Annotated in this window: 204 protein-coding genes, 1 tRNA gene and 4 pseudogenes (2 of these 209 cut by a window edge); 138 read left to right on the forward strand and 71 right to left on the reverse strand. The window is 44.9% G+C overall.

Going from position 1 to position 230686, the window contains the following annotated elements:
* The 4 genes in view from IPL83_04995 to IPL83_05010 are tightly spaced (at most 55 nt apart) and all read left to right on the forward strand, a layout consistent with a single transcriptional unit that may run on beyond the window.
* Positions 1–1972, forward strand: the 3' portion of a protein-coding gene (locus IPL83_04995; GenBank protein MBK9038512.1) for an efflux RND transporter permease subunit. The gene continues 1178 nt to the left of window position 1, outside the view; only the last 1972 of its 3150 coding nucleotides appear in the window; the start codon falls outside the window, past its left edge; it ends in the stop codon at positions 1970–1972.
* Complete coding sequence (locus tag IPL83_05000; protein ID MBK9038513.1) at positions 1969–3303, forward strand: TolC family protein; 1335 nt, start codon at positions 1969–1971, stop codon at positions 3301–3303. Before IPL83_04995 ends, IPL83_05000 begins: the two co-directional genes overlap by 4 nt.
* Before the next feature lie 19 nt (positions 3304–3322).
* On the forward strand, positions 3323–4108 hold the full coding sequence (locus IPL83_05005) for a nitroreductase family protein (GenBank protein MBK9038514.1): 786 nt from the start codon (positions 3323–3325) through the stop codon (positions 4106–4108).
* 55 nt (positions 4109–4163) lie between these two features.
* A complete protein-coding gene (locus IPL83_05010) occupies positions 4164–4580 on the forward strand; it encodes a hypothetical protein (GenBank protein MBK9038515.1) in 417 nt (138 codons plus the stop codon).
* A 49-nt stretch (positions 4581–4629) separates the two neighbouring features.
* On the opposite strand, the gene IPL83_05015 is transcribed toward IPL83_05010, so the two are convergent.
* Together IPL83_05015 and IPL83_05020 are read right to left on the reverse strand one after the other, a co-directional pair.
* Positions 4630–5742, reverse strand: a complete 1113-nt coding sequence (locus IPL83_05015; GenBank protein ID MBK9038516.1) for an AI-2E family transporter — start codon at positions 5740–5742, stop codon at positions 4630–4632.
* A gap of 20 nt (positions 5743–5762) precedes the next feature.
* A complete protein-coding gene (locus IPL83_05020; GenBank protein MBK9038517.1) occupies positions 5763–6395 on the reverse strand; it encodes an outer membrane beta-barrel protein in 633 nt (210 codons plus the stop codon).
* Positions 6396–7129: 734 nt separating this feature from the next.
* On the opposite strand from IPL83_05020, the pseudogene IPL83_05025 reads away from it, so the two are divergent.
* A pseudogene (locus IPL83_05025) lies at positions 7130–8226 on the forward strand (sigma-54-dependent Fis family transcriptional regulator).
* Positions 8227–8239: 13 nt separating this feature from the next.
* On the opposite strand, the gene IPL83_05030 reads toward IPL83_05025, so the two are convergent.
* Genes IPL83_05030 through IPL83_05040 form a run of 3 tightly spaced genes read right to left on the reverse strand, consistent with a single transcriptional unit; the run spans position 8240 to position 9297 of the window.
* Complete coding sequence (locus IPL83_05030) at positions 8240–8737, reverse strand: hypothetical protein (GenBank protein MBK9038518.1); 498 nt, start codon at positions 8735–8737, stop codon at positions 8240–8242.
* An 11-nt stretch (positions 8738–8748) separates the two neighbouring features.
* Positions 8749–9030 (reverse strand): DUF883 family protein, encoded by a 282-nt coding sequence (locus IPL83_05035; GenBank protein ID MBK9038519.1) that lies wholly within the window; start codon positions 9028–9030, stop codon positions 8749–8751.
* 12 nt (positions 9031–9042) lie between these two features.
* A complete protein-coding gene (locus IPL83_05040) occupies positions 9043–9297 on the reverse strand; it encodes a CsbD family protein (protein MBK9038520.1) in 255 nt (84 codons plus the stop codon).
* A 314-nt stretch (positions 9298–9611) separates the two neighbouring features.
* Here IPL83_05040 and IPL83_05045 point away from each other — a divergent pair, with 314 nt between their 5' ends.
* The 3 genes from IPL83_05045 to IPL83_05055 all read left to right on the forward strand — a co-directional run bounded on the left by IPL83_05045 (position 9612) and on the right by IPL83_05055 (position 15333).
* A complete protein-coding gene (locus IPL83_05045; GenBank protein ID MBK9038521.1) occupies positions 9612–10379 on the forward strand; it encodes a DUF547 domain-containing protein in 768 nt (255 codons plus the stop codon).
* A gap of 248 nt (positions 10380–10627) precedes the next feature.
* Positions 10628–12736 carry a hypothetical protein gene (locus tag IPL83_05050; protein MBK9038522.1) on the forward strand — a complete coding sequence of 703 codons (2109 nt, stop codon included), beginning with the start codon at positions 10628–10630 and terminating at the stop codon, positions 12734–12736.
* Entirely contained in the window at positions 12733–15333 is a 2601-nt protein-coding gene (locus IPL83_05055) for a PAS domain S-box protein (protein MBK9038523.1), read from the forward strand. Before IPL83_05050 ends, IPL83_05055 begins: the two co-directional genes overlap by 4 nt.
* Before the next feature lie 323 nt (positions 15334–15656).
* Here IPL83_05055 and IPL83_05060 read toward each other — a convergent pair whose 3' ends face one another.
* From IPL83_05060 to IPL83_05075, 4 genes are all read right to left on the reverse strand, one after another.
* Positions 15657–17639 carry a hypothetical protein gene (locus IPL83_05060; GenBank protein MBK9038524.1) on the reverse strand — a complete coding sequence of 661 codons (1983 nt, stop codon included), beginning with the start codon at positions 17637–17639 and terminating at the stop codon, positions 15657–15659.
* A 292-nt stretch (positions 17640–17931) separates the two neighbouring features.
* A complete protein-coding gene (locus tag IPL83_05065) occupies positions 17932–18576 on the reverse strand; it encodes a thioredoxin domain-containing protein (protein ID MBK9038525.1) in 645 nt (214 codons plus the stop codon).
* Positions 18577–18707: 131 nt separating this feature from the next.
* A complete protein-coding gene (locus IPL83_05070; GenBank protein ID MBK9038526.1) occupies positions 18708–20180 on the reverse strand; it encodes a YdiU family protein in 1473 nt (490 codons plus the stop codon).
* A 118-nt stretch (positions 20181–20298) separates the two neighbouring features.
* Positions 20299–21021, reverse strand: coding sequence for a peroxiredoxin (locus tag IPL83_05075; GenBank protein MBK9038527.1), 723 nt, complete (start codon positions 21019–21021; stop codon positions 20299–20301).
* A 430-nt stretch (positions 21022–21451) separates the two neighbouring features.
* Here IPL83_05075 and IPL83_05080 point away from each other — a divergent pair, with 430 nt between their 5' ends.
* The 5 genes from IPL83_05080 to IPL83_05100 all read left to right on the forward strand — a co-directional run bounded on the left by IPL83_05080 (position 21452) and on the right by IPL83_05100 (position 25517).
* Positions 21452–22618, forward strand: a complete 1167-nt coding sequence (locus IPL83_05080) for a M48 family metallopeptidase (GenBank protein ID MBK9038528.1) — start codon at positions 21452–21454, stop codon at positions 22616–22618.
* Between the two features lie 85 nt (positions 22619–22703).
* Entirely contained in the window at positions 22704–23405 is a 702-nt protein-coding gene (locus IPL83_05085) for a TIGR00266 family protein (protein MBK9038529.1), read from the forward strand.
* Between the two features lies 1 nt (position 23406).
* Entirely contained in the window at positions 23407–24087 is a 681-nt protein-coding gene (locus IPL83_05090) for a TIGR00266 family protein (GenBank protein MBK9038530.1), read from the forward strand.
* Between the two features lie 13 nt (positions 24088–24100).
* Entirely contained in the window at positions 24101–24769 is a 669-nt protein-coding gene (locus tag IPL83_05095; protein ID MBK9038531.1) for a TIGR00266 family protein, read from the forward strand.
* Positions 24770–25040: 271 nt separating this feature from the next.
* Positions 25041–25517: a hypothetical protein gene (locus tag IPL83_05100; protein ID MBK9038532.1), complete on the forward strand. Its 477-nt coding sequence runs from the start codon at positions 25041–25043 to the stop codon at positions 25515–25517.
* A gap of 50 nt (positions 25518–25567) precedes the next feature.
* On the opposite strand, the gene IPL83_05105 is transcribed toward IPL83_05100, so the two are convergent.
* From IPL83_05105 to IPL83_05115, 3 genes are all read right to left on the reverse strand, one after another.
* Positions 25568–27220, reverse strand: a complete 1653-nt coding sequence (locus IPL83_05105) for a hypothetical protein (GenBank protein ID MBK9038533.1) — start codon at positions 27218–27220, stop codon at positions 25568–25570.
* A 96-nt stretch (positions 27221–27316) separates the two neighbouring features.
* Positions 27317–28291: an FHA domain-containing protein gene (locus tag IPL83_05110; GenBank protein ID MBK9038534.1), complete on the reverse strand. Its 975-nt coding sequence runs from the start codon at positions 28289–28291 to the stop codon at positions 27317–27319.
* A 224-nt stretch (positions 28292–28515) separates the two neighbouring features.
* The gene (locus IPL83_05115) at positions 28516–29844 is read right to left on the reverse strand and encodes a twitch domain-containing radical SAM protein (GenBank protein MBK9038535.1); all 1329 of its coding nucleotides are present in this window, start codon (positions 29842–29844) and stop codon (positions 28516–28518) included.
* 184 nt (positions 29845–30028) lie between these two features.
* Between IPL83_05115 and IPL83_05120 the strand changes: the two genes are divergently transcribed.
* The gene (locus IPL83_05120; GenBank protein ID MBK9038536.1) at positions 30029–31354 is read left to right on the forward strand and encodes a hypothetical protein; all 1326 of its coding nucleotides are present in this window, start codon (positions 30029–30031) and stop codon (positions 31352–31354) included.
* Between the two features lie 32 nt (positions 31355–31386).
* On the opposite strand, the gene IPL83_05125 is transcribed toward IPL83_05120, so the two are convergent.
* Both IPL83_05125 and IPL83_05130 read right to left on the reverse strand, forming a co-directional pair.
* Entirely contained in the window at positions 31387–31926 is a 540-nt protein-coding gene (locus IPL83_05125) for a hypothetical protein (GenBank protein MBK9038537.1), read from the reverse strand.
* An 18-nt stretch (positions 31927–31944) separates the two neighbouring features.
* Positions 31945–32310: a hypothetical protein gene (locus IPL83_05130; protein MBK9038538.1), complete on the reverse strand. Its 366-nt coding sequence runs from the start codon at positions 32308–32310 to the stop codon at positions 31945–31947.
* 334 nt (positions 32311–32644) lie between these two features.
* Between IPL83_05130 and IPL83_05135 the strand changes: the two genes are divergently transcribed.
* The 6 genes from IPL83_05135 (at position 32645) to IPL83_05160 (ending at position 38554) form a co-directional block, all read left to right on the forward strand.
* Positions 32645–33316: a hypothetical protein gene (locus IPL83_05135; GenBank protein ID MBK9038539.1), complete on the forward strand. Its 672-nt coding sequence runs from the start codon at positions 32645–32647 to the stop codon at positions 33314–33316.
* 212 nt (positions 33317–33528) lie between these two features.
* Positions 33529–34542, forward strand: coding sequence for a hypothetical protein (locus IPL83_05140; GenBank protein MBK9038540.1), 1014 nt, complete (start codon positions 33529–33531; stop codon positions 34540–34542).
* Positions 34543–34548: 6 nt separating this feature from the next.
* The gene (locus IPL83_05145) at positions 34549–35445 is read left to right on the forward strand and encodes a hypothetical protein (protein MBK9038541.1); all 897 of its coding nucleotides are present in this window, start codon (positions 34549–34551) and stop codon (positions 35443–35445) included.
* Positions 35423–36409, forward strand: coding sequence for a hypothetical protein (locus IPL83_05150; GenBank protein ID MBK9038542.1), 987 nt, complete (start codon positions 35423–35425; stop codon positions 36407–36409). The genes IPL83_05145 and IPL83_05150 overlap by 23 nt, the downstream gene beginning before the upstream one ends.
* A gap of 10 nt (positions 36410–36419) precedes the next feature.
* Positions 36420–37160: a PilZ domain-containing protein gene (locus IPL83_05155; protein MBK9038543.1), complete on the forward strand. Its 741-nt coding sequence runs from the start codon at positions 36420–36422 to the stop codon at positions 37158–37160.
* A 128-nt stretch (positions 37161–37288) separates the two neighbouring features.
* Positions 37289–38554, forward strand: coding sequence for a hypothetical protein (locus tag IPL83_05160; protein ID MBK9038544.1), 1266 nt, complete (start codon positions 37289–37291; stop codon positions 38552–38554).
* An 18-nt stretch (positions 38555–38572) separates the two neighbouring features.
* On the opposite strand, the gene IPL83_05165 is transcribed toward IPL83_05160, so the two are convergent.
* The 3 genes from IPL83_05165 to IPL83_05175 form a co-directional block, all read right to left on the reverse strand.
* Positions 38573–39259 carry a hypothetical protein gene (locus tag IPL83_05165; protein ID MBK9038545.1) on the reverse strand — a complete coding sequence of 229 codons (687 nt, stop codon included), beginning with the start codon at positions 39257–39259 and terminating at the stop codon, positions 38573–38575.
* A gap of 143 nt (positions 39260–39402) precedes the next feature.
* The gene (locus tag IPL83_05170) at positions 39403–39675 is read right to left on the reverse strand and encodes a DUF493 domain-containing protein (protein ID MBK9038546.1); all 273 of its coding nucleotides are present in this window, start codon (positions 39673–39675) and stop codon (positions 39403–39405) included.
* Between the two features lie 210 nt (positions 39676–39885).
* On the reverse strand, positions 39886–40794 hold the full coding sequence (locus IPL83_05175) for a carbonic anhydrase family protein (protein MBK9038547.1): 909 nt from the start codon (positions 40792–40794) through the stop codon (positions 39886–39888).
* A gap of 562 nt (positions 40795–41356) precedes the next feature.
* Between IPL83_05175 and IPL83_05180 the strand changes: the two genes are divergently transcribed.
* On the forward strand, positions 41357–41983 hold the full coding sequence (locus IPL83_05180; protein MBK9038548.1) for a hypothetical protein: 627 nt from the start codon (positions 41357–41359) through the stop codon (positions 41981–41983).
* Between the two features lie 32 nt (positions 41984–42015).
* On the opposite strand, the gene IPL83_05185 is transcribed toward IPL83_05180, so the two are convergent.
* On the reverse strand, positions 42016–42906 hold the full coding sequence (locus IPL83_05185) for an S-adenosyl-l-methionine hydroxide adenosyltransferase family protein (GenBank protein MBK9038549.1): 891 nt from the start codon (positions 42904–42906) through the stop codon (positions 42016–42018).
* 188 nt (positions 42907–43094) lie between these two features.
* On the opposite strand from IPL83_05185, the gene IPL83_05190 reads away from it, so the two are divergent.
* The 10 genes and pseudogenes from IPL83_05190 to IPL83_05235 all read left to right on the forward strand — a co-directional run bounded on the left by IPL83_05190 (position 43095) and on the right by IPL83_05235 (position 48779).
* A complete protein-coding gene (locus tag IPL83_05190) occupies positions 43095–43583 on the forward strand; it encodes a YajQ family cyclic di-GMP-binding protein (protein ID MBK9038550.1) in 489 nt (162 codons plus the stop codon).
* A gap of 100 nt (positions 43584–43683) precedes the next feature.
* Entirely contained in the window at positions 43684–44112 is a 429-nt protein-coding gene (locus IPL83_05195) for a CBS domain-containing protein (GenBank protein MBK9038551.1), read from the forward strand.
* Between the two features lie 60 nt (positions 44113–44172).
* Positions 44173–44559, forward strand: a complete 387-nt coding sequence (locus IPL83_05200; GenBank protein ID MBK9038552.1) for a hypothetical protein — start codon at positions 44173–44175, stop codon at positions 44557–44559.
* 19 nt (positions 44560–44578) lie between these two features.
* Complete coding sequence (locus tag IPL83_05205; GenBank protein MBK9038553.1) at positions 44579–45301, forward strand: protein kinase; 723 nt, start codon at positions 44579–44581, stop codon at positions 45299–45301.
* Positions 45292–46101, forward strand: coding sequence for a protein phosphatase 2C domain-containing protein (locus IPL83_05210; GenBank protein MBK9038554.1), 810 nt, complete (start codon positions 45292–45294; stop codon positions 46099–46101). Before IPL83_05205 ends, IPL83_05210 begins: the two co-directional genes overlap by 10 nt.
* Before the next feature lie 159 nt (positions 46102–46260).
* Positions 46261–46554 (forward strand): hypothetical protein, encoded by a 294-nt coding sequence (locus IPL83_05215; protein ID MBK9038555.1) that lies wholly within the window; start codon positions 46261–46263, stop codon positions 46552–46554.
* Between the two features lie 179 nt (positions 46555–46733).
* Positions 46734–46943, forward strand: coding sequence for a hypothetical protein (locus IPL83_05220; protein MBK9038556.1), 210 nt, complete (start codon positions 46734–46736; stop codon positions 46941–46943).
* Positions 46944–46956: 13 nt separating this feature from the next.
* The gene (locus IPL83_05225) at positions 46957–47370 is read left to right on the forward strand and encodes a hypothetical protein (protein MBK9038557.1); all 414 of its coding nucleotides are present in this window, start codon (positions 46957–46959) and stop codon (positions 47368–47370) included.
* A gap of 75 nt (positions 47371–47445) precedes the next feature.
* Positions 47446–47928: pseudogene (locus IPL83_05230) on the forward strand (ATP-dependent zinc protease).
* Between the two features lie 206 nt (positions 47929–48134).
* Complete coding sequence (locus IPL83_05235) at positions 48135–48779, forward strand: RimK family alpha-L-glutamate ligase (GenBank protein ID MBK9038558.1); 645 nt, start codon at positions 48135–48137, stop codon at positions 48777–48779.
* A 943-nt stretch (positions 48780–49722) separates the two neighbouring features.
* Here the strand turns inward: IPL83_05235 and IPL83_05240 are convergent.
* The gene (locus IPL83_05240) at positions 49723–51039 is read right to left on the reverse strand and encodes a class I SAM-dependent methyltransferase (protein ID MBK9038559.1); all 1317 of its coding nucleotides are present in this window, start codon (positions 51037–51039) and stop codon (positions 49723–49725) included.
* Positions 51040–51270: 231 nt separating this feature from the next.
* Here IPL83_05240 and IPL83_05245 point away from each other — a divergent pair, with 231 nt between their 5' ends.
* A complete protein-coding gene (locus IPL83_05245; protein ID MBK9038560.1) occupies positions 51271–52440 on the forward strand; it encodes a hypothetical protein in 1170 nt (389 codons plus the stop codon).
* Here the strand turns inward: IPL83_05245 and IPL83_05250 are convergent.
* Complete coding sequence (locus IPL83_05250; GenBank protein MBK9038561.1) at positions 52424–53878, reverse strand: GHKL domain-containing protein; 1455 nt, start codon at positions 53876–53878, stop codon at positions 52424–52426. The two genes, IPL83_05245 and IPL83_05250, sit on opposite strands and share 17 nt — an antisense overlap.
* Positions 53879–54112: 234 nt before the next feature.
* On the opposite strand from IPL83_05250, the gene IPL83_05255 reads away from it, so the two are divergent.
* Entirely contained in the window at positions 54113–54523 is a 411-nt protein-coding gene (locus tag IPL83_05255) for a response regulator (GenBank protein ID MBK9038562.1), read from the forward strand.
* On the opposite strand, the gene IPL83_05260 is transcribed toward IPL83_05255, so the two are convergent.
* Positions 54506–55522 (reverse strand): nitronate monooxygenase, encoded by a 1017-nt coding sequence (locus IPL83_05260; protein ID MBK9038563.1) that lies wholly within the window; start codon positions 55520–55522, stop codon positions 54506–54508. The two genes, IPL83_05255 and IPL83_05260, sit on opposite strands and share 18 nt — an antisense overlap.
* A 229-nt stretch (positions 55523–55751) precedes the next feature.
* On the opposite strand from IPL83_05260, the gene IPL83_05265 reads away from it, so the two are divergent.
* Positions 55752–56495: a hypothetical protein gene (locus IPL83_05265; protein MBK9038564.1), complete on the forward strand. Its 744-nt coding sequence runs from the start codon at positions 55752–55754 to the stop codon at positions 56493–56495.
* Here IPL83_05265 and IPL83_05270 read toward each other — a convergent pair.
* Positions 56479–57234 (reverse strand): hypothetical protein, encoded by a 756-nt coding sequence (locus tag IPL83_05270; GenBank protein MBK9038565.1) that lies wholly within the window; start codon positions 57232–57234, stop codon positions 56479–56481. The genes IPL83_05265 and IPL83_05270 overlap by 17 nt on opposite strands.
* Before the next feature lie 190 nt (positions 57235–57424).
* Here IPL83_05270 and IPL83_05275 point away from each other — a divergent pair, with 190 nt between their 5' ends.
* Positions 57425–58708 carry an MltA domain-containing protein gene (locus IPL83_05275; GenBank protein MBK9038566.1) on the forward strand — a complete coding sequence of 428 codons (1284 nt, stop codon included), beginning with the start codon at positions 57425–57427 and terminating at the stop codon, positions 58706–58708.
* 203 nt (positions 58709–58911) lie between these two features.
* Here IPL83_05275 and IPL83_05280 read toward each other — a convergent pair whose 3' ends face one another.
* Positions 58912–59613: a hypothetical protein gene (locus IPL83_05280; GenBank protein ID MBK9038567.1), complete on the reverse strand. Its 702-nt coding sequence runs from the start codon at positions 59611–59613 to the stop codon at positions 58912–58914.
* 442 nt (positions 59614–60055) lie between these two features.
* On the opposite strand from IPL83_05280, the gene IPL83_05285 reads away from it, so the two are divergent.
* The 4 genes from IPL83_05285 to IPL83_05300 are packed head-to-tail and all read left to right on the forward strand — an operon-like array spanning position 60056 to position 66342.
* Complete coding sequence (locus IPL83_05285) at positions 60056–61654, forward strand: TldD/PmbA family protein (protein MBK9038568.1); 1599 nt, start codon at positions 60056–60058, stop codon at positions 61652–61654.
* 15 nt (positions 61655–61669) lie between these two features.
* Positions 61670–63049 (forward strand): hypothetical protein, encoded by a 1380-nt coding sequence (locus tag IPL83_05290; protein ID MBK9038569.1) that lies wholly within the window; start codon positions 61670–61672, stop codon positions 63047–63049.
* A 33-nt stretch (positions 63050–63082) separates the two neighbouring features.
* Complete coding sequence (locus IPL83_05295) at positions 63083–64093, forward strand: tryptophan--tRNA ligase (protein MBK9038570.1); 1011 nt, start codon at positions 63083–63085, stop codon at positions 64091–64093.
* Positions 64094–64095: 2 nt separating this feature from the next.
* The gene (locus IPL83_05300; GenBank protein MBK9038571.1) at positions 64096–66342 is read left to right on the forward strand and encodes a hypothetical protein; all 2247 of its coding nucleotides are present in this window, start codon (positions 64096–64098) and stop codon (positions 66340–66342) included.
* A gap of 30 nt (positions 66343–66372) precedes the next feature.
* Here the strand turns inward: IPL83_05300 and lpdA are convergent, their stop codons facing one another.
* From lpdA to IPL83_05315, 3 genes are all read right to left on the reverse strand, one after another.
* Entirely contained in the window at positions 66373–67785 is a 1413-nt protein-coding gene (lpdA, locus tag IPL83_05305; protein MBK9038572.1) for a dihydrolipoyl dehydrogenase, read from the reverse strand.
* A 71-nt stretch (positions 67786–67856) separates the two neighbouring features.
* The gene (gene odhB / locus IPL83_05310) at positions 67857–69158 is read right to left on the reverse strand and encodes a 2-oxoglutarate dehydrogenase complex dihydrolipoyllysine-residue succinyltransferase (protein ID MBK9038573.1); all 1302 of its coding nucleotides are present in this window, start codon (positions 69156–69158) and stop codon (positions 67857–67859) included.
* Between the two features lie 63 nt (positions 69159–69221).
* A complete protein-coding gene (locus IPL83_05315; protein MBK9038574.1) occupies positions 69222–71975 on the reverse strand; it encodes a 2-oxoglutarate dehydrogenase E1 component in 2754 nt (917 codons plus the stop codon).
* 269 nt (positions 71976–72244) lie between these two features.
* Between IPL83_05315 and IPL83_05320 the strand changes: the two genes are divergently transcribed.
* On the forward strand, positions 72245–73090 hold the full coding sequence (locus IPL83_05320) for a hypothetical protein (protein MBK9038575.1): 846 nt from the start codon (positions 72245–72247) through the stop codon (positions 73088–73090).
* Between the two features lie 158 nt (positions 73091–73248).
* Here IPL83_05320 and IPL83_05325 read toward each other — a convergent pair whose 3' ends face one another.
* Together IPL83_05325 and IPL83_05330 are read right to left on the reverse strand one after the other, a co-directional pair.
* The gene (locus tag IPL83_05325; protein MBK9038576.1) at positions 73249–74148 is read right to left on the reverse strand and encodes a hypothetical protein; all 900 of its coding nucleotides are present in this window, start codon (positions 74146–74148) and stop codon (positions 73249–73251) included.
* A 21-nt stretch (positions 74149–74169) separates the two neighbouring features.
* On the reverse strand, positions 74170–74958 hold the full coding sequence (locus IPL83_05330; protein ID MBK9038577.1) for a hypothetical protein: 789 nt from the start codon (positions 74956–74958) through the stop codon (positions 74170–74172).
* Between the two features lie 231 nt (positions 74959–75189).
* Between IPL83_05330 and IPL83_05335 the strand changes: the two genes are divergently transcribed.
* The 4 genes from IPL83_05335 (at position 75190) to IPL83_05350 (ending at position 80918) form a co-directional block, all read left to right on the forward strand.
* The gene (locus IPL83_05335) at positions 75190–78096 is read left to right on the forward strand and encodes a hypothetical protein (GenBank protein MBK9038578.1); all 2907 of its coding nucleotides are present in this window, start codon (positions 75190–75192) and stop codon (positions 78094–78096) included.
* A 94-nt stretch (positions 78097–78190) separates the two neighbouring features.
* Positions 78191–79264: a squalene/phytoene synthase family protein gene (locus IPL83_05340; protein MBK9038579.1), complete on the forward strand. Its 1074-nt coding sequence runs from the start codon at positions 78191–78193 to the stop codon at positions 79262–79264.
* A complete protein-coding gene (locus tag IPL83_05345; GenBank protein ID MBK9038580.1) occupies positions 79261–79881 on the forward strand; it encodes a phosphatase PAP2 family protein in 621 nt (206 codons plus the stop codon). Before IPL83_05340 ends, IPL83_05345 begins: the two co-directional genes overlap by 4 nt.
* A 155-nt stretch (positions 79882–80036) precedes the next feature.
* Entirely contained in the window at positions 80037–80918 is an 882-nt protein-coding gene (locus IPL83_05350) for a hypothetical protein (GenBank protein MBK9038581.1), read from the forward strand.
* Positions 80919–80948: 30 nt separating this feature from the next.
* On the opposite strand, the gene IPL83_05355 is transcribed toward IPL83_05350, so the two are convergent.
* Together IPL83_05355 and IPL83_05360 are read right to left on the reverse strand one after the other, a co-directional pair.
* Positions 80949–82310, reverse strand: coding sequence for a hypothetical protein (locus tag IPL83_05355; GenBank protein MBK9038582.1), 1362 nt, complete (start codon positions 82308–82310; stop codon positions 80949–80951).
* Positions 82250–82945 carry a hypothetical protein gene (locus tag IPL83_05360; protein MBK9038583.1) on the reverse strand — a complete coding sequence of 232 codons (696 nt, stop codon included), beginning with the start codon at positions 82943–82945 and terminating at the stop codon, positions 82250–82252. The genes IPL83_05355 and IPL83_05360 overlap by 61 nt, the downstream gene beginning before the upstream one ends.
* A gap of 577 nt (positions 82946–83522) precedes the next feature.
* On the opposite strand from IPL83_05360, the gene IPL83_05365 reads away from it, so the two are divergent.
* On the forward strand, positions 83523–83909 hold the full coding sequence (locus tag IPL83_05365) for a hypothetical protein (GenBank protein MBK9038584.1): 387 nt from the start codon (positions 83523–83525) through the stop codon (positions 83907–83909).
* Between the two features lie 190 nt (positions 83910–84099).
* On the opposite strand, the gene IPL83_05370 is transcribed toward IPL83_05365, so the two are convergent.
* Together IPL83_05370 and IPL83_05375 are read right to left on the reverse strand one after the other, a co-directional pair.
* A complete protein-coding gene (locus IPL83_05370) occupies positions 84100–86124 on the reverse strand; it encodes a sulfatase-like hydrolase/transferase (GenBank protein MBK9038585.1) in 2025 nt (674 codons plus the stop codon).
* Between the two features lie 135 nt (positions 86125–86259).
* Positions 86260–87111 carry a DUF547 domain-containing protein gene (locus IPL83_05375; protein ID MBK9038586.1) on the reverse strand — a complete coding sequence of 284 codons (852 nt, stop codon included), beginning with the start codon at positions 87109–87111 and terminating at the stop codon, positions 86260–86262.
* A 155-nt stretch (positions 87112–87266) separates the two neighbouring features.
* Here IPL83_05375 and IPL83_05380 point away from each other — a divergent pair, with 155 nt between their 5' ends.
* From IPL83_05380 to IPL83_05395, 4 genes are all read left to right on the forward strand, one after another.
* Positions 87267–88322, forward strand: a complete 1056-nt coding sequence (locus tag IPL83_05380) for a GTP cyclohydrolase I FolE2 (GenBank protein ID MBK9038587.1) — start codon at positions 87267–87269, stop codon at positions 88320–88322.
* Positions 88323–88380: 58 nt separating this feature from the next.
* Positions 88381–88905, forward strand: coding sequence for a transcriptional repressor (locus IPL83_05385; protein ID MBK9038588.1), 525 nt, complete (start codon positions 88381–88383; stop codon positions 88903–88905).
* Between the two features lie 72 nt (positions 88906–88977).
* Positions 88978–91551: an excinuclease ABC subunit UvrA gene (uvrA, locus tag IPL83_05390; GenBank protein MBK9038589.1), complete on the forward strand. Its 2574-nt coding sequence runs from the start codon at positions 88978–88980 to the stop codon at positions 91549–91551.
* 252 nt (positions 91552–91803) lie between these two features.
* Entirely contained in the window at positions 91804–92445 is a 642-nt protein-coding gene (locus tag IPL83_05395; protein ID MBK9038590.1) for an HD-GYP domain-containing protein, read from the forward strand.
* A 319-nt stretch (positions 92446–92764) separates the two neighbouring features.
* On the opposite strand, the gene IPL83_05400 is transcribed toward IPL83_05395, so the two are convergent.
* A complete protein-coding gene (locus tag IPL83_05400) occupies positions 92765–94021 on the reverse strand; it encodes a transposase (protein MBK9038591.1) in 1257 nt (418 codons plus the stop codon).
* A gap of 27 nt (positions 94022–94048) precedes the next feature.
* Here IPL83_05400 and tnpA point away from each other — a divergent pair, with 27 nt between their 5' ends.
* Positions 94049–94453, forward strand: a complete 405-nt coding sequence (gene tnpA / locus IPL83_05405) for an IS200/IS605 family transposase (protein ID MBK9038592.1) — start codon at positions 94049–94051, stop codon at positions 94451–94453.
* 95 nt (positions 94454–94548) lie between these two features.
* Here the strand turns inward: tnpA and IPL83_05410 are convergent, their stop codons facing one another.
* Complete coding sequence (locus IPL83_05410; GenBank protein ID MBK9038593.1) at positions 94549–95172, reverse strand: hypothetical protein; 624 nt, start codon at positions 95170–95172, stop codon at positions 94549–94551.
* A 259-nt stretch (positions 95173–95431) separates the two neighbouring features.
* On the opposite strand from IPL83_05410, the gene IPL83_05415 reads away from it, so the two are divergent.
* From IPL83_05415 to IPL83_05425, 3 genes are read left to right on the forward strand one after another with little or no spacing between them, the layout of a single operon-like run.
* Entirely contained in the window at positions 95432–95800 is a 369-nt protein-coding gene (locus IPL83_05415) for a hypothetical protein (GenBank protein MBK9038594.1), read from the forward strand.
* 5 nt (positions 95801–95805) lie between these two features.
* Positions 95806–96426 (forward strand): transposase, encoded by a 621-nt coding sequence (locus IPL83_05420; GenBank protein MBK9038595.1) that lies wholly within the window; start codon positions 95806–95808, stop codon positions 96424–96426.
* Positions 96427–96428: 2 nt separating this feature from the next.
* The gene (locus IPL83_05425) at positions 96429–96725 is read left to right on the forward strand and encodes a hypothetical protein (protein MBK9038596.1); all 297 of its coding nucleotides are present in this window, start codon (positions 96429–96431) and stop codon (positions 96723–96725) included.
* 264 nt (positions 96726–96989) lie between these two features.
* Here IPL83_05425 and hemB read toward each other — a convergent pair whose 3' ends face one another.
* Both hemB and maf read right to left on the reverse strand, forming a co-directional pair.
* Positions 96990–97994: a porphobilinogen synthase gene (gene hemB / locus IPL83_05430; protein MBK9038597.1), complete on the reverse strand. Its 1005-nt coding sequence runs from the start codon at positions 97992–97994 to the stop codon at positions 96990–96992.
* On the reverse strand, positions 97987–98670 hold the full coding sequence (gene maf / locus IPL83_05435; protein ID MBK9038598.1) for a septum formation protein Maf: 684 nt from the start codon (positions 98668–98670) through the stop codon (positions 97987–97989). Before maf ends, hemB begins: the two co-directional genes overlap by 8 nt.
* Positions 98671–98754: 84 nt before the next feature.
* On the opposite strand from maf, the gene IPL83_05440 reads away from it, so the two are divergent.
* Positions 98755–99318, forward strand: a complete 564-nt coding sequence (locus tag IPL83_05440; protein ID MBK9038599.1) for a prolipoprotein diacylglyceryl transferase — start codon at positions 98755–98757, stop codon at positions 99316–99318.
* A gap of 17 nt (positions 99319–99335) precedes the next feature.
* A complete protein-coding gene (locus IPL83_05445; protein MBK9038600.1) occupies positions 99336–99863 on the forward strand; it encodes a prolipoprotein diacylglyceryl transferase in 528 nt (175 codons plus the stop codon).
* 67 nt (positions 99864–99930) lie between these two features.
* Here IPL83_05445 and IPL83_05450 read toward each other — a convergent pair whose 3' ends face one another.
* The gene (locus IPL83_05450) at positions 99931–100257 is read right to left on the reverse strand and encodes a BolA family transcriptional regulator (GenBank protein ID MBK9038601.1); all 327 of its coding nucleotides are present in this window, start codon (positions 100255–100257) and stop codon (positions 99931–99933) included.
* 64 nt (positions 100258–100321) lie between these two features.
* Positions 100322–100612 carry a hypothetical protein gene (locus tag IPL83_05455; GenBank protein ID MBK9038602.1) on the reverse strand — a complete coding sequence of 97 codons (291 nt, stop codon included), beginning with the start codon at positions 100610–100612 and terminating at the stop codon, positions 100322–100324.
* Positions 100613–100746: 134 nt separating this feature from the next.
* Between IPL83_05455 and IPL83_05460 the strand changes: the two genes are divergently transcribed.
* The 5 genes from IPL83_05460 to IPL83_05480 all read left to right on the forward strand — a co-directional run bounded on the left by IPL83_05460 (position 100747) and on the right by IPL83_05480 (position 107292).
* Positions 100747–101007 (forward strand): hypothetical protein, encoded by a 261-nt coding sequence (locus tag IPL83_05460; protein MBK9038603.1) that lies wholly within the window; start codon positions 100747–100749, stop codon positions 101005–101007.
* A 563-nt stretch (positions 101008–101570) separates the two neighbouring features.
* On the forward strand, positions 101571–103454 hold the full coding sequence (locus tag IPL83_05465) for a DUF1588 domain-containing protein (GenBank protein ID MBK9038604.1): 1884 nt from the start codon (positions 101571–101573) through the stop codon (positions 103452–103454).
* Positions 103451–104911: a DUF1552 domain-containing protein gene (locus IPL83_05470; GenBank protein ID MBK9038605.1), complete on the forward strand. Its 1461-nt coding sequence runs from the start codon at positions 103451–103453 to the stop codon at positions 104909–104911. Before IPL83_05465 ends, IPL83_05470 begins: the two co-directional genes overlap by 4 nt.
* Positions 104911–105642 carry a hypothetical protein gene (locus tag IPL83_05475; protein MBK9038606.1) on the forward strand — a complete coding sequence of 244 codons (732 nt, stop codon included), beginning with the start codon at positions 104911–104913 and terminating at the stop codon, positions 105640–105642. The genes IPL83_05470 and IPL83_05475 overlap by 1 nt, the downstream gene beginning before the upstream one ends.
* 69 nt (positions 105643–105711) lie before the next feature.
* Positions 105712–107292: an NAD(P)/FAD-dependent oxidoreductase gene (locus IPL83_05480; GenBank protein MBK9038607.1), complete on the forward strand. Its 1581-nt coding sequence runs from the start codon at positions 105712–105714 to the stop codon at positions 107290–107292.
* Between the two features lie 15 nt (positions 107293–107307).
* Here the strand turns inward: IPL83_05480 and IPL83_05485 are convergent, their stop codons facing one another.
* The 3 genes from IPL83_05485 to htpX form a co-directional block, all read right to left on the reverse strand.
* Positions 107308–108012, reverse strand: a complete 705-nt coding sequence (locus tag IPL83_05485; GenBank protein ID MBK9038608.1) for a nucleotidyl transferase AbiEii/AbiGii toxin family protein — start codon at positions 108010–108012, stop codon at positions 107308–107310.
* Entirely contained in the window at positions 108005–108490 is a 486-nt protein-coding gene (locus tag IPL83_05490) for a helix-turn-helix domain-containing protein (GenBank protein MBK9038609.1), read from the reverse strand. Before IPL83_05490 ends, IPL83_05485 begins: the two co-directional genes overlap by 8 nt.
* Before the next feature lie 187 nt (positions 108491–108677).
* Positions 108678–109595 (reverse strand): protease HtpX, encoded by a 918-nt coding sequence (gene htpX / locus IPL83_05495; protein ID MBK9038610.1) that lies wholly within the window; start codon positions 109593–109595, stop codon positions 108678–108680.
* 257 nt (positions 109596–109852) lie between these two features.
* Between htpX and IPL83_05500 the strand changes: the two genes are divergently transcribed.
* Complete coding sequence (locus IPL83_05500) at positions 109853–110572, forward strand: hypothetical protein (protein MBK9038611.1); 720 nt, start codon at positions 109853–109855, stop codon at positions 110570–110572.
* Positions 110573–110578: 6 nt separating this feature from the next.
* On the forward strand, positions 110579–111019 hold the full coding sequence (locus IPL83_05505) for a hypothetical protein (protein ID MBK9038612.1): 441 nt from the start codon (positions 110579–110581) through the stop codon (positions 111017–111019).
* Positions 111020–111278: 259 nt separating this feature from the next.
* Here IPL83_05505 and IPL83_05510 read toward each other — a convergent pair whose 3' ends face one another.
* Together IPL83_05510 and IPL83_05515 are read right to left on the reverse strand one after the other, a co-directional pair.
* Entirely contained in the window at positions 111279–111584 is a 306-nt protein-coding gene (locus IPL83_05510) for an SPASM domain-containing protein (protein ID MBK9038613.1), read from the reverse strand.
* Between the two features lie 21 nt (positions 111585–111605).
* Positions 111606–111986: a radical SAM protein gene (locus IPL83_05515; protein MBK9038614.1), complete on the reverse strand. Its 381-nt coding sequence runs from the start codon at positions 111984–111986 to the stop codon at positions 111606–111608.
* Positions 111987–112098: 112 nt separating this feature from the next.
* On the opposite strand from IPL83_05515, the gene IPL83_05520 reads away from it, so the two are divergent.
* The 12 genes from IPL83_05520 to IPL83_05575 all read left to right on the forward strand — a co-directional run bounded on the left by IPL83_05520 (position 112099) and on the right by IPL83_05575 (position 128756).
* Entirely contained in the window at positions 112099–112506 is a 408-nt protein-coding gene (locus tag IPL83_05520; protein ID MBK9038615.1) for a hypothetical protein, read from the forward strand.
* A complete protein-coding gene (locus IPL83_05525) occupies positions 112430–114439 on the forward strand; it encodes a hypothetical protein (protein MBK9038616.1) in 2010 nt (669 codons plus the stop codon). Before IPL83_05520 ends, IPL83_05525 begins: the two co-directional genes overlap by 77 nt.
* Positions 114436–116190, forward strand: coding sequence for a hypothetical protein (locus IPL83_05530; protein MBK9038617.1), 1755 nt, complete (start codon positions 114436–114438; stop codon positions 116188–116190). Before IPL83_05525 ends, IPL83_05530 begins: the two co-directional genes overlap by 4 nt.
* Positions 116187–117032 carry a hypothetical protein gene (locus IPL83_05535; GenBank protein MBK9038618.1) on the forward strand — a complete coding sequence of 282 codons (846 nt, stop codon included), beginning with the start codon at positions 116187–116189 and terminating at the stop codon, positions 117030–117032. The genes IPL83_05530 and IPL83_05535 overlap by 4 nt, the downstream gene beginning before the upstream one ends.
* Before the next feature lie 206 nt (positions 117033–117238).
* Entirely contained in the window at positions 117239–119464 is a 2226-nt protein-coding gene (locus IPL83_05540; GenBank protein ID MBK9038619.1) for a hypothetical protein, read from the forward strand.
* Between the two features lie 32 nt (positions 119465–119496).
* Positions 119497–120918 carry a hypothetical protein gene (locus tag IPL83_05545; protein ID MBK9038620.1) on the forward strand — a complete coding sequence of 474 codons (1422 nt, stop codon included), beginning with the start codon at positions 119497–119499 and terminating at the stop codon, positions 120916–120918.
* A gap of 392 nt (positions 120919–121310) precedes the next feature.
* Positions 121311–123113, forward strand: a complete 1803-nt coding sequence (nadE, locus tag IPL83_05550; protein MBK9038621.1) for an NAD(+) synthase — start codon at positions 121311–121313, stop codon at positions 123111–123113.
* A gap of 23 nt (positions 123114–123136) precedes the next feature.
* Positions 123137–124498: a hypothetical protein gene (locus IPL83_05555; GenBank protein MBK9038622.1), complete on the forward strand. Its 1362-nt coding sequence runs from the start codon at positions 123137–123139 to the stop codon at positions 124496–124498.
* Entirely contained in the window at positions 124434–125585 is a 1152-nt protein-coding gene (locus IPL83_05560) for a hypothetical protein (GenBank protein ID MBK9038623.1), read from the forward strand. The genes IPL83_05555 and IPL83_05560 overlap by 65 nt, the downstream gene beginning before the upstream one ends.
* Before the next feature lie 54 nt (positions 125586–125639).
* A complete protein-coding gene (locus IPL83_05565) occupies positions 125640–126746 on the forward strand; it encodes a hypothetical protein (GenBank protein MBK9038624.1) in 1107 nt (368 codons plus the stop codon).
* Between the two features lie 359 nt (positions 126747–127105).
* Positions 127106–127663, forward strand: coding sequence for a hypothetical protein (locus IPL83_05570; protein ID MBK9038625.1), 558 nt, complete (start codon positions 127106–127108; stop codon positions 127661–127663).
* A 103-nt stretch (positions 127664–127766) separates the two neighbouring features.
* Complete coding sequence (locus tag IPL83_05575) at positions 127767–128756, forward strand: hypothetical protein (GenBank protein ID MBK9038626.1); 990 nt, start codon at positions 127767–127769, stop codon at positions 128754–128756.
* Positions 128757–128762: 6 nt separating this feature from the next.
* Here IPL83_05575 and IPL83_05580 read toward each other — a convergent pair whose 3' ends face one another.
* Positions 128763–128927 (reverse strand): hypothetical protein, encoded by a 165-nt coding sequence (locus IPL83_05580; protein ID MBK9038627.1) that lies wholly within the window; start codon positions 128925–128927, stop codon positions 128763–128765.
* A gap of 729 nt (positions 128928–129656) precedes the next feature.
* On the opposite strand from IPL83_05580, the gene IPL83_05585 reads away from it, so the two are divergent.
* The 3 genes from IPL83_05585 (at position 129657) to IPL83_05595 (ending at position 131864) form a co-directional block, all read left to right on the forward strand.
* Positions 129657–129884, forward strand: coding sequence for a hypothetical protein (locus IPL83_05585; GenBank protein MBK9038628.1), 228 nt, complete (start codon positions 129657–129659; stop codon positions 129882–129884).
* Positions 129885–129971: 87 nt separating this feature from the next.
* Entirely contained in the window at positions 129972–130196 is a 225-nt protein-coding gene (locus IPL83_05590; GenBank protein MBK9038629.1) for a hypothetical protein, read from the forward strand.
* A 42-nt stretch (positions 130197–130238) separates the two neighbouring features.
* Entirely contained in the window at positions 130239–131864 is a 1626-nt protein-coding gene (locus tag IPL83_05595) for a hypothetical protein (protein ID MBK9038630.1), read from the forward strand.
* Here IPL83_05595 and IPL83_05600 read toward each other — a convergent pair.
* A pseudogene (locus IPL83_05600) lies at positions 131861–133614 on the reverse strand (potassium transporter Kup). The gene IPL83_05595 and the pseudogene IPL83_05600 overlap by 4 nt on opposite strands.
* A 384-nt stretch (positions 133615–133998) precedes the next feature.
* Between IPL83_05600 and IPL83_05605 the strand changes: the two are divergent.
* The 6 genes from IPL83_05605 to IPL83_05630 all read left to right on the forward strand — a co-directional run bounded on the left by IPL83_05605 (position 133999) and on the right by IPL83_05630 (position 139180).
* Entirely contained in the window at positions 133999–134223 is a 225-nt protein-coding gene (locus tag IPL83_05605) for a hypothetical protein (protein MBK9038631.1), read from the forward strand.
* 294 nt (positions 134224–134517) lie between these two features.
* A complete protein-coding gene (locus IPL83_05610; protein MBK9038632.1) occupies positions 134518–135717 on the forward strand; it encodes an ABC transporter substrate-binding protein in 1200 nt (399 codons plus the stop codon).
* A 60-nt stretch (positions 135718–135777) separates the two neighbouring features.
* The gene (locus IPL83_05615; GenBank protein MBK9038633.1) at positions 135778–136680 is read left to right on the forward strand and encodes a branched-chain amino acid ABC transporter permease; all 903 of its coding nucleotides are present in this window, start codon (positions 135778–135780) and stop codon (positions 136678–136680) included.
* Complete coding sequence (locus tag IPL83_05620; GenBank protein ID MBK9038634.1) at positions 136677–137666, forward strand: branched-chain amino acid ABC transporter permease; 990 nt, start codon at positions 136677–136679, stop codon at positions 137664–137666. The genes IPL83_05615 and IPL83_05620 overlap by 4 nt, the downstream gene beginning before the upstream one ends.
* Positions 137667–137677: 11 nt before the next feature.
* The gene (locus IPL83_05625; protein MBK9038635.1) at positions 137678–138457 is read left to right on the forward strand and encodes an ABC transporter ATP-binding protein; all 780 of its coding nucleotides are present in this window, start codon (positions 137678–137680) and stop codon (positions 138455–138457) included.
* 6 nt (positions 138458–138463) lie between these two features.
* Complete coding sequence (locus tag IPL83_05630; GenBank protein MBK9038636.1) at positions 138464–139180, forward strand: ABC transporter ATP-binding protein; 717 nt, start codon at positions 138464–138466, stop codon at positions 139178–139180.
* A 74-nt stretch (positions 139181–139254) separates the two neighbouring features.
* Here IPL83_05630 and IPL83_05635 read toward each other — a convergent pair whose 3' ends face one another.
* The 5 genes from IPL83_05635 to acs all read right to left on the reverse strand — a co-directional run bounded on the left by IPL83_05635 (position 139255) and on the right by acs (position 147671).
* Entirely contained in the window at positions 139255–141420 is a 2166-nt protein-coding gene (locus tag IPL83_05635) for a hypothetical protein (GenBank protein MBK9038637.1), read from the reverse strand.
* A gap of 82 nt (positions 141421–141502) precedes the next feature.
* Positions 141503–142108 carry a general secretion pathway protein GspD gene (locus IPL83_05640; protein MBK9038638.1) on the reverse strand — a complete coding sequence of 202 codons (606 nt, stop codon included), beginning with the start codon at positions 142106–142108 and terminating at the stop codon, positions 141503–141505.
* A 96-nt stretch (positions 142109–142204) separates the two neighbouring features.
* Positions 142205–143746 carry a hypothetical protein gene (locus IPL83_05645; protein ID MBK9038639.1) on the reverse strand — a complete coding sequence of 514 codons (1542 nt, stop codon included), beginning with the start codon at positions 143744–143746 and terminating at the stop codon, positions 142205–142207.
* A 15-nt stretch (positions 143747–143761) separates the two neighbouring features.
* Complete coding sequence (locus tag IPL83_05650) at positions 143762–145522, reverse strand: hypothetical protein (GenBank protein ID MBK9038640.1); 1761 nt, start codon at positions 145520–145522, stop codon at positions 143762–143764.
* Between the two features lie 175 nt (positions 145523–145697).
* On the reverse strand, positions 145698–147671 hold the full coding sequence (gene acs, locus IPL83_05655) for an acetate--CoA ligase (GenBank protein ID MBK9038641.1): 1974 nt from the start codon (positions 147669–147671) through the stop codon (positions 145698–145700).
* A gap of 207 nt (positions 147672–147878) precedes the next feature.
* Here acs and IPL83_05660 point away from each other — a divergent pair, with 207 nt between their 5' ends.
* The 6 genes from IPL83_05660 to IPL83_05685 all read left to right on the forward strand — a co-directional run bounded on the left by IPL83_05660 (position 147879) and on the right by IPL83_05685 (position 157994).
* Positions 147879–149360, forward strand: a complete 1482-nt coding sequence (locus tag IPL83_05660; GenBank protein MBK9038642.1) for a hypothetical protein — start codon at positions 147879–147881, stop codon at positions 149358–149360.
* Positions 149350–151941, forward strand: coding sequence for a hypothetical protein (locus IPL83_05665; protein ID MBK9038643.1), 2592 nt, complete (start codon positions 149350–149352; stop codon positions 151939–151941). The genes IPL83_05660 and IPL83_05665 overlap by 11 nt, the downstream gene beginning before the upstream one ends.
* A gap of 174 nt (positions 151942–152115) precedes the next feature.
* Positions 152116–153552, forward strand: coding sequence for a hypothetical protein (locus IPL83_05670; protein ID MBK9038644.1), 1437 nt, complete (start codon positions 152116–152118; stop codon positions 153550–153552).
* Positions 153542–156328, forward strand: a complete 2787-nt coding sequence (locus IPL83_05675) for a hypothetical protein (protein MBK9038645.1) — start codon at positions 153542–153544, stop codon at positions 156326–156328. Before IPL83_05670 ends, IPL83_05675 begins: the two co-directional genes overlap by 11 nt.
* Positions 156329–156395: 67 nt before the next feature.
* Complete coding sequence (locus IPL83_05680; protein MBK9038646.1) at positions 156396–157034, forward strand: YceI family protein; 639 nt, start codon at positions 156396–156398, stop codon at positions 157032–157034.
* A 27-nt stretch (positions 157035–157061) separates the two neighbouring features.
* A complete protein-coding gene (locus IPL83_05685; protein MBK9038647.1) occupies positions 157062–157994 on the forward strand; it encodes a hypothetical protein in 933 nt (310 codons plus the stop codon).
* 25 nt (positions 157995–158019) lie between these two features.
* Here the strand turns inward: IPL83_05685 and IPL83_05690 are convergent, their stop codons facing one another.
* On the reverse strand, positions 158020–159324 hold the full coding sequence (locus IPL83_05690) for a hypothetical protein (GenBank protein ID MBK9038648.1): 1305 nt from the start codon (positions 159322–159324) through the stop codon (positions 158020–158022).
* A 405-nt stretch (positions 159325–159729) separates the two neighbouring features.
* Here IPL83_05690 and IPL83_05695 point away from each other — a divergent pair, with 405 nt between their 5' ends.
* The 4 genes from IPL83_05695 to IPL83_05710 are packed head-to-tail and all read left to right on the forward strand — an operon-like array spanning position 159730 to position 165209.
* Entirely contained in the window at positions 159730–161013 is a 1284-nt protein-coding gene (locus tag IPL83_05695) for a hypothetical protein (GenBank protein ID MBK9038649.1), read from the forward strand.
* A complete protein-coding gene (locus tag IPL83_05700; protein ID MBK9038650.1) occupies positions 161000–163414 on the forward strand; it encodes a hypothetical protein in 2415 nt (804 codons plus the stop codon). The genes IPL83_05695 and IPL83_05700 overlap by 14 nt, the downstream gene beginning before the upstream one ends.
* A complete protein-coding gene (locus IPL83_05705) occupies positions 163411–163764 on the forward strand; it encodes a hypothetical protein (GenBank protein MBK9038651.1) in 354 nt (117 codons plus the stop codon). Before IPL83_05700 ends, IPL83_05705 begins: the two co-directional genes overlap by 4 nt.
* A gap of 23 nt (positions 163765–163787) precedes the next feature.
* Entirely contained in the window at positions 163788–165209 is a 1422-nt protein-coding gene (locus IPL83_05710) for a hypothetical protein (GenBank protein ID MBK9038652.1), read from the forward strand.
* Positions 165210–165218: 9 nt separating this feature from the next.
* Here the strand turns inward: IPL83_05710 and IPL83_05715 are convergent, their stop codons facing one another.
* From IPL83_05715 to IPL83_05725, 3 genes are all read right to left on the reverse strand, one after another.
* Entirely contained in the window at positions 165219–165833 is a 615-nt protein-coding gene (locus IPL83_05715; GenBank protein MBK9038653.1) for a hypothetical protein, read from the reverse strand.
* Between the two features lie 121 nt (positions 165834–165954).
* Positions 165955–167313: a hypothetical protein gene (locus IPL83_05720; GenBank protein ID MBK9038654.1), complete on the reverse strand. Its 1359-nt coding sequence runs from the start codon at positions 167311–167313 to the stop codon at positions 165955–165957.
* Positions 167310–168329: a glycosyltransferase family 9 protein gene (locus IPL83_05725; protein ID MBK9038655.1), complete on the reverse strand. Its 1020-nt coding sequence runs from the start codon at positions 168327–168329 to the stop codon at positions 167310–167312. The genes IPL83_05720 and IPL83_05725 overlap by 4 nt, the downstream gene beginning before the upstream one ends.
* A 119-nt stretch (positions 168330–168448) precedes the next feature.
* Between IPL83_05725 and icd the strand changes: the two genes are divergently transcribed.
* The 12 genes from icd to IPL83_05785 all read left to right on the forward strand — a co-directional run bounded on the left by icd (position 168449) and on the right by IPL83_05785 (position 182123).
* Positions 168449–169789 (forward strand): NADP-dependent isocitrate dehydrogenase, encoded by a 1341-nt coding sequence (icd, locus tag IPL83_05730; protein MBK9038656.1) that lies wholly within the window; start codon positions 168449–168451, stop codon positions 169787–169789.
* A 453-nt stretch (positions 169790–170242) separates the two neighbouring features.
* The gene (locus tag IPL83_05735) at positions 170243–170941 is read left to right on the forward strand and encodes a Crp/Fnr family transcriptional regulator (protein ID MBK9038657.1); all 699 of its coding nucleotides are present in this window, start codon (positions 170243–170245) and stop codon (positions 170939–170941) included.
* Between the two features lie 1479 nt (positions 170942–172420).
* Positions 172421–172651: a hypothetical protein gene (locus tag IPL83_05740; GenBank protein ID MBK9038658.1), complete on the forward strand. Its 231-nt coding sequence runs from the start codon at positions 172421–172423 to the stop codon at positions 172649–172651.
* Between the two features lie 515 nt (positions 172652–173166).
* Complete coding sequence (locus IPL83_05745) at positions 173167–173466, forward strand: DUF2249 domain-containing protein (GenBank protein MBK9038659.1); 300 nt, start codon at positions 173167–173169, stop codon at positions 173464–173466.
* 2 nt (positions 173467–173468) lie between these two features.
* Positions 173469–174173, forward strand: coding sequence for a cytochrome c (locus IPL83_05750; protein ID MBK9038660.1), 705 nt, complete (start codon positions 173469–173471; stop codon positions 174171–174173).
* A complete protein-coding gene (locus IPL83_05755; protein ID MBK9038661.1) occupies positions 174170–175501 on the forward strand; it encodes a cbb3-type cytochrome c oxidase subunit I in 1332 nt (443 codons plus the stop codon). The genes IPL83_05750 and IPL83_05755 overlap by 4 nt, the downstream gene beginning before the upstream one ends.
* Entirely contained in the window at positions 175501–176289 is a 789-nt protein-coding gene (locus IPL83_05760; protein ID MBK9038662.1) for a CbbQ/NirQ/NorQ/GpvN family protein, read from the forward strand. Before IPL83_05755 ends, IPL83_05760 begins: the two co-directional genes overlap by 1 nt.
* An 86-nt stretch (positions 176290–176375) precedes the next feature.
* Complete coding sequence (locus IPL83_05765; GenBank protein ID MBK9038663.1) at positions 176376–178133, forward strand: VWA domain-containing protein; 1758 nt, start codon at positions 176376–176378, stop codon at positions 178131–178133.
* A 96-nt stretch (positions 178134–178229) separates the two neighbouring features.
* A complete protein-coding gene (nirK, locus tag IPL83_05770; protein ID MBK9038664.1) occupies positions 178230–179618 on the forward strand; it encodes a nitrite reductase, copper-containing in 1389 nt (462 codons plus the stop codon).
* A 26-nt stretch (positions 179619–179644) separates the two neighbouring features.
* Entirely contained in the window at positions 179645–180409 is a 765-nt protein-coding gene (locus IPL83_05775; GenBank protein MBK9038665.1) for a formylglycine-generating enzyme family protein, read from the forward strand.
* An 8-nt stretch (positions 180410–180417) separates the two neighbouring features.
* The gene (locus tag IPL83_05780) at positions 180418–180699 is read left to right on the forward strand and encodes an SCO family protein (protein ID MBK9038666.1); all 282 of its coding nucleotides are present in this window, start codon (positions 180418–180420) and stop codon (positions 180697–180699) included.
* Between the two features lie 299 nt (positions 180700–180998).
* The gene (locus tag IPL83_05785) at positions 180999–182123 is read left to right on the forward strand and encodes an NnrS family protein (GenBank protein ID MBK9038667.1); all 1125 of its coding nucleotides are present in this window, start codon (positions 180999–181001) and stop codon (positions 182121–182123) included.
* Positions 182124–182241: 118 nt separating this feature from the next.
* Here the strand turns inward: IPL83_05785 and IPL83_05790 are convergent, their stop codons facing one another.
* Positions 182242–182856, reverse strand: a complete 615-nt coding sequence (locus IPL83_05790; GenBank protein ID MBK9038668.1) for an HAD family phosphatase — start codon at positions 182854–182856, stop codon at positions 182242–182244.
* Between the two features lie 257 nt (positions 182857–183113).
* Here IPL83_05790 and IPL83_05795 point away from each other — a divergent pair, with 257 nt between their 5' ends.
* The 15 genes from IPL83_05795 to IPL83_05865 all read left to right on the forward strand — a co-directional run bounded on the left by IPL83_05795 (position 183114) and on the right by IPL83_05865 (position 203151).
* Positions 183114–183758: a tetratricopeptide repeat protein gene (locus tag IPL83_05795; protein ID MBK9038669.1), complete on the forward strand. Its 645-nt coding sequence runs from the start codon at positions 183114–183116 to the stop codon at positions 183756–183758.
* A 2-nt stretch (positions 183759–183760) separates the two neighbouring features.
* Positions 183761–184558 carry a MotA/TolQ/ExbB proton channel family protein gene (locus IPL83_05800; protein ID MBK9038670.1) on the forward strand — a complete coding sequence of 266 codons (798 nt, stop codon included), beginning with the start codon at positions 183761–183763 and terminating at the stop codon, positions 184556–184558.
* Between the two features lie 19 nt (positions 184559–184577).
* Entirely contained in the window at positions 184578–185306 is a 729-nt protein-coding gene (locus IPL83_05805; GenBank protein ID MBK9038671.1) for a hypothetical protein, read from the forward strand.
* A complete protein-coding gene (locus tag IPL83_05810) occupies positions 185303–187069 on the forward strand; it encodes a hypothetical protein (protein MBK9038672.1) in 1767 nt (588 codons plus the stop codon). Before IPL83_05805 ends, IPL83_05810 begins: the two co-directional genes overlap by 4 nt.
* Positions 187059–187412 (forward strand): hypothetical protein, encoded by a 354-nt coding sequence (locus tag IPL83_05815; protein MBK9038673.1) that lies wholly within the window; start codon positions 187059–187061, stop codon positions 187410–187412. Before IPL83_05810 ends, IPL83_05815 begins: the two co-directional genes overlap by 11 nt.
* 26 nt (positions 187413–187438) lie before the next feature.
* Positions 187439–187639 carry a hypothetical protein gene (locus IPL83_05820; GenBank protein MBK9038674.1) on the forward strand — a complete coding sequence of 67 codons (201 nt, stop codon included), beginning with the start codon at positions 187439–187441 and terminating at the stop codon, positions 187637–187639.
* Positions 187640–187927: 288 nt separating this feature from the next.
* Positions 187928–189430: a hypothetical protein gene (locus IPL83_05825; protein MBK9038675.1), complete on the forward strand. Its 1503-nt coding sequence runs from the start codon at positions 187928–187930 to the stop codon at positions 189428–189430.
* A 33-nt stretch (positions 189431–189463) separates the two neighbouring features.
* The gene (locus IPL83_05830; GenBank protein MBK9038676.1) at positions 189464–191614 is read left to right on the forward strand and encodes a hypothetical protein; all 2151 of its coding nucleotides are present in this window, start codon (positions 189464–189466) and stop codon (positions 191612–191614) included.
* Between the two features lie 77 nt (positions 191615–191691).
* Positions 191692–193728, forward strand: coding sequence for an insulinase family protein (locus tag IPL83_05835; GenBank protein MBK9038677.1), 2037 nt, complete (start codon positions 191692–191694; stop codon positions 193726–193728).
* Between the two features lie 96 nt (positions 193729–193824).
* A complete protein-coding gene (locus IPL83_05840; protein MBK9038678.1) occupies positions 193825–194778 on the forward strand; it encodes a bifunctional methionine sulfoxide reductase B/A protein in 954 nt (317 codons plus the stop codon).
* A gap of 220 nt (positions 194779–194998) precedes the next feature.
* The gene (locus IPL83_05845) at positions 194999–197146 is read left to right on the forward strand and encodes a fibronectin type III domain-containing protein (protein MBK9038679.1); all 2148 of its coding nucleotides are present in this window, start codon (positions 194999–195001) and stop codon (positions 197144–197146) included.
* A 72-nt stretch (positions 197147–197218) separates the two neighbouring features.
* Positions 197219–199318, forward strand: a complete 2100-nt coding sequence (locus IPL83_05850; GenBank protein ID MBK9038680.1) for a hypothetical protein — start codon at positions 197219–197221, stop codon at positions 199316–199318.
* Positions 199319–199359: 41 nt separating this feature from the next.
* Positions 199360–200052, forward strand: coding sequence for a hypothetical protein (locus IPL83_05855; GenBank protein ID MBK9038681.1), 693 nt, complete (start codon positions 199360–199362; stop codon positions 200050–200052).
* 29 nt (positions 200053–200081) lie between these two features.
* The gene (locus tag IPL83_05860) at positions 200082–201560 is read left to right on the forward strand and encodes a hypothetical protein (GenBank protein ID MBK9038682.1); all 1479 of its coding nucleotides are present in this window, start codon (positions 200082–200084) and stop codon (positions 201558–201560) included.
* Positions 201561–201570: 10 nt separating this feature from the next.
* On the forward strand, positions 201571–203151 hold the full coding sequence (locus tag IPL83_05865; protein ID MBK9038683.1) for a hypothetical protein: 1581 nt from the start codon (positions 201571–201573) through the stop codon (positions 203149–203151).
* Here the strand turns inward: IPL83_05865 and IPL83_05870 are convergent, their stop codons facing one another.
* Together IPL83_05870 and IPL83_05875 are read right to left on the reverse strand one after the other, a co-directional pair.
* Positions 203152–204528 carry a hypothetical protein gene (locus IPL83_05870; GenBank protein MBK9038684.1) on the reverse strand — a complete coding sequence of 459 codons (1377 nt, stop codon included), beginning with the start codon at positions 204526–204528 and terminating at the stop codon, positions 203152–203154.
* Positions 204529–204652: 124 nt separating this feature from the next.
* Positions 204653–205303 (reverse strand): c-type cytochrome, encoded by a 651-nt coding sequence (locus IPL83_05875; protein MBK9038685.1) that lies wholly within the window; start codon positions 205301–205303, stop codon positions 204653–204655.
* A gap of 411 nt (positions 205304–205714) precedes the next feature.
* Between IPL83_05875 and IPL83_05880 the strand changes: the two genes are divergently transcribed.
* Positions 205715–205987 carry a hypothetical protein gene (locus IPL83_05880; GenBank protein MBK9038686.1) on the forward strand — a complete coding sequence of 91 codons (273 nt, stop codon included), beginning with the start codon at positions 205715–205717 and terminating at the stop codon, positions 205985–205987.
* A gap of 44 nt (positions 205988–206031) precedes the next feature.
* Here the strand turns inward: IPL83_05880 and IPL83_05885 are convergent, their stop codons facing one another.
* The 3 genes from IPL83_05885 to IPL83_05895 form a co-directional block, all read right to left on the reverse strand.
* Positions 206032–206385 (reverse strand): hypothetical protein, encoded by a 354-nt coding sequence (locus IPL83_05885; GenBank protein MBK9038687.1) that lies wholly within the window; start codon positions 206383–206385, stop codon positions 206032–206034.
* Positions 206386–206396: 11 nt separating this feature from the next.
* Positions 206397–207632, reverse strand: a complete 1236-nt coding sequence (locus tag IPL83_05890) for a hypothetical protein (GenBank protein ID MBK9038688.1) — start codon at positions 207630–207632, stop codon at positions 206397–206399.
* Between the two features lie 284 nt (positions 207633–207916).
* Positions 207917–208099 (reverse strand): hypothetical protein, encoded by a 183-nt coding sequence (locus IPL83_05895; protein ID MBK9038689.1) that lies wholly within the window; start codon positions 208097–208099, stop codon positions 207917–207919.
* Between the two features lie 118 nt (positions 208100–208217).
* Between IPL83_05895 and IPL83_05900 the strand changes: the two genes are divergently transcribed.
* The 3 genes from IPL83_05900 to IPL83_05910 all read left to right on the forward strand — a co-directional run bounded on the left by IPL83_05900 (position 208218) and on the right by IPL83_05910 (position 209373).
* Positions 208218–208478 (forward strand): transposase, encoded by a 261-nt coding sequence (locus IPL83_05900; GenBank protein ID MBK9038690.1) that lies wholly within the window; start codon positions 208218–208220, stop codon positions 208476–208478.
* A gap of 33 nt (positions 208479–208511) precedes the next feature.
* Positions 208512–209021 carry an IS3 family transposase gene (locus IPL83_05905; GenBank protein ID MBK9038691.1) on the forward strand — a complete coding sequence of 170 codons (510 nt, stop codon included), beginning with the start codon at positions 208512–208514 and terminating at the stop codon, positions 209019–209021.
* Between the two features lie 160 nt (positions 209022–209181).
* A complete protein-coding gene (locus tag IPL83_05910; GenBank protein MBK9038692.1) occupies positions 209182–209373 on the forward strand; it encodes an IS3 family transposase in 192 nt (63 codons plus the stop codon).
* Here the strand turns inward: IPL83_05910 and IPL83_05915 are convergent.
* The 3 genes from IPL83_05915 to IPL83_05925 form a co-directional block, all read right to left on the reverse strand.
* Positions 209325–209594 (reverse strand): DUF3015 family protein, encoded by a 270-nt coding sequence (locus tag IPL83_05915; protein ID MBK9038693.1) that lies wholly within the window; start codon positions 209592–209594, stop codon positions 209325–209327. The two genes, IPL83_05910 and IPL83_05915, sit on opposite strands and share 49 nt — an antisense overlap.
* Positions 209595–209658: 64 nt before the next feature.
* Positions 209659–211563 carry a DUF4105 domain-containing protein gene (locus IPL83_05920; protein MBK9038694.1) on the reverse strand — a complete coding sequence of 635 codons (1905 nt, stop codon included), beginning with the start codon at positions 211561–211563 and terminating at the stop codon, positions 209659–209661.
* 25 nt (positions 211564–211588) lie between these two features.
* A complete protein-coding gene (locus IPL83_05925; GenBank protein MBK9038695.1) occupies positions 211589–211969 on the reverse strand; it encodes a hypothetical protein in 381 nt (126 codons plus the stop codon).
* A gap of 47 nt (positions 211970–212016) precedes the next feature.
* On the opposite strand from IPL83_05925, the gene IPL83_05930 reads away from it, so the two are divergent.
* Positions 212017–212895, forward strand: a complete 879-nt coding sequence (locus IPL83_05930; GenBank protein MBK9038696.1) for an alpha/beta hydrolase — start codon at positions 212017–212019, stop codon at positions 212893–212895.
* A gap of 281 nt (positions 212896–213176) precedes the next feature.
* Positions 213177–214115: a hypothetical protein gene (locus tag IPL83_05935; protein ID MBK9038697.1), complete on the forward strand. Its 939-nt coding sequence runs from the start codon at positions 213177–213179 to the stop codon at positions 214113–214115.
* A 1100-nt stretch (positions 214116–215215) separates the two neighbouring features.
* Here IPL83_05935 and IPL83_05940 read toward each other — a convergent pair.
* Positions 215216–215449: a hypothetical protein gene (locus IPL83_05940; protein ID MBK9038698.1), complete on the reverse strand. Its 234-nt coding sequence runs from the start codon at positions 215447–215449 to the stop codon at positions 215216–215218.
* Positions 215450–216368: 919 nt separating this feature from the next.
* On the opposite strand from IPL83_05940, the gene IPL83_05945 reads away from it, so the two are divergent.
* Positions 216369–216800 (forward strand): hypothetical protein, encoded by a 432-nt coding sequence (locus IPL83_05945; protein ID MBK9038699.1) that lies wholly within the window; start codon positions 216369–216371, stop codon positions 216798–216800.
* Positions 216801–216888: 88 nt separating this feature from the next.
* Here the strand turns inward: IPL83_05945 and IPL83_05950 are convergent, their stop codons facing one another.
* From IPL83_05950 to IPL83_05965, 4 genes are all read right to left on the reverse strand, one after another.
* On the reverse strand, positions 216889–218040 hold the full coding sequence (locus IPL83_05950; GenBank protein ID MBK9038700.1) for an AMP-binding protein: 1152 nt from the start codon (positions 218038–218040) through the stop codon (positions 216889–216891).
* Positions 218041–218155: 115 nt separating this feature from the next.
* On the reverse strand, positions 218156–218458 hold the full coding sequence (locus tag IPL83_05955; GenBank protein ID MBK9038701.1) for an AMP-binding protein: 303 nt from the start codon (positions 218456–218458) through the stop codon (positions 218156–218158).
* A gap of 14 nt (positions 218459–218472) precedes the next feature.
* Positions 218473–219417 (reverse strand): hypothetical protein, encoded by a 945-nt coding sequence (locus IPL83_05960; GenBank protein ID MBK9038702.1) that lies wholly within the window; start codon positions 219415–219417, stop codon positions 218473–218475.
* 164 nt (positions 219418–219581) lie between these two features.
* A complete protein-coding gene (locus IPL83_05965) occupies positions 219582–219956 on the reverse strand; it encodes a transposase (GenBank protein MBK9038703.1) in 375 nt (124 codons plus the stop codon).
* Positions 219957–220249: 293 nt separating this feature from the next.
* Here IPL83_05965 and IPL83_05970 point away from each other — a divergent pair, with 293 nt between their 5' ends.
* Positions 220250–221731 (forward strand): S8 family serine peptidase, encoded by a 1482-nt coding sequence (locus IPL83_05970; GenBank protein ID MBK9038704.1) that lies wholly within the window; start codon positions 220250–220252, stop codon positions 221729–221731.
* 34 nt (positions 221732–221765) lie between these two features.
* On the opposite strand, the gene IPL83_05975 is transcribed toward IPL83_05970, so the two are convergent.
* Together IPL83_05975 and IPL83_05980 are read right to left on the reverse strand one after the other, a co-directional pair.
* Complete coding sequence (locus tag IPL83_05975) at positions 221766–221954, reverse strand: hypothetical protein (protein MBK9038705.1); 189 nt, start codon at positions 221952–221954, stop codon at positions 221766–221768.
* A gap of 82 nt (positions 221955–222036) precedes the next feature.
* Positions 222037–222312 carry a helix-turn-helix domain-containing protein gene (locus IPL83_05980; protein MBK9038706.1) on the reverse strand — a complete coding sequence of 92 codons (276 nt, stop codon included), beginning with the start codon at positions 222310–222312 and terminating at the stop codon, positions 222037–222039.
* Positions 222313–222464: 152 nt separating this feature from the next.
* Between IPL83_05980 and IPL83_05985 the strand changes: the two genes are divergently transcribed.
* The 3 genes from IPL83_05985 (at position 222465) to IPL83_05995 (ending at position 225533) form a co-directional block, all read left to right on the forward strand.
* Complete coding sequence (locus tag IPL83_05985) at positions 222465–223487, forward strand: hypothetical protein (GenBank protein MBK9038707.1); 1023 nt, start codon at positions 222465–222467, stop codon at positions 223485–223487.
* 3 nt (positions 223488–223490) lie between these two features.
* On the forward strand, positions 223491–224069 hold the full coding sequence (locus tag IPL83_05990; GenBank protein MBK9038708.1) for a hypothetical protein: 579 nt from the start codon (positions 223491–223493) through the stop codon (positions 224067–224069).
* 111 nt (positions 224070–224180) lie between these two features.
* On the forward strand, positions 224181–225533 hold the full coding sequence (locus IPL83_05995; GenBank protein MBK9038709.1) for a site-specific integrase: 1353 nt from the start codon (positions 224181–224183) through the stop codon (positions 225531–225533).
* Positions 225534–225653: 120 nt separating this feature from the next.
* Here IPL83_05995 and IPL83_06000 read toward each other — a convergent pair.
* A tRNA-Ala gene (locus IPL83_06000) sits at positions 225654–225729 on the reverse strand.
* Between the two features lie 343 nt (positions 225730–226072).
* On the opposite strand from IPL83_06000, the pseudogene IPL83_06005 reads away from it, so the two are divergent.
* The 7 genes and pseudogenes from IPL83_06005 to IPL83_06035 all read left to right on the forward strand — a co-directional run.
* Positions 226073–226554, forward strand: a pseudogene (locus IPL83_06005) (organic solvent tolerance protein).
* Positions 226555–226579: 25 nt separating this feature from the next.
* Positions 226580–226963, forward strand: coding sequence for a RidA family protein (locus tag IPL83_06010; protein MBK9038710.1), 384 nt, complete (start codon positions 226580–226582; stop codon positions 226961–226963).
* A gap of 12 nt (positions 226964–226975) precedes the next feature.
* Complete coding sequence (locus IPL83_06015; GenBank protein ID MBK9038711.1) at positions 226976–227530, forward strand: YdcF family protein; 555 nt, start codon at positions 226976–226978, stop codon at positions 227528–227530.
* Positions 227531–227724: 194 nt separating this feature from the next.
* Positions 227725–228468: an ABC transporter permease gene (locus IPL83_06020; protein ID MBK9038712.1), complete on the forward strand. Its 744-nt coding sequence runs from the start codon at positions 227725–227727 to the stop codon at positions 228466–228468.
* 1 nt (position 228469) lies between these two features.
* Entirely contained in the window at positions 228470–229210 is a 741-nt protein-coding gene (locus tag IPL83_06025) for an ATP-binding cassette domain-containing protein (protein MBK9038713.1), read from the forward strand.
* Positions 229207–230199, forward strand: a complete 993-nt coding sequence (locus IPL83_06030; GenBank protein ID MBK9038714.1) for an MCE family protein — start codon at positions 229207–229209, stop codon at positions 230197–230199. The genes IPL83_06025 and IPL83_06030 overlap by 4 nt, the downstream gene beginning before the upstream one ends.
* A gap of 63 nt (positions 230200–230262) precedes the next feature.
* Positions 230263–230686 carry the 5' portion of an ABC transporter permease gene (locus tag IPL83_06035; GenBank protein ID MBK9038715.1) on the forward strand. It continues 866 nt past the right edge of the window, so only the first 424 of its 1290 coding nucleotides appear in the window; it begins with the start codon at positions 230263–230265; the stop codon falls past the right edge of the window.

The raw sequence follows: 230686 nt of genomic DNA on the forward strand, positions 1-230686 counted from the left end.
GGCGCTTTCAGCCGGCATGAATGTTGACGCCTCAGTTGTTGTCATGGAGAATATTTTTCGACATTTTGAATTGAACAAGGGACCTCTGAGTTACCACGAGCGATTGGCTATACTGTGTCGCGCAGTTTCCGAAGTGCGATTGCCAGTCATTGCTTCAACAATTGCCTCTATTGTTGTGTTCCTTCCCCTGGCCTTCACATCTGCTTTGAGCTATTCAATTTTAGGTGATCTGGCCAAGACGGTTGTTTTCTCCCATGGATTTTCTGCCATTGTGGCACTCATTTTGGTTCCGACGATTCGCATGCAGCTAATGTCTCTTGAGGAGAGAGAAACTCATCGGTCACCCATTGAGGCTTGGCTAAGAAAGTTGGAGCAGATTTACAGTTGGAGTCTGGGTGAGTTTCTCAATCGACCTCGGTTACAACTGGCTGTCTATGGCTCCTTGACGGGTGTGTTGCTCCTGTTAGTTTTCTTTGCATTGCCTCGATTGCCGAGGGAGGTCATCGGTGTTCCTGATACAGACTGGATGGTCGTTGGACTCAGCACTCAAGGCAATACTCTCCTTCGTCAAATGGAAGACCAGACCTCTGAAGAAGAAGCCAAATTACTCAAGAAGTTTGGAGATGAAATCTCCTACACCTTCACTCAGGTGAGAAGCGCTAATAACTCAAATATCATGGCGCGACTCAAGGATAAATCTAAAATGCAGGAGACTTGGAAACAATATCTCGAGTTTTTCCAAAACACTCCCTTTGTTCAGTATTTTGTTGAACCCTGGAATCCTTCTGAGTTGCCAATTCCGGACCCGCCACATTTTCAAGCTTCAGTTCAGGGCGGGACGCCACGTCAGCGATTGGAGATCGCACATCAGCTTCATGAGGTTTTGGAATCAATAAAAAATTTATTTAGTCGTAGTTGGCAAAAGCCCACTTATTCTGCCGGAGAGGATTTGGTGATCAGTCCTCATTTGGATCAATGGACACCCCTCATAGGAGCAGGAGTGTCCCTCATGCCCACTGATCTGACCGACATTTCGCGAATTGCCACGCAAGGCCGTTCTCTGGGTCAGTGGGCCCTAGACAATCGAATGTACGACATGATTTTGACCTATCCACAGGGAACAATTCAGGAACCGGAGGATCTAAGGGCCTTTCCTCTTGGAATTAAAAATAAGATTATTCCGCTTGGCGCCCTTGCTCAGATCTACAGCCAGGAGGGGGACTCACCTCGTTTTCGCAAGAACCAACAGGACATTGTATTGCTCTCGGCGAAACAGGATAAGGGAAATGAAGATAAACCTGAGGAAGCCGTTCGTACTGCCACATCCGTTCTAAAAGAATGGATCAAACAGAACAAGGAAGCGATGGGACCCGTGACAGTCCAGTTTGAAGATGCACAATTTGAACTCAACGATGCACTTAATCAGCTGGGTTGGGCTGTGGCACTTTCGATTTTGCTGATTTTTGTGACAATGGTGATTCAGCTGGGTGACGTTGTGAGTTCATTGTTGGTGCTGGTTGCTATTCCATTGGGATTTGTCGGCGTCATTTTTTCCTTGTTTGTATTCCAAAGCACACTTTCTCTTAACTCTGTTTTGGGAGTCATTCTACTCAATGGAATTTCTGTGGCAAATAGCATTATTCTCGTCGATTTCTTTAACAAACTCATGAAAGCAGGAAAAGGTATCACCGAATCTGCTCTTGAAGCAGCGAGGGCGCGACTGCGCCCGATACTGATGACCTCTCTGACAACCACCATAGGTATGTTGCCGATTGCCTTTGGCTTGGGAGACGGAGGGCGAGTGCTGCAGCCGCTTGGAATTGCCGTGAGCGGTGGGCTTTGGATTTCCATGTTGTTTACGCTCTACTTTGTTCCTTCTCTGCAGGTGGCCTACTGGAAATTTCGCAAGAACAGGTTATCTGTCAGGGGATTTGCGCTCGCAAGAATGGAGTCTCCCGAGGCGATCCAATGAATTTTCGGTGGCGAAAAATCTCTTTGCTATTTTTGTTTGTTTTTTCCTGCCTCCTCATGATCCCGCTTTTATTGAACGCAGGAGCCACAGCTGAAGAAGTTAAGACTCATGAGGTTTCTCAAGCAGCTACACAAATTCCTAATAGGAAGATTAAATTTACCGAAGCACTTCGGAGAATGGAGGAGAGAAATACAGAACTAGAGGCTCAGCGCATTCAAATCAAAAAAATCGAATCGGAGCATTTGGCTTCAAGAGCTAATTTTTTTCCATCCATCGAGGGTCAGCTTTCGGATTTACAGGTGATTCGCCCAGGTTTTTCCAGAACTCAAACAGGGATGCTGGTTGGCCGAGTTAATTTATTTAGATCTGGAGCCGACGTGGCTTCGTTGAGAAGTTCACGACTGACGGTTTCGCGTGAAAGGGAATTATTGAAACAAGCAGAATTGGATGCTGAACAAAAAAATGTGAATTTAATCATCGAATATTTTCAATCTTCCTTTCAGATGAAATTGGCCGAGAATATACTCAAGCTGAGCGAAGAGTTAGATACCATTGAAGAGGCACGTTACCGTCGAGGTTTGATTCCTTTGCAGGAGTCGCAAAGATCAAAAGTCGAAAAAAGCAATGCTCTGGCAAGATTGAGTGATGCAAAGTCTGGCTTGGAAGAGATCAAAGCAAAATTAGACGGTGAATTAGGGGCGGATGAAGTAGAGCTGGTTTGGCCATGGAAGGATATTTTGACTTCAATCACTCAAGATGAATTTTTGGCTAAGAAGTTGAACCTGTCGCTCTCTCCAGTTTGGCGGGCCACGCAGGTGTTGGTTGAAAAGGAAGAAGAATTACTCAAATCAAAGTTTCGTTATTTTCTGCCTTCAATCGATTTGACGATGGGATATGGTTATCCTGATTATGATAGGAGCAGAGACATTCACTCTGAAACGACTCTCACTGTGACGATCCCCCTATTTGATCTCGGCAAACATGCGGGGTATGAACTGCAGCTTCAGGAGAAATCACTGGCACTGGTGAAAGAAGAGAGAGTGAGGCGGAGTATTCAAGTTGAATGGGAGCAAACGCGAACCAATTTGGTCGAAGCCATCAAATCTGCAAAGGAACGTGAGCAAAGCCTTCAGTTAGCGAAGAGTCTTCATCAAGACAACAAGAGGCGCTTGCAGGCAGGCCGCAGCAGTATGAATGACATTTTGGTTGATCAAAATCGGCTGGTCGAGGCCGAACGTTTGGTTATCGAAGGGTGGGTCAAGTCACACGTATTGTATTCCAAGTTTTGTCACCTTCTTGGAAAAAAGGGAGGCCCAGATTGTTTTCACTAGTTGATGAAATGAGGGCGTCATGAGTTCTTCTTTTAAGGATGGCGGAAGTATTTTAACCAAAAACCCCGAGACAAAGTATCGCGAAATTGCCGTCGAGACAAACTGGACAGAATTTGAAAAAGTGATCCGTAGTCGACGAAGTGTTCGCTTGTATACGGGAGAAGCTATTCCGGAAGAAGTCGTACAGAAGTGCCTTGATATGGCTTTGCTCGCACCCAATTCGTCAAATCTGCAACCTTGGGAATTCTATCGAGTTATTTCCAAAGAGAAAAAAGCCTTGCTGGTTCAAGCCTGTTTGGGACAAAGTGCAGCTCGAACAGCGGCCGAGCTGATCGTCTGTGTGGCGCGTATCAGGACTTGGAAACGAAACGCGCGCCAGAACCTTAAATTCTATGAGTCTCTCGCAGGTTCGCCGAAATCGTTGCCGGCCTATTATCAAAAAATTGTGCCTCTCGTTTATGGTCAAGGACCCGTTGGAATCTTTGGGTTGATAAAAAGGCCTTTGCTTTGGCTTGTTGGTTTTTTTCGGCCGACTCCGCGCGCGCCTGTAGGGAAAGCCGATATGCGAATTTGGGCTCACAAAAGCACAGCTCTCGCCTGTGAAAATTTGATGTTGGCCTTCCGAGCGGCGGGTTTTGATACTTGTCCGATGGAGGGGATGGACGAAAATCGAATAAGGAAAATCCTCAAATTGGATTTCGACGCTGAGGTGTGCATGGTTATCAGTGCCGGTCGTCGCGCTGAAAACGGTGTTTATGGGCCTCAGATTCGTTTTTCTCGAGATCAGTTTGTAAAGCAAATCTAGTCGATCAGGGTTTGTCTCTTGCCTAGTTGAAGTAGGTCTGAGTATTCTTTAGGGTATGAAAATTTATAAAAAGTTTTTATTTTTGACAATTCGAGCGATTGTAATGGCCTACGTTCTGTTGGATTTTCCGCTTGTCTATGCAGAGAAAGCCAAAGCTCAATCTAAGATGCAATTAACAATAGACAGGAAACTTTTAAAGATGAGAAAACATTTTCCACATATTTTACTGAAAGATTTGAAAATCATCGATCGTTCGCTAAAGAAGCATGGCGATCTCGGACCTCAGGGAAACTTTTCTCAAGGTCTGACTCATTATTTTCCCGATCACAACCTCATCATTGAAGACAAAGGTAAAAAGCTTATTCTTCAGATTTTTCCTAAGCAGGGAAATTGGGGGTTTTCGGCAACGATAGATAAGGCAACCGAGAATCTAGAGAATCCAGTCATCGAAACGATTGATCCTTCTCCGTAGGTCTTGTCTTACGAATTGCTATGTATCGGCTTTCTATTTGGTCATTTTACTAAATTTCAGGGGCTCTTTGATGATTAAAAACCGCCGCACTAAAAATTAGAATGAATGGGCCAAGAAACAGACCGGAAAGCCCGAACACAAAAAGCGAACCGATGAGGGCAAAAAAGACAAGAACTGGATTTAGAGTGGAACTATTTCTTGAGGTTAAAAGAGACCGTAGAACTATATCAAGTATCGATGCAACGAGAGCGAATATACCAACAATAAAGGCTTTTTCTAAACCCAACTTTGCCCCGGCATAAATGATACAGACAATAGCCACGGGTAGGATTCTTACAACGGAAATTAGAGAAAAAATAAAGCCAATTAAAAAAACAAAAGGCCAGGCCTTCATTCCAACAATGATGGAACCTAAAGTTAGCACAAAGGCTTGGATTAAAGCTGTAAAACTCGTTAACACAACAGCCCTATACCCGCTAAATTTGGCAGTTTCTATTAAAAACACCAAGATATTATTTTTCTTATGAGTTAAAAATAATCCAGCAACATCTTTGATTGCCTTCTTCTTCTGAATCAAAAATAGGAACAGAAAAGTAAAAAACATCACTTGAAAAATGCTATTTGGAATTTCCGACAACCAGGCAAAGGCAATGGATACAGAAGAAGTCAGAAACTTTTCAATTGCCTCTATCAGCTTTGTTTCAATAGTTCTGGAACTGTCAAATTGCATAAAATATGTAGAGAGGGAGTCCCTGAGGATTCGAATAGTTGGTAAAAATAATTCCGATATCTTAAGATTTAACTCAGTAAAACCTTGTGGATCAAGAAAAGAAGCGACCGATGAAAAGCCAACTTTCATCATTTCAATAATGGATGAAAGCAAAAGTGCAACCGTCACAGTGGCCGACGAGACGACGAGGTATTTCCTGGATTTATTGAGTTTTACAAATCTATCTCTAGCTCCTAGATAAGCTAAAGCAAAAATGAGCGCCAGCATCGCCGATTTCGCAAAAGGCCTGAAAAGAAATGCAACGGCTAGGCCAGAGAGAACAAGTATCAGATTAAAAAAATGAAACCTCGAACCAAAGAAGACGAGGTTTCCTTTGGTTCGAGGCAATTTAAGAGGAGATTGAATTTCTGAACATTGACCTGATTCCTTCACTTCATCTCCAATTCACAGGACTAGAATTCCATTGGAAAGGAGACGCTCGCAATAAAACTTTTGTCCCTCGATTCGACATTGCTAAAGCTTGCAGTGGAGACAAAAGGTCCTATTTGTTCCAGATTGACCCGTCCATATTCAATATCCTGATACTCCAAATTTAAACTCACTGAGGCCAAATGAAACCCAACGCCCAAACGACTGCCAGATGCATTCTGTAACTTCACATCAAAATTGTTACTGCTATCCGGATCCAAATCACCACCCAAAATCATAGCACCCCAAATTCTCAACCCAATATCTGGCATCTCCAATCCTAAAACAGGTCCATAATTAGTTGAGGTAGCGTTGGCGTTATAATTTATGGAATCTCTAACATGAGGTTTGGCAAAGCGCCAATCCATCGCCAAGAAGACAGACTCATTAAAATGAAACCCAAGCCTTGCTCCTATTCCAAATCCATCAACTCGACCTGTAGAGCTTGTAAAAGGAGGCGGATAATTAGTTGATGTATTACCAATTTCATAAGTCACTGCAGGCTCTACAAGCAAACCGCCACGGGTCTCAGCAGCCCAGGATTTCGTCGGAATTACCGCCATCAAAACCCCGCAACCCAGAATCACACTTTCAAGATTAAAATATTTGTTTCTCATAATTTCTCCATTCAATTGTAAACTGTTGTCAATCAATTTTGTTTTTTTCTTCTTTTGCCTTTGTATTAACTTTATCCACGGTATCCTGAACTTTGTGTTTAATCTCTTTTTCTACACACTCCATTTCTCCATTAACCGTCCGACAGGTCTTGTCCTTTATTTTTCGGTATTTTTTTTAACAACATCAATAGTTTTATTTTTTACAGTTTTCGTTTTTTCCAAATTCGTCTCCTCACCCGAGGAAGTATATGGCGAACCCATAACCAAACCGAAAGTTAACAAAACTATTAGACTTATTGGAAATCTGCGATTCATTTTGAACTCCATTCTAAGAATATTTTTAAAAATGCCTGTCTAAAACTTCGCGTTCAACCGCTGTGACTAAAAATGAAATCAAAGAAAGGACTCATAAAACACCCAAAATTAATTTCCCAATGCTTACCCAAAGATCAGCGATACCGTAGGCGCCAAAAACAAAATCCAAAACTGATAGCTAAGTAAAATCGACCGTCGTTCGAAACAAGAGGTTCTCTCGTGTATTTTTTTCAGGTGCAACTCCCGTGACACTGAACCTTCATACTCAACGAGAGCAATTCCTATGCCGCCATGGACGGATCTAGATTCGAATTGACTGCAATTGAGTTAATATTCGTTCATAAAACGTTCGTTTGTTCGTGGATTATTTGAACCTGTGGTATGTTGCGCCCGAGGGGGGGGTGCGAAAGGAGAATCGGATGGAATCATTAGAGAATGACGTTCATCTTTCTGATGAGAGAGTCCTAGATGGCAAGACCGCCAGTAATAAATCTTCAAGTGGACATGGTGAGCCTGTTAATAGCTCGAGTTCAAGTCAGAATAGAATTATCGGTTGCAGCCAAGAACTCCTATCAGTTTTGAGTCTTGCGCAGCGAGTTGCAAAAAGCACGGCAAGTATTTTAATCACAGGAGAAAGTGGAACTGGCAAAGAAGTGATAGCTAAATATATTCATGGTGAAGGTCAGCGTAGAAATGGACCGTTTGTAGCCATTAATTGCTCGGCGATACCTGAGGCTCTTTTAGAATCTGAGCTTTTTGGTCATGCAAAGGGATCTTTCACTGGTGCCATTAGCAAACACATGGGATTATTTGAGGAGGCCCAGAATGGGACACTTTTTTTGGATGAAATTGGTGATTTAGATTTAGCTTTGCAGGCAAAGCTTTTGCGAGTTTTACAAGAAAAAAAATCAGACGTGTTGGTGAGAACCAATATAATCCGGTCAATTGTCGAATTGTTTCAGCAACTCATAAGGACTTGTTCCTAGAAGTCCAAGAGGGGCGATTTCGAGAAGATTTGTTTTTTAGGCTCAATGTCATTCCTATTCACATTCCTCCATTACGAGATCGCAAAGCAGACATCAGGCCCCTCGCTGAGTTCTTTTTAAGAAAATATGCCCAAGCAAATGGCTCAAGGGCAAAGACCTTCTCAGAAGCTGCCATCGAATATCTACTTAAAAACGAATGGCAGGGGAATGTGCGAGAATTAGAAAACACAATAGAGAGAGTTGTTGTTCTGTCCTGCCGACCCGAAATATCCATCGATGAAATTATCCCGAGTCTAATCAGAAAGAGCAATAACCAAGACGGTAGCAAGGAACATCATGAGAAGGATTTATTTGCAGTTTCGTGTAAAAATGAACTTTTGACCTTAGAGGAAGTCATCCATAAGTATATAGAGTTCGCTGTTCAAGTGAACGGTGGTGCTCGGGATCAGACGGCTATAGAATTAGGCATTGACCGAAAGACACTGTATAAAAGACTGCGATCAAATGAGTGCAAAACCAGCCATTCATAGAAAGGTTCTTGCCCTAGGTACTGAATCGCTGCTCATCATTTTCACAATCCCGTTCTTTCTTTGGAATATTTTGAGGCTCCGCACAGAGGTCTAGAGTCTCCAAAAAGCCCTCCAAAAAACTGACCAGAAGAATATCTAAATCAAAAGACCCCTCAGATTGTTTTTTTTTGGGGACCGCCACAACATTCCTCTTTATCAAGTCCTTTCGAAACAAAAGAATGAGAAGTGCGGCGCACAACAAACCAAAGACACCAAATGTCAACAGCTCCAAAAAAAACTGATTCTCGATCAGGCTCAGGTGGAGACGCAACGACTCACCCAATTGGAATACGGAAATAACAAATCCCGCAGTCAAAGCAAAGCCAACGAGAACCTTTAATATAATGGTCAAAACCTCACGACGAAGTTCAGTTTTGACCATTTCTATTTTTTGTTTCTGACTATCGCTCAAGAGCTCAACTTGCGACAATAGAACCGACGAAATGACTTCCAATAAGTTCAAGACTTTCATAAAAAATTCAACTAAGATTTTTTACGAAGTGCATAGCTCAGAAGAGCACCAGCCACCAGACCAGCTGCGGCCGCGATGGCTACGCTTTTTCCTGGATGATCCTGGACATACTCGCGACTTTTCTTCACAGAATCCACCGCAGAACCCTTTACCTCAGAAACCATTTCTCCCAATTTCTCACCAGCTTCGTGAGACATTCTCTCTAATCGCTTTTCTAAATCGGCCATTTTACCCTCGATACCTTGAGTACTCCCGTTGGATGTACTTGTCGTTTCTGCCATAACACTCGACATTCGACCCTCCTTTCAATTTTTAAATTTTTCTTTTATATTTTCTACCACTTTTTCCTTTTTGGTTTCAAAGCGATCCACTATATCTGATAATTTCTTATCGTAGCTATCCTGACTTTCCCCGTACTTCTGTTGAATCAAACCGGCAAGAGATTTCAGATCTCCTTGCGCTTTATCAATTTCATCATCCGTTAACTTTCCCCAGGATTTCTGGATCTCTCCTTTTATTTCTAGCCACTTTCCTTTAATGGTATTCTCATTGAACTTCATAAAATCTCTCCCTTATGGAGCTGTTTCAGCTCCCGTCTTTCTGTTTTAAACAACTCAGATAGAAGAGATTGCAATACCAAGGCCAAGTGCTAAGGGATTTAATCTTTATGTGGAACTTACTGGCCAAAACAAGGCGGAAAAATTGGAATGAACGGTTAATATTTGAACGTCGCTAAAACGGCATTTTCGGCAACGTATTCTAGAGAAAAAAATCCCCGAAAATTGGATGTGAAAGGAAAGATAGGAATTGCATCGTTGCTGCCAATGATATTCAATAGATGATATACCTTCTACTGAAGATGACGGGGGCCTCTATGAACAAAATCCTTAGTTTGTTGGTGTTTTCTTTCCTTTCAATCCCGGCATCTGCCTTTGATCATATGCACTTGAGATGGTCCGAAGTATTAAAAAAATATCAGAACACTCAGGGGGATGTAAGCTATAGAAAACTGAAGGAAGACGCGGCTCTTGATAAGAAACATGAATTCTATCTGTACCTCGCTGAAATTCAGGCAGTGAAGCGGTCTGAGTATGATCGCTGGACCAATGATGAGAAGAAGGCCTTTCTAATTAATTCATACAATGCGCTGACGTTTAAGTTGATTGTTGATCATTATCCTGTCGCGAGCATTAAGAAGATCGGTGGGATCTTCACAAAGCCGTGGAGCCTAGAATTTTTTTCTCTTCTTGAAGGAAAGATCAAGAAGCTTGATCCTATCGAACATGAGTGGCTACGACCGACATTTAAAGATTATCGCATTCATGCAGCTGTGAATTGTGCCTCTGTATCCTGTCCGCCTTTGAGGAGCGAGGCCTTTGTTGCATCTAAATTGGATGCCCAACTTGATGATCAAATGAAGCTATGGCTAAACGACAAGACCCGAAACCAAATAAATTATCAAACCAAGGTATTTAAGGTTTCAAAAATAATTGATTGGTACAAGGCAGATTTTGAAGATTGGGGCGGCGGCGTGGTCAATGTTATAAACAAATACGTGAGGGATCCCCTTCCGCGAGAAATCTCCAGTCAGATAAAAGTTCAATATTTGCCCTATAACTGGGATTTAAACGAGGCGAAGTAGTCGAGAAAATCCCTACAACCCCCATTCCTTCGATTGCTACGGGCTTTTTTTGCCCTCTTCGGTTTTAATGTTATGTTTTTTTTTTTTTTTAATACTATGTTAATGTTGTTCCTCTGATGGTTTGTTGTATGTTGGTTGAATTGGTTTATTCCTCTTAAGCAGAAGCAAGAACCAGGGATGCTTCTGCCGCGCTTTATCGTGGGTTTTTTTGTCTCATTTGCAAGTTCCACCGACGCAGGGAGGTTGGGTTGGCAAAAAGGAAAATGAAAAAAACCAAAAAGAAAGTCTCTCAGGGAAGATCTTTAGGGAGAGTTCGAGGTGCGAGTGCGCCAAAGGTGGCGAGTCGCTATAAAGGCAAGGGATCAAAGTCCGGCAAGGTTTCCTCGCTCAAATCCGCCCCAGAACAAGCAAATTTTCCAATTGCTGCCATCGGAGCTTCAGCGGGGGGACTGCAGGCACTCAGAGACCTATTGTCCTCCCTTCCTGTCGACACTGGAATGGCATTTGTGATCATACAGCACCTGGATCCGACGCATGGAAGCATGTCTGCTGACATTCTTTCCAGATCAACGAAAATGCCCGTGATAGAGGTTAAAGAAGGGATGCCCGTGCGACCGAATCACGTTTACGTGATTCCGCCAAACTGCAATTTGGACCTTTCTGGGGGTGGGTTCAAGATTTTGCCCCGTTTTGAAACACGTGGCCAGCACATGCCTCTGGATTTCTTTTTTCGACGGCTCTCGGAGTATCGCAAGAGTCAGGCCATTGGGGTTGTCTTATCCGGGACGGCTTGTGACGGAACACAGGGACTGCTTGCGATTAAAAATCAGGGTGGCATTGCACTTGTTCAGGATCCTCAGACGGCGAAATTTGACGGTATGCCTCGAAGCGCCATTGCTTCTGGGGCTGTTGATTTGATTTGTCCTCCTCAAGGACTGGCGGCCGAACTTGCTCGAATTGCCAAACATTCCTACGTCGTTTTGCCCGAAGGTGAGAGAGAACAGAATCTGCCGAAGGGGACGACAAGCGAAAACCTTGCGAAGATTTTTTCTCTTCTTCGAGCTCAAGCTGGTGTTAATTTTGCTCAATATAAAAACAGCACGATTCAGAGGCGCCTAGCCAGAAGAACGCTTCTCTGCAAAATTGAAGACCTTGCAGAGTATGCAGTCTATCTTGAAAACAATCCCATTGAAGTGAAAGATCTTTTTTCGGATCTCATCATAAACGTCACGAGTTTTTTTCGGGACCAAAATGTTTTCGAGGTACTTAAGAACACTGTTCTACCCAAATATATGAAGGGCCGGGATCCCAGTGTTCCCTTTCGCTTATGGGTGGCCGGCTGTTCAACGGGCGAAGAGGTTTATTCCCTCGTCATTTCCTTGATGGAGTTTCAGCGTGAAGCGAAAATCCGAATGCCACTTCAAGTTTTTGCATCAGACATCAGTGAGCAAATCTTGCACAAGGCTCGCCTCGGTGTCTATCCGGAATCTATCTCCGAGGATGTTTCGCGTGAACGTCTGGAAACTTTTTTTGAGAGAGTTGAAGGTGGCGGCTATAAAATCGCGAAAAGTGTGCGCGACATTTGCCTTTTCTCACGTCACGATGTGACTCGGGATCCCCCTTTTGCAAAAGTTGACATGATTTCGTGTCGCAATGTTCTCATTTATTTTGCTACAGAACTCCAGAAGACTGTTTTGCCGATTTTTCATTATGCTCTGAACCCAAGTGGCATCCTCTTGCTTGGAAGATCAGAATCCACAGGTGGTTTTTCTGAACTCTTTATGGCGACGGATAAGACAAATAAAATCTACCAAAAGAGAAATATCGCGAAAACACTTAAATTGAGTATGTCGCTTTTGAGACCAAGGTCTGCGGAACAATTTGAACCTGCGATTTGCCGGATTGAGCCTGGTTCAGCTCGTGTTGATCTGCAAAGAGAATCAGATCGGATTGCCTTGATCAAATATGCGCCGCCAAGTGTCGTTATCAGTGAGGCATTGGAGATCATTCAATCGCGTGGACGCACAGCTCCCTTCCTTGAGCTTTCTCCGGGGCATGCAAGTCTCAATCTCTTGAGAATGGCCCATCCAGAATTGAGCGCAAAACTAAAGAATGCCATTCAAAGGTCACGTACTAAAAATGGTCCGGTGACCCAGACAGATTTGCAGATTCATGATGAGGGCAGTATAAGAACCCTCTCCATCCACGTTGTTCCGATCCCAGCTTTGCCGGTAGTGAAAGAGCGTTTTTTCACCATTTTTTTGAAGAGACAGATCAGGAAAGAGGGGAATCAATTGGAAGGAAGCATCAAGCCCGTTCTGAGACTTCTAAAAAGAGGGGGCGAAATCAGAATTTGAGATTTGCCAGAAGTCAATCTCACCTTGAATTAGAGGGAAAACTTTCGGTTGCCCTCGAGCACCAGCGCTCACTCGTTGAGGAATATGAGACATCGCAGGAGGAGCTGATCGCCAGCAATGAAGAGCTGCAAAGCGCGAATGAGGAGTTGCAAAGTACAAATGAAGAATTGCAGAGTAGCAATGAAGAGCTGGAGACGGCGAAGGAGGAATTGCAATCCGCGAACGAAGAATTGATTATGGTCAACGATGAAGCGCAGGCACACAATATCGAAATGGTTCGACTCAATGATGATCTCACTAATTTGCTTGCAAGCGTTGATATTGCGATTGTGATGGTCGGTGCGGATGGAAATATTCGCCGTTTTACCCCAAAGGCTGGCAAGGATCTGAAGTTGATTCCCAGTGATGTGGGCCGTCCGATCGGCGACATCAAACCGAACATACAGGTGGCCGATCTCAATCAAATTGTCTCTGAAGTCATTGAATCCATGACGGCTAAGGAGATTGAAACACAGGACATGAATGGCTATTGGTATCGCCTCCAGGTACGACCCTACAAAACAGCAGGCAATAGGATTGAAGGTGCTGTTGTGGCTCTCATCGATATAAATGCCGTGAAGGCAAATGCAGATCTTCTCATGAAGGCGGCGGAGGACCTGAAGCGCTCCGGGGACGATGCTGCGTATTTGATTGGAGCTCAGCCGCTTCCTTTGTTGGTCATTGATTCCGACAAAAGAGTTCTCTTGGCAAACGAGATTTTCTACGAAACTTTTAAGGCCTCACGGTCCCAGACGGAGGGCAGGAAAATCTTTGAACTTGGATCTGGCGAGTGGAATATTCCAAAATTATTGGAACTCCTGCGGCTCACTCTTGAACAGGGTTCAAAGTTTCAAAGCTTCGAGGTGGATCACGATTTTCCTGAAATTGGGCACAGAACAATGTTGATCAGCTGCAGGAGGGCCGAACTGAACGGTTCAGGTAAGACCGTCGCGCTTTTTTCAATAGAGGATATAACTGAACGCCAAAAGACGATCAGGGCCGTCATGGATTCTGAAGAAAAATACCGGACGCTTGTGGACACTGTCAGAGATTATGCTATTTTTATGCTGAGTCCAGATGGCGAAATTCTCAGTTGGAACCAGGGCGGCGAAAACCTAACGGGGTATAAGGAAGAAGAAATAGTTGGCAAGACAAACGCCCTTTTTTATAGTTCTGAAGATGTAGATCGAGGGCTCATGCAGAAAGAGCTTCAGCAAGCAAAGGAAAAGGGACGCTACGAAGTTGAGAATTGGCGGGTACGTAAGGATGGATCGAGATATTTTGCAAATATTATTACATCCGCATTTCATGACAGCACTGGACAATTGAAAGGATATATCAAGATTATTCGAGATATCTCCGAACGCAAAGAAGTTGAAAAAAAGCGCGCAGAGCTTTTGATAAAGGAAAAGAAGGCAAATCTAGCCAAAGACGAATTTCTGGCAACACTTTCCCATGAGCTTCGCACGCCAATTTCCATCATTCTTTCCTGGGCCCAGATGCTTCAAGGGGGCCGCCTTGATGCCGAAAAGGAGAAAAAGGCGTTTGAAGCGATAGAACGAAGTGCCAAGACTCAGGCTCAGTTGATCGATGATTTGTTGGATATTTCAAGAATTCAGGCGGGTAAGCTCAGTCTAAGAATTCAAAAAGTTGATCTAAAAAAAATCATTTCAGCTGTTATCGATTCAACTCGAAATCTGGCCGCGAGCAAATCAATCGAAATCGAGACGACAATTGATTCGTCGATAAAGGATATTTTTGCTGACCCTACGCGCTTGCAGCAAATTTTGTGGAATCTCATCGTCAATGCGATCAAATTTTCCCATAAAGGAGGGAAAATATGGATCTTGCTTGATCTAGTGAATGCCCCAACCGGCAGGCACATTCAAATTGAAGTAAAAGATAATGGGCAAGGGATCAAATCAGAATTTCTTTCGAACATTTTTGAGCGTTTTATGCAGGTAGATAGCACGAGCACGCGTGCCTATGGTGGTCTTGGTCTTGGTCTTGGACTTGCGATCGTCCGGAAGCTAGTCGAAATGCACGAAGGGAAAGTTGAAGCCGAGAGTGCGGGAGAAAATATGGGTGCAAGCTTTAGGGTCTTGATCCCAGAGAAGGTGAATGTAATATTAGCAGCAAAAGAGGCAGAGATAGGGGCAGAGACAGAGGCAGAGGTGACTCTCGAGGGCTTGCGAGTTCTTCTGGTGGACGACGAGCCAACCGCCAGGGAGGCCTTTGGCCTTGTACTTCAGAAATTTGGTGCGCAGGTGAAAGCAGTGGGGTCCGCTTCCGAGGCTCTTGGGGCTATCGAGGAGTTTATGCCCGATATCTTGGTCAGTGATATCGCTATGCCCACTGAGGATGGATACGGACTGATAAAAAAAATCAGGGCCTTGAATTCCAGATTTGCGCAAATTCCTGCACTCGCGTTCACAGCCTATGCGGGGCGAGAGAACGTGCAACGTGCTCTTTCAGCTGGCTTTCAGTCCCATGTGGCCAAGCCAGCTGATGGACGCAAGTTGGCCCTGGCGATTTCCAGACTGGCGGGACCGAGGTAAAACATCATCTTTCCCTGATGTTTTTCTTTAAAGTCTTCTCTCACTGTCTGGCCTTGGTTATTTAGGATTTTTAGCCTCCTTCATTGTGTTTCATTTCGTTTATGGGTGGCTGGCTCCGCAATATAAGACAAGGTGCTTTTCGTCAGATCCCTTCCATTGCGTCTTTGCGATATTCATCTCGAATCTGCCGAAGCTCATGTTTCTTCTTCTTGAATTCAAATACAAAGCCGTCGGTATTCTTGAAAGGAGTACTGGTGGTAGAATTTTCAAGGGTACGTGAATCGCTGGAACTGAAACCGAAGGCAGAGGGAAGTTTACAGGAATCACGGTCCCACAATTTGCCGTCTAGGGCATAAATATACGCAGGTTCGACTGATAACGGGGAGTGAAGAAATGCAGTTCTCGGGCGATGACGAAAGGACTTCTCGAGTTTCTTGTCCATCGACATCGCAAGAACTCCAGTCAGAATAGCTAAAGGTGCACGGAATAGGAGACTTGTCTGTTAACAGAGCAGCTTTAGAAATTGTGGCAATTCCTGATCCCCAAACACCAATATAAATACGATGTTGGGTTGGGATGATTTTTCTAACATCAAAGCCATAGAGCCCCTCATTGTTTGATGTCCAGGTTTTTCCACTATCTACGCTAAAGAAAAAGCCATTCTCTCCACCAGCGTAGATAAGGCCTCTTTCAAATGGGTCGTAGGTGGCACTAAAGTTAAATCCACCATCAATTCCAGGTTTGTCTGGGTCAGCGTAGGAAGTGATGGCTTGTTGTGATATTTTGTAGAACAAAATATTGTGAGCCAATGCTCCTGTGGAACTTCCTACTAAGATTGTGATCATCAATTCATCTGTGTCAAAAGGATTAAAAGAGATGGATTTAACATTTACTGTGGGCCAGCTCAACTTGGACCACTTGGCGCCTCTATCCGAGGACAAGTACAACTCCCTTTCCGATGTCAAGACAGCCATTCGAATTCCGTTCGTTGGGTCCACAGCAATTACAAAGGGCGTTCCAGGAGTGGAGATGCTTTTCTTTTCAAGACCCGCAGGATTTGTGGTCATTCTAAAAGAAAGCAGACTTTTTGAATTATTGCATGCAACATACGCGATTTTAGGGAGCGACTGGTTATCGAATCCAACTGTGTTAACAGCAATAATAGGCGTGGGAATACACGTCCTATCAAGCAAAATTTCCTTATTGGGATAGTCGGCAAGGCGAACGATACCGCCCATTCCCCAGTCAGATTGAACGTGGAGACTGCCGTCGTCTAAAGGCGAATCCAAAACAGAGGATTCACTGCCGAAATATTCACTCCACTTGGGTCCACTTGATACAACAGCTTGGTGATCCTGAAAACCTAGTACAAAATTGGGTCTACTTTGAAGGGAGCTGGTATTGCCGGCAAGGGTAAATGAGTAGGTTTCGGTGTAATGGTCTAGATTGTATTTTTTTGCAATATGGTAAGGCTCAGTAGAGATATCCACTTCAACGAGACCGTTATCCGATGGGACTAGAACTCTTGTCGCTGATAGAAAATAGAACTGATTAATATCCCAAAAAGCATTGGCAACAGAAATAGCACCCAATGCTCCACTATTTAACTGAAAAAAAGATTTTCCACTGTCACGGGAGAAAGCAAGACTTGGCACTGATTTCGAAACAATGAGAGTTCCAAACTTCCACGCAATGCCACCCATAAATCCAACATCGTTGATTTTTCTCCAGACACTTTGTCCGGCCTCTCGTTTGAGAAGATCAATAGTGGACACCCCTTGAACATACGAAAGACAATAGAGATTTCCATTATCATCTATTGTTGTTTGGCGGTTGCATTGATCACCGATGAGGGTCCAAGTAGAACCTTGATCTTTGCTCTGAAATAGACCTTTTTGAGCATCAACAATATAGACATCATTGTCTTTACCGACAACAAGATCCCAAAATAGCTTACCTGTGGGCAAGGTGGGGAGTTCCTGCCAATTGATACCATCGTTCGATCTGAGGATTTTATCAGAAAGGATGGCCCATATTTTGTTATTTGAGTTCCCCGCAATTCGCCTGACTTGTTTTCCTTTATAACGGGACTCCCATTCTGTTGCCGATGAATTCAATTCGTAAATTCCATCGCTTGTGGCGATGTAGAATTTTTCACCAATCTTCTTTATGTCCCAAACGCGACGGGAAGAATGAGAGGTCAAACCCTTGTTGATCGGAACAAAGCTCGGACGGCTATCGATCTGTTTAAACATGCCCGCGGATGAAGTACTGACTATCAAATTGCCATTGGCCAAAACAGACACGCTGGTGGTTCTCCCGGAGGAGGGGCCAATCAATTGCCATGGGTTTTTCGAGACATTGGGTGGAGGCGGGGGTTGATCGGGTGGAGGTTGATCGGGTGGGCGTTCGTTGGGCGGCGGTTCGTCGAGCGGGGCTTGGTTCTCGATTGAATTTCCTGAAATCATTCCCCTTCTAACTTGAAATCCATTTTCACAATTTTAATAAACCGCCAAAAAGGCAATTGCAAAACAAAAAAAACCCACGAAAAAATAAATTCTTTTTTTCATAAAGTCCAACCATTTCATCTTACGATACCTATTGATATTTACTCGGAATTGAAGAATTCATAACCTTTTCAAGTGACTCAAAATCATGGGCTCCCTCCAAGACGGTGCCATTGAGAAGAAGGACTGGCACGCCGTTGAAGTCAAACTCACGAAACTCTTTTATATCATCTTCAATGATTCTTCTCACCTGCTCGGATTTAATATCTTGAAGTAATTTTACCATATTTACCGCAAGCTTCTCTGCTGCCTTTTTTAAAAAATCTTCTTCGGCGAGGCTCATTTGGTTTTGGAAAACATATTCAAAAAACTTCATAGCCTTTGCTTTGTCTTGCATTCGGATTGCTTCAAAATATTGAGCAGCGGGGTAGGCCATTTTGTGGAAATTCAGAGGCATATGTTTGAAGTAAAACTGAATCTTTCCCTGATGTTTTATCTTAAATCGGTTTAATCCATCAAAGGCGGATCGACAGGCGGAACATTCGAAGTCGGCGTACTCGACGATTGTGATTTCGGAATTCGCACTTCCGATAAGTCTTCTCTCGCTGTCTAACCTTGGCTCTCTGGGATTTTTAGCCGCCTTCATTTGTTCGGTTTTCGCTTCAGACTGGCGAGTTAAGGCCGTGGCACAACCACTCGTCAAAAGCAACGCAACTAAAGCACTGAGCCTAATCATGCTCCTCCCCTCCTTTTTTGATGCCGGTTGTTTTTAGCCTATTGAAGCCTGAGAACCTCGTCAATGAATGTCGTCACATAAATTGGGAAGAAATAAAAATAATATGTGGGATTAGGTTAGGTTAGGTTAGGTTAGGTTCCACAGAATGTTTCAACCACTTGTTCATCTGGCCCTGGTGGTAGAATATATGCCTGGGTGGTTTTTGAAGGGTTTTCGTAGGGAGTTGAAAGGGCATCAATCAGTTGATTCATGGGATTGAAGTCACCTGCTTCAATCGCCGCATTTATAAGCCTTTCAATCTGGTGATTGCGTGGAATGACAGATGGATTTGCTCTTTGGATTGACAATTTCACATCTGTGTGTGGATTTTCGTTTTGGCGAAGGCGACTGCGCCATAACTTTACCCAAATTTCGACTTCTGACCTCGAAGGAAAAAGATGATAGAGGTCAGTCAGATCGGAGTTATCGTCGTGGCAGTTTGCCAAACTACGAAATGTGAGGGTGTAATCGGCACGGTCCTTGTGCATCAAATTGAGGAGTGCCTGAATAAGAGAGACATCATTGTCCAGTGAGTTATCGAGTCCAATTTTTTTTCTCATCCCAGCCAACCAATGTGAACGGAATATCTCACCAAATGAATGGATGACTTCTTTGGCAAGATCCTTGGCCTTCATCTCATTTGCATCGACAAAAGGTAACAGACAAGTGGCGAGCATTCCGAGGTTCCACTGGGCGATGGCAGGCTGGTTACTAAAAGCATACCGGCCTTGATGGTCAATCGAACTAAAGACCATATTGGGATCATAGAAGTCCATAAATGCGCAGGGACCATAATCTATAGTCTCGCCGGAGATTGCCATATTGTCTGTATTCATCACACCATGGATAAAGCCAACGAGCATCCACTGAGCGACGAGATGAGCGTGAGCTTTGACTGCGGCATCGAGTAATCCAAGATAAGGATTTGAGGCATTTCTGGCGCTGGGATAATGTCGATCGATGACATAACCGGCTAGTATTTTAACGGCCTCCCAATCCTTGCGGGAGGCGAAATATTCAAATGTGCCAATGCGGATGTGGGAGGCTGCAACTCGCGTCAAAATAGCGCCCGGCATGTCCCTGTCCCGATACACTCGATCTCCTGTTAAAACCATCGCCAGTGATCGGGTTGTCGGAATTCCAAGGGAATTCATGGCCTCGCTCACAATGTATTCGCGTATGACAGGGCCCAGAGCTGCCCGTCCATCACCCTGTCGAGAAAATTCGGTTCTTCCAGCGCCTTTGAGCTGAATGTCGCGTGTTCTGCCCTTCGTGTCGATGACCTCACCCAAGAGAATGGCTCTGCCATCTCCCAGTTTTGGTGTAAAATGTCCGAACTGATGGCCAGCGTAAGCAAGTGCAATTGGAACACAAGTCTCTGCCAATTTATTTCCCGAAAATATCTGAGCGATTTCTTTTTCACTTAGTTCGCTGAGGTCAACTTGTAGCTCATGCAGCAACTCATCGTTTTTGAGTATTAAACTGGGGTTAGATGACGGCGTTGGCATCACATTTTGATAAAATCGATTGGGGAGTTGTGAGTAGCTATGCGTAAAATTGATCATTTGAAAGTTCGCCATTGTCTGAGTGATACTTGCAGAGTCAGAGTCAGAGTCAGAGTCAGAGCTCTAGCTCTGACCAGAGACAGAAACAGGCGCGTAAACACTTAAAAGAGGTGTCTGCTTACTGTTTTTTACTTCCAAGGTAATCAAGGACTTCTTGAGCATGACCCTCGACAGATACCCCGCGCCATTCCTTTTCAAGTTGCCCGTTCTCATCGAGAACAAAAGTGGAACGTTCAATTCCTAAGACTTTTTTCCCGTACATATTCTTAGTTTTGATAACTCCAAATGTTCGACAGATCTTTTCCTCGGGGTCACTGATCAAATCAATACTGTAGCATTGCTTGTCTTTAAATTTTTCATGAGATGAAATCGAATCTCGAGACACTCCGTAAACCTCTGCATTTTTACTTTTGAATTCGTTGTGCAATTTTGTAAAATCGTGTCCTTCGATAGTGCAGCCAGGAGTGGCATCCTTCGGATAAAAATAAAGTACTATTTTTTTTCCCTTCATCGCGGACAATTGGAACTGCTTGGCTCCAGTTGCAAGTAGAGAAAAGTCAGGAACCAGCTGGCCCAATGAGACGGCTGGCACAGTGCCAACCTGGGATTGTACTGATTTTATTACATTTTGTTTACTGGCCTTCGAAGCCACTTTTTTGGTCGCGATTGTCTTCTTGGTCGCAGTGGATTTCTTGGATAGAGTCACCTTCTTGGCTGCTTGTGTCTTTTTGGTTAAGGCGACCTTCTTAGATGCTGTTGTCTTATTGGCTTTTGCTGCTGTTTTTGTGGCCTTTGCTGTTGTTTTTTTAGCAGAGGCTTTCACTTTTATTTTTTTTGCCATTTGGTTATTCCTCATTTTGGAGTCGGGGGTGGTTGACAAAATCGAGTCCTGTCATTCCAAGTCAGTGTTCCTTAGGACCTGCGCCTCATCCTATGTGAATGACAGAGAAATGCAACAACTATGGTTTTGGTCTCCTTTCTTTACTAACTATTTGAAAATAGGGTATTTCAATCTGTACTTTGGGGCCTTGCTTGCTCAATCACCTAAAATAAGATAAGAACTGATAGCGGGTTTTTTTAAATTTTCTGCGCGGTGGAAAATCCATTTTCGAGGGGAGAAAATGATGTCGATCAGTTCAGTTGCTACAACAAAGCATTTTCATGCTCATGATGTGATGCATCTTCGTGCTGGTCAACACTATTTCGAGCATTGACTGTTTGTCAGTTAGATTGACTCCCCAATCTGTTGAAGGAGCCTACTTCTGGAGTTTTTGCGTGGCTTATTAGTTCATAGAGTAGATGCGAACAGGCGGTCCTCTGCCCAGATTGCAATCCGGGGCGACTCTTTTTTCATCGAGGTCTGTGAGGAAGGGAAAACTGTCGATGGATCATCGCTAAGTATTCCTTTATCTAAAGTCACTCTCAAGCGAGGAGGAAATCGAGACAGTCTCTTGTTTATCGAATCGCCTGTGTTGGATCAAAGTATTTGTTATGTCGAATTCAACAAAAAGAACTGTGAATATTTGGGGCAGAATAAGGGGCTCGAGGAGCAAATCAAATTCTTGAGCTCAGACAGAAATGGCGGAGCTTTTTTGGTTTCGTTTTTAGTCGTAATGATGGTAGCTCTTTTCGGTGCATTGATTGTATATCGTGCGGACGTTTTTGGAGCGGTAGCAAGACTGGTGCCGTACAAATGGGAGAGAAGTTTAGGAAATAGAGTTTTTAATCCAATCATTAATCTTGAACAGAAATCTGTCGTAGAAAAACTGGGCGCAATGTTTTCGCCTCTTCAATTTTCCAAGGATGAAAAAGGAAAAAGGGATTGGAGCTCATGGAATGCGGATTCTTTTACCTTTCACATTTCTTCCGATACTGTTCCCAATGCTTACGCAACTTTGGGCGGGCACATATTTGTGAACAAAGGTCTGATTCAGCTGCTTGAGAGTTCAGAGGAACTGATGGGAGTTGTGGCGCACGAAATGATTCATGTGCAGCGCCGACATGTTATGAGTTCCGTGTTTCAGGGGCTTGGTATGTTTGTGATATTTCAGGGACTTCTTGGCGACGTTTCTGGCTTGGTGGCTGTGGCAATTGATCAAGGGGGACCTCTGCTTAATTTGCAATACTCTCGGAGACTAGAAGAAGAGGCCGATCGCCTAGCGATTGAATTTCTCATTCAGAACGGGGTACGTCCAACTGGGTTGGCGACGGCCTTGAATCGGATAAATGCTGAGACAAAGAAGATGGTTCAGCAGTCTCCAGCCCCAGAAGTGCTTGAAAAGCTTAACAAAATTGAATTGCTTAGTTCGCATCCAGAAGTTGATAAGAGAATTGAGCAAATCATTGAAAAATCAAATGAATTGTCGAAGGGTGTTGAATACAGAGAAATGGAATTTGATTATTCTGGATTTAAGAGAGAAGTTAAGGATAAGTTCTGATTCTGATTCTGATTCTGATTCTGACTTTGATTCTGATTTTGAGTTTGAATTTGAATTCTTTTTGCCCAAGTGGAGGGAGCCAAAGATGAATACTTCTGTTCCTCAAACAGAATTTTCGATGTCTCAAATCGAAAGAATTGGAAGCGATTCGTTTCGCATGCTCAGGGTTTCATTGGCCGCGGGTGAGGTATTGGTTGTTGAGCCTGGAGCGATGGCAAGTCAACACCCCAACATTGAATGTGAGACGTTCATCAATGGAGGAATCATTCAGGGTTTGATTTCAAAATTCTTGGGCAAGGAGAGTTTTTTTGTTAATTATTATAGGAATCCAAAGGCCCAAGGCAGCGAGATTCACTTCACTCAGCCAACACCTGGGGACATAGTGGAGAGAAATCTTCAAAATGAGACTATTTTTATTGAGCGTGGTTCATTTATCGCGCGATCGCCAACAGTAAGGGCCAGTGTGTCCTGGGCCGGATTTGCAAGTCTCATTGCTGGAGAGGGGTTGTTTCGCTTGTGTTACCAGGGGACGGGCAAACTGTGGTATGGGGCTTATGGGGCCGTAATTGAACGTGACATTCAGGGGGACCTGATCGTCGATTCGGGCCATCTGTTATCTTATCCGCCGACAGTCAAGCTTAAACTGACTCTTGCTGGAGGATTGTTTTCTAGCGTTTTTTCGGGTGAAGGATTTGTCTTGCGCCTTTCTGGGTTTGGTAGGATTCAGTTGCAGACAAGAAGTGTGAAGGGTCTGGCTCAGTGGTTGAATCCGCGGTTTTGGGGGTAATATGGAAGTTGAAATCAAATATGCACCAGCAGGAACCGCAGCCATTTGCCATCTTTTGGCGGGAGAGATTCTCTCCGCAGAATCTGGTGCTTTGTTAGCAATGAGGGGCAAGATTGATGTCGAAACGACGACACGGCAGAAAAAAGGCGGCGGTGTTTTAGCGGGCCTCAGGAGGATCGTCAGCGGTGAGAGTTTTTTCATTAATCGATTCAAGGCCATAGAGCCAGGCCAGGTTTGGATAGGAACTCCGCTTCCCGGAGATATTATTGTTCACGAATTAAAAGGCGAGAAGCTGGTGATCTCGGGTGGGAGCTATATTGCCTGTGAAGATGATGTGCATATTGATTTGGAGTGGCAGGGCTTTAAATCCTTGTTTTCAGGAGAAGGCATTTTTTGGGTAAAGGCCCAAGGAAATGGAAAGGTAATATTGGGAAGTTTTGGCTTCATCTACCCAATTCAAGTTGACGGTGAGTATATCGTTGATACGGGTCATATTGTGGCCTTTGAGGAAACCCTTTCATTTAGCATTTCAAAAGTCAGCAGATCGTGGATTGACGCCTTTTTAAGTGGAGAAGGTTTTGTTTGTCGCTTTAACGGTCAGGGGACTGTTTGGTGTCAGAGTCACAGCCCACGGGTTTTTGGAGGAGAGATGAAAGAATACTTGAGGCCGAGACAGCAATGACGGGAGAATTTTCATGATGTCTTTTGATATAAAGTGCAGGCCTGAATTCGCTCTCCTGACGGTTGAAGTGCCAGAAGGAAAAAAGCTTTTTGTAGAGGCTTCTGCGATGGCCTGGATGTCTGCGAATATGAAGATGCGAGCCTTATTTAAGGGTGGACTTCGTCGTTTTATATCCAAGGAAAGTCTGTTTATCTCTGAATTTGAGGCTCAGGGTTTTGCTGGTGAGGTAGCTATTGCTCCGGGGCCCAGTGGAGATATTGGGCATCTTTCGCTCAATAGCCAGACTGTCTATATTTCATCATCAAGCTATGTGGCGCACACAGAGGGTGTTAGTTACGAAACCAAGTTTCAAAGGCTGAGTCAGGGGTTATTGAGCGGAGCGGGCTGGTTTTTGATTAAGATGGTGGGAACTGGCGATGTTTGGTTTAACTCATATGGTGCTATTGAGTCTTTGGATGTATCGGACAATTTGACTATTGATAACGGACACATTGTTGCGTTTACCGAAGGAGTCGAATACGATGTCGTCAGATTGGGCGGTTACAAGTCTTTATTATTCTCCGGAGAGGGCTTTGTTTGCAGGTTTCGCGGTCAGGGAAAAGTTTTTATTCAGACGAAAAAACCAGCTTCCCTTATTTCATGGGCAAATGCCTATCGCCCAGTGAAAAGTTCGCGCGCTTAGTCTTTTCCATCGCGAGCATTCACGTTGACAATAAATCAACACAGGTTCGTTGACTTTGAAATGGCTTTCGATTTCTAAAAATAGAATTAAATGGTCAATTTGATATTATTTTCAAGCTCAAGCTATGGATATGGCATGAGCTCGCCTCTTCAGGTGGAGGAGGCTGTCTCTTACGTCGACCCATTTGGCATTCAGTTTGCTCACGAATATGACTGAGCTCGTCAGCAGTGAAAATCATCAATCGAAATAATCTTCTCAATAAGTGGTGGATATGATGAAAAAATGGATACCAATTTTATTAATCGCTCTGTTATCCAGTGCCCCTTCTTCTGGTCGAGATGAAAGAAAGCTCATTCTACTCTGTCGGTCGGCCTCCTTTAAAATCGTCGTGTATCAGATCGGTCCTGAGTTCAAATTAAGTGCCTACTATTATGATGAGGGGAAACTCAGAAGCCTTATAGAGGATTCTTCGGTTGAGCTAAACAGGCAGGGTTATAGTTCAGGCCTATCAAGCCATTTTATTGAGTTTCGAGGTTTAGGCGTTGAGTACACCTATGCGATTTCACGGCACTTAGCCTTGCTCATCGTGGTCGGCGACGGGAATGGTCCCAGTTGGCTTTCAGGTCATTCGTGTCAAGTTGCAGGTGGCTTTCAAGAAAAGTTCAAATTTGCCATCGGTCCGGCTCTATCGAAGAATCCAATTCTAGCTGATAGCAATAATCAAGTTAGGTCAGAATCACAAAGATAGTAGGGGCCTAGGGCCCCACAGCCCTCGCGTCGTACCAGCTAATTTATCGTCTAAGCGGGTACGACTGAAAGCTTCTTCTTGTCTGCTTTGTCGGACGGTTCAGAACGTCGAAACGAAAAGAGACGCTTTGATAGGCTCTCCTTTTCTGATTCACTTCCGTTAACGGGAGTTTCTCCATTTGGTTCAGTCTGACCACTGGATATGGAGTGTTGAACAATCATGCTTACTTCTTCAAAGAATCGTTTTAAATCATCTTCACTTGTAGAGTCCAAAATAATTCCTTTTAATGCTGACCTAATGCCGATCTCAAGATTTTCAACTAGAAGACTGAACTCGTGGCGCCTTTTGTTCTCCAAAATTTTAGTTTGAATCTGCCACTGCTCTTCAATTCTGGAAATCTCAAGTTCACGGGATCTCTCCATTTCCCTTTCTAATACTTCTCTTCTGCTCTCACATTCCTTCTGAGAACTATCCAGCATTTCATCAGACCTCGATTTGGCTTCGAGCAAAATTTCTTTGGCTTCATCCTTTGCAGAGTGAAGTTCCAGTCTTGCTTGCTCCATCATGCGATGAATTTCATCGTTCGTCTCTGTCTGGCGGGAAACCAAAAATTGAGAAGCTTGAGCGCGTGCGTCCTCAAGAATTCGAATTCTTTCAGTTTCCAATTGGTCCGTTGAATTTTTCGCAAATAAATTTGCTTGGGAGATAATCTTTTCAGATTCCTTATCCGCCCTTTGGCGAAATTCAAAAAGAAGGTGATGGGCTTGTTGGATGGTTTCATCAGCCTCTCTTTGCGCTCTGGCTCTCACCTCATTTGACTGAAACTGAGCCGACTCGACAATCTTGTTCGCCTCAATTTCTCTCTGGTGAAAGACTTCATCTGCTTTTGATTGAGCTTCAGAATAAATAGAGGCAATCGAGATATTAGCATTTGCCTTGAGCTCTGCGGCTTCACTCCGAGCCGATTCTCTAATTTTTTCAGCATCAATGTGAGCGGACTCCCGTGTCTCCTCAGCTTTGATGGAGGCCGCATCAATGATCCTCGCTGTTTCAACATGTTGAATTTCGGCAGCATTGAGTTGTGCCTCTTCTATCAGTTTGCGTGAATTTGCTCTGGCCTCTTCCAAAATCACATTTGCCTTAGCTCTGGCTTCATCGATAATCTCAACGCATTTTAGCTCTTTGTGCTTGTAAAGATCCATCATTTTATTTTCAGTCAGGTCAATCATCTCCTTCGCTTTTTTCTCGCTCATTCGCAGGTTTTGGCGATGAATCTCCGAGGCCTTTTGTTCGGCCTCTACCTGTAAGATTGTGGCCGCTTGGCGTGCCGCCTTCAAAATCTGGGTGACATCCTCTTGAGCTTGTGTGACCACTTTGGAGCTTTCCTCTCTTCGCTCATCAAGAAATGCACTGGCTTCGGCCTGTGCTGATTGAAAAATCTCAAGAGATCTTTGTTGAGCCTCCTTTATGATTTGAGTAACGTCATCTTCAGCTCTTGAGCGTATCAAGAAGCTCTCCTTTTGTGCCCGTTCTAAGTCATTTTTGATTTCCCCATCAATATTTTTTCTCAGTTCAATTTGGGATTCCTTCGCCTCAGATAACACTCGTTGGGCATAAGTATCCGCTTCATTTTTAATCTCAATTGCTGCTGTCTGAGCTTTACGTAAAATAGCATCAACTGATGTTTGTGCTTCAGATCTCATCGTCGCAGCCCGCTCTCTGGCATCTGTTAAATATTTCTCGCCAGTGGTTTTGACCTTCCTGAATTATTTGTGAAGCCTTATCTCTAGATTGATTAATTATGGACTGGACATCCAATTCAGCCTGTTTGCGAAGCTGTAGAGCTTTCTGGTCAATTTGAAACATTTTTCATTTGCATGGGTTTCTGCCAAATCGAGCGCCTGAGCTGCTTTCTCCTGATATTCCCTCAGGATGTTTTCACCTTGAACTTCGGCCTGACGGCGAATAGATTCTGCATCTGTGGTTGCTTGTGCGATCATTCTCTCGCGATTGAGTTGATTTTCTACTTTAACTTTAGAAAGATATTCGGTGGCCTTCAATTTCGCATCGTCAATAATTTTTTTTGCGGACTCTTCGGCTTGTTGGTCGCTCTTTAATACAATCTCTTGGCGGAGTTTTTCAAGATTGATGTTTATCGTTTTTCTTTCATCCTCGATTCTTAGTCGTTCCTGCTCAACGGCCTGAAATCTTGATTCAAACTCCTGCTCCATGTTCGCTACAATTTCCCTTCCTCTGAGTTCAGCAATCGATATGATTTCGTCTGCCTTATCAAGGGCCTGAGTTTTCAGAGCATCGCACTCAAGTTTTGTATTTGAAAATTGCTTTTCGATGTCCTTAAGCTTTTCTTGTTCAACTAACTTCACCTTTTCAAGGGCTGCATCCATTAATCTATTTGGACCGAGCTCCTCATCGAAAACTTGATGATAAAGATCGATTTGAATCGAGAATTGACTCTCGCCAACGGTAATTCTGTCTCCCGGGCAGTAACGGTGAGGAATGTTCGATGGAATAAGGTTTCCATTGACTTTGGTTCCTGTCGCTGTGTTTTGATCGGTAATCCAAATCTGATCCTGCACGCAGGATACAACCAAATGTCTTTTTTCGACGCCCTTCTCGCGAAGAACAATTGGCAACTTTGGCATCGAGCCGATGCTAAATTTCTCGAGGGGGACGTAGGCGGTCTGAATATCATTTGGAGAAAGGACGCAAACTCTAAAAATTTTGCTCGTCTTATTTTGAATCGCTTGTTCCACCGCAACCCCCTCAACTACTTGTATCCTACACCAATGGAATTATCCTCGCAATGTTTGTGCCGTTCTACTGTTGTGTTTGCAAGGAGCAAACGGTGTCTTTATAGACCAAGACATTTACACGATCAGTGTCTATTTGAAATTGCGCTATGAGCAAAGGATGGCATTTCATGGTTTTAACGCAAACATGCACACAATAGCGACAATGAATAAATTTTCATCATCGATCAAATTGAGAAAGTACTGAATTGGGATTCTTCGCTATGAATATTGCTCAAATTTTGGTTCATAAAGGATTTAAATTCTGGAATGACGTCCAGAATATTTTGGTTTCTTTGGCGATCTAGGCCGTGGGTAAAAGCAACAAACTGTGGAAGCAGATCGGAGCGATCGACAGAGATCATCCTGTCTAGGTGCACTCGAAGAAGGTTTTGGACTTGATGAAATGGTTCCAACTCCTGATGAAACTCATTTAAAACTTCATTGATTCGATTCAAGGCCAGCGATTTAATTTCACCGGGGAGGGCGGCCGGATCATGGTACACGGGATGTCCAATGTAATTGAGGGCAGGTATCGGAGGCACCATCTCCCGATAGGGGATCAAAAATCGAATGAGATCTGACAATCCGAGAAGACCGTAGCTTTGAAAGACCGTGTTGACGTAAACATCCAAGTGATGGTTTTCCTTTTTCAGCTGTACTAAGAAATCAAGATTTTTCCTGATTTTGCCCCATTTCGAGGGGTAGCGAATGTAGTCATTGAGGGCGCCGGTCCCATCAAGGCTCACAAAAACAGAAACCCGTTGAAACTGGGTCCATAGCTTTTCAATTCCCGTAGGCACATGGGTTAGATTAGTGAAGTAAATAAGAGATATTTGAGAACTCAGTCCACAGGCGACCGCTGTCTCAAGAAGAAAAAAATGATGTGCGCTGAGGAGGGGTTCGCCCGAAGTAAATTGAATTTCGCTGAGATGCGGCAAGATGCTTCGAATAAAAGATTCAAATTTATCATTTACAGGAGCGTTTCCAACTCGAGCGGCCGCAGTGACGTGAGCGGAATTGAATTTAAGTCCTAAGTCAGTCCAATCTCGTGCAATGGCGGTTGATACTTCAGGAAGGCACATTCGACATTTTAGGTTGCATTTTCCACCTAGCGCAAAATCCAAATATTTAATTTTCAGCGAAGTCAGTGTTCCATCGGGAGACATTTCGCTGACTGCCTTATCTAGGCTATCGCCGAATTTTTTTAAGTATTGACTGCGAGGCGAATCAATTCCGTGAGATTCAATCTCCGCACACCTTTTGCAAGCAGCAGGTATCTCTCCAGATTTCATTTGCACTCGGATACTTCTCATGAAATCGTTATTATAATATTCGCTGATGGAGTTTTGTTCAAGAAATTCAAGCGGCGAGCCATCTTGTCCAGTGATGAAGCTCTTTTCATCCGAGTTGCAACAGAGTCTCAGAAAACCTGGCGCAGAGACCCCAGTTGCTAGCCAAGCCATTGGACAAAGAAAGGCTGCCTTTTTTTCATTCAGAATATCTTTTTCACTCATTCTTTCCCCCCTACTTTTGAAACTGACAAAATCCACCCTCAACCCTCAAGCGTCAGCCTATCGGCTCAGCTTGCGTCACAGAGGGTCATACATTGTGACATCAACAAAATCAAGGTGCGTCCCTGACTATTCTGCTTGGATCTTCGCCAAAAGTACCATAGCCTTAATCCTCGTGAGCTCGTGGTTGGGTCGAATTCTTTTTTGGGTTATTGTTGTTGGTTTGGCCTTAGAGATCGCTATGCGCCTGACGGGTTGGATTATTTTTTTGCCAACTCAGGATTTAAATGGGGAGGCCAATCTCAATGCCAAGATTCGCATCTTGGCTCTAGGGGAGTCCACCACAGCCGATCATTTTGCGTCGGCTCGTCCTGGTGCCTGGCCCCGCCAACTTCAGAATAAGCTTCAATCTGAAGGTTATGATGTCAGTGTTTTTAACCTCGCAACCGGTGGAATCACAAGTTCTATTTTGTTGAGCCGCTTAGAGAAGCAATTGCTGACATACCGGCCTCATCTGGTCATTGCGATGATGGGAACTAACGATCATCGATATTCGCAGTATATCCACGAGTCTGGTTTGAGAGGCTGGTTCTACCGATTGCGCATCGCTAGAGGTTTGCAGTTGTCATGGCGGGCATACCTTGAAAGTCAATTTCCTCAGGTCATCCCAGAAGATGCGACCAATTTTGGTCGGTGGTGGAGCAGTGATATGGAGCCTCACTTCATTCGGTCGGTTGTAGCAGATAAAATTAAACTTAATGGCGTTGATTGGGTTGAAAAGGAAGCTAGTCTTCGTGCGCCCTGTTCTCAGTCTGCCATTTTGGCATCGGTGGGTGCATATTGTTGGGGAGAGACTAAATCACAAATTCTACCAGAGAACGTTGTTGGCTACTTTAGAAGAGCGTTTGAAGTATGTCCTCAAAGTAGCTTGGCTCAGTACTGGTACCTACTTGCTTTGGAAAACAGCGAGAATCGTGGACGTTGCAGGGAAATTTCCTCTGAGATTTTGAAGTTTGGAATTAACCTTGAAGATCAGGTTTTTGAGCATTTGGTGGCGTGTTGGCTGCCGAACTATCCAAAGGAATTGGTGAAGATAGCAAAATTGAAGAACATTAAGCTCGTTGACAGTGATTTAAATATTTCAAATCCTAATTATGGAGGAGCTGCAAGTTATTTGGAGCTATATAGTATTCTCAGAGATCGGGGGATTGCGTTGGTAGCTATGCAATATCCAACCCTTGACATTGACGAAATAAAAAAGCCTTTTCAGAACCTGGGCTTAGGTGAAATTCCTCAGATGTTGCCAGACAAATCACTTTTTTTTGTTGAGAATCGCTACAACTTTTTAGAAGCACTCAGGAATCACCCCTACGAGGAAATATTCACGGATCGATTCCGGAAAACCTGGGGGCATCTGACTCCTTTCGGTCATGAATTGATCGCCGATCAGATAGTAAAAGCACTTCAGCCTATTTTGAATGAAAAGGCTGTGAAAGCGGTTCGTCCTGAATAGCGCCAATATATAAAGCGCAACTTAACAAAATGCTAATTGGGAGTTTCTGGACGGCCTTTGTCCTGAGAAGAAGGAGACTGGAAACCGATATGTTGTCCCAGTCTCTCATCAAGGATTTCCTCAAGCATTTTTCTCAGTTTCTGTTGCTGAATCTCTTCAGTGGCAGTGTCTGATATTACAGACTTCCCCATATCTGATTTCATTGCCATTTCTCTCATCTGATCATTGACACCAAAGGCCTTAAGCCAACTTGACTCACGCAGAAGGATAAAGACAATAGCGATAGTAAATGTCAATAATCCGATACATGTGAGAACGGGTATGTCAAAACTCAAAGTGCCATAGGTCTGCATTTGAAAAAGAGAGTGCAGGGCGAGGACCATAGTGACTGCTGTCAGGACAATCACTGCTATCAGGCTTACAAAATACCCGAGGACGATTTTTCTTAGGCCTTTGAGGGCCTTAATCCAAGCAGCCACTGCCTTTGCCTGAACAAACCTTTTGCCTTCGTCCATCAACGTGGTTGTTGCCAGATCGAAAAACTGATCAATCAGCTTTAAAACATTGCTCATTGTCATCTCAAATTCTTTCTATTTTGATTTTCGTCCAAACAGAAATCCGATCACGGCAAAAATAACGGCAGCTCCTGCGATAAAGATCCAAGGTTTCTGGTGAGCTGATTCATCTACAAAATGTGCAGCGTCCGTACTCTTTTGTACCACTTTTCGCCGAGCTTCTTGAAGATGTTCCATAGAGGCGTCTCCGATTTCCTTGAGGGCAGCCTTTACCTCTGGCTTTATCGCAGAAAGAGACTGTCGAAGCTGCTCATAGTCTCGCTCAAGAACTTCGCGTACATCATTGCGGCTCTCCTTGATAGCCTCATTCAAAATATTCATCGCGCTTTGAATGGACTTCGTTCGCTCAGTAGAATTTGTGTTTATAGTGGATCCGCCCATATTAACCTCCGTCATCTCTCAATTTGTAAGACATTACAGTTTGTGGATTATTATAATTTATTCCAGCCAATCGCGAAATATATTTGAGGCTGAGTCCTAGGTCATTTTTACCCAGTAAATGGGACTGAAATGGGTCTAAGGTCAGCAGTTGGGACATTATTTCGTCCAATGGTATGGGAAATATTTTCCTATTAAATTACTCTTGCTAGCCGAGACATTCACAAGTGGTCTCGGCCAGGTGTTTGGGCTCCCTCATTTGCTGTAGGATAAATTGTAAAAATCAAATTCATGAACGCACGGCCAATCTTCAACCGCTTTTGGAGGATGAGTGTCAATGAGAAACCATAATATCAATTTCGAAAAAATCAAATCAAAGAAGAATAAGCGCCACCTTGCGGTTATCATCTCAGCGATCGTTTTCAATCTTTGTGTCTATTTGCCCTGTTTGGCAAAAAGTCCTTCCGCAATACTCATCTCAAATGTTTTAACTGAGTTGAACTCTGCGCCATTCTCCTTTGTGGACAGAGATTTGGTGGTTGGGTATTTTAGTCTTCAATCGTGTCTGTACACTCAAAGCTCTGCTTCGATCTTGAAGCACTATTGCTATCCTAAAGCTAAGTATCCAGCGAGATCGATGACACTCATCGGTCCAAAATTTGGCGTCGTCTATGTCTATGAGGAGATAGAAGGGCCTTTCATTCGGAAGGAAATAGCAATCGATACCTTTCCGGAGCATTTGTCTGAATTCTCAGGTGGTCCATACAGTCATTGGATGATTCGTAATTGGAATAAGGCTTTCAATTATTTTTCAGAAAACAGCAAGGGTTCGTGTTGGTCAACAAATTTCAGTTCAAATCATAACTCGCCAGAGTCCGACTGCTACTTGTTAAAGATTACTGATTACATGGAATGGTCAAAGGAGACAATGGGTCTTGTGAATAATCTCAGATCCTGGGACCTCCTCTGGGAACAGCTTGAAAAAAATGCTCCAGATCAAGGATTTTAGGTCCTCAGGCAAATGGAATCAGTGGTACGCCTCACTGATCCATTGTCTGGTCTTTGGTGTGTTCTGATATTATTTATCACCGACGATTGTCTCAATCCGGAATATGTCCAGGTGCATGTGCGATAGATTTTAATTTATAATGTGTGAGTGATAAGAGGTAATTAAAAGTCATTTATTGATGGGTAATTGAAACTAAAACAAAGAGCAAATATATGAAGATAAAATCGGACTGGATTTCTGATGGAGGCACCTTCATCTTGGCAAACTCTATTTCAATCATCCTGGTGATGGCACTTGGTTTTGGATACTCGTGGCCAGGAATGGCAGCTGACTCCGGCGATGATGAGATAGCGCAATCTGAAAACGAAAAACCTGAGGCAGTGAAATCTGAAGTGCCGAAAGTATCAAAACGGAAGGGAGAGATGAAAAAGAGGCCAGTAAAGCCATCAGATGGCCAGGGAATGAAGGATTCGAATCAGAATCAGGCATCATCACCCGATCAGCAGCCTTCTCCACTTCCGGAGGAGGATGATGACGAGCAGCCGGGTTCTCTCCATGAGCTTTTTAAATCTTTGGACTATCCAGAACTTCAGGTCGTGCCACGCGCGAGTCAGCGTCTCAAGATGGAAAGTGGAGAGGAAGGCGATAACTGGTGGTATATTCACTGGCCAATGTATGTCTCGGCCCTCGCGACTGCGGGATTCGGGTCGACGGCTTCGCAGTCTCTGAGGGACGATTTGAATGAGACAGAAAAGAACGATGCGAAATCAGCAGCACTGGCAGCAAAAACAGTGGGTGTTTCTTGGTTTTTAGGGACAATGTTGTTGGCAAGCCGGAAACCATATCAAAAAGGATATAAGAGAATTCGAGGAATTTCTGGTTCTGGCAGATCTAATGACCTCATGCGCGAAAGGCTCTCTGAAGAGGCATTAGAGAAAACAGCTCATCAATTCAAAGTATTGAGCTATGTCTCTGTTTTTACGAATATGGCCGTTGCGGGCTATGCAGGGTCGTTTTTAACTGATCGCGGGCGGGTTACCGCGGCTGTGACCGGGATGTTGAGTTTTTTGCCAATTATTTTTGATGACTGGTATGTGTACAACTACAATAAGCACCTTGAATACAAACGCAATATTTTTGCTCCAGTGGTATCGATGGGCATTCAGGGGGACTCGGGCGGAGGTAAGGAAGCTTACCCAATGCTGAGTTGGACAGTGGAGTATTGAGTGAGGGTGAATCGAAGAACTTTTAAGTTTAGTGTATGTTTGCTTCTTGGCCTTGGCTGCGCTTTTGGCCAAACTCAGAACGGACATGCTTTGTCGGCGGCAAAGTCAGACAGTCAAGACGTCAAGCTATGTGATTCAACGACAGAATTTATTTCTAGCTTTGAGTTCCTGAGAAAGAACGGTGGGGCTGGAATGAAGGATGAGGTTGCAAGAGGGGTGGCTGATCATGTCGCTCGTGGCTGCGATGGTGCCGCCGCTAGATTTGAGGAAACTTATGGATTGTTAACCAAAATGGGAGTCTCTCAAATCAAAAGTCTTGAGATGAGTATTGAGTTTTCTCGGTTGGGCTCGGATATTCAAAGAAATTTTTTTGAGATTCTCAAGCATTCTTATCTTTCGGAATTTTTTGATTATGATTTTGACGTTGCATTGAGAATTGCATTTGAATTTTCAAGAGACCTGAAGGGGAATCATGTCCGGGCGCGCGATGATTTCATTTCACTGGTTAAATTTTGTTTAGATAAAAGCAACATGGCCTTGCCGGCCAATATTTGCGGATTGATGGCCTTGGATTTGGTCAGACTATCTCCCTATTTTCCAACAGGAATATTTAAGCCGTTCACAGAGTTTTATGAGAAGTTGCGTGTCGGAGAAAGCTATGGATTGTCCGTACGAGATTCAATTGAAGTTGTGATGAGGGTTCTCAAATATGGACCTCGCTCTCCCGACAATTTTAACAGAGCTTATGATTATGCACTTAGCGAGAAGGGTCTAAGAGCTAGCCCTAGGGAGGCTCTTCTCTTTGCTCTTCGGATGGCTAGACGATCAGCGACGGGACATCCACTCCCCTTGGCAAGAATGGAGGACGGGGAACTCAAATTTGAAAGGGCGCAAAAAAAGTAAAATGGAGAACAGAAAGCCTGGGGAGATATTGATTCTCTCGATTCTCTTGAATTTTTTTATTGTCGCCTTACCCATTTTTCTTGGACGGCCTGGTGCTCGTGCGCAAGAGAGCATTGAATTGAACGAAATAGAGAAAACTGAGATTGAGGTAAGTTGGGAAAGTTTGCCAAATGCAAAGGGCTATGAGCTGGAGTTTCAGCCAGTGGAGAGCCCTGGAGAGGTACTCAATTTTTCAACTATTGAATCAACTTTTAAGGTCTCCCTTGTGCCAGGATCTTATCGCTTTCGGATTCGTTCGATAGACAGTATGAATGATAAAGGAGAGTGGAGTGAACCATTAACACTTGTGGCTCAGAGTCAGGAGGTGGCACTCATCTCTCCTGTGAACAACATTGCCATTGAAGCCAAAGGAAAGCGGGAACGTGTTGAGTTTTCCTGGACTCCATATTCTGAGGCAAAAGGATATATCTTTCGGATATGGTCCGAAACGAAAAATGAAGTGCATACTCTTAAGACAAAGAAAGTGAATGTGTCATTGAGTCTCCTAGCCGAGAACAGATATTTTTGGGAAATTTACCCGATTCACAAGGCGGGCGTTCGGTATCAGAGAAGGAGCCCGCCAGAAAGCTTTACTTTGTATGGTAAAGAGTTGCCAACTCCTCAATTGGAAATCATAAAACCAAAGGATCCGATTGGTGTCGAATGGAGGCCTCTTAGAGAGGTTGCCTACAATATCAGCATTTTTCGCCGTGATATTCTCGGAGTGGAGTGGACAAAAATTGAGGAGCAGAGTGACATCAAGACTGGTAAATGGCTTTTTACGAAACCCTTGAGACCAGGTCAATACAAAGCTGAGGTCTTTGGAGTGGGGAAAATGAGGACGAACTCAAAGGTCGCTACAAGAGAATTTTTTGTAAAACCCAAACTTCAGGAAGTACTTGGCTTGTCACAAGTCAACTTGTAGGGAGCGCAGAATGAAAGAGGATGATCAGAATTCCAAGTCCGGTGATCCTAACGACAGAAGCTTTTTTACTCAGTTGTCAGCCTCCGATAGAGCTGATCTATTGAAAAATCTGAAGGAAGTGGTGAGCCTCGAAATAGATATTGCGATTCCTGGCGATAAGGTGATTCGTGTCAAGTGCAGCTGTTTGCAAGGTTCACTTATGTTGATTTTGGAGGGCGCACTAGAGATCGGTTCTTATTCAGGGTCTGTTGAGGCAGAATTCATATTTAATTTGAACAAATATCTATTGAAATCAAATTTGAAAACAGATGAGAGTGGGCAGAAATATTTGGGCATGAATGGCGAATTGTTTTTAGTTCAAAGACGGAAGAACTTCAGAGTTGATGTGCCAGTTCATGTCATACCATCTTGTTCTTTTAGGTTATCCAACCAAGCAAAGCGTTTATTTAGTGCGAAGGTTGTGAATATCAGTTTGGGGGGGTGTTTGTTAGCCATTGAACCACGCAATAATCATTCATTTCAGGTTGATAGCCAAATCGAGATGAGCCTCTCCATAGAGGGAGGAAAGGTCATTGAAGTGGCCGGTGTCATCAGGCGGGTTCTCTCGGTTCATCAACAAAAGGAATTCTCTCTCCGTTTGGGTATCGAGTTCGAAAGGTTGAGCAGTCATGAAGAGTCGAGAATAAATGAAATTGTGATGAAGTGTTATCGAATGACAAATCGGTTTGGGAGCCGTTTGAGAAGTATGTAGGTGCGAACGGAGAAAAGCGAGACGGAGAAAAGCGAGACGGAGAAATCTTCCAGTTAAAGAATTTGATCGAGATGATTTTCTGAATTGATTGAGTTTGCAACACTTTCTTGAGAGAAAGAGATTTCTTGATGACCGTGACGTCGCTGATTTTAACTTTATCTTTGTTGGCATCGACGTCTTGTTTTCGAAAGGAGTGGTCCGAAGAAGAGACTAAATACTACTCATCTCTTTCTACCCCAGCTAATTTTTGGTGGAATGGAATGTTCGGCGAAGTTCAGGATGCCGACTCAAGGGCTCTGTTAAAGGCTTTTAAGCCATCTATTTACGTGAGTCCAAGGGGACTTGCGCCGATTGACTTCTACGGTGACTACTTGCCTCAGTGTGATCTGATTGACGTGGCTGGAAATGTGTTAACGAGTCAGGTAAGTCGAACAGATCTCCAGTTTCAAGAGCGATCTCCTCATGTGAGTTTGAAATACAGAGGAAGTGTTCGAACCTGTTCAGAGAAATCATGTGAGAGGATTGACTCTGTCGGATATGGAAATCGCTATTATGAAACAATCCTTCTGGATGAAGGTCTTGAAATTGGCTTTCATGTTTTGAAATACAATTATGTGTTTCCGCGTCGGGGATTGCCAGCAAGGCTAAATTTGTTTCAAGAATTCCTGGCTTCACTCTTGGGGGATTCCACAAATTGGGCCGAGCCCGATATTCATGGCGCAGTTCATATTTTTGTGAACAGTTGGGATGGTCGGCCCCAGATTGTCATGCTTGCACAGCCAAATCAATATCGCACTTACTTGGTGGGCGAGGACATTGCATGGGATCAGGAGAAGGGTTTGCAAATTTGCTTTGCTGAACGATCAAACGTGCCTTACCCCTGTCCGCAGGGGAGGGATCCTCTGGTCTACAAGTCGGAAGTAAATCCTGCAGATTCATTCTCTACCATTTACGGCCGTGGAGATTGGTGGATAAATGGGGAGGATCTTGTTTACGGCCCAAAAGGAAAAGCCATTCCAGTATCGTATGAATTGGCCTATCTGCCTGAGTGGGACCCTCTTTTTGTTTCTTGGATGCCTCTTGGATCAAATCAAGCTCGGACCTTTCTTGGGCGTTCGAAGGGCCTCAAAGGGAATGGACCGCCGGGAATGAATTTCAAATTCAATTCGAAACTCTCTCGCTATATTGATATCGCTCAATTCTTCTATTTCGATTCTACGGATGGTGTGGGTCTGAGACTCCTTTTTGAGAAAAAGAAGAGTCTATTGTCAGAGGACTATGATTTTACCTCCGTTTACAGATGGAATTCTAGTCGGTTGAGGAGAAAGATGATCGAGAAATTTTACCCGAACTACACGCCTAGATACCCATCTTCGAATCACACATCTGATTGATTGTGGTGGCTGAGGGCGCTAAGATGTTCTGTTCCTCAGACGCGAGGCCTGATTTTCTTTCTGATTTATGGATGATTCAAGATTTCTATTCGATTTACCCAATCGGCGAAGTCGTGATTTATTCTCTTGATTCTGGCGTTTGTATCTGGCGATAAGCGCATCTGCCTCTTTGCGTCGTTGAATCAGGACGCGTTCTCTCTTTTGTTCCATTTTGATTTCGCGACCCGTGTCATCGCGTTTTCTTTTTGATTCTTTTACACGATTTTCCACAATAGCTAGCTTTTCGACCGCGGCAGCTAGTCTCAATTTCAATTTGTCTCTCTCTCTTTCCTTCTGACGTAGTTCCAATTCCGTTTTTTCGGCTAACTTGGAACTGCGATCAAAAGTCTTTACTTGGCGTTCAATTTGGCTTTGTAAGCGCTTTTTCTCGAATTCCATTTGTCCAATTTTACGGCGGAGGCCATTTGTCTCTTTCTTTACAGACTGGATGTGATTGGCTGTCTGCTTGGCCCTTTCCTTTTCATCCAAGACTTCAAGGTCTTCAACTTCAGCTTCTAAGGAGGTTTCGTTAAGCTTCTCCTCTGAAGCCTTACTCTCATTTGAATAGGCTTCTACCTCAAGGGGGGATTCTTCCGGACTCCCCATGGCTTGGTAGGAACAGCCAATTATAGCTATTGTCATCCAGACAAACGAAAAAAATCTCATAGACTCATACTCCCTGGTCGTCATTTGAAATACGTCTCCAGGCAAAAGGAACAGCAATCTTGTAGCCAAGACGAACTACAGTTTAATTGATGGCTAGGGCGAGAAGCGAGGAAAGGATTTCAAAGGAAGTGACCAAAAGTGGCTTATAGGGCGATGAGGCCGTTAATTTTAGCAGCCCGTTCGTAGATGGCAATAATTATATCAGCACAGTCAGCTTTAAAAAAAACAGTTGCGCTGACGTAGTTGCCATTGCGCGAATCGCGAAAGGTCATAGAATGTTGAGGGAAAAGAGCCTCCACCTGAGGTAATGCCTCTCTAGGGACAATAAATTTAAACATGTATTCGCAGGGCCACTCGTGTTCTGTGTTCAAGATAGCCTTAAATTTTTCGTGATCTCCGGGATAACGTGATCTCATGATATCCTACCTTAAAACGCTAGCTCAGTTCGGAATTCCAGTCCTGATTTCTGTATAAAATTTGCGCCACTAGATTCTATGACCCATGAGAGATCTTTTAATGAATCCGCGAAGGCAGTTCAAGTGGATTCTTGACCTCTGTTCGCGGATTCTAGATTCAGCTTAGGCATGGCACACTTCGATTGTCATGGATTTTACTCCTAGATTTTCTTAGTAGTTGGCCGGCTTCCGATTGTTTTTCTGTTGGATAGGACGTGCGTTGTTTGCGTAGATCGATCGGAATGTGGAGAGCTGGTCTTTTGAAATTGTTAACGGCGTATTCAGGAAATTCCAGTCAACTCCTTCCGTGCATGGTGGGGTGGTCAGTGATCCCGAATAATTGTAATAGGTTTTTGTTTTTGGAAGGCCTAGGGAAAAATCGACGGTCTGACCAGAAGCTATGACCTCCTGATTCTTCTCTTTGGGCAAATGAGACCAAATTTTTTCGATAAAGGGATCTGATTTTTTTCCGATGCTTATCATTCGGCCGAGGACAGCGTGCTGACCGTCCTTGGAGCGATGGACAAAGTGAACTTCCATGGGGTAGCGTTTGCCGCTCAAGGTATGTTCGCTTTCTGAGTGAAAGTGAAGTTGAATGAGTTCGTATTCAGTTCCGTTGAGACGAATAAAGCTGCCAGGATCAGCGTTCACCTGGATAGTGTGTCCGTTGTCTATTATTCTCAGTTGTGAGGGTTGATATTTCACCTCGATTGGACGCTTTTCTTGAGGCTTTGTCCACTTAAGGTCAATGGGCGATTGATTGTCTCCTGTTTTACAGAGCTGAAATGCAGGGTCGAGGTCCCCCCAGAGTTGCGGCCCCGTAAGTCCGTTGTAGGTCCAGTGAGCCTGCTTGGTTTCGGCTGCTGGCGAATGAGAATCCTTTTCTGAGGAATTTGATCTTGGGGTTTCCTCAGCTTTTGCTATTGGCCCGTCTGCTTGCGTGGCTGAATGACTTGCTTTCATTTTTTTTTCTTCAGGCAAGTTGCTAGATTCCTTATTTGGAGTCGAGCAGCCTGCTAAAGACCAGCTTAGAATGCAGCAAATGGAAAAAGAAATAGAAATTTTGATTGACTGTTTCATTGGAGGCCCCCTCAATTTGTAATTCTGGCTCATTCTAATAAAACTCTGATCCTTCGACCAGAGATAATATATTTATTATTTATCATGGCTTTGTCACCGACGTTTGTCTGGATTTGATCCTTTTATGTCTAAAAGATATCAGAGAAGATTGGATTTTTGGATTGCACGGAATTCATTTGTCTCGTCGGTGGATCAAGCATTTTTTCTGCAAATCCGTTCTCGGAGCAAAAGTGGAACGCAAGCAAGGAAATCAATGTTAAGAAGAATTGACAACGCAGAATGGGGATGAAATCCCGCAGAACAAAGTGCTTCATTTACTTTATCCCCCCAAAGCCTGTCCAACCAAGAGTCCCCATCTTGAAATAAGCAAAGACTGTACCGCAACAACTGGAGTCGAATTGACCCTGGAGATGTCTCGTACCGGGATGTCTTGAAGGCATGTCTTGAAGGGGTGTCTTAAAGTTGTACGGGCTCTCTCTCAATATGGTGTCAAACAACTAAACGCTTCACTTCAAATTGACGCTTCAAGAGTTCTATCCTATCGGATTCACGATTATTTGAAATGGGTTTTGGTCATTGGTTTGGCATTGTCTTTGCTCAGTCCTTAGGTATGGAGCGATTGATAAGAAATATTAAAATGAGACAAAATTGCATCATTTCGTGTGTGCTTGGAGTTTGCGTCACTGTTTTTTTTGCGGGTCCGAGCGAGGCAGCGGCGGAGTCTAGGAACGGGGGGAATGCACTCGTTGGAGCAAAATTCGTAGCGAGGTCAGCAAAGGAATATGTTAAAAGCTTGCGAAAGGTCGCCAATGAGACAGAAGGTGACTCGGTAAGTGACTATGACAGGGCAGATGAAATTACCGTGTATATGGAAAATCGACTGGCCGAGGCTTATGCGTCTCTCTTATATGAAGCCATTCAGAGTTCTAACCAAGCGCGATTTTTTAAGAAGCTAGCCAAAGTGGTATCCAAGGAGCAGAAAAATCAAATGCAAAGGGTTCTTGATGGTTTGAAGATGACCTTGTCTCAAAATGATGGAGAGCTCATGATGCAACAGCAGATTTTGGAGCAGGCCGAATCTTTAGCTAGAAAGGACATCAGCCTTGCTAAAAAATCCTTTGAGAAGGAGTTCCGCACATTGGTCACCGAAAAAAACCGGGAACGACGAAAAGACTTGCCCGGAGCCTGAGAGAAAATACCATGGGTGCGCTTTTTGGAGCATCATGGACGTGAAATCTTAACGGTCCAGTTGGGACCTGATTCAGCACCTCTCAGTTTCGCAAAATTACCCTGATTGATCGCTATCGCCAGATCCAACATACTATTTAGATAGATGAGATCTTCTCCTCGTGGGACATCTGTAAAGGTTTTTACATAGGGAATGATCCTGTTGTAAGCTATTTGATCACGATTGAATAGCTGCACTCGATATTGTTCGCCCACTTTCATTTGTAGCCTTTTCGTCATATCCAAAGAAATATTTGTCCAAAGATTCCCGTACTGGGGGTCAGTTACAGGAATGTTTCCAATCAGCGTACCCTCCTCCAATTTTGCCTTTGAAAACTCAAGTATTATTGGAGAGGCTTTATGCTCTGGACCGATCTCGGCGAAGGATTTTTTTCCCGAAGCGAGCAAGGCCCCGACGTTGGCGTACAAGTCTCTGCCGAAAAAAGTGTTGCTGTGTTCAGAGCCCTTCATCCGATACTTTTTTTCGTCGATGATCCGAATGGATTCTATTCCGATCCGGTCAATCAAATGAGTCAAGGTGCCATTGTCTGGAGTGACGACCAAGTGGCCAGATTTCAGTTTTGCGACAAGATTGCGCCTTTCTGAGCCAACTCCTGGGTCGACCACGCTGACAAACACGGTGGATGGCCGCCAATAGGGGACGGTTTGCATGAGGCGGTACGAAGCTTCCCAGATGTTAAAAGGTGGTATCTCGTGCGTGAGATCGGAAACCAAAACTGTGGAATCAACACTGTTAATAACGCCCTTTGTCGAGCTCACGGCTCCATCTTTTAGCCCGAAGTCAGTTTGCAGAACGAGAACTCCTCTGCCCCAGGCAGAAACGGAGAGGAAGAGAAGGAGACTGAGGCAAAGCAGGTAGTTCATAGAAAAAACTCCCAAAATGATCCCTATTTGCTACCAGCGATCTTTGGCGAACACAAGGGAAGCTTGGACTGAGAATTCGCTCCTAATTCTGGTTGGCGTCATAATGATTTAGTACATTGTAACGAAGTGTATTTGGTAATAAGGAGGAAATTTAAGCCTGGGTGAGACCAGCCAGAAGGGGGAGCAAAGTGCCGTCATTTGATGTGATATCCGAGATAAATCTTCAGGAAGTTGAAAATGCGTTCAATCAGGCTCAAAAGGAAATTAAGTCTCGCTACGATTTTAAGGATTCCAAGGCCACGATGGCCTGGGACAAGAAGGAAATCAGTTTAGAGGCAGAAGATGATTACAAACTGGGAGCCATGAAGGACGTCTTGCAAAGCAAGGCTCATCGTCGCGGAGTTGATTTACGTGCCTTAAAGTTTAGTGACCCTGAAAAGATCGGGGGCATGATGTTGAAGCAGAAAGTGACTTTTGTTCAGGGGATAGAGAAGGAAACTGCAAAGAAAATTACCAAGATCCTGAAGGACTCAAAACTAAAGGTTCAGGCTCAAATTGTAGACGAGAAAGTTCGGGTAACATCAAAAAGTATTGATACCTTGCAGGAATGCATGCAGTTCCTGAAGAAAGACAAGTCACTTGATATACCGCTGCAATTCGAAAATATGCGTTCTTAGAAATCAAGTTGGCGAGTTTAAGCAAGATTTTGGCTCTGCGGACGTCTGGTATTCTGAAGCCGGATCTGGCGCTTGACTTCATTTTCTCGCACAATGGGACATGGTAAAATCAGCTTACAATAGTCTGCACGCAGTCGCAGATCGGAAGAAAATATCTGAAAAGCCGGTGCGCGACTTTATGTCGCGGAGAGTGCTTAGCATTGTTTCTGGGACAAAGATCTACTTTGCAGTCAAAATGCTCCAAACTCATGGCATCAGTGGTGCTCCCGTGGTGGATGCATCAGGGAGTCTGATCGGGATCGTATCCGATTATGATCTTCTCTTGCAGGCGGCAACCCGAGATGTTGCCGATCCTTTGGAGTATAATAAAGATGTTTTGTCAGTGAGAGAGGAAACTCCCTTGAGAGACATTATTATAATTCTTTACAAAAAAAAATTCCGACGATTACCAGTTGTGGATTCAACCAACAAAGTTGTTGGAATCGTCTCGCGGGTTGATGTTTTGATGGAGCTGTTGGAACTTCCTTGAGGATATTTGAGGTGACAGCGCAAGCTGGACCAAGGGCCAATTTGTGGGAAGAAATGAAATATGGAGGCTGGCGAATCTTTACGAGACTTGGGAGCTCATGACAGGACAGATACTCAGGTGTATGCTCGTATCGAGTTTGAAACCTGGGTAAAAAGTCTTCCACGTTTCTCAAAAGAAGAGGGTCATATGCGTTGGTATCAGGAGTCTAGAGTCATATCTGGTGTTATTCAGATTAAAGATCGTGGTTCCGAACTGGCATTGATCAATCAAGACGAAGGGCGTTTTGAAATAATCAATACAGAACACAGCAGAGGAATCGAAAAAAATTGCGGTGAGGAGATCTTTATTGAGGGTCGAGTTAAGGCCGCTGCATCGGGAACGCGTTATCTCTGGGTAAATCGTTGGTGGCAGCAAAACAGATACCCTGTTGCCAAAAAGATCAGCTGAAATGCCGGCTGCTCGGAGGATGGCGCGATCCATCGAGACCTTTGATTTTCCAGAGGGATTTATTCTTTCGCGTAAATATCGTGTGATACGCAAGGTTGGAGAGGGCTGGGAGGGAGAAGTCTATATAGTCGAAGAGCTTTTTACGAATATCGAAAGAGCCGCGAAGATCTTTTTTCCGCATCGCAATCAAAACAATCGCACCGCCAAATTTTATGCTAAAAAGCTTCATAAACTCAGAACTTGTTCTGTTCTTGTTCAGTATTTGACTCAAGAGCGTATTTACTATCGGGGGCATGAAATTACGTATTTGATCTCAGAGTTTGTGGAGGGCAAGACCCTAGATAGCTTTTTGGAAACCTTTCCTGGAAAAAGAATGAGTCCTTTTCAGGCTGTCCATTTGCTCTACGCCTTGGCTCGCGGGCTTGAAGAGGTGCATCGCTTGAAGGAATATCACGGCGATTTGCACTATGAAAATATAATGGTGCAGCGTTACGGATTGGCTTTTGAATTAAAGGTATTCGATATGTTTCGTTGGGGTTCTGCTTCCCCAGAAAATATTCGTGACGATGTTTGCAATCTCATTCGCATTTTTTATGATTGTTTAGGGGGGAGCCGATTTTACCCCCGCCAGCCAGAGGTAGTTAAAGATATCTGTTGTGGATTGAAGCGTTCACTTATTTTAAAGAAGTTTCGAAATGCAGGGGAACTGAGGCTCTATCTGGAGAAAATGAATTGGAATTGAGAGGTCGGCAATTTTACAATCAGCATCTTGACGACATAGCAATTTTCTCAAAAGATTGGCTTGAAGCTGTTATTTCTACAACCATGTGCCCCGTGAACAAATTGGAAAATGAGGACTCTTGTTTTGTCATTGAAAATGGGGAGTTTTCCTGCGTGGCAGTTGCCGACGGACTGGGGGGCCACAAGGGTGGAGGGCTAGCCTCGCGTCTAGCTATATCCATCCTAAATGAAACGCTAAATATCTACGAGGCGTCTCCACAGTCGGAACGATTGCCAATAAGAGAAGTGATCTTGGATGCAATTAACCAATCCCACGTTGAGATTCAAGCTCTTGGGATTGGGGCCGGTACAACTTTAACCATGGCGATTTTGACTCGTAAGACCGTGCGTTTTTTTAATGTGGGAGATTCTTGTTCCATGTTGATCGGCGGCATGGGAACTCTAAAGTTTAAGAATATCGAACAGTCTCCAGTTGGTTATGGCTTAGAGGGTGGATTCCTGACTGAAGATCAGGTCGTTGGTCATGCAGCTTCGGGAATTGTTTTAAATGCCCTAGGGCTTAGCCCCTTGCGGATAGAAGTAAGTCAGGAATTTGAATTGGCGCGACGGGATAGCATCTTGCTTTCCTCAGATGGACTTACGGACAATCTGGCTTATTCTCGAATAGGTGAGATCGTAGGGCGGGGGACCATTTTGGAGAAGATCAGAAGGTTAAAACAGGAGGCTACTGAGCAAATGGGAAAGGAAAAAGGAAAGCCCGACGATTTAACGATGATTTTGCTGAAGGTCCGCGACATCTAGCTACAATACTTATGTCGCATTGAGCGAAGCTCCCCATTTATTCAGAGACTGGTGTTTATTCGCATGCCACAATTGCTTTCAGTTAATCAATCGACGAACGAACGAGACGTGTTCGTTCGTCAAATAGAACAAATTTAACCCATGAAAGGGGAGGACTTCGTGACACTTTTAAAATTTATGATTGCAGCACTGATTTCAGTATCTGTGGCGTCTCTAGGTTGGGCTCAGGAAGGCGGAGGTGAAGACTGGAATGCCGGAGAAACGACGGAAGCACCTACCGGAGATGGTGGTGCGGCAACAGCGCCCCCAGGCGGTGGCAGCGGGGCCTCCGAACCAGAAAAGCCTAAAATGAAAGAAGTGAAAGAAAAGAAAGAAAAGAAGGAAAAGAAACACAAGAAGGAAAAAAAGGCAAAAAAGGAAAAAAAGAAGCATCACAGTGAAGATGCAGGCTGATAGTTTGGCTTTGTCAATCGCGACTAAGCCTCCGTTGAAAATTAAACCGGGCTCTCTGGCCCGGTTTTTTACTTAGGGAGTGGCTAAAAGCGAAGAGTCTTGCTACACTGGTCTCGTTAAATTTAAAAAAAATGGCTCGATGATCACTTGCTCTTAGTCATTTGCCAGAGGGGTTTGTTGTGAATGTGAAACGGATCTTGTTTTTTGGTCTGATTCTCCTCATACCTGCATGTCTTGAAAAGAAGAATGAAGCTGAGGTTGTCGTTGATTCCGTCGTCACAGATGGTCTTCCAAATGTACAAGAGGCCAAGCCGTCGGAGACGATGGCCAAGCCGGACCAAAAGGGTGGTTCCAAGCCAAGCTCAGAGACGTCTCGATCCAAAAAATGAGAGTGAGGTTTTGTTGCTCGAATTTATCAAACACTGCCTCATCGGCATTTTGTTTGTTTGTACGGCCTGGGGTTTTTCTCCACCTGGCTACTCACAGGAAGATCCTGATCTAGGTATATCAAGCGATGAAGCTGAGCCCGTTTTTGAGGAACCTCCTCCGCCACCTGCTGATGGGGCTTTTGGTGGGGAGGGAGTGACCCAGAGTGACGATTTCGGTGGAACTCCATTTGGCACGGGAAAGGGAGATCGTTCTGGGGGAAGCGGCTATCAGGGTGGAGGATTGGGACGAGGCAATAGAAATTCTAGCTCAAGTAACGGAAAAGTTCAGTTCCATCTCGTTAAACCCGGAAATCCAAGGTATGGAACTCGGTCGTCTGAGAGCAACTCAGTGTCACCGTCTTCTGATTCTCTTTCGTATCCCGAATGATTTTATCGATGAATCTTTGTTGTCAATTTGTTGGTTTTGTTTGATTGGCTGCGTGGAAAACTCTAAGATCGTCCTATGGTGATAAAGGATTCGATTTTCGTAGCTGAAGACTCAAAGAGCAAAAAGGCAGAGCATTCTGAACGCGATCAGAAACCTATTCTTGGGTGGCGTGAATGGGTGGAGTTATTAGATTTCGGGTCTGCTAAAGTCAAAGCGAAAATTGATACGGGAGCAAAAACATCGGCCATTCATGCTGAGGACATCGTGGTTTTTAAAAGGAAAGGAAAGCGCCGGGTTCGATTTCGTCTTTATCCATTGCAGCGCAGCCGCGAAGGCGCAGTTTGGGTAGAGGCCGATTTGTTGGAAAAGCGCAAGGTACGTAGTTCTGTGGGTCACGAAACTCAGCGTCCGGTCGTCTTGGCCCAAGTTGGCTTTGGTGACCGTCAACTCTCCATTGAATTGTCTTTGATTAATCGCGATATTATGGGTTTTCGGATGTTGATCGGACGTCAAGCCATCAGAAATCTATTTTTAGTGGATCCGGGAAGATCTTTTCTCATTGGGAAAAAGAAAAAACAGAGAAGAAAAAAGAAAACCTCTGTCTATGTCGAGGTCATCGATCCTATTCGCTGTTTCATGAATATCGCGTCCATGCGACCGATGATCCAATTTAAAGAGAAACGTCTTGATCATTTTCATGCGGTTATTCCAAGAATTGGGGCTTCAATCACTTTTACGGAGCCGCAGTTGTAAGGCAATTTGAAATGATGAACACGTATACGGTGAATGGCTCGTTGGGTGTTACAAGAGCGAGAGATACGCTGCGGGTCTTGCAGATGCTTTCTCGGAAGGGAGTGGGCTTGCCCACTTCCAGCTTTGCTCACTCAACAAAAATGACAAAGGAACTCATCGAGTTGGTTGGAGGTGCTCCACTTGTCATTAAGCTGCTTTCTGCACCCCAGGGTGGAAGCGTTATCTTTGCGCAAACTGCTAAGGCCGCAGAGAGCGTGATCGATGCTTTTCGTCGGATGGATGCCTATTTTATTGTTCAGGAATATATTCCTGAGGCTGAAGGGGCCGATATTCGATGCCTCGTCGTTGGTGGTAAGGTTGTGGCCTCCCTTCGAAGACAAGCAGGTGAGAGAGGATTTCCTACTGCTCTCAGGCAGTCTGATTTGATTTCGGCTGTAGAGATCACACGTGAGGAAAATGAAACTGCGCTCAGGGCCGCAAAGGTGGTTGGTTTAGGAGTTGCAGGAGTTGACTTTTTGCGTTCCAAGCGAGGGCCTCTCGTGATTGGTGTGACGCCATCGCCGAGTTTTGTCGGTATTGACAGAATTTGTGGTGTTAATGTTGCTGACAAAGTCATTCAATACGTCGAGAAAAAAGTGAAATTAAACTCAAATTAGCAAACTGCCTCGAGGTAGAGATTTATGAACAGCGTGGATTCTCTTTCATATCTCAAAAAAGTCACTGAATTGGCCAAGTGGAAACGACTAGAGTCCCCCCGGAAACTCCCCCGGCACTTTGGTTACGGACACCGCCTTGCCTGCTCCATTTATTTCGCTCCTTTCGTACAACAAAGGAGAAGTTATTGAAAAGGATAATATCAGTCTCAAGGATGCCTTTGCAGAGGTGGGACCAAAGCGAGTGACCTGGATCGATATTCAAGGGCTGGGAAATGTTGATGTTCTGAAGGAGCTTGGCGATATCATGAATTTGCATCGCCTTGAATTGGAGGACGTCCTTGATTTTTCACAACGAATCAGGATTCAAACCCACGAGGAGTATTGTTTTTTGATCGGCAAGCATTTGCTCTACAAGTCAGAATTACTGGTTCAACAGGTGAGTTTGTTTTTTGACTCCAGGACGGTGGTGACTCTGACGCCCGTTGATAGTTCATTTCTTAATCCTGTTCGATTCAGAATTCAGAACGGAATCGGACAGATTCGTCGTCAGTCCTCGGAGTATTTGATCTACGCAATAGTGGACACTCTGATAGATAGCTCTTTCCCGGCCATAGATCAAATTGGTGACTTGGTAGACACGATGGAACTTGAAGTTTTTGGTCACACGATGCCCGAAGAAGACGTTGCGAGTACAATCAGAGACACTCGATTGTCATTGTCTTATTGCCGAAAATGGATTTTGCCGATGAAAGATGTTCTTAAAAATATTCTCGAGGGCCAAAACGAGTTTGTAGGAAAGGACACTCGAGTCTATTTTTCCGATTGCATGGATCATGTGCTGACGCAGTTGGAAACCTTGAATGCCCTAAGAGATGAAACGGCAGATTTGATGAATCTTCATCTTTCTGTTTTGAGTCAGAAAATGAATGAGATCATGAAGGTGTTAACAATTATATCCACGATCTTTATTCCTCTTGGTTTTATCGCCGGGTGCTACGGAATGAACTTTAACCCTTCGGCCTCCGAGTTTAACATGCCAGAGCTCAATTGGCCCTACGGGTACCCCACGGCGATTGGGTTGATGGTTTTCGTTGCCACCTTGCTCATAGGATATTTTTTTCGAAAGAAGTGGATTCGGTTTCGAATTTGATTGTTTTGAACAGTATTTCCTGAATAAACCTCTGATATTTTCACGACGGATCCACATTGGCACGCATTGCCAAAACCACATTCTTAAGAGTCCGGGCAGGTTGGGGATCTGCAAGGTCCAAATAAGCGTCACAGAATAGGCATACAATTTTCGAGAATAAGAGGCCAAATAGATCGGAACAAGCCTAATCATCCACCAATATAAGGGACTCATGCGCCAATAAAGCGGACACACAACATGGAAATAGAATTTACGAATTCCGTGGTAGTAAGCAATTTTCATAAAATAAGATCGTGTTTTGAGAGAATAGCTCCTGGACAAGAAGAGTGCTTTGCGAAAGACATGAAAATAAAATGGACGGAGCAAACGGTGAAAGATCGGTCGCAAAAAATAATAAATGGCCATTTTATTTAAAAATCTAAAAAGCTGAGATTGCCAGATTGTATTTCCAGTAAGTGGTGCCCATAGATAGATGGCAAACCATCTCGGAAATTGAGGTTTCTTCAACCAAGTTTGAGTGTACCAGTCCTCAAAGCAATGGCCTGCATGAGGTGAAATTTTTTGAAATACGGCCGACTGCCAGACGTAGTTTTTGGTTATCCTCCAATGGGGGTGAGAACAAAGAAATTGGTAGAGACTAAAAACGACGGGCAGCTGAATATCGTCAATGATGAGATATCCACCAGTTTTAAGGAGTCCAGCTGAGTAAAACCAGTCAATAAACGGAGTGGGAAAGCCATGGCCCCCATCAATGAGGACCAAATCAAATTCTGGATCTGACTTGATCAAAGGCAAAGCAGTCTCGGATCTGCCAAGGTCAAAATGAAGCTCCGCGGTGGGCCAGTTGTTTTTCTGACATGCCTCAAGAATGCGCTGAACTTCATTTGAATCAGGAGTTATTGCCAAGTGCCTCGTCTGGCAGCGAGCAAAGACAAGAGTGCTGAGGCCCGCACCCGTTTCCAAAGTTTTCATTCTGGGCTTTAGAAATCCAATAAGAAAATCAAGGACGCCCTCATATATCTCCCAGGTGATGGGCTTATCATCAAAGGTCCTGTGAAGCCCTGAAGACTGACTCCGAATTTCTTTTATCTCGCGCCAGTGCCTGATCATGGACCTTTGCCCCCGGAATTGGCCGTAAAGATAGGTCGAGAAAGGGCCTGGCATCAATCAAGAAAAGTCTTGCTGCGTCTCAATATCGACTCTTACCTCTTCAGAAAATGCCAAATTCTCCTCTTGGCGAGACTTTCAGCCCTCTGCATGCTTTCGGGACTGTTCAATCCTGAGCAGGATTGCAATAATTTTATGTGGAATATTTTCTGTTTTTGCTCAGGAGGAGCATAAATGAAAATGATAGGGCGAGATTTTACCTTTGTGGCCGGTTTCTTAATTTTTTTATTTATATTTATTTCTGATGCGCAAGCTCTCAAGGTTGATGTCCAATCTGAAGGTCAAATCGTGATTTGCCGAGATGGCAATCGTGAAGTTTATCGCCTTCTTGATTACTATGAGGGAGAAGAATTTCATGCGGCGTTCCCAAAGCATGAAGCTTGGGTGTTTGATAGGGTTCGGTGGGCGCTTTCTCAAGCAGAGAGTTTTCATTCTGAATTGATTAGGGCTCTCTACGCTGACCTAAAAGAGATGCCAAGTCGGGTCAACTACATCTCAAAAGGCGAGGCGACGTCACCAAATGAAGGATTGAGAGCCTCTGGCCTGCCTCTCAGTTGTCGGCTGGCAAAGGTTCTTTTTCGCAATTCTGGCGAAAATCAAAAGTTTTCTATCGAGAGTCATTTGTGGCAGAGATTAAGTACAGATGATCAGGCCGGAGTTATTTTCAATGGCCTTTTGACAGAGTTCTTTCAGAATAGGGGGACTCAAGTTGATCACAGCAAAATCAGAACTCTTGTGAGGCTCTGGAGTCAGGGTGCTGGGCGAGGAGTGCGAGGTCTATCCTACTACGTGTCGTCTCTGCGCGGACTTGAAAGTTTGATTCCCACTGTGACCCTGGCTGGTGTCGACTACTCTGTAGATTCAAACAATTCAATTCGCGTTTACAATAATGGCCAAGTTGAAAGTGGACTGATGGCGCCATCAGAAAAATCTTACATTTATAAGAGTCAAAACGGATTTGATATAGATCTCAGTGGGAAGCGCGGGCCAGTGAAACTGTCCTTTCATACGACAGGAGTCCCACGTGATGCCCTTCTCAAGTCCGAGACAGTAGAGATACCAGTGCAGGGAAAGAAGCTGAAATTCAAATATGAGGTTTCGTTTCACCCAAATGGTCAGATTCAGAGAGGATTTTTTTTAAGTGAATATGGATTGCAATTGCATATGAAAGACGGGCGGATTCGACGATTTAGGAGCATGGAGTATCATTTGGGCCTCTTTGATGAGGCAGGCCGGCTCGTCAGTGCACGTCGGCTTTCAAACATGAACAATTTGCCAGAGGACTTTAAGGGTCCAAACGCCCTGCCGAGGAGCCAAACAAAAGCGACTAGACAGCAGTTTTGATTGTCTCCACCGATTCAGCAGCTTGCTGAGTCATTGGAATTTCAATTACAAACGAGGTATTGGGATTATCTTTGTCATAAAAGAATCGACCCCCATGCTCTCGAATGATCGAGCTTGAGATGCTGAGCCCCAATCCCGTTCCTTTCCCAATATCCTTTGTTGTAAAGAAGGGTTGAAGAATCTTATCGTGCAAGCTAATTGGAATTCCGAGGCCTGAGTCAGTCACTCGAATCTGGCAAGTATTTGAAACTGGGAGAATCTCCAATTTGATCCATTTCTTTGTGGTCTGCGCTTCAATGGCATCGACCGCATTTTGTATGAGGTTTAGAATGACTTGGCTGATCTGTACCTCTTGGCAATTCAACATGACAGAATGGGCTGGAGGATTGTAGATCAGCTGAATATCACGATTCTTCAGCTTCTCCATGCACAAGGTGAGTGTTTCATCCACAATTTTTCTAAGATCACTTGAAAGAAAATGTGATTTTGAGCCGTCTCTGGCATAAGTTCGCAGGGCTTTCACGATTTTTTCTATTCGATTGGTTGTTTCTTGTATTTTTAGGGCCACATCTTTTAGTTTCTCGATGTTTATTACATCCTTTGAGAGTTGGCGAGTCAGGATCTCCGCATAGCCGTGGATGATCGCAAGTGGATTGTTTATCTCATGGGCAATGCCACCGGCCATTTCTCCGAGTGTTGAGAGCTTAGAGGCATGAATTGTTTTGGCCTTTTCATCGTCCAAAAGACGTTCTGCTGTCTTCCGAGCCTTGATACTCACAAGGTATTCTTTTATAAAAAATCCCCAGAAGAAAATTGTTAACACAAAAACAGAAATGGAGATAAAACCTGTCAGATAAAGTTTTCTGGTTTGAACATCAAGTATCGCGTCTCGCCTTGTGCTCATTTCTTCGACCAGTAACTGCATTGCCTCTGAGTATTTGATCAATTCATCCTTATACTCCTCGGAATCCAAAATCGATGAGGCTTTACCAAATTTTTGATTTTTCATTAAATTGATGGTTTCAAGTTCAAAATGGTCGACAAACTTTCGGTTCGGCAATGCAAGCGCACGAAATGACGAAGTCTCAGTTGTAATGTTTGGAGTCAGAACGCCTTGATTTTGATCAAGGGCCTCACGGCAGGCGAGAATTTCATCGATAAAAATCGATTTGCGAGTGGCGACCGCAAGATGAATGGTTGCGGTTACTTTCTCATGGAGGCGCAGCGAGATAGCGTTGCGCTCCGTCAATGGGAAATAGAAGTGATTCATCTCTTGCAAGGTGTTATGTCCTGATTTGAGAGAAAGGAATTGCAGAACGAGGAAGGTAATACTTCCCATAATTGCCAGAATTGCCGTTTTTTTTGGAAAACTTGAGGTCGACGCAGAAACATTTTTTGATTCAATGGCCTCAGATTTTTCTGTCTTGTTGAACGACATAAGTCTTTCGTTTTTCCTCATTAAATCAAGTCACTTTTCGAAGTAAGATGAAATCTCTGTTTTATCGGATGTCTCGGTATAAATAAAAAGCGCAGAAGAATGGCTGGGAGAACATATGTACCTCGTGCGGACAGTCGTTTCACTTTAATACAGATTTGTGATGAAACTTTGATTTTGACTTCATAATCCTCTGACTTCTTTTGTCTATGCTGAAGGTGTCACAGGGAGAATAATATGGTGAATTCTAATAACGGAAAAAAATGGAAGCTATTAATTGTTGATGATGAAGACCTTATTCGGGAATTGGTTAATATGGCTTTAGAAGAGTTGGAGTGTGAGGTGAGAAATTCCAATAACACAGCAGATGGATTCAGGATGGCAGAAGAATTTAGGCCCGATATTATTATCTCTGACATTTTGATGCCTGGAGGCACAGGAGACAAACTCGTTCGGCGCATTCGGTCGGAAATCCCGGACTATGATCCATACATCATCCTTATGTCAGGCCACAGCGAGTTAACTTACAATCAAATACAGTCCTTAGAAATAGATCGACTCATTGAAAAGCCGTTTCAGTTGTCACAAATTGCTTCTGTCGTTAATGAGGTGCTAAAGTCTGAGCTTGTCCTACCTAAGTCGAACTGAGGAGAGAGACGGCGAGAGTGGCGGAAGTATCTGTCGCGCCACTTCATATTCGTCGACCAATTTTTTAAGTATTTCTTTGCATGAAAGAATCTCATCGATGAGACCAACGGATTGTCCAGCGCTCCAAACCGACTTCCAAGTTGTTCCCTCTGCGGCCTTTTGGAGAGATTTCATCCCCAACCAATGAATTATCGGAACCATATATTTTTTTGAAACAGGATGATTTTTTAAAATTCGAATAGGAAGAGGCAATTCTAGCCCCTTTTTTTGGATGTAATCAGTCCGGATAACAGAGGCGGGTGTTCCAGATATTCGAGAGGTCAAAAGGATGTCCTCAGGCGAGGCTGTCACCACAGCCTGTTTATAAGAAGGGTCAATATCTGCCTCGATCGAGGCAATAAATCGTGTCCCGATCGAAACGCCGGCAGCGCCCAATGCCAAGCAGGCCGCCATAGTCGCTCCGTTCGCCACTCCTCCGGCTGCAACAACAGGAATCTCAAGCTTTTTGGCCAGCCAAGGGATTAGAACCAGAGGTGAAATGGGGCCTGCATGGCCTCCAGCTCCGGAACCCACGGCGATGACCCCATCAGCACCGAGATCCTGGACTTTGAGACCGAATTCAAGATTTGTGACGTCACAAAAAACTTTAGCACCGTTTTTGTGGGCGTCAGAAATAACTGACTTGGGGTTTCCGAGACTTGTGATGAACAAATTCACTCCAGCATCAAGTGCGACACGCAGATCATCAGTCTGCCTAGAATTGCTCTTGTTCACAATGATATTCACGCCAATAGGCTGAGTCGTCCGGGCCTTGATCTCTTTGAGAGCCTCAGAGTATTTCTCAAGGGGTCTATAGTTGAGAGCAGGAAAAGTGCCCACTCCGCCTCCTTCAGAGATGGCTACCACCATTTTGATATTCGAAACCAAAAACATCGGAGCTCCGATGATGGGCAACTGGCACCCAAGAAGTTCTGTCATGGAGGTCTTGATTGAAGACATTTGATGATCCTGGTTGAGATTAATAGGTGGGTCCATCTTAGCATAGACTTGTGCCGCCTCAAAATGAAACACAGATAGTTACCTAGCGATAAGCCTTGAGGTATGAACCGCCAGGTGATCGCTGGTGAGAGGTGAGACGTGAGACGTCAGGTTTGAGACCCCAACTATGAGACGTGAGATGTTGAGACCTTCACTTTAAGTTTTTGTTCAAAGTTGTTATCATTAGAGTATGGGAAAATATATACGTAGGATGTTTTGGACTTTTTCTCTGATGGGTGGAATTTCGATTGTCCAGGCTCTATTCAAGCCCAATTTTCTGGCTTCAAAGATTGGGAGTGATCGCTCGGTCAAAGAGAACGAGCTTGAAGCAAAGGACTCCTCGCCGTTAATGAAATCCATGACTTCCTTGATGAACAAGGGGCTTGTTGTTGCCCAGAAGGGGCTCGATTCCGTTTGCAAGGATTGTGGATTGAAGCTCAGTCGCTCGAACACCTATTCGGAGGGGTCTTTGCTACGAACAGATGTGGGGTTTCCAGGAGATGCAAAATCGAATCGATTGAAGTCTGGGAATCCTTACAGCGTCGAAACAAATGGTCGGAAGTATGTTTATCGGGATGGGAAATATTATAGGGCGATTGATTCGAACGTCTATTTGGACTCGGAGGGAAATCCTACTCTAGTCATTGATAATGCCCAGTCGCGCTACGAAAAGGAAGAAGATGAAGAGCGAGATTCGAACAATCGCTTTCGCCCGGATGTTGTCAAAAAAACTCAATTGGCGAAATTGGATGGATCTGCGAATGAAGATTTTGTGAAATCCGGAGCTCCATCGATCACTGGTTCTTATTCTCCGGAAGGAATCAAGGGCATGGTTGAAACTATAAAAGAGGCCAAGAAAAACATGGCGGAAAGAAATCGGGTCTTAGAACAGATGGACCGTGAGGACAAGAAAAGACCTAAGAGTCGGCCCTAACTGAATCTCCATTTATTTTTTTCTTTAGCTCCTGTAATTCTGCGTCCAAGAAAGTGGATGCATTGGATCCTTTTGCTTGGATGTTCTGAATGACCTCAACGGCTCGCGCGAACTGGCCTGTTTTTCGGAGAAAGTTGAGGTACTTTTGAGTGACGGTGATTTGCAGGCTTTCATCCTTTGAGGCCAAAACGAAATCATAGTACTGAGCTGCTTCCTCATTTCGTCCCGTTTCTTCTAGAGATCGGGCATAATGATAGGCGGGTTCAACGGCTCGTCCTCCGCGCGAGAAATAGCCTTGCAGTGAATAAGCAGCTCGATCAAATGCGTTTAGTTTGTATTGAAGTTTACCCAACTGTGCGAGAAGTTCCAGATCTTCAGGTTGGCGTCGAGCGGCCTCCTTGAGAGCCGATTCACTGCAAGTGGGATTCATTCGTTCTTCACAGATCTGAGCAAGCCTGGTCATTTCGGCAGCAGAAGAGATATTTAATATCTGGCGTGCCTTGAGAGGTATGACTTCAAGAAAGAAATGGTCCCAAGTCACCAAATGAATAAAGACAGCAACAAGGGCGACTGACAATAGAAAGGCCTGATTTCGAAATTGCCTGCCCAGTTTCTTGTCGATACGCCTCTCCTGTCCAGACAGGACCCACCCGCAGTGGCTACAGACAACAAGGGAATCCATCATTCGCTCTTGGGGAATGATCAGGTGGCAGCGGGGGCAGAGATCTACGGGATTCATAATTATAACCTCTCACATTAAAATAATCACCAGCAGGCGCGTGCGAGCATGCGCCTCCTCGGTAGACAATGAGCAATCTTAATGCCAGATCTTTGAGCGAGCAGTTCTTGTTTCATCGGCCTAAATATGAAAAAATGACCGACCAGGGCGAGTTTTGGCATTCTCTGAAGGGCTTTTTGAGGGGAATAGTATGAAAAGTGGTCGGTCGCCATATGCGGTTTTAGAGTGGCAAATTCGTTTAGCCATTTTTGCGTGCCTATTTTTTTCCTGCGCAAGATTACAGGTGAAGGATCGGTCTTTGGCCATGAGGCCTCTCAAGAAAAGCGATCAGATACTAAAGCAATTGGAGGAGGGCAGCGAATTGAAGGGGTTGAGGCAGGCCCTACAGGAGCAGCTCGCTCACTGGGATCTCCAGTTGGGCCGATTGAAGGGCTCAGAAAGAGAAGACTACCTTCGTTCTGATATGATATTTGGTCCGACGCGCATGCCTCTCTCTCAATATCGTCAAGGATTGATGCGATTATTTGATTTTATTGGGGACAGCTCGACTTCGGCTGAGGGACTGCGAAATTATATCGACTCCAATTTTGACTTTTATGAGGTTTATGGAGGGGCAAATGGATGGGGAAGCGTTTTGGTTACAGGTTATTTTGAACCCCTTCTAAAGGGATTTAGGCGTCCGCAGGGAAACTACACTCAGCCCTTGTATCTTACTCCCAAAAATCTGGTTACAGTCAGATTCGATCTTTTCACCGAAGTGATTCCATCTCTTGCTGACTGGCGGCAGCGCTTCTTTGAACAGAGTGTGGCCCTTTATTCTTTGCGAGGCCAGGTAAAGGCTCCTTCCGGTGATTCTTTGGTTCAGGAAATTGTGCCATTTCCGGATCGTCGTCAGATTGACGGTGAGGGCGTTTTAAAGGGGCAGGGGCTGGAGATCTGTTACGTTGATCCGATCGAGGCTTTTTTTCTTCAAATTCAGGGTTCCGGAAGAGTTGTCATGGAAGATGGTTCGTTTCTTCATCTGACCTACGCTGCCCAAAATGGGCATGCTTACTATCCTATCGGCAAAGATCTCTTGCACCTCATTCCAAAGGAGCAAATAACTTTCCAAAAGATAGTGTCTCACTTGCAGGGACTTGCCGACCCTCAGAGAAATGAATTGCTGTTCAAGAATCCAAGTTATGTCTTTTTTAGGAAATCGCCGCAGAATCGGGGCATCACCTTTCAGGGAACGCCAGTCGCTGATGGAAGAACAATTGCGACGGATAAGAGTTTGTTTCCGAAAGGGGCAATGGCCGTTCTAGAGTTTGAAAGGCCCATTTTTGAGGAAGGTGAAGATCAATATCCTTCTTCATGGTCAATTGAGAAGCGCATTGTGTTTGACCAAGACACGGGTGGCGCTATTCGCGGGCCCGGACGAGTAGACTTGTTCTGGGGTTCTGGGAAGGAGGCAGAGAAAATGGCGGGAGTCTGAAAAAATCTTGGACGTTTGATCTATTTGCTTCCTAAGACTCTGGATAAAGTGACTGCCCTTCATCCGTGAAGGGCAGTTGGTGATACCTGACCTTTCGGTCAAGTTAATAGGTCATTTGGGTTGGGTAAAATTGAGGATTTACCCGATGTGGTTAGGACAAAATTGAGAAAAACAACTTCATATTATTTTTCTCAACGAGACTTCTAACTTCCTCCTTTGATTGAAGGGGATCCATTTTCTGTAACAGGTTTTTTTCCCAAGCTTTCGGCAGCTTGTTCCAAAGTCAGCTTTGTTGCTTTTTGGCTATCGTCAACATTTTGCTCTGCTTCGGCTTCGATGAGCATGGCAATTTCATTAAGGTCTGTTTTCTCCTTCGTCCAGATCCATTTGTAGGTGTTGAGATACTGGTTGTTTTCATCTTTGTCTCTCAGGAAGACCTGAGCTGTTCCGGATTTGAGGTCAGATGTCTCTTTTGGATATTTGACAACAAGCAAAACCTGATGTTTTGAATCCAAAGTTACTACCGAAACTTTTTCGTTTTCGTTGCTTGGACTGACTAACTCAGCAGGCTGGTATTCCTTATCTGTGTTGTTTTGGCTCAGAGTTCCTTTGTAGAGAATTGTGGTTCCTTGGTTGAGCAGTGTCTGAAGCTCTTTGCTGAGGGGTAGGCTGATCTCAATTTCGAAGCTCAAAGCGTTTTCGGAAATGATTTGGGCGGAGGCAACGGCCTGAGGGATTACTTCATCTTGAGCTTTTTCCTGTACGGGCTTGCTATCAAGCACTGCTGCTGGCAATGTTGATTTTGAGCGGTGCATTTTTCGATCTGAATTACCGCAGCCAGTCGCGGTCAAGGCAGCGAGCACAATAAATAATCCTGAGCGAGCCAGCGGTGACACATAATTCATCGGTTCAATCCTCCAGGTTACGTAGATGGTAATTCATCCTTAAGTCCGCGAGTCTTCAGTTCATGACTTCATTCGCGGTACCTACACAGCTTTCTTAAGCAATGGAAATGCCAGAATGTCTGTTGCGCGGTGTGGATTTTTTGGAGTCTTCAAAATGGATGGGAGAAAATTCCCGGTGACAAGCTTCGCGCAGTGGCTGAGAAAAAAATACGTACTCGTAATCCTTTGTGGCTTGAGTTGGGGTGCGGTGATCTCAAGAACGGGAAGAAATTGCAGGGTGTTCTGGTCTCTCACAAGGATGATTTTTTTTTCAATTCGTGTTCTGATCATCCAGGTTGATGGTCGGTGAGCCTTGAATATTTCTCCGCATTGCGGCGATAATTGGCAATTGGGTCCGGTTCATGTGACAATTTGAGGTCGTGTTTGCCTTGAAGGGGGTCTTATGTCTCATAGTCTGATTCGCGCTCAGCTTGAACCAAGTCTAGAACAGGCTCAGGCTGTTTGGATTAAAGCATATAGTCATCTGAAGGAGGTTTCGAAGGGGGGATGGTATCCTTCTCTTGTTATTGAGCGGCGCTATAAGCGAGATTTTTCGGTCAATAGCAAGTCGGAGGCGATGTCGGAGAGGTTGAGCGAGGGGATCGTGGTCCGAATCTTTGACGGAGTGACTCTATTTGAGGAGGCGAGCCATGATTTATCAGAAGCCTCAGTTTTGGAAATGGTTCGCAAGCTGGACGAACGGGTCCGTCTTCAAGGGCAGGCGGGTGGGCAGGGAGAGAAAGTTCGTGTCTATCGGCCGCCAACATGGGCGGAGCGTTTGCAAGTAGCTCTAGATCCCGAAATAACTCAACAAATACCGGCAGGGGTTAACCAACAAACCTGGGTTCATTTCGGTACGCCTCAAAGTCAGGAGCTCTGGAAAACCAATGATGAGGTTATGAAGTTCACTCGAGATAACTTTGATCGTCTGCGCGAGGCTGAGGCGACTTTGCCTAACAGCCATGCTTCAAAAAATCCTGATTTTTTCCAGGTGAGAACGAGTTTGGAAAAATTAGATTTTGTATTTATCGATGAACAGACTCGGATGAGCCAGAGTTTATTGCGAAACAGCCTGGTTGTTGCAGTTATCAAAGCCGGCGAAAGGGGTCATTGTGTTCAAGGTGGACTTGGCGGCCGAGAGACCCTTGAGATGAGTGATCAGGAAATGTTGGGGGCCTACGAAAAGTTGAGAAAGAGCTTGAACGCGGAGAAGATTCAGCCGGGACGTTATAAGGTTCTCATGAATCCTTCTATTACAGGTGTTTTTGCACACGAAGCTTTTGGTCATTCCCAGGAGGGAGACACTTGGGCGCGCGGTCGTTCGAAAGCTCGAGAGCTGTATGAGAGCAAGGAAAAGGTAGGAAATCAACATGCCACAATTATTAACAATCCGGCTGTCTACCGAAATGGACCCGACTTCTTTTCGGCCTGGGGATCTTATTATTTTGATGAAGAGGGTTGGTTGGCGCAGGAACATTGTTTAGTTAAAGAAGGAGTTCTTCAGAATCCCATGACCCACTTGATCTCGGCGGTGCGTTTGGATGTTCCACGCACAGCCAATGGTAAGAGAGAAAGCTGGACTCATGGAATCTATACTCGTCAAACAAACACCTATTTCTCTGCCGGCGAAAAAACGTTTGCGGAGCTAATTGCCATGGTCGATTATGGATTTTTTGCGGACGTGGCTTTTGGAGGAATGGAAGATCCAAAGGGTATGGGCATCCAGGTAGGAATGGCCTATGTGGAAGAGATCAAAGATGGAGCCTTGACTGGGCGTACTTTCAAAGCTCCGAACGGCGGTGCCATCCAGATGACTGGTTATGTTCCCGATTACCTAGGATCCATCATAGCAAAATCGAAAATTGAAGCACATCGAGAGGAAGTTGATGAGTCTCAGCATCCCTGGAATGAAGTGGGAGGCTGTGGAAAGTACCACAAAGAATATGTGGCGGCTGGTTGCGGCGGTCCTTATATGTTGGTGGATAAGGTTTTACTAAGTTAAAAGGGGAGTGAATTGATGTTGCTTTGGAATAGAGCTGATCTGCTGGAGTGTCTTAAGAAAAACACAGGCCAACAAGGTAGGGCTTGGCTGCAATGGGCCTTAACTGAGCGCCAGGAAGATCGTCAGGAATTCTATTTGATTCAAAGTGTGACTCAAAAAGTTGTTCTTGATCAGTCTCGCGAAGTCGAAGATCGATCGTTTCATTTGCGTCTTTATGTCCGTCGTCCAGATGGCAATAAAATGGGCGTTGCAGAGGGGCCTCTGTTTCAGAAATTGGATCTTCTTACGCAATTGGAGGCCTTTGAGAAAAAAGCTTTGCTCGGTGTCGAAAAGCAATGGCTTTTCCCGAAGCCAGATAAAGAGGATGAAGAGACTCAGCCTCCTCTGAAGGTTTATCCGCCCCTTTTAGCAGAGATCAGAGATTGTTCTTTCAAAGTCTATCGAGACTTGGAAAAGGCAATTCAAAGAGCTACAGAAGGGCAATTTAATTCAGGCGAACTCTTTGTTATCCGTGAGCATCGTGTGCGCACCTTGTCTTCTGGATTTTCTACAGAACAGATTGAATCAAAAATTTACGCGGAGGTCTGTTTTTCCTCACAAGAGAAAGCTTCGGGTCTATCGGAGGAATTTTTAGTTACTCGCTGGGCTTCCCACCCTGAGCAGCTTGATTTTGATAAAATGTGTCGGGAGTCGGCCCAATTTGCTCAGGCAAGTTTAAGGACGGCGAAGTTAGCTTCCGGAGAGTTCCATGTTTTACTTCATGCGGACGTTCTCAATGCACTTCTTCACGATGTTTTGAGTCAATTGAGCTCGCGGCAAAAATATTACAAATTGCCGTTTAAGCCCAAGGGAACCTCATTGATTGATAATTTTAAGGGCATGCCATTTGTCATGAGGCTGGACCCGAGCCTTGATTATTGCTTTGGAAGCGGATCTTTTAGTGCCGAGGGTTTATCTCAAGAAAACAAGGTACTTGTTCAAGAAAACAAAATTCAGTTCAATCCAACTTCAAGCCAGATGTCTCAATATTTAGGGGATGAGGTGACCACGGTCCTTGGAAACCTCGTTGTTGTTCCGAGCAAGTTTGAAAGCAAAGAACAGTTAATAAAATCGCAGGACAAGGTTCTTGAAGTGCTTCAGTTCTCTGGACTCTTCACGAACTCTATGGATTTAACCTATTCTTCAGAAATTCGCCTGGCTCGACTCTATGACAATCGCACCGGCAAAGTGAGCTACATAAAAGGGGGCAACCTGTCCGGTCACTTCCCCACTAATTTTGCTTCAGTCTTGTGGGGTGGGGACGCAGTTGTTGAGAATTGGTTCGATGAGGGTGGAGGACACACCTACTTTGGGCCCGAGGTGGCCTTGATTGGAAATGTTTCGGTCACATCCTAAAAGTCTTCCGAAGTTTATGAAATAGGAGAGTTCATGTCCAGTTCCAAAATTGTTTTAACCGGAGTCAAGCCCACGGGACAGCCCCATATCGGAAACTATTTGGGAGCTATTCGACCTGCATTAGCCATGGCTAAAGAGCCCAACACAAGATCCTTTTTTTTTATTGCAGATTATCACTCTCTCATTAACACCCATGATGCAAAAGTCTTAAATGAAATGGTTTACGAAGTTGCCGCAACTTGGCTTGCTTGCGGTCTCGATGTGAAATCGACGGTGTTTTACCGCCAGTCTGACGTACCTGAAGTTTTCGAACTCAATTGGATCCTTTCTTGTTTTTCTGCGAAGGGCCTTATGAATCGGGCGCACGCTTACAAAGCCAAGCTAGCCGAAAATCAAGAAGCCGGAAAGGAGGATTTGGATTTTGGAGTGAGCATGGGTCTTTTTTCATATCCTATCCTGATGGCTGCCGATATTTTGATGTTTGGGACTCATAAAGTGCCTGTTGGTGAGGACCAGATTCAGCATGTGGAAATTGCTCGTGACATCGCACAGAAGCTGAATCGAACTTACAATTCAGAAGTTTTGGTGGTTCCAGAAAGTGTGCTTCAGAAGGAGTCAAAACTTGTACCGGGCTTGGACGGCCGCAAAATGAGCAAGAGTTATGGCAATACGATCCCTTTGTTTTCCGATGAGAAAGTATTGCGTAAGCTTGTGATGAAAATTAAAACTGATAGCTCTGGTCCGGATGAGCCCAAAGATCCGGACAAGAGTTTGGTCTTTGATCTTTTCAAGGAATTTGCGAGACCTGAGCAGATTGCTGAACTTCGTCAGTCTTATCTGAGCGGAATTTCCTGGGGTAATGCAAAAGAAGCTCTCTTTCAGGCTATTAATTCCAGACTCAAAGGTCCAAGAGAAAGATACAATGAGCTTATGGCCCATCCTGAAGAAATTGACCGCTTGCTTCGAATCGGCGGCGATGAAGCTCGCGAAATTGCGAGTCAAAGATTGAAAGATGTTCGTAAAATCATTGGTCTTGAGCATTAGATTTGAGGAGAAGAGATAGTATTAAAAGACGATTAGCGATTTTTATTTATGCAATGATCGGTTTTGCTTTTGCGTCCATTTTTTGGTTTGTGCAAGAGATATCCTTTCCTCTGATTTCAGACTCCTCGGTCCTGACCTTTGCGCGCGATCAAACCCGTTCCAATGTTTACGATACAAAACATGGGGTTGATTGGGGGAAACTCAAAGCAAAGGAGCATGCATGGGGCAAGGAAGCTGTCGAGTCGATGCCGCTTTACCTTTCCTACAAGGAGTCTTTGTTCGCAAATCAGAAACATCAAATCATTTTCGGAAACAGAAGAGGAAAAATTCAATCATTCAATCTCAATAGGAGCAGTGTCAGCTGGGAAGCTGGTTTTCCTGAAGGGTTCCAACTTTTTTCTACGCCAGTAGTGAGCAAGAATACGGGTATCATCTATGCCCTTGGAAGGAGTGAGGATTTTTACAGTGCGGAAAATGGGGTTCCACCAAAGAGCGGAATTATCCTGATGGCTCTTGATGTCTTCACTGGACGAATTGTGAGTCAACGTCAAGTTAACTTAGCTGAGATTTTTTCTCACTACACTCCCAATGTAAAATGGGATTTGGATCCACGCTTTGGACTCGTTTGTAAAACAGCCTTAGGATTACGAGAGCAAAATCAAGGCTCAGTCGTTTACTTCGGCTGCTCGATGACAAAGAACAACAACTCACATCCCCCTTCTGAGCGTAGACCTTATCGTCAATACAGGGGGATTCGAGGCGTTCTTTTGGGACTTGAAACAACGAAAAATGGCGAATTTGCAGAAAAGATGCCACTTGCTTTTTTTCCGAGTGAATATCACCAAGACAATGCATTGACCGGATTTGATAGCGGAATTTACTGTGCCGGAGGAGCTCCTCCCGTTCTGCCGGACGGAAGAATATTGGTCACAACTGGAAATGGACCTTTGATCCCCAAAATGAACAACTTTGGATGCTCCATTGTAAAAATCAGTTCGGAGACATTTCGGCCAGCAGTCAATAAGCCGGGTGAAATTCCATTTATCAGTTTAGATGTTAATGATTTTGAAGAGTGTTATACCTCGAATGCCGATTATTCATCTGGGACGGTTGCGGCTTTGGCGGTCGGTCCAAACAAGTTTGTGGGTTTTCTCAGGGATAAGGTAGGAAGTGTGATAGCTTTTGATCCTGATAAAATGTCAGGGAATCATTTGTCTGGTCGAGAGGAGCTTGATGTCCGCAGAGATTTGGAAATAGAGGGACTTCACTACGGGCAAGGGTCTGTTTTTTTGGACGAGAATTCAAAGTCTAACCTTGTGATTCATCACCATCGGATTTGGCAAACTCGAAGAAGGCTGTTGGCGACAAGTGGGGCAGAAGAGGTTCTGTCTCGCCTGGGGTATACGAGAGGTCATTGCGTTGGATATGTTCGCGATAAGCCAGATGGACGTGCTTTTTCATTGTACGAGTCTGGTCCTACAAATGGTGCCATCGTACTGGTCAATGAGTCCTTAGAAAACCAAGAACGGATGACATCTTCGGATGTGTCTGTCGTTGGTTCTGCAAAGGAGGAGTTTTACTGGGGAGTGGGAGGGCTTAAACTCCCTTATCGAAAATTGTTGGAGCTCGGGTTTTCACCAACAAAAGGCTCGAATTATTCCAAATCAAAATTTGACTTGGTCCCTATGCGTCTGATGGCCAATGTGGACATTCGCACCTCGATCGTCAGCATGATTGAATCACACTACAAAAAGGAGCCTGAGTATCACGGAACCTGGAAGGTCTTTTCTGAAGATAACGGATTTATTTTGCGTCCAAAAAAGCGAGAGGAATTGAATTCCTGCCTTGAGCATGATGGCCTTGTGCCTTTTTACGAATATGAAAGGCATGAATCGAAGTTTCTCGGATTCAAGGTTTCGCGTCTTGTGTACGGAGAAGACTTGGGTCAGCCTCGATACCAGTGGGTCTATTCAGATGACAAACAGAGATTTTTACACTCGAGTTCATTGAACACGATAAGAATTGCTGGCAGTCAGGATGGTTATGTTCTCGTTGCTGCCCATGAGCCCTATAAAGAGCAGGAGTCTTGGCTGATCGTTCTCTCTTTGAAAGATGGTCATCGTATTTCGGAGTTTCGTTTCTCAGGCAGCCATCACTTTTCTCAGCCCCTTTTTACGGGCCATGGAGTCTTTCTTTCTACCAGAGATCGTGGCTTGATCGCAGTGACTCAAGACGAGTTGGAGCTGTAGGTTTTTTTCTAACGAGGATTCCCCTTTTCTTCACATCTGCCGAGCTCGACTGTCTACGGCCAGGGCCGCCTCTCGAAGAACTTCAGGAAGAGTCGGGTGAGCATGGAAGCTCCGGGCAAGATCTTCGGACGAAGCAGAAAACTCCATTGCCACAACCGCTTCCGCAATCAAATCACTGGCGCGGGGCCCGAGAATATGAACTCCAAGGATTTGATCTGTTTTCTCGTCGGCAAGGACCTTTGCCATGCCTTCTGTGCATCCCAGTGCTTTTGCCCGACCATTGGCCGTAAAGGGGAAAGTCCCGACTTTAAATTTGATTCCAAGTGTCTGCAGTTCTTCTTCAGTTTTTCCGACGCTTGCAAATTCAGGCCAAGTGTAAATCACCCCAGGGAGAGTGTTGTAATTGACGTGCCCTGCTTGTCCCGCAATTATTTCGGCGACAGCGACGCCCTCTTCTTCGGCTTTGTGAGCGAGCATGGGACCGCGGACGAGATCTCCGACCGCGTAAATATTGGGAACATTCGTGCGAAAATGGTCATCAATTTGGACCACTCCTCGATTATCTGTTTTGATCCCCAGTCCTTCAAGATTTAAACCATCCGAGTAGGGTCGGCGTCCAGTAGCGACGAGAACAACATCGGCTTCGACTGAACTTTGACTCTGGTCTTTGAGTCGTTCGTATTTGACCAAAGTTCGTGATGGAGAAGGAGCTGTCTCAGCGCCTGAGACCTTGGCCTCCATGATAAATTTCATTCCTTGTTTGGTGAGAATTTGCTCGAGGCGTTTGCTGAGCTTGGTGTCCATGCCTCCGCAAATCTTTCCTGTGTACTCAATGATCGTCACTTCAGAGCCAAGACGAAGCCACACCGAGCCCAGCTCCAGCCCAATCACTCCTCCTCCCACGACCACAAGTTTTTGAGGCACTGTAGGAAGACAGAGAGCCTCAGTGGAGGAGACCACTGTTTTGCCGTTGAACTTCAAAAAAGGCAGTTCGTTGGGTATGCTCCCTGTTGCGAGCATGATATTTTTCGCTTGAACGAGATTTTTCTTCCCGCTCTTGTCTGTGATTTCGACTTCGTTTGCGCTGATTAGACGCCCTAGTCCTTCGAGTGAGGCGATCTTATTTTTTTTAAAAAGAAAAGCGATCCCGCCTGTCAGGTCACTCACGATTTTACTTTTTCTTGCCATCATCGTGGGGAGGTCGAGGCTCACTCCATCAAGCTTAATCCCATGGTGCAAGAATTCTGTGCGAGCGGCCAAAAAGTGTTCGCTGGAATCAAGCAATGCTTTTGACGGAATGCAGCCGACGTTGAGGCAGGTTCCGCCGAGTGTTGGATTTTTCTCAACAACAGCCACCTTAAGGCCCAATTGAGCTGCTCGTATGGCCCCGACATAGCCACCAGGGCCTGAACCAATCACCACCAAATCAAATGTGTCTGACATACAAACTCCCTCATCTGAAGCCCTTATTTATCTTCAGGCGAAATTACATCCGAGGATCCCAGGCTTTTTATTTACAAATCAAGTAGAAGGCGTGAAGGGTCTTCCATACCTTCCTTGATTTTAACGAGAAAACTAACACTTTCGCGCCCATCCACGATGCGATGATCATAGGAGAGAGCGACATACATCATGGATCGAATTTCAATTTTTCCATTAACGGCCATGGGTCGATCTTCAATTTTGTGGAGTCCAAGAATTCCACTTTGTGGTGGATTGAGAATGGGTGTGGACATCAGGGAGCCAAAAACTCCACCGTTCGATATCGTGAAAGTGCCATCAGCCAAATCATCCAAGGAAATCTTTCCGTCTCGCGCCTTGAGAGCGTAATGTCGAATGGCCAATTCGATTTCGGCTATCGAAAGTTGATCAGCATCGCGAATCACCGGAACGAGAAGCCCCTTCTCAGTGCTGACAGCGATCCCCATATTGATGAAATCCTTATAAAGGACTGAAGTTCCTTCGATTTCAGAATTCACTTGCGGAAAGGCCTTGAGTGCAGCCACAGTGGCTTTCACAAAAAATCCCATAAATCCAAGGCTGACTCCGTGTTTCTCTTTGAACGAATCTTTGTATTTCGCCCGCAGGGCCATCACTGCTGTCATATCGATTTCATTAAAGGTTGTGAGAATTGCAGCTGTGTGTTGGGCCTCAACCAATCGCCGAGCGATTGTTTGGCGAAGTTTTGACATTGGTACACGTTTTACATCGCCACTGGCTTTTGCTTTGGATTGCGGAAGAGGGAGGGGCGCTGCGAGCGTGGATTGCGTCGATGTCCTTTCGCTCAAAGTGGCATCCATCTTTCCTGGATGGCCAGTCTGTGCGACCTCTAAAACATCCCCCTTTGTGAGACGACCTCCTTTGCCGCTACCGCTTCCAAGAGAGGCGGAATCGATTCCTTTTTCGCTCACAATTTTGCGCACCGCTGGACTTAAGTGAGGAGAGGAAGGGTTTCCCGCAGAGCTTCTGTGACCATTTCCATTTCCGTTGCCATTGGCCGCCGCCGGAGTTGGTCCGGCTGGGGAAGGAGCGGCCGAAGATGTGGTTTTTCCAGTTTGGGTCGAATCGGAGCGAGGGCTTCCCTCTGTATCTATTGTTCCGATAATGGAGCCAATCTGTACGGTCTCTCCCTCTTGAACCTTTGTTGCAAGCACGCCGTCACTTTCTGCAACGACTTCAACGCTGGCCTTGTCTGTTTCAAGGACAAGGAGCACGTCATCGCGCTTAACAGTTTCTCCGTTTTTCTTTTTCCATTCTGAAATTGTGGCTTCGGTAATTGATTCGCCTACGGCAGGAACTTTTATTTCAATTTTCACAGCGAAATATCCTTTTTTTGAAGAGATACCATTTATGGGAGCAGTGTACACTGCCTATTAGGATCAACTAAAGCACTTGTTTAAAATTTCGTCCTGTTCCTTTTGATGGGCCTTGGCAGATCCTGTGGCGGGGCTTGCTCGCTCTGTGCGCCCAACGTACTCCACCTCGAGTTTTCTGAGGCCCAAATCATCTAAAAGTTCTCTCAGGCGCGGCCCGAGCGTTAACCAAGCCCCCATATTCTTTGGTTCTTCTTGGGCCCAAACAATCCTTTTTAAATTAGGAAAGCCATTTAAGAAAGGAGTCAGTTGAGTTCTTGGAAAAGGATACAGCTGTTCGATTCGAATGAGACTCGTCTTTTTTACTTTTTGAGGATGTTCATCGCGATATTTGTCGAGGTCGTAATAAAGCTTTCCTGAACATAAGACTACTTTTTCAACGTCAGGGAGCTGAGTTATCGTTGGATCATCAAGTACTTCTTGAAAGTGACCTGTCTCCATGTCCTCGAGGCGCGAGACAACTTTAGGGTGTCGCAGAAGGGATTTTGGTGACATGACAATGAGAGGTTTGCGGAAATCCCTTTTCATCTGGCGGCGGAGGAGGTGGAAAAAATTGGATGGAGTGGTGACGTTGCAGACTTGCATGTTCGTTTGTGCGCAGAGCTGAAGGAATCGCTCAAGGCGAGCGCTTGAGTGTTCGGGACCCTGGCCTTCGTACCCATGTGGCAAAAGAAGCGTGAGTCCTGCGCTGCGCAACCATTTTTCTTCTCCGCTGGCTAGGAATTGATCAATGATAATTTGGGCTCCATTGGCAAAATCTCCAAATTGGGCCTCCCAGATCGTTAGGAATGTTGGATCACCAATCGAGTTTCCATACTCAAATCCCAACACGGCCATTTCAGAGAGTGGCGAATTATAAACGCAAAACTCCCCATTTTCTGGATTCAATTGAGCGAGGGGACAGAACTCACTCCCATTCTTAATGTCAAAATAGACCGCTTGTCGATGTGTAAATGTTCCCCTTTTGCAGTCCTGCCCAGAAAGACGTACCGGAGTTCCTTCCAGGCACAAACTGCCATAAGCGAGTAACTCACACATCGCCCAATCAAGCCGATTCGAATCGAGCATCTCCTTGCGGCTCTCTATGAGTTTTTTTGTTTTCGGAAACAGCGCAAAATCACTGGGAGGAAGACTGACAAGCGCTTTGGCTGCCTTGTCCAAATCTTGACGCTTTACTCCGGTCGGCGTGGGTCTCTCAAAATCACTGGCGGTTCCTCGACGAAGGCCTTTCCATCGAGCATCGAAGGCGAGTGGCTTTGCTTCGGGTGGATTGGCCCTCGTGGAATTAAGAACAGCTTGGAGGTTATCAATTTTCTCACGATAAAATCCGTCGGCAAAATCAGCAGTTACATGACCTTCCTTAACCAACTGATCACGATAGATTTTGCAGGTGGTCGGGTGACTCTTGATGATTTCATACATCAAGGGTTGAGTGAAACTGGGTTCATCGCCCTCGTTGTGCCCAAAGCGTCGATAACAAATGAGATCAATCACCACATCTTGCTTGAAGTCCTGACGAAATCGCAGCGCAATATCCATGGCGCGCACGCAAGCTTCAACATCATCTCCATTAACCAAAATGACGGGGGCCTTTACAGTTTTTGAGACGTCTGAGCTGTATTGAGTCGAACGGGAGTGACGCGGATCTGTTGTGAACCCGACTTGATTGTTGACGATGACATGAATCGTTCCTCCCACCTTGTATCCGTCGAGCTGTGACATTTGAAATGTTTCGCTCACGACCCCTTGGCCCGCAAAGGCCGCGTCCCCATGGATAAGAATAGGCAGGACCTTGCCTCTTTCAAGTGTGTCTTTGCGTTGGCGCTGCTTGGCGCGCGTCATTCCGCACACAACCGGATCAACGGCTTCCAGATGGCTTGGATTAAATGCGAGAGAGATGTGGCAAGGACCACTTTTGGTGATCTTATCGGAAGAGTATCCAAGGTGATATTTGACATCCCCGTCGAATCCTAAATCTTTATAAGCTGTGCCATCAAATTCTGAAAATATAACATCGATGGCCTTTTCCATAAAGTTGGCGAGGACATTGATGCGGCCCCGGTGGGCCATACCGATCACTATCTCTTCAAGTCCCAGAGGGGTGCCGTGGGCTGCAAGGACCTCAAGCATGGGAATGAGAGCGTCCCCTCCTTCAATCGAGAACCTCTTGGTTCCAACGTACCGAGTATGTATAAATTTTTCGAGGGTCTCTGTCCGCGCCAATTGACAATAAATTTCCTTCTTTTTTTCGACGGAAAGAGTTGGCTTCACCTGTTCTTCAAATTCACGTCGGAACCATTTTCTCACGTCTGGGGGGCATTCAGCGAGTTGAGCGGTGAGGGTCCCGCAATAAGATTCCTCAAGGCGGCTGAGAATTTGTCGGAGATTGGTTTCACCGAGTCCCAGGGCTGTTCCCACATGAAAAATTTGCTCTAAGTCTGACTCAGAGAGATCAAAATTTTCCAAAGAAAAGGCTTCTGTTTGAGGCTTTTGAATTTTCAGGGGATCCAGATCAGCTTTCAAATGACCATAATCTCGGTAAAACTGAATGAGGTTGTAGACTCCCAATTCCTTCTTTGAAAAACTATCCGCAGCTGGGGAGGCAGATGTTGCTGCGGTCCCAAAAGACTGGGAAAATTCAAGGCCTTCAAAAAATTTCTGCCACAAAGGATCCACCTGTTCAGGGTTCTTGCGGTAGTCACTGTAGAGATTTTCGATGTATTCCATGTTGCTGCGAGCCATATAGCTGAATTTTTCCAAAACTCTCCTCAACTCTTCTGTTCCAAAAATGTGTTCCGCGGCGCATTGCCCTGACGAACGGAGGAACCCTTTGTGATGTTGACAACAAAACAATATCCTAAAGCAATTTCCTATTTATAGCAGGTAAAGCTAAGGTCAGTCAGGTTCATTTTCTAAAAAGTCACAAGACCCTTTTGGCCGAAACGGCTGGCTTAGACTTTTTACCAGAAAACTTATTGGCAAAACTTAATTGTGGCATTGGTCTTGCTAGACTTTTTGGCATGAAAAAAATGAGGAATAAACATTTCGCTTCCTGCATTGAGAGGTCGGTTCATTGGATAGTTTACATTTCTTTTGCACTGGCCTCCTTTGACGTATCTTCTGGATCTAGGAAGACTGTGCCGCGCCAGCCAAGGGAAGTTCGTCTTTTTGAGAATGGTATTCAAGTCGAAAACTATCGGTATCTTGTAGAAAATATTATGCCTGACGACGTTTTGATTTTTGATGGCCAGCGGCGCTTTGAAGTCGTCCGCTTTTTGGGAAAAGGCAATACCACTCGCGTGCTTGAGGTGAAACATCAGTCGCATCGAAAAACGCTTGCATTGCGGATACCAATATCATCGGGAAAAAATAGCTGGGCGATTCCCGTACTTCCATACACTGAATATATAAATATTTATTTGGACGTTGCCCCGAATTTCCCCCTACTTGTTCCTCAAATTCATGATTCCCTGCGCGGCCAATTTGCGTTAGTCGACCTGGTCAATGTGAAGTTCCTTTTGAGTGATGTGATCCAAAGTGAGATCCTCTACGAAATATACCACACCACTAACTCGGACGATATTCCAGCGTGGGCATATGAAAATGGAGTACTTGTCCCTTCTCAGGATACAGAAAGCGCGTATGCGAGGCTTGCTGACCTAGACGTGCTTTTGGCGCCGATTTTAGAGATGTCCGATGTTGAAGCTAAACAGCTTTCATTTGATGGAAACAGATGGTGGATATTGGACTTCTTGGACGCGCGACTTCTACAAGGCACTCTCAGTATATCCCGAATAACATCGTTTCCCCTAGATTATCTTGTCTTGGTTCATAAACATTATATGGTCAAACCGGCAATTGAAGAGCTTGGTTGAAGAATTCAAGCAGAAAGAATGAAATTTTTTGCCTCCAAAATCAATCCGTTAACGGGAACCCCCTTACATATTTACTCCAGTCTCGACAGAGACCCGGGGGATCAAAAATGCCAGAATTATCTCAAATATTAATCATTTATGTGGCTGTTGAAGGAGTCTCATTTTTGGCCGGAGGTTTTTGCTGGAGGAGGACCTCCCGCTGGTGCACCCGACGAAGGTTTTGGTCCCGTCACGAGAGGGCAGTTTTTTCCAGTGGCATAGAGAAATCGATCAGCCTCTTTGTATGGGAGTGTCCGATGTTGCTGAGATGCACCCCAGGAGTTGATCGTATGAAAGACTTCTTTTTTGTCGTCATAGCCCGTAACTGTCACGCAATGATACCCGTGACCATCGGTGCTTGTAGTTATGACGATGGGTAAAGGGCCCTGACTTTCCTTTATCATTTTTTTCAAAGAATTCACCCTGTCATTGTCGTTGGCGAAATTAAGGTTCCTACAAGAGTCTTTGCCTTGGCTTGTTCCGCCCAGCTTAAGCTTTTTTCTGTTTTCCAGTGCAGCCTTGGCACATTTTATGAATTTCTCATTTGGTTTGTCTTGATGTTCAGGTTTCGACAATTCGGCAAGGCGTTGTTCGTAGCCTTGAAGATTGTCTTCAAGTGACTTCCCCTGCTGAGGGCAAAAAAGTTCATATGCTACCCCAGGTTTAATTCCAAACTTTTGCTCCCAATTACTATTTTCCTTTTCAGCAAATTCAGGTCCAGGGTGATCATTAATGCCTCTTGTCGCCGCACTTGCTTTAGATTGAAATTGGGCTCCCCAATCTTTTGTTTGATTGTCATAGGCAATGTATTCTTCTTCTGCACAAGCCCCAATGGCTTCAATTATTTGAAGATTGTCGCCGGGGCTCCAGCCTACTTTCAACATCTCATCAGAAGTTTTATGAAAGGAATGTGGATCGTCACACATTCTCTTCACGACGGAAATCATGGCAATCCAATTGGCAGAAACTCGAAATGGTTTCGTCGGCGAGGGTTTTGAATCCTTTGTTGCGCGAGCCATCGCTGTTGTCATAGACGCAGGTCAGACAAAAGCATGGCATGTGCCATTTCTTCCTTGGTCACGATTGGGATCGCAGGCATCCTTTGTGGTTAAAACAGTTAGAGAGTCAGGATTTTCGCGTTGGCCGTCATTTTTCTTCTCTTTCTCTTGATCATTGTCCTTTTCCTTTTCTTTCTTCCAAGGAAGCTGCACGGGGGGGGCTTTTTTATGTTTTTCATTCAGTTCGCTCACGCGGCCCCAAAACTTGTCGCAGACATCCCTTCCCTTCTCGGGCGCACTCAGACAGACATCTTTGATTCCGCGATCAAGGTCTTCACTGATGGCCGCATAATCAGTGTCACCGATTTGATAGTCCTTTCCTTTTTCTTTGCAGCGCTCTGAAATAGTTTCTATCGGCACTCGGCTGATACAAGCCTGTTCCTCTTTCCCATAGATCTTTCCGCATTGGAAACCATCGTTTTGGCCCTTGCATCCCCTCCCGAGGGTGGGGCAAATCCCATTGTTGGTCGGCCGAATGACTCCTCCAATAATGCATTTTGGACCCCAAGCGCCTTTTTTCGTGGCGGCAAAGGAACGAGGGAGGATGGAGTCAAGAATGTCGAACAGAGAGACATCCATGCCGTTGCGCTGAAGAGAGGATTCGAGTTCTGCGACCGCTAGCTGTAGACCTTTTGTGTAGGAAGTTCTCTGAGATCCCGTGAGTCGTTGATAGTTAGCAAGATTGATAAATGTGAAATTGGACTGTTCGGCCTTTATCGGCAAGGCTGCTGACATTGCAAAAAGAATTATCAAAAGTTTGTGGTGAGTCATCAACAGACCTCTCTTGTGAATACATTTTCAAATTCAAATAGATAGAGGTATCGTATTCGATTCTGGTGGATAAGTTAAAAGTTGATGATGAGTTCGCTTAGTCTTGGACCTTAGTCGAAGGAACTTTTCTGATTCAGTGACCCTGTCTGAAAAATTCCCTACAATATTCTGATGGCAAGAAAGAAAAAATGGAGGAGATGGAAGCGAAGACTTGCAAGAGGCTTGGCAATCTTGTTTATACTCTTCGTGTTAGGTTTGGCTGCTGTCTGGGCCACGCTCCCTAGCTTGCTTGAGCCGAGAATCAAGGAGCTCATCATCACGAAAGGGGGCGAGCTTTTCGAAGGGGAGATTGTCCTCGGGGGATTTCAATTAAAGAGCATTATTCCTATTTCTATAGCCATAGAAAAGTTGCAAATCACTAAGTCAAACGGAACTCTTCAAGGTTTGGTTCCAAACGCGACGATAGAAATTGATTTCAATCGGATTTTCAATCATTTTCCTTCTCTTTTCTTTCGCACGAGAGTGAGGATTGAAAATCCCAACTTGAGAATTTTGATTCCAGATAGAATTGAGGAAGCTCATGCTGTTAAAAACCCTGATACGTTAGGGGCTAGACTCTTCAAAATGTTTCCCATTGATTCGAGCGTCGATCTTCAAATTTCGCGCGGTCAAGTCGAAGTTTTTTTGTCTGACAAAAGTGGCAAAGAAGATTTGGGGACTCGTTTTGGGCTTAAAGGTCTAAGTCTTTTTCTTCGACAAGAGAGCCTCTTGAACAATAAAACGCCAATGGACTTGTTGATCCAAGCATTGCTTGACTATAAGTCACCGTATGCATCCTTCTCTATGCCCGTGAGTGTCGATTCCAAGGAGATCTTTACTTCCTCAGGGAAGCTTGATGTCAAACGGATGAATATAAACCTTGGGGGATTGCTCGCTGCCGTGGCTGGCACGACTGAGTTTCCTTCTTTGCAACAGAATTGGATATTGAAATTACAGGTTCCTGAGATCAGTCAAATTAAGGTTCCGCCTCAGTTTTTGCCTCCTGGAAACTGGGCTGGCGAAATTTCTGGCAAGGTTCATTTTGCTCAAAAACCCTCTTCCCCCCCTTATGTCGCCGTTCAGGGTGCCATTCATGGGCTTCGTGGGGACACCAATTTTCATCGAGACGAAATCCAGATGAATGGAGCTGTAGCTGCTGACGCCCGAATTGATGCTGTCTATTCTAGTAGTTGGGAAATCAAAGATCTCTTTGTCATTTTAGACTTAAGCGGAGCCAGTCTGCGCTATCTAGATTGGTTTCAGAAGAAGGATTCGGATCGTTTGAGAATTGAGGTTCAGGCAAAAAAAGAAGGAAGTGAGTTTAAGATAGAGAAGGGAGATTTGGAATTTACTCGTCTGCTATCCCATGTTCGAGGAGTCATTCATTCGGAGACAAATAGACAATCATTTCTAGAGATTAATGTTCCTCCGGTTAGGCTCGATGGTTTCGAAGCATTTTTTCCGTTTCTGAAAGATCAGACTTTGCGTGGACTTCTGCAAGTTCGCGCTGAAGTGAGGGGCGATCTCTCCCAGCCTGAAAACTTGTTGGTGAAGGTGAGTCCTTTGAAGATTCAGGATTTGTCGACCACACTCAACTACAGCAACGACAAAAGGAGTATTCATGTTGGAGGACCCTTGTCCGTTAATGCTGATATGGAATTGCTTGCGGAGGGCTCTCATCTCAAATCGGCCAAAGCGATTTTTGCTGCGGAATTATCAGGCATGAGCATGGCTTATGGGGATGAATTTCGTAAGAAGAAGGGTGATCCGCTTTCGTTGCGTGCGACGGTAAACCAGGCCGGAGATAAAATTATCCTGCAGAAATTTAGTTTTATCCACCCTGCTGGATCCTTTGCGGGATCGGGAGAAATAGAGAATCCTCAACGTCCAAAGTTCAATATTCAAGCCGATATAGAAGAAGTCAGCTTTTCTCGCCTCTCACAGGTTCTGCCTGGTTTAGCTCAATACGGACTTAATGGGGGAAGTCTTCAAGGATATTTGAAAGCCCGTGGGGTCTATGACTTTGCCCTCGGAATCTCCAAAAGTCCGATCAGCCTTGTTGGAGAGATCAAAGCTCAGATGGCAGGATTGAGCATTCCCATTCCAAAGAGGGAGGAGAAGAAAGGGGGCGCGCCAACGGTTTCTCATGCAACAGTGCCCTTTCATTTGCCCTCTTGGCCGATTCTGGCTCAATCGAGGTTAAGTTTTGAGGCTCAGGTGTCCAAAATTAAACTGGGAACAGAGTTTATGGATCGCTCAAATATGAAGGGTTCATATGATAAGGGAGAGCTTGCTGGCGAGATTTCCATCGGGGGAATATTCGGGGGCGATCTCCGTGTATCGAGTTTAAAGGTGTTCTTGCTCGAAAATCAACCTCAGTTAAAGTTAAAAGTCGATCTGAACAAATTCAACCTGGCAAGGGTATTTAATTGGTGGATGCCTGACCGACGGGATTCAGTCAGAGGCCTTTTGAATATTCAAGGCAACTTCGGGATACCCTTTCCTGGGCCGCTTGGTTGGTACGAAAAAATTGTGAGCGAAGGGAGCATTTCGATAAAGGATTTTTTTGCCAGTACTTTGGAGATCGACAAAAAAATCAATGATGTTCTGGCGAAATTGCGAACAGAAGAAGATAAAAAGTCGATCGATTCAAAGGGGGTTAGTGCCGAAGTCTTAGCCAAATTTGGATCTCGCGATGGTCAAATAAATCTAGCGAATTTTATTTTTTCTACCCCGGAAAACAATCAAATTGTTGCGGATGGAAAGGTCAATTTTGATTTGATAGGACACCTCAAGGGAGAGTTGCGAGTTTCCAATCTTAACACGTCCGGGAGTCTATTTGCTGCAAACGCTGACAAAGAAGGGAGACTGGTTATCCCGGTTGAAGTTCAGGGAAGTCTCATAAATCCGGGTCTAACTGTGGCTAGTGCGACCATTGAGAAGATGTTGGTTAAGACAATTGAATATGAAAAGAAAAAACTTGTCAAAAAGGTTGAAGGCAAGGCAAGACAAGAGTTCGAAAAGGCTGTGGATGAAGGCAAGCAGAAGATTGAAAAAGATATCAATGAAAAGATCAAAGGCTTGTTTAACCGAAAATAATGCTTATCGTCAATCTTGAGTTTTATTCAATTCTCGACCCATATTGAACGAATCCGGTTGACCGCAGTCTGTAGAAATTTAAATTAGTCGGGCGATGATGGAAACAGAATTTTATCAAAGTCATTTGGATCGGGTGAGTCGTAGCTTTGCCTATTGTATTTCACAGCTGGATGCCCCGCTTCGGGGGTGGGTCAGCTTGACCTATCTTATTTGTCGGATATTGGACACGGTAGAGGACGCTCCTTGGAAGAAATTAAGTGAGCAGTTGCGGCAGTTTGGTCAGTTTGATGAGTTTCTGTTGAACCCTCCTCAGCCAGAAGTGCTTCGATCTTGGAATCAACAATTTCCACTCGAAATCCCGGAGGGTGAGAAACTTTTACTGAGAGACTCAGCCCTTGTTTTTGGGGAACTTCATGGCACCCCTTTGACTGTGAGAGCAGTGATTCAGGAAATGATTGTTTGCATGAGTGCGGGGATGCAGCACTATTCCCGTCTTCGAAAGCAGCGCGGTCAAATTCGTCTTATTAATCTGAGAGAAGTGAATCAGTATTGTTTTTTTGTGGCTGGTATTGTCGGAGAAACTCTTGCTCAATTGGTTAGGCACGTGGAGCCTCAAGTCAGAGCAGCGCGGACATTTGTGTTAGAAGCTCACCATTTCGGTCTTTTTTTACAGAAAATCAACTTACTCAAAGATCAATTTAAGGATGAGCAGGAGGGACGTTTTTTTGTTCATTCACGGGAAGAAATCAAAGAAAGTTTGAATCGAAATTCCTTGGGTGCCTGGCGATTTCTGGAGAGTCTCCCAATTCAACAACGAGGATTTCGCCTTTTTTGCGCTCAAAGTTTATTTTTGGGTTTAGCTTCTCTCCCCTGGGTCGAAAAATCGCATTCAAAGAGAAAAATGGTGAAAATACCTCGTCTTGCGACGATGAAGTTGTTCGATACCCTGAGAAGAAATATAAATGATAATCTATTTCTGGAAAATCTGTTCGGGAAGTTGGCTAAGGAGGCCGGCTTGAATCCTGATTTCTCTGCAGCAGAGAGACTATCAAGTTTAAAGGCGGATTCTCTGTCGTCCGATGGGGACTGGTTAAGTGAAGTCTATCGTGGTCAACTGCACTCCGAAGATTTCTTTGATCTCGGTATGGCTGAGGCCTGTTTAACTTGAAGAATTACCTTGAAGAACTCGATCAGACTTGGTTTCTCCTTATCAATAACACACTCACACACACCTACTTAGACCGGTTTTTTGGGCATATTACAAATCTTCATCATCATTCGTATTTTTTGTATATTGTTGTGCCAGCCTGTGTTCTTTTTTATGTGTGGCGGAGTCGTGTTCGAGCGATTAAAGTGATTGCGCTTGTGGGACTGGTAATTGGTCTTTGCGATACTTTCAGCTACCGAGTTCTAAAGCCTGTGGTTTCGAGGGCTCGACCCAAAAACACTCTGGGATCTCAAGTGCAAGTGAGAGTTTCCTATTATCCTAAATCCGATAGCTTTCCCAGCAACCATGCGCTCTCAGGATTTGCGGTGGCGAGGTTGTTGACTTGGTTTTATCCACTGGCGAGTCCCTGGTGGTTTTTTGGAACAGCGGCCGTCATTGCCTACAGCCGAGTGTACGTGGGAGTGCACTACCCAGGGGATGTCATTGGTGGGGGTCTCATAGGCTACTTCCTTTCCAGTGTATTGATTTGGATTCTGTTTTCACGATTCAAATTTTTCTCCCCTTCGGGCACGGTGTCTGCTCCTCGCAAGAGGGGGAGGCGGTCTCGAGGTTCTTGACTCAGCCTGAATTGCTCTTTTTTATCCAACAAGTGTTGAGTGGCATTCGCTTTGCAAAAGCCTTTTCGCGTCCGCATTTGCTCTTTTTCTTTCATTTTTTTATGAAGTTGATTTTTAGAAGTCTCCGGTTTCTGCATTAGCTTGGATGGTTGAAGATGGCATTATGGCGATTCTCAAAAATTCTTGGATTTATCTTTTTTTGTTGGTCTCATCAGGCTCATGCCGGCTTTATTGTGAACTGGGCGAATAGGCTGGGATTGGTCAGTCCACACAAATCTGTCTGTCTGGCCTTATTAAGGGCGGGTGAAAAGCTTGATAAAGACAAATTGGAAAAGATCCAAGTGCCTGGGGGTGGAGGCGCGAGCGTTTTCGTGGCTATCTCATCCCGCGCGTACACGTTAAATTCGTTTAGAGCTCTCAAGAGTCGATTGAGGGGGGACCCCGAATCTGTTCTGAATCGTGGTTATGCTCGGATTTCTAGTCGGGGAGAAGTTCTGAGGGGTTCGATGGATAGGAAAGCTGCGGCCTCAAGGTTGAGTGCGATAATGGATTTGAGTGATCGTGGAGAGACGATGATAATCCTAACTTTTTCTTCTCAAAATGGAGAAAAATTGGACTATGCCATCGAAGTAATTGCGAGAGAAATGAGCCTGACTCCCCTGAGTGAGATCGGTTGGCGGTCAATATCTATTCAGATTCAGGATTTTTTAGCTGAGCATGCTTCAGGCAGTCGGGAATATCTCATAATATCTGAATCTGCGGAATTCTCCCGAGATGCTATCGTCGATTCTAGTAGCGGTGCCATGGCTCTGAGTGGGAGTTCTCAGAGCAGTTCGGTTTGGGCCCATGCAGATGTGTTGGTTGAGCGAGACCCGCGCGGGGAGGCTTCCATTCATTTGTTGATTCAAGACTCCGAGAGAGATCCTCAATTTCCGGCAAAGGGCCGGAGAGAAATTATCGGCAGTCCTGAGATGGATATCATGACTCCAGTGCCAAATCGGATTCCTGTCGGACGAGGGGAATCGCCTACTGACTGAGTGCCAAAGGTTGACACTTTCATGAGCTATCTAAAAAGCCGTGCAGTAATTTTGAAGATCATTCACAAGATTCATTCCAGCAAGGCCGGGCGCTCCATTCGGCGTGCTGCCCGAGCCCCCAAGTCCTCCGGTCGAAGTTGCATTCGATTGTAAAAGGGCCACAGATGTCGAAGACATTGATGCGCAATAATTTACTTCTGAAACACCCCCAGCACCACCGCCTCCTCCGCCACTGCCTCCACCAGTTATTCCGATGCCTCCATCTACGTTGACGTTAAGGCTTGAATGAATTTCGCGAGATGAGAGATGAATTGTGCCTCCGGCCCCCCCTCCGGCGCGATCTGAACTGCCCTGTGAGCCGCCCGCTTTCAGTTCAAGTAAGCCCGACCCCTCTACATTTCCGATAAAAAGAAGCAAACCTCCCCCTCCCGATCCTCCGGCCACGGTATTGACGCCGCCACCAGCACCTCCATACATGATCTTTTTGCCACCATATATCGAACAAGGACCAATGCAGTAATCAACGGCATATCCGCCAGATCCTGAATTTCCTCCGCCATCACCGCCAGAGGACACAGCACTGCCTCCGCCGCCGGCCCCGCCAGAGCCTGGTTCGTTTCCGCCCCCATTTGTGCTGGCACTACCTGAGCTGCCTCCTGGGCCGGAAAGGCTGCCTCCATCAGAAAACGCGGTAGCATTAAAGCCCGATCCGACGGATTTAATTGAGAGTGTGCTGCTTGAGTTCAGGACCAAGTTTTTGGCGCGAAAAACCGTAAGTCCAGTGACATCCCCCCAGTTGTAGGTTCCCGATAACATCTGATGTACAGCGCCTGGTTGGACATTAATTTGATTAAAGTTTGGCACGCGGATGATTTGGATATGACAGAAATATCCGCTAAAAGAGATGGACGCTGACAGATTGGAGTTATTTATCGCAGCAGGGATAGGAGCTATTGGATGATCAACCTCGATGGTAGTGCTGTTCGGCACGTTCGCAACACGAGCAAATTGAAAATCTCCTCTGTGCAAGCCTCCTCCGCAAGCGTTGAGGTCAGGGTCAATCAAAGATCGCCCGGAAGCGACATGAAACAGAATTTCATCTCCAATCTCAAACTCATAGCTCGTAAAGCTGGAATTTGTCGATAAAATTAAGCCCGTCGAATCGATGCCAACGATTCGGCGTGAGGCACCAAATATCTTGTTGCTCGGCAATGCCCGATAACCGGGTGTGTAGCTAGAGAAGAAACCATAGGTGCTCGTATTAGATTGGCTTGGTCCCGTAGAGGTGATGACAAGGTCCCCATCGCCTCCATCACCGAAGAGGTTTTCTGCTACTGGAGGGAGTGGCGTATTTCCACCGCCTCCCGATCCTCCGCCTTGAAAAAACTGCAATCTTCAAACTTTTTTGAGCCGGAGAGTGAAGCGACGATGTTTACTTCGGCATTTCCGGGAGCCAGATCCAAGGTCGCTTGACCGACGATCAATGGGGCAGATAAGTGCTCCTTTGGAGGTGAAGCTTGTGTTCCAAATATGTCATGGCAATGTTCAAAAGTCGTCGTATCGTCTGTCTTGAACCCAATGAGAAAAATGCGGCGACCATTTCCGGATGGAACATCTAATTCAATATTCTGACCTGGTTTGAAAATGCCTGCTTCTCGACCGAAGCGAACGACCTCAATGCCTTCAGAATTCTTGCAGCTTTTGTAATCAAGGCCGGGTCCGCCGACGAAAACTGCATAACATGCGATTTCAGATATGTCAGTTGCATCTTCTACTTCCCAGATTCCACCTTCTGACTGGGCGTTTAGCATTTTTGAAGCCATTGCATTTGTGCTCTTGGTCTGTTTTGCAAGAGGGGATGAAGTCTTCGAAAGACCACTTGATTTTCCCTTGTATGAGGGCAGTGCCAAGCTAATCTTGCTCATATTGCTGTTCTTTCGCGTACAGGAAAAACTCAGAAGGACCATGCTAGATACGGCCACCAAAGAAACCCAGACTTGCCTTTTGACGCCTGTAACCTTCTTCACTTAAAACCTCCGCGAAATGTCTAAGTACTTATCGGCGCAACCAATAAGACTCTCCAGGCTAAAATACTGCCTGTCTTGTTATTGGACATGAAATATTTGAGACACACCGACTGCGTGCTGTGAGTTTCTGTATGCAAACCATGAATTCCCATATGCAGACGATTCAATTCAATTCAATTCAATTCAATGACAGATGAAAGAGCGCTCGCGATTGAATTCTGGCATCAATGCAGTGGTTGGTCATGTCTATGAGAAGATGAACTTTGATGGATTGATTGGTGGTGCTGAAGGACGCTGATTGGAATGCGATATTACGCGCTAGTGTGAAGGCTCGATTGGCCGAGCCCGAAAGAAAGAGGAAAACATCTCCAAATCTCTCCGCGATGGCGGTGGGATGATCACCCTTTCTAAAATGAGCCGGTTATCGTCGCCGTCTTTCACAAATTTTCAGACCAATTCCCCTCAATCTCCAAAATAATTCAACCTACGCCGGTCCAAGAAATGCAAATAGGTCGATTGACTTTATTGAATTCTATAAAAGAAGTGTCCCTCGTTACATTAAATCGGAGATTGTAAAGTGAAGAGTCTAATAAATGCCAAATCAATTCTAATTGGGGCGACGGTTTTCATAACGTTGAATTCAGCCTTTTCAAAGGCAGAGCCGTACACACAGCAGAGCATAGACGATTTTTTTGGTACAATTCGAATAGTTGATAAAGTAACAGAACGCTACTATTCAAGTGAGTTTCCAATTGATCCAATAACCGCTGGTCGTGTGAAACATATAGACATAGAAGAAACTAACGATGATAATCCTGAAAAGCCCTACACAGTTACCTTAACAACAGAAACCGGTTGCATATTCATGGTGACCTTCAAGGAAAAATCAACTTCTTCAGAAGAACTGGTGAATGTCCAAATAGAGGAAAAGTCCGGTACATGCAGAGTAGGGTCTAAAAATTAGTCGGTGTGAAGCTGAGAGCACCAATCTTGAAGAGGGACTTTTTCAACCGACGATTGGCCGGTCCTATGCTCTCATGGGAAGAGAAACATAAAAACGCTCGAAAATCTCAAAAAAGCACCTTTTGCAATCGATTCAAATCAAATCAAATCAATTCAATTCAGATCAATTCAAATCGCTTCAAATTTGAAGGCTATTTTTTGTTCTTGAAATGAGGTGTTCCGGTCTTTAGAGGATTGGGATTATTGTAAAGCAAATATTTTGCAGTTTCATAAAGTCCGAAGGTCAGATCCGTCATCCACTGATTCCGGTCGCTCAAGCTAGCTCTTAAATCTTGCCCGGGAGTTTTTCCGCTCAAATCATAAAGTCCTTGAACGGCATTGGGTTCGGCCAACAAATAATATTGGTTATCAAGGAGAGCGATATGAGGAGGAGTTCTGTAATAGACATAATGGAAAGCAAATCGCTGATCTTTGAATCGAGGATCCCATAAATCCCGACCGAAGTTCCTTACGAGAGTTTTATGTCCAGTGAGAGAACTGATCGTGACGAGAACATCGGGCTCGGTGGCAAAAGTCTCAATTCTCTCCGGATGATCCCATTGTGGATGAAAGAACAAAAGAGGCACGTGAAAACGGGTCAGGTGGTGCAAACGACTGCCTTCAGGCAAATGGGCTGCATCGAGATCAGGCAGACCATGATCACCGATAACAACAAACAAAGTGTTCTTGTAATAAGGGGCCTTTTTAGCAATTTCCATAAAATGACCCAAGCTGTAATCAGAAAAGCGCAGAGAATTGTATTCATCCGTGGATACAAGTCCATATTTAGCCAGTTCCTCTTTTCCCAATTCCTTGGTTGTGAATTCGCCGCGATCAGCTGGTATGGTGTAGGGACGATGAAATCCGGCCGTCTGAACAACAGTAAAAAAAGACTGATCTGGAGGCAGCGAACTCAGCTGATCATGAACTTCATTAAAAAGTTGATAGTCAGAGATGCCCCAGACATCTGTACTTGGTGTTTTAAACATTCCCTCTTCGAATATCTTCATATCTGGAATGTTGTTGGCAATGACTCCACGAATATTTCCCCAATTGGCACTTCCTCCAAGGAAATAGAATTTCTGGTGTTCTTTGAAGGCGTTTATCAAAATGTGCTGGTCAACGATCAAGGGATTGCGACTTGAAGTTCTGGTGCTCATGACATCCGGAATTCCCGTAAGGGCAGTAAATATGGATCGAGCTGTTCCCTCCGAAGGGACATTGTAGCGGGTGAACAATTTACCTTTCTTTGCGAGAGTATCAAAGTAAGGGGTTGGATCGAGAGGATGGCCAAAAACTCCTGTCTTGTGGGAGGCAAAGGATTCCATGATAATGAGGACGACGTTGGTGTTTGACGGCAATTGAGGACGGGGAATGAGCCAGCGATCAAAGTTCAATTTCTCTGCATCAGGATTATCGACACCCAAGTATTTGGACACAATCGGATAGTATTTTTTTACTTTATTGAGATCATAGGGCCTCTCTCGATCATTGAAGGTGTCAAAGAAGTAGTGTATCGGATTCATTCCAAGAGAGGTGACAAAGGAATTTGTACTGAAATAGGCCTCGCTCCAGCGCAGGGGGTAGGCAGAAAATTTGCCGTAGATTCCACTCAAAAAAAGGATTGTCACAACAGAGCCTTGAAGCCACCTGCGTCCACCTCGAGTTTGAGGTAAATCACATTTTTGAAGAATTTTCCATTGGGCCCACGAAAAAAGGATTGTTAAACAAACAACACCAAGAATAATTTTAATAACAGGATAAGTCTGCCAGACCATTTCAGCGCTGATTTCTGGATTTTCAAGAAACATAAGAATGGTCGCATTGGCTCTTAAACCGAGATAGCTGTAATAGGCAAAATCAACCACATAAAATAACATGGCAAATGCAAAGCAAAATGTTCCGTAAGTTGTCCAGTAAGCTTGGGCCTTCTTAGAGCGGAATGGATTCAGAGATGGAATGAGCATTCCCAGGGCCGGAATCAGTAACAGCACCAAGAGAACTCGAGTATCAAATTTGAGTCCCAGATAAAAGGCTTTGGTTACCTCCAAGCGATTGCCAATGTCAGAGGCAAATGTGAAATAAAAAATCAAACGCAAAAGCGTAAAAGGAATGAGAAAAATCAGAAACAATCGAGCCAGCAAAAGTCCACGGCTCCCGACAAAACGTTCCAACATGACTGAGACTCCAATAATTGAAATTGCTTCTGTCTACCACCATCCCGCTCGATCAACAAATTGAACTTTTGGATTTGGTTCAGGACCAGCCGAAGCCTGCAGGCCTGGGCTAAATTTTGACGCGATCAGCTTGTGTTATTTGACCTCGTTTAATTGCCAATTGTATTTGAGAAACTCATTTTTGAAAGAATTTGCAGAGAGAGTCTTTCTTAAGCTGGGATCATCAGTGATATAGGGGGCGATGAATTTGTTGATGGAGCCTGATTCTTTGATGAAATCATTGCCAAACCAAGGCATCGGGGAAAATACCTTAGATAGGTAGAGAGTTTTAGTTTTTTGCGACAGCCGATTGTGCCTGGAATCACGCATAAATAATTTTGTTTGGTTTTCCAATTGCAGATCAATTCCATCAGCGACATAAGGATTTCGTTTCAAGGGGGGGCTTGAAACTGTGCCTGTGTTCAGGGCAAGGAAAATTCGGGGGTCGGGAAATCTGCCACGAATAGCTTCAAACCTGAGCCAATCTAAATTACGTTTTTTGCCAAGTAAAGAAAAGAACACAATTTGCCATGGGCTCTCAAGAAGTTGTCCGATCTTGTTGATGGACTCGATGGGATAATTGCTGAGGACCTGCTTGATTGTGAAAGCATTAAAGGAATTGATGAGAAAAGCGAGTTTTTGATTCTGGCCCCAAGAGTTGAACTGAGATTCGGTGACTTTCGAAAACTCAGCCAAACAGGGGTCAAATACGACCTTTTCTTTTTTCTTGAGTTCACGATAGTTTACACTAGAAATAGCTCCCTCAATGACAACGTACTTCTCCAATACTTGCGCCCATTTTGTGTAAGAGTGATCAAACTCGGCTTGGGGGGTCTTGTCTGATTTGGTTATGGATTCAAAACCGGCGGCCTCTATTGGAAGAGAAAAAGTGTGAGAGAGAAATGCGAGGAGGAACAGTGTTTTAAAAATAAAAAATCGGTTTTTCATGATTTAATCCTCATTTTCTATTTATTATTGCTCATGGAGCCCAGTCAGGGAACCAATCTTGGATCTTATTTTTGATTTAGAATGGCAATGAAGACCTAAAATCTCCCAAAGTAGCCTCCAGGCGAAAGAACTGGTGATTTGCGAAAGAGTTTGATATGGGACAATTCGTTATCTTTCGAAAAAATCGCTCAAAGGAGACCTGTTTGCCCGATGTTTCCAAACCTAGTCAAATCGATCAAACTTCGGAGTTGGGGTTTCGCCGTGAATCGCCCAAGAGGGCTGAGTCCTATGAGTCTGCCTCGCATGAGCGACTTCCTGATGTTGCTAAACATCGCCAAATAGCTCCGGCCTTGTCCATCGATTGGGTGGGGATGGAAAATCTCGAAATTCCGGTTCTTGATCGCGACGAAATGGGCAAAGCACAGATTGTATCAGCAAGAGTTTCGGCCTTTGTGAGTCTCGATAGGGTGGACCACCGCGGAATTCATATGTCGCGTCTCTATACGCTTTTAAGGGATCGTCTGGCCGCAGATGTGATTGATGGTGCTTACCTCGAACAAGTATTAGAAGACATGTTAAAAACCCAGAATGGCTTGAGTGAGAACTGTCGTCTTGAAATTTCTTTCGACAAATGGCGAAAGCGACGGGCGTTAAAAAGCGAAGAATGGGGATGGCGGAGATATCCTGTCGAAATTAAGCTTGAGAAGAGAGGCGACAAGTTGTCTTGTCTCTACCTATTTGAAATTTTATACTCCAGCACTTGCCCTGCCAGTTCTGCCCTTGCTCGTCATGATCTTGTGCGCCGGCTTCAGGCTCGGTTTGGTTCTGAGAATTGGTCAGCAGACCAGGTCAAAAATTGGATCGAGGACGATTCCAGCGGATTGGCAACACCGCACGCCCAGAGAAGTCGGGCTTGTGTTGAGCTGGGATTTGAGAGGGGTGCAGAGAGCCTTTTCTTGAGCCAGTGGAATCAGTGGATTGACAGGGCCGAAGAGCTCCTGCGCACACCTGTGCAGGCCGCTGTGCGTCGTGAAGATGAGCAGGAGTTTGCTCGACTCAACGGCCAGAATTCGATGTTTTGCGAAGATGCAGTGCGCTGTCTCTTTGCTGGCTTGAAGGAATGGTCAGAGATTAAGAGTCTGAAGGTGCGAGTGGCCCACTTGGAGAGTCTCCATCCGCATGATGCCGTGGCCGAGATGAAATGGCCTTGAAATGATAATGATTATTATTATCATTGATTTTCTTCAAAGTGGCAGGTAGGACTTGGGGATGAAAACAGAAAATCTCTCTCTTCCCTTGGTCCATGGTCGGCAATATTCGGATTCCTCACCTGCTCTGGCTCCAGAGAAGTTGATTCACCGCGAACCGGTCGGAGAAGCCAATTTAAAACGTATGATTCGCAGTATGGGAATCAAAGTAACTTTGCAACGGATGGCGATTCTGAATGGTCTCATTGCTGGCAGGGCACATGTGACGGCTCAGGAGGTATTTGAGAAAATACATGCTTCCTATCCCGAGATGGGCTTTGCTACGGTTTACCGTTTTTTGAGAAAATTGGTAGAGGCGGGATTGGTAACTGAAGTGAGAGTAGGTGGATTGCCGGCGAGATATGAGCTGGCGACTCATCGGCATCATGATCATTTAACCTGTGAATCCTGCACAAAGATCATAGAGTTTGAAGACCCTGAGATTGAGGCTCTTCAGAAAGCTGTGGCTAAGAAATATGGCTTTGTTTTGACTCATCATCTTTTGGAACTTTATGGTCGCTGTGCTATTTGCGCTCAGCAAAAGTAATCAAAGCTAGACGCATTTTATTGCTGTGATATTCTTCCTTGTTGAATTCAATTTTCTTCGGGAGGAGTTCGAATGAAAACGAAATCACAGCCGCCAGGTTCTTCTGGTCCTTCTTCTGCGCTTGGGATTTGGGTTCGTCGTGCGTCGGAGCACAACCTGAAGGACGTCAGTGTTTTTATTCCCAGAAATAAAATGACCGTTATTACTGGAGTGAGTGGAAGTGGTAAATCTTCTTTAGCATTTGATACCATTTATGCTGAAGGCCAAAGACGTTACATCGAGAGTCTTTCAGCGTACTCCCGAAATTTTCTTGAACAAATGAAAAAGCCTTCAGTTGAGGCGATAATTGGGTTAAGTCCCGCGATTGCTATTGATCAAAAGTCAATCAACACAAATCCTCGATCGACGGTCGGGACAGTGAGTGAGGTTTATGACTACCTTCGTTTGCTTTTTGCCCGTATCGGGGTGCCTCTTTGTCCTCAGCACAAAATTCCAGTCACTAGTCAGTCTCCCCAGCAGATTGTCGAGGAAGTGCAAGCTCTTCCTCTTGGCACAAAGTACTTTGTTTTGGCGCCTGTGGCTCAGGGCAAGAAAGGGGAGTTTCTGAGTGATTTTCAAAAGTGGATCAAGAAGGGATTCTCTCGGGGAAGGATTGACGGCGAATGGATAGACCTTGCCAAAGCAAAGAAATTGGCCAAGAGAAAGTCTCACGATATCGAAATAATGATTGATCGCCTCGTCGTTGACGAGAAATATCTTTCGCGCCTCAAAGAAAGCATTCACTTGGCTTTGAGCTTATCCAATGGGCTCGTGATGATCGAGCCTGTAGGGTCCGTTCCAAAAATTTACTCTATCCATCGAGCCTGTCCTCAATGTGCATTTAGCTTTCCTGAGTTAGAGCCACGCCTCTTTAGTTTTAATAATCCTCGAGGGGCCTGCCCCACGTGCAGTGGGTTGGGAGTGCTTGTCCCTGCTGAGGGCGAGTCGGATGAGCCTTTCGAAGGCGAAGACAGCATCGAGGAGGCAAAAGATGATCCAATTTGTCCAAGCTGTCAGGGGCGAAGACTAAGGACTGAAGCATTAAATGTTCAACTCATGGGAAAAAATATTGTAGAAATGTCGGATCTTTCGATTAAAAATCTTCGCTCGTTTTTGAATAAAGATCTTCAGATTGGAAAAAGAGAGCTGCTTATAGCTGAAAAAATACTGAAACAGATACTGCTGCGATTGGATTACTTGGACAGAGTTGGGACAGGCTACTTGAGTTTGAGTCGAAAGACGAGCTCTCTTTCAGGGGGAGAAGCGCAACGAATTCGGCTTGCCTCCCAAGTGGGATCAGCCCTGATCGGAGTGTTGTATGTGCTGGATGAGCCAAGTATCGGACTGCACCCTCGAGATCATCGTCGATTGTTGGACATTCTTGAGGAACTTCGCGAACGCGGTAACACCGTCATTCTGGTTGAGCACGATGAGGAGACAATTCGGGCTGCCGATCACCTCATTGATTTAGGTCCCAGGGCAGGGATTCATGGGGGAGAAGTGATGGCAGAGGGATCGCCTCTCGAAGTTATCGCAGAGGCAAGGAGTTTGACTGGCCAGTTTCTATCAGGAGTTGAAAAGATACAGATTCCTCAAGTTCGTCGGAAGGGTTCCGGTCGTTTTTTGATCGTGGAGGGTGCAGCAGGAAACAATCTTCAAAACCTCACTCTGAAAATTCCCCTCGGTTGCCTGATAGGTGTCACTGGAGTTTCTGGAAGTGGGAAAAGTACGCTCATTGTAGATACCTTATACAAGGCATTGGCCCGGCATTTTTATCATTCTTTATCTGAGGCCTCTCCCTATAAGAGAATACTGGGATTGGAACACATCGACAAAGTCATAGAGATAAATCAGAAACCTATCGGCCGCACTCCTCGCTCCATTCCTGCGACATACGTCGGAGCTCTTCCTTTGATACGGCAGATATTTTCTGAATTGCCGGAGTCAAAGATTCGAGGGTATAAGCCCGGCCACTTTAGTTTTAATGTTAAGGGTGGACGTTGTGAGGTTTGTTCTGGGGGAGGCCAGGTTCGAATCGAAATGCATTTCCTTAGCGATGTGTATGTGACTTGCGATGCCTGCCTCGGAAACCGCTATACGCGCGAAACTTTGAATATTAAATTCAAGGATAAATCCATTTCGGATGTTTTGAATATGTCCGTCGAAGAAGCTGCTGATTTTTTCAAACACCATCCGCCGCTCAAGAGAAAGCTTGAAACCTTGATGCGTGTCGGGCTCGATTACATGACTCTTGGTCAAAGCTCTACCACCCTTTCTGGTGGAGAAGCGCAACGAGTAAAGTTGAGCAAAGAACTTTCAAAACGGGGAACAGGCAAAACTCTTTATATTTTAGACGAACCAACGACGGGTCTCCATTTCGCAGACGTTCGTAAACTTCTCGATTTGCTCCATGAGCTAACGGATCAAGGCAATACAGTTTTGGTAATCGAACATCATCTTGATGTTATTAAAAGCTGTGATTACTTGGTTGATTTGGGTCCTGAGGGCGGCGATGGGGGAGGTCAAATCGTAGGGCTGGGGAGCCCGGAGGAGTTGGCCCGAGAACCAAGGAGCCTCACCGGAGGTTTTCTTCAATCCCTTATCTAGTTGGATGGTCAAAGGGTCGCAGATGCGACTGTTGCTAAAGCGCAGGTATGAGGCCAAAGAGGGGGGGAACCCTAACTTATTGATTTGGCGCAATTTCTCAAATCTTAACAGGACTTTTGTAGAGGAGTCTCTTCAGCTGTCAAGGAGTTCACCGATAGGACCATAGATGGTGCTCTTTGCGGGACGTTAGCGGGAGAAGAGACGTCGCTCTCTTAGTGTTTTAACTGAACGTTACCGATGAGGTTTGAGAGTATGTCTTGGAATGATATTCCGAGTTGGGCGAATGATGTTGCCAACTCAATTTTGCAGACAGTGAAGAAGAAAGATCCATTCACTTTTTATCATTGCTGTCGAGTGGGAATGGCCAGTCGCAAATTGGCAAAAGCAATGGGCTTGAATGAGTTTGAGCAAGCCGTGCTCGAATACTCTGGGTTATTTCACGATATTGGTAAAGTGGGAGTTCCTGATAATATTCTACTTAAGGCGGGTCGCCTCACAAACGATGAAATCGAAATCATGAAGGCCCATCCGATTAAGAGCGCAGAGATCATTGAGCCCCTTAGTCATATTCCATTTTTTAGATTTCTGTTGCCGGGAATTCGCTACCACCATGAAAGAATGGACGGAGCTGGATATCCGTTTAACCTCGTCGGCGAAAGAATTCCTCTTCCTGCTCGGGTGATTGCGGTGGTTGATAGCTACGATGCCATGTCAAATAAGAGGCCTTACCGAGAAGCTTTGTCGCATGAAAAGGTAATAAAAGAGTTGGTTGATTACAGCGGCAGTCAATTCGATGCCAATATCGTAAAGATTTTTATAGAAGCTCTTCCCTATTTTCAGGAGGAAAAGGAAGAAGAGAATCTTGTTATATCTCACGTTTTAAAGGCCGCCTGAGGAGTGATTGGGGAAGTTGGGGTTTTTGTGGATTCGATCATTTGGTCCAACCCAGAGAAGGGTGGGTAGCCAACTAAGCAAAGGGGGGCCGCACTTCAGGAAAGAGGCGCGGCTTTTTTTATTTTCTCTCGCTCAAAGCCTATCTTTGTTAGTTGCGCCTGAGGAGATCGTGGCGCCAGGTTCAATTTTTTTTACTTCAATAATGCTTGAGAAGGTATATTGCAATTCTGACCATGTGTAATCGGTCTCGGATTCCTCTTTGGTGCAATGTATTGTGAACCTCTCACCACTTTTCCCTTGTCGGGAATAAGTGGGAGCATCAAGCGGATGGCGTCTCACGATGCCACCTCAAATCTTGATGATTCCTGCTTCGCCGAGGCCATGGTTGTTGTGCGCCCTTTCGGCCGTACAACAGAGCCTTCTCCCTCTCCACAGGCTGATGAACGGGGTAGGACCCACCCTCGTTTTGAATATTTATTGCGGCATTGATGTCCCTATCGTGATGAGTCTGACATGATTCACATGTCCATTCCCTATCGGAAAGGGTGAGCTCGCTGTTCACGAACCCGCACTGATGGCACATCTTAGAACTTGGAAACCAAGTCGATATAAAATGCAAATGTTTGTCGTATTGGACAGCATACATCTTCATTATCTCAACAAGTCTTCCCCATGACTGAAACGCAATTGACTTTGCCAGTCTTCGGTTTTTCATCATGCCCTTCACATTGAGTGTCTCCATCGCTACCACTTGGTTCTTGCGGTAGATATTGAGAGCCAACTTGTGAAGATAGTCCTCCCTTTGGAACCTTATTCTTTCGTGCAACTTTGCAAGTCGAAATCTTGTTTTTTCGTAGTTATTGGAGCGATCTTCGCGTTTTTCTGATTTCTGCATATCTCTTTGGCGCTGCATCTTCTTTTGAAGCCTGCGCTTTCTGCTCTCGAGCGTTTCCAATGTCCTTGGAACCTGGATCTTCTCGCCATCACTCAGAACAATATGCTTGATGTTCAGATCAACACCAACGATCCCATCATGGGTTGAAAGAATTTTTTCTTTCGTATTGAATTTTGTGACGATGCTGACGAAGTATCGTCCACTTGCAGTTTTAGAGATGGTGGCGGCACCGAACTTTGCACCGTCTGGAAATTCTCTATGCATTTTCATCGGTATCCAAGTCTTGTATTTTGGAATAAATACGCAAGTTTGTCCCGACACTGATTTGATTTTTGGTTGTGGGAGTGAAAAACTTTGCGCAGCCAACTTCTTTTTGAGTCTTGGCTTTTTACCGCGTCCTGCAAACAGATTCTGATAGGCGACATCGAGATCGTGAGTTGCAACCTGCAAGGATTGGCTTGGTACGTCACTCAGCCAGTCAATGGCTTCTTTCCAGATGAGGAGATGTTCTTGCATCTCTGTGCGAGAGAGTTTCTGTATCCCATCCGCGTACAGCTCCTCGTTTATTTTTAGAAATTCGTTGTACACAAAACGAACCGAGCCAAATATCTTCCCTAGATGCCGCTTCTGCACCGGTGAGGGAAAAATTTCGAATTTGTAGCGTCTCGTGAGTGGATTCATTTCCTTGTCTGTTCTATTATTAGTGTTATGAAAAGTCAAATCAAAGAAAAAACGAAACTACGTGGACATTTTAACGCCGTTTACAGTCTCAACTACCACTTAGTGTTAGTAACCAAATATCGAAAAAAATGTCTCAATCCAGAGCAATTAGATTTTCTAAAGCAAGAGTTTGGCAGACTTCTTTGTGAATGGGACTGCAGACTCCTCGAGTTTGGCGGCGAAAAAGACCACGTTCATCTTCTCTTTGAAGCACACCCGGCGATGAATCTTTCAAAGCTCATCAACAACCTAAAAACCGTAACGAGCAGACTTATTAGGAAGAAGTTTCCAGCACACCTGAAGAAATATTATTCGAAACCTGTTTTCTGGACTCGAGCCTATTGTCTCATTTCGACGGGCGGAGCGACACTTGAGGTCACAAAAAATATGTAGAAAATCAGGGAAATGAAAAATCATCCTGATTTCAAGACCTCCTCCATCCATGGAGGAAAGTCGAGTTTCATTCATCTCCACCTAAATCAAAGATTTTAGATGGAGAATTCTGAAACGGGTTTGTTAAATGAAAGCTCCAAAAATCGAATTCGCCTACCTGGTTCATCGTCGACAACTGTTTCAGAGTAGTCCATCACGCTCAGTACCGGATTGCTCTCTGGGGAAGGATTCGGATTCAATTCACTTTTTTGGCCGTTGGGTTCCTCTGTTGTGACGTCGCATATGATCTTCTGATTGGACGACTGATAATTTTGATAGGGCCCGGAAGAAACCGGATCATAAACCTTCCCTTGCTCCACGAGTATCTCGTTTTTGTTAGCGAGAGATAAAAGTTTTTTATAATCCAGGACGACTATTTTGTAATCGGCGGCCGTCTCTTTGATTTTAATTCCACTTAGGCGGGGATATGAAACTGAGGCAGCTGATGGCGAGGGTGCTGATAGTGAGGGTGCTGAAACGGACCGGGGAGTGCTGCTAAGCTTTCCTGAAGCTATTTTTCCAAGTAGCTGTTCAAGCGCTGTATCTACCGAACTGCAGTGTTCATCGAATTTGGAGCCGGAAATGAGCTGATCCAGTTTACCTATCTCCGCTACACAGGAAACGCCTGCATGTCTGGATTGAAAATTTTTACAGGAAACTTTGATTAAGGCAAGTCTCACCGCCCGCTGCCGTGCGGTTGTTGTGTCGTCGGTCGGCTTAATGCCTACTTCCTTTTCGAAAGAGTGTAAATTCTCTTGGCCACTTACTATCGCATTGTGATCGTCGATAAATGATTGGTTGTAGGCCCCGTACTTGCTTGTCGTGTCAGTATCCGTGGCGCAGCTACTAAAAACGGAGAAATCTCAAATCTAGTTGAAAGTTGAGGGCACCAGCCTTTCGTGGAATGATTCCACTATCTTACAAAAGAAAGGCACCCTCATGAAAAGAAGTACCAGACAGAGAAAGCAATCCGCAAATCAAATTCAGCAGCTGTTGGGCGAAGACAATTTTGCATTGAAAGTTGCTCAGACAATCCGTTGGGGAAAAGCATCGATCGACTCACTGAATCACGAAATAGGACGGATGTTGGTGGAGTCGATCCTGCTGATGGATCGGGAAAATATAGCAGGTCCCGATTACGCGCCGACAGGGGATATTTATAAGTGGGCCTCCCAGCGAGGGTCTGCGTTTATAGGTGACCAGAAAGTGGCGGTCATGGTGCCGCGACTTCGCGGCACTCGGGGTGAGGTCACTCTTCCCAGCTATGCAAAGCTCAGAGAACGTGGTCAGTTCTCAGAGGGCTGCTGACGAAGATGATGTCAGGCTTATCGGCGCGCCGCTATAGCGAAACTGTACAAGACGCCGCACACGCGTTTGGAGTGTCGCCATCGTCGGTCTCACGCCACTTTGTCGAGGCCACAAGCAAACAGTTGAAACAATTTTTAGAGCGAGATCTCTCTGAATTTGATCCCTTTGCCATCATGCTGGACAGCGTTCATCGCGGAGGAGTTGCATTTATCACCGCGCTTGGAATTTCAGTTGCGGGAAAGAAAATGGTGTTGGGCTACTGGGAAGGCGCCACGGAGAATAGCGACATTTGCAATGAATTATTGGCGGATCTTGAACATCGCAATCTCAACTTGACCGCACGGGTGCTATTTGTAACTGACGGAGGCAAAGGTCTTATTAAGACTCTTCGCAACAAGTTCGGAAAGAAACTCATCCATCAACGTTGCACAATTCACAAGGATCACAATCTACAAAAGCACCTCGCCAAGAAATACCGCAAGCGGATCCATCAACAATACGTGGCGGCTCTTGGGCATGGGAAATATGAAGACGCCAAGGCGGCACTGGAGACTTTGGAGCAGGAATTGATGCTAATCAATAGCTCAGCTGCGATGTCTCTCAGAGAGGCCCTTCAGAGCTTTTAACCTTGCATATTTTGAACGTGCATAAGGATCTTTATAAAGCTCTTCATACAACAAATGGAATCGAGAATCTATTCTCGTCGGTTCGTCATCGAGAACACAACATCAAGAATTATAACCCAGAATACAGAGGGAAGCGGCGAAAAGGAAAACTCTCGCAACGCTGGTTGGCGGCCGTGTTCCTGAAAGCGGAGGAAAACTTCCGTACGGTGAAGGGATACATGCACATCAAAACTGTGATCGCAAGAATTGAAAAATTGCAAATGGAAACCGTTGACAAAAAAATAGGAAAGGCAGCATAGTCAGACACGATTTCACGAAAGCGGTTCCAGATTTTCAACTAAAAATGAGACATCTCCCTAAAAACGATGAGGATTAAAGAGAAGATTGCAAGACGGCTGGTCATGGGAAAACTCCTGTAAATATTATCTATTTTCATTAAAAAAATACCCGAGACAGAATCACAGGGCAGGTTGAGGCCAGAGGATGCGATCCCGCCTGTGCATGCTAGCAACAAGGGTGCCATGGTTCTTGCTATTTCGATTCGTCAAGTTGCCTTTAGTTTTTTATTCGGCCAGCCAGCGAGCGGCATCCATTGCCCAGTAAGTAAAGATCACGTCAGCTCCAGCTCTCTTGATGGATAGGAGAGTTTCAAGTACGGCCGCCTTTTCATTGAGCCAGCCTTTTTCTGAAGCGGCCTTGATCATGGCATATTCGCCGCTGACATTGTAAGCCGCAACCGGGACATCACAGACTTCCTTGGCCAAGGAAATAATATCAAGGTAGCTGAGAGCTGGCTTGATGAGGATGAGATCGGCTCCTTCCTCTTGATCCAAGCAAATCTCACGGAGGGCTTCGCGACGATTGGCAGGATTCATCTGGTAGGATTTCTTATCACCTGTTTTCGGAGTCGAATCGAGTGCGTCTCGGAATGGACCGTAAAAACAGGAAGCGTATTTGGCCGAGTAGCTGATAATTCCGACATCAGAAAAGCCGCCTTGGTCAAGGACAGCCCGTATATAGGCCACCCTTCCATCCATCATGTCAGAGGGAGCCACGTAGTCGGCCCCTGCGCGAGCCTGCACAAGAGCCATCTGACCCAATACAGAAAGAGTTTCATCATTGAGGATCTTTCCTTCGGAAAAGATTCCGTCATGTCCATCGGAGGAATAGGGATCCATTGCGACGTCTGTGATCACTGTGAGTTCGGGTAGGGATTTTTTAAGGGATCTGACAGTTCGCGGGAGCAAACCATCTGGATTAGCAGACTCTTTGCCCATAGGGTCTTTGAGGTGGTCTGGAATTTTTGGAAAGAGAGCAATACCTGGAATGCCCAGAGCTAAAACTTCGCTAGCCTTCTCGATAAGAAGATCAGGGCCATACCGAAACTGACCAGGTAGGGACAATATTGGCTCTTTGGCTCCATTTTTCTCCGTCAAAAACAGTGGCATGACGAAATTTTTTGGACTGAGCCAGGTCTCTTGAGTGAGGTCTCGTATACCGGCCGACTTTCGATTTCGCCGGGGCCTAGAGATGAGATCTAGATTCTTTGTATTTTGAAGCTTAGGCAAGACGGCCTCCTTTAGGAGATGAGGATTGAGAGAAGATTACTTCTGACGACTGAAATGGCGGAGGATAAAGACATAAGGGCTTTTTTCCCGTGAGTTTCTCGATGCATTCAGAAAGCCCCATGAGAGGTAGACCTATGATAGAGGAAGGATCTCGACCCTTGAGAGATTCGATCAAACAAATGCCCATTTTTTCGAACTTGTAAGAGCCTGCACAGTCCCAAGGTTTATCCCAACTGAGATAAGAGTCGATTTCTTCAGCAGATAGCTTCTTTAGCGTGATCTGCATTTCTTCTGCCCAAGAGATCTCATGCTGATTGAAGATAACGTGGAGGGCTGTTAGCAGTGTATGAGTTTTGCCCTCAAGCAGGCTGAGTTGGACTTTTGCTCTTTCTGGTGTTCCTGGCTTCGAAAGGATTTGGCCCTCAAAGAGGGCTATCTGATCAGAGCCAACGACAATGGCATTTGGTCGAGTGGCGGCGAGGCTTTTGGCCTTGGCTTTGGCGAGAGCCAAACAGAGGTTCTGAGGTGAGAGAGAGGAGAGCTGGCTTTTAAGTGCCTCCTCATCGATCTCAGGAGCCATTGCCGTGAAAGGAATTCCCCAGCTTTCAAGTTGCCTTTTTCGATAGGCTGAAGTGCTGCCAAGAATCAACAAAGGAGGATCTGCCCGTCGTGTCATTAAATTGGAAATCTCCGTGAAATTCGAGATTCCATTGTTATAGAATGTGGACATAGGACACAACCAAAAAAAGGGTGAAAACGAATGGAAACAGTAACTCACTATGTGCACAATCTTGATCCCTTTGCGATTCAGTTTACAGAGACTGTTGGTATCCGCTGGTACGGTTTGGCTTATTTGTTAGGCTTTGTGGCAAGCTACTTGGTCTTTCTTTACCTTGCAAAACGCAATCGCATTGAGTTGCCAGCAGAGAGGGTGGGGGATTTCATCACCTGGGGTGCCATTGGGGTTTTGGTGGGTGGTCGGTTGGGATATTGCTTATTCTATTCTCCAGAATTGCTTTGGACCTTCACTTCTGACTTCCCTTTTTGGGGATTGCTTGAGGTTCATAAGGGAGGCATGGCCAGTCATGGTGGAATTGCCGGAGTTATCATCGCATGTTGGTTCTTTGCAAGAAAGTATGGCTACTCTAAAATGCACATGATTGATTTGACTGCCTACGGGGCCACTTTTGGTTTTACGGCTGGGCGGATAGCGAACTTTATCAATGGTGAACTTTACGGACGAGATGCTCCTCGAGTTTATCTTGGGCGGTCAAGTTTCCTTCTGAACTTTATTTTTGGGCCAATTATCACATTCAAGAACTAAAACGGGTGGTTCCCGTCTTGGGCCAGCTGTCATCAGTTCAAAATCCGGGTGGCAGCGAGATGAGCTTGAGTGCTGATCGATGGCTTGAATGGGTCGATCGCTACCGCAGTGATGCGACGGCTCACGAAAATGTCAATGCAGTTATCGAAAAGATTATTTGGGCAAGTCAGAACGGAAAAGTCGAGGTTCTTCAAGCCTTGCAGAATGTTTTGACTCCTCGGTATCCTTCTCAGCTCATTCAGGCATTCTTGGAGGGGTTTCTCGTGTGGGTGGTGCTCACTTTGTTGTGGCTCAAGCCTAAAAAGGCCGGAGTGATCAGCGGAGTTTTTGGAATTTCATACTCCCTAGCGCGAATCTTTGGCGAACAATTTCGGATGCCAGATGCCCACATTGGACTCGAATGGCTCGGTTTGACTCGAGGACAATGGTTAAGCGTGGGTTTTCTCTTTTTTGCGATTGGATACACTGTCGTTGCTTTTCGGAGTGACAACCCAGTGTTAGGCGGATTTTGCCCCAAAAGTTCAGAAGAGGCTGAATCAAAATAGGGCTTTAATTTGGCTTTAAAAATCGATGGGGATTCAGCCTTTCGCTTTATAGGCTGATCAGAAGTTCTTATTCTTTTTGTTTCCCTTTTTTGCTTCCCTCGCAATTGGGAGAGGCAATTATATTTTTGCCATTGACTTGCCATTCTGCCGGAGTCATCAGTCGCTGCGATAAAGCATGAACCCCTGACCCGAGCTCCTCAGACAAAACCTCGTGAACCTTTCGCTGTCGGTGAATTCGAGATAAATTTTCAAAATAATTACTCACCACCACTATTAAAAAATGGGTTTCAGAACCGACAGGTACGCTATGGCGAAAACTTTCATTGATTACTTCAAGGTGAACGGGTTGAAAGGCATCGTTTAACTTGTTTTGTATCCTGCTTTCAATGAGCAAATTGTCCTCACCTTCTAGAAAAAAGCAAAGATACGAATCTGAGCAATGTTTGGCAATGAATTGTTTAAACTGACCTGCTTGATTGTTGTTCCAAACTCCAAGGGTCCCTGGCTGAACCAGATCTCAGGAGTTCAGGATCTTCAAACATGCGTCCGGCAGCAGCGCTCCCTTTGTGAGCACTGCACCAAGCCGAACTCGATCCTGAAATCCTGAGATCTGGTTCAGCCAGCTCCGCTTGCCTTGGACACAACAAATACACCGCAGGCTTGGGGGCCAGCCGCTGTATTAATGTCGGATGGACGCAGGCAGAACCAAGAGACGGATATTTGAGCTTCTCTGCTCGGGAGTCACACAAAGGAGGCTGCCTAAATTCTTAAAAATCAGTCGCACCACCGTCGTTCGGAAGTTTCCCTTTCTTGCCCATTGGTCGAGGATAAAGATATCAGAAGAATTTTGATAATCTCAAGCCACTCACTGTGATCCAGTTTAATGATCGTGAATCGCGCCGACCGACAGATCATTGACTCTTGCGTGAGTCGAATGCCGCCGAAGAAGGGCCTTATTGCTGGGATTTCTCGCAAAAAATATGGCCCTCGCCCTGACGAAAGAGGCCCTGCAAGAGAGGAGCTCTTCAGTAATCTTTCATCTCACAGTGAAAGCTTCGAAAAGAAAGATCTAGATTTTTATACAGCGGCTGGCCCGCAAGCCTGCGGTGTATTTGTTGTGTCCAAGGCAAGCGGAGCTGGCTGAACCAGATCTCAGGATTTCAGGATCGAGTTCGGCTTGGTGCAGTGCTCACAAAGGGAGCGCTGCTGCCGGACGCATGTTTGAAGATCCTGAACTCCTGAGATCTGGTTCAGCCAGGGACCCTTGGAGTTTGGAACAACAAGCAAGCAGGCCAGTTTACACGGTGCTAACACGGGTTTAACCCGTCTTTGAAATGACCAAGATATCAATGTCTGTTTAATGCTTGGACAAAGACTGAGCCTGATCAGATTGAATCCATTCAAAATTAAGTTTTGAGAGGATTTGATCTCGAATGGCATGCAGTTCAAGTGATTGCTTTATAGGTTCCAGATAGAGCTATTTACTGAGTCAATTTGACAAGAATTTTCGATTCCCTTCAATTGTTGGTGTCTCAACTTGAGAACCCTTTATCGAGATATTCAAAATATTTGTTTTTTCGGCTATTGGGCATTTTCGGCCTGACTTTTGCTGATATCATACAGAGGGAGTATTGGTTGGATTTGAGAATTCTCACCTCTTTTAAGATTTGATCTTGCATTGAAAATTTTGGAGCAAAGAAGTAATCAATGAAGCAAGCATACGGATTTTTGAATTTTCCGATACTGATCTCGGCGGGTTTTGCGATCACCCTTTTTTTTGTGAACTGCGATTCCTTTAAGGCGCTTAAAAGCAAGGAAAGTGCTTCCTTATCACGATTCAATTTTGATGGCTGTGCTGACGAAAGCAAAGAAAGTACAAATAAAGTCTATATATTAGGTGCTTCTGAGTATTTGAACATTGCTGAAGACCTGTTTCCGAATGTGAGCCATGGTGATCTGGTGAATCTGACGAAATCACTGCCGGTAGTACCAGATCTATTCGATGGAAATCTTGAGTTAAAAGACTATAAAGATTTTATTTTGGATCGAACTTCTCTCGTTGAGTATTTTGCGAGAAAATTAACAGAACAAGCCAGTTCCATTTGTACAGAATTGGATAAGAGCTGTCGCACGAATATTGTCAATTTACAAATTTCAAATGTATTCAGACGTTTTGTGTCTTCGGGAGAAATGAGTGAGCTCGTCGAAAAAAATATGGATCTTTCGTTTGAAAATTTCGCAAGGCTTATTTTCTATTCGCCAGATTTTCATTTTAAGATCTACTCTAATGAATTGACGTCCTACGAATTTGTTTCAAAAATATCAATGGCTTTATTTGGAACCTTTCCGCCAGCGGATCTTGTCAATCAGAGGGATGAGGTCTTCAGTAATCGTCAAGCTTTACGAGCAGAGTTATTGAAAATATTTAATCAGCCGAAGAATGCACGTCGATTTTCCAAGCGGTTTTGGGAGAAATGGCTATCGAATGACGGGTTGAGAAATATGGAAATTCCAAGTTCTGAGTCATTCGATAAAGAAGCTGTAATGAATGACTTTTATAGCAAGGTTGAAGAGGCCATTGTTTCTGAAAAGAGTTTAAAGGATCTGTTCTATTCAGCCTCCTCTTCTGATGGAGAAATTCCTGCGAGCCTTCTCACGCATCCGAGTTTTGCGATGTCCTCTTCAAGAGTGGTAAATGGAAAAGTGAAATCTCATTATGTTCATCGAGGCATCAATATTACAAATAAATTGCTTTGCATGAAACTGCCTCCTTTGGAGCCTGCGACCCTTGAACAACTGGAAGAAGCAAAAGCGGCTTCGGCGAATCAGAATTTTGCTGACGCGATTGCGCAGCATCGATCAAATCCAAATTGTAGGTCTTGTCACTCGATCATTGATCCTGTTGGAGTTACTTTAGAGCATTTAAGTCCATTTGGAAAATTTCGTCATGAATTTAGCGATGGCAGTTCCATTTTAAGTAAAGGTGTGTTTCTGAATAAGCCATATAGTGATTTGGGATCACTTGTTGAGGTTATTTCAGAGTCAGGTGAGCTAAGAAGTTGCTTTGTCAGTCAACTCAAGGGTTTGGGAGATGGGCCAGACAATCGGATTCTGGGACCCTGTGATGCGAAAGAAATATTTTCTCAAAATCGAGAGCGTCCAATTATCGATGTTTTAACTGAAATGTTCTCCTCTCGGCGCTTTACGAAAAGTTCCTTGACGGCCGAACAGGTGAAAATGAAATTGATTGAGGTTTTCGTTGGAGATCTTTATCGCTATGGGTTGGGAAGAGAGCCTGATTCTGGGGGATTTGAGGGTTGGTTTCAGGTTTACCTTAAAACCGGAATGTTACCTGTGATCAAGGGTATTCTTCTCAGCGGTGAGATGAATAAATTAGGCCTGAACCAAGAGCAATTTGTGGGACGGTCCTTTCGATCATTGACTGGTCGCACTCCAAATTCAGTTGAGCTTGCGGAGAGCGTTCGTAAGTTAGTTGAAGTTGGCAAGGACAAGGACAAGTATTTAGAGAATTTGTTAAATTCAGAAGATGTGAGCAAGAGATTTAAAATACTGAAGCAGGAATCAATATGAGCAAAGAGAGAAAATTATCTCGCAAAGAGTTTATGTTGTGGATGTTAAAAAGTGCGGGGTATGCTTATTGTTTGCCCCATGTCCTCGATTTATCGAAAGCTCTTGCTGCAGGCGCATCTCACCAATATTTTATTGGAGTGATGGCTCATACGTTGGCACTCAATAAAACTGTAAAAGATACCAGTGATTTGCATGGAGGTTTTTTCAAGGGGTATGGAAATTGGACCTTCAATGGCTACGGAAGCCTGAGCGGACTTGAATCAATTAAAGCCAACATTTTTGTGCCAAGAGGTCTTACTTATAGGATGGAGGCTGGCACTGAGGCGGTCGGACATTTTCAGGCTCAGGGAGGCTTTTTGACAGGATTTCCGTCACGAGGAGCCTCTGATTACGATCTTCTTGTCGGTGACAACAATACCACTGCGGCCCCTGCCGGCACAAAGTCCATTGATTGGCTGATTGCAGAAAGCCTCGGACAGACCCCCTTAGCCGTCGGGTACAATCACAGGGCAGGATTCAATGGGGCTGAAGCACCTCATTTTTTTAATGCAATTTCTTGGAGAGATCCAAGAAATGCTCAATATCCAACTTTTGATTCCGGGGCCCTCCTTAAACAATTAACGGCTCGTGCGCGATGCGAAACTTTTAATGCGGACCCTAATGTCATTGAAGCACAAATAAAACAGGCCAATGAAAAAATCATTCTCATGGATCGTGTTAAGGACCGATACTCTCAGCATTTTAAGCTTAACAGGAGATATTCCGGCGCTTATGATCGGTATATTGAGGATTTCAAGTCCGAAATATCTAAATTGAAGAAGGATCTTGAAGGTTTGCAAAGCGGTTTGAACTACCAAAATAGCAAGCCAGCACTCTGTGATTGGTCAGGTCCCACAGTGACTACGGCGAACCCCTCTACGAGTGATCGAGCAGTTTATGAAAAAAAGGTTCAAGGATTGAATACCTTGTTAGCCTTATCATTTAAAGCTGGATTGACTAACTCAGCAACTATGTCCCTCTGTCTAGAAATAAATCATCACAATCAACACTATATTACGAGCCAAGACGTTGGGCGAGATGGGCAAACTCTTCAAGATATTGTCAATCATGGAAATGGCCTAAGAGACTATATGGATTCCGTAACAAAGAATATCGTGCACTTGGTAAATGAACTAAAAAAATATGGTATCTTCGAAAAGACCTTGATCATGGTTGGCGGCGAGCAGAACGATGGGAACACGCACACGGCCTCAGAGGCGCCAGTTTTTGTTATTGATGGAAGCAATAGTTCTTGGAATGGGAGGGACATTGGTGCCCTTGCGGGAGGACAAACTGCGCCTGAAGAGAGACCCTATTCTGCTCTGCTAGTTGATGTTCTGAATAAGTTCGGAATATCTAGGTCAAGCTTCGGATCACCAAAAAACGTTAAGGGAGTTGGCAGAGGTGGAATTTTTTGATGGATCAACCATTAAAAATCAGTAAACTTATCTTGCTGTTTTCTTGCATTGGTTTTGTTTTAAATTTTCAAAATTGTGGATCGGTTCATGAAGGCAGCCAGATCAATCCAAATCTTCTTGAACAAAATAGCACGGGCCCATCTCCAACTGCTCGAAAAATCTGGCAAATGAATCGAGCACTTTCCAGTGAACTCCCAATCGTGATTTACGCAAATCCTCAGATTTTCCCACCAGAATCGATTTACGTGTGGATTCATAAATTTTCCGGAGTCACCTCCGCCTGTGAGCAAAAGAATTATCTAAATCATGACAATGCAGTTGAACTCATTTGTCCTTCTGAGGGTTCCCTTCAAGTTGAACTTTATATCACGAACTCTTTAGGTGAAGTCATTATTTTAACGGAGACCCTCAATGTGAGCAGAAAGGATTCCTTTTCAACAGATGAACTTGAACCTCTTTTGAATGGAATTGAAAATTTGGTCGTTGATATTGATGGAAACCTGGGTGGCCTTGCAAATTCATCGGAAAGATCCTCTCTCAGGAGTGAATCGACCATTCTTTATGGGTCAAGTTGTAAGATATGTCATGGCTCCCTTGAAGCTTCGAATGTGAGGGGAAAAAAATTGGATGATTTCAATCGAGCAATTAGCCAGATCATCGAAATGAAAACATTTCAGCGTCTTTCAGACAGAGAAAGGAAAGGCCTAGTTGAGGTTTTGGGGGGTAGCTAGGCGCTGCTTTCGATGATATCCTTTAGAGAAATTCAGTTTTGATTTTGTGCGTGGAAGGGGATGGATGACATGGCGGAAGCAAGGTCCGGCGAGGAAACTCATTTTGACGTCATTGTTGTTGGCTCAGGCATGGGAGGGCTGACCTGCGCAAGTCTCCTAACTCAGTTTTATAACAAGAAAGTATTGATCTTGGAGAGCCATTCTAAGATTGGAGGCTATATTTATTCATTTTCGAGATCCGTTCGTGACAGGCGCGTTTCTTGGGATGTTGGGCTTCATTATGTCGGACAAATGGGAGAGAAGAGCTCTCTGCGAAAAGTAATGAACCAAGTGACTGGTGGCAAAGTTCATTGGAAAAGACTTTCGGATCCCCACCAATGGTTTATTTATCCTGGCTTGAAGATAGCGGTTCCCTCATCGTCTCACCAATTTAAATCTAAACTGATAGAATTATTCCCTTCTGAAGCCGATAAAATAGGCACCTACTTTGTGGATGTTCGCCGCGCAACGAAATGGGCCAACTTTTTTCATATGGCCAGACGGCTTCCTCGTGCTCTTCAGTTGTTTTTAAGATACCTGCTTTTTTGGGGTTATCGTTTGGCGTTTCAAAAGACCTCAGAATATTTTGGCAAGCGAAATTTTTCGAAGGAATTGAGCGCCGTTCTTGATTCTCAATGGGGTGATTATGGTCTGCCTTCGGGTCAAAGCCCATTTTTTATAAATGCTCTTGTTTTTACTCACTATCTGAACGGAGCTTATTACCCTGTTGGCACTTCCCAGGCGATTCCTCAGGCTGTAGCGAGCATCGTAAAGGAAGGAGGTGGAGACGTTCGTGTTCGCCACGAAGTCAAAGACCTTTTGCTTGATGGTGATCGAGTGATAGGTGTTAAAGCCCTGAATCTTTTTACAAATGAGCTAATCGAGGCCCGAGCCTCAGTTGTGATCTCTAACATTGGATTGATAAATACATATCAAAAGTTAATTCCAGAACTTTACGCGAGTTCTACTCTCGATAGGATTTCAAAGTTACCTGAGCCCTGTTCAGGTGTTTGTCTTTTTCTGACGCTCAAAGAACCGCCAGGTAAATTGGGATTTCAGGATCAAATCATCTGGCTATTCGATTCTTATGAACACGACAAGACTTGGTCCTCACGGACAGACATTTTGAATCGTTCACCCTCAATGGCATTTCTTTCCTTTTCAGCAAATGCTGATTTAGACGGAAAGGTCCCAACGGCACAAATTTTAACTTTTGCGGATTCATCTTTATTTAAGGAATGGGAGCGTCTCCCACTCAAAAATCGTGGTGCTGAATATGAAAGTATAAAAAATCAAATTTCGCTTCGACTGATTGAATTTGTCGAGAGAAGTCTTCCTGGATTCAAGTCTTTAGTGGATTTTTACGAATTGGGGACCCCACTCACTTTTGAGTCTTATAGCAAGCACCCTCAAGGCGCGATCTACGGTATTCCCCTTTCTGTTAATAGGTTCGAGAACCCTTGGATTTCAGTTAAGACGCCATTAAAGGGACTGTATCTCACCGGAGCTGACATTGCGGGTCCAGGAATTGCGGGAGCTATGATGGGAGGTGTTTTGACTCTCTCTGAGATAGTCGGCCTCTCCGTATTTGGAAAGGTGTTCCGGACGTAATCGAGGAGAGCACGGTTATTTTTTGATACTGCTTCTGAGGTCCCTGATACGTTTCCAGAGAAGGGCTTTCGGAATTCGGTTCAATTTGAGCGCGGTCATACATTCTTCGAGGCGCCCTTTCCGTTCGCCAAGAGACTGAATAGCCTTCTTGAGATCGTGCTCGATACTTTCACCATAAGCGCCGGCGGCTTTTTCGATGGCGAGGCTCAGCGACGGGCGTGCCATGCATAGCATTGCTAGGTCAATCAGATCGCGACTGAACACAGCGTCGTCAGACCATCGATCGGAATTCGCAAGAAGTTTGCTCGCGGCCATGTCAAGGGGAGCTAATAGAGCAACCCCACAAATGCGATCGTTTGAAAGAGGCTTCTCTAATTGAATGCGCCCTTCGAGAACGATCTCAAATTTAATTTCCACTTCCGACACGCGAAGCATGGTGCGAATGCCGTATTGATCCGCCCGAATTTCTCGGGTGGAAGTCAGCTCCATTCCTGCGCGTGTGATTGCTTTTATTCCATGCCCGGTGAGCAATTGCCGTAAGGTTTGGTATCCGGAGCGATCCGATACCAAAAAATCAATGTCAATCGATTCGCGATATTCACCGTGAGATAAAACAATTGCAGTTCCGCCTCCAAACAAACAAGCATTTTGACTCAGCAGGTCCGCATCGAGTGCCTGGAGAATGCTTGCAATGCGAACGTGGTGCTCCCGTTCAAACAAGCAGCCGCCTCCGTCTGAACGCCGACAGCAGCGTATCGAGCAATTTCTTTTCGCGCGAATCCATCGCTTTGAGGTCGACGTGTCGCCAGTTCCGCTCGTAGAGGTCGAGCGCTTCTTTGGGGCTGATTTCTTTTGTGTCTTTGAGCTGCCAAGCCAGTTGCTTCAGCTGTTTATAATCAGCAATACGGATGTTACTGGGGATCTTATCGCCGACCAAATCACGTTTGTCCCTTTGGACTTGTTGATCCTTCAATTCGAAGTTGAGCCCCAGGGCGGAGATCACGTTGAGGTAGGCCCCCATTGCTACAGAGGCTTCGCCTTGCTCAATGCGGTAAAGAGTGATACGCGACATTCCTGCCGCCTCGGCCGTAGCGATCGCGCTGACCCCCAGCTCTTTTCGACGATTCCGTAGCTGTTGGCCAAGATCCCGGAGGATCTTTTTAAGGTTTCCAGTGACTTGAGAGGAACGAACAGCCATATGTTTCTCATTATATACATTTTATATGTTTTGCATAGAATAAGAAACGTTTTTGTTGAAAAAAATCTTAAGTATTTGAATTCATGCGGAATTTAGATGTTTTAAGGATCGAGGACCCTCATTTTTAAGGGACATGAAAGCCCCCCCAAGGACAGAGTCCTGCGATCAAAGTCTGGCCGTTTTGTCGCTATCCGGCGACACTGGAACGCTGAAGTCTTTCGATTCTTTCCTCGAGCGGAGGGTGAGTTGAAAAGAAACGCATGACTCCACCCGGTCGACTCGAAATCTTGAGCGCCTGGATTGCAGGGCGGGTGTTCGGGTCGACGTCATCAAAAGTGCGTTTAAGACCTTCAAGCGCTTGAATCATATTTCCGCGTCCGGCCAATCGAGCTCCGCCTGAATCGGCACGGTACTCTCTGTATCTAGAAAACCAAGCCACAACCATAGAGCCAAGAACCATAAAAACCATTTCGAGTGCAAACTGGACAAGATAATAGGACATGGGAGTCCCGCCTTGCCGTTCATCGCTGTCTTGTCCGCGTGCCATTGTGAGCGCGTAAGCAATCACGCGAGCCAAGAACATCACAAAAGCATTCACAATACCTTGGATGAGGGTCATGGTGACCATGTCTCCGTTGGCGATGTGAGCCACCTCATGGCCAAGGACTCCTTTGACTTCATTTCTTTTCATGCGTTGAAGAAGGCCAGTTGAGACTGCAACCAATGAGCGGGATTTGCTCGGGCCAGTTGCAAAGGCATTGACTTCGGGAGAGTCATAAACACCAACTTCTGGCATGACAGGGAGGCTGGCTGCTCTAGAAAGTTCATGGACCATTTGGACCAAATCTCGAAGATCAGAATCTCGAGTGTCAGGTGGAATGACCTTAACTCCCATCATCCACTTGGCCATGATTCTAGAAAGTGCGAGTGAGATAAAAGCTCCTCCCATACCCCAAATTAGGCAGAATGCCAGGAGGGATTCATAATTAAGTCCGTTGGCTGTGAGATAGGGTTTTACGCCAAGTACGTTCAGAACAATTGAGATCGTGAAGATCACGAGGGCATTCACTGCCATAAAAAGAGCAATTCGTTTAAACCAGGCCATAAGCACCTCCCATAGGCTGCGATGGCGTACTATACCAAAATTTTGTCAAAGGGTGCACATAAATTTCAAAGACTGACCTCAGCTGGCGCGATTCTCAGCTCTTGTCCCGGTCCGCCTTATTGAGGCTGCTGAAGATATTCGGTAACTCCTTTCCAGGGCATTGATCTCCCTTTCCTTGACGGTCTCATGGAAAAGCTCTAAGGATACTGGATCTTCTACTGAAGGATTCTCAGCATAATTTAGGAGGCAGCTTTGTCATGCAGATTTTTTTGATTGTTTTCACCAGTTTGTTCTGTTGGGTTGCCAGCGCGGATTTCATCGACTCCTTTAAAGATTACCGAACCTATTATCTCGTCGAGCCTATCTCGCCTCAGGGAACCAAATTGATGATTTTACTCACGCGAGGCAATTTGAGACGTGAGTTGGTTCCGAGTGACAGCCTTCCCAAGTTAGATATAGATGGTACACCCGGTTTGGAAAGCGATGTCCTTTATTCTGAAGCCTCCGATCCTCCTCCTCCGCAGCTGATTCTGCCCGATTCAAACGATAAGTCGAATCAGGGGCGTTTGGAGAAACTGGAGCGTTTGCGAAATCGTATGGAAGCGCTGAGCCCGGGTTGGGACGTGCAGGTTGGGTATCAACAGCCGAGCCGCTTCAGGTTGATTGAGTTGGTTCCTGTAGGATATGACTCTAGTGGAATGTCCCGCCAAAGGCTCGTATTCTACTCTTCAGTTTTTTTCACACGCAACGATCAGGGTGCTCTTGAATTCACCCAACGTACGAATGGTGTACAATATGGATATCTGACCGATTTCTTAGAGAGAATGAATCGAAATGAGGCTTCGGTTCTTCGATTTTCTTTACCTCCCGACTTGGAGGGTTCGGCCGTGCTTCACCTTGTGGATCTGGGTGGTAGGATTATCAATCAGCCTTATGAAAATTTTTTATTGCAATTGAGCCAAGCAATTAGTCAATAAATACCAATGCCAGGAAGACATCTTTTTGAATCTGATCGAGCGGCGGTTTTGAGGGATCTTTTCGCACGCCAGGGCGAGAGCCGTCTCCCTCTAGGTTTGAAACAGTACTTCAGTCTCCCAGTAAAACTTTCTGGAGCCAGTCAGCCAGGCGAGCCAATTCGTGTTGAAATTGTAAACTTTCGGATTCCCACCAAGGAAGCTTTAGAAGGCAAGCTTGATATTCCCTTTGTATCTGAATCGCTTGGACTCCAGCTTCGTCTCAGGGGTGGGATCACCGGGAGAAGGATTGCCAATCCGCAGCCGCTTGAATTGACTATTGAACGGAAAGGGACGGATTTGGAGGGGACATATCCTCCTTTCGAATTTAAACTGAATCTTGTAGCCAAAGCAAAAACTGTTGTGACGAATGAAACGACGGGGAGAGGCTGCTATTTTAGGCCCTGTTGAAGTTTCATTGAAAGATATTTCTGGCGCAATCACTGGTTCTATACATGCCTCTAGCCCCGCAGAAGATACAAATCCTAGGATATTCTATTCTGTTCCCCAAATCCTTGGGCCCGAGCCTCTCACAGGTGGATATCAAGATGTGGTGGTGGCAGGAGGAGGAAGGGTAGATGGTTCTCGCGCGTGTGCCCGTGCGGTCCGACATGACTGACTCTGAAGATTAGCATTTTAAAAAATATTTGATTCGGTGGTGTTGGCTTTGCTAAAGAGATAGAGACTGCGACTCTTCTATGAGGCTAAGTTCGGAATCATCGAGGTAACAACCGGGGTCCTCGGCCCAAGCATCTTTGTGGACTTGGTATGCGCGTACCTTGGTATTTCCGTTGCACACGTCAAAGAAAGAACACAGTCCACAGCGACCGCTGATTTCTCTGTGTTCGGCTTTGAGGCCCTTCATCAGTGGATCGGAGAGATCGGTCCAAATTTGCGAAAAAGGGCGTTCGCGGATATTGCCTAAAGTGCTGTCCCACCAGAAGGAATCAGGATGGACATTGCCGAGATTGTCAATTGAATGATAATTTCTTTGAACTTACCAAAATAAATAACCACGACTTATGCCGAACCTCAGGACACCCCGAAAAACACCATCTATCCAAGACCCCTCAAGTAATTGGGAGTAAAATCTATCAATGTGCTCTGCCTTTTGAAACTTCAGTAAGGCGGGTAAATCCTGACGGTTCTCCTGAGTGATAGTAAACCGAATATCGACTTTAAGATCTTTTGATTTGCACAAGTGAATGCCTTCGAGAGTGGCCTTGAAGGCGCTGGCCTTTCTTCTAAAACGATTGTGAGTCTCGCCAATTCCATCGAGACTGATGCCTACATAGTTAAAATTGAGTTCGGCGATCTTATCAATGTTTGAAGGGTCGATGAAAGTGCCATTGGTGGACAGCCCAACGTAAAAGTCCATTTACCTATTCAGAAGCTACGAGACAAAAGTGCTAACGAAAAAAAAGCACCGTTTAAACCCACGGAACTTTGAGCTTCTCTGCTCGGGAGTCTCTCAAAGGAGGCTCTAAATTTTGATACAGCGGCTGGCCAGCAAGCCTTCAGTGAATCTGTTGTGTCCAAGACACTTGGAGCTGGCTGAACTAAATCTCAGGAGTTCAGGATCGAGTTCGGTTTGGTGCAGTGCTCACAACGGGAGCGCTGCTGCCGGACGCATGTTTGAAGATCCTGAAATCCAGAGATTTGATTCAGCCAGGTACCCTTGGAGTTTAGAACAACAATCAGTTAGGCCAGTTTGTATCAAATTGAGTCAAAGTTATGCACCTTCAGGTAATTCTCCGATTGAGGGCCAAATACCTGAGAAATATATCAAGTTCATGGAGTATTGTTCCGAAATGAGAAGTGATGAGATTGAGAAAGCGTCATTTCACTTCAATTGGGATTTTTTTTGTCTTTCTAGTGGTTTGCGTTGTTGCATTTGAGAACTGTAGCAAAGTGCGGCTGACCCCTCTTGTTCCCGAAAGGCAAGTCTCTTCAGTCATCGGTGCGGAGGCTCAGCGCCTTCCCATTCCTCGTAAAGATCCAGGCAATGCTCGTGTTGTTGTACTTTTAGATCAGAGTTTTTCGATGGTCTGGGGCAAGTGTCCGCAAGATTTGGATGGCACGGCTCCAAATCCCACGGGTTCCCCATTTAATTCCTGTCAGAGAGGGCCGGGGGTTGACCAGCCTGGCTATCGCTACGATGTCACGAAAGCTTGGCTTGATGAACTGGCAGCTGTCGTTGAAAAGGGAATGGATGTCAAAGTGATGCTTTTGCCCTTTTCTGGAGGAAAGGCGAAGCGCCCGAATCCTATCGCGAGTCCTGTGCACAATCTTAAAGATCTGGATCACATGAAATTTCTTGATTTGCCCAAGGCAGGGACTTGGTTGGCCGCTCTCCGTCAGGAACAAGAAGCCATGAAGATCGACGGCAAGCGAGAAATCATGGGGACGACGGTGTTTGATCCAATTCTCGACTACGCTTACGCCGAGATTGTTCGTGAGGCGACTTTGCTCAAGGAGCAAGACAAGTTGGCGACAACGCCTTTTTTGTTTGTGGTCATCTCGGATGGGGTCTATAAGCCGACCAACGCTCTTTTTGGTCTGCTGAGAGAGGTATCAGGATGTCCGAATTGCAGCAACACACCCAACCATATTGCTTGTACCTGCTTTTCAACAGGTGTTTGTTGGAGCGGTCCTGGAGAAGCTCCGGGTCGTTACTGTCAGTTACTTGAACAGAATTTTAGAGAGTATCTCGGTGATCCTGCTGTGAATCAGTTAGATGAAGTGAAAGTTTCGCTCAATAATATTTTGAAAATTGAACAAGATCCTGATTTTTTAGGTTTTCGAATTTCAATGAAATTTGCTAAAATGAATTGGCTCGCCGTTCCTTCTGAAGACACGAACAGAGCTCCAGATAAAACAAAAAACATTTTTGACGAGGTGCAGGCGAGCTTAATTCGGCGTCAGATACCGATCTACAATATTACAAACGGAACACCACCCTTTCCTGTCGTCAATTTAGGAGGGGATTCTTCTACGTACGTTATTGAAAATCTCTATGCGATAAACACAAATGTTCACGTTAATAAGTTTGGAAATATAGTAACCGATAGCGACGGCGATGGCCTTGGAGATGAAGAAGAAGTTTCGCAAACAATGGATCCCGTAAATCCAAGGACAGATGGGATTTGTCTGGACGGCATTGCAGTGAACTACGGATGTCAGAAACTTGGGTGTCGACCCGATGTTGACATGGATTTGGATGGCTTGAACGAGTGCGAAGAAATCACGGTTGGTACTCGGGATATTTTGTTTGATTCCGACGCCGATCACATTCCTGATTTCTTCGAGGCTTTAAGATTTCTAAAGCCAAGCTATGATGACCGTGATTCAAAATCTTCAGGAGACAGCTTTACAGACCATGATCATTTTCGATATGGAATTCACCCTCTCCGTCAGTTGGCCTCAGTTCAAGATCGCTTCAAAGTGGACCTTTTTTCACAGTTTATGGGCTATGAACTGGTGGCAGATCAAAGCGGTGCTCAACAGGCGATGGCAAAGTATGTTGTCGAACTCAGAAATATGCCCTTGGCCCCAACACAAGCCGTGGCTTCAGGTTCGATCCTTGTCATGAAATCTCGTTCTGGCTCTGATCCCATAGAGGACGATGTCCGCTTAGACCCAATCGCGAAGGAAGCACACATTAACAGAGTCTATTTCTTATTGGAAATGGCAACTCTTGAGAATCGTCAAAAAATATCATGGCACCTTCTCAAAATGGACGTTCCGGCTCCAGAAGGTGCGGGATCATACGCTCTTCCAGGTAGTTTTTCTTTTGATAAATTTGTGCAGATCCAGGGAGAGCCGCCGTGAGATATTTGAACCATATCTTTTTGCTTGCCGCGATGGTTGTTGCTTGTTTTCAAAATTGCAGCAATGTTCGTCTCAATCCCGTTTCGAACCAGGTGCTGTCGTCCTACGCCAAGTCTGGCGACATCTGTAGTTTGCCTTCGTTGAGCTCAACAGATAAAGTGAAGATCACTTTTGTTGTAGATATGTCTTCGTCAAACGCAACCATTGAAAGGAGAAATGCTTCGAATCAGATCATTGAAATCAATGGCTCTGATCTCAATCGTCAGAGGATGCAGACGATCCGGGGTTTTTTGGAGAAGGACTGTTTGAAAGCGAACGATTCAACGAAAATAGCTGTCGTTGGATTTGCACATCAAAAAATAATTTCTCCGGGTACAGCTTGCGATCGAAATCAATTTAAACCAGTGGATGATTATCTTACTCAAGGCACAAACGATCCACTTGATTTTCTTGAGTCCGAGCATGATCTGACAAAGCAAGATTGCGTTCCAGGCGGGGGGAGATGTTCGGAATATATCACTCGCTACGATGAGGGAATGGAGTGTGCCAAACAGATTGTGCATGATGATGTCCAGGCTGTAAATCAAGATGGAAAGAAGGCCTTTTATATGACCTTTTTTCTGACTGATGGAGAACCCTCTATTCCAGGAGTTGTTGGGTACGATATTTCGAATTCCGCCTATCAAGCCATGAAAGTCACTGTGAAACAAAAGGTCCGAGACATGAGAAACGAGGCGGAAGAAAAGGCCTTGGGATTGACTCTTCGCCCGATATTTTATGGTGGTGATTATCTAACCAGAAAAGATCCCACGGGAAAGAAAGAAGCCATCGCTCGCGATATTTTGACAGACATTGCCAATGAAGGTTTGACGGAATATATTTTTTTACAAGATGTGAGCCAGCTCGATCTTTGTAAGTATCTGGTTTCTGGAACTCGAGTTCCGTACAAGTTAAAGCAATTTGTTGCGACGAACCTGACGATCACGAAAATGGGCGAAAAGCTACTTGCTGATTCCGATATGGATGGAATTCCAGACGAACTTGAGGGGCAAAGAGGTTTTGACCCGACAAAAGCGAGATCGATGGGACCTTCCAGTCAGTTACTCGACGGATTTTGTGGTGGCCTCAATGCCTCTCAGTGTGCGAACTCGATTCATCAAGACTGTGGAAGCCCGAATGCCTTGGGTTTGACACTCTGTGAAGTCTCGAAATGGGGGCTTACAAATGGATTAGATTCTGACGGCGATGATTTTATCGACATTATGGAAGTCATTAAGGGAATGGGACCCAATATTCCTTCTGGATATGTAGACGGCGACAGTTCGTCGGAGTTTGAAGAAATGATGAGAGGAAGAGATCCTCGCTTTCCGGATGATGACACGCCAGCTGAAATGCTTCTCCAGTACCGTCGATGGCCTCTTTCTAAGTCATTGCCCGGCTGCCCTGCTGATCAAGAGTCCTATCAGTTCGAACTTGATCATGTGCCCTTGCTTCCAACATTAGCCACAAATTCAGACGATCCTGTCAGTCAAAAACTGCCATGGATGAATCACGGCGAAAATGTAAACGTTCTTATGGTCTATTATATCCTCACTCCCGCAAATCAGGCCCTTCGTCAGGACTTGAAAGATCAGGTCTATATCAAATACTATAAGATTCATATATCCAAACATCTCATCGAAGAGCTAGGATTTTTAAAGGCGGGCGAGCTCAATGATGCTTTTAGTGAGTTTGCCGAGGAGTGGAAGTGAGTCGCTTGATTTTGTTTATTCTTTTCTTTGGGTCGATGAAAGCGGGAGCTCAGGCGGTTGGTTGCATCAGCCTTGAAGGCCTTAAGCTTCCTTGTTTTGGTGGGGGAGTTGCCTGTGGATCTTGCGAAAGCAAATACACTGAGGAGGAGAGGAGAAACGCTTGCGTTGGAACTCTGCCCTTGTCAAACCCTTCTGGCTGTGGAGGGGGAACTTGCGGTACAAAGTGCTGTACAACTTGTTCCCAATACAATCCGGCAGATTATTATACCTGTCAGACTCTGCCAACAGCTTGCGATGCAAATGGCAACTTTACCTCTTGCGGGAGTGGAACCAAGGTAGCGAGTTGTGATGAGAGTTCTTGTGCTTCTCAGGCCGCGAATCGCTGTGGGTCATTTAGTTGCTCCTGTGGGATCACTTGCCAAGGATCAAAGCAGACAATTAAGTGCTACAGGTGGACCTCCAGATCTGTCCCCAGTGGTGGGTCGTGTGGCTGTCGCAATGTTGGTGCGACACCCGGCAGGTGTTCGGGCGCTCCGACGGGTGCTTCCGAGTGCGGAGGAGTCCCAAACCCTTGTAACGGAGACGGAGGTCAGTGCACAGGTGCGAGCAATCGATGCTATGTTTGTTCCTATTCGCCTGGAAATCCGGGGACCTGCTCGCCCACTTGCAATGTGGGATCTGCTCGCTGTTATGAGAGTCCAACCGAAGTCGACGTCTGCGCTACGTCGTGTTCCGGTGGACTCACAGACAATCCGAATACGCCTCCAGGGGCGTCCTGCAGTTCGGTTCCGGGTCCGGCTTGCACGGCCAACAGTTGTCCTTCATGTGGACCCTCTTGCTAATCTATTTGAGCCATATTCTCAGACCGGGATGAGTCTCTTTGAGAAATTCCAGATAGATTTTGTCTTGTCTTGTCTTGTCTTGTCTTGTCTTGTTTTGTGACGTCCCCTTTTGATTGCAGCGTGATTTAATTTTTACAAGGTGAATCGAAAACGGTAAAATCAATTGTTAGATAGGGCGGCACGTTTGTGAAGAGGATTAAGAGAAAATGAAATGCTTGATGCCTGCAAATTCATATTTTCCAACTTGGCTTTTATGTCGGCGAAGCAATCTTATTTATGCTCTCCTGATCGTTCTCATTTTTATTGGCGTTTCCGGTTTTGGTAGCAGCCAGCTCAGTTTTGCAAACGAAGCCCCATCCGATCTTATTTACCAAGGTCGAATCATGAAGCCCGACAGCAGTCCCCTTGAGGCGGTCTCTGTTATTTTTGATGTGAGTGTCTTCAGTCAAGATGCGATATGTTTGCTCTACGAAGAAACTCACACGATCAATATGACAAATTCTGGTGGGTCCTTTGCGTTGCCATTGGGAAGTGGAGTTCCGATTGGTCCGGCCTATTCTTTGAAAGAAGTGTTTTCCAATACAGGAAGCTTTACCGGTTTTGGGTCGTGCCTCTACTCGCCTTTGACGGGCCACAGTCGTCTTCTTCGTGTGACTTTTGATGAAGGTTCTGGTCCTGTTGCTCTTCAAGATCAAACCGTAAACAGTGTGCCTTATGCTCTTTATGCCTCAAAACTTGAGGGCAAGGGCAAGAATGAATTTTTGCAGATCAATACAACGACGTCAGCGTTCAGTCAGGCAAACGCAAATACACTTTTTCAAAATGCGACCTATACCGAACTCATGGCTTTGGCTGCGGGCACCTCGACTGTCTTTGCAAAGAGCGCAGATCTGCCGGTATCGAGCGGTGTGCTTAACTTGAGTGGAGCAGGACAGGGCGTGAGAGTGCTGGACGTGCCAGCTGGCGGTGACTATGCCGTGAACAAAAACTATTCTGACGGAAAGATTGGTGGCAAAGCGATCGATGCCGTGAACTTTGCAGGACTCGCCAATGGTGAGTCCGTGAAATGGGATACAACTGCCAATAGTGGTCTTGGGGGTTGGGTTCGATACTCGCCTCCTTCTACAAGTGGTACCTTAGGAAAAATTGCTAAATTCACTTCATCGAGTGCCGTAGGTGATTCTGTGCTCACGGAAGTATCGGGTAAAATTGGATTTAACGCTTCCACTCCCTCCTATGACTTAAGCTTTGGGGGAGAATCTATCCGGAGCTTTGGGATGGAACGCCATTCGACAGCTGATACGCCCGGAAACGCTTTGACAGTGAATGCTGGTGGAGCAACTTCAGGAGCCAATAACAAAAATGGTGGCAACCTGATTCTTTCCTCAGGAATTGCCACGGGGACAGGAAAATCTGATATTGTTTTCCAGCCAGTTGCAGCGGGAGGTTCTGGGTCTGCCAGTCGCAATCCGACTGAGAACATGCGTTTGAACGCCTTCGGTCTCAGCGGAGGCGGAGCCAACGCAGTTACCGGCGGAGGTTCAGTTGCCTGGGGAGGAGGAGCCACAGCGAGTGGAGACAATGCCGTCGCCTTTGGAAACGCTGCTTCGGCAAATAGCAATTGGTCGGCCGCGATGGGGTGGGCTGCTCAGGCCGATAATCAACATGCATTTGCTATAGGAGGCGGCACCTACGCTGGGGGATATCGCAGTATGGCACTGGGATACCAAGCAAATGTAACGGGAGGAACTTCGGTTGCTATCAGTGCTGGATCTCCGGTCGGCACGGCGCCTACCGTTTCAGGAAATGACTCTATCGGAATTTTTATGGGCGATCAAAGCGGGGTCGACTTATCGGGAAACAATGTTATGTCTATCATGGGTGGCAATCTAGGAGTGGGCACGACTTCTCCAAGTTCGAAACTAGACGTCAATGGGGCTCAGACATTGCGGGAGATTGCTGCCGCATCAGCGCCAACACCGGTTGTTAACAAAGCCTTTCTTTACGCAGATAATACCTCGCATACTCTCAAATTTTCTGTGAACGGCGGAGCCTATAAGGATGTATTGCCTGCTTCGACTCTTATTCGCGTTTGTGAAATTGTTATTGGTGACCCCGGATCGGCTTCTCCAGTTTTAGCTGATGATAACGATTCTCCGGCGAATTGCAGTAATTTGACAGGGTCTACTATGACGATTCTTTCTGTTGAGTGCTATGCGAACGCGGGATCTCCAACAGTGAATCCCATCTTCAATGGTGGAAGTGGGACTTCGATACTGAGCAGTTCCTTGACCTGCGGGACCGGAAGCTTTGCGACAGGAACCTTAAATGGCACTCCGATTCAAGCCGACAATCAATCAATTGATGGCGAGATTGGCGTTGCTGGTGGAACCGCAAAATATATTGTAATCCGTATCAAACGCACGCTGTAGCCATCATATTTTACGAAAGGGAATCCAGCAAGATGAGGTTAATATTTGCGGAATTGCAATGGAAAGCGAACCGAGTATTTTCATTTTTCGGTATGTTGCTACTGACACTCTTTTTCCTTTTCATTTCTTCTATTCCGGCCTTGGCGGCGATAGCTATCGTACAAGTGAAACAACGAGATCAGACCGCTAATAGCAACAATATTACGACCGGTGCCTTTTCAACGACAACGGGAAATTTCATTGTTTGTAGGATTGCCTACAATACGACATCAGGGAATTTGATTTCAGTGACAGACACGGCCTTAAACTCTTATTCCTTGGCGACCGGTCCGGCAACTCTTCCGGCCACTTCATGGAGGCAAGAAATCTGGTACGCCTACAACATCACAGGGAGTGGAACTCTCAATATCACAGCAACCTTGTCAGGAACCTTTAATATTTGGAAACAGATTTCGTGCAACGAGTACAAAGGAGTCCTGGCGACTTCCGATCCAAAAGAATCTGTCGTGGGAACGACAGGCACGGCCTCTCTGACTTCTTCGGCGGGTCCATTGACCACCACACAGGGGGGAAGTCTTATTTACGGATCTCTCATACTGAGCGGAGGTACTGGAGAGCCAGGAAACAGCTTCATTCAGCGTTCAGCTCAAAACGGGGATGCCACAGAAGATCGGATAGCGAATGCTGCTGGATCTCATGTTGTTCGATTTTCTCACTCGGGAATATCAAACTGGGTTATTCAGGGGGCGGCCTTTAAGGCAGCCACTCCACCATTGGCAACAAATGGACTTGCTCAGGTGGCAATAACCTACAAAACTGGAGCGACAACGACTTTGTCAAACGATTTTGAGAGCTCCAATATCGCCGGTAGCTTGATTGTCGTGGGTGGTTATTTCGGGGGCAATGGTCAAACGCTAACTGTGTCAGACACGAGAGGAAATACCTATCAATTGGCAGCCACTGTCAGTCAAACTTCCGATAACCACCAGATTTGGATCTATTACGCCGAAAACATTGGTGGCGGACCTAATACTGTTACAGGCAGTGTTCCCGTGAGCACTTCGGATGCTGCTTTTTTTATTGCCGAATACAGTGGAATTGTCACGTCAGGATCCTTGGATAAAACCAGTAGCGCGATAGGAAGTAGCAGTTCGATTTCGAGCAGCAACACAGCTTCCACCAATTCCGCCAATGAGCTTTTAGTTGGCATGATTGGCATGAGCGCTGGAAGTTTGGGAGGCAACATATCATCCGGTTTTGAAGACAAGGGATATGTCCAGCAAGCCCCGGGCAACAATAACAACATTGCAGCCTTTGCCGACAAGCTTGTGACGGCTACTGGGGCTTACGCCGTTACTGCGGCCCCTACTGGTAGCGAGGCGTGGTCGGCGATCATAGCGACCTTTAAGCGGACCTCAACGAATCGGATCAGACATCGAGTCAGCAATTTCTGATATGTTCGTTCAATTTTCCGAGAACTCCCAATACCAATTTACATGGGATTATGAAAATTTTAGCTTTGGGCATCTTCAGTATTGATTGCCTTTCAAAGGTCAGATACCTACACCTTACTAGAACTTTTATGCATGTGAGCGCAGCGGTTAATGAATGCTAAGATATTTGAACGTGAACATCCTCTGACCTGAAAGATTCAATGACAAGAAGGTCTCAAGAAAGTCAATTCTGTCAATCAGGCCAGTCGATCCAAAGAGTCTTTTCATCATCAAATTGGGTCTCTTTTGTTCTTCTATTTTTCTTATTTCCCTTAGGTCGTAACATATCTATGGCAGCCTCGGACCAACCCTTAAAAATTGCGATTTGTCAGATTGATCCCATAGCGGGAGATATGGAGTATAACCTAAAGACTATTCTTGAATGCTATCAGCGAGCCGTCAGAGATCGCGCTGATATTGCTATTACCCCAGAGCTCGCGGTTGAAGGCTATACTTTTGGTGATTATTTTGAGCGACCTGAAATCTGGAGTCGAAGTGAGAAACATGTTTCTCTGTTGAGCGAGGCGACTAGAGGGAAAAGGACCGCTCTGTTGGTTGGTCATATCGTGAGAAATCCAGAACCTTGGGGTAAGCCATTACAAAATGTCGCGAGTGCCTTCCTGGATGGCAAACTGATTTATCGACATGCGAAAACCCTGTTGCCAGATTATGATGTGTTTAATGATGCCCGATGGTTTCATCCAGGACGCAAAGCAAACGTTTGGAGATTTCGTGGCCACAAAATTGGTGTAGGAATTTGCGAGGACTGGTGGTTTGATGATAAATTTGCGGGTCCACAAGGGCCGAGATCTTATTATAATTTTGATATTCGTGAGATTTTTCAGAGAAAGAAAATTGATTTAGCTATTTCTCTTTCAGCGTCTCCTTACGGGCAGGATAAGCAGGCTTTTCGCGAGGAGATTCATGGTGATGTGGCGCGGAGACTTGAGGTTCCGTTTGTTTGGAGTGGCATGTCTGGCGCCACAGATGCTGTTTTGTTTGATGGGAGATCCTTTGTCTTGAATGCTAGGGGTGCGACCGTTGAGCGCCTTGCTGTTTTTCGCAATGACTATGCGACAGTGGAATTTCCGAGAGGAACAGGTGCCAATTCTCCGATAGTGGTCAAAAAAGATTCTGAGCTTGATGACACAAATCCCTCAGAAATTGAGATTGTTTATCAAGGCTTACTGACGGGAATTCGTGAATTTGTTCGCAGGACGGGTGCCACGGGATTTGTACTCGGAATCAGCGGAGGAATTGATTCGGCGGTTGTCGCGGCTTTGATTGCAGCAGCGATAGGTCCAGAAAAATTGATCGCTGTATCTTTGCCATCAAAATATTCATCTGAAGGAAGCAAGACGGATGCCTTTGGACTGGTAAACAATTTGGGGGTTCCAGAGAGTCAAATCCATCTTTTGTCGATCGAGGGAGCCTACGATGCTGCTCGAGAGACATTTGGTAATCAATTCTGGCAGAACGAGGGGATCGTTGATGAGAACACGCAGGCGCGTCTCAGGATGTTGTATTTAAATGGAATTGCCAATCGGTTTCCCGGCTATATGGTAGCAGTAACAGGAAACAAAACTGAATATGCAATGGGATATTTCACTTTCGGTGGCGATGATAAGGGTGGTCTTGGCATTTTGGGAGGGCTTTGGAAGTCTGAGGTCTATCGATTAGCGACTTATATCAATCAGAGAGCGGGCAAAGAGCTCATTCCAAACGCCACTATTGTTAAGCCAGCTTCAGCGGAATTGAAGCCTGATCAAGTGAGTTATGATCCTTCGAGTGGATTGCCTCCATATGAGATACTCGATCGGCTTTTGCGTGACTATTACGAAAGCAGGGTCTCACTGGAAGACCTTGTCAAATCCTATACCCATCTTCTGCCTGAGCGACCAGCGAATTGGGTTGTAACAATTATTAGGCACTCCGAAGCAATGGATTTCAAGCGTCGGCAGGCAGCACCATTGCTTCGGGTTGACAGAAGAAAGACTTTTGATTGGGTCGGACGACGTGTTCCAGTGGCAAAACGAAATATCCATGAACCTATCGATTTAAACGCTTGCAGGAAATTTGTGGTGGGTACTTCTAAACCTCCCGCATCTGATTGGTTTAGCAATACTTTGAAAAGAACTCTGTCTGCTGAAATTTAAAAATAACAATGTTGAGGGCAAGAATGAAAGTAGAAAAGAATTTAAAAATAAATCGATTAAGAAAACTGCTTGCCATCGCTGTTTGTTTTGTTTGTTGTGAGTCGGGGCTGGCCTCGCAATGCCGCGATCCACAAAGAGTGGTTGCAAGCGTTTTGTGGGATTGGCGCAGTCCAAACCGTTTGATTGACGGAGCTGCTCTTCGCGAAGAAGCCGAGCTATTTATTAGGGTGTACGCGAGAAGGAATTTGGCCCAATGCTCGCAGAAACAAATTCTTGAACTCTTGAAAAATCCGACATTTGCCGCTGATTGGGCGTTGACCCTTTCCGATGCAGAAAATATTTTGAGAATAAGAAGGTTGGGTGTGCTGACTCAGCAGCAGCGCCGGCCTTTTGTAAAGAATGGTCCTCCTCTGCATGGGTTTCAGGACGAAATTTCTGGGATGACTCAAGAGGATCTAGATCGGATATTGGCAGGTATTGATCTTCCCAAAGAAACAACAAATCGGTCAAAACATCGGAGTCGGAGGGTTTTTAACTACATAGTTCATAAATTAAAAAATCTCGCCCTGAAAAGTCGAGAGAGCACAGGTATTGACAACGATCTCTACGCTTTCACCGTTGCCGCAATATTTTATAAACTTGGATTTCATGAATCAAAAGAGGCCGTTTTTGAAAGCACTTCACGAGGGGCCGATCAATACCCTTTTCTTGTTGTGGGCGGACAGAGTCAGGTTTTAGATTTGTTAGAGAATTTGCGTTTTACCAGATGGGATATCGAGGTCATCAGAAAGCAAATCGGCTCGAGAATTGAAGTGGATGAGGGGTTTTGGCATTGGCTGATAAAGTGGAGATTTCGAGGTGAGGTTCGTGTCATCCCCGATGGTTCTGTGGTGTTTTCCCACACTCCACTTTTGCAGGTCACGGCCGATCCCGCTTCGGCGATTATTGTGGAGTCTTTGCTCAATCCATGGCTCAGCTTCATGACGAATCTGACAACGACGGCAGCGAGGAATTTGCTCGCAGCAGGAGGAAATATTAAATCTGTGGCGGACGCGGGAACGCGCCGTTTGGTTACGGGAAATTTGACTGCTCTCACCGCTATGATGGGGGGAGCCAGCGGCACTTCGAATATGTTGATGGCAGAGCTGACAGGTATGCCAGCTTACGGGACGATGAGCCATGCCTTTGTCGCAGCCTTTCCAACAGAGATGGAGGCCTTTGAAGCCTTTGCTGAAAATAGTCGAAACCCAAGCCTCCTCTTGCCAGATACCTACCATCTTCCAACGGGACTGCACGGCGGTTCGTGCAGCGGGAGAAAAAGTGGCGACCGTCAGACAGGATTCAAATATTATCGGCGAGGATGGGGGGGAGCAGAGCACAGCTGAAACCGTGCAGGAGATTCGCAGAATATGGGAGACGCTTGGCAAAGGAAAATGGGGTGGAGTTGTGACGAATGATCTGACCGAAGACTCACTTCGTTTACTTGCTAATATGGATGGAGGTATTGATGTGGCCTCGGTTGGCGGAGCCTTTGCCGCCTCTACGAGAGGTGTTTCACATGGAAACATGGTCTATAAACTTGTACAAATGCGAGATAGGAAGACTGGAGAAGTCAGGTATCCGATCAAGATCTCAAATGGTGTAAAATCGACGGAGCCTGGACAGAAGGATGTCTACCGCGTTAGTGACGTGAGGACGGGTCTCGCCATCTTTGATATCAAGGAGCAAACAGGCTTTCCTGTCAGCCTTGCAGAAGGACAAAGAGCGACTCCTCTTTTGGAGCTTGCATTTAAAAATGGTGGTCGTCGATTAAAGCCTGAGCCTGTCTCTCTTGTCGCTGCGAGAACGGCCCGACACTTTGCCCAGCTAGACCCTCTTCTGTTAGATCTTGATCAAACGCGAACATCTCTGGGTGATCGCAACTATCCCGTCGTTTTGAGCGATAGATTGGTCTCTGTAAAAAAGAAGGCGATTGAGACGGTGACTCCTCCAAGAGTAACTCGAATTCTGGTATTTCCTGGATCCTTTTCTCCAGTTACAGAAGATGGGCATGTGGCTGCCACAAATATTGTAAACGAGCTCTTTAAGAACCAAGTATCGCCTCATGGTTTTGATAAGATCGTATTTGTTCCCACTGGTGACAGCCCTGCTCATGGTCGACAATATGACTTAAGTAGCTTTGCTCGTCTGGAGCAGCTCCGTCGGCGCTTGAGCAATTGGAGTCGGGAAAATCGTTCTAAAGCTGAATATGAAATTTTTGAAGGTGAAGTTGATTCCGGTGGTGGATATGCGATTGATTCGCTAAAGGCTATTCAATTAAAAAATCCTGGAGCTGAAATAACTATCGCCATGGGTGAGGATGTCTTTTGGAGTATCGGCAGAAAGTCCAGTCCTTGGAAGGATGCAGATAGAATATTGAGTGATTACGGGATTGTGGTGCTCCAGCGTCAGAGGGGCAAAGTGGGAGAATGATGATTCGGCCAGCGATCAGGAGGACACTCTCGCTCTTCTAAAAAATTGGGCTTTATGAAAAGGCCAAATGCATTTGTTCTGCCTTCTGATCGTGGACTGCAAGCTGTTAGAACTGGTGAAACTGAGGCCAAGCGCATCGAGTTTTTGAATCCCCACTTCAAAAATGCCATATCAGCGACCGAGGTTCGTGGGTTTTATGAGCGACAAGGATTTTGTGGCATGGTGCATGTGACGGATCCTCAGTGGACTTTCGCAAAGAGGCTGGAATTTCCAAACAGCGATCAAAGTGAGGATGGGACGCTTTCGGTGCCGGGTACGGGAGAAAACATTCGGACGATTGCGGCTTTATTTGGTGATGTTGTATATAGCAAAATGATGAAGCTTTCGATGTCCGGGGATTCTCATTTGGAAGTAGAGGTTAGCGATCCAAGTCAAAACGGCGAATTTCATGAACCAATGAACTTTCCTCGGCACGCCATGAGGGGCGAGACGGGTCCTTCGGGAGATCGATTTATTGTGGAGATTGAAAAACTTCTGGAGGGACGTCGGGTGATCAGGGTGCCAGCGCACGAAGAGGTGACCGACAGTGAAGGCCGGATCAAACTAGGTCTTGTTCCATTTGATTTGGATTCCGTAGAAGGGGATTTGGCTGATGTTGGGAGTGTTTTTCATTTTGAGAAAAATGGTCCTGGGGCTTACAGCGTCTTTGTGAATCCTCGCTATCAAACTTATCTCGAGAAAATTGATCCTTACAAAGTGCTACCCCATTTTCATTTTGGTTGGTGCACAGATTTTTGTGATTACTATGTGATGAAAGGTGAACTAGAACAGGGATATCTGGTGATCTTTATTGCAGACGCAGCGGCTGGAGTTGGAGCAAAAACGACGGGTCGAGCAATGCGTGAGCTTCTTGATTTGGGACTGGTGATCATGAGCAGCGAGGAGTTCCTCGCTTTAAACAGAAAGTGGTACGGTTCAAGATCAAAGTGGTACGGACCAAAATCAAATTGGAGTGCTGTTTTAAATGATCTCGCTCTTTGGCGCGCAAAGAGCTCAAGTCAGGGTCGTGTTGTTGAAGAACTCAAAGCCCCCCGTTACAAGGATCCAGAACATCCTGGTGACTTAGGGGAGACTTGCGTTCGCTTTTTGACTCGTCCTTAAAAATGAGGAATTGCGTTGCAGCAACGAAGTGTCGTTGATTCGCAAATCGATCATTGTTTTTCATGATTTTGATTTGTTCAAATCCTTTCTACAGATGTCCCTTTGTCTCGCTATTTCCGTTCAGACAAAGGGGAAACAGGTAAATTTGCCAATCACACAGCTCTGCATTGCGTGGAGATTTTTCTTTCGTCACAGATCTTTGAATTGTGTTTGACGGTAGATTTGATTGGATTTACTCCTGCTAAGGTAGAGAGAAGAGATAGCTAAAGGGTAAAGGGTAGAACAAACATAAAAAATCAGTCAGTCGTTAGTAAACTTGGGGTTTTTAGCGATCTGCTGGTAAAATAAGGGGGATCATTGTGAAAAAATTAGTCGTTTCCTTAAGTATTCTTTTATTGGGAGCTTATGCACAGGCAGAAGTTCATGGACCTCTTTGGACTTGTCAGATCGATGCGGCTCATCTCGAGGGTCATGGATTTTCATTTATCATCACGGGTACCACGCTCGAGGGACAGGGAACAGTTACTTGTTCGTCGCTCAGTGGGACTGTAACCACTCCAGTTAATGTAGAGCTTACGGCCGGTGGTATTGGAGCCGTTATTGGGGTGGTTAAAGCGCAGAATGTTGACCTCATTGGTGCTGCTGTTGGGCTGAGAAATCCAGATGGAATCTTCGGAACATATCCAGGTGTTCGTGGCACGGCAGCTTTGATCGGTGGAGAGGCTTCTCTGTCTGTTAACTTCGGTGCGAATGAGCACGGTGTTGGTCTTGGTGTCAACTTGATCGGATCGGCTATCACTAAAGGTTTTCGCGTTGGTGCAGCCCTCGAGGGTTGGGAACTGACTTTGAGCCCAGTTCGTCACGAACCATGGCAGCCAGCTCCAACTCCTCCTCCCGCACCTAATCCAGGTCACTAAGAGTCTTTTTGTAAAAGAAGACGAGTGAAACTGCGTTAATGAGTGAGCAGAATTAAGGAAAGAGGTCGGAATTCTCCCGGCCTCTTTTTTTAGAAAAAGACCAATGAGAGAGAAACGCAAAATTCATCGAGCGAAATTGGAAATGAATTACCTTCTATTTGTCTTCTTAGTTCTCTTTTGTACTCAGAGCAAAGCTCAATCCAAATCATTAGGTGATGCCTTTGATTGGATTATTTGGTCAACTCGCAACGAAATTTCTAAAATTGGTCCAGCAAAAAGATTCGCTCCTTGCCAAGACTTCTACAATGAAATGTTCAATGATGGTTATGCGGACATCACGGTGGCCTTTGGCTACATGGATATTTCTTCTGGCGAGGCCTACTTTTATGAGAACGAAAACTTGGGGGCCGATGTCGTTTTGGATTCTATAGCCAAGGCTAGTTTTGTTCAGGTCTTAACTCAGCCTTGTGTTTCGGGTATCGCAGCCTGTGGGTTTAAACAAGTTTCTGAAAATGTTTTCACCCGATCAATTGTGCGGCCTGGGGGTCAGCCCGTTGTTGTAAACTTGACGATGACGAACTCGTCAGTGAGTTCATCAAATCGCGAGAACACGACCAAGCTTAATGAGTGGCAAAAGCAGAAAACATTAAGCAGTGAGACTAATTTTTTTGGAGGTATTTCTTCGGGGGTTGACGCCGCCATCTACATGGGGCATGCCCGAAAGGGTGGAGGCCCCGACTTTTCGCCACCTCTTCTGTTAAAGAGCGGAAAGCCTAATTTTGGTCAATACAAAAAGCAGGAAAAGGGCATTCGTAGGCTGGTAGATTCGCTCGTACGAAGCCCGAGGCCTCCTGGCCTTATTGGTCTTCTGTCGTGTAAAAGCACTGAGCTTTTTGTTCCTCGAGTTCAGGATGCAAGTCCTTCGAGTTTGATCGTTTCTGCGGACGACCTCTTTGATTTTAATGATATCATACCGACGGGCTTTGCACTTTTAGATGCACTTCTCTCTGAAAGATGCGGAAATTCCTTTTCTCAGTCCGTTCGAATTCGCTCAAAGTCATCTGCCTATTTGATGATAAATTATCTCCCTTAAGATATTTTAAACTGGCCCGCTTGATTGTTGTTCCAAACTCCAAGGGTGCCTTGCTGAACCAAATCTCAGGAGTCCAGGATCTTCAAACATGCGTCCGGCAGCAGTGCTCACGTTGTGAGCACTGCACCAAGCCGAACTCGATCCTGAAATCCTGAGATCTGCTTCAGCCAACTCCCTTGGAGTTTGGAACAACAATCAAGCGGGTCAGCTTATAAACCTTTGGCCGTAGAAAAACCCGTTAAACCTTATAGTTCTAATCGATTGTAATATGTGAACCTCTCACCACTTTTCCCTTGTCGGGAATAAGTGGTGAGAGGTTCACTATCCAAATGTCACCCACCCGTCACCCAACTCATATAGATTTACCTGGTGAAGGCACACATAAAAAAAAGGGCCCCTATTGAGACGTGTTTCAGAATGTGGAATTTGCATCAGAGCTTCACTCTATCGGATTCGCTTTCTATTTCAAAATTTATTGTACCATTTCGGCGGCTGCTTATCCGATCACTGAGTACCCTCTCAGAGGAGAGACGACAGGACACGGGGCCAATTCTGTTCGGTTAAGCATAGAATCCGTGTCTAATCTTACTTATGCCGATTCTGTTATTAGGTTTGTTTTTTCGCCGTCAAACCCATGAATATAATGATTATTTACTGACTCGGGGATTTTTCCTTCCGAACTGCCTAGAAAATATAACTGAAGATATTTCTACTAATTTTAGCAACGAGCGCATTTAATTTTTCACTAGAACCAAGCAAGATATGCTGTCTTTGCAAAAGTAATCAGACCAGCCCAAATCTCTTTTAGAATTCTGTTTAGTTTTTTCCCATGAAATTACTCAACCTTCTCTTACTTTTTAACCGAACAGTGTTGGCCCGCAAGCCGTCGGTGATTCTGTTGTGTCCAAACGACACAAGGAGTTGGCTGAAGCAAATCTCAGGAGTTCAGGATCGAGTTCGGCTTGGTGCAGTGCTCACGTTGTGAGCGCTGCTGCCGGACGCATGTTTGAAAATCCTGGACTCCTGAGATTTGCTTCAGCCAGCACCCTTGGAGTTTGGAACAACAATCAAGCGGGCCAGTTTATGCTTGCACAGTATTTGCAGAGAAACCCTCGCAGAGAAATCTAGCGGCACAAATTGCAGTGTTTTTTCGGTTTTTATTTTTTGGATGATAAGAAATTATTTTTGCTACTATAAGGGTGAGGATGAAATTATATGCCTGAAAGTTTTATGAATTGCAAATGTGGCTTCTTGTTGGCCTTTGTTTTACCAGTGGTGGTTCTGTGTTCTGGTGGCTTGGCTGCCGCCCCCCAAAAGAGCTGTTATCGCCAACTGGTAGGCGGTGGGGGACGCGATGGGTTTACTTTCGAATCAGATCCGAAAAAGCCCTCAGTTCCGATCGTGGTCACTTTGGGGCCCGGAACGGCCTATCGGGAATAGACGCAAATTCAACCACTTGAACCCTCTGTGTTGAGAATGAATTTGAGTCATGTAGGAACGGATCCGAAAAGATGGGGAGATGCAAATAATATCTTAAGAACTGTGTGGCCTTTTGGCTCAGCTATTTTGGCGGATAATCCCGGGCCTAAGATTCGAATAACCAACAGCCAATCGATTGCCCTACACACCGGTATTTCCCTCGCCATAAACCGCGAAGGAACGATTCCGTCTGGAGAGAACACGCGGGACCTGAGAAACTTGTCTATGTCTATTCAAGAATTCGATTGGATGACAGAGAATTTAGCGGTTGGTTCTCCCATTGTCCTTGGTGATGACGTGGAGGGAGTAGTTACGGATCTGAAACCGAATGGCTCCTTCACTGTGAAAATAACAAGCCTTCCTAAGACCGGCTATGTTCTGACCGGAAACAAAGGCATCCAGGCCCCTGGAGTTGAGGTTAATGCTCCTGCCCTCACGTCTTTGGACTTTAAGAATACAGATTGGCTCATTTGGACCGGGCAGATTCACGGTATTACACTTAGCTTTATTCGTGATGGCTCAGATGTCGTTCAATTGCATTCATATATGAATGAAATTTTAGGGTCAGTATTTACGAAGATTCGTCAAGCGAAATTTTTTTCTGAAATTGAAAATGATTCATCACCGAATGGAAAATCTACTCTAGATTTTATAAATAGCGTCGCATATCGAGCGAGACTTGATGAGATGGACCCCAGTGAACGGTTTAGGATCATTAAAGAAGGGGTTCTTCGACATCATGGAACATTGCCCATGATTTGGGCAAAAGTAGAAACTGTCACGGCCATGGACAATCTTGAAGGGATCATCAACGAGCTGTCTCGCGTGGGTGGTGGAGTTATTGTTGCTCGTGGGGATCTTCAGATACAAACGCGCCGCGATCTCGCTGCGGCCGAGATGCTCCTTGTGGCGGCGGCTAAAAGGGCGGGTCTCCCTGTTGTGGTGGCGACTGGGGGATTTGCTACGCCATCTGTTCAAAGTGCGTTGACTCCTTCAGATACGGTTGACGTTGGAGTAAGTGCCTTGTTGCAAGCAGGCTTGATGGTGTCTGAGCCAACAGCCATGGCTGCGGATGAGCAGCGCCTCCGTGAGGTGATTAAGCATATGAAATATGTGGCAAGTCAGGCCTTTGATGTTGGCAGGAGATTTCAATTTGGCCTTTCTCTAGATTCTTTCACTGATTTCAGGAATGATCCAAGTGCTCTGCCTGAGAAAGAGACAATGGACCGGGCCAGAAGAATTGTTGAGAAGAAAAATTTGGGGAATAATAAATCCTTGGGTCGGATGCCAGTGGTTTTTGAGGGTGTTCCATCTCTGAGATTGATACAAGCTATTCGGATTCTCGACTGGGGTTTGCCATTGCTGGTCGTTGGAGAGAACAACAAGGGGACGGCGGGCGAGAGCGACCAAGAGCATTCGGGACGAGAGTTTCTCCAAAGAGTGCTCAAATTTTACCCCTTCGTATCCATAGTATCAGCCAAGCCTCCTCTGTCCTCCGAAGAAAATTTCGCTGCGATCCTTCAGGAACAGGGTTGGGGTGGGGCTGGAGATGATTTTATATTGGTTCGGGAGAAGGACGAAAAGGGCCAACAACAGCAGGTTGCGCCAGTTCTCGTTCGAATCAATTAGATTTTTACCTGTATTCCGACTTCAATCACTTGGTCGTTTGGAATGTTGAAGTAGGCAGTGGCCCGTTCTGCGTTTTTAGACATAAAGGCAAAGAGGTGTTCTCGCCAAATCGCCATTCCAGGTTGGTCAGAGGCGAGGAGAGTTTCTCGTCCAACAAAAAATGTAATATCAATCAGGTTGAGCACAACTCCCTTTTCTTTGCAGATCCGAAGAATGTCGTGAATGTCTGGGGTTTCCATGAATCCGTATTTAGCAATAACCCGATAAAAATCCTTTCGAATTGTTTTAATATCAATCCGTTCTGATTTATCAACGTGAGCTTCTTCGCAAGAAGTTACCGTGAGAAGGGCATTCTTTTCATGTAAACATTTGTTGTGCTTTACGTTGTGAATCAGTGCGAGAGGGGTTCCCTCCGGATCTCCTGTCATGAAAATCGCTGTTCCTTGAACTTGGGCAAGATTTTGAGAGTCCACTTTTTTCAAGAAATCAATCAAAGGGAGACTCTTATCTCTCAATCGTTGCATGAGGATTTTTCGTCCTCTTGACCAAGTCGTCATCAAAGTAAAAATTACGGCACCTAAAACAAGAGGAAACCACCCCCCCTCAGCAATCTTAGGCACATTTGCACTAAAGAAGACGAGGTCGATTGAGAGAAAGAGAGCAAGAACTCCGGCAACCGAAGCCCAGTGCCATTTCCAACGTCGGCGAGCGACACGACAAGTGAGCACAGTTGTGATGACCATCGTGCTTGAAACAGCGATTCCGTAGGCAGAAGCGAGCGCACTGGAGGATTTAAAAGAAAAAACGCACCAGCAGGTAAGAACAAACAAAATCCAATTGATCTGAGGGATATAAATTTGGCCGATCTCGTGGCTCGAAGTATGAACAATTCGCACCCGGGGTGCGTACCCCAACTGAACGGCCTGGCGTGTGAGAGAAAAAACTCCAGAGATTAGGGCCTGAGAGGCAATGACTGTCGCCATGGTTGCAATTGTAACGAGTGGATAGAGGGCCCAGCTGGGCGCGAGCAGATAAAAAGGGTTTTCTGACGCCTCGGGTCTCATGAGCAAGAGGGCCCCTTGCCCAAAGTAATTTAGAACAAGTCCAGGCAGAGCAACAAAAAACCAGGCTCTCTGAATCGGTTTTCGACCGAGATGTCCCATGTCGGCATAAAGAGCCTCACCTCCCGTAACAACCAGAAATACGGCACCAAGGACTGAAATTCCATTGAGGCCATTATTGAGAAAATATTCAAAAGCAAACTGTGGGCTCAATGCCGTCAGGACAGTTGGATACTGAACAATGCCATGCACTCCTAAAGTACCAATGACCCCGAACCAGAGAAAATAACGGGGCCGAATACTTTGCCTATTTGTTCTGTGCCCTGATGTTGGGCCAAAAACAAACCAGCCAAAATAGCAATGGTAATGACAATGACGAGCGGTTCAAAGAGGGGGGTCGCGATTTTTAGTCCTTCAACTGCGCTTAATACTGAGATGGCTGGTGTGATGACTCCATCCCCGAAGAGGAGAGCAGATCCAAAAAGCCCAAGATAAAGTATGCCACGATTCCAAAAGGTCGGGGTGGCGGTCTTTGGTAGAGCAGCCAGTGCCGTGAGGGCAAGAACGCCGCCCTCTCCCTTGTTGTCAGCTCTCATCACGAAGAGCAGATATTTGACCGAGATCACCAATATCAGCGACCATAGCACAAGAGACAAGATCCCCAGAATATTATCAGGGGTTGGCGGCATGGCGTGCGGTCCATGAAAAGCTTCCCGCACGGCGTACAGGGGGCTGGTTCCGATATCTCCAAAAACGACGCCAAGAGCGGCCAAGGTGAGGGCATTCTGAGACAATTTTCCGTTCGCTTCCTTGTTGACGCTCACAAATCACCTTCCTGGCTTGGTTCCTTGTTTTTGGTTCCATGCTTTTGAATTGATTGGACTAAATGACAAATGGGAGGTTTACGATGTTGTTGTGGTCTTGTCGAGAATCAAAAAAGACTCAGTGCATTGTATCAAGTTGACTCTGATATGAGGCGGACCGACAATTTCTTTGTAGTCTTAGTTAAGTTTTAGATCTGGTCAGAGTGCGCTTCATTGACTTTGGCCAAAACAACAAAAAGGAGATACCACATGAAAGTATTATCAATCGTTCTTGCTCTTTCTCTGAGCTCTTTTGCATTTGCCGAAAAGGCTGCAAAAGCCCCAGCTAAGGCTGCTAAGACAAAGCACGCAGCGACAAAAACTTACACTAAGGACGAGGCAACAAAAGCTTGTACCGAAGAAAAAGCTGTTGATCTTAATCAGTGTGTGACTGAGAAAATGGGATCAGCTCCTGCAGCAACTGAGACTCACTAAGTTTCTCAATTGTTAGAGTTCTAGCGGGATGAGTAATTTTTCCCGCTAGATGCTTTTGGATTTTCTTCTGAATCAGTTTCGCATATTCTGCGATCCTCCAGGTCCCATCCTCACCTCTTTCACCACATCACAATTGTTCCGTCATTTGTTTTCGATCGAGTGTCTTTAGAAAAAGCCTCAGACGTGACGAATTTATGTAGCCAAAATTCGCACCACACAGTAAGAAACCGAATTGGGTTGAGGGTTTCAAAATTTGAAAGAGGAAGGGTGGCCTATTCGATGAAAACAACTGGAATGAGCAAGAAGGAAAAGAAAGCTGGATATTTACTGCCGATCAGAACTGGTGTCTTAGCACAAATTTTTGGTTTGATAGGCGTATTCTGTCTGTTTGTGACATCGGGGTGTACCAAAAAGCAAACGCCTGAAACTGACAATTCCGAGTATATTAAGGTCGGAGAAGTGGGCTCGATGACGGGGGCAGAGGCGACTTTCGGAATTTCGACTCATCGTGGGATTTTGTTGGCTTTTGAGGAGATCAATAAATTAGGGGGAATTAAGGGCAAAAAGCTCAAGGTCGTCAGTCTCGATGATCAAGGCAAGCCTGAAGAGGCCGCAACAGCGATTACAAAGCTCATTACTCAGGACAAAGTGGTGGCAGTTATTGGCGAAGTTGCCAGTTCGCGAAGCATTGCGATGGCCCCTATTGCCCAGCAAAATAAAATACCCATGATTTCACCTTCTTCTACGAATCCCAAGGTGACTGAGCTTGGGGATTACATCTTTCGAGTTTGTTTTATTGATCCTTTTCAGGGACTTGTCATGGCGCGATTCGCCTACGAGAATCTGAAAATCAAAAAGGTTGCTGTTTTGAGAGACTCAAAAAATGACTACAGCGTGGGTCTTTCTGACGTCTTTACCGAGTCTTTCAAAAAGGCAGGGGGAGTGATTGTTGAGGACAAGAGTTATAGCGCGGGTGATATCGATTTTAAATCCCAATTGACATCTATCGCGGCGAAAAATCCAGAAGCGATTTATGTTCCTGGTTATTATACGGATGTTGGTCTGATCGCTCGCCAAGCACGAGAATTGGGCCTCAAAGTGCCCCTTCTTGGAGGAGATGGATGGGATTCTCCTAAGTTGAAGGAAATCGGTGGAGATAACATTAACGGGTCCTATCTCTCGAATCACTATTCAACAGAAGATCAATCTCCTCATGTACAAAAATTTATTCAAAGTTACAAAGGTCTTCACAATGAAGCGCCAGACGGTTTGGCAGCACTAGGTTATGATGCAGCAAAAATTTTGGCAGAGGCCTTGCTCAGGGCGACCGATGACTCATCGCCAGCTCTTCGGCTCGCCATTGCGCAGACAAAGAATTTTCAAGGTGTGACAGGCTTAATAACGATTGACGAAAAACGCAACGCCGCAAAATCTGCAGTTGTTTTAAAGGTTGATCAAGGGGACTTCAAATATCAGACCACTATTAAACCTTAAATTTTTTGGTACCAGAACTGTCCCGGATTAATCATTTGATAGGTTAAAAGATCTTAGTTTATGACGGAATTTGTACAGCATCTCATTAATGGCCTCAGTTTGGGCAGCATCTATGCGCTTGTGGCCTTGGGTTATACAATGGTGTTTGGAGTTCTTCAGCTGATTAACTTTGCTCATGGCGAAGTGTTCATGGCTGGAGCTTTTGTCGGGTATTACAGCGGTAGACTCATGGGCTTCGATAAAAACCCCTCCTTTGTGGGACTCCTTGCGACTCTTGGGGTGTCAATGATGGCTTGTGCACTTTTGGGTCTGCTAATTGAAAGATTCGCTTATCGACCTCTCCGACGCCAGCCGAGAATTAATATCTTGATCACCGCAGTTGGAGTTTCTCTTCTTCTTCAATTCTCAGGTCAGTTATTTTTTGGATCCGACCCCAAGTTTTTTCCCCAGGTGTATAAGCCAGAGGGAACTTGGGAGATTGGAGAGTTAAAAATAAATCCTCTTCAGGTCAATGTGCTCATTGTTTCATTGTCTCTGATGCTGATCCTTCAGTACATCATTTTTAAAACTCGAATTGGCAGAGCAATGAGAGCTGTCAGTTTTGATCATGATCTGGCGCGTTTGATGGGAATACCTACTGACCGTGTCATTAGCTGGACGTTTATGTTGGGCTCAGCATTGGCCGGCGCGGCAGGCGTGCTGGTGGGGTTGATTTATCCGAAAATTGAGCCATTTATGGGGATTGTGCCAGGCCTCAAATCCTTTGTAGCCGCGATTTTGGGTGGAATCGGAAATGTCACTGGCGCTTTTGTAGGGGCTGTTTTTTTAGGGCTGGCGGAGGAGTTTGTTGTTGGGTACGGAGCTTCCACTTATCGGGACGCGCTCGCGTTTATTTTTCTAATTGTTGTGTTGCTGATTAAACCGACAGGTTTGTTTGGCAAAGCAGGATCGGAAAAAGTATGAAAAATTTGATGCTGATATTGTTCAACTTGAAATATTGGCTTCTTGTGCTTGGCATCGTTTGGATAGCAGATTTGGCATTGATGCCTTATATAGACCCCTATTTCTTCAAAATTATAATTTTGTCGGGAATTGGCATTATTTTAGCGGTGAGCCTGAATTTGATCAATGGACATACCGGGCAGTTTTCAATGGGGCACGCGGGATTTATGGCTGTTGGGGGTTACGTTTCTGCTCTCTCAACTCTCATGGTTCAGAACCTAGTCCTCGGAAATCTCGCTTTTCAGAATTTTATTTTTTTGTTAGCGCTTCTTCTGGGGGGGGCTTCTGCGGCCTTGATAGGCTTTTTTGTGGGACTTCCCTCTTTGCGATTGCGCGGGGATTATCTTGCGATTGTCACATTGGGTTTTGGGGAAATCATTCGCGTGGTCGTCCTCAATCTTGATTTGGTAGGTGGATCAAGAGGACTCGCTGGCATTCCAAAATATTCAAACTTTGGATGGGTTTTTACTTTTGCTGTGATAACGGTTTTTTTCTGCTGGAGAATCGTAAATACCTCTTACGGAAGAGCCTTTCTATCGGTGCGGGACGATGAGATTGCTGCCGAAGCAGTTGGGGTTCCCACAACGCGAGCAAAGGTGAAGTCGTTTGTGATTGGTGCTTTTTTTGCGGGTCTGGCGGGAGGACTTTTCGCCCACGACCTCCAGTATTTGAGTCCTTCTATTTTTGACTTTAATCGGAGTTTTGAAATCATCATTATGGTTGTATTAGGTGGCATGGGAAGTATTTCTGGCTCTGTCATTGCGGCAGTATTTTTGACGGTTTTGAAGGAGGCTCTGAGACCTTTGCAAGAAATGACAGGCGTAGATTTGAGAATGATCATCTATTCACTTTTACTCATTATCATAATGCTGACGCGACCGAACGGTTTGTTAGGAAAAAGGGAAGTTTCTGAAATTCTGATGAGTTGGAAAAAGAAAGCCTCATGAATGGAAGATCAATGAGTACGGCCTTGTCTGTAGAAAATTTAAGCATTCACTTTGGCGGTTTAAGAGCTGTCAGTTCTTTTAATTTGATCGTAAAGCCCAAGGAGATTGTGGGATTGATTGGGCCAAATGGAGCGGGAAAGACGACTGTTTTTAATATGCTGACAGGCATTTATCGTCCTTCAGAAGGTTCTATTCAAGTATTTGGAAAGGATGTCACGGGCAATAAGACCTCAGATATTATAGCAAGTGGATTGGCCCGCACGTTTCAGAATATCAGACTATTTAAGGAGCTAACAGTTCTTGAAAACCTTCTCGTTGCGATGGATTTTGATAAATGCCGCAAGGCTGCAACTTTGTGGCATTCAGTTTTTCAAACTTCAAGAGAAATTCAAAATGAGTCAATTAAGCGAAAAGATGCGGCAGAGCTTTTGGGAATTTTTGATTTAGGTCATCGCAAAGACAATCTGGCTAAAAATCTTCCGTATGGTGACCAGAGAAGGCTTGAAATACTTCGAGCCATGGCGACTGGTGCAAAAATGATTTTGCTTGATGAACCCGCGGCTGGTCTCAATCCTCAAGAAACATCTGCCTTAATGAGAACAATCGCCACCATTCGTGAAAGATTTGACATGACTGTTTTACTGATCGAACACGACATGAAATTGGTGATGGGAATATGTGAACGAATTGCAGTACTGGATCATGGTATTAAAATTGCGGATGGTACTCCAGAGAAAATCCAGTCTGATCCGAAGGTTGTGGAAGCCTATTTAGGAAAGGCAGCTCATTGAGGTATGATGAAAGAATCTGTATTATCAGTTGAGAACTTAGTTGTACAATATGGCGCGATTGAGGTCATTCACGGAGTGAGTTTTGAGGTTCCTCGTGGGGAAATTCTCACTATCATTGGTGCCAATGGGGCCGGCAAAACGACTGTTCTCAAAACCATATCAGGTTTGATCAAACCATCATCTGGAAGTGTGACTCATTTAGGCAAGAGAATTGACGGTCTTGGTGCAGATGAAATTGTTCGTCGGAAGCTCTGTCAGGTTCCGGAAGGAAGAGGTATTTTCTTAAATCTCACGGTTGAAGAAAATCTGGATTTGGGCGCTTATACGGTTAGCAATAAAGTCGCCTACAAAGAGGATCTGGAGCACGGCTTTCAACTGTTTCCAATACTAAAAGAGAGAAGATCTCAGAGCGCGGGAACCTTGTCTGGTGGCGAACAACAAATGTTGGCTATCGCGCGAGCACTCATGTCTCGTCCGGATATTTTGCTCCTTGATGAACCCAGTCTTGGGTTAGCCCCCCAGGTGATCGAGAAAATATTCACAATTATCAAGAAGATTAATTCTGAGGGAAAAACAATTCTTCTTGTTGAGCAAAACGCCTTGCAAGCCCTGCAAGTGGCTCATCAGGGGATCGTTCTTGAAACGGGCAAGATTGCCGTACGGGGGACTTCTCAAGAACTTCTTGGTTCTAGCGCCGTGCAAAGTGCGTATCTCGGATATTAATTGTTAAATTACTAGTTGAGAATTTGAACTTAGTTTTATCTGCCGCTCACTTGCACTTGGATCTGTTTCTTCTTCTAAAGCTGGGGAAGCCTCAGGATCTTGGCACAGACTTTCTTGTCTCGATCATTATCATGTCTTTTAGAGTACCAAGGGATACCATAGTTTCCCTTTAACAATTCTGTTGCAGCCCCCTCCATCAAAGGTATGACGAGTGGGTTCGCGCGAATCCACTTCTCAATTCGTCTCTGGAGCGGCTTGCTCGAGATTTTAACTCGGTCTAGGGCGGACAGAACAGAACCTGTATATTCTGGATCCTTGACCAATCCAAAGACGGCATTTTGTACTTTATCCTCTTCCATCAATGCACCTTGAAGCGCATAAAATCGAAAGCGCCTGTTTTCTGTACTAAAATCAAGCAGCCGAGCGCGAGTGTGGGCCGTCAATCCTGACTTTGATTTTTCTGCGAGGGCAAGTGAAATGGCATAATCCAAGGACCACTTAACTCCAGGCTGAGAAGTAGGTTCTGGAGAATCGAGAAGTTTAACCAAACGATGTTCAATCCGAGTGGACAATTGTCGCCATTTTTGCATGAGCTGAACGGCTTTCACCAGCAGGACATAATCCAAGGTCGTGACAGGCTTGTGATAAAGAACTTCTGTTACGGTCTCAAATAAAGAAGAGGTTTGGCCTTGAAGAGACAAAGGTCCACCGGCTCGTGCGAGGGCCTCTTCAAATAAAAAAAAGCGAGCCGAAGCTTGGTCGGCAGAATGATCGGTAGAACGGTCAGCTTGGCCGTTAAGGTTAGGTTCCTCTTGAGAATCCAAGGTCAAAGAATTTTGTGGCTGATCTCTCCTTGGCCAGAGTTTTAGGCGGGCTAATTTTGGGGCAAAAAGGAAGGCTTCAGCTCTGAAGTCTGGAGAATCATAGGACCTCAGTGTTTCTAAGTCCTTCGAATTCGTGATGGAGCTCGCAGCACTCTCGATTGCGTAAAAAATTTGTGATCGTTCTTTTTGATCGGGTTCGGACCCTAATACCTCTATCAGGCGGGAGAGGAGGGAGATGTTTTTACTGAGAAGAGATTTAAGTATCCATCCTTTTTGATTGAAATGCAGTTCACCCATTTCAAGAAAAAGGTGTTCGGGTAACGAAAGAACAGCATTTAGGTTTTCAATCGAAGCTTCCAATCCCATAAAGGCCAAAAGCAATTCTTTCATTAAGCCTTTGAACTGGACTGACAGGGCGAGATCCTTTTTCGCAAAAAACGTTTCCTGGAGCTTTAAGAGACGGCTATATTGTATCGCTTCCAAATTGGAATTGAGTCCAAAGACTCTGGAAAGCTCAACCACAGAAGTCAAAACTTTCACATCAGCTAGTGAATCTGGTACTTGGAGTAACTCGCTCCGAATGTCTTCGTGGAGGTATCTCATGAGAGGCCGAGTCTGAAACCCCTTCTTCTCAATCAAAAATTTTCCAAATTCGTGAATGATGGCCTCCTGAATTGTCATAATCTGAAGGTCGGCTTTTTCAAGCAATCTCTCTGGCAGATTTTTAAATCTCCAAAGGGAAGTGAATTCACTGTAAATCCAACGAGCGAGCTCAGCGCGCATATACTCTTTACTTGGGTTCAATCTCCAAAGAACCTCAGCACTTTTATTAGCCTCAAGTCGTCGATGCTTATGTTGTTTCTCAAACAAAAAACGCCGATAAACGGCATCGACCAAGTCTGGATCTTGAAACAGCTTAGTGAATGTCGACGGCTTCATACGTTGGCGTCGAGCCTCCTGAGCAACATTAGTCATGAATTCAGAAGTTCCGTCCGTAACAACTACGTCTGTGGTTCCTAGCGCTTCTAAGATAACTCGAGTAAAATGAGCCAGCGCAGCCTGATTGGAATCAAGTGGTTCAAACAAAAAAGAAGATATGGTCAAAAATCCAGTTAGTTCGATGAGCTCTGATGAATCGCTTCCGGTGGTTAAATCAGGTGGAGCGGACAAACGATCAATGAGATTCCAGATGAGCGCGGGTTTAGTCAGGCGATTCCTCCTAACTTGACTCAAGGGTCGATTTGCCAGCCGGGTCCGGTCAAGGTCAACCAACTCTGCCTTGTCGCTGGTAAATGGAGCATCAGAACTTGCTTGAGTCAGAAGCTCAGCTTGGGACATTGATGTGGTGATGGCACCAAAAACGAGGAGGGCCACCAGTGCCCTAGAAAAAGTCAATTGCGTGAAAAGTAAGTTCATGCGGGCTTTCATATAGATAAATTCAGACCTATTCACTAGCCGAAGCATTTCTCTCAGGCTGGTCAGCCACCTCTCTGCTTTTTCACTCGTTTGTTTCTTTGCTTAGGCTTTTAATTCGACTTTTTGAAGATTCAACAAGCTTAGCCATCTGAGGATCTAATGGTTTATCAATCTCCTTCATAATATCACCAATTCGGTTTAAGTTTGAAACCCAGTCAGTGAAAATAACTTGGTTTGTATTGACACTCACTGACATTTCACCTTCCTTAGACGGAAAAATACGAAATTCACGATTGATACTGTCAGCAGGTGAATGCCTCACGTTGTAGATCCAAGTATACAGTCTTTGTGGTTTCAAACTAGGTCGCTCGGTGCTGACTTCAATTAAATCCCGCTGAATGTTTCGAGCTGCCGCAATCACCATCGTGTCACCCTGCTTGCTAATCGCATAGCCATTTACAGCTAATGCAGAAGACAATTGATTAAAAGCTTCTTCAACAGAAACAGGCTCTTGTAAGAAGAGCGAAATTTTTCCACGAACCGCAGCGTCAATAACAAACTTTTGCCCCGAGACTTTCGAATAAAACTCAATAATTTTAACTAAGTCTTCGTTTTTGTAATACATTTTTATTTTACTTTCAGCTTGAGAAAGACTCATTGTGAAAACAGCCAAAATCAAAGCTAACAATTTCATAGAAACTCCAGGGTTATTTTTGGTGTACTTAGATAGTCATACTTATTGCCATGTGACAATGCATTTCCAATGCATCTGCGCGATTCGAGACTACTGAGGGGCGTCGGCTCTTGGGTTAATGGCTGCGAAGGCGACCTCCTCAATCTGAAAATTGGAACTCACATTGCGCCGAAAGAGTCTTTCAAGTAAAGGAGTGAGCTCGTTTAGCCAAGTCGTCTTATCGAGCCCGGGGGCCGAAGGGCCAAATCCATAGATTTGAGTGTCGATATAAACACGAAAATGACTGTCAGAATCTTGGGTCACAAATCCGCCGATAAGAGCCGGTTTCTGCCCAACTAAGAGATGCAAATAATTTTGCGATCCCAAATTATCAAGATAATTTCCAGGTCCGATCAAGAAACGACCATCCAAATCGACGGCCCAATAGTAAAGACGACGGGCGTCCCACTCAGAGAGAAGCCCTTCAACTCCCGAAGTTGATCCGCTTTCCAGGAGAGGAATAACAAAGGGCTTCAGAGGTTCCGGTTCGATCCGACCTCCCAATGATAGAAAAACATTCTCATCTGCTTTTCGAATGAGTTTAGCGCCAGGAGCTCTCTCAGGATAATCTTTGAGGTCGGCGAGATTCAAAAGTTCGGGTTCGCCTTGAGAACCTCTTGCAAAATGCTCGAACGATTGCCCCCTTGAGAGATCATCCACTTGGATGAACCCAGGCCTTAGAATCATGTCCTTCGAAAGAATTTGAGGAAATCTATTCAAGAAATCCCGGGCGAGATCGGGGGCGAAATCAGAGTCGACGGCCGTGCTTTTATCGGCGGAGTCCACCACCTCAGTTTCAAAAACCATATTGATAAAATACACAGAGCCCGATGGGTTGGGTCGGTTGACTTTCAGTGACAAGAGTCGGTTCAAGAAAACACGATCTTTCCATTGAAAAGAAAAGAATCTCTCTTTTCCATTCGCCTCAAGGTGAATTTCGTTGTTATTCCTATCTGTTCTGAATTTAGCTTGAGTATCAGAATCCATGGTTCTACCCAAAGTGGTCTGAGTCGTAGGCACTAAAAAACTCTGCAAGAAACTCTGCTGGCCGTCTTGAGAGTTCGAGATAACGAGATTTCTCACCTCTCGATCATCGAAAATTCTTTTCTTCATTTCTTTGAAGTCAGGATGGTCGATTGGAATGTGATAAAGACGACTCAAGTAAAGAGCGAATTCAGGCCATTGGGAGGATGGGGTGAGCCAATGTTCTTCGGTCGTCGAAGTCTCTGCAATTTGTCTGGGTTCGACAATTGCGGTGATGGGCTTTCTAATTTTGATGGCCCGAGGCGACCATTCCGTCTGACTTGGGAGGGGGCCAACATCAATAATCGCAATGGGAGTTGATCCTTCTTTCACAACGAGAAGATTGGAACCGACATACTCGGCAACGAGAAAAATCTCCCTCAAATTTTTAGCGAGTATTCCATTTTGATTGAAATTGAAACCAATCGAGCCAAGTCTTTGTGCGCAACTTCGCGACTTAGCCGACTCCGTTGCCTGAGCCACAGAGAGAGGAGACCCAAAAGGAGAAGCAAAAATATCTAGAAGGATAAAGCCGGAAATCACGCCGGCCATCGTTAAGTAGCGATTCATTCCTCTCCTTCGAGCTTAGCGGCTCGCCACTCGTCTTCTATTTGCTGCTTGGCCAACGGCCTTCAAGCACGAAATCATCTTCTTGCCGTTGGGCTTCAGAACTCCATCTCCGCCATCCTCACCACTTAGGCTTGGAACCACAGAGGCCGTGACATTTCCAAGGTGGATGCCGTCTGTGCGATTGATCCCAAAGGCATCCATCATTTCCCAGCGCACAAATAGCGGGGTTAAAAACTGTGGCGGATACGGAAACAGAGGTCCTAACAAAATTGGGAGGACAATTGAGACGTCGTAGAGCTGCGACCCTTCCAGGGGACTCAGTTCAACCACCGAAATGCTGCGATCCGCGGATAGCGACAAACCCAATTGCACGATATCCGGTCCTGTCAATCGAAGGGCTTCCGGTTTTAGATTAAGATGGCCGAGAAACCCATTGGTTCTTGCGTCTATAAAGGGACCGACAGAGCTTGAAGAATAACCACTCGAGCCAGGCATTCCCTCGATATTGAAGAAGGCGGTTTTCCATCCGTTTTCACGTTTTAAGACATCAAATTGATCGACCTGACCGCTCTCGAGATTCACTCTAAAAAACAAAGGGGGCAATCGATATTCAGAGGCGGCAATGGGGGTCGCCATCACAAACAAATTGGAGATCCCGGGGCCTTTAGCTCCGCCAGAATTCGCAGATGTCGTGTCATCTGTTGCACTTTTGTACAAAGAGAATTCATACTGTTTGGCTCGATTCTGCAGTTGAATATCGTCGGCCGAGGCTTGATCTTTGAGAGTGACGACCTGAGCTTGAACATATTGACCCAAGCTTTGAAAGCTTGGGTTGCTCTGTTCTCCGTATGAATCGTTGGGGCTATAAAAATTGAATTTGCCTTCGGTGGAACGTCGAAAGCGAAGGCCACTAAATGTCAGTTCTGTTTGATTAACAGAAAAAGGAAGGCGCCCGGTTGGAAAAGAGGGAACACCAAAATATCCGCCTCCTGAAGTTATCCCATTAAACACGCTGGATCCACCGTAGCCAATTTGGTCTAACTCAAACATCAAATCGGGTTGATCAGGTGGAATATAGAAAAAAGAGCCGCGCGTTTGAGTCGAAGCGGGCACGACAACGGAGTCAGTTCGAGCGTTCTTACCGTATCCAACCTGGTGCTCATGCCTTTCATATTTGGGTTCAACAATCGCGTAGACAATTTGCTCTGGATCTTGGATCGCAGTTCCCAAAATAGCTTCCATGTGGGTCTTATCATTTGGACTATCTGAGATATATCTCTGAAGTACCTGCACCTGCCGCTGAGGTCTATCAAGCAAGCCAGGCCCCTCCTCTTCAAGTTTAGAAACCCTGCTTTTGAGCCCAGAACCATGAATGACTTGCCACGTCGTTGGAAGCACAAAGAGGCCCTCATTGTAAATTTGTCTTAACCTGATAGTGCGTTGAGGGGTCGCGAGGTTTTTTCCTGTTTGGGCACTCTCCTCGTTTCGCCGATCAACAGCCTGCGCGAAGCGCTCACCTGCTTCTTGAAATTGCTGCCTCTTGAGACGCTCTTCCTCTTTGATACGCTTTCTTTCGGCGGCAGCATCATTTAAAGAGATTCCCATCTTTGCCGCAAGAGCATCGATTTCTATGGGCCTCAATTCTCGATTTTGGTCACTGGCTCGAGAATTTGATCCAGTCGCGATAAGAACTGCTAAAGCCAAGAAAGGAAGAAAGCCAAAATAAGAATTGCGCGATTTCAAACTGACATAAAGAAAAAGGACAAACTTGGTCATTCGGTTACTCCATTTTTCGCCCTACCAGGCGATTGAGGGAAGGCCACATGAAATATCTTAATTAATTAACTTATAGTTGGGCGTATTAGACTAAGTTTCGATCGAAAGGTAGAGGAAGTTGAAAGCTGGAAAATTTTCTGCACCTCCTATAACTATTACTTGTCCATATCAGAAATTATGAGATGTGGGACTCTCCAAACATTCTTCGATGCTCCTTCATGATATCTTCGATAACGGAAGTGTCTGCGAGTGTTGAGATATCCCCCAATCCAGACTCCTCGCCGCCGGCTATTTTCCGGAGGAGTCTTCTCATGATTTTGCCGCTGCGTGTTTTTGGCAGAGCGGGAGAAAACTGAATATGGTCGGGTCGAGCGATTCCTCCGATGTCGTCGTGAACCCATTTGATGAGTTTTTGACGCAGTTCTTCAGAGGGAGGAACTCCAGCCATCAGAGTCACAAAAGCATAGATGCCTTGACCTTTGATCGCGTGGGGATAGCCGACGACAGCGGCCTCAGCCACTTGCCCCTGGCCGACGAGTGAACTTTCAATCTCGGCTGTGCCCATTCGGTGTCCTGAGACATTAATGACATCGTCAACCCGTCCGATGATCCAATAATATCCCTCTTCATCACGATGACATCCATCTCCGGCGAAATAGTAGCCGGGGAATTGGCTGAAATATGTTTCTTCGAAACGTTCGTGGTTATTATAAACTGTTCGCATTTGTCCTGGCCAAGAATCTCGCAAACAAAGATTGCCTTCACAGGCTCCCTTGAGTTCATTTCCTTGATCGTCAAGGACAACAGGTTGTATTCCGAAAAATGGCATGGAGGCAGAGCCAGGCTTAAGATCCGTCGCTCCTGGCAGGGGCGTGATCAGAATTCCGCCGGTCTCTGTTTGCCACCAGGTATCCACAATAGGGCAGCGCCCGTCTCCTGCGACATGAAAATACCACAGCCAGGCTTCGGGGTTGATGGGTTCACCCACAGAGCCCAATATGCGCAGTGATCTTCGGCTCGTCGATTGGACAGGGGTTGGCCCTTCACGCATGAGTGTGCGGAGAAGCGTTGGAGCTGTATAGAGTATGTTGACCTGGTATTTATCGACAATTTCCCAGAGACGCGAAGGGCCTGGCCAGGTTGGAATTCCTTCAAATAAGACCGAGGTGGCACCATTGATCAATGGACCATAAACCATATAGCTATGCCCGGTGACCCAGCCGATGTCAGCTGCGCACCAATAGACCTCACCGGGTTTATAATCAAAAACAGTTTCATGAGTGTAAGAAGTGTAAACCAAATACCCACCTGTAGTGTGAAGAACTCCTTTTGGTTTGCCGGTCGATCCTGAAGTATAAAGAATAAAAAGAGGATCTTCGGCATTCATTGGTTCGCACGGGCAGTGCGCCGAGGCATTGGCGAGCGCTTCATGGTACCAAATGTCAATTTTTGGATTCCAGCTCACTTGATTATTGAACTTGGAAGTTCTTTTTATAACGAGTATTTTTTCGAGACGGGGACATTTTTCGGCGGCGCGATCCGCATTGACTTTCAGAGGAATAATTTTCCCACCGCGATAGCCGTGATCACAGGTCACAAGAAAGTGACTGTCACAGTCTTGGATTCGCGAGGCCAGCGATTCGGCAGAAAATCCTGCGAAGACAACAGAATGAACAGCCCCAATTCTGGCACAAGCAAGCAGGGTGTAGACAGCTTCGGGAATCATGGGCAAATAGACGGTGACACGATCTCCCTTTTTGACCCCCATTTCTTTTAGAATATGAGCCGTCTTCGAGACATTCACCAAAAGCTCCCCGTAGCTGATGGTCAGTCCCTTCTCTTGGGGATGATCCGGCTCCCAGTAAAACGCAACCCGATCCGGATCATTGTTGGCGTGGCGATCGACGCAATTGAAACAGGCATTTAACTCTCCGTCCTCGTACCATCTGATAGAAACAGGCCGGACAAAGGAAGTCTTTTTGACAGATTTCCATTTTTTTGTCCAAGTCAGACGTTCTGCCTTTTGGGCCCAAAAGGCCTCAGGGTCCCTGAGGCTGCGCTCGTAAATGTCCTTGTATTGATGAGGTTGGATGTAGGCCTCTTTTGCCCATTCGGATTTAACGAGAATCTTTTGATCTGAATGGTGCATGGTGAAACCCCCCTCGATTTGACTTCAATTTAGTTTTCTGAGAATCATCATTTTCCGGACGCTGAATTTGATCAGTCTGCATCATGGAAGCAAAGGGTCAACGGAAAATGTAAAGTATTTGCAGCGCAAAAAAATCTGGTTTTTCTTTGGGAGTGGTGAAATGGTAACATGCATTGGCTGGGGTGGGACTCTGTAAAGGAGGAGTGAGTGGGAAAGCGAAATATCCGAATCAGTTTCGTCATTCCATTGATTTTATTTATTTGGCTCCAGGAAAATCGAGGCTTTGCTCAATCAACAGATCGGGATGACTTAGACTCAATGTCCATTTCGACTTCGCGCTTAACTGGCGAATTCGCAGAATCGAGGTCTCCCGCCGAAGGCCATCTTAAGATGAGCCTCGCAGCGGATTCTGTCCAATACTTGAGCAGCCAGACAAAGTTTTTTGATCGTGGGACGGAGACTCCCACTCAACTGTCTTCGTTGACGCTGCAGATCGATTACAGTTGGCGGGGATTGTTTGACGGTGCCATTTCCTTGAAGGATCGGGTTGCGATACAGGAAGGATCCAATTATTTCATGCCCAGAGATCTCTATGGTGGTTGGCAGGGACAAGGCTGGAAATTTTGGCTTGGTCGCAAATGGTATATGTGGAGTGAAGCTGATGAGCAGTTTCACCGCGGCCTCTTTCAGGGGAGATTTATGAATGATAAATTTCGCCAAGAATCCCATGGACTGACGGGGCTATTTTTTGAAAAAAATTGGGAAGGGACTCAATTGGTGGTTTTTGCCTCGCCATTGTATATTCCCGAATTTGGTCCCGACCACAAGATTGTAGACGGTGCATTTGAGTCTCCAAATCCATTCTTTAGGCCTCCCTCTCGCTTTGTTGATTTTTTAGGGGTTGAAACACGCTTGCGTTACAAGCTTATTTATCCTGTCGAAAGTGAAATTGTTTTGAATCCGAGTTACGGGGCCTTGCTCGAGACTCACCAGGGTCCCTTTTATTTTCGATCGAGCTATGCTTACAAACCGATGAATCAATTGTTGGTCGGGGCTCAATTTTATTTTCGCCACTCTGAACGCGGGGACCAAGATATTTCGGTCAATGTTTTTCCGCGTCTCCAATACCATCATTTGGCTGCTGTAGAAGGGGGATTCTCTGAACGGGGCGGATGGACGACCTGGATGAGCTTCGTCAACGAGAGGCCCGAAAAGGACGAGACCCCTATTGATTGGACCTATCAAGATACCGGACCAAGTTCGGTACTCACGTTTTATCTTGGACGCGACCTAGGTGTCAGTCCTCTCGGTGAGACCCGCCTGTTTTTCTCCACTTCCAAAGTCTATGGAGGTGATCGTCATGATGGAGGAGAATTCACTGCTCGTGAAACTTTGTTTGAACGGCGTTTTCAATTCTACGATGTTGTGTCCTTGGGCCTTCAGGGAGGAAGTGCTCATTTGCTGAAACGCCAACTGAGTTGGAACACGCGATTGGATTTTGATGAAAGTCAGCGTGGGGTGTTATGGCTGAGTGATTTACATTATAAGTTTGATAAGGATTGGACTCTGTGGACCTCTCTTGATGTGGTTGGCATTTTGGATTCGGGAAAAGCTCGCGTAACCGATGGGTTTTTGGGAGAGTACCGGGCAAATGATCGCGCTCAGTTGGGGGTTCAGTATGTTTTCTAGAAATCTCACATCAGTTCGGGTTCATTCCATCTCCTTGGTTTTGGCGCTTTCTTTCGTTCTTTTTTCATGTAGCGGTGAGAACAAACCATCTCAGTCAGCACCAGTCATAGAAATGAAGGATTCTCAGTGCTTAAGAAAAGTTGATGAATCGCTGGCCGGTTATTTTGACGGAAAGCTCTCAGACGCAAAGGTGAATCGCTTTTGGGATTGCATGGAAAATGCGTTTCAGATGTTTATGAGACACACCAAGGGTCGAGAGATTGGTTTGTACCATGCCAAAGAACTTCGTAATTTTTTGCATACGTTCTTTTTGGGCGACATTAGGATGACTGACGGTCTTCTGAAAGAACTAATGCAAATCAAAAGAGTGTTCCTGGGTGGCAGTACGGATTATGTGACCTACGAAGAGCTTGATTACACTTTGCAACTTTTTGAAGGTTTTCGGCAATTGACTCTGGATTTATTGCCTCACATACGTTTACTTACTGGCGAGTTTTATCATTTTCAAAAGAGCTATTCCACCAAAGATTTGGATGAATCTTTATTTGTATTGTCGCAGACGATGGATAAATTTGCCCATCTCATAGAGAAATCGGAGCAGTCTTATGACTTCAAAAATTTTGAGAATCTTTTAGAAGAGGTCTATCAGCTCATTAATGGCAAGGGGAAGAGGGGAGGCAAGGGTGGAAATGGCGAAAAGGGCGGTAAAAAATTGCGCCTGGTCCAGGAGCTAGTCCCGATTCTCGGTGAATTCAAGAATAGTTTGGTCGGTTCGCCCTTGGAATCCATTTTACCTGGTCAGTGGAAAAAATCTGCGACAATCTTGTCTGAAATCTTTGGTCTCTGGATGCGTTACGAGCATTTTTCTTTTCATCGAGGTTGGTCCGAAGACGCAGAGAAGTTGGAAGCGGCCTTTCGGTCCATGTATGCTTCCACTCAGCGATTGGGCCTTGTGATTAGCGAGACCGACAAGGATTTGGAGTGGTCGAAGGTTGAAAAGATAGTCGATGACTTGGATCTTGTGGTTGGAAAGTATCGCGGGGATTCTCCGATAGGAGCTGTCAAGCAGTACCTCCCCTTTATTGGCGAACTTAAGGCTCAACTTGTAGGTGGCGAGAAGAATCGAGTCGCTGCGGTCGAATGGCCCACTCTGATGCGACGACTGACCCAGTTGGCAGAGGTGGGTTTGAGGTGGAATCATCTCGTGATGCCATTGGGATGGAGCGAGGGGCCGGGTCTGGATCATTTGGATTACTCTGTTCAATTGGCTTTGAAGTTAGTGGATGAGGCCATCAATCATCACAAAGAAAAGGAAATTTCCAAAACGGATCTGGAGGGCCTGATCGTCACGGCTGAGAAATCAAAACTTTTGCCTCTGGGACTGACTGCTCAATCGATCAATCAAACTTTACCTGTGTTTCTCAATAAAATACTTAATGATCGCAGCCAGGAACAGAGAAGTGATCCTGGGAGAGGTTTTGATTCAGGACATCTGAATTATATCTCCAAGCAGTGGACCGATTGGTCTCGTGCTCAAAAATTTGTCAATGCCTCAGCAAAAGGAACTCCGCTCGACCCTCAAGGGGACAGCATTCTTCTGGAGATGTCGAATCTGATGGATAGCCCCTGGCCCCTCGTGACAGATGCAGAGGGCCGGCTTGTCTTTCGTTCTAAAGAGGAAATAAGTTGGAACCAATCCTCTTTGACCCAACTGAATGGAGTGCGCTCTTTGTTGCGGCTCTTGATTCTCGGATATGCCGAGGATGAAAGTCGGCGTCATGAGGCGATGGGGGTCACCCGTGATGAATTGGCAACGATAGCAGAAGATATCTTTCCCTTGGCGGTTGATATTGGACTATTTTCTCCCGAAGATCCGAATATTTGGGAAAGAATTTTCATTGAATCAGATCTCTTTATGCCAAGGAGCAACGGGGATGAGGTTGTCAGTTTAGTTGAAGGCGCTGAGTATTTTGCTTTCGTCCTAAGTGGTATTAAGGCTGGCGAAAAATTTTTGAACCTGGTTCCTCCCGAATGTCTTCAATCAAGTGGAAAAGAAGAGAGAGTGCTGACGTCCTGTTATCGCGAAATCTTGAGTCTCAAACGCGCCAAGGTACTTGCTCACCTTCCGAAGCTTGTGGATTTCAGTCGTCAGTTAAATTCAAAGCAATGGGATGCCTTGGTGGAATACCTTGAAACCGCAGTGAGAGGTCCTGATGGGGCCGATGGAGCCATTCCCATTAAGACGTCGGATATCAAGGAATTATTGGTGTTGGCTCAGTACCTCGAGACGTTTTTTCTCCGCTTTAACAAGGATGGGGATTTTTGGCATATAAGTAGAGAGGAGGCTTTAGTTGCTTTCCCGGTCTATGACTTGCCGCTTCTGAGTTTGCTTGGCTTTGCAGATCGAGAAGACCGCGAAGCTCTATTTACTTATATGATGAAAAATTGCCAGCCTCCCCCTCAAACTATCGAGGGATTAGAGGAGCTTCAAAGGTGGAAAAGCCAGAAAGATCAATGGGCATTTCAGGCGGATCGAATGTGTTTGGCTCACGTGTTATCTGAGCTTGCAAAGTCACTTTAGAAGATTTTAGCTTCAAAAACATGTATAAATTTCATTTTTATTCAATTGATTCTGCGTAAATTAGTCAAGATTGGTTACAAAATGGGTCTTTCTGGGTAAAAGGTGGTTGCCTGTAAAGATAGATTTGGTAATTTACCCCCTGAAAGAGCGAGGTGCCTGGTGGATTTTGGGCGCATGCGATTTTTCAAATTTTGGCTTTTTCTTTTATGCGAGGTTTTTCTCGTGGTGCTTCTGTGCCCTCAAGACGTCGGGGCCGAGGTGGCCTCAAGAGAAGATTCTTTGTACCTTCAGATCTTGAGTGATGGGTACCTTTCGTCGGGCGCATTGAAAGACGGTGATAGCTCTTATTCAGTTGTTGGTCTCGACTATTCTCTGCGATCAAGGCAGGGCAGCCGACTTTTTCTTTTTCATGCCTGGGGCCAGCAGAGCTTGGATGAATCAAGGGAGCAGCAGTTCACTTTGCCTGAGGCCTACGCGGGATGGACGACAGACTCAAGGGTTTTTCATTTTGGATTTGGTCGAAAGATTGAAACCTGGAGTGCTCTTGATCGTGAGTGGAAGATGGGCTTGTGGGGGCCCTTATTTAATTGGGATCCATTGAGACCTCAGGAGCAGGGTTTGGTCGGTTTTTTCTCCAAGATCAAGTTGAGTCATTGGGAAGTGGCATTTTTTGCGTCGCCTTTATTTTTTCCAGATCAGGGGCCGCAGTTCGCTTTGAATGAGGGCAGTTTTGAATCCTACAGTCGCTGGTTTTCACCTCCACAAGAAAGAATCGAGGTGTTTCACAAAGATTCTGACATCTATTATAAGCTTCAGAAGCCGCGCACTCAGGACATTGTCCTTCAGTCGAGCTGGGCCATGCGCCTACTTTATGGAGATCCGAGTGAAGGCTTTTGGGGACAATGGTCCATCAGCAACAAACCCATGAATCAGCTTCATCTGGGTGTTGAGGCCTTTCGAAATATTGCTTTGCAGGAATCTTTTGGTAGTACGGTCGCTGTCATCCATGCAGGAACTGTGAATCATCAATTGAATACAGTTGAGGCCGGTCGGACTTGGAATGGGGTGAAGCTGTGGTTGAGCGCATCCGAGGAAACTCCTGGCTCTTCAGATATGAATCCGGTCTGGGAGCAGTCTCCTCTCTTTGAGTCTCGCGTTTATGGGGCTCATCTGAGCCACCCATTTCCTTTGCCCAAAATCACAGCGAGTCAACTTTCATGGAATTATGTCCATACAGTAGAGGGTCGGCAGGTGAAGGCCAAGTCAGCAGAGGGGACGGACGGGGTTTTGCTCGCGGGGGAGTCAGGCGATCGCTTTTCACAGAGATTTCCTCTTCAAAGGGGAGTTGGTCTTAAATGGGAGGCGAGATTGAGTGAAACTGTGGGCCGTCGTATTGGGTGGGAAACTCAGTACGTCTATTCATTTCCTGATCGTGCTGCATGGTTTTCTGTTTCGGCCAAGTGGGGTATGAGCTCTCAGTTAACTTTGATTGCAGGAATTGATATTTTAGGGGCGAGTCCCAGTGACAGTGGGGAGATTCTTGAGAAGAGTACTTTTAGTCGTTTTCGGCAGAATGATAGGATTGGGGGGGGACTGACCTATGTTTTCTAGAAGAAATGAGTCTAAGGGAATCAACTTTTTGAAGCATGTGGGCCTGCTTTTGGTTTTGGGTCTCGGGGTCTGTGCGTGCAGCATGAACTTCGGAGAGAAGAAAGAGGCAGCTCCCGCTCTAAAATTAAATTCTGATAAGTTCACCTGTCTCAGTAAAATCGGTGAAAAGATAGAATCCTATTTTGGAGCTGAAATGAGTCTTGCTGAGACCGAGCAGTTTTACACTTGCATTCAGGCATCTTTTGATACTTTTCAAGTCTATGCGCGCGGAGTTGAGAAAGATTCCTATTCTCCAAATGAATTGCGCGCCTTTTTGGAGAGTGATGTCATCTACCCCAAAAAAATTGGGGACGGATTCATGAGCGAAGCGATGAATCTAAAAATGGCTTTCTTGGGTGGTACAGCGGATAAAATTACCCGGGCTGAGTTAAAACGTTTTGCGGAATTCCTTGAGATCTTAAAGGATGCGAGCACTCAGTTTCAGCCTCACATGGCCACATTAAATCCTTCTGTCGCAATGGAGAGGACTCCTGATTTTGTAGATCGCCTGGGGCAAGGAAAATCAGCTGGAGAGTCAGCGATTCAAATAGCTCAGTTGTTGGGGCGTGAGATTGGCAATATTGCTCAGCCTTTGAGACTGGAGCACTTGGGTGGGTTTGTCGTCGAATTGGCCCGCTTTATTTATGGAGACAGCGAAAAACTTGAACGGGCCAAACTTTGGGCTCAAATGATCTCTACGGTAAAACCAATTCTCGTTGGGGGCTCTCCAGAAATATTGGAGCCCAGTAACTGGAAATCTTTTTTGGAAGGCGGGTTGGCTTGGTACTTAGTGTTTGTGCGCTCGAAGTATGAAGCCTCACAAGGAAGCTTCTTTTATGGGCCCGTGTTTGCTGATTTTGTTGACAATGTAAATCGAGGTTTTCAACTCATTCAAAATTCATTAAATAGTCAGCCCGACAAGCTCATCTCCTTTAACTCTTTGGAAAGGCTATTTTTTGGGATGAAGGCACTGGACATTGTGCCATGGACAATCACATCGCAATCTTTTACTGAGTTCATGCCTGTTTTGGTGAACAAGGCTTTTGGTGATTTGGGAAAAGCCCCTCAATTTCGCCTAGGAAATGGGATCACAGGTGAACACCTCAATCAGGCGCACCAGGAGTTTAAGAGATGGGCTGCAATTCAGTCCTATCTGGAATCTCAATTGTCTCCCGGGTATAGGAACGAATTAGCAAAGTCTAGTGGAGGCGGAAACAAAAGTCTCAAACTAGACTGGGAATTGTCGTCGATTGGCAAGATGGGAATTGATATCACTGCTGATAGAGGTGGTGGATTGGCCTTGTTTGGCGTGGGCTTTGAAGGAAGAGAAACCGACTTTGCTATTGGTGAATTGAAATCAATCATTGAAAGGGTGAGACCATTCTTTAAGCAGGGAGAGGGACGAACCTACCTGACCTACAAGGATGAGATCGTTAAAGTTCAAGGATTTTATAATCTTTCAATTATGAATGTCGTTCGTGGGTTGACGAGACTTTTGGTGCGTGGATATTCGGAAGAACCATCTCGAGCGGCTAAGATGGAGGGAGTGACACAGACTGAGCTCTCCGAGTTCTTCAAAAGCATTCGAGGGATTGGTGGTGATTTAAAAATTCTTGACCGTCGCAACGTGGAAAGCCTCGGGGGTCGCGTTTACACCGAGGGAAATGTATTTACTTACCTTGGTAATGCCTTGCAGGAATCTTTGAAGACAAATCAATTTGGAGATCTGTTGGACTTTGGGGAAACTGTCGAGCTGATCAGTCTTGTTTTTTCCGGAAACAATTTGGGAAGCGAGATGTATCAGCAAGCTCTATCGAGCTGTGAAACGGGACCTCTGGATTTTTTCGATCGGCCAAAACTGAAGCGTGAATGCTTTTCTGAAATATTTTTTAGTAGGATTGGTGATTGGTTGACTCAGTTGCCTCAAATGAAAAACTATTGGCAGAATTTGACAGTTGAGGAAAGGCATTCGGCGCTGATGGTTCTATCTCGAATGGCTGTTCGTCCGGTGCAAGATGATTTGGACTACATAGAAATAGCTGCGAATCCCCTGGTTGGAACAAGGCCCATTGAAACCTGTGTGCGTCCAGGTATTCTTCAATTTGGTCCATGGGGAAGATCGGCTCATGATAAATTTGAGAAATGTCAGATCGACAATTATATTCGGGAAGAGCGGCTAGAAAAGGTAGTTGCCCGTCTTGAAAAGGGCGGCTTTCAAGCAGTTGATTGTGCCTGGTCTGGATCGATAGAACTTTCGAAATCCTACTGCGATTGGATTGAAGCCGGAGAAATGGCTACAATTTCTGTTGTCATTCACTACATTGAGACAATCTTGACTCGTTTTGACCTTGATTTGGATGGTCGAATCACCTCCAGCGAGGCATGGGAGGCCTTTCCGGTATTCCGGGGACTCATTGACAGGGTGGCGAAGGCAAATGGATTTAACCTCGAAGAGAAAAGGCTCCGCGAAGTTTACGCATTTCTTCTCAGTGAAGGACGAATTCCTACAAAGCAAGATTTTCTTTGGAAGATGGCTTCGGTGGGATCTTCTTTGAAAATTGACATTGATAGAATGGGCCTTCTCAAAATTTTTGAAATTTTTGTCGGAGGCGGCAAGAGCAAAATGATGAGTGCATCCAGAGAGCTCGCTCAGTTTCGCAAGCAAAAAGAGAAGGAGCAGAGAGCGTCTGAGACTTCACGGAAGAGCGCGGAGGAATTTGAATTCGCTGGCCCATAACGCGTAAAGTCTTTCAAATGTATAGGTAATAAAATAGCCTGATTCCTCAACTATTTGGAGGTGCCACATGACAAGGCTGTTTTTGATTTATCAAAGGGTGATTGTTTCTATTTTTGGTGTCCTAGCTTGTTGGTTCAGTCTCAACGGTGGAATGAGATTTTTTGGAATAGCCGATGCGGCGCCCGGCTCTAAAGTGAGTCAGTTTGTTTTGGATCAAAGCCACACTCAGGTTATTTTTCGAGTTTCCCATTTGGGTTTTAGTTATGTGACCGGATTTTTCACTAAAGTAGACGGTGAAATAGCGATCAATGACGAAAATCCGTCTGAAAGCAAAGTAAAATTTGTGATCGCGACGGACAGTGTGAACACACACTTTGCCGATCGTGATGATCATTTGCGCAAACCTGATTTTTTTGATGCAAAAAAATACCCAGAGATCATCTTTACCAGTAGCAAGATCTCCAAACAGAACGGAAATATTTATTCTGTTGAGGGAACTCTCAATCTTCATGGCAAAGTGAAGCCAATTAAGTTTCCCTTTACGCGTCTGAAAACAGGTCCTGACATGAAGGGTCAAACACGTACGGGAGGATTTGCTAACTTTGTGATCAAGCGAAGTGATTTCGGCATGAATTATATGAATGGTCCGGATAAGATCGGCGATGAGGTTGAAATGACCATTAATTTAGAAGCCGTTCTCAAGTAAAGCTGCGAGGTTTTTGGATTGAAACCAATGCTTGAAGTGATAAAGGGGAGTTTGTTGCTTCCCCTTTTTCTTACGGTAATAGGCTTGTTTGTCGCGAGATCTGTGAATCGACGGGTTCTCGCAAGCGAGGCCTCATCTTTAGGCGAGACCGGAACGACTGGAAGTTCCAAAAGAAGTCTTGAAGTTGAGATCAAGCGCTTCGTTGGCCGGAGTTTGGTCTCCTTGGGTCCTGCTTTCGCTTTTTTAGGGGCTTGGCTGGCCTTGATCGGCTCGCCTGGTTTTGATTTCTTCTCGGGACCCGAAATTCTCCTGGTTGCCACCCCTCTATTGGCTGTTCTTTCTAGCTCTATTTCTCATCGCATCTGGCGCCAAATGTGTTTTGGGTTGATTGGAATAGGAACAATTTTCCTGTTTCTTCGCCCTTTCAATATTCAGGATTTGTCTTTGTGGCTGATGATCACGGCGGTTATTTGTCTTTTTTGTGTTTGGAATTATTTCTTTTCGCGATCGGCTGTCGATGTGAGCGGCGAGTCTTGTCTTCATCGCTTTGAGGCCGCTGGTTTTTACCTCAGCTACCTCGGGATCGGTTTGCTATTGGCTTTTGAGATGCTGATGTGGGGGAGTGCTTCTTGGGCACAAGTGATGGGCGGAGTTGTCTCGTCGCTATCTGTGAATATGGCATTTATCTTGATCGACGACCTGAAAAATTGGCAGGCGCGACCCGACTGGCTTTGGCTTTTTTATTGTTGGCAAGCGATTTTGGCTCATTTCTATCTTGAGGTTCCAATTCAATTTCTTATTCCACTCGCCGCACTCGCGCTGTTGAGTGTGTATTGGGAATATCACTTCAAAGCTCGGGCCAACTTTCAAAGATTGATTCTCTTAGTCCTCATCGTTTTTACGACAGTATTCGGTTGTGTGATTTGGGCTTTTCTGACAAAGCCCAAATCATTCTATTAATTCTACTGATTTGATTGTATTAAGTTTACTTTTGAGTGGCCGATTGCTTGGCAATGATGTCGTGGCCGAGCCACCACACAGGCTCTCGCGGGCTCCAGGATTCGGCGAGCATAATTTCTCCACAAGCGCGAAAAACGACTTCGCTCAGGAGAGAAGTCATCAAATGCTTAGGATCTTTGTGAAGTCCAATCAGGAAAGAACTTGCATCTCTCATCTGATTCATTTGTTCGAGGCCATTGTGTTGAGGCCAGTGCTCGAATTGACTCCACTTTTGAATCACCTCTGATTTAAAATACCTGTCCGTATAGCTCATTATATCGTCAAGATTATGATCGGTATTTAACAATTGACCGCAATCTTTGAGTATCTGTTCTACTGCGTGATTGCCTCCTCCTTCTTTTTGCAAAGCTCCGACGAGAGGATAAAGGGACACTTCCACGCCAAGAAAAATGGAAGAGGAGTTAGTCAATATTTCAGGAGCATTAAAAACGGATACCTTTACTCCCTGGCTAAAAGCTTCTCTCGCAATGTTTTCGAGTTGGATCTTTGAAAAGCCCTGAAGGTAAGGAGCGTAGGACTGCCACTGGTATTTTCCGCTCACGAGAACATCAGTGCCATGATACCCGTAAGCGACGTAGGAGACGTGGTTCCCGGCCCTTTCACTTCTCTCTCTGATTCCCTGACTCAGATCAATGAGATGGTGAAGAGTGTTTCCCGTCACTTCTTCAAAACTTGCGGCACAAAAGCGACCCATGTCAGTGTTCCAGAATTCTTCACTTGAAGCATAACGATCTCCCGCACCTTTGAAAACTCGATTCATGGCTGGCATGACGATCTTGGCTCTGGGAACCCCTCCGGCCATTGTATGAACAAAAAGAATGTTGGACTGTGGTGGAATTTGCTTTTCAAGTTCGTGCATGAACTCGGCGACACGTCGTCGGAAGCTCTCAATTCCTGCCGCTCGGCTCTGTTCAATTTCATCGAAGTTAATTTTTCCTTTGTTCCACTCGCTCAGCTTGAGACCTTGAAGTTGATCAACAGGTCGACGGCCTGATTTGGCGGGCTCCAGGTCAAAGCCAGCTTCCAGGGGAACGTTTATAATCGATTGAGATTTTTCAATGAGTTCTTGGGGAGTCAGAGCTCTTAGTTTTTCATTTTCATCGCGCCGACCAACCGTGGAAAAGATGACTTTCATTCCTGCTTTCTGAGCTTCTTCAACGATGCCGTTCGCGTAGCCACGATTAAAAAGCTCACCAAATACGACCAGTACATCACCTTTCTTGTATTGATCTTTGGTAGGGGTTTGGCGCATCGGCTTAAATTGAGCAATCATGGTCCCTCCTCTGGAGAACAGTAGAATTCACAGATTTGATTTTGAAAGGCCGACAGTAGCCGTCTCTTGGTGATGGGTCAAATTCAGGCTTACAGAGTTCAGAGTTAGGGCACTTCGTCAAGGATATCAGGAGCAAAAAGCATGGAACCTAACACAAATAAGACAGAATAAAAAAAATTCACACTTAACCTTTTTTTAGGCAAAGAAAAATTTTTAATAGTATTCATTTCAAACCAAATAAAACTGATTATTCTCAGTTAGTTAGTTGTTTTTTAACTCTTGGTCATTTTGTAAAATAGTCTGTCTTGTGGGCCCTTTTTACTGTGTTAAGAGATCGTATAGAACTTGCAAGGGGATAGCGGAGACTCCAAATTCTGGAGTGCAATCGAGGAGATGAACCGTTTGAAAATATTAAATTGGCGGGTCTCCTTGGTTCCATTTTGGCTGGGGAGGCTGAACAATAGTACTGATACGGCCAAACGCATAAGGCAATCTTGGTTGGCTTTGGTGGCCTGTCTCAAATTTCTTTCTGTTTCGTTTTTTTCTTTTTCGATGTTGTTTGCAATCGTTTTTCTCTTCGCGATGAATCTGACCCTCATGGCATGGGCCGAGTCCTCTGAGGGGATCTCCTCTTTGGTTTTTGAAGATCACAGTTTATCCCGTTTTCACGGAAAGTGGAATATTGAGGCTGGGGGGGAGACGTTTACTGAAGGAGTTGATCAGGGAACCCTCGTCGGTTTTGTATTTCGTTCCCGTTTTCAATACAGACTGACGGATCAATTTGATCTTTATGTCGATGCAAAATTGCAGATTCTGACTCGTCAAATTCAAGCTCGCTTTGCTGATTCAAGACAGACGGGTATCTTTCCTTACGAAGTTGTTGCTCGGTATCGTCCATCAGAAAAGGTCGAGTTGAAGGCGGGTGCCCTCAACATGGGATTTCTTGACGTGCCTCTCTTGATATCGAAAGAGAGATCATTTCCTGGAGCCTTTCAGAAAATCGGTTGGGGTGAGAGTAAAAAATATTTGAGGGCCGTCGCACAACAGAGCATTCCAACTTCTTCTTCGTTTGAATCGATGCGTTCTGAAAAGGAAAAGACTCCCTTGTTTACGACGGAGTCTTTGCAGGCTGGTGTGAGTCTTGGGGAAGAGATGATTGCTTCGGGACAGTTGACTCATTTTCGATACAGTGATCTCCCATCTGTGGTGGCATTTGAAAGTGGAAAAATGGGGAACACGACAACGGGTGAGTTTCCTGCTAATAGCCGTTTTTTGTTTGGCTTTTCTGGATGGGTTATTGGGGGAGAATTTTGCCTGTGCAGAAGTCCAGGATCTGGGTTTCGTATTGGTGGTTATCAACTTGAAAATCAAGAGGCGGAACCAGCTTTTAATAGGGCTCAAGAGATTGTGCTTCGGGGAGATTTTGAGATTTCCGAAATTGTATTGAGTCCCTATTTGTTGAGATTTTTTAGTGAATCTGATGCCGTTCCAGCATTTTTTAATTCCGGATCAAGGGGGCATAACAATCGAAGGGGAGAGGGCTTGGGTATGGAGATTTTCTTTCGCCCTTACAATTTTCGTCTTGTTGGGGAGTATATATCGAGTGATGTGATCAATCCAAATTCCTTGCAACAAAGATTGAATTCGATCCAAGTAAGGCTGGAGACTCTCAATGTTGAATTCTAAGCGGATTTTTTCTGGAGTCTTAGGTTTTTCCCTGCTGATGGGATTGACTTCTTGTTGGGAACCCACAAAACAGAATTCTCTTGTTGAGAAGGGCTTCTCTCATTCAAATTTTTTAGTTAAATTGGTCGATGGAGACGCCTTGCCGACCGAAGAGATCACTCCGAATTGGCTCATTCCAAAATCGCGACACTATCATTTTTGGTCATGTTTGCGAAATCGAGCGACAGATCAGATTATCAGAGGGATTGGATTTACTGTCACTTCTGATGATTCCATGATCGAAGTTGTAACAGACAATGAGGGATGTCTTCATTGGCATGAAAAAATTGATTTCGATTATCTGGCTGAAGAGGCCTATTTGCAGCTCGAAAGAACTGTGTCAGGGACAGGCATCTATCAAGGTAAGCATAAGATCCAACTCGCTATCAATCCTTGGGTTGTTTCCAGGAAATCGGGTTTGAAGGAAGTGAAGTGGATCAGAGACAACCAAGGGACGGATATTCCTGAGAGAATCAAAGTCATTGGGCACAATCAGGTCAAGTCGGTTCTTAGGGGGGCCTACAAAGGAAAAGTTCCGTCTGCGCAGGAGCGGCCAGATAAGCCATCTTCGCAAGCTGAGGTCCCCAAAAAGCTACTGTGGATGAACAGGGTTTCTTCAAATGTAAAGGAAACCAAACAAGATGGCCAGGGTGTTTGGCTTCAGATACAGTTGGCCATGATTCCCGTTATTCAGTTTAAGGACTTATCGGGTACCCCCAATCCGATCCCTCTGAAGGCGGGAAGATTTCGCGTGGATGCACAGATTGTTGCCACAAACCTTGGGGTCAATCGCGATGAGAATCTAATATTGACTCCTGATCTTCCTCCTTCCATCGGGGTAATTACAAACAATGACGGTATCTTGCGAGTTCAGTTTGACTCCATGATCACGAGGCGGGTGGCTCGTGGGAATATTCAATTGGCTTTACGGGTCACTCCGATTGATGGAGCGCCGGAAGGCTTAGGTTCTTTTGAAGGACTGTACGAGCTGAGTCCATTTGACAAACTGGAAAGCAAAAATGCAGACATGTTTATTCCCGCCAGCGTTTATAGAGAGGGCGATGGTTTCGCCTACGAAAAGTTTTTAAAAAGCGCCGGTAATTTTGAAAAATTAGAGGCGGCTCGATCCGCTTTTAAAAGCGAGCCATTTGAATTTCCGAAGATGCTGATAAAATTTGAGACCATTCGTCCGGGAGAGACGGCAACAACAAGAACGGTGGATTATTCTATTCAGGCCTGTGTCCGAAACACTCTGACTTCATCCTTTGTAAAAGACGAGCTATTTTATGTCGATTATCTTACTGACAATAAGACTCTTGAATTAGAAAAGGATTTTTATACTCATGAAAATGAAATGAACTCTGCAGGCAATAAAGAATGGTGTCGACCCGATGGATCATCGCCCAAGTCTGGGCAGGACTGTAGGCCATTATCGAAAACCGATCAAGATGGCTGCCTTCGAATCATGGGTCATGTGACTCACAAGTACTACAAGCCAGAAGAGCTGTTTTTTCCGACCATTCGTATTCGGCATGTGGCGAGCACTTATTCCAAAGAATTGGTTTTGGCGATTAATCCATGGGATTTGTTTGCGACTTTTGGACGAGACCGTCGTGAACTGACTGATGACTACGTGGAGGCATCAAAAAAGAGGGAAAAAATAGCCTCTCTACTTTATGTTCCCGCGTTTAGCTATCATACTTTGCGTTTCCGCTACGAAATTGATGAGTTTATGAATCTTGTCGTAAAAAAAGTATTGCTACTTAAGCTTGAACCTAAAGTCTTGAGGTATTCGAGTATTACCGATGGACGAAAAAATATTGGGCAATTGAGAGACGGAATCTATCTTCTTAAGTTGGCTGTTCAAAAGGACTACCTCGATCCGGCGGCTGAGGGAGTCGTTATTGGATTTGATCAGGACCAAAAGAAGACATACGTTGAAGCTCCCGAGAAGGCAAAGACTCGTGAATATATCAATGGCATCAAGAAGCTGGTTCGTGTTCAAAATGGAGAAATCATTACTCCAGTTGAAATAGCAGTCCGTGATTTGCGGTTATTGAGAATTCGCTCAAACATGTTGATACAACTTGAAACGATTGATGAAAAAAAATTAATTATGTCCGCAATTATTCATGCTAACCTTAAAAACCATATTGCCAAAGGCAATGTCGGAGGGGTTGTCCGAGAACAAAGGGATAAATTGCTGAAGGACATGACGTATTCTCTGAGTTCCTTCCTCTGGGCAGGAAGACAACAGGGAAACCTATCAGTTCCCAAAAAAACGAGGGAAACCTGCCAGATATTTATCAGACCACTTCCAAAAGGTATCTTGCTGAGATCGACCATCTCGGGTCTGGTGTGACGCAAGAATTTCTTGCTAAGATGAAGGCTGAGGCCATTAAGGCCTATAAAACGAATGATGTTTCATTTATGCCGGTTGCTCCTTACGTAGATCTCGACTCCCTGCGGGATTTGGATTCGGGTATGGCGCCACGCAGTTTCTCTGGGCCGGTCACGCTCCTATTGAATTCTAATATGTCATATATCCGTCCTCTGGATAATCTCGATGAATCATTCTGTGAGGAAACAGACGATTGTCGGGAAGTCAGCAAGACAATTGATGAATTGACAGGGGAGAGAAAGCGAAAATTGAGGATCGCGATTATCGAGACTCACCTCTCTTCGGTTCAATCAGGCATCTCACCTCGATAAACGTAGATGCAATTCTTCAAAGGATGACGGTTCTGGAGGAGGAGTATCGCAAGAACAATACAATTTCGAGTCTGCTGTATAATTTTATCAATCAAACCGGACTTGATTATGTATCGCTTGGAGATATTCCATTACAGCGATTCGACCAAGAAAAGTGCTCATCCCTGAGAGAGTATTCAATCAACGAAGAAAAGTGTTTGGTTCCGGCGCCGGAGGCCTCAACTCCTCTTGAGAATTTTCTTTCAGATCTGAACAATCAAAGAGCAGACACTTACTATCAAATGCCGGGCGAAAATGTCGATAGAAGTGACATTGAAAAATTGATTGAGACCGGTGAGATTGATCCTCGTGTCGACTCTCGATTTTGTGATCTCTTTGGACGACAGATGAACAAGCTTTGGAAGGAATGGGATCCGCGCGGGTTAACTGTGGTCGCGGATTGGTTGAAGGGGATAGGCGGAGCCTGTGTGGATCGGCAAAGAAATCATGACGGGGTTTCTGTCGGTGTCTTTTCGTTTGGGAAAAGATCACCTGGACTTATTTTTGAACAAAAATTGAAAATTCTGAAGACTGGGAGGTATCGGTTTAAGGGTGGCAAACCCATGAATATCAGTGTGGGTGTCAATTTTGGAGTAAATTACAACAAGTCATTTTCTGGAGGCTGGAACTATAATATTTTTGGTGAAATTCCAATTCTTGGATCTATTCTCAGGTTTTTTTCTTTGAAAGAAGAGAGAACTCGTTCAAATACAAATGGGACGTCAGTTGGAGAAGGGGCTTACCTTGCTATGCAGGAAGCCACAATGGATGTTGAAATTCTTGAACATGAAAAATGCCTTATTGTGAGGCCACATCCGGATCTCGTAACATCGATCGTAGATCGTATGAATTTTAGTGTTAAGGATGTGGCGATGAAAATCCGTGATCGTGTAAAATTTAAAATGGGACTTTCCAAATTGGACCATGGAAAAACAATGGATCTAGGGGGCGATGCTTCTGAAAAAGAGCTGGTGTTGGGTCAGTTCCTTCGGGGGATCATGCTTTGTGGAGACAAGAAAATCAAGGAGCCCACCCCTGTTCGAGAGAAATATTACTATTTTAGCCAGCATTTTACAGAAGGGGATCTGCTTGATAGTGCCGATCTCTACAATCACCCCTGGTTGCTGGCCTTGCGTGGCAAAAGGGATTTTCAGGGATTTATGGCGGTTGTAAAGGCGGTTCCTTACAATTGGAATTTTTCTGAAGTCGCGAAGACAGAAGGTTGGTCAATTGACCATATGATAAGGTCTTATCGGCAGGTTCATCCCACTTTTCCAGGCCTCTACTCAATCTTAGAGGAAGAAGGAAAGGCGGCTCTGTATCCTTTGAACGACAAACCCGCCGACTCTTTTCGTAACGGAGTCTTAGATGGGAAGAAGAATGCCGAAGAAAGAAAAGATCCTTAAGAAATATTTTTAGTATCGAATTCGCGCCTTGCCGTGGCTGGGGCTGATGGCGTTTTCAATTTCTGGTGAATTCTCAGGCGATTTAGGTCGAGAAAATGTTTTGTGAAAGAACTCGATGTCCCAGCCTCCGTTTACTTTAGTGAAATCTCCAAAGACTTGCACGCGGTAAGAAGTGCTGGAATTTTCGCGCGACTCCTCTCCCAAAAATACGGAGGGTCTAGGTCCAGAAACTATAATCACTGACTGATCAATCGTAGAAATCTGAGGATTGAGACCGCTGTTCAATGAAGAAGAGACCACGGAAAAAAACGAAACGCCAGATCGATCTATGTAGTCAAGTGTTACATCATGGTTCCAGATACTCCCGCCGGGACCGGTATAGGTCGGAGTGCTGGCTTTGATGTTATTGATGGGTATGGTAGGTGGGGGTTCGGGAACAGGCTCGCCTTCTTGCCGTTGAGCGAGGTTAGTGTCTGAGTCTTTTGACTTGTCTCTTGAGCAGCTGGAACCAAAGAGAATGACGAGTCCGAATGTTGCTATAAGGCCGAAGTTAAGTGCCCCTTTCATAAAAGTCCCCCCGGAAAATAGTCTAAATGGGATACCGTCGCTTGTGCCACGGCTCATGGTTTACCCCAAAAAGAAAAAGCTGGAACAATGAAGACAGTGTGCATATCTGGGGACAAAAAAAGAGCCTGTAACCTCCTGTTTTGACTGAGTGGCGATGTTGAGGAACTAACTAAATGTCTTATTTTTGGACAATTATGCTGCTAAAGAGCTGGGAGAGGTGAGCGACAATTCTTTTGCTTGCGCCTCCTTTTTGAAGGACTTCGCGTGCTATCTGTTTGCTGATGAGAGCGTGGGATTCTGGTATTGAAAGCCAAATCTTTAGTTTTTGGGTCCATTGCTCAGTGGATTCAATCACCTCAACCATTTTTAAGCCGTCGACATCAGCAAGCTTTTTGCTAATGTCGACGGCTGGGATTTTCTTAAATTCGATGGCTTCACGGTTGTTGTGATGATGAGGGCCAACAAATGTGAGTGACCCAGATCCCAATGGCTCCATCACACTATGGACGGAGTTTCGAAACGAGCCGCCGACAAAAGCGAGATGACCCCAAGAGTAGAGGTCAGCTAAAATCCCAAGTTCATCTATCAGGAGAACAGCATTTGGTGTCCATTGGTTCGCCTGAGAGTAGCGCAGTGATTGCAGGCCGAGTGCTGAAAGGCGATGTTCCAAATTCGCAAGGTGCTTATTTGTGGGCTCATGTGGGGCAATCATCAGCCTCAGCTGGCCGCTCTCAACAAATGGGCATAGGCTCGCAAGAAGAACCTCTTCATCTTCTGGCCAGGTCGACCCAGCAATGAGCACGGAGTCTCCAGCTGTCGGTTTAAACTCCAATTTAAGGGCGTTGGGGTGAGCCAGACGAAAGTGAACCTGATCGTACCGAGCATCTCCCGTAACATAATGTTTGTTGTTGTTGTGTTGAGTGATCTGACTCAATTGATCTTGGTCCTCCTGGGTGACCACGTGAACCTCATCTAGAAGTGGAATGAGAAGTCGCAAGAGTTGTCTGGAAAAAAAGGACTTCATTTTTTTTTCGGAGAAGGTCGCGCTAAAGAGCATCGAGGGAACTTGCGCTCTTCGGCACTGAAAGAGCAGCTCTGGCCAAAGGTCCGTGCGAGCAATCAGAAGAATTTTTGGTTTCCAAAGCTGAATAAAGCTTTGAGTGGCCGCTTGAGTATCCAAGGGGAGGGGCTCATGCCAGTCGACATTTTTAGTGGTTGCAATGTTTTTAAAGTGGCTTGGAGAGAAGTAGGTCACCAGAATCGGAACATTTGGTTCACGCTCTTTCAATTCGCGAATCAGGCTTTTGGCATATTCGAATTCTCCAGATGATGCGTGAATCCAAACTGGTTGTACTTTTCCCATCCATTGAGGCTTTGGGCGTCTTGAGCTCTCTTGTCGAAGGCGAAAGCTTCTTCGTATTTTCGGTGAAAGCCAGAGTCCAAAAGTAAAAAGGATCGTCAGCATCAGAGGGACGGCTAGCCAGCGATAGAGCCACAAAAACAGAAGAAAAAACGGACTGATTTTTTTCTTAATCACAAAAGAGAACCTCGGAGAGTGGTTGATACGAGCTGGGGAGAAATATCAACCAAACACTTTTTATAAATAGGTTGAGAGCATTTTCCCCGTCCATCCTTTGTGCAGGGCCGACAAGGGAGATCAATTTCGATCAGCTTCGAATTTTTCCAGGAAGGAAATCCAAAGGCCGTTGGTCCAATGAGAGCAAAAGTGGGCTTGTTCAAATAATCACTCAAATGGAGAACGCCCGTGTCTCCGCTGACGACAGCCTTTGCTTCTCGGATGAGCCGAGAGGTCTCAAGCCAAGAGAGCTTTCCCGCTAAATTGACCGTTCGATCCGGAAACATTTTCTGAATGACTGAGCAGAAATCATCAGCCGGTCCCCCCACGACAATAAAAATGCGCTCTTCCATTTGCCGAATGAGTTCAGTCCAGGACTCAATTGGCCAACGCTTCATCTCCCACGCGGCCGAGGGCGCGACAATGATCGCTTCAGACAATTTAAAATCTGGGTGATGAAGAGAAGAGAATAGGTTTTCAGGTAGCTCTGGAAGTCGAAGATCACGTTCAAGGGATTCTTGCCACCTGATATTCCATTTTTCCAGAGGCAGAACAAATGACCGGGAGGCGCGAAAGGGCCAAGGCAGAACTTTCCATCCAAGCCTTAATAGGAACCATCGTTTGATCCGGTGTTTTTTGCGTCTCAGAAATGAAGGTCCGCCAAAAAATGGAAATAACAGAATCCAAGTCAAAAGGTGTGATCGAAGATTACAATGAGCATCATAAATATGAGTGTAGTTTTCAGACCTCATCTTCTTTGCCAGTTTCCACAACCCGAGCCAACCGCTCTTGCGATCAAGACTCAAAATTCGATGGATTTTTGGGTGAGAAGAAACAAGATCAGCTGAGTCACTTCTCACGGCCCAGTGAATTTCAGCTTGGGGGAAGCCATTGGCTAAATGATCCGCCGCCGAAAAACACTGGACAATGTCTCCAAAGCTAGAAAAGCGAAGAATCAGAATTTTTTCAAAATGCATGCCGAGGACATTACCGCAAAATGAGGATCTGTCCAATAAAAGGTCAGGGGGGATGTTGACCACATAGGGCCCTGGTGTCTAAATAGGGAAATTGTGTTTCATACATGAAGGAGCCTTTTATGTCTTCTGCAACTGCTGCCATCCCGAAGTTCAAGGACCTGACTCCGCCTCGAGAGGGAGGGACCATTGTGTTTTTGCAGGGTCGGTTCAGTGTTCCCGATCATCCCATTGTCCCTTTTATCGAAGGAGATGGAACAGGGCCTGATATTTGGCGGGCTTCAAAAATGGTTCTCGATGCAGCGGTGCAAAAATCATATCAGGGAAAGAAAAAGATTGCTTGGTTTGAAGTTTATGCTGGAGAGAAGGCGTTCAAGAAGTATGGGAATTGGCTTCCTGACGATACAATTGAGGCCTTTCGTCATTATTTGGTTTCGATTAAGGGTCCCTTGACAACACCAATCGGTGAGGGGATGAGGTCTTTAAATGTGGCTATACGTCAGATTTTGGATCTCTACGTCTGTTTGCGTCCTGTCTGCTACTTTGAAGGAGTTCCCTCTCCTGTAAAAAAGCCGGCAGATGTAGACATGGTGATCTTCAGAGAGAATACCGAAGATATTTATGCAGGAATTGAATTTGCGCAAGGGACTGAGGACGTCAAAAAAGTTTTAAATTTCTTGAAGGAATCTTTCCCGGCTTCTTACAAGAAAATCCGATTTCCTGAAACCTGTGGAATTGGAATTAAACCTGTTTCCCGGGAGGGAACAGAGAGGTTGGTTCGATCGGCAATTGAATATGCCATCGCTCAGAAGAAGAAGTCGGTGACCTTGGTGCATAAGGGCAATATCATGAAATACACGGAGGGTGGTTTCAGGAATTGGGGCTATGCTTTGGCCGAAAAGGAATTCGGAGACCATATCTATTCTTGGAACAAATGGGAGCAGACAAAAAAGAGCAAAGGGGAAGAGGCCGCCAATGCGGAGCAATCCGAAGCTTTGGCGAGAGGAAAAATACTGATTAAAGACGCCATTGCTGACATTGCGCTTCAGCAAGTCTTAACCCGACCCAAGGAGTTTGATGTCATTGCGACGCTGAACCTCAATGGAGATTATCTTTCGGATGCCTTAGCTGCTCAGGTGGGAGGGATCGGGATTGCCCCTGGTGGAAATATCAACTACCAGACGGGTCATGCTGTTTTTGAAGCCACTCACGGAACCGCTCCGAAGTATGCCGATCAGGACAAGGTGAATCCCGGCTCGGTTATTCTTTCAGGAGAGATGCTTCTCCGTCATATTGGCTGGAATGAAGCTGCTGATTTGGTGATATCAGGACTTGAAGGGGCGATTGGGGCTAAGACGGTGACCTACGACTTTGCTCGTCTCATGACAATGGAAGGAGCAAAGGCTGTTAAAGAAATCAGTTGTTCTCAATTTGGCGAGGCCGTCATCAGTCACATGGGTTAAGTGTGCGCGGCGGTTCTCCCAAGATTCTGTAAGCCAGAGATCCTGAGTCATGTGGCGTTAACTTAGGAGTCTTCTTCTATTAAAAAAAAAAGGGAAAGGGATAAAAGGGGGGGGGGGGGGGGCCCAACCCCCCCCGGGGCGGACCCCCCAAAAGGGGGGGGCGACTGTTGCTCGTCGGTTGGTTCTTTGCAATTTTTTTAACCATCGACGCTCAGCTTTTCATTGGTGAGTCCGCAGATCAATGAATTTTTATCAGGATTTTGATTGAACTTGCACGGCTGGCAGGTGCCAAATCCTCTGAGACCATTTTTCTTTTGGAGTGGCGCAAGCATTGTCTTTAGCGCTGGATCAAGTTAGCCGGGTAAAGTTTTGACAGGCTGGAAAGCCCATGGTCTACTAATAGATAATTTTATAGTGGGTAACCAATAGACAAACCAAAATGCAGAGGTTACCTTGGCAAGTCAAAATTTTATATACGGAGCGCTTTCAGAAATCAAAGGATTTGCCCTGTTTAAAGGGCTGAGTGACGATGTAATTCTGAATCTCTGTGCCACTTCAGAAATCAAAATTCATAAGCATAAAGAACAGGTTTTCGCTTTCGGGGATCCCGCTTCTTGTTTTGGAATAGTTTTATCTGGAGCGTACAAGCTGTCACGCATAGCAGTTTCGGGAGAGGAATCTGTCATTCACTTCTCATCCCCTGGCGACGTAGTTGCCGCTTTAGTCATGCCGCAGGTTAAGCCTGTTTACCCGGTCAATGTAAAAGCCATGGGCCCGTCTCGGATTCTGCTGATACATAGAGACATTTATATTCAAAATTGGCTAAAAAATCCAGAATTGATCACTCGAATCCAAGGTCTACTATCGACACGCATGAGTCGTTTACAGAATCAAAAAGTCATGCAACGAGCCCCGCTTCAATCTAAAGTGGCTGCCATGCTGTTACAACTCGTTGCTAAAGACACAATTGAAGATGAGCTTGAAGTTCCTTTGCCACTTACTCGCAAGGAAATTGCAGATACACTTGGCGTCACAGTAGAATCAGTAATTCGTGTCATGAGTGAGTGGGTCAAAAAGGGCTATATTATTACGACCGACCAACACATTAAAATTTTAGAGCCCAACATTCTTATAGCTCAAGTTGAGGATTGAGATGTGACCTGATCTGAAGATTCCGATCCATTCCAAATGTAAGAAGCGTCGTGACAAATCCTTCCAAAAATGAAGGAAGGCGCGCATGTTCTTCTAAAATTTTCGTAAGTCCGCGCGGTTTTGGGGTGCTGCCGGAATGGAATCTGATTTTTTAAGTAAAATCCGCATTGACACTTTCAAAGGCGGTAACCAATGACTTCCAAATTTTCGGCAAAAAATAAGGGAGAAATTGGGGGCCGGGGGGGGCGGGAAAAAATTCCCCCCCGGGAAATTTCTCTGGGGGGGGGGGGGGGGGGTTTTTGGGGGGGGGGCGGGTGGGGGGGGTCCCCCGGGGGGGGGGCCCCCGTTTTCGCCCCGTTTTTTTTTCCCCCCAGGGAGGGGGGGGGGCGCCCCTTCTCCCCCGGGGGGGGGGGGTTGGCCCACTTTCCGGGGGTTTTTTTTTTTTTTTTTTTTTTTTTTTTTTTGGGGGGGGTTGCGGGGGTTTTTTTTTTTTTTTTTTTTTTTGGGTTTTTTTTGGGGGTTTTCCCCCCGGGCGCAAGGGATCGATGGCCTTTGGAGTTGCAGGGCAGATGGAGAAGGCCCGATGCCGTCCCAACATCTCGTTTGACCGGGTTTTGGGGTCGGGGCCGATGGGGGGGGGGGGGGGGGGGGGGGGGGTTGGCAGTTCTTACGGAATGGAAATCCCGTTTAGCCGCACCAAAACAAATGGAAAAGTACTTCCAATTTTGTGAAATCGGAAGACTTTTCCGATGTTGAAAGCCAAGAAGAAGATCCACATTGAGATGACAGATGAGAAGCTTCACGGCTGATTGACGAGATTGAGAGCTCAAACTTAACGGAAGAAACTCGTCAAGAATTAATCTCTCTCAGAGCCTTTTGAATTAGATCTTTGTGGGACTGAAAAGGCCACCATCGCCAGATTGCGCAAGATATTTGGAAAGCAATCAGGAAAGTTCAACAAAAGACCTCAGGAGAAAAAGCCTGCTCATGGGAACACCGAGGCAGTGGTCGCCATGGCCACGATCATTACCCATGGCCAGTGTCCAAAGCCCCGGACTGTCAAAAAGGAGGGTGTACAACTGGAATCCAGGCATTTATGTGCGCGTGACGGGCAATCCGCCACTTTCAGTGAGCGTCAAGCCCAGAAACTTCGTTGTAACCTTGTGGCAAAATATTTGAGGCTGGTTTATGAAAAGGGGAGGAAAATTCGGCCCTGATAGCCTTCTTCACTATAAGTCCTCTGCCATTTTACCGTCTTGAAAAGTTACAGAAAGTCGGCCGGGGCTGACTCTGCTCCCCCCCCCGGGGAGTCCCCCGGGAGATCTAGAAAAAGGCATGTACACCACGGGCATTCTCTGAAACTCCAGAGGGAAAATCATTCTATTTTACCGGAAGGAAATACAGTGGAGAGAATTTGGAAGAGCTCCTGACTCGGCGGCAAAGTCAGGGTCCCATTGCCATCATGCAGATGCTCTGAATATGAATAATATCAAAGACCGAGCCCAGGAGATATTGAAATACCTGTCTCACCCACGGTCGGAGGCATTTAAGGATTCGAGCAGGACTTTAAAAGAGAAAGCGAATTTTGCTGGGCCTTATCTCAGGTCTATGCAAACGAACGGCACTGTAAAATGTGAATTTTCCCCGAAGAGCGCCTCCAATACCACCAAGAGAAGTGCCCAGCCGATGGGGGCTCAAAACCTGGATTGACAAGTATTTCCCAACAAACTCGCTGAGCCCAATTCAAAACTAGGAGCCGGCGTCAAATACAGCAGAAGCATTGGAAGGGGCTCACCGCATTCCGCCACCCAGGAGCCCCCATCGACACAAATCCTCGAGCAACAGCCGTCCCTTCAAACCGAAAAACCTCTTCTTTAAGTGAATACGGGCCTTCGTGGGCGACATTCCTCTCAGTTATAAAAACTTGACATCAGTGAGGCCAACGCTTTTGACTATATGGTGTCCATTCAAAAAAACTTTGAACTGGTCAGGTCCAACCCTGATAACTGGATGCCATGGAACTACACACAAAATTTCGAAGTAGTCATTCACGGTCAATGAACGGATACGGAGGATTGCTTCCTTCAGCTAAAACCAATGTGCTTTGATTGTTCATACCCTTGAGGCTAGGGCAAAAATTATTGAACTTGTATGATCTAGATCATACTTGCTTTGTGCTACTTCCGCTAACCTTAAAACTCGAATAAATTTAAAAGGAGCGTTTGATGATAGAAAGTGTAATCTATATTCCGTCTTTTGAAGGTGAATACAAAACCGGTCTTATTTTTTCGATGATCGAGGGTCTAAAACTTGGAAAAAATCTTAAATTTATTTGCGATAAATCACCAGTAGAGCTTGAAAACCTACTTCAAGAGTCAGGACTAAAAAACGTAGCTTGGACGTCGCGAACAGTCGATACTGGAAAGTGGGAACTGTTAATTCACAAAGATGATCCATTGAATTCAGCATCGGTAGGGTGTTGCGGAATGTGCGGCGGACATCAAATAGAAAAACCTGGAGGCTGAAAATGCTTTCAAAATCACAAGCAAAGGCTTTTTTTGTCCTTGGGACCGCTGCGTTTTCTGCAATCTTCATTGGTTTGACAATAGATACGTTTCAAAGAATTCCAAAGCAAACAAATGCAAATCAGCTCACAGATTCAGCTATTCGAGGCAAGCATCTTTTTGATAAAAAGAACTGTATGGGCTGTCATACTATAATGGGAGAGGGTGCATATTATGCTCCCGAGCTTACGAAGGTTATAGATCGCAGAGGCGAAGCGTTCGTCAAAGCCGTCTTAAAAGACCCTGAGGCGATGTACCCTGGTCAAAGAAAAATGATAAATTACAAATTTAATGATCAAGAAATCGAAGACCTTGCTTCGTTTTTAACTTGGGTTGGAAAGATGGATCTAAATGGATTTCCTCCAAAGCCAGATCTGATTGCAACGGCAGGTTATGGAGCGGGTAGCAATCCCCTCGAAACAGTAAAACAACCTCAAATTTTTGGTCAAGTGTGTACGGCATGCCACGCCCTAAATGGCCGTGGCGGAAATGTTGGACCGGCTTTAGATGGGGTTGGTTCAAAATTTGATATTCAGTATATTACTCAATGGCTAAAAGATCCTGCCGCAATCAAAACGGATACTAAAATGCCCAAATTACCTCTTTCTGACAAAGATATCGCTGAGCTTGCGACTTATTTATCAAGCTTAAAAGGTGAAACAAAATGAAATATCAGTCACAAAAAGTAGCTTATTGGTTTTTTACAGTTTGTATGTTGCTGTTCGGATTGCAGATTGTTTACGGATTCATTATGGCTTTTGCTCATATGGGGTTGGATGGTCTGCACAACATTATTCCATTTAACGTTGCACGTGCAACACATACAAACTTGCTAGTCATGTGGTTGCTGTCTGGATTTATGGGTGCCGCATACTACATCATTCCTGAAGAATCAGAACGTGAAGTACTTTCAGTTAAATGGGCCTACATTCAGCTAATTGCCTTTGTAATCGTGGGAGTGACCGCGGTGATAGGCTTTCACCTCCAATGGTGGGAAGGTCGAAAGTTTTTAGAAATTCCGCGGCCACTTGATTATTTAGTTGTGGTTGATGTTCTGTTATTTATAGGACTTATCGGTGGTACAATTTGGAAAGGCAAGCGCCACACAACGACAAGTCTGGTCTTATTTTTTGGTCTACTTACAGCTGCATTATTATACCTACCAGGAATGATTGAAACTGACAATCAAACGCACGACTCTTACTGGAGATGGTGGGTTGTACACCTTTGGGTTGAAGGTGTTTGGGAACTCATCATGGGTGCCATCTTATCGTTTCTATTAATTAAGTTGACTGGGGTTGACAGGGAGCTGATTGAGAAGTGGCTGTATGTCATCGTCGGGTTCACATTTTTGAGCGGTATTCTAGGAACAGGTCATCACTACTATTATATTGGAACACCAAGATATTGGCTTATGATTGGCGGAATATTTAGTGCTCTGGAGCCCATCGCATTTTTAGGAATGGCCATATACGCTATTGCTATGGCTCGAAAAGGTAAGAAAATTATTGATAATAGCACTGCATTGTTGTGGACACTTGGTACGGCAATAATGTCATTTGTTGGCGCAGGTTTCTTAGGATTTGCCCATACGAGACCTCAGGTTAATATGTACACACACGGCACATTGGTAACTGCAATGCATGGGCACATGGCTTTTTGGGGCGCCTACGCCTGTTTAGTACTTGCGATTATCACCTATACAATGCCGTACATGACTGGTCGAAAACTACAAGACACTAAGACCAACGTATTTGCGTTCTGGACATCAAACATTGGAATGACAGCAATGACTGTGGCATTCGGTATTGCTGGAATTGCGCAGGTCTATCTAGAGCGTAAAATGGGGCTTGATTTTTTATTAGTACAAAAAGAAATTGAGGTTCACTTCTTAGGGCTGGTCATAGCAGCGACACTATTTACTGCGGGGATCATAGCCTATATCTGGAACTTTATCAGATTTGGTCTACCCGTTGGTGAAATTGAGAAAATGTAATGATGAAGGAAGCGAACTCCGAGCCGATGTATATTTCGACCGACAACGAAATAGAGGTTTTTGAACACTGTTTCAAGCTTCAATTACCTCTTCTTCTAAAAGGGCCTACTGGCTGCGGAAAATCGCAGTTTGTTGAATACATGGCAAAGAAGACAAATCGCCCATTGATCAAAGTTTCATGCCACGAAGACACGAATGCGGCTGACTTAATAGGGCGATTTTTAATTCAAAACGGAGAAACTGTTTGGCAAGATGGCCCCGTCAGCAGAGCTATTAAAACCAACGCACTTTTATATTTGGATGAATTTGCAGAGGCTCGTGAAGACGTTGTCGTGGCGCTACATCCCTTGACGGACCATCGCCGCGAAATTTATATCGATAAGATAAACTCTACAATCCGCGCAAATTCTGAATTCATGTTGATCGCTAGCTACAATCCTGGCTATCAAAAAGGACTAAAAGAGATTAAACCATCAACGAAACAGCGTTTCGTCGTTGTCGCAATGAATTACCTTTCGATGGAAAGGGAAAAAGATCTCTTGATAAAGTTAGCGGGTGTTGATGTGAAATGTGCGCAGCTCCTTGCGCAACTCGCACACAAGATTCGATCTAAAGAAGATCTAATGTTGAAGGAAACGATATCGACTAGACTGCTTGTAAATGCGGCCCTAATGATTCGTGAGGGGATGAATTCCCGCAAAGCCTGTCATGTTGCGATTTCAGAGGTTCTTAGTGATGATCGCCAAATCGTAGAATCACTAAATGATTTTATCAATCTGCACATATAATTATGGAAACGATTTTTTCCCGCTTTTGGAAAACACAATCTGATAGGAATAAACTGACACCAGGATATCAGTCTTTAGATGATTTAATGACAAAGTTTAATATTTTTACAAAAATGGTCTCTCCATTTGAAATGAATGGTGATATTGGTGGAAGTCTATGGTCAGTCGGTTTCGTGGATACAGATTTATTACTTCCTAAGGATATTTGTTGGACCCCCGACCAAAAATTAAACACAAATTTAGTGCAGTTGCTAATTTTGAAATCGGTCGCTATTAAAGCGCTCGGCCTAAAATTCAAATTTAATGATAGAGAACGGGTCGCACCTCGGCTGTATATTCTATCGAAAATGCCTCTTATCAATTCCTGGCTTGACCAACAATTTCCACAATTCTTTGAATTTGAAAGACAAAGCTATTTGCAACTTGAGGTCTTCTTGCCTAGAAAAAATAGCTCTGTTTTGGCGTATTGGCGAAAACAAATTTCTAGTCGAGCGATGACTTTGAATCTGGACTCTGAAGTTGGATTTAAAGATCTAATTAGTCAGCAAAAAAGAAACGATACAGTGCCAATCTATTTACACTCTTGTGTTCCGTTGCCGTATCGTGAGCTGAGCCTATCTTCTTCAGGCTCGATATCCTCATCGGACCGACCGAGTTCAGATAATAAAACTCAAAAAAAGCGTCGCCAAAAGGAGTTTGTAGAAGAAGCTGATTTAAGTAAACAAGGGCCAGCGAACCCTATTTTGCATAGCTTTGAGAAAATGGAGACTGCTGATGACTACGACGGAGGCCGCCGTGTGGAATCCGGGGATGACGAACTTGATGCTCATAGCAACTCATTGGATGAGCTTGAACTAAACAGGCACACTTCCGTCGGCGAGGCATCTTCGCTTTATCACCAAGACAGTCCTCAATTCAAATCACAAAATGCGAATTCAGATCAGAGCCATTTTTTCCAAAGTCACCAATATCACGAATGGAATTTTAGAGAAAATAGGTACTTAAAATCATTTTGCTCAGTATTTCCAATTCTGCCATGTGAGCTACAGGAAAGTGAAGGCTTCAAAAAAATAGTCTTAATAAAATACAAGTTACTGATTGCCGAATGGAAAGCCAAAATTAATTCGATTGTAAATACTCCAAGATGGAAGAATAGATTAATCCATGGTTCCGAAATCGATTTGGATAGTATGATCAGATTGAAGCCAGAACTAAATCTTTTTTCAGGAAGGCCACGTGTTTTCTCAGAAAAGCGAAAAAATGAAAGTGATATTTCGGTTTTGGTACTTGCTGATGTATCCTATTCCACAGACACTTGGATAAATGGCCAAAAAGTAATCGACATAATAAAAAATTCTATCGCAGTTGCTAGCTTTGTATTTGAGGATATCTTTGACAAGGTGAGTGTCGCCATTACCAGTAGTCAAACAAGAAAAAAAATTGAATATAGAGAGCTCAAAAAATTCGATGAAACTTGGATTCATTTTTTTCGACGGTCGCATGAAATAGTACCACACCAATACACTAGGCTGGGGCCTGCCATTCGGCACGCAATTAAAATTCTCTCAATTGAAAATTCGACGAAGCCAATCCTTATTTTGATTACCGATGGTAAGCCAACCGATTTAGACCCCTACGAAGGCTCCTATGGCCAACAGGACGTTCGCAAAGCAATCGAAGAGGCAAAAAATAAAGGTATAAATGTACTTACACTAACTATTTCAGATTTTGACCCTGTTTCATTGAAAAGAACATTCGAACGCCCTTGTCCAATTAAAAATCCTGACGACTTTTGTCGCGAAACCTTTCAGTTTATTTGGAAACTGTGCCTGAAGGGTAAATAAATAGGTTATTTGCAAGTGCATATGATTTATATCATATCGACATCCTAGAGAAACTCGGTACAATTTGCCCATATACACAAAATTACTGGAGTTTCTATGAAAGAATACTTGCTTGCGGTCTCAATTTTACCATTTTTTATCGTCAGTAATCAGTCGTTTGCCGATAGTGCAAAAGGCGAAATTGCAACTCTGACAGCTCCGCCATTTGTGCCGCCGCCAATTACAAGAAAAACCTCTGCTAAATTGATTGTAAACCTTGAAGTGGTCGAAAAGAAAATGAAAATCGCTGATGGAGTAGATTACACGTTTTGGACCTATGGAGGAACCGTTCCCGGAAGTTTTATTCGAGTCCGAGAGGGTGATTCTGTCGAATTTCACTTAAAAAATCATCCATCGTCTAAAATGCCACACAATATCGATTTACATGCGGTTACTGGCCAAGGTGGAGGCGCAGGAGCGTCCTTTACTCTCCCAGGCCATGAAAGTGTCTTCTCATTTAAGGCAATTAACAAAGGACTCTACGTTTATCACTGTGCGACTGCTCCGGTAGGAATGCATATAGCAAATGGTATGTATGGTTTGATTTTAGTAGAGCCAAAAGAGGGTCTGCCTAAGGTTGATCGCGAGTACTATGTTATGCAAGGCGACTTTTATACCAAAGGTAAATTCGGCAAACAGGGCTACCAACCTTTTGATATGGAAAAAGCAATTGACGAAAGACCGACTTATGTTGTTTTCAATGGATCAACCAGTTCAATGACCGGAGACAACGCTCTAAAAGCAAGAGTGGGCGAAACTATTCGTTTATTTGTCGGCAATGGCGGGCCAAATTTGGTTTCATCCTTTCATGTCATTGGAGAAATTTTTGATAAGGTCTATAAAGAAGGGGCATCTGAATTCAATACAAACGTTCAGACAACTTTAGTGCCTGCCGGTGGCTCAGCCATCGTTGAGTATAAAGTTGAAGTGCCAAGCAATCTCGTGCTTGTAGATCATAGTATATTTCGCACCTTTAATAAGGGTTCCCTGGGACTTATGAAAGTCGAAGGCGCAGAAAATTTGGAAATATATTCTGGTAAAACAGCAGACAATGTCTATTTGCCTGAAGGCGGTGCCATTCAAAAAGTGACTGACAAGGAAATTGTCAGTGTGGCGGCAACGCTTGAAGATCAGATTAAGTTTGGAAGAAATATTTACCAGCAGAACTGCGCCGCCTGCCACCAAGCAGATGGCAAAGGTATTCCTGGAGCATTTCCCCCATTGGCATCCGCAGATTATTTCAATGCGGATTGGAAGCGTGCCATTGATGTCGTTAAAAACGGGAAAACTGGCGCGATCACTGTAAATGGAACACCCTATAACGGTGTTATGCCATCGCTAGGGCTAAGTGAAGAGGACATTGCCAACGTGCTGACTTTTGTCTCTCACTCTTGGGGAAATAAAAACGTGTGTTTAAGAAATCTGATGTTTCTGCGGTACAGCTAAAAAAAGAAAAAGCTGCGGAGCACTAGATGAGCTTGCTAATCAGTAGTTTTTTAATAATTGCTTTTACAACAAGCTCATTAAAAGCTTCTGAATTAGTAACGGTTCCAAAGGGAAAGGTTGAGGCCATATGGCTATCACCAGTTTCAAAAAAGGCAAAAGTAAAATCGAATAAAGTTATAATTGCGGTCGACGCCTTTAGAACTCAAATCTATCCAGTAACAGTTACGCAATTTAGAGAATTTCTTGGAATACATCCGGAGTGGTCTAAAAGCAATACCTCCTCGTTATTCAAAGACGACTACTATCTGCGTGATCTTGAAACAGCTCCAGAAAAAGCACCGGTCACATTTGTTACCTGGTTTGCTGCAAGAGCTTATTGTGAGTCGTATGGACTTCGATTGCCAACAATTAACGAATGGGAATATGCCGCGGCTGCATCGGAGTCAAATAGGAATGCTAATCGTGAAGAAAAATTTTTGCGACGTATTCTGAATTGGTACGGCGAACCTCAGGGTGAGCGACTCAAAGATGTGGGCAGCATCTATAAAAATGTTTACGGCATCTGGGATATGCACGGATTAATTTGGGAATGGGTTGATGATTTCAACTCTAGCTTTGTAACCGGAGAGAGCCGTGAGGATAGCTCTTTTAATAAGGATATGTTTTGCGGGGCAGGAGCGCTTTCGTCAGCAGACAAAGAAAACTATGCTGCGTTTATGCGATTCGCATTCAGATCAGGTCTCAAAGGTAAAAGTGCCGTTTGGAATTTGGGATTTAGATGTGTCCGATAGGGGGTTTTATGTATCTATTTAATTTAGTAAAAAAAATTTCAATCTTTTTGATGTTTTCGCTTGTCGCACAAAACGCTGTTGCGGAATCGTTATACGATCTTAAAACAAGCTGGCGGGACACAGAAAATAATAGAACGGATGTATCTATCGCAAAAGGATCTTATACGATCATCGCGATGGTTTACACAGGATGTGCACACGCCTGCCCGCTGACAATTTCAAAAATTATGGAAATTGAAAAAGATTTTTCAAAGGCCAAGTTTACAGAGCTGAAAATTGTCCTTGCGTAATTTGATGTAAAGAATGATCGGCCTCAAAGACTTAAGAAATACCAAGCCGAAAGAAAGCTAAACCCCGATCAATGGAAGTTTTTATCTGCCGAGACTGAGGACGATGCTCGCAAGCTCGCCGTCACTTTGGGAATCAGCTATAAGGATATAGGTGATGGTGATTTTTCTCACAGTAATTTAATTACTTTATTAGATCCAAGCGGAAAAATATTAGCGTCAATAAATAGTCTAAACGCAAACACTGAGCCGCTAATTAAGGGCCTACAAGATTCTTTAAATAAGACACCAAAAAGTAAATTATGAGCTCGACGAAAAACGAAGACAGAATAGAACCTTATATTTTGCTGTTTCCCACTGGATGCCTACTGGGTTTTCTTGGTCTCATTTTCTGGGTCTTCTTTCAGTTTGGCTGGATACAGTTCTATCCTCGCGAACCACACGGTAATTTGATGTTTTTTGGTTTTTTATGGTCTTTTGTCGCCGGTTTTTTAATGACGGCCATACCAAAAATGACTTCAACGTCTCCCTCGAAATTAGGCGAAACCTCTGTTGCAATCTCTCTTATTTTTGTTCAGATAATTCTTAATGTCAGAAATCTTACCGATGTCTCCGCCATGGTTTTTCTATTACAAAATATTTTTCTTCTGTTCTTTATCGTGCGACGATTTCTAGTTAATCGAAAGGTCCCATTTTTTGGTTTTATTTTCTTACCCACTGCATTCATTCAGTCATTTTTAGGTGTCGTATTGTTTTTTATCTACAGAGATCGCAGTTTTTTTCTCCTGCTTGCAGGCGAAGCGTTTATTTTGAACTTGATATTGGGCCTTGGCAGTAGACTGATACCAGTCATATCTAGATTACCAAACGCATTGCTGCCAAATGAAAGTTCAAGTTCTGAAAGTTTTGTTTGGCCATTGATTACTTTACTATTAGTTAATTTAGGTTACTGGTGTGAAGTTTTAGGTTTTAGAGAATTAGGAGTCAGTCTTAGAATTCTCGGGATGATCTTCGCGGCCGTAAAATTACTTAAACTGTTCGCAATGCCTGTAACCTGGTCTTATGTTGGTGTTGGATTAAAAATATCAGCTGCAATGCTAATTGTGGGACAGGTTTTTAGTTTGTCCTTCTTTAACAGTATACTTGCAGGCCAACACCTTATTTACATAGGTGGTTTTTCAATAACTACTTTACTTGTGGCAACGAGAGTGATTCTAGCCCATGGTGGTCAAAGTCTAAATTATGAAATTTCCTCAAAACGGTTGATATCCATCGTAATGCTCATTTTACTGTCAGCGCTCCTGCGGTTTTTTGTACGAAATGATGTCTCAAATTCCTTTATAAGTATCTCAGCACTGATTTTTATTTTTGGGCTCGCGCTTTGGGCAGTTCTACTTCGAGGGTTTCCCAAGCGGCACTCAATTTAATTATCATGATCGGTTATTTCAACCGACTGTCTGAGTCCAGCGCGTCTACCAATTCCACCACAGGGCCATTTAAAACTTCTTATTCAATTTCCAAATCACTCTTTTGAGTCACATGAGACTAGGCATAGCCAAGAACGCCGAGTTGTCGAAGCTGGTGTTTCAGGCTGAGCGGGTTGTGATAGTGAAGAGCAAGGAAATTGAGATCCAAGGCCGATTTTACGTTATCTAGATTGTCATCAATAAAAAGACACTGCTCCGCCTTGAGTTGGAATTGGTTGAGCAGGCGATGAAATATTTCAGGATCAGGTTTTATGACTTTTTCTTTTCCAGAAAGAATGACTCCGTCAAATTCCTTGAGAAAATCAAAACGTTCCTCTGCAATGGGAAATGTTTGGTTTGACCAGTTGCTGAGCGCGTAGATTTTAAAGTCATTGTGATTTTTGAAGTAACGAAAGATCTCAACAACGGGTGAAATTTCTCCCTTTAACATTTGTGGCCATCTCTCCCAGTACATCTGGATTTCTCTGGCGTATTGGGGGTATTCGAGACAGCGCTCAGAAATAGCGCTCTCAAATGAAAGTCCCGCATCTAGCCGTAAGTTCCACTCAGGAGAACAAACGTATTGGAGAAAGTACTCCATTTCGTCTTCTGATTTAAAGACGTTACGGTAAAGGTAGCGTGGGTTCCAGTCGACCAGGACGCCCCCAAGATCAAAGACGATATTACGGACCATGGTCTGGAGCCTACCACTTGTATTGGCTTGGGCCAAGAATCCAGGAAAAAAAGGGCTCAGATAATTATTGCAGCGCTCTATATGGCCCTCTCTTCCTACTTTGGTCCAGAATCGTTATTAACATTTTATTAAGGTCTTTGAAGTACCGACATAGCCTTCAAGAAGAATGGCTAGAGAAGACAGGGAGACAGAAACCAAAACGGCAAGCTCGAGAGAGCTTAGTAGAACTGAAGAAAAGCGAAAATGAGATGCACAAGATGAAGATTTTAAACCTCAGTTTTATCTCGGAAGCTGCAAAGGTCAGTTTGATTTTCGCATGCATTCAATTGACAGCTTGTACAACGAGTATGCTGACCGTGCAGACCTCACCCGAAGGGGCCGATGTGTACGTTGTTTATCCGGGACAACAGCCCTCTCGTTTGGGCAAGACTCCTTTGAGCATGGACAGTTATCCTCTCTCATCGCAGCCGGGAGATTCGTTAAAATTGATTGTTGAGAAAGAGGGGTTTCGTGCTGAGCATTACTTAGTTCCAAAGACGGTCTTTGCAGCGAGCATCCGTCTCGATATCGAAATGAGGGAGAGCAAATTGCCGGCAGCATGTACGGATCAAGACGCAGCCGTCGAAGAGGTCGCTCGATCCGTGGCTCAGGCCCAGTCTCATATTCAGGCTAAAATGTATGATAACGCACTTCGAATTTTAAAAAATCTCAATGATAAATTCCCCAACTCTAGCGTTGTTTACGATCTGATGGGGAACACTCACTATCTGATGAAGGACTTGGAGAAAGCCCTTAGTTCGTATGAAAAATCACTGAGACTCAGTCCAAACAATAGTGAAACACAAAGAATGGTGGCCAAATTGAAACAGATATATTCCATTCGTTCTCCGGCGGGTAATTAGCCATGTTTTACCTCGTCGGACTCATTATAGCGACTTCCAGTGTGGTGGCTGTTGTTGTTCATCTTCAGCAGGCCTACAATAGCTATTGGGACTTTGTGGCCTTTGCGATGGTGCTAGGCGGAACCATGGCTGTAGCAACAATTATTGCACCCTGGGATATCTACCGCGATTTTGTACGAAACCTGAAGCGACTGTTCGTCTACGTGGCACCATCACAGAGAGAGTTTCTGCAACTGTGTCTCGATATTATTTCTAAGCATAAGAATGGTCTAAAGGACTTTAAGGTTGATCCGTCTCGTTTGGAACAGAGAATTCTTCGCGATGGACTGGAGCTGATCTCACTTGGGTTTAATCCAGACAAAATAGAAATCATTTTAAAGGAAAGAGTCTATCAAGCAAATGAGCGAAATTTTAGGGTCAGTGCCATGGTTCGCTCCTTGGCAAAATATCCACCAGCTTTTGGTCTTGCTGGTACAGTTTTCGGTCTGGTGCATCTGATGCGCGGAGTTTCAGAGGGAATGAATGCAAAAGAGACAGGTATTCGGATGGCGATTGCCCTCGTTGCGACACTTTACGGACTGATGGTAGCCAACTTATTCGTGAATCCGGCGGGAGAATTGATGAATCGGTTTGCGAAGATGGACGAGGTTCTTGCGGAAATTGCAATTCAGGCCGTTCTTTTGGCAGCAGACGGCACTCCGGTTCTAGAGGCGCAGGAAATGTTAAATTCCTTTGTTGATACGGATCAGAGAATCGACTTAACCTCGATTGCAGAAATCCCGAACGCAGGCGCCGCGTGAGAGCAGGACAGAAGGAGCCATGAGAGCAATCAGTCGAAATTTACATAGAGCTCACGAAGAAATCGATACAGAAGGGACGTGGGCGATCAGTTACGGAGATATGGTAACTCTACTCCTGAGCTTCTTTGTTCTCTATTTTACGGTGGATCAAAAAGCCGATCAAGCACAGCACCTTCAAGATTCCCTTATGGCGAGTTTAAAAAGCCTTTCTGAAGAGGACAAACCCATCGATAAGAGTTCATATAAGTTGCATATTGGAGAGGAAAAATCGACAGAAATTGACCAAAAAATAATTGATCGATTGGGCGCCAAAGTTCACCAAGTGGGACAGAAGATTGTCATCGAATTTCCCGGTGTTTCTTTCTTTGATATTGGAAAAATTGATTTGCGTTCAGATGGAGTTAGGATGCTGAGTGAGTTTGTAACGGCCTATCTCCCCTTTGCGGGAAAATACAGTTTGGGCGTTCACTCCTTTACAGATACTCGACAGGTATTGAGAACAAAAAATCGGCGATTCAATGATAACCTTGAACTTTCAGCCTTGCGGTCGGTCGCCGCGATGAGGGTCTTGCAATCGAGGGGAATTCCCCTTCATGCAATGAGGATCAGCGGATTGGGTGAATTGGAGGTCACGTCGGAACAACTCAAGGCGTCTGGGGTCAATCTCTTGAGTGGAGATCCCAGAGACCTCGCTCGAAAGGTTGTATTGGTTGTTGAGCCTGCTGTCGAACGTGGAGGTAAGGGGTGAAAAAATCGTTTCTTATGTCACTTCTCTTGTTATCTCTTTTTCCTCTTACTGTGATGATTCCGTCGGGCGTTTGGGCTCAGAACGACACTCGTCACCCGCGGGTGGCCGAGCTGGAAGACCAGTATAAAAGACAAGCCATGGATTTTCTGAAATCTCGATTTCCTCATCTGCCGTTTTCAGTTGTTGTCAGCATTGATCCTCTGAGACGAGTTTCGGCTGACAATTATCAGGCGAAACAGGAGGCTTTACCCTATTATTTACTACAAGATGAAGAAATTCGGGATGAGTGGGATGATCCCAATGCAACGCTGTATGTGCTGAGCAGGCGAATAAAATCTGTTCAAGTTTCTGTTTCAGTGCCTTCAACGGTTGCGGATGAGGAGCTTTCCGAAATCAAGGAGACTCTCATTTCTTCATTGAGGCTTGTTCCAGCCAGAGATAAGATTGAAATTTTGAAGCGTTCCTGGTCAGGCCTACCCAATTTTTCAGTTTATGCGGGGATTGGTTTGGCGGCCATTCTTATTTTTCTCCTTGGGCTTTATGCAATTACCCGCATGTCCTTGCGTCGGATGACTCGTGCGTTTAGTGAGTTGCAGACATCTTTGGGGTCAAAAAACAATCAAGCCTCTGTCAGTCCTCCGCCCGTGGTGTCGATGGTCGAAGATAATAAGAACAATGGACAGAGTGGGGGTGATTTTCGATTTACGGATCCGATTAAGATCAGAGAGGTCATCGCAGGGCGAGTTCATGAGCTACTCTATTCGGATGAGTTTCCTCGTCTAGAGGACATTGTAAGCTTGGATCGGTTTGCACAAAATGATTCTCGTTCAACCGGAGCCCTGATCTCTGAATTTCCTCTCGATATGCAGCGTCGGCTATTTTCGCTTGGAAGGGGAGAATACTGGATGGAGTCCTTTATCGAGCCAGGAGAGTTGGTTCCCCAGTGTTTGGAAATACTTGAGCGTCTCTGTCGAGTTCATAAATCAAAAAGAGGGAAGGAATGGGAGGCCTTGCTGATACAAGTTTGGCGAATGGACGAGTTAACAAGAGTGAGGTTTTTGCGGACAATTGATCAAGATGAATCAATGGCCATAGTTCATTCGATGCCAAAAAATGTTTCGGTGCCAACGGCACGTCAGGCCTTTCCGGGAAGTTGGGGTGCTGTCTTAGATCCTCAATTTCGTCCCGCTAAGATCACGGCAGAGCGAATCATGCAAATCGGCGAAAAGGCGATGGAGATTTTGCCTCCGGTGCCGTTTGAGATACTTGAAACATACAGGCAGGAAAAGGATCTCATCGCTTATCTCAATGTCTCTGATGTGGCTGCAGAGAGAGACATTTATCGAGCCTCCCCAGAAACGGCGATGATTCATCGAATAAGACCTCCCTTTTATCGTGTTGTGCAAGATGATAAGGCCTATATGGAGCAATTCGTTAACATGATTAGTTTAGACGACTGGGCTTTGTCTCTGTTTAACGTGAGTCGAACTGAACGGGCAAATATAGATCGGCACTTTTCAAATAAGCAAAAATTCATATTTATTGAGAAATTGAAAGCACTTGATTCAAGAAACCCTGAGCTTCGCCAGATAGGATTGATCAGGGAGAGGATTGCCAGAAGTTATGCGGATTATAAAAAGGGAATAGAGCTCAACCAAAAGGTTGGAGACATCGCGAGAAATCAGGAAATTGAGCCAGACTCTCAGGCTGAATCTGAAGCCAAGCAGAATGACAGTGGGGATACGGAAGAGAATGTCGCCTAAAATTGGAAAATTCAGAAAATCAATTTGGATTTCCGTTTGCCTCGTAGCCGCGATGGCTTTCTCGACTCAGAAAGCTCGGGCGACAAAGATAGACGTGATGACAGGGTATTACAGCATAACGGCCGAAACGGCCACAGCCAGCAGCGAAATTTCAAATTTTGGACTCTATCGAATTAACTATATGATCTCGCTGCTCCCAAAAATGGAATTGATTGTTGGCTACAGTTTAATGATGAGCGACATTTTGGGGGCGACTTGGGCTTCGGGATCGACGGCTCTTTTGTTTATTATCCGATCAGCACGAGTTGGAGGATACAGGCCGCCGTCGACAACGCCAAAATGAGTATTGACGGATTATGGAGACCCTATATGGGAATGGGCTTTTCCCAGAGACAGTTTCAATCAGTGCAGAGCACCTACGCCGGCTTTTCGTTTAACTTGGGAGTTGAGAGATCATTAGCTAGAGCCTTCGATTTAAAGGGAGAAGTTCGCTATCTTTTTTTGCAAGGCACTCGCGATTCTACTGCGACCGAATTGTCTGCAGTCGCTGGTGTCGTATTCTCCTTTTGAGATGATGCTTTCAAGACATATCTCAAATTGATTTTTTTGATATAACAAGAAATCTCCGGGCTGGAATGACTCGGTCTGATTCAGTTTATCCAACTGAGGCATATTTGTGAGTGAATATTCAGTCAAGAAATGTCGATTAAGGGTGTAGAATGGTCCAATGATGAGAAAATGGAATGCATTTGTAGCTTGAGGCTCATTTGTTATGACCCGAACTTAGACCTTTGAATTGCACCTGAGCTTTGATCAGGGTCTGGAAGAGAAGAATCGGTTATCTTTTGGAGATTTGTTATGGCGAATTTCAAATGGAAGAAAGATGTTCATGCGGCACTCATTGTGTTGAGGTCGGATTTTGTATGTTTGGATCTGAGTTCATCTTTCAGGTCATTTTTAGTTTGGTTCACTCTTGCCTTGTTGACTATTTCTCTTTCGAGTTGCAAGAAAAACAATAAGGCTTTCGATTTTCTTGAAGAGGAGCCGTCTATCTCGGCTGGCGAGGTTGATATTGTTGGATACACTCCTGAAGATGATCCGGTTGTGGTCGCAGAAGGAAAGTCAACCACATTTGCGGTTTCTCTTGGGCCCACGGCCGGAAATGAAGTTACCTACGTCTGGAAGCTAGATGATGTTGAGGTGGCCACTGGCTCAAATCCATTCTATGTTTTGAATGGATCCTCACTCACTTCGGGTTCCCATTCGCTTGTTGTCGAGGCGCGGAATACCAAATACGGAGCTTCCAAGACCTTCAATGTCCGCAAGAATGCTGCTCCAACTTTAACATTGACGACTCCCGGTGCCACTGGAAATTCTGTCAACGTGAACGGATCGATCAGTTTTTCTATTCAGGCCGCTGATTCAGATGGAGATTCCCTCTCTTATACTTGGAAACTCAACGGAGTCGAAGCGCCGAGTGTCTTTGCGGTCACAAGTTCGACCACAACCTCGACAGCCATTTTTTCTCCAACTCTGACTCAAGTTGGTTCAGGTACTATTAAAGTTGAAGTCTACGATGGACATGATACCACCTCTTATTCTTGGGGAATCGACGTCGTAAACCCCATCACTGCAGTTATCAACAGCTACAGTCCGACGACCGCGCTCGTTATTGTGACTTCAACTGGGAGTGTTGACTTTAGCATCAGTGCAACAGCAAAAACTCCAACAATTTATAGTTGGAAACTTGATGGTGTGGCGGTAGGAACGGCGACGAATCTCTACACCTTAACAGGAGCCGGATTAACTGTTGGGACTCACACATTGATCGCGAAGGTCGAGGATTCAGACAGCTCAGATACCCATACCTTTTCGATCAAGCGCAATGCTGCCCCTGTTCTTTCTAATCCTTTGGCAACGCCCAGCTCCCAGGTTATTAATTATGGCTCTCAAATGACCATCACTATCGATGGCACAGATGCCAATTCAGATGCTCTCAATTACACTTGGACTTTAAACGGTAATCCCAGTGCCACACTTTCAGCAAGTAATACGGCAACAGGGAGTCAGGTGATTTTTCAGCCAAATGTTTCGCTAACAGGAGATCATACGATTTCGGTCTCAGTGACTGACAGCACCGAGGTCGCAAACTATTCCTGGAATGTGAGTGCCAATCGTTTTACGGATGCCTGCAATCAGTTGACGTCTGGAAAAATTTGCACCTTGGTGGGAGTTCCTTCGGGTGGTTCCGGCTTAAATTCGGTCGATGACCAAACCAAGCAAAAAATCTATTTTCGAGATGTGATCGATGATGGGTCTGGAAATTGGGTGTATGCGGATAGTCATAATAATGCCATTTAGTTTTATAACCGTTCAGGATCGAATATTGTTCGCTTGGAAAAGACAATTCCGACTGGTACAACAGTCATGATTATGAACAACGGTGCTATTGGTCGAACGGATGACTTCAGTACGTACAACAACTTTAAATTGTACAATCCCAGCGGCATTGCCTATGATGCGGCAAATGATCGCCTTTTTATTGCTGATATCAGCAGCAACCGCGTCGTCAAAGTAGATTCATCAGGAGTGGGATCGACTCTCCTTGGAACCTTGGGAACCGGTCAGGGAGGCGTAACAAACAGTCAAGATACGGCCGGGACGACGCACGTCTGCGGGAGTCCTCGTGATTTGGTGTACATCAATCCGGATGTCTATGTGACTTGTTCTCAATCTAATTCGATTAAGATGGTGAATGCGAATACCGGGCTAGCTCGGGTTGTGGTCGGCACAGTGACATCCGGGTCAACAGCTGCTGGCAATGGAGAAGGAACAGCGGGGAGCGGGGCTGGAACAGCTCAAGTCAATGCTCCGCAAGGAATAGAAAAGGACTCTTTGGGCAATCTCTATTGGACCGAGGTTGGATCGGGCAATGATTGTCGATTGAGAGTCTGGAATCGAACTGCTGGTACAATAAACTTTTTTAACTCAACGGTCTCGGTGCTTTCTGGAGAGACGGCGACTTTGGCGGGATCGTCCACCAATTGCACCTATGTGGGCGGAGCTCGTGCAGCCATTCGATTGGGCCAGGTTTACGGATTAGGAGTTCATGAATCCGGTGGAGTGGTTCAGGGGTTCTTCTTGCCGAGCTATAACTATCATCGCGTGATGTATATTAATAATTTAAATTCGAGCCAGGTTCATGGTGGAACGACAGTCAATGCCCTTGAGGGTGCTACCGTGATCGGAGATGGAACGGCTTCCTACAATGGAGATGGCGCTCTTGGAAACCTCATTCGCGTTTACTACCCCTTTAATATGTCGATGACTGCGACGGGCAATGATGTCCTCCTCGCGGACTACTCCAATCTGCGAGTGCGGCGAATGACCTTGGCCTCAGGCTTGGTGTCGACCGATGTGGGTGCTGGTCGGTTGCGCTATGGGCTTGTGGGTGGCTCCGATGAAAGTGCAAGCGAAACGGTCCTCAATTTGCCTTATGATATGTCAATCGATGCCGGCAATAATAAGCTTTATTTTACCGACAGCGGAAACTACCGCATTCGTCAGGTCGATTTGATTACGGGCTTGGTGTCGACAATTATTGGAGAAGGGAATGCTGGCGATGGGAATATTCAAAACGAGGATCCGACAAATGTGAGGATGCGTGATCCGCGTGGAGTGATTCCATTTGGTGATCACTTGTTGTATTCAGATGCCACATCTGGGAATTGCGTTGTGCGTGCGTATAATCGAGCTGCCACCGCACAAAGTATTTTTGGCGTGACAATAAATCCATTAAAGGTATCAACTATTGCCGGAAACACAATTGCGGGGTGTGCGACATTTCAAGGAGGCGGAGGGGCAGCCACCAATGCGCGGCTTCGCAATCCTGAAGGCATTGTTTCAGATGGGACAAATCTTTTTATCGCGGACAGTGCCGATGATTGTATTTTAAAAGTTTCCTCAGCTGGAATTATCAGTTCTTATCTGGGCACTTGCAATTCCGGAGGCTATGGTGAGGGTCCATTGGCAGGTATCACTTTAAACGACCCCACCTCCATCGTTTTTGATCCGAGCTATCCGGGTACGGGTAACTTCTTTTTTGTCGATCAGACCAATGTAGGAACGGCGAGAATCCGATATGCAAACTACACGGGTGCTCAAGTCACGATTGCAGGAGTTGCTGTCAACGCCAATAGCGCAAATACCATTTTTGCCGAGACGGGGACTCCTCGACTTTATGGAATTGCGGCCTTTTCGAGTCAGCTGTGTTATTCATCTGGTCATACAAATGGTCTGAATGGCAATCACAATGTCATTTGTCGAGATCGAAACTCTGGCCTTGCACCGGTCACACTCAGGGCTGGGTCCAACCTAGGCGATGTCAAAGGCTCTGGTGGTCCCCTGCACTATGAGCATGAAGGCGTTGATGCTTTCCAGGCTCTCTTGAATAGACCAGGAGGATTGGCTTTTGATGCATCGGGAAACCTCTATATTATTGAGCGAAATAATTCCTTGATTCGCAAAGTAAAACGTTGGTTTTGATTCGTGGTTTTGATCATTGGTTTTGATCTGTGAGCCCAACGTCTAAAACGGAGAGTGATTGGGATGATGGGTAAAGAGTGAGCCATGTTCTTCTCAGTATTTTTTTCTTGGGTCTCGCTTGTCTTGCTTCAGCTGAAGAAGAATCGCCATCTTATTTAGATGATCCCTATAGCCAGATTGAATTCTTCGTCCTCGAGAATGGCTTAGAGGTGATCCTCGCGCCCGAATCGGCAGCTCGAACTGTGAAGGTCTACTATGAAGTTGACGTCGGTTATGGATCCGAAGACGCCCAGAACCTGGGGGTTTCCCATCTTCTGGAGCATGCCCTATTTAGGCACCCAGATCTTTCATCAAATATGTCCTTTCTTGATGTCATCCAAGAAATGGGAGGACAGGGTAACGGAATTACTTCGAAACTGACGACCTCGTATTTTGCGACGGTACCTAGCAAGAAAGTGACTTGGACAATTCAGACCTTTGCAAAAATGATGTTGGGTAGAAAAATTCAAAGGAAGGACTTGGAGAAGTCGCGTCGTGAGGTCCAATTGGAAATAGGGGAAGCCAATCCGGTGACTTCGATTCTTGGATTCGACGCGGCCAAATGGCTCACTCTTCCTTACCTTAAAGCTCCGGAATTCTATGAGTACAACTTCGGCATGGATATTGGTAAGACCTCCTTTACCGAAGAAGAAAATCGATTGTCCAACCAAAAAATCAGATTGGACCAGGTTCAGGATCGCTATGATCGCTATTATTACCCTGGAAATTCTAGACTTTATGTTGCTGGAACCTTTGATCCGACGAAGATCAAGGAAGTATTGCGAGCTTCTTGGGGCTCATTTTCATCAAGTTTCAAACATGAGTTAAGGCCTACACAGACTCCCCAGCCGCGGGGTAAACCTCATGTCATCCACGACATAACCTCTGACAACGTCCCAGGCCTTCAGGTGGGTACTCTGCTTTACGATTTGACCTATTTAGAGGAAGTTGCCGTTAATATTTACATCAATTTTATGGCTAGTGAATTGATGAAGGAAATAAGAAATCAGAGGGGACAAACCTATACTGTTGTTCCGCGATACTACACGGAGTCTGGAGTTGGCTTTGCGAGTGTTGAGCTTGAGGCACATCGGGCTGACTATGAAGACATTGAATCAAGGGTTCGATCAATCTTTATGAGCATTGCCGAAAGAGGACTTTCTGGTGCTGAGTTCGAAAGTGCGCGTGCAGCCTATTTGAAGCAGCTCAGTTTAGTTGAATCTGACAGTGAATCTCTCTATTCCCTTTCTGCAGCCTGGAGAGAGTTGCGAAACCGTTACGGAACGGATATTATTTCCCCTTACGCCATGGTCCGAGATTTGACAACAGAGCAAATGAATGAAGCCCTAAAAAAACATTTCCAACCGCAGCGTCGTCTTGAGATACTGGATTCAGCAAATATTCTTTTTCGATACGATGATTGGGTTTTTGGTTTCATTGTTTTTCTCATTGGGCTGGCCGCGATGAGATGGATCACATTAAAGCCATTCAACCACAATGAGTTGAGGTGGGTTCGGAAGGTTCGATATCCTGGCTTAAAGCTTGTTGAGCTCTCTGCTCTGGCTCTCTCTGCATTTCTGTTTGATCATGCGAAATATGTTCTGGAACAAATAATTCCAGAATTGATCGATCTGCGTCAGGTGATGATTTTTAATGGATACCTTTTGCCCTGGACGGAATCTTTGGCAGCCGTCGTGATCTTGATTGCCACGTTTAGCGCCTATCCACGAAAGCTGATGGTGGTGAACCATTCCTTGCTTGTGAAAAGTTTGACGTTTTATTCCTATCGCATTGCGTTTGAGGATGTCGAAGGAGTTGAAGGGGTATTGTATTTGAAGCACATTGTGTCTTGGAAAAACCTGAAGGAATTAGGTTGGCGACACTATATTTTTCATCCATTTGTTTGGGAGCCAGCTCTGTTGGTTCGGACGAAACAGAAGTCCTATGTTTTTAGTATCAAAGAGGGGAATGAAGCTGCAAAAGAATTGAGAGAACTCATCGATGATTTTAGGAAGACTAATTTGTTCGAAAATAAGCCAATACTTTTTCCTTTGCCTCAGATGAAGCTGCGTTAGGAAGAATGACAAATTGAGGATACTGTGAATTTAATTTTTTTGATGATTCTTTTTGGTATTTCAACTATCTCATGGGCAGCAGAATCAGGAGGTCGAATGACCAAGGGTAAATACAAAGAGGTTCCATCCAGGGAAGAATTGAAAAAGCGCCTGACCCCTGAACAATATTTCGTCACCCAAGAGGACGGAACGGAACCTCCGTTTGAGAATGCCTATTGGAATAAAAAAGACGATGGCATTTATGTCGATGTTGTGACCGGCGAGCCCTTGTTTAGCTCTCTCAATAAATATGATTCTGGGACCGGATGGCCCAGTTTTGATCGAGCTCTGGTCGAATCAGAAATTGTCAAAAAGGAGGATCGCAAGTTTTTTTCTAAAAGAACAGAGGTTAGATCAAGATATGCGAATTCTCATCTTGGTCATGTGTTTGACGATGGTCCAGCGTCCACAGGGCGTCGCTATTGTATCAATTCAGCGGCTCTCAGGTTTGTATCCATCGAGAGAATGAAAGAAGAGGGCTACGGTGAGTTCTTGTTTCTTTTTGCCGAAAAAAAAGGGTGGAAATTGGCTACTTTGGCAGGGGGGTGTTTTTGGGGAGTGGAAGAGCTGATTCGAAAAATTCCAGGAGTCATTGAAACTCAGGTGGGATATAGCGGGGGTGATCTGAAAAATCCTGTTTACGATATTGTAAAGATGGGTAAGAGTAATCACGCTGAGGCGGTTCAAATTTTATTTGATCCAAAAAAGTTAGCCTATGAAGAAATTTTGCTTCAGTTCTTCAAACTTCATGATCCAACGACCTTAAATCAACAGGGCAATGACAAAGGAACGCAGTATCGTTCTGCGATTTTTTACGCTGATGGTGAACAAAAAAAGATTGCTGAGGCTGTAAAGTCTCGAGTTGATAAATCTGGAAAATGGAAAAGTCCTGTTGTGACTCAAATAGTTTCGTACAGAGATTTTTGGCGCGCCGAAGATGTGCATCAAAAATATTTAGAAAAAAATCCCCAGGGTTATACCTGCCACTTTGTTCGAGATATCAGTTTTTGATTCTCAATAAAAGCGTATCATAACGAGCGAGCCAGAAATTCAAATTCTCGTTTCGAGTCAAAATATAATATAAAAAGGGAAAGAATGAGATATGTCAGGCAAACTGACACTGACTAAAAACTGTCACATGTGGAGGCATTAGACAAGTGTCCAGTCGGCATACGCCATGCAATAGGTTAGAATGGAACTGATTGGAGTTAATCAGTTAAGGGGGAGCGGCGTGGCGATCACAAATTGGTCCATTGGGATGAAAAATAGATTTAAGAGTCAGTTGCTCAAATATCGTACACTTCGGCTACAGAAATATACGTTGATGGTCTCATTAACTTTGTTGATCGTTCTATTTCAGAACTGTGATCCAGCTGGAGTTCCTATCGGAAGTGCGCCACATGGTGATGGATTTGTCGATAGTGCGAGCGGAAATGGCAATGGAAGCGGCAACAATCCACCCGGAGGAAATAGCACGCCGCCACCCGGAGGCGGCACACCACCACCTGGCGGCGGCACACCACCACCAGTTGTGACGGGCAACCCTCCCCCGCCTAATCCAACTGGGATTGCTTTAGCAGCAAATACAGTTAATAGCATTTCTTTGACTTGGACTGCGGGAGGAGGAAGCACGGTCGCCTATCGGGTGGCTTATCAGGAAGGAACAACAGCTCCGGCAAATTGTGGGAGCGGGACGGTGCTCTCAGTTAATTCCACAGTTGGCTTGGCTGCCAATTTGACAAGAGCTAAGCAATACTCTTTTCGAGTTTGTGCCGTAAATGGCAATACGACTCCAGATATGTCTTCCGGAATCACCTATACGACCGGTACGAGGTGTTTTCAGAATCCAGCTCCCACAATTGTGCAGGACACTTTTGCGAGTTTTTCTTTTCCGATGGGAATGGGTCCGCTCTCAGGCACGGCTACGAATATTCCGCAAGTCGCTGTGACGGGAACAAATGCTGGAGGACCCTACGATCTAAATCAGACTTATTCGCTTCGATGCACAACTTCTGTCAATAATATTATCGACGTTGATTGTGCAGATAATAACGGAACCAATTTTAATAATAATGCGGCAAACATCCGATTTCAGCAGCCAGCGAATAGTCAATGTCAACCGACAGGTCCCGTCACAGTGACAATGGTCGCTCGAGATGAGTGTGGTGCTGAGTCCCCTGCAAAAACAATTGTCGTAAACGTGACAAACGAGTGTCTTCCAGAGGCAAAAGTTGTAGCTGTAGAAAAGGCACAGAATGATCAGTTTGGAAGTCAGGTGGCCATTGACGGTGACTACGCAGTTGTCGTTGAAACGGGTGACAGTGAAGGCGGTGACGGGGCTGGAGCTGCGAATGTCTTTTTTTACAATGGCACCAGTTGGATTTTTCAGCAAAAATTGATTCCTACAGAAGCCGCAGTGAGCGATAACATGAAGAGCGTTGCCATTAGCGGAAGTAGAATCGTTTTGGGGAGTCCCTATCACCCCACCGCTGGAGTTGGAGCCGTCTTTGTTTTTGATCGCTCTGGCTCTACTTGGACACAAACCGCCAAGATCACTCCATCTCAACCTAACGTGCAAGATGTGGGTGACCTTTTTGGATACTCCGTGGCTCTTTCGGGCAATCAGTTGGTGGTCGGGGCACCTTGGGATAACAACGTTGAAACAGCAGGATCAAAATTGGCCTACGCGGGTGCCGTTTATGTCTACAACTTGTCAGGTGGCGCATGGGTTCAAGATGGAAGCAAAGTTGTCGTTAGTGGAAATACCGGACGCAATGAATTTGGAGCAAGTGTTGCAATAGGCACGAATTACATTGTGGTCGGCGCACCTCACAATGAGACGTTCAAGGGAAATGGCAATGGCAAGGCGTACGTGTTGAAAAAGCCTGCCACGAACTGGACAGTTTCTCAGACCTTAGAGTCTTCAAATAAAAAAGCCGGAGATATGTTTGGAATTTCGGTGAAGACTGATGGGACGCGGATCGCTGTTGGGGCCATCTTTGCCACAGGGCGGGCTGGTCAAACCTCGTCGGGAGCCGCTTACATCTTCGAAAATACGGGTAGCTGGGTTCAAACTGCATCAATTGGCGCAAGTGATGTGGCAAATGGAGATCGTTTTGGAGTTTCAATTGCTCTAGCTGGAGATGATTTACTTATTGGCTCTCACTGGGATGATTCAAAAACTGGCGCTGTTTATCACTATCGACGCAGTGGCGCTAGCTGGACTCAGAGTTTTAAAATTATGTCGCGTGACAGAGCTCTCAACGATGAGTTTGGAAGTTCGGTTGCTATGTCTAACCGTCGAGCTATTTGCGGCAGTCGTTTGGATGATGGAGCGGCCGAAAATATTGGAGCGGCCTACATTGTCAATCTCAAATGACTGTGCTGGCGGGTTGAGGTCTGAAGAATGTTTCGAATGCTGAGATTTTTTGGGAACAAGAGGGGTAAGAGAATGAGTCAAAGGAATATAAAATTGAAAAGTAGCCAGATAATATTAGGCCTATCTTTCGCATTATCGCCATTGACCTCATTTGGACTTGCTGTTGACGGCTCAGAGGAATTTCCAGGTCAGCGGGCCGGAATCGTGGCTCTTTATGAATTCAATGATACAACAGGTCCTGTTCTTGATACTTCCGGCGTTGGCACCCCTTTGAATTTAACGATTGATTCTCCCGCATCTGTCATTCGTTCTGGAGGAGCCCTTGATATTGAAGCGCCAACCTTGATTCATTCAGGCGGGCCGGCCACAAAGATCATAGATGCCTGCAAAGCATCCAATGAATTGACCATTGAAGCCTGGGTTGAGAATAATCAGGATCGTCCGCCCCGTCCGAAGCCCGTGAGAATTGTCACGCTATCAAATAAGGCGGGAAATGCCGCAGATCAACTTTCATCCACCAATCGAAACTTTTTCTTAGGGCAAGATTATATAGATTCAAATCGATTTCATGGGGTTGTGAGAACGTCTGGAAGTCGTGACGGAGCAGAAGTTATTACTGAGCAAGGAGTTTCTGCATTTAAGAAACTCCAACACGTCTTTTTCTCTCGTGATGCTTCTGGTGTTACCCGTCTTTATGTGAGCGATGAGTATGGGGTCAATATATTGCGGGAGACAGTTCTGAGCAATGAGACAAGGGGAACCTTTACCAACTGGGACAATGGAATGATATTGGGTATTGGAAATGAAATTTCATATCTTGATCCAGCTGCACGTGCTGATGCAGTTGAAACAAAATTCAAAACAGAAGAGAGAGCTTGGCTTGGGAAGATTCATCTCCTCGCTATATATTGTCGAGCGCTCACACCTAAGGACATTAGCGGAGATGCGGCACCAGGGAATAAAGTGTATCCTGCTTACAAGCCTGTGCCTGGAGATCCTATTACCGAAGGCAGAAAAAAGGCGATTTTGCTCTATAAGCGTTTAGCTGGAGTGAGCACTTCAATAGACAATCCAATCGTGAGGGAGATGGGTCAACGGATAGATGCTCAAGACATGATTGGCGCGGCTGATTTGGCCTCTCAAGAAGCTGATTTTTATAATATTACAGTTCGTGACTTTGCTGGTCGAATGTCAACACGCGATGAAACGGTCAATGCTCCTCTGAGCGACTTTGTTGCAACAGTGATTGGCGTCACTCGCGATGATATCAATGCGAAGCAATTGTTGACAGGTAACTTCACTTATCAGGGGGATCCTCGTAAGGCGGCCGTCGTGCGAAATACTTTGGACGATATTGTCACTACTAACAATCATTATGACGCCCTGTCGAGCGGAAATTTTGATTTAAAAAGAGTATTAGTTAAAGTTGATGGACAAAAAATTTATAATGGTGCTGGTGGGGTAGTAGACAATCCTGATCCAGCTGGAGTGTTGACGAGTCGCGCTTTTCTCCAAGCGCATGCATCGGCTGGAACCAATCGACGCATCGTCCAGTATTCCTTTAAGGTTTTTCTCTGCAATGATATTGAGGGATGGGCAGATTCTAAGCAGTCAGATAACTGGGTTGGGCGTGATGTCGATCGTTTCCCAGGGGGAGATACGGCCCAGTATTCGTCCAAATGTGCTGCTTGTCACAGCGTGATGGATTCTCTGAGAAACGCTTTTTCTCGTTATGACTTTTCAAATGATGTTATTAAGTACGCCTCTATCATGCCTGATGGAAATGGCGACAGTCGGGAAACGATGGAGGAAAGTCCATCGGGAATTTCAGCTAAAATGAATCGCAATGCAGATACCTTTCCTGGTGGATTTCCATCATCCGGAGACAGCTTTATTAATTACATACGGTCGGGTGCCAACAAATCCTACTTTGATTGGGGATCAAAGGTATCTGGTTCTGGAGCTTCAGAATTCGGTTTGATGTTAAGTGAATCAGGAGCATTTCCGCGTTGCTTGGCTCGCAGAGTTTTTCGCTCAGTATGTAAGCGCGATCCAGTGAGTTTTGAAGAGGACATGTTAAAAAATGCGGCGAGATCCTTTACGGAAGCGAATTACAGTCTCAGGGAATTATTTAAGCGCATTGCGATCAGCAGAGAATGTTTGGGCCAATAATTGAATATTAAATATTAAACGAATGAACAGGGGAGAATAGAATGTCTGTTAAAATAAAAGGAAAAATCAGAATTTTCTCGGTGGTGATTGGGCTCTTTATGACAATGGTGTTTGTCGGTCACGGTTGCAGTGATCTCTTGGGACGAAGTTCAAACAAGGACACAGCGTCAAGTGGACCCGCTAGTGATGAAAATCAGGATTTCGATGTGATTCCTGGTGAAAGAACGGTATCGACCGTTTATGCGAAGCAAATATTGGACAATATGACTTCCTGCTCAGGAATAGGAACACCTAGCGTTTCGACTGTTCAGGAATGGACTCAGCGGTTGGGCACCATTTCAGAATATGGCTACGCGACTTCGATTTCAGGACCAATGATGATGGGGATCGTGGCAATTGCTGGGGAAATTTGTAATGACTTAGTTTCTTTAGAAACACCAAAGCCAGATGTTCAACGAATTATCTTTGACGGAATTGATTTTACTCGGGGACCTTCTTCGGTATCAAGTGGGGCGATTCGTTTGGTGGTCAACCGACTGGCCCGAAGTTGTTGGCAACGTGACAACATTACGAGTCTCGGACCTCAGGGGGAGCCCAGCGAGACAGATGTAATCGATACTGCTTATCGAGATATTGTTCAGGCCGGAACAGGTGATACACCAGCACAAACAAGAGCTGGTATGTTGGCTGTATGCACGGGGATGTTATCTAGTTTAAGCGCAGTTGAATTTTAAAATTGAAAAAATGAAAGTTGAGGATTTTTATGAGCAAATTGAGCAAAAAAGATAGATTTAAGATCATTGAAATGGAAGAAAGAAACCCAGAGCTGAAGGAACGCAATACCGTTTCTCGGAACTATGTTCAGCAGCACGGGAAACCAATGTCGCGAAGGGAGCTTTTGGCTTCAGGAATGATGCACTTTGGTGCCGCGATGACTCTTCCTTCCATCTATAACGTGTTGGCAAACAATGGGGTGGCTCAAGCGGCCGAGTTAGTTTGTTCAAAGGGAGGGAATACAGATCTTGCAGCACTCGTCACTCTCAGTCTGTCGGGGGGAGCGGGGTTGTCTGGAAATTGGGTTCCTCACGATGCCGGTGGACAATTACTTCCATCATACAATCGATTGGGTATGGGAGCCACTTCCCAACTGAATGTGGACCGCAGCGAGTTTGGTGGTGGACCTTTTGTAGCGACGAGCCAACTCTTGGCCGGTATTCGAACAACTTCTACTCCGGGAACAAGAGATAAAACATCATTTGTTGGAGTTTGTGTCACATCTCAAGATGACTCAGGCAACAACAAGTTTGACGTGACTGGAATGGCAGCCAAATCAGGGCTCGAGGGAAGCCTCCTGAAAAACCTGGGTACTCAACAGACCGAAACTGGAACAAAACATGCTTATGCTTTTGTGCAGCCGCCGACTCCGTTGGTAGTGAGCCAATACAACGACATTACAAGTGCTCTGGGAGTAGCGGGAAGTTTGAATGCGCTAAGTACGACCCAAAAAGGCCGTCTTTTTAAGATGGTTGAAGATTTGAGCACCACTCAAGCCCGCCAGATTGCTCAGTATTCAGGTGGAAGTAAGTTGGGCGATTTGATTAGGTGTGCGACTGGTCAAAACAAGGAACTCATGAGCAATTCAGATCCTGGCACGAGTCCTCTTAGCAATGCCGCTATCGCTGGTGTTTGGGGATTAAATGCCAACACTGCAACCAACAACAGGGACTTTGTTTTTGGGGCCATGGTTTACAATGCGCTCAAAGGCAATTGTGGATCAGTCAATCTTGAGCTTGGGGGCTATGACTATCATGGTAATCCACGGGCTACCACTGATGGGCGTGATCTTCAGGCAGGTCAAGTCATCGGTCGAATATTAGAGTCATTTGCAGCGATGGGCAAACCAGGAATGGTCTATGTTTGTTCGGATGGAGCAGTGGGTTCTGTGGTGTCTGATACCTCAAGTGCGCAATTTACAAGTGATCGTGGTGGAGGCGGTAGTGCATTAATGTTTGCCTATCATCCAACTGGACGTCCTGTAACGAGTGCCTTCCAGTTGGGTCATTTCACAGAGGGACAGCAGGCCAATGATCGCCACTTTGTTGGGGGAAGTCCTCAGGTCGCTGCGGCCTCCGTGTTTGCAAATTACCTCTCTCTCAGTGGTCGACTGAACTTATTTGACACAAGATTATTGACCAACGAACAACTGAATGAAGCTGTTAAAATTTTCAAACCAGTAGGGTGAGTTTATGTGGATGAAGGGACGTTTACTTGCGGTAATTGGGATAATTGGAGTTCTGCCTCTGTTCTATAACAATTGCTCTCCCTCTCATGAGAACTCTGGGGGCGCTAGCTCTCAGAGTAAGAATGGGTGCAGCGATATGTCGGAATTGTTTAGCCGAACCTACCATCCCTTCGTTAAGCAACATTGCGCCACCTGTCATGTGCCAGGTGGCCTTGGAAAGGGCACTTTTGCTGACTCCAATTTGACTGTTGCCTGGCGTTCGTTTGAAGTAACCGGCTTTTCTAAAATATCAGAATATTCCGTAAATCCCTCTCATCAATCTCCCTACACAGGTCCACAGCATGAGGCAGAGATTTCTCAGCTTCGTGAAACCTGGGTCAAAGGGATTGAGGAGACAGAACGAAACTGCAAAGATGGTGTCCCAATTGATGACACGGAGGACGATGGCCCTCGCATTCGGACCAAGAGCAAGGGAATCAACGCTAACTTTGCAACGGGTCAGGCTGTGACTTTGTCCTGGGGTCTTGATCGGGAGCTGATCGCAGATGATGGGATGACTTTGCCCTCGTTGCCCGGAGCACTTTTTGAAGTGAAGGTCAGTGTGCAAGACGTCTTGGGAATAAAGTCCTATCTTATTTCGGAGCCACGAATCCGTGGATCCTCGGTAGATATTGAAGTGAAGAGTATTCGATTTTCAGTCAATGGCAAGAGCCTTTCTGGCAATCTGACTTTTAATGCAGTAAATGAGGCCATCAGGGCAGGAACAAATGTCTTATTATCAGCTGGTACCAATGTTGCGCCGATTAAAGTGAGTTATTCGGATGTCATCGCAGTATCTTTTGGAAGTCTTGAAATTCCATCGGAGCCGATCCCTCCTCCGTCCGCAGGTCCGCAAGTAGCTTTCTCAGTGGCAGCTTCATCTGTTGTCGAGTCGGCTGGCTTGGCGACGGTGAGAGTGAACCTTTCGCAGCCGTCGGCGAAGTACATCACGGTGACTATTCGCGTGAATGGCCAGACGACATCCTCAGCGCTTTGCTGTATCGATAACTTTACAAACGAGGAACAGGAGAATATCAGCATCAATCGCTTTGATTGGGACTACAAAGTGAAGGCTTATTCAGTCGTTATACCTCCCGGCGAGACTTTCAAGAATTTTGAGATTGATATTGGAAATGATCAGAGAGATGAGGGAGCTAGCGAAACGCTAGTGCTTGATTTGGATGCGATTGGTACTGTTAATGCGGTCGTGGGATCAGTAGGCCGCCACACTTTAACATTGCAAGACGATGACGATCCTTATACTGGAGCGGCCTTGACGATGACTCAACTTTTGCGTCCAGGAGGAATTCTTTATGTGAATTGCCTGGGCTGCCATAACTCTGTAAACAATGAGGGTGGGTACGACATTACGGATTGGCAGGGTCTAATTGATAACCGTATCTTGATACCCTATGATGTCAACAGCAAGGCTTTTGTGCGAATGAATAGCAGGGTTGCGGGCTTGCCACCCATGCCTTTTACAGGCTTGCTTGAAACAGAGAAGAGAAGGGCCGTGCAGGACTGGATTATGGCTGGCGCACAAAACAACTAGTTATTGAGATTGGACGGCTTCTTCGTACAATCTGGTAAGAAAGTATATAAGTGACTCGGTGGCCATCTGTTTGGTCATTTTGTAGTGTGCCGACATTAACTGAGAAACTGCATTGATGCTTCTGTGACCATCAATTGCAGTGAGAACTTCGAATTGAAATCGACTTTGGTTTGAAACCGAATCGAGATATCCTTCTTTTGGAATGGGAAGGTCATAATTTTCTAGCCAGGACGGAAGATAAGAGTACTTTCCGGGATCCTTTCCCTTTCTCATTTTGCAGGCTCTGAAGGCCCAGATTTTTTCTTGTCGCCAGTGGCCGCTGTGAGGAGACTGAAGATAGGGGAGGCTTCGTTCCTGCCACTCGAGAATATCGAATCCCGCATTCGTGAGCAATTCCTGGATTTCAGTGGGAGAATAGTGGATGGACTCAAGACCATAGCCAAAGCCAAGAGGGCCCAGGTTAATCCATTCTCCCTTCATTCTCAGCGAGTAGTTCATTCGACGTGCCAGTGTTTTCAAGTCAATGGGAACGATATCCACAAACCAGGGAGTCAAGATGGCCTCCAGGGACTCTCTTTTTACCGGTAAATTGAGAGCATCAGCAAAAAGAAATGAGAGGTTACCAGCTCGGCCAAGCGGATTTCTGAGAGTCTGAAGAGCGCATGTGGCTTCAAGTGAGACGGGTGAAATGGGAAACTCAAAATAATCTAGCGCTTTTTGTTGTTGCATAGCCTGAGCAACGAACATCAACAGGGGGTTGATATCGACAGATGTAAGACTCCATTCTGGGTGTTGATGGGCCAATTCAAACCCAAGTCGCCCAGCACCTCCACCAAGGATAACAAGTTGACTCCATGAGGATTGGTCCGGTGGCGTTATTGAGTCAAAAATCTGTATGGTCTCAGTGAGTTCGTTGTTTTCCCACGCCCAATCTCGAAATAGAAGATCCATATAAGTGCGAGGCCCTTGCTTCGTTGGTATCTTATTGGGAGTCTCGGGTAGAGACGATCGATGATCAGGCTGAGTCTTGTTGTTAAAGAGTGGATCCAATAATGAAGTCATTTGGTGAAGGTTGTGTTCCATGCCTTTCGCCATGAGTTCAAGTCGCCTTATAGTTGAGGCTTGAAGGTCGACGCTTCGCAATTGCGTGTTCAAGGAAGAGACTTTCTGTTTGAGGTAAGAAAGATAGGAGCCGCATTTGCTCATCCACTGTGTTCGAACCGATTCGGGCGAAGAGAAGAGCCACGGAATTTCGTTGAGAAAAGGAAAGGCGGTTGAGCAAGATGCGCATTGCCAAACACTTTCCTTTGTCAGATCTAGGTTACTTGCACCGCAACTGGGGCAGATGAGGGCTGAGTACAATGAGGGCACGTCCACTGGAGGCTCCTTCGACCAGATGATCGACTTTGAAGGCTAGAATTTAGTCCTTGGAAACTAGATTAAAAATAGACTGCCCCTTGGGCAATCCAAATCTGTGTCAAAATGGGATATAAAGAAAAAACTAGATGCTTCCAAGATAGGTTGCGATGGCTTGAATTTGAGTGGCATTGAGCTGGCCGCCAAGGCCCATCATCGTTGGAACAGAGCCTATTGCATTGGTTATTTGAGCGGCCGTGCGGCCTTTTTTTGTGCTAGCTGCGCCAACGCCATGGCAAGAGGAGCAATAGGTGTTATAGAGGACTGTGCCCGAGGGGGCTACAGGCGGCGGAGGTGGAGTTCCCCCCGGGGTGTTCGGATTGTCAGGCGTCGCGAGGGGGTTTCCGCCCCCAAGAACAATAATCCAGTCTCGGACGAGGCTGGTCTCTGACGAGGAGAGTGGTTCCTGTCCTTTTGGCATAGATCCATCAATGATGCTGGTGAAAATTGGGGAGTTTTGGGGGGCACCAGGCAGGATCCAGCCATTTGTGGTCATGTCTTCAATATTCAATATATCTGGAATAGGCGTTGTCTCAGTCGAAGTAGGATTGTGGCAACTCGAGCATCTATTTTGAAGCACGCTTAAGGCTCCGGTCGTAATGCGTTCATTGCTCAGCGAGTTTTCATCGACGCTTATTAGCTCGGAATCATGTTTGGACATGCAATTTTGGAATGACAAAATAATCAACGTCAAAGAAAAAATCCAGGTGTATTTTGATCTAATAAATGAACCCATTTTCGATTCTCCCCTGATTCAGAAAGTTCGTCCCTCTCGTTGCGGATAGCATCTGCTGCGACTATTTCAGTATGAGCGACAAAGAGCTCATTCCAAAGCCGCCAAATTGAGGCTTGTTCAGGGTGAGACACATTTTCTGTAGATAGTACTTTTGAGACAGTGGAGTTCAATCTGCTGCAACAATTGTTTAGAACGTAGACACGAGTGCGGAAGGTGCGGATTATATATTTTTCTGGAGTTATATTTCTCTGTCTGCGATAATTAGATATGTGCAATCAGTGGCTAAAATGGACTAAGATTTTTTCAATCATTTTTCTTTCAAGTGCAATGGTCGGTCTATTCCAGAATTGTGCAAAATCGAATTCGCAAAAAAGCCAGGAACATGCCTCGGGTGAGGCTGATGTTGGACCAATGTGTGGCATTGAAGGATTCTCCTATCTTCATAAAAACTACTTTCTCGTTCACTGTTCAAGCTGTCATGCCAAGTCTGGGTTTGCTTTTCCGGCCTTTGCCGATGCGGATGTCACTTCTTCTTTTCAATGGGCCACGTCAATCACTGCGAAATCTCTTTGGGATTCCTCCACCAACAATAAGTTTTGCGGTGAAGAATGCAGTCTCAAGCCATCCGATCCACTTTATGGTCACTTGCAGAATTGGCTAAAAAGTGAAAATTCTTGCGATTAGATCTTCCAATTTAAATCTCGTGGGCCAGTTTATTCTGTTTTTACTCAATATTTTAATAGCCGCTGTAAAAAGCAAACTTTGCTATCTGAAGAAATCAGGCTCTTGTGAGGAGTAAGGAGTTCAATTGCTTGATTCAATTCAAGCTTTACAACCAGCTTAATATTCTTGTGACTTTCATCTGTTTCATTGTGCCAATTCCAGAGACCACTTCCTTCCTTTCGTGGACCCAAATTATCCAGAATAGCCAAATTTTCTGACTTCAGAATGGACTCAAAGGCACTGGTTTTCAGGCCCAAACCAAAGGGTGAGGATGTTTCAAACGCTAAATATTTAAGGCGATATATTTTGTTGGATAAATTCCCATCTTTGTCTAAATTTTCAATTTCATCTAAGGACATGGGAAGTATCACTAAGTTCGAATTATCAGAAAATGAAAATTGAAAAAAGGACAGAGCCCATTCGAGGTCTTCCTAATTTTCGAATACAAATCCAACATTTGGCAGTTCGAGGCCATGACAATGGACCTCGCTTCAATATTGCGCTGAACATAAGCTGAGAAATTGTACGGAAAGGAGTTTGTTAGGAAATTGGTCGTTTTATCATCTGGTGACCAATTGCCGCTCAAAGGTATCAAATCTTCACGAGATGCTATTTCTTCAGTTTGCTCCCCCCTCGGTCGATCCTTTTCGGTGGGCTGGAGTCTGCGCCTAAAGCTCCCTTCGCAGATATCGTGCTTAGAAAAGAACATGCGCAAACCTAACTGGACACTGCCGTAGTCTGGCACAAAAAAACTGTTCTCGTCAGCTGTTAGATTGGAAAAGCTCAGGAACTCTGGAAAGGAAAGAACTCTTTCAAGGAGAAAGCCTTTTTCTTTACGATCCATTGCTTGATTGCCGAACTCATGAATTTTCAATCCAATACTGGACAATCTGCTTTCGCTACCATTTTTTTGAATTCTTTCGGTTTCGACAGCACAATCAACTTCAATTTTCATTTTGGACAAATCACAGCTTTTGCGGTCTAATTCAAAATTGAGTATGTCTATAAACCATTTCCAATATGCTGTTGATCTGATTTTCTCAGGGCACTGACTCCAAACAACACCAAGCCGTGGCTTTTGAACTTTTTCAGATCGAGGATCGCCTCCCTTGGGGCCGCCAGATATCGCAGAATATGTTGATGCATTCAAGAGCTCAGAAGCTTCAGGGGGGTTCCAAAGACCAAGCTCTTGAAGGCGCTCGCTCACGAGCAGACAAGGCTCAGCTTTGTCTGCGATCTTTGAGGGGTTCAGCTGAAATTCAAGGCAAAACCGGTTGAAGGCATTGAGTATTTCGATTTGAGTTTCTCTCAAGGCCTCGTGTCTTAATTGAACAAAAGGTAAATCTCGCGAATTTGGATAAATCCTCCTGCTCTCCTGAGCGCAGCGTTCAGTGAGGTTTTCTACTGGCTGCTGAGGCACACACACCTCACCAAAAATTTTTCCACAGCGAAAAGAAGAGAAGCTCTTGTCGCACTCTCTGCCCCTCAAAGCACATTTCTTCGAATCCACGCTGGACCTCATCACTCCGCCAATCCAACAAGTATGTGTGGTTTCAATTCGATGAGCTTGCCTTTCGAGTCCTAAAGCGATTAAGTCCCAGGCCATGAAACCTACTATAAGACAAGCTGCGAGAATGCAGCGGCAATGAATGATGTGAGTAATATTTAAATGTCTTTTAAGATCATTCAATTCGAACTTCCTTTGTTTTTAGAACATAACGAAGCATAGAAACACAGGGGCCGCCACAATGGGGGCGGTTATAGCACAAAATAAACTTTGTAGGAGTGTCGATTGAAAATTATATAGAGTGAAATGAGGAGCTTTGTTTAGGGAATTGAGTCCTCCGCACCATTTGAGGCGTAGGACTCATCCTGGTTGTGATCGATCAATTAACCGCAGAAATCTTTTAGATTTTTATAGAGCTCAACTCCGTTTTGGGCTGGTGCCACAACGGTCCTGTACTGTGATTGAATTCGAGCAGAATTTTTACAACTCATAACTTCAGTGAGGCCGTCGACATATTCACCTTCGCCAGAAGCTAATTCTTGCTTTAGGTTTGAATAGTTGTTGATGACGTAGTTAGCGGCTTCTTGCTCGTTGGCTGCAAAAGAAAGTTGCTTACATTAGAGTTCCCCAATAATAGTGGACAGTTTTCTTCGAGCGGTTTAATCAAACCGATAGGAGATAACAATGAGTTCAAAGAGAAGGGCTTTTTCACAAGAGTATAAGGCCGAAGCCGTTGATTTGGCTGAGAAAATTGGCACAACAAAGGCCTCGGAAGATCTAGGTATAAATCCGGCAAATATTCGTCGATGGAAAATGGAGACTCAATCAGGTCGCACCGCTCGCAGCGGTGCGAAAACCTATGAAGAACTGGAGTTTGAGGTTCGAGAACTCAGAAAGGAAAATGAGTACCTGAACAAAGTCAGCGATGTTCTAAAAAAAGCCTAGGATTATATCAAAGGATCAAATGAGAAATTCCAAATGATTTTCGATCTTTCAAATGAAGTTCCTATCATCCGGCTATGCAGACACTTTGGAGTGAGTACCAGCGGGTATTACCAGTGGAAAAAGAATGGCCAGTTGAAATCCATGGCGAGAAAAATGGAAATCTGCAAGAAAATTGAGGAGATTTTCAACGTGAGTAAAAGTACTTATGGGTCACCTAGGATCTTTCATGAGCTGAGAAGCGAGGGGTTCTCTGTAAGTGAAAATACTGTCGCGAAGTATATGAGGGAGATGGGATTGGATGCCAGGTTAAAGAAGAAATATCGAGTGAGAACGACTAATTCGAACCACGAGGGTCCAATTGCTCCACGAGTTTTCAGGATCGAGGATGATCTGCCTAAAGAGTCTAATCAGGTTTTGGCCGGAGATATAACCTATCTAAGATTTGGATCTCGCTTTTTCTATCTGGCCATAGTTCTCGATGTTTGTACCCGAAAGTTGTGGGTTGGTCGGTCACTGACAGTTTGGAAACCACCGGAGTCTTAAATGCTCTGCGGATGGCGTTGGCTAATTGCAGAAATAGGGCGAACATCGTCTTCCACTCGGACCGCGGAATTCAGTACGCGAGCAAATTATTTTGGCTTTGCTGAACAAAATAATGTGATTCCGAGCATGAGTCGCAAGGGGAAACTGTTACGATAATTCGATTGTTGAGAGTTGGTTCAAGTCATTCAAGTCTGAGTGGCTTTACCGTCATGACTACAAAACAGAAGCGGAGCTGAGAACCTTGGTTTTTGAGTATATTGAAATCTGGTACAACAAAAAGAGATTGCATTCATCACTTGGCTATCAGAGTCCTTTAGAGTATGAGTCAACACTAAATGTAAATGCCGCCTGAGAAACTATCCACTTTTTCTGGGGAATTCCACATCCAATGGTTCCGGTCGTCATGCCGAACGCTGGAGGAACAAACATATTTGTCGTTCCACGAGTTGTGGTACCAATCATGGTTTCTGAATCAGTTACTTCCCAGCCAAGTCCACATCCGTCCATGGTATCTTTCGCCTGGCTCACCAAAGGGAAGGCCAACATGATTGCCCCGATAATAATACTGCGCATAAGTTCCTCCTTAAGGAATTGTTATTTTTGTATATTAGATACTGTATCTATTCATAACGAGGAATCAACGGAAATAAGAGATCCATTCAACTCGAATTTCAAACCAAGCGCGCCGATTGAGAGAATGATCGTAGTTCAAAATTGTAGCTTGGCGGAGCTCTTGATTTCGGGCTACCGCAAGGGAGTGCTCGACTCGAAATTCATAATCGCGAGCGTTCAGGTTCCAATTTTTTGAATTCCAGAGGATCCTCCCCAGAAGTCGAATCTTATAGGGGGCAGAGGGGTTCCAGAGCCATCCGCTTTCTATGCCGGGACGCAGGCGAAATCCACGCGGCAATCTCGAATGTGCTTCCATACGGGCTAGACCGAGCGAGTACAGTCGATGGGTCACACCCCCAAGGGAGAGTCCATAGCCGCCTTCGAAACTTCCAACAAGGCAATCCTGACATTCTATTCCCTTTTCTGTTTCGAAAGCCCAGCGGAGGCGCCAAGAGGGGCTGAGATTAAATTGATTGAGAGGGAAGAGAGAGGTGGAAGAAATCAATCCAAGCTCTTGAATTTTAATCGTTTTTTGATCTAATTGGAGCTCTATCCAGGGAAACTCAATCTCTGAAAAAGGAGAGAAGCCTAAATCACTTCCCATGAGATCATGGTAAGCAGATCGAATTTTAATTCTCCCAAAGCTGCGAGGCTCAGCCATAGTTCCAGACAGAGAATTGAGGTTTCCCGCACTGGTATGTACGGAATAGGAATCATGGCCGAGGTCAGTTTGTGACTGTAAATATCTGCTTGGTATTTGGGCTTCAGGAGTTTTTTGAGGATCGCGAGAGCGCAGCAATAGAAGTTTGTTTTCGAGTTTCTGATCTTCTTCGGACCATTTTTTTTTCTTTTTGGCCTTTAGGTACAGCATAGACAATAGGCCAGTATCGAGAACCTCAGAAGAGAATTGCCTTTCAAAATCGTGTTCAATCTGAGGTGTTACAAGCTCTTGATAATCCATCTGTTCGCTTTCGGACAGAAGATCATATCGGAGTTCCAACTGATGAAAAAGGGAGGGGCGAAAGTGAACCTCGCGCACAACTCCGGGGACGGCCTTTATCTGTTTGATCGTCTCGCCTGGTATGACATAAATCCGATGTTGAGTGATCTCCCAATCGGTTCGAACAGCCTCAATCGCTCGAAGAATTTGGTAGGAGCAATTTTTGTCAAAAAAATAGTATTTAAAGTGGGAGTTAATTTCAAGCTCCCAAAGGTGTCCAATCAGGCGATTGGTTTCGATTGCGGTCAGATTTAGGTCATATTCCCATAGGTCACGGCTTTCTGAATTGATGTATTCATTAACTTTTTTGTAGTAGGGTTCGGTTGACCAAATTCCGCGATAGCCTCCAAATACTCCCATGTACATAAAAGCAAGGAGATTTGAATCTGGAGGAGTCCATGCAGCAAAATTCACTCCAGTATCAAGAAGCGCATTTGTTCGCTTTGATCGAATTTTTAAAAAGGTATGTCCAAACATGCTGGCTGGATTGTTTGGATAAGCGCTAGAAAAAACAAGGCTCACTCCGGTCGGATCTTGGAATCGATTAAGAAAATTCTTAAAAAGAGGGCATTCAACCTCTTGAATTTTAAGTTGAAAGGTGTCTCGAAGTAAACGAAACCTCTCCGGAAAAGCGCACTGAGGGTGGAGCTTGAGATCCGTCAATTTCAGATCTTGATCAAAGGCCTTGATTGAGGCAATGAGCTCCGCCAAAGGGTTGACCTTGCCATCTTGTGCGAAAAAAAAACCAGATCCATCCAGTTCGCTACGATACCCGCCCCGATAAGGGAGATAGTGTACGGCGCGCAACCATGGGGCTGATTGAGCGAACTGGTCGAGTAGCGCCGACGCAGCGGGAGACGACAGGGCAAATTCAGTTTCACCCGGCTTCTTAAATTCGTTCCTGGTCTGTGGAGTTGCGGATAATAACACCAGGAAACTGAAACACAAAATAAAACTATTCGCGAACAACTTCAGTTGTAACAGTGGACCCCTGGTCCTGCCAGTTAACTCTCGAAATCTTTTCATCTTGCAGTTCGATGGCTTCATTATTGAGGCTCTTCTTAGCTAGGCGCAAGGCATCCGCTCGAAATAGGGCGCGCTGTGCGGTTGTGGGCATGGCCAAATAAAACCAGCAACTGCCTCCCAGGCCTATTGCGGTGATTATACAGAGCGGTTTAATTGCGCCCTCAATAGGGTAACTCTTTTCCACCTTCACAACTTCGCTTTGACCTTTTGAGTTGGTCATCTTGCCCTCGTACCCCAAGCGAATTGTCGCGCAGCTTGTGAACGAAAAAACAAGAAGACTCAAAGTAATGGATTCAAAAACTGACTTCACTATTCCTCCCTTGCAAGAGCCCCCAATCTAGTGAATTCTTTTTTGTTATGAAAGATAAAAAAACATTTTTTTTAATTCTGCGCTTTGGCATGCTCATTTTTTTGACAAACCTTGGTTGTTCGAACCTTTTGTACTATCCGACGCGATCGCTTTATGTGGACATGAACAAGTTGAACCCCTTGCCTAAAGATGTGTCCTTTGAAATTGAAAAAGGACAGAGCATTCGCGGTTGGTATTTTCAATCTAAAAGCATTCGTCCTCGATCAGTCGTAGTATTTTTTCATGGCAATGGACAGAATCGTTCTTCCCACTTTTATTCACTCTATTGGTTGCTCAAAGAGGGTCATGATTTGGCTATTTTCGATTATCCTGGATATGGACAGACAGAGGGTCAGCCATCTCCTCAGAATACCGTAAAAACAGCCATGGGTGCCATAAACTATGTGCGCAGATTAAAGCCAGAACTTCCCATGATTGTTTACGGCCATAGCCTCGGCGGGGCGATCGCCATGCGGGCGATTTGGGAGTTGCGATCGGAATTTCTGCCAAAAATTCTCATGGTAGATAGTTCCTTTGTGTCCTATCAAAAGACGGCACGGGCGATCATGGCCAAATCTCCATGGACATGGGCGTTCCAGCCCTTTTCGACTTTCTTGTTTAGCGATGAGTGGGCTCCAAGTCATCGAGTTTCTGATCTGGCCGGAACCAAAATCATTGTCATTCACTCGAAGAAAGATGAGATCATTCCGTTCTCAATGGGCAAAGAAGTTTTTGAGGCAGCCTCCTTTCCAAAAGAATTCTGGCAAAAGGAAGCTGGCGGTCACAACGAGACCTTTTCTGATCCAGAAGGTGCAATGCTCAAGGGGAGGCTGCTCAATTTACTTTCTGAGTCCATAAAAAAATGGACTTCCAGTTTGCCTGAATGAGATCCGATTAATTCATTTTCGCTGGCCAAGGTCCCCTCCTAGAAACCCTAGAGGGGGTTGTCCCGTGACAATTATCGTCTCTTTTTTGACAAAACTTCAGACTAACAATGTCTGCGTCGTTTTGTAGGTTTGCACTCATTATGGGCTATCCATGAGCAGCGACAGCTAAATTCGACACCCCGAAGGGGTCCAATTGACTAGGCACCGGGATTTGCAAAATGAACGAGGCCCACTCGCGCAGTGGTTTAATTGGGAGTCTCAGGCCGCAAGGGAGTGTTTTTGTGACCAAAGAATTATGTGGGATGAAAAGAGATAAATTGATGAATGGAAGGTCTAGAAAAGTCTCATTTCTGAGAATGATTTGCGCCATCATGATTTTTGCCTTGATGTTTGGCAGCCCGCTGGAAAGCGGAGCGCGTGACTCGATCTCTCAAGGAGCACAGGAATCTTCTGTATTAAATGCCAAATTGACGACAGGCATATCCGAGAAGGACCTGACCTCTGGCTTTTTGACTGAGCCTGCGGATCTACCAGATGTTAAGTTGGAAAATGGAGAGCAGGTCAGACTCCGTTTGAAAAGTCAAATCGAGCTCCTTTTGTCGCCTCCAGATTTAAGCTTGTCGCCGGAATATCTTAATCTAGATCCCAACTTAAAACAGAAATTTAACACCAAGCGGTTGGGGATACTGAGGGCTCTTGCAGGCGTTCTATCTAAAGGACGCTTTGTTTTTGGATTGCATGGTTTTGTTAAAGGAAAATACCATCAAATTCGAAATCGAGATCAATCTAAAAATGCCGGGGAAAATTTAACAGATATTTTTCCGAGCAATCAGAGGCGTTCGTTGGGAGAACATGGACTTGCTATAGTTAGAGATATTGTTGGTGCCGTTGACAAATTTCTCTTTTCTCAAGTGAATCTTCTTATCGAATCAAACGAAGTTGGTTTTGTTATGGGGCTCGCTCCCATTCTTGAAGCAGGGGCAGCGAAATGGGGTTTTGGTGGGGCGCCCCTATCTGTTTATTTAAGTGTGGGGTACAACTCCCAAGAGAATAGTTATGTTATTGATATTGCGAGAGGGAGCGAATCATTTGAAAATGCAATGTCTGTCTTTGCTATTGGAGGGCTCAATATACAGACTGGCGTGTATTTGCTTTCCAGCAAGTCCGAGAGGGATTGGCCGATTCGGCTTGAGTTGACCCACCCAATTCAAAGAAGCTGACCCACCCAATTCGGATGAGCTGACCCAGGCGTTTCGGGAATTGACCCACCTATATTCGACTTGACACTGGAGTCATAAATCCAGGCAGCGACTAAATCTTCAATCCCTGGCACCTATCCTTAAACAAAGGAGGGTTCCGACTCAACGGAGAACTTCAGTTGCCATGCAAAATCAAATTTTAGAACTTCACACTCAAGGCCGCAGCATCCGCAAGTTGCGCAGGCCCTTAAGATCGCCAGGAATACCGTCAGAGCTTGCATCAGAGACTCAGGTCCACCATCATCAGTCCCCTCGGTAGTGGGTTTCACAGAGCCAGCCTGTCCCAATCAACTGGGAATTTATCGCGACCGAGTTCAACAAAGGTGTCCCTCTTAAAATTCTTCACAAAGAACACGCCATCGAAGTCATGACCTATATGATTTTCTATCATCGTTTCAGACGGCGATTCCCAAAAACCGCAGGTGACAATCAGACTTCAACACAATCCCGGCGAAAAAAATCTTCTTCGATTTTCAGATGGGATTTCAATCACGATCCAAGGACTCAAGCTAAGATTAAAACTCAACTTTCGTCGGAACCTTGCCTGGAGTTCATACACCGTCGGTGAGTTTACCTTCGGACAAAAGCAACCTGAGTTCTTCAGAGCCATTGAAACTCATTCATCAAACTCGGTGGCACCCCAAAGTACGCAGTCGTTGACAATCTTAAGCCCGGCGTCACAAGAGCCCATATCTATGATCCCGACACCAACCAGTCCTTCATTGAGTTCAGCAACCATCATGGATTTGCCGTCTCCCAGCAAGGCCTCGACGGCCCAAAGATAAAGCCGCGGTGGAAGGCGCAATCGGCATTATACAAAACAATTCTTCAACGAAGTCGAGATCAAATCTTTTATTCAATATTTGATCTCAATCAAGATTTCAAAAAATCTCAACGAACTCACTCTGCACCCATGAAGGATCATGATGGAATTTCAAGAGAGGATAGATTCGAAAATGAAAGACCCTTTTGCAAACTGTAAACCCCAATTCATTTGAACTCTCCGTCTGGAAGACCTGTAAGGTTCATCCAGATTGCCATATTCAAGTCGATTCCAAATTCTACCCGTCCCGCATCAGTTTGTCGGCACCACGGTCAAAGCCCGAATCAAAATAAATACCGTCGAGATATACTGCGGATTCAGATTCAATGCAATCCACGCAAAGTAAAATCCCAACAGGGCCTCCACCATCGACGCCCACTACCCAGAACACCAAGTCGCCACCGCCCGATTCAAGTGGCCTCGGCCTCAGGCAAGCGCAAAATATCGGATCCAAAACTTTTGAACTCTTCAAAATTTCTCCGTGATCCTTATCCCCGCTCAAAGGGGCTCAGGGCATCCTCAGGTTAGTTCACAAAAATGAAGTCTCAAAGGCTGATCTCGAGCGCGGCGACACAAGCCCTTATTTTCAATAAAACCCAGTTCAATTTCATCAGGCCGGCTCTCCACAAAGTAGGAGGTACAAGACCACGCATCATTAAACCTGAACGAGATCCCAATTTAATTTATCTACATAACAACAAGGAACCTTAATATGGAAGCCAGGCAATCGCCTATGACCTTAGATTTTCGATTCACCAAACGCTGGTCTCAAGAAGCTGTAGTAATCTGCATCCTCGAGTTTTGTCCCTCATCCTCAGGATGAGAAAACTTGCGAGATCGTCTATCAAATCTCTTACCAGACGAGCGAGTTCAGACACCAGCGGACTTCGAAGATTGGGACATGAGTTTGACAGGACTGACAAAGTAAAACTCAAGGAGCTTTCGGTTCTATCATTTTTAAAAATAAAGAGAACTTGATCACGGGGCAGCCATTGGCAATCACACTCGGGAGAAAGATTTGCCAAGAAAACTTGTGGCCTTTTCCGTAAACCCAGTTTGAAGAAGTTCTCGCAGCCAGAAGCTCGGGCAAGATGATTGGATTTCCAGACTCAATTCCCAAGTGCTTATCCTGATGATTTTGGACCAGGCAATATTCGCAGAAGAAGCCAATGTACTGTTGACCTCAAGCGCGGGCCAGAAAAGGACCTGTCATCTCACTCCCAGATTGATCCCAAGGTTGGTAGAAGACCCAGTCATTGCCAAGCCATGGGAAGGATCAACCCCAGCCAGAGAATAATCTCAAGGGGGTTTCCGAAAAACAATCAGCTTCCCAGAGGAAAAAACTGTGGAAATCTGCTAGCTCGTTTATTTAGCAGTTCTGTCGCCGCCGGGTGGGTCAATTCACCGAATCGGGTGGGTCAATAAGTCTGAATCGTGCAAGGGATCACCAAGTACGATCTGGTACGACCTTCTATCCTCCAGTTGCTCCTATGTACGTTAAAGTTACAAAATCAGGCGATTATGCGAGTTTAGGAATGAGCACAACCTTCCCTCCTTTTGGTGGCGATCTATTCACCTGGACAAATAAGGAGTCTCGAGTCTCTGTGGTGAGAGTTAGGATTTCGAAATACATTCCTGGCTTTGTTCGTTGGACTTGGGGAGGAATTCCAGATCTGGGAATTGTATGGCAGAAAGTCGGCAACGCAGTGGCAGAACTCAAATCTCGTTCTCAAATAAAGGATCGATTGAAGAACTCATCCCTTTCTTCTTCTGGTTTGTGTCGCCAAACTGTTGTTGGGGGTAGATTTGCGGATATTCAGTGAATTAGAATCATCTTTGAGATTGTTAAGATACTTTTTTATGGTCGGAACAGAAGAATTTCCATAGTAAAATGAAAAATTGTATCAGTCCTTAAGGCCACACAATCGGAAGAGCGCCGCTCAAAGCTAATTGCTGTACAGTCTTCCGATCTACTTTCCCACTTGTAACAGATGGAAACGGAGAAAGGAAAAGTATCTTGCGCGGGACAGTCACGGGAGGTATTTCATGGGCCATAGACACCAGACATTCTTCCAATTGTGATTTTTCCATTCGTTGATCGATGACTCCGATCACTTGGGCGGGAGATAGGCGACTGTCTGAGAAGACAATCAGAGCGATGCCCTGAGAGATCTTTGAGAAGTGATACTCAATTTCTTCAGCTTCTATTCTGATTCCTGCAATTTTGAGCTGCCAGTCCGTGCGTCCAAGAAAAATGATTTGCCCCTTGCCGTTTCGACTGACCAAATCTCCAGTGCGGTACCATAATTGAAGATTGTTTCTCCACCGAATAAATTTTTTTTGTGTGTCTGGGACATTTTCGAAATATTCCTTTGCTAACTGCGGCCCGGAAATCATCAGTTCTCCACGATTCTCGACATCTTTGATTTCGTTCAACTCTTCATCTACGATGGAGAACTGGTGATCGGTGTAGCAATTCCCGATAGGAATTCGTGAATCTTCCTGCTCAATATCTGGGATAACATATCGAAAGACATTCACAGTTGCTTCGATGGGGCCATAAAGGTTTTCGATTTGTGAGTTTTGAGCGCAGCTTTTCCAGCGGCGACAAACTTCCTTGTCGAGTGATTCGCCCGTAAATGTCGTGTATCGGAGAGATGGAAGAGAATCGGAAGTAAGATCTATTCCTCTTTGAAAATTGAGGTGGACTAAGGTGGGAACTGATGACCAATAGGTGATGGCATTTCTGGAAATGAAATTGGCAATATCGAATTTGTAACTATCGAGTAAGGGGTAGAGAACAGCGCCATTCACAAGTGCTAAAAATATATCACTCAGGGATGGATCAAAACTCAAGCCAAACGTCTGTGAAATTCGATCCTTGTGATCAATCAGATAATTTGGGAGGAAATTAGCAAGAAAGCTTGAGAAGTTTCCTCGTGTAATGCCAACACATTTTGGCTGTCCAGTACTTCCAGATGTGAAGAGGTAGTAGCAAAATTTATTGTGATCCTCATTTTTAATATCCACACTTTCAATATCCACGGCGTTGATTGATCTCAAAATACCTTGGTCTGCCAATTTGATAATTGAAAAGTCACTTCTGTGTTCATCAAAGAATGCAGCATGCCGTTCGTCAAGGGGCGTGCAGGAAACAATGCTTTTGACTTGGAGCCTTTTAGCAAACCCCTAGATGTGACAAGGATTTGGATTTGTAGATGGGGATGAAGGGGCGATGAAAGAGCATGCAAGCGATCACCGAAACATTTGCATCGACACGTTTTTCGCCGTAAATTCCTATGGATTCATTTGAAGAGGTGTTCTCGGTAAGAAAACTTGCCAGTTGGAGGACTCTTTTGGTGAACTCTCCGTAACTGAGAGAGCTGGAGCTCTTGTGTTCAGAAATGACGACAGCAGGACTCTCGGCCGTTTTTGTTCCATTCTCAAGTATCATTCTGAGGTATGTGGTTAAGCTCGTCATTGAGAATCCTCTGGTTACGAGGCAATACGAAGAAGGTAGGGATAAATGTAAATTTCAATAACTGGAAAGATCATGGCGATCAAAAGGTGGTTAACTACGATCGATGCCCATTGAAAGATTGGACGAGGGTATCTCCTTAGCAAATTGCTCCACAATGTTGCTCCAATAATGATTAAGATGAGCCAGAGGCCTGCCCAGGAAGTAGAAAATAACAAACTAGAAAGTAAATTCAAAGGCGGCGCTCTCAGCTCTGGGACAAGAAGCGAATAGAATGAGCGAATGAAAATTTCTTGAAAGAGCATCATGTGAATGATGACCAACACAAAGGAAACGAGAACTGCAAGAGTATAGTTTCGAAAAAGGCGGTACAAGGGAAGGTAAATATGTCGGAAAAAGAACCTGTAGAGGTAGGTTGAACCTCGTTGCCAGGTCTCCATTGGTGTTTTGGCGAGGATCATAAAATAAGTGGGGTCGGGACAGTTGACTCCAAACAAGCGCGACATCCCAACCAATTGGCTAAAGCTGGCGATGAGAAAAAGAATGAAATAGGTGTAGTGCCCCAGAGTGGCTGCGAATCCTTGAGCATGAAGAGAAGCCAATAGGTTCTTTTCCAGAAATGCGATAGCAAAGAGAAATGCCCCGGTGTAACAATTCCAAATTCCTTTCCACCAGAGTTTCTTTTGTTCCACCTTTTCCAAACAAAAAGTGGTTTCTTCAGGCCACAAAGTACTCCAGGCGAAATTGGTTGGGACGAAGGCAAAATCCTCCTTCGCGGGAAGATTGACCGCCAATACCCAGTAGACAACAAAGAGAAGATACATCTGAGGGTGGAGGATCCAAAATAGTTTGAGAACCTGAGAATTATTTTTTGTGGCCGCTTCGTGAGCAAGTAAATAGCCGATGGCCAGAAAGAATACGATAAAGAGGGGAGCTCCACTTTTTTCTCTTCCTGCGTCCAATCTGAAGCTTTAGTTTTTGATAAATCCGACGCGATCGTTTGTGGTTGAGATCAGATATTTCCCTCTTGAGAAGAACAAATAGCCGCGGGTGACCGAACCTTCTATGCTCTGTCGCTAGCTCCGACAATCGCGACGCCAGAGGCTGGTCTCCATTCTCTTTTGGATTATAATACAAGGTGGTGATGGGAAGGCCCAGCAGACAGCTGGTTCGAGCCTTGGAGACCTCGTATTTTTTCAACAAGGTATGAGGCCTCCGTTCTCTTGTCGCTGGACCTCACCACTTTTTTGAGTTCACATCCTTCAACATGACGATGTCGAGAGCCTGGTCCGCCACGATCCTTTTTTAGGCGCGTATTCTCCATCTCCAGGTCTTTCAGCCGTCTGGCGTCGGTCACGTCCATACCACCAAAACGCTTCTTCCAATGGTAGAGAGTCTGAATCGTCACGCCCATCTCGCGCGACACCTCTTTTGCTGGCGATCCCGTCTCCAGTTTTTTTACTGCAGAAATTATTTGTTCCTCGCTAAATCTCTTCTTCATTTGGTGCTCCTTTACCGGACTCTGCCGGGGGTTATTACGCACCATGACTCAAGATGCAAGGCCTACAGTTTTAAGGGCCAACCGCCTATAGGGTAGCAAAAATTGACTTGTTCGCTGTTATGCTCTAAAGCCATCTAACATATTGTTTTTTAAAAGAAATTTCTCCATCAGAAGTGGGCTGTTTAACTTCTATACAGCAATGGCCTGCCAAATCAAAAATAATTACATTTCAAGTGGCACTCCGATTGCAATATCAAGTTTACGAAGAACTATGTCTTCTTTGGAGGCTCAAAATGCTAAAAAAAATTTTCTCATTCACACTGGTGCTTGCCTTTATTTACAGTGCCTATGCTGCTTCCGAAGGAACGACATACATTGCTGTACTTGATTCTCCTGTTGACTATCAACATCCAGAAATAAGTGCAGTTTTAGATGAGGAGCTATTAAAGGAAGCAAAAATAGTAGATGAAAAGGGACAGGAAAAGTCATGGTATGATTTGAATTTAGAAGCTAAAGCAGAGTTTGAAAAAAGATTAAATAAAAAACAATATGCCGAACAAGTTCAGTTTTTAGATTCAATCCACATGATGTTGGGTGGAAATATACCATCAGATAAAGCTCTTGCGACTCTTTCAGCTGTTGCAAAGGGTGCGATTAAGTATATTTTTTCACCCAAGTTTCGTTCTGGTTTAAATGTCGTTGGAACTTACCTTCATGGTACTCATGTTGCTGGAATTGCAATGCGATCTCTTACCAATGTTCGGCTGATTAACTTTCCTCTCATTACTCCATCAAAACAACTAACTATTTCAGATATTTTAAAGTTTGATCCAGCCAAGCAACGAGAAGACTTGAGAAGACATCTAGACCAAATTAGCCAAGTTTTAAAGCAACAAAATATACGAGTTGTGAATTTGTCAGTTGGTACATCTGGTGAAATCGCCTTCAAATCTGCAAAAAATAGGTCGACTTTCTTCCAAAAACTTTTTTTAAGGGGTAAAATTAAAGAAATGGCCGAACAAGGAGCAAAAATTTTTGCAGAAGAAATGAGAGGGTTTTTTAAAGCCAACCCCGAATCAGTCTTCGTTCTCGCTGCTGGAAATGAAAAAAGAGATTTGCGAAAAATTGGTGACCACACAGCTAATATTGAGGCAGGTAACTTAATCAAGGTGGCTGCCATAGACGGTAAAGGAAAGATTGCTTCGTTTTCAAATAGATCGTCGTCGTATGTTGACATTGCTGCTATTGGCACAGGAGTAACAAGTGCATTGGTCGGTGGAAGTGAAATGCATATGTCGGGCACATCACAAGCTGCTCCAAGTGTTGCAAATACACTAGCAAGAATATTTGAATCAAACCCCCAAATGTCATCAGCTGATGCAATTGAAGCACTATATTCTCGGTACACAACCAGTGATTCAACATTAGCTGATATGGTGGCTAATGGAAGAGTTTTAAAATCTAGCCCCGAGACCGAAAGGTTTAGTGCCGAAAAAGCTACTTACGAATTAACAGGACAAGTTTCTCAGAGCGAAATCAGCAGGGTTATTATGCAATACTCACAGCAGGTAGTAGAAAAAAGATTATCGTCATTGGATTTAACAATTATGAAGGGTGGAGTTGAAGCTCTGACCATTAATATCAAGAATGCCAACGGCAAAATAGATGTTTCAATCGTCGAAATTCCAACTGCAGCAGATGGAACACCAAAAGTGGCAAGGCATTCAGCTTCATCAAGTGCGAAATCTTGTCAGGCTTTATTTTTAGGTCTATAGGATATGAAAATTAAACTTTGCAGGCGACTGCAAGCTATTCGACTTTTTGTTTTTTTAAAATTTTCTCAAGTAAGTCGTCGTCAAAGTCATTGAACACAAAATCCAAAATTTCATTAAGATGCTCTCTAATTGCTTCATGAACAGATGGCATATCGCCTTCGTTTTCATGATAAATAAGGGCCAGTTTTGGCAAGATGCCTTCAACCTCGGCACTGATATTCATGGTCTCAAAGGGGAGAAATCTTGGGGATCTTTAAAAACTGCCTTAGCTTTTTTCTTAGTTTTAATTTTTTTCTTTGCCATAATCACCTCTTCTTTTTTCTATCTTCAATCAATTCACAAATTGGGACATCTAAAATCAATGCGAGTTTAAGAAGCATTTCAAAGCCGAGGGTTTGGCTTTTTTTAATGCGAGCTACATTTGAGGGGTGAGCGATACCGAGGCCACTTGATACCTCTGAATAGCTTAGCCCCTTTTTTTGAATAGCCTCATCAACGATAAGGCGAGGCATTTTATAGCCTCGCTTGGCATATTCTTTCTCAAGCTCTTTAAGGGGATCCTTTTTTTCTTTCTTAATCATCTATCCGATCCATTCCAATACAATTTTATCGGCTTCTTATGCCGATATCATAAATATACTGGCTTTAAAAAACAATGCCTTTAAAAGTAATACTTTTATTGACCTATACTATGCATTGCATTAGGATCTAAGTATAGCCAGGAGGCTCATTTATGAAATCCAAGTTCTTAAAAACAATAAGTGCCTTGTTTGTTCTGGTTTTAACAGCTTGTGGAGGTGCTGGAGGTGGATCTGCCACTAATAGCAGTGAACCGAGCCCTGACCCTGTGCCAATTGATGGTGATGCCTCCAATGGGCTTAATGAGTACTATTATTTTAGTAAGGACGATCCGAGAAATATTTCTTTAACTGCATCCATGCCGAAGAGTTCAACCATTGGAGTTGAAAATCAGTTTTTTATTCAGATAACAGAATCATCTACTGCCGATATGAACATTGGCTTATTCGCCCCAAAGTGTTTGCTTGGGGCGACGACCAACAGCTATGCAATGGTTTTAATCTCAGGTGATGGCCCAAGTCTTGTTTCTCTAAGAACTCAATCATCGGCCATTGAAATCGAGGAGCTTTCCTATGACAATAACCTCAATCAGAAAAAAGGCGAAGGGGTGCAAGTTCTTGCAGGCGACTGCAACGAAGGCATATTTTTATCCGACGATACAACCACTGTTGTAATTGCCAACGATGCTGTGGCCATCGTGACCGATGGCTCAGGCAATATCTATGTGGGCTTAAATAAAAATATGTCTTTCAATTCTTTGCAAAACACCCCGATTCAGGTGTCCTCGGAGACTACTTCATTCAATGAAGCACCGATCAATTCGTATCATTTTTGGCAAAGCAATGCTCCTTTGCTAGGAGTGACGAATCAATCAAGCAGTGGTGGGTATTTTGATAATGGGCAATTTTTTGGAATGTATCATGGTGCTGTTGAAACAGCCTTCGGCAATGGCCAAGCCAATTTAGTTTTAAATACATCCACAAATATTGAATCGCATCACACTGTTGTAAAAGGCCAAGGTTCCTATTTTGCCAGAGAACTGCGAGGCACATCTGGTGTTATCAATGGGCGAACTATTTTCTTTGGCTCAATGAGTGGCTTGTGCATCAACACTCAAGGTAGCTATACCGAATGTTTTGGTGTCGATGCCTTTGTGGTCGCATCGGAACAGGAGTGATTTATGAGTACATCTGCAAACACAGTTGCATTTTTAATTTTGACTGCCCCTGTTTGGATTTTTGTTGTGGGTCTTCCGATGGCTTGTTGTTGGATGGTTGGAAAAAAGTTGATCGGATTGCTGAGAAAGCTCAGACTTGCACCTCGACCCAAATTATCCAAAGAGGATCGTATTTGTCTCATGCGACAAGAGCTAAGGGACTACGATACTGAAATGTCGGGCTTTAATCCGATGAAATACAACTACTCAATTTTTGAGTTATTCCCGAAGCAACCCGAATTGGAAGTCGTAAATCAGTGGAGAAAAAAGATTTTTTCCCTTTCGGATTTAAAAGATGGACCGAATGAGAAAACTGAAAAAATTAAATTTTGGTATTCTATATTTTTAGCGATGGCCTTGATGAGGGTTGATATGAAGAAGCAAAAAATTTGGACTTCGGAGAAAGAGCAATTGTGGTTGGGTTTTCCCTATAGACCAAAGGCCATGAGAGAAGTTGATCCGATATATTTTGAAACAGTAAGGGAGAAGTACTTGGGCAATCATCTTGAAAACAGAGAGCCAAGCAACAAATTGGCCTGTTAATGGCCCTAAAACTGCTTTGGTCGGGATCGTTATGTCATCGACTTGACATTGGTCTGACCCGATCATAGGTCTGAGTTTAAATTTTAGAAAAATATGACGAAAAGATAGGCGATGGAATCTAGGATAAGGGGCTTACAATTTCACTGGCGAGAGGGAAAGCATTTTGATGCTCTCAGGGCACAGCTTTATGACAAAAAGAATCGGAAAACAATGTGGATTAGTGCTAAGACCCATGAAGTTTTAAAACAGATCAACGATTACTTAAGGCATAAGAAATTAAGTCAGAGTGGTGCCATCAGCGATCCACACTTCATAGCTTTAAAAGAAAAATTTGCAGAGGATATAAAAAAGCAATTTGGTCTAGAGTCATATTTGGCTAAAAAACGAGTTGAGTTAAAAACCAAAGAGTTTGATTTTGGAGTTTTTCTCGATTTGTTTTTTAAGCAAAAATCACAAACTACTGCTGTGGCCAATTCGTACTTGAGCTGGCTTAATTTTTTCTGGATGCCACTTTTGAGAGAAAAATATGGTTGCGAGCATCCAAGTCAGTTCATCAATTTTGAAGGATTTATTGAGGATGATATTCGCCAAGCCAAAACAAAACTTGGAAAGCCTTATTCGCCACATACTTATTCGGGCTTAACTTCGGCATTCAATGAGTTCATGAAGTTTTTGAAAAAGAAGAAAGTCATCAACCCTGAAGAATTTTTTCTTGTTTATGTTGAGACCGATACTTTAGAGCAAGAGAAGCGAGGCAAAACAGTCAGCAATCGTGGCAAGGACTATTATAAATCCGAAGAAATTTATGAGATAAAGAAAAAAATTGATTTGACTTATCCAGTGAGTGGCAAGCTCTCGGATTCTGAATTAAAAGAAAATAAAAAATGGAAGTTGCGAGCCTATGCGATTTTGCTTGGTTGCTGTATGGGCCTGCGACGAGGAAATATAGTCGGCCTTAAAGCTGAAGATTTGCACCCAGAAAATCAAGTGCCTTATCTGATCACGAGCGACAACATTGTCGTCGGTCACTCAAGGGCTGAAAAAGGAGCTTTGAAATTAGAAAACTCAACCAAAACTTTCAAGGGGCGAGTGGAGTTGCCATTCATCCAGCCTGATGTAGACATCTTGGTTGAGCTTGCAATGTACATTAAAGCCGAAGTTAAAAAGGGCTACATCCTAACTGGTGGTAGCCAAACAGGGACGATTTTTCCTGATAGCTTTAATGCTTTTTGGAGAAAAATAGCTGAGCGAGCAAAATTCAGATATGTGCATCCTCATGGCTTCAAGCATGGTTATGCAAGCCGAGGGGCTGTAAAACTTGGCGAATGGTACAACAACTCAGTTTATTTTTTGCACAGATGCTGTATGCACTCCAAATTTGAAACCACCCAGAATTATATTAAGAGCAGTGTTAAGGATGGCTTCATTGATGAGTTTAAGTTTTTAAAGAAAAAATCTAAATAGACTGATCGACAAGAGCTTTTAGAATGTTGGCTTCGGGTCTTTGCTTTTTTCGCAAGCTGATTAAAAAATCTTTTTGTTCAAGCAAGTTGTGTGGACAGCGATATTCATTCAAAAAAGAAATGGTGGACCTGACAGGGATTGAACCTGCGACCTGATGACTGCCAGCCATCCGCTCTCCCAGCTGAGCTACAGGCCCATTTTGTCTTGAATTGATACTTACCACTCTACCACTTTTCATTGCACCGATAATTCCTACCTAAAAAACCTTTATTACATTAGCCACTTACAAACGAGCCATTGGGAGACCTTAATAATGCCATGCTTCCGCTCTCCCAACTGAGCTACAGGCCCACTTTTACAAATCTTCAAATTTACAATTCTTCAAAGAAATTATTGAGGATCATTTCTAGCTCTTCTGGCCAATGGTGGCAAGTAATAATTTTGTTGAAAAACTCAATACTTAGGGGATCTAATAGGACCTAAATGAATCTTGGGGAGGAGCCGATATGATAGATAGGACAGCGATTCTGAAGAAGTCTATGAGACTTATTGCCGTATTATTTGTTTGCCTTGCTAGTTGTTTGCAAGGGCAGGCGAAGAATCTGACGAACCGTCTTGGTGTTGGTTATGCCGATCAGTTGCGGAGGAGCTGCCCAGTCTTGCGGTAAGATATTACCCAAATCAGAATCTCGGTTTGTCTGCCTCACTTGGAGTCGATACTCATAAGGACAGTTCACGGTTTGGATTTATGGCACGAGTTCATCGGGTGATATTTATGGAAGACAATTTGAATTTTTACATGGGAGCCGGGGCGGGAATTTTGAGCGTTGAACTGGCAGGAGCAACCAACTCTGGATTTGAGGTCAGTGGATTTTTTGGTTCTGAATTTTTCCTTCCCGGATTGGATTCCTTGGCATTTATTTTTGAGGCTGGAGTTGGAGTCACTTCAATTTCGAGTGAAATTCGTTTTCGAACAATGGGGAATAGTCCAATCAAGGCAGGAATGGTCTTTTATTTTTAACTTGCAAAAAGATGAAGGGGAAGAAATGTCAAAGCGTATCATTGAAACCAAGTCAGCGCCAGCGCCTGTGGGGCCTTACTCGCAAGCTGTTGAAATCGGAGATACTCTATATTGTTCGGGGCAAATTGCGATTGATCCGACGAATGGAGAGGTGTTAACCGGAGATGTCAAGACTCAGACAGAGAGAGTGATGAAAAACATAGAGGCCGTGTTAGCAGCGGCGAGTTTGAATTTTTCCAATGTGGTAAAAACCACAATTTATTTAATCAATATGGCCGATTTTGCCCAGGTGAACGAAGTCTACGGCAGGTATTTTAAATCCTCGCCGCCCGCCAGATCAACGGTGGCCGTATCAGGTTTGCCAAAGGGAGTCAGTGTGGAGATCGAAGTTCTGGCAAAAAGGTCCTGAGCGAGGGTGCGACTGCAAAGGGGAATTCTTTTTGCTGGTGTATTTATTTCTGGCTTAGGGGCCTGGGCCTTCTATGAAGAATCGCTCAAGATTTCTCGACAAACGGTGACCAGTTGGGAAGAGGATCACGCGGCGGATTGCGCAGTTGTCTTGACTGGGGGTGCCGGGCGTGTCCGCGAGGGTTTTGATCTTTTGGCTCATAAAAAAATTAAGAAATTGGTTATATCTGGGGTCTATCCTCATGCGACTCTGCGGGAGATTTTTCCTCAGTGGCCATATTATGGCGTTCTGGACCAGCGGAATATCATTTTAGAAAAAAGATCTGGCACAACTTACGGGAATGCTCAGCAGAGCTTGCCATTGATCGAGGCTCTGCATTGCAGGGACTTGATTTTAATTACCTCAAGAATTCATATGTATCGTTCTATGAGAATTTTTTCGTCTGTATTTCCGGAGTCTTTTCCAATTTATCCCCGGTCCATCGTGCAGGGTAGCTATGAGACGCCTTTTCCAGAACTAGCCATCGAGGTTTTTAAATCTCTTTTTTATTCGCTTTGGGCCTACTAAAGGCCAGCAGGCCTCATCTTTCTCAAAGTCCTGTTTAGTTGAGTTTTATCAAGCTCAAGGCAGAGGTCTCCGATTTGTAATTGGAACATTTGGAGAAGAGAATGGCTCAAATCGCAACCTATTTGGTTGGACAGATAGATTCACTCGGCGAGTGGTTTTTAAATATCGGCAAATACACTTTTAGAGTGTTCATCATGATCTATCTTGCCGTTCGTGCTGCCGTTTATGATCAAGCCCAAGGGATTCGAACAATCGTGAGCGTTATTTCTGCTCAGATCTATTTCACAGGAGTTCAGGCGCTTCCGCTCATTTCAGTTTTGGCTCTTGCCTCAGGTGGCATTGTTATCATGCAATCGAATATGCAGCTGAGTTTATTGGGTGGCAATGACATGATTGGAAACCTTCTCGTCATTATTATCGTGAGGGAAATCTCACCTCTGTTAACTGCGCTCGTCGTGATTGCAAGAAGCGGAACGGCCGTTGCCTCTGAACTCGGAAACATGAAGGTTAATAGAGAGACCGATGCCCTGGAAGTTATGGGGATCAATCCTCTCAGTTACATTGTCTTTCCTCGTCTCTTGGGTGGAATTTTAAGCGTTCTAGGACTATCTTTTTACTTTATTGTTGTTGCCCTTCTAGGCGGATTTTTAGTCACATCTCTTGTACATGATTTACCATTTATATTTTATTCGGAGTCCCTGGCGCAAGCATTCACGGGGGAGGATGTCTTACTATTTTTGGCAAAAAACACGTTTAGTGGAGCGATCATTTTTGTTGTTTGTTGTTACCAGGGGATGCTGGTTCAGAGTGGTCCAGAGGAAGTTCCTCAGTTTACGACAAAAGCTGTTGTAAATAGCATAATTTATGTGACTGTTTTTAACTTGGGGACCACAACCTTATTTTATCTCAATCAATTGAGAAAGTTGGGAGTGTTTTAATTTGGAGATCTCCAAAAGAATAGAAAGAATTTCTTTTGATGATTTGTCATTTTCGTTTGGTTCTTCGCACAAACCTTTATTTATTGGGATGGATTTTGAGTTTCAAAAGGGCGAATCATATTGGATAAAGGGTGTTCCCGGAAGTGGAAAATCAACGCTTTTAAAATTGTTAGTTGGACTGGTTCAGGCAACTGCAGGCGATATGACGATAAATGGGGACGGTTTTCGACAGATGAGCTTTGAAGAATTTCTTCCCTACCGAAAGCAGATTGGGTACAGTTTTGACCTCGGAGGTCTCATCTCGAACTGCACTCTGTTCGATAACCTCATGTTGCCACTGACCTATCATCACTTTATGCCTCCCGAGGAGGCGAGATCATGGGTTCACCAATTGGCAGAAGAATTTGAAATATCTCCAGTATTACACTTGCGACCCAGTCGCGTTTCGGGAAGCAACAAGAAAGCAACAATAGTGGCTCGCTCTTTAGTGATGAAACCTAGAGTTTTGCTTCTGGACGATCCCACAACTGGAATATCGGGTTCAAGAGTATCAAAGTTGGCAGAAGTCATTCATGATGGCAGAATGAACGGCCAAATTGATTTTGTTATTTTTGTATCGGAAGACATGCCTTTTGTGAGGAAAATTGCAACTCGCACAATTGAGATTAAGGATCAACGAATTCATCAGACAGAAGCTGTGCAATCTGGATTCATTATTGTAGAAAAGAAGAGGGTCACGTGATCGTTAAACTCACTCGGTACGAAAGGATGGCTGGTCTTTTTCTGGTAGGGGCTATCGTCGGGTCCATTGCTGTAACGATTGGTGTTGCCGCAAAAAAAGGATGGTTCTCAAGAAAGATCTATTACGAAACAAATTTGGATAATGCTGAGGGGATACATCCTGGCACGATGGTTCAAGTATCAGGTCTGCGGGCCGGAGAGGTGAGTGAAGTCGAGCTCCTAAGTAACGAGCAGGTGATGGTGAAATTTAGGGTTCTTGAGAAGTTTTCAATGCGTGTGAGAGGAGACAGCCGGATTCAGGTGGTAAGGCCCTTTTTGATTGGAGAGAAGGTGTTGGATTTGTCAGTTGGATCAGATGAATCTCCGGAAATCCATGAGGGAGGGCGCGTGCCGTCCCGTCCTTCCGTCGACTTGATGGATCTGGTTTCAGGAAAGAGAATGAACGAATTTCTAGGGGGCATAAGTGGCTTTGTTGAAAGCTTTCGAATTCTGAGTCGGGCTTTCGCTGATCCACGGAGATCAGAGGCCTTTGTTAATACAATGGATCGGATAGAGCCCCTTGTTGTCAATATGAATGCCATGTCACTTGGTGTAACAAAGATGACTCAGGCCCTCAATCGAGAGGGACGAATGGAGCTAATGGCAGGAGGTTTGGCGGATTTGACCAACGAGCTCAAAGTAATTCTTCCCGATCTCACCAGAGAAGCACCTCAAATTGGAAAGCAATTGGGTCAGTTTGTGTCGAGCATGACTGTTCTGGCCAAAGAATTTGAGGTTCTTGCCCCGGCTCTTCGTGAGCTGGCGCCTGATCTTCCTCAAACAAGTCGGCGAGCAGTCGAAGCCTTAAATGAGGCTGTTGTTCTTTTGAAAGCCATGCAGAAATCCTTTTTTCTGCGTGGAAGTGTGAAAGAAGTCATCGAGGAGGAAAAGCAGAGGTCTCCCTCTTCAGATTCGGATTCAGATGTGAATTCCGGTTCCGGAAAGAAATAAATTTAATTCATTTCACTGCTCATTGATTGAGTTTCTATCGACATCAGATATGATACGAACCCAATGACGATTCAATTTTTCTTGCGATATTTATTTTCAAAGAGGGCAGGGGCGCTTATTAGGATCATTTCCTGGATATGTGTGTTTGGAATTGGTCTCGGGGTGATGTCCTTGATTGTCGTTTTGAGTGTTATGAATGGATTTAATGGAACGATACGAGATCGATTGCTCGCAGTGGATCCTCACTTGGTTGTTGGGTCGATTGTTTCCGAAAATAGAGATTCAACCGAGATTCGAAACTCCCTGGCTGAATTACAAAGTGAATTCGGGCAAATACGGAGCGTGGATACGGATTTGGTAGAAAGCCAAGATGTGATTTTGAAAACGCTCGATGGAACCTTTGGCGGTGCCATAGCCAAGGGGATGGATGTGGGCGACTTACAAAATATCCTTGTTAGCGTTCAGAAAGTGGGCCAAAGACACAAGG

The organism is Bdellovibrionales bacterium (assembly GCA_016716765.1).
In the GTDB taxonomy this organism is placed as follows: domain Bacteria; phylum Bdellovibrionota; class Bdellovibrionia; order Bdellovibrionales; family UBA1609; genus JADJVA01.

Coding starts and splice junctions, on each gene's coding strand:
- IPL83_05820 (MBK9038674.1), top strand. CDS start 187,439: ATGGGAATGGGCTTTTCCCAGAGACAGTTTCAATCAGTGCAGAGCACC.
- IPL83_05255 (MBK9038562.1), top strand. CDS start 54,113: ATGGTGAATTCTAATAACGGAAAAAAATGGAAGCTATTAATTGTTGAT.
- IPL83_05090 (MBK9038530.1), top strand. CDS start 23,407: ATGGAAGTTGAAATCAAATATGCACCAGCAGGAACCGCAGCCATTTGC.
- IPL83_05065 (MBK9038525.1), bottom strand. CDS start 18,576: ATGATTAGGCTCAGTGCTTTAGTTGCGTTGCTTTTGACGAGTGGTTGT.
- IPL83_05975 (MBK9038705.1), bottom strand. CDS start 221,954: ATGAATATCAGTGCCGAGGTTGAAGGCATCTTGCCAAAACTGGCCCTT.
- IPL83_05010 (MBK9038515.1), top strand. CDS start 4,164: ATGAAAATTTATAAAAAGTTTTTATTTTTGACAATTCGAGCGATTGTA.
- IPL83_05880 (MBK9038686.1), top strand. CDS start 205,715: ATGTGTGGCATTGAAGGATTCTCCTATCTTCATAAAAACTACTTTCTC.
- IPL83_05800 (MBK9038670.1), top strand. CDS start 183,761: ATGTTTTACCTCGTCGGACTCATTATAGCGACTTCCAGTGTGGTGGCT.
- IPL83_05440 (MBK9038599.1), top strand. CDS start 98,755: ATGGAAACAGTAACTCACTATGTGCACAATCTTGATCCCTTTGCGATT.
- IPL83_05035 (MBK9038519.1), bottom strand. CDS start 9,030: ATGTCGAGTGTTATGGCAGAAACGACAAGTACATCCAACGGGAGTACT.
- IPL83_05590 (MBK9038629.1), top strand. CDS start 129,972: ATGCCTGAAAGTTTTATGAATTGCAAATGTGGCTTCTTGTTGGCCTTT.
- IPL83_05245 (MBK9038560.1), top strand. CDS start 51,271: ATGAAAATGATAGGGCGAGATTTTACCTTTGTGGCCGGTTTCTTAATT.
- IPL83_05250 (MBK9038561.1), bottom strand. CDS start 53,878: ATGTCGTTCAACAAGACAGAAAAATCTGAGGCCATTGAATCAAAAAAT.
- IPL83_05625 (MBK9038635.1), top strand. CDS start 137,678: ATGAGTACGGCCTTGTCTGTAGAAAATTTAAGCATTCACTTTGGCGGT.
- IPL83_05790 (MBK9038668.1), bottom strand. CDS start 182,856: ATGGTCCGTAATATCGTCTTTGATCTTGGGGGCGTCCTGGTCGACTGG.
- IPL83_05815 (MBK9038673.1), top strand. CDS start 187,059: ATGTCGCCTAAAATTGGAAAATTCAGAAAATCAATTTGGATTTCCGTT.
- IPL83_05970 (MBK9038704.1), top strand. CDS start 220,250: ATGCTAAAAAAAATTTTCTCATTCACACTGGTGCTTGCCTTTATTTAC.
- IPL83_05605 (MBK9038631.1), top strand. CDS start 133,999: ATGAAAGTATTATCAATCGTTCTTGCTCTTTCTCTGAGCTCTTTTGCA.
- IPL83_05155 (MBK9038543.1), top strand. CDS start 36,420: ATGAAAGAGGATGATCAGAATTCCAAGTCCGGTGATCCTAACGACAGA.
- IPL83_05825 (MBK9038675.1), top strand. CDS start 187,928: ATGGCGAATTTCAAATGGAAGAAAGATGTTCATGCGGCACTCATTGTG.
- nirK (MBK9038664.1), top strand. CDS start 178,230: ATGAAAGAATACTTGCTTGCGGTCTCAATTTTACCATTTTTTATCGTC.
- IPL83_05760 (MBK9038662.1), top strand. CDS start 175,501: ATGATGAAGGAAGCGAACTCCGAGCCGATGTATATTTCGACCGACAAC.
- IPL83_05270 (MBK9038565.1), bottom strand. CDS start 57,234: ATGAATCCCGTAGATCTCTGCCCCCGCTGCCACCTGATCATTCCCCAA.
- IPL83_05840 (MBK9038678.1), top strand. CDS start 193,825: ATGACCAAGGGTAAATACAAAGAGGTTCCATCCAGGGAAGAATTGAAA.
- IPL83_05045 (MBK9038521.1), top strand. CDS start 9,612: ATGAACAAAATCCTTAGTTTGTTGGTGTTTTCTTTCCTTTCAATCCCG.
- nadE (MBK9038621.1), top strand. CDS start 121,311: ATGGAGTATAACCTAAAGACTATTCTTGAATGCTATCAGCGAGCCGTC.
- IPL83_05020 (MBK9038517.1), bottom strand. CDS start 6,395: ATGAGAAACAAATATTTTAATCTTGAAAGTGTGATTCTGGGTTGCGGG.
- IPL83_05865 (MBK9038683.1), top strand. CDS start 201,571: ATGAAGGGACGTTTACTTGCGGTAATTGGGATAATTGGAGTTCTGCCT.
- IPL83_05505 (MBK9038612.1), top strand. CDS start 110,579: ATGCCAGGAAGACATCTTTTTGAATCTGATCGAGCGGCGGTTTTGAGG.
- IPL83_05135 (MBK9038539.1), top strand. CDS start 32,645: ATGAGAAACCATAATATCAATTTCGAAAAAATCAAATCAAAGAAGAAT.
- IPL83_05575 (MBK9038626.1), top strand. CDS start 127,767: ATGAGAGAGAAACGCAAAATTCATCGAGCGAAATTGGAAATGAATTAC.
- IPL83_05070 (MBK9038526.1), bottom strand. CDS start 20,180: ATGATCAATTTTACGCATAGCTACTCACAACTCCCCAATCGATTTTAT.
- IPL83_05805 (MBK9038671.1), top strand. CDS start 184,578: ATGAGAGCAATCAGTCGAAATTTACATAGAGCTCACGAAGAAATCGAT.
- IPL83_05685 (MBK9038647.1), top strand. CDS start 157,062: ATGCTTGAAGTGATAAAGGGGAGTTTGTTGCTTCCCCTTTTTCTTACG.
- IPL83_05325 (MBK9038576.1), bottom strand. CDS start 74,148: ATGGCTCGCGCAACAAAGGATTCAAAACCCTCGCCGACGAAACCATTT.
- IPL83_05955 (MBK9038701.1), bottom strand. CDS start 218,458: ATGACGAGCTTAACCACATACCTCAGAATGATACTTGAGAATGGAACA.
- IPL83_05370 (MBK9038585.1), bottom strand. CDS start 86,124: ATGTTGGAACGTTTTGTCGGGAGCCGTGGACTTTTGCTGGCTCGATTG.
- IPL83_05100 (MBK9038532.1), top strand. CDS start 25,041: ATGATGAAAAAATGGATACCAATTTTATTAATCGCTCTGTTATCCAGT.
- IPL83_05085 (MBK9038529.1), top strand. CDS start 22,704: ATGAATACTTCTGTTCCTCAAACAGAATTTTCGATGTCTCAAATCGAA.
- IPL83_05665 (MBK9038643.1), top strand. CDS start 149,350: ATGTTTTCTAGAAATCTCACATCAGTTCGGGTTCATTCCATCTCCTTG.
- IPL83_05465 (MBK9038604.1), top strand. CDS start 101,571: ATGAAGCAAGCATACGGATTTTTGAATTTTCCGATACTGATCTCGGCG.
- IPL83_05900 (MBK9038690.1), top strand. CDS start 208,218: ATGAGTTCAAAGAGAAGGGCTTTTTCACAAGAGTATAAGGCCGAAGCC.
- IPL83_05775 (MBK9038665.1), top strand. CDS start 179,645: ATGAGCTTGCTAATCAGTAGTTTTTTAATAATTGCTTTTACAACAAGC.
- IPL83_05240 (MBK9038559.1), bottom strand. CDS start 51,039: ATGATCAGGCACTGGCGCGAGATAAAAGAAATTCGGAGTCAGTCTTCA.
- IPL83_05475 (MBK9038606.1), top strand. CDS start 104,911: ATGGATCAACCATTAAAAATCAGTAAACTTATCTTGCTGTTTTCTTGC.
- IPL83_05140 (MBK9038540.1), top strand. CDS start 33,529: ATGAAGATAAAATCGGACTGGATTTCTGATGGAGGCACCTTCATCTTG.
- IPL83_05400 (MBK9038591.1), bottom strand. CDS start 94,021: ATGAATCCACTCACGAGACGCTACAAATTCGAAATTTTTCCCTCACCG.
- IPL83_05415 (MBK9038594.1), top strand. CDS start 95,432: ATGAAAAGAAGTACCAGACAGAGAAAGCAATCCGCAAATCAAATTCAG.
- IPL83_05170 (MBK9038546.1), bottom strand. CDS start 39,675: ATGAGATCACGTTATCCCGGAGATCACGAAAAATTTAAGGCTATCTTG.
- IPL83_05675 (MBK9038645.1), top strand. CDS start 153,542: ATGTTTTCTAGAAGAAATGAGTCTAAGGGAATCAACTTTTTGAAGCAT.
- IPL83_05635 (MBK9038637.1), bottom strand. CDS start 141,420: ATGAACTTACTTTTCACGCAATTGACTTTTTCTAGGGCACTGGTGGCC.
- IPL83_05750 (MBK9038660.1), top strand. CDS start 173,469: ATGCTTTCAAAATCACAAGCAAAGGCTTTTTTTGTCCTTGGGACCGCT.
- IPL83_05885 (MBK9038687.1), bottom strand. CDS start 206,385: ATGTCCTTAGATGAAATTGAAAATTTAGACAAAGATGGGAATTTATCC.
- IPL83_05860 (MBK9038682.1), top strand. CDS start 200,082: ATGAGCAAATTGAGCAAAAAAGATAGATTTAAGATCATTGAAATGGAA.
- IPL83_05130 (MBK9038538.1), bottom strand. CDS start 32,310: ATGGGCGGATCCACTATAAACACAAATTCTACTGAGCGAACGAAGTCC.
- IPL83_05260 (MBK9038563.1), bottom strand. CDS start 55,522: ATGTCTTCAATCAAGACCTCCATGACAGAACTTCTTGGGTGCCAGTTG.
- IPL83_06020 (MBK9038712.1), top strand. CDS start 227,725: ATGATCTATCTTGCCGTTCGTGCTGCCGTTTATGATCAAGCCCAAGGG.
- IPL83_05105 (MBK9038533.1), bottom strand. CDS start 27,220: ATGAGATCTGAAGCACAAACATCAGTTGATGCTATTTTACGTAAAGCT.
- IPL83_05715 (MBK9038653.1), bottom strand. CDS start 165,833: ATGAGCCGTGGCACAAGCGACGGTATCCCATTTAGACTATTTTCCGGG.
- IPL83_05460 (MBK9038603.1), top strand. CDS start 100,747: ATGATCGTGAATCGCGCCGACCGACAGATCATTGACTCTTGCGTGAGT.
- htpX (MBK9038610.1), bottom strand. CDS start 109,595: ATGGCCTGGTTTAAACGAATTGCTCTTTTTATGGCAGTGAATGCCCTC.
- IPL83_05610 (MBK9038632.1), top strand. CDS start 134,518: ATGAGCAAGAAGGAAAAGAAAGCTGGATATTTACTGCCGATCAGAACT.
- IPL83_05320 (MBK9038575.1), top strand. CDS start 72,245: ATGAGGAATAAACATTTCGCTTCCTGCATTGAGAGGTCGGTTCATTGG.
- uvrA (MBK9038589.1), top strand. CDS start 88,978: ATGAAAACGAAATCACAGCCGCCAGGTTCTTCTGGTCCTTCTTCTGCG.
- IPL83_05115 (MBK9038535.1), bottom strand. CDS start 29,844: ATGAGTGAAAAAGATATTCTGAATGAAAAAAAGGCAGCCTTTCTTTGT.
- tnpA (MBK9038592.1), top strand. CDS start 94,049: ATGAAAAGTCAAATCAAAGAAAAAACGAAACTACGTGGACATTTTAAC.
- IPL83_05855 (MBK9038681.1), top strand. CDS start 199,360: ATGTCTGTTAAAATAAAAGGAAAAATCAGAATTTTCTCGGTGGTGATT.
- IPL83_05795 (MBK9038669.1), top strand. CDS start 183,114: ATGAAGATTTTAAACCTCAGTTTTATCTCGGAAGCTGCAAAGGTCAGT.
- IPL83_05205 (MBK9038553.1), top strand. CDS start 44,579: ATGGCGCGATCCATCGAGACCTTTGATTTTCCAGAGGGATTTATTCTT.
- IPL83_05095 (MBK9038531.1), top strand. CDS start 24,101: ATGATGTCTTTTGATATAAAGTGCAGGCCTGAATTCGCTCTCCTGACG.
- IPL83_05385 (MBK9038588.1), top strand. CDS start 88,381: ATGAAAACAGAAAATCTCTCTCTTCCCTTGGTCCATGGTCGGCAATAT.
- IPL83_05980 (MBK9038706.1), bottom strand. CDS start 222,312: ATGATTAAGAAAGAAAAAAAGGATCCCCTTAAAGAGCTTGAGAAAGAA.
- IPL83_05780 (MBK9038666.1), top strand. CDS start 180,418: ATGTATCTATTTAATTTAGTAAAAAAAATTTCAATCTTTTTGATGTTT.
- IPL83_05740 (MBK9038658.1), top strand. CDS start 172,421: ATGAATAATATCAAAGACCGAGCCCAGGAGATATTGAAATACCTGTCT.
- IPL83_05785 (MBK9038667.1), top strand. CDS start 180,999: ATGAGCTCGACGAAAAACGAAGACAGAATAGAACCTTATATTTTGCTG.
- IPL83_05540 (MBK9038619.1), top strand. CDS start 117,239: ATGAAATGCTTGATGCCTGCAAATTCATATTTTCCAACTTGGCTTTTA.
- IPL83_05850 (MBK9038680.1), top strand. CDS start 197,219: ATGAGTCAAAGGAATATAAAATTGAAAAGTAGCCAGATAATATTAGGC.
- IPL83_05700 (MBK9038650.1), top strand. CDS start 161,000: ATGTTGAATTCTAAGCGGATTTTTTCTGGAGTCTTAGGTTTTTCCCTG.
- IPL83_05175 (MBK9038547.1), bottom strand. CDS start 40,794: ATGAAACAGTCAATCAAAATTTCTATTTCTTTTTCCATTTGCTGCATT.
- IPL83_05890 (MBK9038688.1), bottom strand. CDS start 207,632: ATGGCCTGGGACTTAATCGCTTTAGGACTCGAAAGGCAAGCTCATCGA.
- IPL83_05285 (MBK9038568.1), top strand. CDS start 60,056: ATGTCTCATAGTCTGATTCGCGCTCAGCTTGAACCAAGTCTAGAACAG.
- IPL83_05470 (MBK9038605.1), top strand. CDS start 103,451: ATGAGCAAAGAGAGAAAATTATCTCGCAAAGAGTTTATGTTGTGGATG.
- IPL83_05380 (MBK9038587.1), top strand. CDS start 87,267: ATGGGACAATTCGTTATCTTTCGAAAAAATCGCTCAAAGGAGACCTGT.
- IPL83_05985 (MBK9038707.1), top strand. CDS start 222,465: ATGAAATCCAAGTTCTTAAAAACAATAAGTGCCTTGTTTGTTCTGGTT.
- IPL83_05645 (MBK9038639.1), bottom strand. CDS start 143,746: ATGAATCGCTACTTAACGATGGCCGGCGTGATTTCCGGCTTTATCCTT.
- IPL83_05745 (MBK9038659.1), top strand. CDS start 173,167: ATGATAGAAAGTGTAATCTATATTCCGTCTTTTGAAGGTGAATACAAA.
- IPL83_05395 (MBK9038590.1), top strand. CDS start 91,804: ATGTCTTGGAATGATATTCCGAGTTGGGCGAATGATGTTGCCAACTCA.
- maf (MBK9038598.1), bottom strand. CDS start 98,670: ATGACACGACGGGCAGATCCTCCTTTGTTGATTCTTGGCAGCACTTCA.
- IPL83_05555 (MBK9038622.1), top strand. CDS start 123,137: ATGAAAGTAGAAAAGAATTTAAAAATAAATCGATTAAGAAAACTGCTT.
- IPL83_05200 (MBK9038552.1), top strand. CDS start 44,173: ATGGAGGCTGGCGAATCTTTACGAGACTTGGGAGCTCATGACAGGACA.
- IPL83_05480 (MBK9038607.1), top strand. CDS start 105,712: ATGGCGGAAGCAAGGTCCGGCGAGGAAACTCATTTTGACGTCATTGTT.
- IPL83_05350 (MBK9038581.1), top strand. CDS start 80,037: ATGGCATTATGGCGATTCTCAAAAATTCTTGGATTTATCTTTTTTTGT.
- IPL83_05725 (MBK9038655.1), bottom strand. CDS start 168,329: ATGCATTTTGAAAAAATTCTGATTCTTCGCTTTTCTAGCTTTGGAGAC.
- IPL83_05165 (MBK9038545.1), bottom strand. CDS start 39,259: ATGAGATTTTTTTCGTTTGTCTGGATGACAATAGCTATAATTGGCTGT.
- IPL83_05905 (MBK9038691.1), top strand. CDS start 208,512: ATGATTTTCGATCTTTCAAATGAAGTTCCTATCATCCGGCTATGCAGA.
- IPL83_06010 (MBK9038710.1), top strand. CDS start 226,580: ATGTCAAAGCGTATCATTGAAACCAAGTCAGCGCCAGCGCCTGTGGGG.
- IPL83_05670 (MBK9038644.1), top strand. CDS start 152,116: ATGCGATTTTTCAAATTTTGGCTTTTTCTTTTATGCGAGGTTTTTCTC.
- IPL83_05765 (MBK9038663.1), top strand. CDS start 176,376: ATGACAAAGTTTAATATTTTTACAAAAATGGTCTCTCCATTTGAAATG.
- IPL83_05075 (MBK9038527.1), bottom strand. CDS start 21,021: ATGGCAAAAAAAATAAAAGTGAAAGCCTCTGCTAAAAAAACAACAGCA.
- IPL83_05005 (MBK9038514.1), top strand. CDS start 3,323: ATGAGTTCTTCTTTTAAGGATGGCGGAAGTATTTTAACCAAAAACCCC.
- lpdA (MBK9038572.1), bottom strand. CDS start 67,785: ATGTCAGACACATTTGATTTGGTGGTGATTGGTTCAGGCCCTGGTGGC.
- IPL83_05650 (MBK9038640.1), bottom strand. CDS start 145,522: ATGACCAAGTTTGTCCTTTTTCTTTATGTCAGTTTGAAATCGCGCAAT.
- IPL83_05710 (MBK9038652.1), top strand. CDS start 163,788: ATGACGGTTCTGGAGGAGGAGTATCGCAAGAACAATACAATTTCGAGT.
- IPL83_05290 (MBK9038569.1), top strand. CDS start 61,670: ATGTTGCTTTGGAATAGAGCTGATCTGCTGGAGTGTCTTAAGAAAAAC.
- acs (MBK9038641.1), bottom strand. CDS start 147,671: ATGCACCATTCAGATCAAAAGATTCTCGTTAAATCCGAATGGGCAAAA.
- IPL83_05185 (MBK9038549.1), bottom strand. CDS start 42,906: ATGAACTACCTGCTTTGCCTCAGTCTCCTTCTCTTCCTCTCCGTTTCT.
- IPL83_05420 (MBK9038595.1), top strand. CDS start 95,806: ATGATGTCAGGCTTATCGGCGCGCCGCTATAGCGAAACTGTACAAGAC.
- IPL83_05875 (MBK9038685.1), bottom strand. CDS start 205,303: ATGGGTTCATTTATTAGATCAAAATACACCTGGATTTTTTCTTTGACG.
- IPL83_05030 (MBK9038518.1), bottom strand. CDS start 8,737: ATGAAAGTCTTGAACTTATTGGAAGTCATTTCGTCGGTTCTATTGTCG.
- IPL83_05680 (MBK9038646.1), top strand. CDS start 156,396: ATGACAAGGCTGTTTTTGATTTATCAAAGGGTGATTGTTTCTATTTTT.
- IPL83_05565 (MBK9038624.1), top strand. CDS start 125,640: ATGAAAAGGCCAAATGCATTTGTTCTGCCTTCTGATCGTGGACTGCAA.
- IPL83_05125 (MBK9038537.1), bottom strand. CDS start 31,926: ATGAGCAATGTTTTAAAGCTGATTGATCAGTTTTTCGATCTGGCAACA.
- IPL83_05000 (MBK9038513.1), top strand. CDS start 1,969: ATGAATTTTCGGTGGCGAAAAATCTCTTTGCTATTTTTGTTTGTTTTT.
- IPL83_05965 (MBK9038703.1), bottom strand. CDS start 219,956: ATGAAGAAGAGATTTAGCGAGGAACAAATAATTTCTGCAGTAAAAAAA.
- IPL83_05630 (MBK9038636.1), top strand. CDS start 138,464: ATGAAAGAATCTGTATTATCAGTTGAGAACTTAGTTGTACAATATGGC.
- IPL83_05490 (MBK9038609.1), bottom strand. CDS start 108,490: ATGGCTGTTCGTTCCTCTCAAGTCACTGGAAACCTTAAAAAGATCCTC.
- IPL83_05040 (MBK9038520.1), bottom strand. CDS start 9,297: ATGAAGTTCAATGAGAATACCATTAAAGGAAAGTGGCTAGAAATAAAA.
- IPL83_05330 (MBK9038577.1), bottom strand. CDS start 74,958: ATGACTCACCACAAACTTTTGATAATTCTTTTTGCAATGTCAGCAGCC.
- IPL83_05620 (MBK9038634.1), top strand. CDS start 136,677: ATGAAAAATTTGATGCTGATATTGTTCAACTTGAAATATTGGCTTCTT.
- IPL83_05995 (MBK9038709.1), top strand. CDS start 224,181: ATGGAATCTAGGATAAGGGGCTTACAATTTCACTGGCGAGAGGGAAAG.
- IPL83_05340 (MBK9038579.1), top strand. CDS start 78,191: ATGATGGAAACAGAATTTTATCAAAGTCATTTGGATCGGGTGAGTCGT.
- IPL83_05615 (MBK9038633.1), top strand. CDS start 135,778: ATGACGGAATTTGTACAGCATCTCATTAATGGCCTCAGTTTGGGCAGC.
- IPL83_05235 (MBK9038558.1), top strand. CDS start 48,135: ATGATGAACACGTATACGGTGAATGGCTCGTTGGGTGTTACAAGAGCG.
- IPL83_05195 (MBK9038551.1), top strand. CDS start 43,684: ATGGTAAAATCAGCTTACAATAGTCTGCACGCAGTCGCAGATCGGAAG.
- IPL83_05525 (MBK9038616.1), top strand. CDS start 112,430: ATGAGATTGAGAAAGCGTCATTTCACTTCAATTGGGATTTTTTTTGTC.
- IPL83_05915 (MBK9038693.1), bottom strand. CDS start 209,594: ATGCGCAGTATTATTATCGGGGCAATCATGTTGGCCTTCCCTTTGGTG.
- IPL83_05295 (MBK9038570.1), top strand. CDS start 63,083: ATGTCCAGTTCCAAAATTGTTTTAACCGGAGTCAAGCCCACGGGACAG.
- IPL83_05280 (MBK9038567.1), bottom strand. CDS start 59,613: ATGAATTATGTGTCACCGCTGGCTCGCTCAGGATTATTTATTGTGCTC.
- IPL83_05515 (MBK9038614.1), bottom strand. CDS start 111,986: ATGGACTTTTACGTTGGGCTGTCCACCAATGGCACTTTCATCGACCCT.
- IPL83_05930 (MBK9038696.1), top strand. CDS start 212,017: ATGAAAGATAAAAAAACATTTTTTTTAATTCTGCGCTTTGGCATGCTC.
- IPL83_05265 (MBK9038564.1), top strand. CDS start 55,752: ATGGGAAAATATATACGTAGGATGTTTTGGACTTTTTCTCTGATGGGT.
- IPL83_05180 (MBK9038548.1), top strand. CDS start 41,357: ATGGGTTTTGGTCATTGGTTTGGCATTGTCTTTGCTCAGTCCTTAGGT.
- IPL83_05545 (MBK9038620.1), top strand. CDS start 119,497: ATGAGGTTAATATTTGCGGAATTGCAATGGAAAGCGAACCGAGTATTT.
- IPL83_05160 (MBK9038544.1), top strand. CDS start 37,289: ATGACCGTGACGTCGCTGATTTTAACTTTATCTTTGTTGGCATCGACG.
- IPL83_05500 (MBK9038611.1), top strand. CDS start 109,853: ATGCAGATTTTTTTGATTGTTTTCACCAGTTTGTTCTGTTGGGTTGCC.
- icd (MBK9038656.1), top strand. CDS start 168,449: ATGTCTTCTGCAACTGCTGCCATCCCGAAGTTCAAGGACCTGACTCCG.
- IPL83_05375 (MBK9038586.1), bottom strand. CDS start 87,111: ATGAAAAACCGATTTTTTATTTTTAAAACACTGTTCCTCCTCGCATTT.
- IPL83_05755 (MBK9038661.1), top strand. CDS start 174,170: ATGAAATATCAGTCACAAAAAGTAGCTTATTGGTTTTTTACAGTTTGT.
- IPL83_05990 (MBK9038708.1), top strand. CDS start 223,491: ATGAGTACATCTGCAAACACAGTTGCATTTTTAATTTTGACTGCCCCT.
- IPL83_05275 (MBK9038566.1), top strand. CDS start 57,425: ATGAAAAGTGGTCGGTCGCCATATGCGGTTTTAGAGTGGCAAATTCGT.